The sequence below is a fragment of the Pseudoalteromonas sp. Xi13 genome, assembly GCF_003952205.1.
In the GTDB taxonomy this organism is placed as follows: Bacteria; Pseudomonadota; Gammaproteobacteria; order Enterobacterales; family Alteromonadaceae; genus Pseudoalteromonas; species Pseudoalteromonas atlantica.
Genome location: NZ_CP034439.1, coordinates 2,964,798 through 3,195,483, shown reverse-complemented (window position 1 = coordinate 3,195,483; position 230,686 = coordinate 2,964,798). Strand labels below are relative to the sequence as shown.

The window sequence follows — 230,686 nt, the reverse complement described above, 5'->3', positions numbered from 1 at the left end:
ATCATTAATAGCTTCATTTCAAACCCTTAGGCAATTTCTATATGGTTATTTTACTTCTTAAATTGTGCAAAAGTGAATCTTTACACAACCTTTACACTGCTTTGCGTTACTTTGCGTTGCAAGAGATATAGTTAACTCACTGGCTAAGCAGCCACAACCAAATTCAATCCATCCAATATTAAGGTGATGATTATGACTAAAGTAAATACACTTTCAAAATTAGTACTTATTTGTGGTCTAGCAACGGCTACACTTGGCGCCGGTAGCGTATTAGCAAAAGGTGGCATGCACGATAAGCAAGGCCATTCTCAAGCGCGTTTTTTATTATCTGAGCGCGGTGCCGACAAGCTTGATTTAACGCAAGAACAGCAAACTAAGCTTGAAGCTATTTTTGAAGCGCAAAAAACACAGATGAAAGCACTGCGCGGCGATGATAAAGAGGCCCGTAAAGCACAGCGTAAGGCTCAAAAAGAGAAAATGGATGCTCTACTTAGCGCACCAACATTTGACGAAAACGCTGCAAAAGAGCTATTAGCTGCACGCCACGAAAAAGGCACTGAGTTTGGCTTAATTAAGCTAAAAACACAGCATCAAGTAATGCAGGTACTTAACGCAGAGCAGCAAGAAAAGTTTGCAAAAATGCAAAAGCGTATGGGTAAAAAACACCGTAAGCAAAGAGACTAATTTATAGATTAAACGACAAAAGCCAGCTTAATGCTGGCTTTTGTCGTTTAAGAGGGTGAAAAACGCTTATTTAAAAAAGTCGTCATCGTTTTTTGCCATCATCTCTTCAATATCTTCAATCATATCTTGGCTAATTTGGTTAGCCGAGGTAATAGGCGTTGATATTTTATTGTTCTCAAAAGACCATTCACCTAAATCAATAAGCTGACAGCGCTTAGAACAAAAAGGACGATGTGGGCTTTGCTGTGACCATTCAACTTTGTTTTTACATGTTGGACAGTTAACAATTGTTGGCATACTTTACTCTCTACAATGTGTTTTAGCCCTAACTAGGGCTATCACTTTTACATATTGGTTACGCGATTAATTTCAGCCAGAGACGTTAAACCATCGGCGGCTTTTCGTAAACCCGATAATCGCAAGTTATTGAACCCAGCTTGTAGCGATACCTCTGCGATTTCGAGCGAGTTGCCACCGCGCATAATAATTTGTGCAATTTCAGGAGTAATTTGCATTACTTCGTAAATACCCACACGGCCTTTGTAACCATCGGTGCAATTTTCGCAGCCTTTGGGTGCGTATAGTGTCATATCTTCAATTTGTGTTGTGCTAAAACCTTGACGAGCCAACTCTTCTGCTGGCAGTGTTTCTGGGGTTTTACACTTGGGGCATAAACGCCTAGCTAAGCGCTGGGCAATAATCAAACTTATAGAGCTTGCCACGTTATACGCAGGCACGCCCATATTTAATAAACGCGTTATGGTTTCGGGCGCTGAGTTGGTATGTAGTGTTGATAGTACTAAGTGACCTGTTTGCGCCGCTTTAATTGAAATTTCTGCGGTTTCTAGGTCACGTATTTCACCTACCATCACTACATCTGGATCTTGACGTAAAAATGCACGCAAGGCGTTAGCAAAGGTCATTTCGGCTTTCGGGTTAATTTGTACTTGGTTAACCCCTTCAAGGTTTATCTCAACCGGATCCTCGGCGGTACTAATGTTACGCTCCGGCTGGTTAAGTATATTTAAACCTGTATAAAGCGATACGGTTTTACCAGAGCCCGTTGGGCCGGTCACTAGTATCATGCCTTGTGGTTGCCCAAGCGCATCCATGTAGAGCTTTTTTTGATCCTCTTCGTAACCTAATACGTCAATACCTAGCATAGCGCTTGATGAATCAAGAATACGCATTACTATTTTTTCGCCCCATAACGTAGGCATAGTACTTACACGAAAATCGATGCTTTTACGCTCGGTAATTTTTAATTTAATACGGCCATCTTGTGGTTTACGTTTTTCAGCAATATCGAGCCTCGACATTACTTTTATACGCGCCGACAGTTTACTTGCTAAGGTATTGGGAGGGTTGGCAACTTCATGCAAAATGCCATCAATACGAAAGCGAATACGGTATTTGTGCTCGTAAGGTTCAAAGTGTAAATCAGAAGCGCCTTTTTTAATGGCATCCATTAATATTTTATTGATATAAACAATGATTGGCGCATCGTCTTTATCATCATCTTTAGGTGTGGTTTCTTTAGGGCCTTCATTATCTAAGTCGGCAAACTCTTTAAATTCATCGGCGCTTAAATCTAAGCTGCCTGCAGCATCAAGTAGTTGCTCAATTTTGCTATCCAGCTGAATATAGTCAACCACGACTATTTCGCACGATAAGCCGGTGCTAAATTCAAAGTTTTCAAAGGCACCGTAATCGGTCGGATCTGAGGCGGCAATGTATACTTTTCTGCCTTTTTGAACCAACGGTAAAATGTGGTGTTTACGTATTAGCTTTTCTTTAACTAAGTCTTCGGGGATTTGTGCAGGGTCGAAGTCTTTTAAATCAAAATACGGTACGCGAAATAAGTCTATACATTGTTCAGCTAAGTCGTTGCTGTCAATTTTTCCACATTTAGATATAAGCTCAGCGGTTGAGGCAAACTCTTGCTGTTTTGCTTTTACGGTATCGGCATCAATGCGGCCAAGCGTTATAAATTTTCTCAATAACGGTGAGTTAATATTCATTGCGCACCTATTTTAGTCCTTCAATAGTTAACAATTTATCAGAAAAAAGCAGGTGATTAAATTCGCTGTGCTTATCAACACCTTTTTTGCTAACCAAATTACGAGTTTATGTTGTTATGACCGCATTAAGGGGCATTAGTTGTATTTTATACTGCATATTGTAGGTAATTTTTATGAAGAACAACAAGTTCTGCATGAACAAGCGATAAATCGCGGTCATTATTTAGAATATCATCAGCTTTTTGTTGTTTTTCTTCACGCGGCATTTGCGACGCTATAATGCTATTTACTTGCTCAAGGCTAATATTGTCGCGTTTTATAGTACGTTCAATCTGCACAGGCTGTGGTACATCAATCAATAAAGTACGGTTGCAGTATTTGTTAAGTTTATTTTCAAACAATAATGGTGCAACTAATACAACATAAGCACTGCTTGCATTATTTAAATCGGTGAGTATTTTTTCCCGAATAAGTGGGTGTAATAGTGCATTAAGCCACTCTTTATCATCATTGTTGGTAAATATTTTAGTGCGCAGCCCTGCTCTGTTTAATGTACCATCGGGCAGTAAAATACCCTCGCCAAAGTGTTCAATAATTGCATTTAACCCTGTGCTATTAGGCGCTACTACTTGGCGAGCAATAATGTCGGCATCAACAACGCAAATACCCAGTTCTTCAAACATATTACTAACAGCCGTTTTACCGCAGCCAATACCGCCTGTTAAACCCAATACCCAATTGTTTATTTTAGTTGCTGGCTCATTCATACTAATAACCAATTAAATTAAAATACGCAGCTTGAATTTGAGCGCCCCACAGCAGTGCTATCCAACCCGCTATGGCTAAATAGGGGCCAAATGGGATAGGGGTTGCTTTGTCTTTACCTTGGATACTTAAAAGGGCAATACCAATAATGGCGCCCACCACACTTGAAAGCAAAATAATGGTTAATAGTGACTGCCAGCCAAGCAGTGCGCCAAACACGGCCAGTAACTTAAAATCGCCATAGCCCATGCCTTCTTTACCGGTTAATAGCTTAAATAGCCAAAATACACTCCACAGGCTTAAATAGCCGCATGCTGCCCCCACTATTGCTTCGCTCGGGCTTATTGTTAAACCCATTACAGCGGCTATGAGCGCAAGCCATACTAAAGGTAAAGTGAGCTGATCGGGCAGTAGCATATGGTCAATATCAATAAAGGTGAGCGCCACTAAAATCCAGGTAACAAAAATATATAAAAGGGCGTGCTCAGTAGCCCCAAAACTATAGGCAATAACTAAACTCAATAGTGCGGTAATGGCTTCAACTATTGGGTAACGTGCTGATATTGGGTTACTGCAATTAGCGCATTTACCTTTAAGTATAATCCAACTAATAATAGGGATATTTTGCCAAGGCTTAATTGCGGTATTGCATTTAGGGCAGGTAGAATTAGGTTTTACTAAATTAAATGGCTCACTGTTACTGGCTTGTGTAGGTTTGGTTGTTAGCTCATCTTCTAATAGTAACCTGCATTCACTTTGCCATTCTCGCTGCATCATTAACGGCAGTCGATAAATAACTACATTTAAAAAACTACCTACACATAAACTAACTAAGCCAACGGTGGTTAAATAAAACCACTGTTGACTTTGCATCGCAGTGGTTATATCAAGAAAAAAATTTTCCATTAAAATACCTAACTTCAGGCCATTTATAGGCCAATTTTATTTTGCTTTGTTGAATAGTTCTTACTATTCATTTTATCTTGCGAGCTATTAATTAGCGTTTGAAATTTTGCTTACAGCTTACAGCTTACAGCTTACAGCTTACAGCTTACAGCTATGCTTTTAAATTACAGAGCCTAACTGGAAAATTGGCAAGTACATGGCAACAATTAAGCCACCTACAAGCACACCAAGCACTGCCATAATAAGCGGCTCTAATAAGCTAGATAAGCCATCAACTGCATCATCAACCTCTTGCTCGTAAATTGTTGCTACTTTGGCTAGCATACCATCTAAAGAGCCAGACTCTTCACCAATGGCTACCATTTGAATAACCATATCAGGGAATATTTTAGAGTTACGCATCGCCCAGTTCATTTGATTACCCGAGCTCACCTCTGCTTTAATATCTAAAATAGCATAGCGATACACAGCATTACCGGATGCACCAGCAGCTGAGTCAAGCGCATCAACAAGGGGTACACCCGCAGCAAAGGTGGTCGAAAGCGTACGAGCATATCGTGCAACAGCGGCTTTATTTAAAATCATACCAATTACAGGGAGTTTTAATATAGCCCGGTCTGTTGCATCTCTAAGTTTTAAACTTCTGAGCTTGGCTTCTTTGAACGCGTAACCAAAGCCAACAATGGCTATTAAAATCACCCACCAATATTCCTGCATAAATTCCGATATACCAATAACAAATAAGGTAAAGGCAGGTAGTTGTGCGCCAAATCCTGCAAATATATCTTGAAACTGAGGTACTACGAATATAAGTAAAATAGAGGTTACAATGCCAGCAATAACCAATACTGAGATAGGGTAAAACATCGCTTTTTTAATTTTTGATTTGAGCGCTTCAGATTTTTCTTTATATAAAGCTACCCGGTCAAATATTTTATCAAGCGCACCCGATTGCTCGCCCGATGCCACTAAATCACAATACAAATCATCAAAATAGCGAGGGTGTTTTCTAAGTGCTTGTGAGAGAGGTTGACCTGCTTTAACTTCATCGCCAATGGTTTCCATTAACTTACCAACACTTTTGTTGGTGGAACCTGAGCCAATCATTTCAATGGCTTGAATTAATGGAACGCCGGCCATTAACATAGTGGCAATTTGGCGTGTAACTAACGCAATATCTTTAGGAGTAATTTTTTGAACACTTTGTATGCCAAATAACGGCTTAGGCTTGCGCTTAACTTTTGATGGGGTGATACCTTGTTTTCTAAGCTGGGCTTTAACTAGGGCAACACTAGAGCCTGTTAGCTCCCCTTCAAGTTTTTTCCCTCGTGCACTTACGCCTACCCATTGAAAGGTATCAAGGCCTTTATCTTCTTGTTTTTTTGCCATTGGAAGTACTCAGTTTTATTCGGGTTAAAGATTTATAATCATCATAAGCATAACTTAAACTAATGATTCTTGGTAGAAAATATGTTTTGTCAAAAACGCTGGCCCACAGACCAAAACCGTGGGCCGTATATATAGCCTTTATCAGGGTCTATATTATTATAAATTTCTATTGCTTTTTGTAAGTAGAATGCCCATCCGAGAATAAATACACATGCTAAAAAAAATTTTACATACATATTAATGGAAAGTGGCTGGTTTTTCTTCTTATAAACCCTTCCAATTAGTAAACCCCACATAATAAATAATAAAGTCTGTGAAACAGGCATCACGTGCACACCAGAGAATAGCGAATAGGTTAAACCTATAGTAAAAGAATAAAAAATACCTTCTGTAACTATATCATTTTTATGTTTTCTTAAGTGTGTAAATGCTTTTTTTAGCATTGTAAATACCAACACAACAATACATATAAGAGCAATTCCACCCCATTCATTCAAAATTTCAATTAATGAGTTATGTGGATGGCTAAAGGGTGCAGAGCTTCCCAGCGACATTTCAAATACCCCGGGACCATTTCCTATTAGTAAGTTCTTCCAAGTTAAATTGAATAACGTATTCTGCCACAAGTCAATGCGTCCTGATGAGCTTGTACGGAGTATTTCAGCACCTCCTTGATTAAGTGAATCCAGTACATAAAAACTAATATAGCTTACAACTAGGCAAGCTAACCCTGTTAGTATTTGCTTTTTTAAAGAGGTTTTTAATATAAGGGCTAACACCGAGAAGGTTAGAAAAGAGAGCAAAGCGCCACGGGCTTGACCAATAAATATGAGTAACAGGTTTAAAAATAAAACTATGAATACGATGCGTTGAATATTCTTAAATTTCAGAAGTAGTATTAAAAAAGGAAGAATAAAGACCTGTACCTGATTAAAAAAGCGGATATTGATAAAGCCAGAATATATTATATAAGGATTTAGTGGTTGCTGCTCAGAAAGCGTAAAAATGATATTGAGCAAACAAATTAATACTAAGCTTGTGTGGGATATTAATAATACATAAATGATAAATAAAATAGATTTCTTATCACTTATGGTACTTACATAGTACATACATACAATAAATAAACTTATATGAAATGTATAAAGCAAGCTAAAACTTTGCTCTTCACTCATCAACGATGATAAGAAACCACAAAATAGAAAGGTACATAGCAAGACGCCACTTTCTTTATCTAATAATGATTTTCTGATAGGTTTTTTATTAGAGAAAAGATCAGTAATAGCTAGAAGACTTAGACTAATTAAGAAAGCTATTTGGATGATTCGTTGGTGGTTATGATAATCGTAGGAAACTATAGGAATTATAGGAATTAACGCATATATAAAAAGTAAACTGATGGGGAGTGTTTTTATTATATTTTTAGTATTCATAAGTGCTAATTTGCAGCATTAAAAAAGCGCCTCACTAGGCGCTTTTAAGTCTTAATTAATAGAGCATTAAGAGTGAGGACAGCTCTTTGGAGCTAAGTCTGTGGCATCACCTGATAGACCAGAAGTCGCACATGACCAAGCGCCTGATGCATTTCTCGTCCACGTTAATACTGCGTCAGTTATTTGTGAAGGAGCATTTTCAATATTGCAGATAATAGTACCCTCACCATCGGTCATAGTGGCTTCTATAGTGCAATTTTGAGTAGTAGCGTTTTTAATTGCTTTAATATCATCAACATCATCAACATCTTCGCCATTATTGGCTAATATTTCCATTTCAGTTTTAGCGCCAGTAATCTCAGCTAAACCAGCTGTAAGTTTTGAAGATGCTTGGTAGTTTGAATATGCTGGCAATGCTACTGCAGCAAGAATACCGATGATTGCTACAACAATCATTAGTTCGATTAGGGTGAAACCCTGTTGTTTTTGAGTCATTGTTTTCATGTTTCCTCTCCTAAAGGATAATGTTTTGTAAGGTAGTCAGGCTAGTGGCGAAAGTGCCAAGCTTAATTGACCTGATTAACTTTACAGATTTACTTAAAAATAAATTTTCACGTACTTTTAGCCTTAGGTATGAAACACAAAAGCTAAATGTGAGTTCATTATGTTGCAACTTGCGTAGGCTACCTAAACACAAAGTAGACTAAATATAGGAAACATACTGACCATTTGCTTTAATCTTTTAGGTATTTTTTGAAGATTAAAACAAAAAGCAGTTACTTATTACTATATTTTTCAAGGAAGTAATACAACAGGGTTAGTCTAACACTTTTTTTATGCTTAAAGCACACAAAATTTTCTAAAAAGGATACTTTATTTAACAAAATGTTACAAAGTAAGCCTTTTGGATTATTAAAAGTCTTTTCATGCGTTTTGTCAATTAATTAGCTTCAATAAAACTAAATTGTTGTCGTGCTTTTATACAAAACGCATCGATAAATCGATTGATTGTAAATTTTTTGTAAGTGCGCCGCTGGATATAAAGTCTACACCTGCCTGCGAGTAAGTTTTAAGCGTTTCTAGCGTCATATTGCCCGAAACCTCTAATTTAGCGCGCTTATTAGTAGTGACCACAGCTTGCTGAATTTGTTCAACGCTAAAATTGTCGAGCATGATTATATCGGCGCCTGCATTAATGGCTTGCTCAAGTTCACTTAACGACTCAACCTCTACTTCTACTGGTTTTGTAGGGTGGTTTTGCTTGGCTTGTGCGACAGCTTTATCAATTCCGCCACACGCTGCTATGTGGTTTTCTTTAATTAAAAACGCATCAAATAAGCCTATACGGTGATTTGCACCTCCGCCGCATTTAACAGCGTATTTTTGAAGTAGCCTGAGCCCTGGTATTGTTTTACGGGTATCGAGCAGCTGGGTTGTGGTGCCGCTAAGCTCTTTTACATAATTTGCAGTTGTGGTTGCGGTACCGGCGAGCGTTTGTACAAAGTTAAGCGCGGTACGCTCTGCAGTTAAAATAGCACGGGCAGAGCCCTTAGCTGTAAATAAGGTGCTATTTGCTGGCACAAAGTCGCCATCACTTACTAATACGTTTACTTCAACGCTTGGATCTACTTGCTTAAACACTTCTATAATGATGTCTTTACCGCAAAAAACGCAGTCTTCGCGGGTAATTACTTTAGCATTTGCGTGCTCGTTTTGTGGAATAAGCTGCGCGGTAATGTCGCCGTCTTGTGCTGATTGATAATTTAGATCTTCATCTAAGGCGAGGGTGACAAGTTGAGTAATAAGCGTGTGCGAAATTGACATATGAAGGCTCATAAGTGTTAATAAATTAAGCAAATTTTACTATGTTTAAATAACTAATAGAAGCGCTTTTAAATGAGCGGGGTTTATTACACCTACATATATAGCGTGGCTGCTAAAAGTTATGCTACCAGCTGAATGTTAGCTAGCCGCAATGGCTATCATTCTTTATATAAATCCTTTAGCATCAAGTTTATGTATACCGTGGTATTAAAATAATGCAGATAGATTCAAACGGAGTTGTCGCTAATATAACACAGCGGCCCTGTACGCATTTTGATGAGCGCCCTGAAAATACCGATATTTCGCTGTTGGTAATTCATAATATTTCATTGCCGGCTGGGCAATTTGGCACCGAACACGTTGATGCACTGTTTATGGGGGAAATTAACTGTAAGGCGCACCCCAGTTTTTGTGATTTAAATGGGCTTAGAGTGTCAGCGCACTGTTTTATAAAACGTACTGGCGAGATTATTCAATATGTGCCATTTAATAAACGCGCGTGGCATGCCGGGCAATCTGAATATGAAGGGCAAAGCGCATGTAATAACTTTAGTATAGGTATTGAGCTTGAAGGTACAGATACCACACCTTACACTCAGGCGCAGTACACCAGCTTACATAATCTAACAAAGGCAATTATGACCCGTTACCCGCTTATAACCACTAAGAGAGTAGTAGGGCATTGCGATATAGCACCTGGGCGAAAAACCGACCCTGGGGAAAGTTTTAATTGGCCTGCTTATATAAGCAGGCTAGAACAAGCAAATTAAGTGAGTCGCTATCATGATTTTAGTTTCTATAATTATTGCACTAATACTTGAGCGTTTAGGTGCGCGCTCACAGTATTGGCAAATAAGCCATTACGTTAATGGTTATTTAAATCGCTCGGGTAAATTACTTAGTGAAAACGGATTGTTTAGCTCGGCAATTGGCTTTTTAATTTGGTTAGTTTTGCCGGTAGAGGCTGTTGCGCTTATATATGTACTCTCTGACTTTGTACTTTGGCAGTTAGCTATAAATGTTGCGGTTTTATTGGTTTGTTTTGGTTGTGCTAAGCACCGCGCTTTATATAAGTCGTATTTAAATGCACTAACGCGGGATGATAAAACCGCGGCCTCATTATACGCACTACAAATGGGGCAAAAACACCTAGAGGATGAAGAGGGCGGAGAAACATTTGGGCAAACCTTAGCGTGGATTAATTTTAGATTTTATTGCGCCGTTATTTTTTGGTTTGTAATGCTTGGCGCCCCAGGTGCCGTGTTGTATGCAATAGTGCGTACGTTGGCCGATTTAGTTAAAGAAAACCATAAAGTGGTGTTTGCAAATCGTTTTACGCTGCTGCATAAATTATTATTTTGGCTAGATTGGCTGCCAGCACGTGTTGCAAGCTTTGGCTATTTAGTCATTGGTAACTTTAATAAAGGTACAAGCTGCTGGCTACATTATGTATTGGATTTTAAAACGCCAAATCGCAAAGTAGTTACATGTACAGCGCTTGCGGCTGAGCAAGTAGAGCAGCGTTATTACGGATGTGCTATTGAAGCCACTTGTATGATTAAATTAGTTAAACGCAACGTGCTTTTTTATTTAGTACTGATTGCACTGCTTACTTTATTTGGCGGTTTATCGTAGTCGCGATTTTACATCGCGCAATGTACGCCGCGCTTAGGATGAATATCGGGGTGAGGGTGTTGGTCGCGGGGTAAACCCGCTGCTACGATTTTGCGTAGTCGCGATTTTACATCGCGCAATGTACTACGGTTTTGTGTAGTCGCGATTTTATATCGCGCAATGTACGCCGCGCTTAGGATGAGTATCGGGGTGAGGGTGTTGGTCGCGGGGTAAACCCGCTGCTACGATTTTGCGTAGTCGCGATTTTACATCGCGCAATGTGTAACTCGTTTAGGGTGAGTCTGAGGTGAGATAATTGGTCGCGGGGTAAACCCGCTGCTACGCGTTTAAATAAATGCTGTCCCAATATGGGTAATCTGCAATGTTTTTTATTAAATGTGCACGTAATGGGTTGGCGACTATGTATCTAGCGCAATGAGTTAAATCTTCATCACTTCTGACTAAATGGACATAAAACCCTTTCTGCCAAAGTTTTTGTTTACTGAATTCTCGGTACGCAGTTGCAGAGCGCCCTTTAAAATTTCTGATTACCTCACTTAATGTTGCTATATCGTTTAATTGAAATAACCAATGAATGTGATTGGGCATTAATACAAATGTATTTGAGTTAATTTGCTTCTCCTTCTCTAGCTTTTTCATTTTATTGATTACTGCTCTATTAATTATTAAATTTGTGAGTAGACTTTTCCGTTCGTAGCAAACTAACGTAATAGCGTAATAGCGTAATAGTGGTTTGCTTTAGATACTCTTCCTTTACGTAATAAATATGAGCTATGCATACCATTCCTGCATTTTAGTAATTACAGACCGATTAATTTTAAGCGTAGCAATTTTTATGGACTTGCGTAGTCGCGATTTTACATCGCGCAATGTGTATCTCTCTTAGGGTGAGTATCGCGGCAGGATAATTGGTCGCGGGGTAAACCCGCTGCTACGGTTGTGCGTAGTCGCGATTTCACATCGCGCAATGTGTATCTCGCTTAGGGGGAGTATTGAGGTGAGGGTGTTAGTCGCGGGGTAAACCCGCTGCTACGATTTTGTGTAGTCGCGATTTTATATCGCGCAATGTACGCCGCGCTTAGCCTGTGTTTTGGGTTGAGGTAATTGGTCGCGGGGTAAGCCCGCAGCAAAGGCCTTCTCTAATTCAAAAATTAATTTCTTCAATAAATTCAACTAGAGTGAATATTCTAATTCACTCTGGTCAGACCATTTGTTTTCATCTTGTTAACGTTTGAATAAAACAACCTCAATTGTGCATTGTTTGAACTTCGTTCAAAATGCGTTACGCTACTCTAATTGCTCAAATAACCCGTAAATTGACAGTTATTTGCCTTTTTGATACCTTATTGAAAATTTTTGGTATGACCAATTTACCTTTTGGGTAAATCGTCAAGCTCTAGGCCTTAAAAATTAGGCTTTTTAGTATTTATGCAACGTGGACGTTGATTAATGTCTTTAAAGATTAAAGCAGCAAAGTTATCTGATGTTATTTTACAGCAACTTGAGAATATGATTCTTGAGGGCTCATTAGCGCCAGGTGAAAAACTGCCGCCAGAGCGCGAACTAGCAAAACAGTTTGAGGTGTCTCGCCCCTCACTGCGTGAAGCTATCCAAAAGCTAGAAGCAAAAGGCTTGGTCACTCGCAGGCAAGGCGGTGGCACGTTTGTAAAAAATCAGCTTGAAGAGGGACTCACTGATCCGCTGTTCGATTTGATCAGTAAGCATCCTGAATCACAGTTCGATTTACTTGAATTTCGTCATGCACTTGAAGGGATTGCTGCATATTATGCGGCGCTTCGTGGTACCAGCACCGATTTTACCAAGGTTAAACAAAGCTTTGATAAAATTGCTCAAGTTAATAACGATTTACAATTAAAAGCCAAAGCAATTAATGCGTTTCACTTTAGTGTAGCCGAAGCCTCACACAACGTGGTTTTACTTCACTTAGTGCGAGGCATGCAAGCGCTACTGGAGCAAAATGTATTGCAAAACTTAACGGTTTTATTAAAAAAACCAGATATTAGCAATCAATTAGCCCAGCACCGGCGCTTATTAATGGATGCCGTAATTGAGGGCAATCCAGAACAAGCCCGTTTAGCAAGTAATGCCCATTTAGCCTTTATTGAAGAAGCATTACTTGAAGCGGGTAAAGAGCATTCGCGAATTGAACGTAGTTTAAGACGCACAAAACAAAATTAAGCTAATACGCTGTACTTAGAACACACTAAATTAGGTATACGTGGTATTAAATTAACAACATTCGTATTTTAAACATAAGGAAACCTCCATATGTCTGAAGTCAATAAAATTGACGTAGACGCGCTAGAAACACAAGAGTGGTTACAAGCTCTTGAATCAGTTGTGCGCGAAGAAGGTGTTGAACGAGCTCAGTATTTACTTGAGCAAGTGTTAGAGCAAGCCCGTTTAGACGGCGTTGATATGCCAACTGGCACAACAACTAACTACGTTAATACTATTCCAGTAGATCAAGAACCGGCGTACCCAGGGGATGTAAACCTTGAGCGTCGTATTCGTTCGATTATTCGTTGGAATGCAATCATGATTGTATTACGTGCATCGAAAAAAGATCTCGACTTAGGCGGCCATATGGCGTCTTACCAATCATCAGCTGCGTTTTATGAAGTGTGTTTTAACCACTTTTTCAAAGCGCCAAATGAGGTAGACGGCGGTGACTTAGTTTACTACCAAGGTCATATTTCTCCGGGTATTTATGCGCGTGCATTTGTTGAAGGTCGTCTTACGGCTGAACAGCTTGATAACTTCCGTCAAGAAGTAGATGGCAAAGGTTTACCGTCATACCCGCATCCTAAATTAATGCCTGAATTTTGGCAGTTCCCAACGGTATCTATGGGCTTAGGTCCAATTGCGTCTATTTACCAAGCACGCTTTTTAAAATACCTAGACGGCCGTGGCTTAAAAGACACTAAAAACCAACGTGTATACGCGTTTTTAGGTGACGGTGAAATGGATGAGCCAGAATCACGCGGCGCAATCTCTTTTGCTGCACGTGAAAAGCTAGACAACCTATGTTACCTAATTAACTGTAACTTACAGCGTTTAGATGGCCCAGTAATGGGTAACGGTAAAATTATCCAAGAACTAGAAGGCCTATTTAAAGGCGCTGGTTGGAACGTAATTAAAGTTGTATGGGGCAGCGGGTGGGATATTCTGCTAGCTAAAGATACATCAGGTAAATTACTACAATTGATGAACGAAACAATTGATGGTGATTACCAAACATATAAAGCTAAAGATGGCGCGTACGTACGTGAGCATTTCTTTGGCCGTTATCCAGAAACAGCTGCACTTGTTGCAGATATGACTGATGACGAAATTTTTGCGCTTAAGCGTGGTGGTCATGAGCCATCAAAACTGTATGCTGCATTTAAAAAAGCTGAGCAAACCAACGACCGTCCTACCGTGATTCTTGCTAAAACTGTAAAAGGTTACGGCATGGGTGAAGCCGCTGAAGGTAAAAACATTGCGCACCAAGTGAAAAAAATGGACATGAGCCATGTTGAACACTTACGTGACCGTTTAGGCCTACAAGATTTAGTATCAGAAGAGCAAATTAAAGATCTTCCATACTTAACGCTTGAAGAAGGTTCAGAAGAATACAAGTACTTACACGCACGCCGTGATGCACTTAAAGGTTACACACCTACACGTATTCCTAAATTTACTGAAGAGCTAAAACTGCCAGAAGTAGACGCATTTAAGCCGCTACTTGAAGAGCAAAAACGTGATATTTCTACCACAATGGGCTTTGTACGTGCACTTAACGTGTTACTAAAAGACAAAGGCATTGGCAAAAACATTGTGCCAATTATTGCTGATGAAGCACGTACATTTGGTATGGAAGGTTTATTCCGTCAAATCGGTATTTACAATCCACATGGCCAAAACTACACCCCTCAAGACCGTGATATTGTTTCTTACTACAAAGAAGCTACATCAGGCCAAGTTCTTCAAGAGGGTATTAACGAGCTAGGTGCAATGTCGTCATGGGTAGCTGCTGCAACATCTTACAGCACTAACGATTTACCTATGATCCCATTCTACATTTACTACTCTATGTTTGGTTTCCAACGTGTTGGCGACATGGCATGGATGGCGGGTGACCAGCAAGCACGTGGTTTCTTATTAGGTGCAACAGCAGGTCGTACTACGCTAAATGGTGAAGGTCTACAGCACGAAGATGGTCACAGCCATATTCTTGCAAATACGGTTCCTAACTGTATTTCTTACGACCCAACGTACGCATTTGAAGTAGCGGTAATTATTCAAGATGGTATTCGTCGTATGTACGGTGAAAACCAAGAAAACATTTACTACTACCTAACGCTTATGAACGAAAACTACCATCAACCAGCAATGCCAGAAGGCGCTGAAGAAGGTATTCGTAAAGGTATTTACAAGCTTGAAAGCTACGAAGGTAAAAAAGCCAACGTACAGCTATTAAGCTCAGGTACTATTATGACTGAAGTGCGTAAAGCGGCAGCCATTTTAAGCGAAGAGTACGGTATTGCTTCTGATGTTTACTCAGTAACATCATTCAATGAGCTTACCCGTGACGGTCAAGACGTTGAACGTTTCAACATGCTTAACCCAGAAAGCGAGCAAAAAACGCCATACATCACTAGCGTATTAAACGATTCAGTGACTGTTGCTGCGACCGATTACATGAAAAACTACGCTGAGCAAGCGCGTTCATTTATTCCAAGCAGCAACTATAAAGTGCTTGGTACAGATGGTTACGGACGCTCTGATAGCCGTGAAAACTTACGTCGTCACTTTGAAGTTAATGCAAGCTACGTGGTTGTTGCTACGTTATCTGAACTTGCTAAACGTGGTGATGTTGAAAAGTCAGTGGTTGTTGAAGCAATTAAAAAGTTCGACATTGACACAAACAAACTAAATCCACTGTACGCATAAGAGGTTTGCAATGAGTATTGAAATTAATGTACCAGATATCGGTGGCGATGACGTAGAAGTAACCGAAATCTTAGTAAGCGTTGGCGACAAAGTAGATGTTGATCAATCGCTACTAACCGTTGAAGGCGATAAAGCATCAATGGAAGTACCTGCTGCGCAAGCAGGTACAGTCAAAGAAATTAAAGTAAGCGAAGGCGACACGGTCACAACAGGGTCGTTAATCATGATTTTTGAAGGCGAAGAGTCAGGTTCACAAAGTGAGCCAGAAGCGCCAGCTAAAACTGAGGCATCTGCACCTGCAGAAGCTTCAGGTTCTTCAACTAAAGAAGTAACCGTACCAGATATTGGTGACGACGAAGTTGAAGTAACAGAAATCATGGTCGCTGTTGGTGACAGCGTAGATGAAGAGCAGTCAATTTTAAGTGTTGAAGGCGATAAAGCATCAATGGAAGTACCAGCTCCTTTTGCCGGTACTGTAAAAGAAATTAAAGTAGCCGAAGGCGACAAAGTAAAAACAGGCTCTTTAGTGTTTGTTTTTGAAGTTGCTGGCTCAAGTGCACCTGCAGCAGATGCGCCAAAGCAAGAATCTGCGCCAGCAGAGACTACTCAAAGCGCCGAGCCAAGCACAAAAGAAGTAAACGTGCCTGATATTGGCGATGATGAAGTTGAAGTAACTGAAATTATGGTTGCTGTTGGTGATACGGTTGAAGAAGAGCAATCTATCTTAAACGTTGAAGGCGACAAAGCGGCAATGGAAGTACCAGCCCCGTTTGCTGGTACCGTTAAAGAAATTAAAGTGGCCGCTGGCGATAAAGTCAAAACTGGCTCACTTGTGTTTGTTTTTGAAGTTGCAGGCAGTGAGCCAGCAAAAGCAGCAGCCCCGGCTGAGCAAAAGCAAGCAGCACCTGCTAAAACCGAGTCTGCGCCAGCTCAAGCTGCACCTGCTGCTAAAGCAAGCGATGAAGGTTTTGAAAACAACAGCGCATATGCTCATGCATCGCCAGTTGTTCGCCGCTTAGCGCGTGAGTTTGGTATTAACTTAGCAAACGTTAAAGGCTCAGGGCGTAAAAACCGCGTAGTAAAAGAAGACGTGCAAAACTATGTTAAAAACCTAGTTAAGCAAGTTGAATCAGGCCAATTACCTGCTGGTAAAGGCAATGCAGGCGGTGGTGAGCTTGGCTTAATTCCGTGGCCGAAAGTAGATTTTGCTAAATTTGGCGAAATTGAAGAGAAAAAACTATCGCGTATTCAAAAGCTGTCGGGTAAAAACCTACACCGTAACTGGGTGCAAATCCCACATGTTACACAGTTTGACGAAGCTGATATCACCAGCCTTGAAGTGTTCCGTAAAGAACAAAACGTGTTAAGCGAGAAGAAAAAGCTTGGCGTTAAAATCACACCACTTGTGTTTGTGATGAAAGCGGTAGCTAAAGTACTTGCTGAGTTCCCAACGTTTAACTCGTCATTGTCTGAAGACGGTGAAAGCCTTATCCTTAAAAAGTACATCAATATTGGTGTTGCAGTAGATACGCCAAATGGCTTAGTTGTTCCAGTATTTAAAGATGTGGACAAAAAAGGCATTATTGAACTATCTCGCGAGCTGATGGATATTTCTAAAAAGGCGCGTGAAGGTAAGTTAACGTCATCTGATATGCAAGGCGGCTGTTTTACTATTTCAAGCTTAGGCGGTATTGGCGGTACGGCATTTACGCCGATTGTTAATGCTCCAGAGGTGGCTATTTTAGGTGTGTCTAAATCTGAAATGAAACCTAAGTGGAATGGTAAAGACTTTGAACCAAAATTAATGGTTCCGCTTTCTATGTCGTACGATCACCGTGTGATTGACGGTGCTCTAGCTGCACGCTTTACCGCAACGCTTGCTAGCTACATGAGCGACATACGTCAGTTAGTGATGTAATCGCTACAATATGAACAAAATCAAATCCCAGCCAGTTGTTTTTAGCTGGGATTTTTACTATATGCAATGATACAATCTTTGCACTATTTGTGAATTGCTCTGATTTTCTGCCTTGCAGAAACATGGCAGTTAAATTTTAGGGCAGTGTCCCGTTCAAACATTTAAGGTAATAGCATGAGCAACGAATTAAAAACTCAAGTTGTTGTACTAGGCGGTGGTCCTGGTGGTTACTCTGCGGCTTTCCGTGCTGCTGACTTGGGCTTAGAAGTTACATTAGTAGAATCGCGTGAAACATTAGGCGGCGTATGTCTTAATGTTGGTTGTATTCCTTCAAAAGCACTTTTACACGTAGCTAAAGTGATTGATGATGCGGCTGAAATGTCATCTCACGGTGTTTCGTTTGGCGCGCCACAAATTGATTTAGATAAAATCCGTTCTTGGAAAGATTCTGTAGTAAGCAAGCTTACTGGCGGTATCGACGGTATGGCTAAAATGCGTAAAGTAAAAGTAGTAAATGGCTACGGTAAATTTACTGGCAGCAACACTTTAGCTGTTGAAGGTGCTGACGGTACAACAACTATCACTTTCGAAAATGCAATTATTGCTGCAGGTTCTCAACCAGTTAACTTACCTTTCATCCCAGAAGATGACCGTGTAATTGATTCAACTGGCGCACTAGAGCTTAAAGATGTACCAGAAAAACTACTTGTATTAGGTGGTGGTATTATCGGCCTTGAAATGGGCACAGTTTACCGCTCATTAGGTTCTACAGTTGATGTTGTAGAATTTGCAGACCAACTAGTACCAGCTGCTGATAAAGACGTAATTAAAATTTACTCTCGCTACGTTAAAGACAAGTTCAACGTTATGCTTTCAACTAAAGTTGTTGGCGTTGAAGCGAAAGATGATGGCTTATACGTATCATTTGAAGGCAAAAACGCTCCAGCTGATGCCGTACGTTATGACAAAGTACTTGTAGCTGTTGGCCGTACGCCAAATGGTAAGCTTTTAGATGCAGATAAAGCAGGCGTAAACGTTGATGAGCGTGGCTTTATTAATGTTGATAAGCAATTACGTACTAACGTAAACCACATCTTCGCAATTGGTGATTTAGTTGGCCAACCTATGCTTGCGCATAAAGCGGTACACGAAGGCCATGTTGCTGCAGAAGTTATCTCTGGTCAGAAGCACTTCTTCGACCCTAAATGTATTCCTTCAATTGCGTACACTGACCCAGAAATCGCATGGGTAGGTGTTACTGAGAAAGAAGCAAAAGAGCAAGGCTTAAGCATTGAAACTGCGGTATTCCCGTGGGCTGCTTCAGGTCGTGCAATCGCATCTGCTCGTACAGAAGGTCAAACTAAACTAATCTTTGATAAAGACAGTGGTCGTATCATTGGTGGTGCTATGGTTGGTATTAACGCAGGCGAAATGCTTGGCGAAATCGGCCTAGGTATTGAAATGGGTGCTGATGGCGAAGATATCGCATTAACAATTCATGCTCACCCTACATTGAACGAATCTATCGGCCTTGCAGCTGAAGTATTTGAAGGTTCAATCACTGATTTACCAAACAAAAAAGCAGTTAAAAAGAAGAAGTAATTTAACTTTTTAATTTAACTTTTAAAAACCCAGCTTTTGCTGGGTTTTTGTTTTTATAGGCGCCAATTAAAAAAAATAAAACAAAACTAGCTTTTGTTGGTATCGTCTTTTATTTTGAGCTGATAGCTGATAGCTGATAGCTGATAGCTGATAGCTGATAGCTGATAGCTGATAGCTGATAGCTGATAGCTGATAGCTGATAGCTGATAGCTGATAGCTGATAGCTGATAGCTGATAGCTGATAGCTGATAGCTGATAGCTGATAGCTGATAGCTGATAGCTGATAGCTGATAGCTGATAGCTGATAGCTGATATCTATTCCCTTTTATTTTAGCTACAATACGCGCCGAACAAATTTTAGGTAATAGCCCTCTTGAAAAATCCCCAACATAACTCAGTATTAGTTTTACGTGCTCAGCAAATTAGCGAATCACGCCGCGAATTTAATGCCCGTGGCGGCAAAATGGATCGCTGTGAGCAGTGTTTAATTGCTAAGCATTACTGTATATGTGAGGGTGTAGAACAAGCGCAGTGCGATGCTGGCGTGTGTTTATTAATGTATCATAATGAAAGCTTTAAACCGTCAAACACAGGGCGTTTAATTGCTGAAATAGTCCCTGACAACTATGCATTTAGATGGGACAGAACAGAACCAAGCGCTGAGCTATTAGCCTTATTAAACAACGCTGATTATCAACCTATGGTGATATTTCCAGCTGAAGATGTAGAGCCGGGCAGGGCAACCAACGAAGTAAACATTGAACCTGGCAAAAAGCCATTATTTATATTTTTAGATGGCACCTGGCGCGAAGCTAAAAAAATGATCCGCAAAAGCCCGTACCTAGATAATCTACCGGTGTTGTCGATCACCGCTGATAAACTATCAGATTACCGTTTACGCGTTGCACCTCACGCATACCAGTTAGGCACTGCTGAGGTAGGCATTATGGTGTTAGCGCTCGCAGGTGAGCAAGATGCCGCCTTAAAACTTGAACAGCACTTTATAAAATTTCGTGATGCGTACTTACTTGGTAAGCGAAATAAGGGCAGGCCACAGTAACTTAATTTTAGGCAAAGAAAAGCGCGCTCTATCTCTAGGCGCGCTTGCGGAATCTTCTAATTTTGCATCCTGCAATTGAACTTAATCAACTCCAATTTTTACTTATCCATGTGATTACGATATTACTTTTTAGTTCTATGTAATTTAGGCTATCCGGGCCTATCTCCTTTAAATCCCTGTACATCCTGTAGTGGTAAAAACTATTACCTATTCCTTTTGGCACATCCTAGTGCAGTCCATTAATTTACAATTCCATTGTGTTGCCTCAAGGGCCTGTCCATTCAATTCCTATCACATCCTGTTAAACAACTATCCGCTGTTGTTATCCTTGCTGTATCGTCCTGATACGTTCCTTTGTGCAACAATCCATTGCGATACTCATCCTGAGCCTGTCCTAATTTCCGTGTTGTCCGTAGTAACCTAATCATTGGTTGTTCGAGTAAGCAGTCCATTTCCTTTTACTCGATAAGCATCACTGCTTGGTTGATGTAGTAATTGTAGCGTGCTGGTACAACTAAAATAGGTTAAAACGGCTATAGATTTACTTATAAAAAATGAGCGTTTATAATAAATCGAATAAAAACAATGGTTTATGTTGGTTTTACTGGGTTGTTATAGGTTTTTTTACTCATTAGCTGTCACCTCTGTAAGAGATGTCTTACGCGGTATTTCCTTTTTGGTCATTAATTACTTATTTACATTTATGTAAAGAGTGTATATTTTCACTTATCACGATAAAATCCCCTGTAAATAATTACTATTTAGGTAAATTGATATGAGAACTGCACTGGCTATACTTACTTGTATTATTAGCGCTTCGCCTGCGTTTGCGAGCGATGTTGTTAATATTTACTCTTTTCGTCAACCGTTTTTAATTCAACCTATTTTAACCGACTTCACTAAGCAAACAGGCATTAAAACGAATGTGGTTTTTGCAAAAAAAGGGTTAATAGAGCGTGTTAAGCGTGAAGGAAAACACAGTAAAGCCGATTTAGTATTAACATCTAATTTTAGTGCACTTATTCAGCTAGAAGATCTAAATTTAACGCAAAGTATTAAAAGTGATCGCATTAAAAACAATATTCCTGCGTCGTATAGAGATAGCGACGGGCAGTGGGTGGCATTAACTAAGCGGGTTCGCAATGTGTATTCATCAAAAGAGCGCCTAGGTGCATTACCTGAACTCACCTACGAAGATTTGGCTAACCCACAGTACAAAGGACAAATTTGTACACGCTCTGGCAAGCATCCTTATAACCTTGGCTTAGTTGCTTCGATGATTGCTCATCACGGTGAGGAAAAAACTAAAACATGGTTAGAAGGTGTTAAAGCTAATTTAGCACGTAAGCCACAAGGGAACGATCGCGCGCAGGTAAAAGCGGTAAAAGAAGGTTTGTGTAATCTTGCTTTAGGTAATAGTTACTACCTTGGCAAAATGCTTCAAGACGACGAGCAAAAAGCGTGGGCTGAGTCTGTTTATATTAATTTTCCTAATCAGCAAAATCGCGGCTCACACATAAATGTTTCGGGTGCTGTCATTACTAAATATGCAAAAAATCCTGATAATGCCCTTAAGCTTATTGAGTTTATGAGCGAAACCCAAGCACAAAATATGTATGCCTCAGTAAATATGGAGTACCCGGTTAAGCAAGGCGTTGAGCTATCAAGTTTAGTGGCCTCTTGGGGAAGCTTTAAAGAAGACGGCCTAGCACTTGATGAGATCAGTAAATATCGTCCGTTAGCCCTTAAGCTAATAGATGAGGTGAAGTTCGACCTTTAATGAATTTTATATTTAAGCTGTCTAAATGGCAGCTCTTTGCTTGGTCGACAGGGCTTTTATTGTCGGCCCCGCTGTTTTTTCTGATATATGAATCTTTACAAGGCGACTCAAAGGTATTTTCTCATCTGTGGGATACCGTGCTGTGGGATTATATTACTAACACCGTACTGCTTATTTTTGGCGTGTGCCTGCTTAGCTGTGCAATTGCGCTACCGCTTGGCTGGCTCAGTGCGTATTGCTCCTTCCCCGGAAAAAAGCAATTTGAATGGGCGCTTATGCTGCCCCTTGCAATGCCTACCTATTTAATAGCTTATGTGTATACCGATTTGCTAGATTACGCTGGCCCTGTGCAAATAGCCCTAAGAGACTGGTTTGATTGGCACTCGCCAACGGATTATTGGTTTTTTGATATTCGCACTTTGCTCGGCGCTATTGTAATGATTGCACTTGTGCTGTATCCGTATTTATTTTTAATTTTTAAAACCGCATTGCGAGAGCAGTCATTTAAGTTAGTGCAAGCTAGTCAATTAATGGGTTTATCGCCTTGGCAAAGCTTTTTTAAGGTAAGTATAGTGCTTTCTCGTGGCTCAATTGTGGCAGCCCTTGCGCTCATAAGCATGGAAACCATGGCCGACTATGCAACGGTAAGTTACTTTGCAGTGAGCACTTTAACCACCGCAGTGTACGATACATGGTTTGGTTATTACTCACTCACGGCTGCAGCGAAAATATCGGGCGTTATGCTGTTACTGCTGTTTTTAGCTTTAATGGCGGAGCGCTTTAGTCGGCGTAACCAAGCCGTGTTTGAGCGTCAATCAGGTGTTAATAGCGAGTCGTTGTATAAACTTAAAGGTAAACATGCATGGCTGGCTACGTCATTTTGCAGTGTTATTTTACTCATTGCTTTTATTATACCTATGTTGGTATTGCTAAATTATGCAATAACTTACTTTGATAAAGCCTGGAACACGGCATTTTTTAGTTACGCGTGGCAAAGTTTAAAAGTAGCTATTACTGTAAGCGTAATCAGCATAGTACTCGCTACACTAATCGTTTTTTATCAGCGTGTGGCAAAGCAAGGCTATTCTTTAATACCTGGTCGTTTAGCGAGCACCGGCTATGCACTGCCAGGTACGGTTCTGGCTATTGCTGTGTTATTACCGCTTAGCGCATTAGAAAACTCAATAAATACAGTCCTTGAGGGCTACAACCTAGATATAGGTTTATTACTAACCGGCAGCATTGTCACTATTATACTGGCTTACTTAGTGCGCTTTTATGCCATTGCGCACGGTGCTATAGAATCGAGCTTTGTACGTATTAGTCCATCACTGGATATGGCTAGCCAATCTATGGGTAAAAGCCAAGGGCAAACACTGCGCTTAGTGCACCTTCCTTTATTACGTAGAGGTCTTTTAACAGCTGCATTGCTTGTATTTATTGAGTGTATGAAAGAGCTGCCAGCCGCATTACTATTAAGGCCTTTTGACTTTGAAAGTTTAGCCACACATGTATTTCAATATGTGAGCGATGAGCAGCTTGAGCTTGCTTCTATTTCCGCTTTATTTATTGTTTTGGTTGGGTTGATCCCCTTGTATTTTATTAATCGTTCTATGGAGCAACGCAGTTAAATGAGCCGTTTAAATTTACAAGGTGTGGGTTATCACTACAGTGGCACGCACGTGCTACACAATTTAGATTTAACGGTGGGTCAAGACGAAATTGTGTGTTTGCTCGGGGCCAGCGGCTGCGGTAAAACAACCACCTTAAAAGCAATTGCTGGCCTTATTGAAATAAATGAAGGTAGCGTATTTATAGATGGCAAATGTGTAAGCGATAAGCATACATTTGTATCACCAGAGCATCGTAATATAGGGATGATGTTTCAAGATTATGCCTTGTTTCCGCACCTCAGTGTGGCCGATAATATTGCGTTTGGGCTGGGTAAAATAAGCAAAGTTCAAAAACAGCAACGGGTAGAGGAAATGCTAGAGCTAGTGCATTTAACAGGGTGTGCAAAACGCTACCCTCATCAGCTCTCGGGCGGCCAGCAGCAACGCGTGGCTATTGCGCGGGCTTTGGCTTATAAGCCTAGTTTATTGCTTCTTGATGAGCCTTTTTCGAACATAGATACACAAGTACGTTTTGAGTTAATTGCTGATATTAGGCGCATTATTAAAGCGCAGCAGGTTTCTGCGGTATTTGTTAGCCACTCAAAAGAAGAAGCCTTTGCGTTTTCAGACACGCTAGCCATTATGCACCAAGGAAAAATAGCCCAACAAGGTACACCAGAGCAGCTTTTTGCCGTGCCAAAGACAAAGGAGGTTGCAGAGTTTCTGGGTCAGGGCATATACTTAGTCGCAGAAGTGTTAACGGCAACTGAATACGCAACGCCTTTTGGTGTCGTGCAATCGCAGCATGAGCATACGCACAGTGCAATAAAAGGGCAGGTGTATATTCGTCCACACCATATTGAGCTTGCGCAAAATACGCAGGCCGATAACCCTCAAGGTGTGAGCATTTTAAGCCGTCGGTTTATAGGCTCGGCTTATGTTTTCACTGTTGTAATTGCAGAGCAAGAGATTGAAGTTGCCGCACAATATGGCCAGTCATTTGAAATAAATGAGCAGGTTATAATAAAAATAAAACCTCACACGGTGAATTTTTTCGAATCATAACAAATGTGTTATTCGCTGTGTTTTATAAAGCTAAGGAATAACAATGGCGCAAGCGCAATCTGGGATTTGTGCTGAAGCAAACTTACACGGTTTGCATTTATTTTTTAATGTATTTGATGGTCAAGACGAGTCATTGCGTGCAAAGCTTAAGCGCGTAAGCGCAATTGAAGAAGAGTTTAGTGATCAGTTCTCCGAAGCCATGCTTTCGTGCATGGTGGCTATAGGCGCGCAATATTGGCCGCATATACTACCTGAATATATCCCAAGCGAGCTGCAAAGCTTTCCTAATATAAATCACAGTGATTTTGTTATGCGCGTACAGCCATGTGATTTATTCATACAAATCCGCTCAGACAGAGAAGATGTTAATCACCTTTTTGCATTGCAAATATTAAAGTTGTTTTCGCCCGATGTAGAGCTAGTTGAACAAATTCGCAATTTTAGGTTTTTAGATGGGCGAGACTTTAACGGCTTTATTTATGCAGGCGACACCCCACATGGACGCCAAAAACGAATCACGGCACTGGTTAATAACCCCGACAGCTTTGAACACCAAGGCAGCTATATTCATGTACAGCGTTATAAGCATGACCTGAGTGTATGGCAGCATTTATCACTAAGCGAGCAAGAGCATATTATGGGGCGCACGCGTTTAGATAACACTTTAATTGAGCCTAAGGTAGATACTAGCCACGCGACTAGAAGTGAGCTAAAAGATGAGAGCGGCCAAGCTATACTGCTTAACCAAAGCATGCCGTATGGCGATGTTTACGAGCAAGGCATGCTAAGTATTACATGCTCAGCATCGGGGAATGCGTTTGAAAAGGTACTTAACAGCCGCATAGGAAAAGGGGAGTGTTACGACCACTGGCTTGATTTTACTCAAGCCGATATGGGCTCAGCGTTTTTTGCGCCGTCAGTTAGTTTTTTAAAACAGCTTTAAACCGTATCAAATAAAATACGTACGCGCTCTAGTGTAATGTCTATTTCAGATATTTTTGCTGGCGCAATAAAAATAGTGTCATCTCCGGCAATTGTGCCCAATACACCATCCGCTTTGCCTAGTGAGTCTAATAAGCGGGCAATTAACTGCGCAGCGCCTGGGCTGGTGGTTATAATAATCATCATTTCGTTATGCATAATATCAATAACAAGCTGGCGTAGTGGGCTTTTAGCAGTCGGTACGCCCATTTCTGCGGGTAGGCAATAAACCATTTCTTGTTTAGCATTACGGGTACGCACAGCGCCAAACTTGCTAAGCATGCGCGACACCTTACTTTGGCTTATATTGTCAAAGCCTTGCTCTTTTAATGCTTCGACTATTTCGCCTTGCGAGCCAAAGTTCTCTTCTTTTAAAAGTGCTTTAAACGCTTTTACCAGCGCTTCTTGTTTGTCTTGTGGTTGCATAGTCTTTATTCATTTTTGTTATTTATAATGCAAATTCTACACAAAAATGAATAATTATGCAGCAGTTGTTTAGTTAACTTGCCAGTTTGCTGCGATAAACCAACAAAGTTTACAACTATGGTCGAAAATATACCTGAAATAAGCAGGATAAATTTGTTTTTAGTCGCTAATTTCATTATCTTAAGAGCCACAAATATTTCCTACCTCAAATTACGGAGAATTCCAATGAAAGTTGCTGTATTAGGTGCTGCAGGCGGTATCGGTCAAGCGTTGTCTTTATTATTAAAAACAGGCTTACCAGCTGGTTCTGAATTATCACTTTACGATGTTGCACCAGTTGTACCAGGTGTTGCGGTTGACCTATCTCACATCCCTACAGATGTTAAAGTAGCAGGTTTTGGCGCAGACGATTTAAATAAAGCGCTTGAAGGGTGTGATATCGTACTTATCCCAGCGGGTATGCCACGTAAACCAGGTATGGATCGTGCGGATTTATTTAACGTAAACGCAGGTATCATCAAAACATTAGCAGAAGGCATTGTAGCTAGCTGTCCTAAAGCGTTAGTGGGTGTTATCACTAACCCAGTAAACGGCACTGTGCCAATTGTTGCTGAAGTATTCAAAAAAGCAGGTACTTACGACGCTAAGCGCGTATTTGGTATCACTACGCTTGACGTAATTCGTTCAGAAGCATTTGTTGCTGAGCTTAAAGGCGTAGACGTAGCAACCGTTAAAGTACCAGTAATTGGTGGCCACTCTGGCACAACCATTCTGCCTCTACTTTCTCAAGTTGAAGGCGTAAGCTTCACTGAAGAAGAAGTAGCTACACTTACTCCACGTATCCAAAATGCAGGTACTGAAGTAGTAAATGCTAAAGCGGGCGGTGGTTCAGCTACATTATCGATGGGTGCTGCTGCAGCACGTTTTTGTATGTCTTTAGTTAAAGGCCTACAAGGTGAAGACGTAGTAGATTACGCATACGTTGCTGTTGAAAATGGCGATGCAGAGTACTTTGCTCACCCAGTACGTTTAGGCACAAACGGCGTAGAAGAAATTCTTTCTTACGGCGAGCTAAGCGCATTTGAAGAAAAAGCTAAAAACGACATGCTTGAAACTCTGAAAAAAGACATCAAAGAAGGTGTTGATTTCATGGCATAATAGCCAAGTTATGCACAAAAAAGCCTGCTTATGCAGGCTTTTTTATTGCTCGAAAATTATGGCCCTTAAATACTAATTAAGGGAGGCTGCAAAGTTAGTGATCTCGCTCTACAGCTATACGCGCTAAGCTGATTAACGCTTGCTTGTACTGCGACTCTGCTAAAAAGTCTAAACAGGCAATGGCCTTGTCTGCTTCTTGCTGCGCCTTTTGCATTGTAAATTCAAGTGCGTTGGTTTGTTTAAGTGCCGTTAAAATAGCCTCAAGGTTATCCATACCATTGCAATGCTCAATGGCATCACGAATAAGGGCTCTTTGCTGATCACTGCCGTGCTTCATCGCATATATTAGCGGTAAGGTTGGCTTACCTTCTGCTAAATCATCACCAATATTTTTACCTAATTGGTCAGCGTCTGCGTTGTAATCAAGCACGTCATCAACTAACTGAAAAGCAGTACCTAAGTGCATACCATATAAATTAAGCGCATCTAACACACTGTTATCTTGCTCGGTAATAATAGCCGCAAGCCCTGTAGCGGCTTCAAATAATTTAGCCGTTTTAGAGTAAATAACCTGCATGTAACTTGCTTCGGTGGTATTAGGGTCGTTGCAATTCATAAGTTGCAATACTTCGCCCTCAGCAATCACGTTGGTGGCATCAGCAAGCACTTGCATAATTTGCATTTTGCCCAGCCCCACCATAAGTTGAAACGAGCGGGTGTAAATAAAATCCCCAACCAGCACGCTGGCAGCATTACCAAACTCGGCATTTGCAGTTGGTGTACCACGGCGCAGGTTAGATTCATCAACAACATCATCATGTAATAGTGTTGCAGTATGAATAAATTCAACAATCGTTGCCAAAGTAATGTGATCTTTACCTTGGTAACCCAAAGCTCTTGCTGCCAATATTGCCAGCATCGGGCGTACGCGTTTGCCGCCGCTGTTAACGATGTACAAACCAAGTTGATTGACTAACGCCACATCTGAGCGCATTTGCGCGTGTATAAGTTGATTGACGTCATTCATATCGCTTTCGATTAACGCCTGGATAGCTTTTATATCCATTGATCTCCGAGCCAATTTTTATGTGTGAACGGCGCCGATTGTACAACAAAAAAAGCACTAGCTCGATATTTTGTGACGATTCATTAAAAAAACCGAGTTAAAAACCTTAATTAGCGCTTAATTAGGGTATTTAATTGTATATTTCACACTCAAAGCGCGACTATTTATTGCGCAGTCAATGGGTTCTGGAGTAGGCATAGCGACACGTAAATTTATTTTGTCTTTGCACTAAAAAGCGCTTGGCAACAGGGCAATTTAATATAAAATGGGGGAAATATTGAATTGCTCTCAATGCAGCTACTTTTTATTCATTTTAATTACAAAATAGGCTTGCTAGTTTTTATGCATTAGCGTAAACTTCGCGCCCTATCGAAGAATATTTTAGTTGCGTCGATTTGAGGGCGCACAGACGGAGTTAATTATGTACGCGGTTTTCCAAAGTGGTGGTAAACAGCATCGTGTGACTGAAGGTCAAACGATTCGTCTTGAAAAATTAGACGTTGAAACTGGTGCAGCAGTTGAATTTGATTCAGTACTTTTAGTTGCTGATGGTGAGAAAATCGAGATCGGTGTACCGTTCGTAAACGGTGGTAAAGTAACAGCTGAGGTTGTTTCACATGGTCGCGGTGAGAAGATTAAGGTTGTTAAATTTAGACGCCGTAAGCATTCTCGTAAGCAAATGGGCCATCGTCAATGGTTCACTGAAGTTAAAATCACTGGCATTAGCGCTTAATTAGAGGTACTTAGAAATGGCACATAAAAAAGCAGCTGGTAGTACTCGTAACGGTCGCGATTCAGAAAGCAAACGCCTAGGTGTTAAGCGTTTTGGTGGCGAATCAGTTCTAGCGGGTAGCATCATTGTTCGTCAACGTGGTACTCGTTTCCACGCTGGCGCAAACGTAGGTATCGGTAAAGACCACACTATCTTCGCAAAAGCAGACGGTAAAGTTCAATTTGAACAAAAAGGTCCTTTAAACCGTAAATACGTAACTATCGTAGCTGAGTAATCAGTAAGGTAGTAAAAAACCCCGCCTTTGCGGGGTTTTTTGTTTTCAGAAACGTCAAATATATACCCAAGCCTGCATTTACGTTGGCTTGGGTATATAATAGTTAAATTAAAGCCAATCCCTAAAGTGAGTAATCATGAAGTTTGTAGATGAAGTAGAAATTCGCGCAGAAGCTGGTGACGGCGGCAGCGGTGTCGTGTCTTTCCGTCGAGAAAAATATGTACCAGACGGTGGCCCGGACGGCGGTGACGGTGGAGACGGTGGTAGTGTTTATCTACAAGCTGATGAAAACTTAAATACCCTAATTGATTACCAGTTTGAGCGTTTTCACCGTGCAGAGCGTGGTACGAATGGTCAAAGCCGTAACTGTACAGGTAAAAAGGGCGAAGACTTGGTAGTAAAAGTACCTGTTGGTACACGTATTACCGACGTTGACACTCAAGAGGCGTTAGGCGATTTAACGCAGCATGGTCAAAAAATTGTGGTTGCAAAAGGTGGTTTCCATGGCTTGGGGAATGCACGTTTTAAATCAAGTACTAACCGTGCTCCACGTCAAAAAACGTTAGGTACTCCAGGCGAAGTTCGTAACCTTAAATTAGAGCTTATGCTACTTGCCGATGTAGGCTTATTAGGGTTGCCAAATGCAGGTAAATCAACGTTTATTCGCAGTGTATCGGCAGCAAAGCCAAAAGTAGCTGATTACCCGTTTACCACGCTAATTCCTAATTTAGGGGTTGTGCGCCCAGAGGCTAACAAATCCTTTGTAATAGCCGATATTCCGGGCTTAATTGAAGGTGCCTCAGACGGTGCTGGCCTAGGTATTCGCTTTTTGAAGCATTTAGAGCGTTGTCGTGTATTGTTACACGTGATTGATGTTATGCCTGTTGATGGTTCAAACCCTGTTGATAATGCATTTGCCATTATTAACGAGTTACACCAATACAGCCCTAAGCTTGCTGAAAAGCCACGCTGGTTAGTGTTTAATAAAATAGACTTATTACCAGAAGATGAAGCGCAAGCTTTGTGTGAGCAAATTGCGCAAGAGCTAGGTGAAGAAGAAAACGTTTACCGTATTTCAGCAGTCAATAAGCTTAATACTCAGCCATTAATTCACGATATTATGGCATTACTTGATAGCATGCCTAAAGAGAAGTTCGTTGAGATTGAAGACGAAGAAGTTGAGTTCAAGTGGGATACCTACCATCAAAAAGCAACCAAAGGCGATGATGATGATTGGGACGACTGGGATGAAGACGACTACGATGTAGAAGTGGTCTACGAGCGTTAATAAAAAACATATTTTAAAAAGGAGCATAAGCTCCTTTTTTATTTTTTAAGAATAAAGTACTAGGTATTTGATGTGATAATTTCAATGATCGCCGCAATGGCAAACAACCGTGTAATTGGTCTTGATAATAAAATGCCGTGGCATTTACCCGCCGATCTACAGCATTTTAAAAAGGTAACAACAGGCAAACCTGTCGTTATGGGGCGTAAAACATTTGAATCGATAGGTCGCCCTTTACCTGGGCGTCGCAACATAATTATTACCCGTAATAGCCAGTATAGCGCTCAAGGTATTGAGACGGTCACCACCCCAGAGGCTGCGCTAGAGCTGGTTAAAGCCGAAGAAGAGGTGATGATAATTGGCGGTGGTAATATTTATCAGCAGTTTTTACCAAGTGCCGATCGTTTATATTTAACCTTTATAGATTTAGAGGTTGAAGGGGATACGCAGTTTCCAGATTACCAAGCGGTAGCAACGTGGGAAAACGTCGACGAACACGCAAATAAACCCGATGAAAAGAATCAATATAGTTATAAATTCGTAACTTTATATAAAAAAGATTAACATTATTGCGAAACTTACAGCAGGTTGGTACAATATTAGACAATCAACATAGGTAAAAAGTACCATAAAGGGTGTTTCATGTTTAAATTGTCAAAGCTAATTGTTATTACAGCCGTTGCTGCTGGTTCGTTAATGTATACTGTGCCTGCTAAAGCCAATGATCAATTAGCAGTATCTATTTGTGAATATATCACAGCTGATGATAAAAACCGTTTACGTAGTAAACTAAAAAGCTCACGTGTAAAAATTCGCAATATTTACGATGCTATTCAATGTAATGGTAATAATTTACTTCGCCATGCTGTAGTTAGTAACGCTGTTGACTCGGGCGAGTACATAGTTAAAAACTTATCAAAAAGCGCACTGTCTGATGGCGCTGATATAGCATGGGCCGAAGGCAATGGCCACGGTGGCTCACCGTTAATTGCTGTAATTAAAGACCGTGCTGGCCTTTAATTAACACAATAAAATAAAAACCGCGCGGGTCGCGGTTTTTTTGTGCCTGGCGTTAGCTAATACGCAGCGCTTTAGTAATGGTGATAGCTGTATTAAGCCTATTTTAATTTGAACCTTACGTGATGAAACTCTCACCTTGTAATTAACCCGCGTTTCTTATCTTTAATAGCATATAAATTTAAGTCGGTTGGTTTAATAAAGGCGCTGTATTCGCTAAGCCTTTACTCGTATATTTGGGGCAAATATACGTGTTTTCCCTGAGTTACATAAAATTGTCATAAATAGTTAATAGTCTACGCGCTTAAACAATAGGGGTTGTTATTTATGCGCGTATCATCTTTTACTCGGCTGTTAGCCATACTGTTAACATTGGCAAGTATTTTATTAGCCATCACACTATTTTGGGCAAGCCAAACTTTACTTAAGCTTGAGCAACAAGACAGCGCATACAGTAAATTAAAAAACACGATTTTAGTGGATTTAGCCGGTGACCTAGGCAGTTATCTAGAACAAGGTGATAGCCAATACTTAAATCAATCATCAGCCCTAATTGAACAAGTAAAAACACAGCAACTCGCAGTACTCCCTTCGGTACTTGCCGAGCAATTAAATGATCAGCTCAGCACGTTAGATACCGATATTAAAGGTAAGTACAGAGCGCTGGGTAAATTGTCGGGCAACGAAACGGCGTTACTTGATAATGCAATTCGCCAAATGGCCGGCTCAGCCTCGTCATTGATTGGTTATGCAAAAAAATCCCCTAATCAAAATAGCGATGCGCAAGCTTATTACACACTGGGCGCAGATTACTATAATGAGGTGACCAACCTTGCCTTATTTACTTATCAACTAATCGTAAGTTACGACAACAATACTGAACAAAGCTTGCAGCAAAGTATTGCTAATTTAAATGGGTTAGCAGCCAAAATAGAGCAACTCCCTAATTTAGGTGTTATGAGCGAAGTTGACGAAGATGCTTTATTTTTTGACGAAGAAGCTGAAGATTTGGCCGATGAAATAAAATCTGAAATTACCAGCTGGCCTAACCGCTACCCCCGTGATTTAGCCAGTACATTAGCGCAAGCCCAGCAACGTGAAGCCGGCACCAATGAATTGCGTGAGCAAATTAGCTTGCTCTCTAAAACCGTTATTAATGCAGAGCAGCAACTAAAACATGCACAAGGGGCGCTTAAAGAAAACGTATTTTGGGTATTTTGCTTTGCTATTGGCGCTTTGGTGATGCTAGCCGCAGGGGTTTATATTGTGCAGCGTAACCAAGTGCTCAACCCATTAAGGCAACTCAGAGACGGGTTTGCCTTTTTAATTGAAAGTAACGAGCTTAAAAACATTGAAAGTAAGAACCCAAAAACAGAGGTTGGCGAAATAGCCAGTTACTTTAATTTATTAATTGAACGACAGCGCAAAGAGGCGCAAGAGCGTGCCCAAATGCTAAAAGTGGTAAATGATTTTATGCAGCAAATGAGTGAGCATTTACAAACTATTAGTCAAAAAGCGTCTACAAGTCATGGGCAAGTGGAGCAAAACCAACATTTGCTTGCTGATATTCAACAAATTGGCGAGCAGGTAAATAATATTAATGCCCAAGTGGCTGATAACGCCCAACACACTTTTAGTGCAATGGAGCAAAGTTTAGGCTTTGCACAAAGCATGCTAAGTGCCAGTTCAGACACGCAAACACGGGTTGAGCAAAGTATGCAAAACCTACAAGAGCTGCTTGCTGGGGTTGAAGGCGTTGGGCAAATTATTGAAGTGATCCGCAATATTGCCGATCAAACAAACCTACTAGCGTTAAATGCAGCAATTGAGTCAGCACGTGCTGGCGAGCATGGCCGAGGCTTTGCTGTTGTAGCTGATGAAGTACGCCAGCTTGCCCGTCAGACTCAAGGCTCATTGAGCGATATTAATGAGCAGCTCACACTACTGAGCGAAAAGTCGGGCACAGTATCTACACAAATTGCGGCCTTAGCAGATGGCGCGCAGTCGCAAACACAAAATGCGCAAGAGCTAAAAGTAAACTCAGAGGGCGTGGCCGATAACGCTCAGCAAGCCAACAAAGTGGCATTTGAGGCCATGGAGCTGGCTAAACAGCAAAGTAATTTGCTAGATAACTTTAGCCAGTCAATGCAAAGTATGAAAGGCCAAGTAAGCGAATCAAGCTTACTTGTTGACGATATTCATAGCCAGTTACAACAGCAAATGCAAACCATAAAAGTAAACCTTGGCTTGTAAATACCTGCTAACACAAAGGTAATTAGCGTTATACTGTAGGCTCATTAATCAAATGCTTTAAGGATTTATCATGATTGAACAAGGTCAAACGTTACCCGCAGTTACATTAACGCAGCTAACAGACGAAGGCATGCAAACTCATACTAACGCTGAGCTTTTTAATGGTAAAAAGGTTGTGCTTTTTGCTGTACCGGGTGCATTTACGCCTACCTGTTCAAATGCGCATTTACCTGAATTTATAACCCTTAGTGATAAAATTAAAGCGAAAGGTATTGCGGCAATTTACTGTGTATCGGTTAACGATGCTTTTGTAATGAAAGCGTGGGGAGAATCTCAAAATGCCCAACAAATCGATATGTTAGCAGATGGCGATGGCAGTTTTACTAAAGCGTTAGGGTTTGATAAAGACACCGGCAGTTTTGGTGGAACACGCTCTACGCGCTATGCAATGATAGTCGACGATAATGTAGTAACAGGGCTGTTTGTTGAAAAAGACAAAGAGTTTTCAGTAAGTCGTGCAGAGTCTGTGTTAGAAAAACTATAATCGCATTATTAAAGCCCTAAGTGCATGCACTTAGGGCCTTTTAATTATGGCTGGTATTGGCCACTTAATGTTAAACCCGAAAAGGTTCTGTAAGCGTTAACGCTTAAATGCCACGTACCCGCTTGCGGATTGCTAAACGTACATGTTTCTGCGTTGCCGTTTTTATAAGGACGACAGTCGTAGCTAGATGCAGTAGGTTGGCTGCCAAACTTAACAAATAAGTCAGCATCACCTGTACCACCTGAGGTGGTGACTGTAAATGTGCTCATTCCTGCTGGCACATCTAAAGTGTAGTGCTTCCAGTTACCTGTTGTAGCCGTTACATCGCTCACCGTGCCGCCACCGGCTTCTGGTGTAGTTGAACCGCCACCTGTAGAACCACCTGTAATATTACCCACTAAACTAACGCCAGAATAAGCCGAGTAGCCACGAAGCATTACATGGTATGTACCAGCGGTTGGGTTATCAATAGAACACTCTTCGCTATTACCGCCTTTGTACGGACGACAATCGTAGCTTGAGGTAGTTGGTTGGCTGCCTGCGCGTACGTATAAATCTGCATCGCCGCTACCGCCACTCATTGTGAATGTAACATTCGTTGCACCACTTGGCACAGTCATCGTGTAATACGCTTGTGAACTTGCAGCGCCGCTTAAGCCTGTTTTAGCTTCGCCATCTGTCAGTTCGCTATCGCCACCGGTAGGAGGTGTTGTACCGCCACTTGCTGCGGCTACAGCGGCTGCTGCATCAACAATACCTGTACCACAACTTGTACACGTTGCTGGGAATGAGCGGGTGGTCGATTTTAAAATGCTTTCTATTTCATCTGGGGTAGCATTTGGTTTAGCTTGCTTTATCAGGGCTGCAACACCAGCAACATGAGGCGCCGCCATTGATGTACCTTGAGAGAACGCATAGTTATCGCTTGAAGGTGTAGACGAGCCTGAGTTATAGGTTGATAAAACGCCTTCAGAGTCGTTTGCAAAGCTTTGTGCGCCGCCCGGCGCTGCAACATCAATATTGCTACCGTAGTTTGAATAATATGCTCGTCCGCCGTTACGTCCAACAGAGGCAACATTAACAACGCCACTACAGTTACCTGGATTATAGTTTGCTGAGTTATCGTTATCATTACCGGCAGCAATAACCACGACTGCACCGTTGCTGCGTGCTGTGTTAATTGCGTTTTGTGTGGTAGAGCTACACGAGCCGCTGCCACCTAAGCTCATATTAATTACATCAGCAGGGTTTGAGTTGGCAGGAATGCCCGATACACTTCCGCCAGATGCCCAAATAATGCCATCAGCAATGTCTGATGTTAAACCTCCACACTTACCAAGTACACGTACAGGCACAACTTTAGCGCCATAAGCCACACCGGCAACACCTTCACCGTTATTAGTAACAGCCGCAACCGTACCTGCTACGTGCGTACCGTGCCAGCTTGAGCCTTGTGCGCCGTTATTTCCACATTCGCCAGCGGCTACAGCATCGCCCGGATCGCGTGCGTCACTGTCGCGACCGCCGCCATCATTAGCTACCGATAGATTAGAGATCATATCGTAACCCGGTAAAATGTTAGCATTTAAATCAATATGAGGGCGGTAGCCAGTATCAAGTACCGCAACCACTACGCCACTGCCTGTTGCAGTATCCCATGCGGTTGGTAAGTTTAGGCCGCCCGCTTGCTCGTAGTAGTGCCATTGATCGCCGTAACGAGGGTCGTTAGGCGTTGCAAATGGTTTTAACATTTGATCCACTTCAATGTATTCAACATTGCCAGAATCAACCATTTCTTGCATAAATTCTTGTGCTTCTGCAGCGCTTAGTTTTTTATCTGCGCGCATAACGTGGTGGTTATTAAGCGCCATTGCACGGATGTACTTCGCTTTTACTTTACCTTTTTTAGAAGCGAAATTTTTTACAAAGCGTTGAGCACGCTTTTTCATATTTGCAGGGCTTGCGTCAGCAGACGAAATGCTTAGCATATCGTTCGCGCTATTTTTGTACTTAATAATAAACTGAGTTTCAAAACCCGATTGGCTTTGTAGTTTGGCTGTTGTTTCTGCCATAGAGGTAGACACATCTTGAGCAACACTTGCAGATGCTGCAAATACCGTACTAATAGTGAGCGCGATAGCGCAACGCTTAAATGATTTACTTGTTGTCATAATTATCCCTAGTTGTTATTAGTTAGTTCGTAATATTAAATTACGAAACAGAAACAAAGGTAAATGATCTGTTAATTTCTTTAAAATAATAATTGCTTATGTACCTATTTCTTTTAGTTATAACCTAGGTGTACGGTGCCTTTGTCGTTGTTTAGTATTTATCATACAAAACAAAAATAAGCATAAAGGATTGTTATTTTTACACTGTTTAGAAAAGCCATAACTAGCCTCGGTTACATTTGTTGCTATAAATTTAATAATAAATTCTATTCAGAGTGTTTAAACAAACTTTGCTATAATCGGGCAAATTTTTGAGTAGGGCGAAGTAATGAATCAAGTAGATGTAATTGTGATTGGCGCAGGTGCAGCCGGATTAATGAGTGCAGCACAAGCAGGTTATCGCGGGCGTAGCGTTACAGTGCTTGATATGGGCAAAAAGCCTGGTCGAAAAATTTTAATAAGTGGTGGTGGGCGTTGTAATTTTACCAATGAAAATGCCAGTCCAGAAAACTACTTATGCAGTAACCCTCACTTTGTTAAATCGTGCTTAAGCCGCTATACCCAACACGATTTTATTGAGCTGGTGGACCGCCACGGCTTGGCATACCATCATAAAACCTTAGGCCAATTGTTTTGCGATAACAGCGCGCAAGATATAGTCGATATACTACTTACCGAATGCGAGTGGGCTGGTGTTAATATTAAATTGCGCAGCGAAGTGTTAAATGTGGCTAAAACCGATATTGGCTACCGTGTTACCACTGAGCAAGAAACACTGACTTGTGAATCGCTAGTTATCGCATCGGGCGGTTTAACAATGCCCAAGCTGGGCGCCACTCCTATAGGTTATAAAATTGCAGAGCAGTTTGGCTTAAACGTACTACCTACCATGGCGGCGCTTGTGCCATTTACTTTGCATCAACACGATAAAGAACGCTTTGAAGGGCTTTCAGGAATTAGTATACCGTGCGAAGTGTCTAGCGAAGACGGCACTGTATTTAAAGAGAATATTTTGTTTACTCACCGAGGTTTATCGGGGCCTGCCATATTGCAAATAAGCTCATTTTGGCGAGCAGGGCAGGCAGTAAGCATAAACTTGCTCCCTGATCTCGATTTAAAACAGCAACTGGCTGATTGGCGAGAAACACAAGCTCAAAAATCATTAAAAAACAGCCTTGCGACTATTTTACCCAAACGCTTTATAGACATACTGCACGACAGCAAAGCAATTCCAGATTGTAATATTAATCAGCTTACCCATGCTCAAATAGATGAGTTAGCAAGCTATATTCACGCATGGCAAATAAAACCTAATGGCACAGAGGGCTATCGTACCGCCGAGGTAACTTTGGGCGGCGTTGATACCGATGAGCTGAGCTCTAAAACCTTTGAAGCTAAAAAAGCCAAAGGCTTATATTTTATAGGCGAAGTAACCGATGTAACGGGCTGGCTTGGGGGCTACAACTTCCAGTATGCGTGGAGCTGTGGGTTTGCATGTGGGCAATATGCATAAGTATTTCAGCGTATTGTGATAGATGAGATAAAAATATTACACTCTTAATTAAGGTGATTTTAAAGAGTGCAATATTGGTGCGTATATTTTTGCTGTTAAGTATTGTCGCTACAAGTTTTAATGCATTAGCATCAGAAAACTACAGCGATCATGAAGCGTTTTGCTTGCAACAGCCCAAAACGCACTGTTTAACTTATATAGAAACGCGCCTTAATGAAGTCAAAGATAACCCTGTACAGTGGTACAAAATAAAAACCTACCAATTTGATTACTACTACGACTACCAACAGTTCGAAAACTTACTCAACGCTATTACTCCTTTTTTAGAGCAAGATAAGCTGCCCGATGTATTTAAGCTACAAATGTATTTTTATTACGCGAAAGCACTTAACTATATTGGCAAAAAAGCAGAAGCTAAAACGTATGCCGCTAAAGCGTTTACCCAGTTAGACGGGATATATAGTGCTTTTGGTGACCCTTTAAGATTAGTGGAGTTGGCTAACCTACACTATGTGTTTGGTAGTAAAAAAGCAGCGATGCGATTACTAAGAGATGCCGAGCAGCGCTTTGCAAAAAATAACGATCCTATTTTTCATTTAGAGCTGCACATTAACAAAGCGCATATTTACTTAAAGTGGCAGCAATACGAGCACGCAGTAAAAAGTAATTTAATGGCCTATAACGCCATAAAAAACACCAACCACGCTGCTAAAATAGTGATTGCTAGCGGTAACTTAGCGTACAGTTATCAGCAAAATAAAGAGTATTTAGAAGCTATAAATTATTATAAAACCGCATTCAAATTTACTGAGCCCTCAAGCATTTACCATGCTATTTATAGCTTACGTTTAGCGCAGGTATATTTACAAATAGGTAAAAAGGTACAAGCGAAAGAATGGCTTAGTCGCATTGATAGAAACGCCACCGAGTTTGGTAAAGGCCATGCTGCATTGTATAGCAAGCTGCAGCACGCCCTTAGCAATAATTAATTTGCAATCGCTGCTTTATATGGGGTGTTAACGCCTGCGTAACGCGGGCCAAATATTTCTAAACCTTTAGGGCCTGTAAATTCCTTTGGTGCTGGTAAAATTACAACGGCTACTTTCATGCCTACCGCGTAATTAGGATTAGTAATGGGTGTGCCTGTTTGGCTGTTAATACAGCATATTAAATCAGGAATAGTTACGTGCACTTCATCATTTAAAAACGCGGCCATGTTTTCGTTTTTAACCGTTATTTTGTAGCTGTTATTTATAAACTCGCTTAACCCTTTAATTGTTACTTCGCCTAACGTAAACCCTTCTACGGTGTTAAATTCAAATGTGCTTACCTCGCCTTCAAAGGCAACAAAGCCGCCGCCGTGCTTGGCAATTATGTGTGCGGTGTTAGCGTGCTGCTCGTTGGCTTCACGCATTGCTTTACCGAGTTTAAGGGCTTTACTAATGGTGCCATGAATAACCGCGTTTTTCATTTGCTCAATAGGTAAAATATGATCAATGGCTGCAATGTCGTTACGGCTAATTTTAGCCAGTGCTCGCACGACTGTTTCGGCGCGTAAGTCATCCATTACATTTTCGCAAATAAAGCACTCACCAAATTCATTCGCGGTAATAATGGGCGCTGCGGGTAAGTTATTTAAATAATAGGTTGAATGGGTGATCTCCGGTACTGCGCGCCCAGCGGGGTCGGCATCAATAATGTAGCCGTCAAACATTGCAGCTAAGTAAAACGATACCGCGGTGTTTGAGCCACCAAGCTCACAACAAATAGTGCCATAAATAGCATCGTTACCTGTGTATTCAAGGGTGCGCTGGTAAGCGGCTAAAATAGCGTGCTTAGTGCTGCGGGGCAAGTTTTCATAAGCGCGTTCTTCTTGTTCACTTAAAGCAGAAATAGCGCCTAACATGTAAGGCGTACAAACAAGCTCACCCGCGGGGACTTCATCGGCACTAATTAGTTTAAAGCTTTTACCCTGTGCGAGTGCTTCGTCAATATAGGCAATGCCTTCACTTAACTCACCGCCGCCGCCAGTGCCTAAAATGGCGCAGCCGTATAAAATATCAATAAGTTGGTCACGATTAAGAATTTGCATGTGTGTATCGCTATTGGTTAACTCATACCCATCCCCAAAATAGATCACTTAATTAAGCGGATTGGTATAAAAACAGCAGGTATTAAAAAAATACCTGCTGTAAAGGTGAAAAAATTAAAATTGGTAACTGAGCTCTATACCGTAACTACGAGGCTTATTAGGTTGGCGCACTAAGTCTGTAACCCCATCTGCCAGTAGAAAAATATCTTCAATAGCGCGCTCATCCGTCAGGTTGTCTACGTAAACTTGAACGCTCCACTGCTCTGATTTGAGCCCTACACCGGCATTTAGGTAGGTATAACGCGACGACTCAACATCAGGAATATCAATACTGAATGTTTTAGGGCCTTCAATTAATAGCTCAGCGCGCGAGAACAGTGACCATTCTCCGTTGAGTGCTAAGTTATGATTTGCCGACAGCCCGTAGTTATACTCAGGCACCCAAAATTGTGGCCTGCCAGCCAGTTCTGGGCGCAGTGCAAAGCGTTTAATTTCTGAATCAACAATACCTGCACTGAGGTTAATACTTAAATTGCTGGTGGCAGCAAAGGCGGCTTCAAGCTCTAAGCCTTTGGTTTGTACTTCGTCAATAGAGAGGTTTTCAAGGGTGAAGGTATCTATATTAAATTGGGTAAATTGCGCATCGTCTTGCTCAATAATAAACGCGGCGCCATTAAGGGTAACTTTGTTATTAAACAAAGCGGTTTTAAAGCCTATTTCGTAGCTGTCAGAAATTTCTTTATCAAAGGTGCGGCTAATACCGTCGGCCGGCTCGTTAAAGCCCCCACTTCTAAAACCACGCGAGTAGCCGGTGTAAAGCAGTAGGTCGTCATTCATTTGGTACGCTAAGGTAACTTTAGGCTGTAATTGGCTAAACGATTTTTTAGCGTAAGTGGCGTCTTTATTGGTTGGGTCGAACGACTCGCGAGTATCGTGATCGTAACGCATCGCACCGGTGAGCTCTAACTGCTCGTTTATATCGTAGTTAAACTGCCCAGCAAGTGCCCATGCATCGCTGCTGTTATTATCGATAATTGAAAGGTAGGGCTCGTCGTTGGCAAAATCTGCACGCGTTAAAATTTCGGCATCGGTAAAATCATCGTAAAATAATACCGCAGTATCGCGGTCGCGCTGTTGATAAAACGCCGACACTGACCATCTAAACTCTTGATCCGACTGGGATATAAACCGCGACTCTACCGTTAACGATTCAATATCGTATAACCCTTCAGTACCAAATGGGGCTCTAAAAAAGCCATCTTCGTCAATAAAGGTGGCATCGGCAGAGTAGTCGCCATCGTAAAAGTGCTCGTTTTCTGAATTGCTGTACGCGGTTACAAACTCAAATTTACCTAAATCGTAATGTTGGGTTAGCTTGGCGCTTAGCTCATATACATCACGCTCATCTTGGTTAATAATATTTTGTGAGGTATTAATTGAAAAGTCTTCAATGGTGTCATCGCTCACCCCTTGGTAGTAAGCAAACCCAGCTTCGCTTGAGGTGTATTTACCTTTAAGATTTATTGAGGTGTCTTCGCTTAGCTCAAACTCTAACTGTGAAAAAACCGATTGCTCTTTTAACGGGTCGGCGTAATCGCCTGTGTAGGTATTTTTAATCAGTCCGTCGGTATCTTTAATGTAACCACCGGCTCTAAAATAAGCGGTGTTTTCATCGTTAAGCGAACCCGATACAACCGCATTCAAATTATACGTGTTGCCATTACCTATTGAGCCTTTAATTTTACCTTCAAAGTCTTCAATGGGTTTTTTAGTTGTCACAATAACCGCACCACCAATGGCGCCGCGGCCATACAGTGCGCCTTGTGCACCACGCATAACTTCAATACGTTCAATATCAACTAGATCTTGGTTTATAAACTCTAAATCGGGGGCGGTAACACCATCAACTACAAACGCTAATGGCGGATCGCCCACCTGCGGTGTAATTAAGCCACGAATAGTAATACGGGCAAGGCCAGGCCTAAAATTATCGAGCTGCGATAAGTTGGGAGTTAAATTAGCAACATCACGAAAGTTAGTAATACGTGATTTTTCGATTGTCTCGGCGCTAAATGCGGTAACAGAGTCGGGCACGTTTTGTATCGACTCAACACGCCCGCGCGATATCACCGAAATTTTCTCTATAGTGTCAGTTACTGTTTGTTGTTGTTCTTGCGCATGCACATAGTTTATGCACGACAGGGTAACTGCCGATGCTAATAGTGTTTTACGAAAGCGTATTTTGTTGTATCTGCTCATGTTCTATGTCCTAATGTGACTATCATGGTGATGTTACTTAGTGATAAACATTGTCGCTTTTTCAGACAAAATAATATTTTGTAAACCCTTAATACAGCACACACAAATTGCTGAAAATAACGCTTAAGCGCGTAATTTTATGTATTTGTTGACCTTAAATTTACAAAATTAATTATTATTAAATGTGAAACCGGTTATGAAAAAAACGATAAAAATAGACAGGTATAATCAAAAGATACTGGCAATTCTGCACCTAACTGCCGATTTAACAAACGTTGAATTGGCCGAGCAAGTTAACTTGTCGCCCAGTGCATGTTTTCAGCGAGTAAAAGCATTAAAAGAGGCGGGATATTTTAGAACCTTTCATGCTGATATAAATTTAGAGCAAATTTGTGAGCACGTGTTTGCCTATATGGAATTTACCCTAGAGGACAATAACCTAGCAGCGCGGCGTAAGTTTTTAGCTGACATACACAAGATTCCCGAAATAATGGATTGCATGCAATTAAGTGGCGATATTGATTATATTTCTTTTTGTTGTTTTGCCGATATTCAAGCGCTTAATGCAATGTGCGACAGGCTAACCGGCAGCTCACAGTATGCAATTAAAAAGCTGACTACACGCATAGTGCTTGAGCGCGCTAAGTTCTTTTTAGGCTACCCGCTGGAAAAACTTAAATGGCGAGACGAAATGAAAGTAGACGACGAAGAGTAGCTCCCTAATTTAGATTAATAAAAAGGCGCTTTATGCGCCTTTTTATTGTTTAAAGTTATTGCTGAATAACCGGTTTGGGCGCAATGGCTTTTGCAAACAGGGTATAAATAACGGCCGTTAATATAATGGCGTCAATCACGGTAATACCGCTCATTGATACGTTAAATAAAGTGCCATTACACACCGCATATGCCGCGCCTACAAACCATGCGCTAAATGCGGGAAGTGAAAAGTTAGCGTTATTTGCCAAAGCCGCTGCGTTATAAGCATGGGGTTTAATAAACAGTGCATCAACAATAATTACGCCCGCTACCGGTACAAAAATATCAGACAAAAACGCTAAAAAGCTTATAAACATATCTAAAATATTTATAAAGGCTGCGCCAATTCCCACCAAACCTAATAACACAATAACCCACTTTTTATGCCAATGCGGGAAGGTAGCCTCTACGCTAAGAGCGGTACTGTACAGGTTTAACGAATTTAAAATCCAGCTGCCTGCTATCACAATAAAAAACGCTGAAAACCCTAAATTAAGCGCAAGCATTAAGCTTAATATTTCGGTTTCTTGCATGGCGGCTGCGGCAAACACAGCCACAAAAATAACCAAAAGCTCAATAATCATATACGCAATAAACGAGGTGTACACGCCGCCACGTTTTTGCTTAGAAAAACGGGTTATGTCGGGCAATATTATTGCGCCAATAATAACGCCGCCAACAATAGCAGCTACACCATCTTCAAGAGAAAGCGCTGCTGATTTTTCTAAATTAATAAAATCGACCAGTGGCATACTATCGAGCGCGCCAAAAAGCATCATAGCGGTGACCGCAGCCAAAATAGGGATCATGATAGAGGCCAGCACATTAATGGCTTTAAACCCATACAGTGTGGTTATGAGCATGGCGCAACCTGCGACTATATCGATGGGCCATTCGGGCATAATAATATTAAATTCTGCACTGAGTAAGCGCACTACGGCATTAGAAAACAAATCAATATTTACGCCAAACCAGCCAATTAATGATAAAGCAAAAGCAATATTAACAATGCCCGCGCCAGCATTACCAAACGCTATTTTTACCAATAAATAAGAGCTTAAGCGGCTTTTTACACCTATGGTGCCCATAGCCCCACCAATAAGGGTTAATATAAGTGAGCCAATAACTAACGCCCACAGTGTATTACTCACACTTGAACTTTGATGTATTTCTAGGCCGGTGATAAAAGTGGGCAGCGAAAAGCTGAGCATAGCGGCTATGGCTGCAATGCGCGGCCAGGCAACAAGTTCGTTGCTATTAATAGTGTGGGGGTCGTTCCCGTTTGGCATTGCCTGTTTCTCTTTTTTATTATCTTTTATATTACTATACGCCGCTGGCGTGCAAAATTTTTTATTATTAGGTGTTTATTCAAAATATGAGGTTTAAAAAGTAGGGGGTGCACAAAATTATATTTTGTGGTGATTATTTTTAGGGGGTTAAAGGCGTAACTATTTAGGCAAAAAAAACCGCCAAAAGGCGGTTTAAAGGTCTACACAACACAATTAAATGTTTTACCTTATTGGGTTATTTTAATAACGCCAACACGTCAAAGCAGGCACCCATAGTATGGTAATCCGTTTTACCAATTGGGCTTTTCATGGTATCTATTTTTTTGTTATCTACGGTTAAAATTCTAAACCACGCACCGTATTGATGATCAACTAAGTGCTGCCACGAGTACTGCCAAATCTTGTCATACCACTGCTGGTATTTTTCATCCCCTGTGGTTTCATAAAGGTAAGCCGCACAGCACAGTGTTTCGGCTTGCACCCAAAAGTACTTGTCGTCATCACATATGCTTTTATCTGGCGCAAATCCGTAACAAATACCGCCGTGTTGTTTATCCCACGCAACGTCTATTGAATTATCAAATAACGCTTGAGCGCGCTCTACAAGCCAAGTTTGTGGCTTATGCTTATTTAAAAACATTAGTAGCTTTGACCACTCAGTTTGGTGACCTGGCTGAAAACCCCACGGGCGAAACAAATTTTTAGGGTCGTCTTTGTTGTACTCTAAATCAACCTGCCAATTTATATCGTAGTGCTCCCAAATAAGCCCACCCATTAAATTAGCTTGGCGATTCACCATGTTATCAGCCAGTGTGAGCGCACGATTTAAAAATAGCTCATCTTGAGTGGCTTCATAAGCGGCAATAAGAGCTTCGCACGTATGCATATTGGCGTTTTGCCCGCGATACGGATCGCACTTAGTAAAGTCACTGTTGTGCTGATCTTTATATAAACCCGCTTTTGCATCCCAAAAATGCGTTTCCATTGTTTGAAATGTATCGTTTAGGTATTCGCGTGCCTCTGTAACACCTACACGGTATGCCCAACTGTAGGCTAAAATCACGAACGCAAAGCCATAGCAGTGGTTGGTATCATCAAGTACAGTGGCGTTACCTTGCTCAACACTTAATAACCAATTGTAACCGCCTGTTTGCTCAACAAAGTGGTGCTTACGAATAAACTCAATACCCGATTTAACGCGGTTTAGGTACTTTTCGTCATTAAAGGTTTGGTACGCACGTGCATAGTTAAATACAAACCGAGTAGAGCTTACTAAGTGGCGAGTTTGCTTATCAAATACCTCACCATTATCCGAAAAGTTTTGGTAAAAACCGCCGTGTTCGTCGTCTATTTTTGGCTCATAAAACGCCAGCGTATCGGCAATATGTTGTGTTAAAAATTCGCGGCTTTTAAAGTTATCAGGTGTGTGGCTCATAGTGCGCTCCTAAAATCGTTAAGCGATTTTTCGTTAGGAAGAGACGTAAATGCCCCTTTGTAAGATGCTGCATGAGCACCACATAACGAAGCAAATTCAAAAATAGTTGTTAGTGTTTCGGGGTTGTCGCAAAGCTTACTAAAAGAGCTAGGTGTGAGGTTTTGTAAGCCTAGTTGATACAGCAATCCACCTACAAACGCATCTCCTGCGGCGGTGGCATCAACCATAGTAACCTTTTTAGGGTGAAGCGTTTGCTTGGCATTTTTGGTATACCAATGCATCGGGTTGCCTGCATCGGTAACCACAAATAACTCACAGCCATTATTGAGAGTGTCGGCTATAAATTCTTCACCCGTTTGCTCACCCGCTAAGTATTCAAGCTCTTCTTTAGAGGCTTTAATAATAGAGCAGTGCTTTAGTAAGGGTAAAATGTGTTCACGCGGGTTAGCATTACTAGGCCATAAGTTGAGGCGTAAGTTAATATCAAAACTGACAATTGAGTTATTTTGCTTGGCAAATTCCACCCCATACGCGGTGGTTTTACGTATGCGCTCGTCGGTTAAGGTATTTGAGCAAATATGAAAAATATCGCATTGCTCAAACCATTCACTGCTAAAGTCACTATTAGTAAAGTGCAGATCGGCGGTGTTATCGCGGTAAAACTCAAACGTACGGTCGCCGTCCTTATCAAGTGATACAAACGCAAGGGCGGTTTTTGCTTGGTCGGTAAAGCGCATAAAGTCGGTTTTTACGCCTTGCTCTTTTAAGGCGTTATGTAAAAAATCACCAAAGCTGTCGGTGCTTAGCATGCCAGCAAAGTAGGCGTTACCACCTAGCTTTGCAATAGCTACGCTTACGTTTGCAGGCGCACCGCCTGCAAACTTAGTAAACGCTTCGAGCTCGCTGTTGTTTTGGCTTAATTTATCAGAGAGTAAATCAACCAATACTTCACCAAAACATATTGTGTGTTTCATAATGCTGCCTTAGTTATTAATCAAGTAGCCAATGCAGCGCAATAGCGGCTGTCCATGAGAAATCTTTACCACCACAGCCAGCGCCTGTTTCTGGGTTAAAATATTCGTAGTAACCCGATTTAAGCACTAAATCGCGCGTGTCGTCCTGAATTTTATCTGCCGTGGTCACAAACCCTGCTTCTTTAAGGCCGATGGCTATCATCCAGTTAATGTGTAACCAAATAGGGCCGCGCCAGTAACGCTGTGGCTCGTATTTTTCTTCTTTAGGGTGGGTAGATGCCACACTAAATTGACTCGACTCAATAAAATCTTCTGTCGCGGTATTAATAATACGCGTTTGCTCGTCAGTTGTTAAACCAGCATAAACGGTTAGTAGTGCCGCCGACGTTTTAACTTTAGCTAGGCTGTTGGTTAACACATTTTTACAGTAAAAGTATTCGCTTTGCTCGCACCATAACGTGTTAATTGCTGTTTGAGTTAGTTCTAGACGCTGTGCTAAATAATCGGTACGTGCATCGTTTAAACCGAGCTGTTCACCCATTTTGAGTAAATCTTTTGTCGCACGGTGCAAAATAGCAATAATACCTAGGTCGTTCATTTTGTACGGGCAGGTTTCGTAAATTACTTTGCTATCAAAATTGTTACGTTTAAAAAAGTCTACTAGGTATAAGAAACGGTCATACTCGCTTTTATGCGGGCGCTGCGACGAATCAACATGGCTGGTGTCGCGGCGGGTGTATTCCCAATCAACACCTGGTACAGCTTCAAGGGCATCATCCCACGATGGGCTGTTATCCATACCCGATTCCCACGGATGATAAGTGACCACTAAGCCTGTTTTTTCAGGATCGCGGTCGTTGTACCACCATAAATGGTAATCAACAACTTGAGAAAATAATGCTTTAACTTTTTGCTCTGCAAGGGTTTTATCTTGTGCGCTAGCAAGCATTTCTTTCATTACTGTTGCCACAACCGGTGGCTGCGAAATAGACGTACTTTTAATTTTTTTATCAGAGCCCCACACATCTGGGCCAGGGAAGTAGGTAGTTGAGTCTTTATGAAATAAGATATGTGGCACCATGCCGTCATCCCACTGGCCTGAAAATAACACATCAATTTCTTGCCACGCACGGCTCTCGTCAGACTTCATCCACCCTAGGGCTGTAATCGCTGAATCCCAGTTCCACTGAAACGGGTAAAGGCCATGCGTAGGGACGGTATAGCCACCTAAATCGTTTGCTATAAGTGTTTTAGTAGCAAGTTCTGTAAGCGATGCCGCTGTGGCTGCATCAAGTTTACCGTTGATTGTAGTAGTCATATTGGGTGCTCTTTGTGTGTTATTTTCGATTTGGATAATATTAAAGCACTCATTATGGGTTGTAAATGTTTTTTTTCTGTGCTTAAATCCTGTTCGAAGTAACAAAAAACTAACATGTATACTTGATTATTTCGCACTTACTTAGCCACACTCTAAGTAATTACACACAGACAACTAGCACAATTGGAGAATACCCGTGAATAAAACTACGATCGCCTCTATTGTATCTTTATGCCTCACACAAGGCGCGTTTGCCGCAGAAGAGACTGCGCCAGATACAGCAAAAAAAGAAAATAACGTTGAACGTATTATCGTCTCTGGTACCAGCAAAGGACGCGTTATTTCAGATACCCCACAGTCAGTAACCTCTATTAGCGAAGATGAATTAATAAAGCTTTCATCAAGCAGCCAAGCAGATGTATTACGTTATATCCCAGGCATTAAAGTAGAAGGGGGCGGTGGTGAGGTTGGAACAAACCTACAAGTAAGAGGCTTACCTTCATCGGGTCAGTTTCAGTTTACGCCACTGTCGTACGACGGTTCACCTAGTTTGAGTGTTTTTGGCTTAAACTCATCGGCGTTTGATGTGTACTACCGAAACGACTTAGGTATTGAGCGTGTAGAGTTTGTGCGTGGCGGTGTGTCTAACTTATTTGGTCAAGGCTCTGTAGCGGGTATTATTAACTATATTTCTAAAACGGGCAGCGATGATCCGCAAAGTACTGTGCAAATGGAGCTTTCTGATCAGGGCCGTACCCGTTTAGATTTTGCCACAAGCGGGCCGCTTAACGAAGATGGCCTTTATTATGCGCTGTCGGGCTTTTACCGTTACGATGAGGGTCCGTTAGATACAGGGCTTGAGACTAAAGGCACTCAGCTGCGCGGTAATATTCGTAAAGAATTTGATGACGGCTCTGGCTCATTTACGGTGTATGGCCAATACATTGACGACCAAGCACAGTTTTACCTGCCTATTCCGCTTGATGGCGATAGCCGCGAACGCTTAACTGGTAACGATGGACGCGAAGTGGAGTCATTACAAACTGCTAATGTGTCTAACCTCTCTTACGATACTGCCAATGGTCGCTATGAATCGCCAATTAGCGATGGGGTGGTAACTAAAGGCGGCTCAATCTCGGTCGTATTTGAAAAAGAGCTCGCTAACGATTTTGCTATTAACATGCGCAGTAAATACGCAAAGTACCAACACGAATTTAATTTATTTTTAGATGGCGACGGTATTATTAATGTACCTGAGAGCCAAGAAGAGTTTTTAGCTAACCGTGGCTTAGGTGATGTAAGCGATGCAGCGTTTACTTACACTGCATCGGGGCAGGCACTGGCAAGCGATGACTTATTATTTGCTAACCGTATTTTAGATAGAGACCGCCCAGCAGAGGATTTTTCTGCCGAATTTAATATTGTTAAAAGTATTTTTGTTGGCGATTTTAGCCACGATATTACCGTAGGTACGTTTTTCTCTCACAGTGAAGCCGATGACGATAACGTTATTACGACCTACTTAGGGGAATTTAACAATAACCCAGAGCTGGTTGATTTAACGTACACCAATGCCGATGGTGATGTTGTTCAGTACACACAAAATGGTATTAGTGGCCCAGGTATTTCTTACACCAACCAAACAATTAGCGCTACCCGTCGTGCGCTTTATGTAGCGGACCAAATGGAAAGCGATGATTGGATTATCGACTTTGGTGTTCGTTATGAAGAAATTGACGGCAAAATTAGCCGTGAAGGCAGCCAAGTTGTACAAATTTCTGATAATCCATCACTTGCGCCTAATTTACAGGTAAACACCACAGGCAGTGGTGTAATGACTTACGGCGAAGTAGACACCTCTGAATTTGCAGTATCGGGTGCAGCGTTATACCGCTTAACCGATAACTTAAACGTATACGCGAATGCATCTCGCGGGTTTTTCTTCCCAGAAATTAGAGGGATTCAGTTTAACGATTTAGGTGAGCCTGCCAGCTACGAAGCCGAAATTGTTGAACAAGGCGAGCTTGGTATTAAGTTTTTTGATAACGACTTTAGCGGTAGCATCGCGTTATTTAGAACCGACTTAAAAGACAGACGCAGCGTAGACTTTGTTAACGATGGCAACGGTGGCGTATTAGAGCTGCCTGTTATGCAATCAACCAAAGCAACGGGTGTGGAGCTTACTGGTCGCTACGATATTACCGACGAGTGGGCGGTTGATGCCAACATGACCTACACTGACCACGAATTTACTGAGTTTGACTCAGACCCTTCTATTATTGGTAACGAGTTACGTCGTAAACCAAAAGTATTATTTAACTCTTCTATAAGCTACACCGCAGATAATTGGGATGCTGCTTTGTATCATAACTTTACAGGTAAAAACTTTGCTAACGATGCAAACTCTGTAGAGCTTGATTCATTCCACTTGTTTAGATTTGATGCGGGTTATAACTGGCAAATCGCCCCAGAGCAAACCGTACGTTTAAGCGTAGGGGTATTTAATTTGTTTGACTCTGATGGTGTTACCGAAGGCTCGCCGCGTTTAGGTAATAGCCAAACGTCAGACAATCCTTACTTTGTAGGCCGTCCAATTCTCCCACGACGCGTTACATTTAGAGTCAAATACGACTTTTAAATAAATGCTTTACGCCTATTAACCTGTTTTGGGGTTAATAGGCTTTTTGCATTGTGATGCATTTTTCAGCTAAGTTAGCGATAGGCTTGTTTTTAGGGACTGTTTTAGAAGTAAGCATGTAGCTGTTTAGTTTTTTATTTTTGAGAAGGCGCTGTGTTTTCTTAATGTGAATACGCGAAATAATTATGAATATATTAGATTTTTCAATAGTTGCTCTTTACCTTGGTGCCTTATTGGTAATGGGGTTTATGCTACGCGAACAAACCAATAAAAGTGATTACTTTTTAGGAGGCAAAAGCTTAGGGTGGAAACCTTTAGCTTTGTCGGTAATGGCCACTCAGCTTTCGGCTATTAGCTTTATTTCGGCTCCTGCATTTGTTGGTTTGCGTGAAGGCGGTGGTATGCAATGGCTCTCGTATGAGTTAGGTGTACCGCTTGCGATGATTTTAATTTTAGCGACTATTTTACCTAAGCTTTATAAAAGCGGCATTGTAAGTATTTATGATTACTTAGAAATGCGTTTTGGTCGTTCTACCCGTGTGCTTATTAGTGTGGTGTTTCAGTTTAGCCGCGCATTTGCCACCGGTATTATGATTTATGCGGTATCGCTTATTCTCCAAGGCACCATGGGCATAGAAGCATGGCAAGCCATTGTGCTTACCGGCGTGATCACGGTGTTATATTCACTGCAAGGCGGTATGAAAGCCGTGGTGTATGGTGATGCAATTCAAATGATCATCATTGTACTAGGTACTATTGCTTGTATTGGCTTTGGACTTTATCACTTAGGTGGGGTTGATACCTTTATTGCTAATGTTGATTCGAGCCGATTAGAAGCCATAAAATTTGATTCGTTTGGATTTAGTGGCGATGGTTTTGGCTTTTTACCTATGATTTTTGGTGGTGTGGTGCTTTACGCCTCTTACTATGGGTGTGACCAAACACAAGCGCAACGTGCACTTAGTGCAAAAGATCCTAAAAACTTACGCTACATGATTTTAGCCAACGGCGTTGTGCGTTTTCCTATTACTATTTTATATTGTGTGTCGGGCTTAATTGTAGGCACACTGGCTATGAGCAACCCCGAGTTTTTAGCCAAAATTCCAGCCGATAACCCAGATTGGATGATGCCAATCTTTATTTTAGATTACTTACCACATGGCTTAATTGGTTTATTAGTGGTGGCTATTTTATCTGCGGCTATGTCATCACTTAGCTCTGCTATTAACTCGCTTTCGGCGGTAAGTATTGAAGACTACAGCCGTATTTCAAATAAAGAGCTAGACCAACCAACCTACTTAAAACTGGCTAAATACTTAGGGCTTATTTGGGGGGCAATTACGTTAATTTTATCGCTTTATGCTGGTGATATAGCGCCAACTATTATTGAAGCCATTAACAAAGTAGGCTCGTTATTTTATGGCCCAATACTGGCGGTATTTTTAATTGCCGTAGTTAGTAAGCGCAGTGCTGCGCTGCATGCAAACATAGGCTTAATTAGTGGTGTGTTAATTAACTTGTTGGTGTCGGTATTTGCGCCAGACGTATTTTGGTTTTGGTGGAACTTTATTGGCTTTGTGGCCACTGCGGTGATTACCCTTACGACAAGCATTGCGATTCCACGCGAAGTAAACGAGGTTGCTAAAGCGCAAAACGCTGAGACTATCTCAAACTCAATTTTAACCGGTAAAGATATCGTTATGCTGCTTAGCATGTTTGTTGTGATGGTATTAATTTGCCTTGCTATTCCATCAATTTTTTCGTGAGCGTTAACCCATGGATTCTAAAAAGTCATTTTTAATCGATTTATTTACCACGGCGGTAAATGCCTGTAAACCGAGTGCGTGTATGAGCAAGTACTTGGAAAATATAGATGCCAGTAATGGCTTATGCGTGGTGGGCGCCGGTAAGGCCGCCGCCGAAATGGCCGCAGAGGTTAACCGTTTTTATGGTGACAAATGCTTTGGTGCGGTAGTGACACGTTATGGCTACGAAAGTGCCGGCGACACTGGGCGTATTAAAGTGCTTAGTGCTAATCACCCAACGCCTGATGATAACAGCTTAGCAGCAGGTAAAGAGTTATTGGCGCTTGTAAAAAATAATCCGGCCGATATTCCTATTTTGTTTATTATATCGGGTGGCGGCTCGTCGCTTATGTGTCTGCCGGTAGATGATGTACCGTTTGAGCAAAAGCAGGCGCTTAATCAGTTTTTACTTAAAAGTGGTGCAAGCGTTGATGAAATTAACGTTGTGCGCAAACAGCTCTCGCTTGTTAAAGGCGGTAAGTTAGCACAAGCGGCTAAGTCGGATTATGTCACGCTGATTATTTCGGATGTAGTAGGGGATAAGCCAAGTGATATTGCATCAGGCCCCACAATTAGCGATAACAGCACTAAAGCTGATGCGCTGGCTATTTTACAAAAGTACAACTGGCCGGTTATTAACGAAATTGAAGCGTATTTATTAAAGCCTGAGCAACCACGCGAGGCTGATACTCAAGGCAAACACTTTATTGTGGCTAATGCCCAGCACGCGATTGACAGTGCTATTGATGTAGCACGGCACCAAGGCTGGGATACGCAAGTACTGGGGTACGACATTCAAGGTGAGGCAAAAGAGGTTGCCCGCGCACATGCTAAAATTGCCCTTGAGCAAAAAGCGCAAGGTAAGCGCGTTATGTTGTTCTCTGGCGGTGAGCTTACAGTAACGGTAGCCGATGTTTATGGCGATGGTGGCCCTAATCAAGAGTACTTAATGGCATTGGCTGAGGCGCTTAACGCCGAGGCGGGTATTTATGCCATAGCCTGTGATACCGATGGTGTAGATGGCAGTAAAGACGTTGCCGGTGCGTATATAAATAGCAGCACGATTGCGCGCGCACTTGATGCTGGCGAAAACTTACACGCTCAGTTAGAAGGCCATAATAGCCATCAGTTTTTTAAAGCCATTGATGATTTAATTATTACTGGGCCAACCAATACTAACGTTAACGATTTTAGAGTGATAGTGATTGAGTAGGCGCGCTCGCCTACTTGTTCTTTAAAGTGGTTTAACGTAACCTTGTGCTCCAATTTTATTAGGGTTAATAGCTATGTTTTCGCTAAATAACAGTAACTTATTACGCTCAGGATTTGAGCTTGGAAAAGGCGATAAACTTTTTCAAGACATTGAACGTGATATTATTAAGGTGGTGTTTTGGGAGCAATGCGTAACACAAAGCCATATTGTGAGCGCCACCCGAATTCCGCAGCAAACTGTCTCGCGTTTACTTAAATCGTTAACTCAGCATGGCGTAATAATGCAAACCGATACGCTTATCCCTAATAAAAAGGGTAAGCCTGGGTTTGGTATTGCGCTTAACCCCGAATACGGCTTTACCTTTGGCTTAGCTATTTTGCTTGATGCTATTTCTGTAGCGGTCATGGATTTTACCGGCAAAGTTATTTACACCCATATGCAGCTTATGTCAGACATGAGTATTAATAACGTACTTAAAAGTGCGCAAAAGCTGGTGGACGATATAAGCGCAGAGCACAACATTGCGAGCGAAAAAGTGCTGGGTATGGGCGTGGGTATATCGGGCTTTTTTAGCTCTATGGACGGGAAAATGAATACCCACCATATGCTAGAGGAGTGGTCGCAGGTTGATATTATCGATATTGTCTCTAAGCACTTTCAACTCCCTACGTGGGTGGTGAATGACGCTACAGGCGCCGCCGCTGGCGAAGGGGTTGCAGGTATAGGCCGCGAGTATAAAAACTTTGTTTATATGTTTGTCTCGGCGGCATTTGGAGGCGGAATCGTAAATAACGGCGATGTATTGCGTGGTACTTACGGTAATGCTGGCGAGCTTGGCGATATGTTACCGCCAAAGTTATACGCTCATCCCAATTTAGAGTTACTAAAGCGTATTTTGAAAAAAAATGGTGTAGCAGTTGATTCAATTTACGACCTGCACGATAACTTTGACCCAGAATGGCCAGGCGTAGAAGAGTGGCTATTTAAAGTTCAAGACTCGTTTGATTTAGTAGCAACCTGTTGCTCGGCGCTATTAGATGCAGAAGCGATTATTATTGGCGGCCATATACCTAAAGAGCTGGCTGAAAAAGTAATAGCGCGTACTGAGGTTTACGCACAATTTAGACGAGGCGCTAAACGCCCAATGCCCAAGCTGGTGGTCTCAAACATTAATAATTTTCCGGTCTCCATTGGTGCAGCCACTTTGCCATTTAGAGAGCTGTGTTTGTAGCTTAATAATAGAAATTTTAAAACAAAAAGCCGATATTGATTTATACAATATCGGCTTTTTTAGTATTGAAACCAACTTCTTAACTAAGAGTTATTGTGAATAGGTTTTACTCTTCAACGAACGGTTCACCTTCTGTCATCCACTTAGCGGCTGGCTTGCCTTTTAAGTAATGGTCAAAGTACTGCATCATACGCACTGAAAAATCGACCTGATTAGGAAACTTTTTCAAATGATGTGGTTCACCTTCGTATTGTAAAAAGGTGGCCTCTTTACCCGCACGGCGCAGGGCTAAGTAATATTGCACGCCTTCGTGCCAAGGCACTGCGTCGTCTTTATCCCCAAACATAATTAAAATAGGGGTATTTACTTTATCGGCAAAAAACACTGGTGAGTTTTCGATGTATAGCTCGGGTGCTTCAAATAAATTTTTACCTATGCGGCTTTGCCCTGTTTCGTATTGAAATTGACGCGCAAGACCCGATTTTAAACGTATGCCGCTGTATGCACTGGTCATGTTTGATACCGGCGCGCCCGATACAACCGCTTTAAACATATCTGTTTGGGTGATCATAAACGCACTTTGATAACCTGCCCATGAATGCCCTTGTAGGCCTATTTTATCTGGGTCGGCTATGCCTAAATCTATTAATTTTTGGGTAGCGTTTATCAAGGTTTGCGTTGACGATTTACCTGGGTGGCCTATTTCAAAGCGAATATCAGGTAAAAAGATGGCGTAGCCATTTGAGGTAAACATAGGGAAGTTAGGGCGATGATTTAGCTCCATTTTAGGAAAATCATACATGCGCTGGCTCATATAGCGGTAAAAATACACAACAACGGGCACTTTATCGCCTTTTTTGTAGCCTGCTGGTTTAATTAATACCCCTTGTAGGTCTTCGCCATCAAAGCCTTTGTAGCTAATTAGCTCAGGCTTTTCGCCCCAGGAAAAATCCGCCATTTGTGGGTTTAAGTTGGTAACTTTTTTAGGCGCTGTAAAGCTAAAGTCGCTTTGGTAGTAATCAGGAAACTGATGATAAGCTTGCTCGGTAAAGAGGTATTTATCGGCATGTTTTGCCTTTTTAACTACATCAATACGTTTTTTGCCACTCAGTACGTTAGTAACTGTCTGTGAGGCTAAATCAAGCTTGGCTACTTCACGTTGCTTTGATTGTAAGTTAATGGCTGATACAAGTAATGTATCGTTTTGAGCAAAGCCTACGTGGTTTTTATCAAGTTTAATAACGCGATATTGCGTATTGCTTGGTTTACCATTAGTTAAACGCTCAGCGCGTTGAGTGTTGACATCAAACGCCCAAATATCGTATTTGCTATAAACCAATACTTGGCTGCTGTTATTTAACCAACCGGCAAACCCATAACCAGGTTGCGGTGATGGGTAGTCGTGTTTGTCATCGGCAAACGTGGCATTAATAGCTTTGCTAAGAGCGGTAACTTTGTTGGTTTTTAAATCTTTAAGTTGTACTTGGCTTTGTGCAAAGTAGGCCGCATAGCGCCCATTAGGTGCAAGGCTTGGTGTAAACGGTGAGTTTTTAATAATGGGAGTTTGCTCACCGGTATTAATGTTTATGCTGTAGTAGTCGGCAAAAAAGCCACCGTACATAATTTTTTCTAGGTGGGCTTGGTTAGAGTAGCCTAATACACTTTGGCTACGATTAGTGTTAAGCGCTAAATCGCTGACTTTTTCATTGCTTAGTTGTACTGCTTTTTGGCTTTTTAAATGAAAAACAGCGCTGTAATGGCGGTTTTTATTAACCTTGTTCCACTGTTGCTCTTCTCGTGGTTTTATTTGGGCATCGTTGTTGTGCCACACGTTTAGCGCTTTATGTTCACGAATCGTGTCAAAGTCATACAGTGATGCTTCGTCGGTGTACTCTTTTGCTTTTATTTTAGCGGCCAGTTTGGGGTGGTTTTCAAAATATAAGCGCTCGCCATTTTCAGACCAGCTAATCGATGCTGTTTTACCTATAACCCATTCTTTATTAGGGGAGTCGATGGTGCTAAGGGTGTTATTTTGCCAAAGCTTTAGAGAGTATTGTCTGCGACGCTCATCATCGTTTACGTAGTTACCGAGGTTAAATGCGGCTATTTCTTTATCAGGGTGCCAACTAATTGATTGTGCAACCACGCCTGGCTCATCAATTAATACGCTTTGCGCAAAGTTATTATTAAGTTCAATCAGTACAAGCTGATTGTTGTTGCCATCGCTAAAGCTTTGGCTGGCAAGTAGCTGAGCGCCACTTGGGCTTAGCGCATAACTAAATACATTATTTAAGCTGTGGGTGGTGCTGTTTTTTAAATTTATTATTACTAGCTCAAAGCTTTTATCTTTTTTATCTGGTGTGATAGCGCTTTTTTCTTCGCTGTTATCTTCAACGGGTGTGTCTTTTTCTGCTTTTTTATCAACTCGATAAGCAAGCCACTGGCCATTGTTACCTAAAACATAGTCTTTTACGTCGGCAAATTGCTGTTTTTCGCCGGTTTGGGTATTGACTAAAATGAGATTGTTTTTAAGTGCTGACTTTTTCTCGCTGGTCTCTTGCTCAAGCAGGGTGGGTACTTGTGTAAATGCCACCCAATTAGCCGCTTTGTTAATAACGGGCTTGGTGCCGCGCTCCACGGTGCTAATGAGGGTGTTTGTTGTTAAGTCATAAACTTGCCCATTTGCATTGCCACGGTAAGGCTTAGCGCTAAAGCTGAGGATTTTACCATCATCTGAAAGTTGGGTGTTTTTTGCGTACTTAAAATCGAATACGTCTTTAAATTCTAATGGCTTTTGAGCCCAAGCAGCGGGGCTCGCTAAGCTTGCAAGCAGTGCTGAGCTTAAAAAGGTGAGCGTTGTTTTCATTATTGATTCTCGTTTTTCACAGTACTTTTAAAGTAATAAGTATTGTAGCGAGTTTGGTTTATATTTCGAGCGGATCAGATAAGCGGTATAAGAAAAGGGACGAAAGGGTAAACGTTAGCGCGATTAACTAGCGCTAACGGTAAAATAATAAAGTAAGGTTATAACCAAATTTTTTGTAGTTCTGGCCATTGTTTTTCAAATTGCGAACTTGGCTTTACTTTAAAGTCGCTGCGTACAAACTGGTTCATTTTACCTTCAACATAGGCCAGTAAAAAGTTAGCAAGGGTGAGTTCGTCACTTTGAAAAGTTTTACCTTCACGAAGTTTGCGCTCGCGCAGTACTTGTTTAAATTGCGTTTCTAGCTTTTCGAATAGCCCTTGGACACGTTCGCGTAAACGCTCTTGCTCGCCTTGTAGGGCGTCGCCGGTAAGTATGCGTGTTATACCTGGGTTTTTTTCTGCAAACGTTAGTAGCAACAACAAAATATTATAAACGCGTGTTTGGCTTTCTTTTTCGTTTTCTAAAATAAGGTTAATGCGCGATAAAAGCGTGTCTTCGATAAACTCTATTAGGCCTTCAAACATACGTGCTTTACTTGGAAAGTGACGGTAAAGCGCAGCTTCAGACACACCCACTTCAGCAGCAAGCTTTGCAGTTGTAATCCGTTGTCCTGGGCTGGTTTCTAACATTTGCGCGAGGGCTTGCAGTATTTGCTCTTTGCGATTACTTCTTTTTGTCGCAGGCATGAACCTTCCTTTTTTATTTGTTATTTTTAGCTGCTAATCATTTTTTGTTCAAATGAGTGGCTTATGTTAATGTTTTATTCAGTTTGTTTCCAGCACTTTATAGTTGCTTGGCAAGTTGTTTAATTACCTCAAGAGCAATGCGTGTTTTACTATTTACCGCAAGTGCTAACTGCTCATTTTGCCAGTAAAGTGTTAAAGCATTGTGATCGGAATTAAACCCTAAACCACTTTGCGATACATCGTTAGCGCAGATCATATCGAGATTTTTATTTTTAAGTTTACCCCTTGCATAGCTCTCTACATTTTGCGTTTCAGCAGCAAAACCCACAGTGTAAGGGCGGTTTTGCGTTAAGTTTGCCACGGCTGCTATTACATCAGGGTTTTTAACAAGGGTGAGGGTAAGCTCATCGCCTTGTTTTTTCATTTTTTGAGTCGCTACATTAGCCGCTCTATAATCGGCTACGGCTGCACAGCCAATAAAAGCATCAGAGAGTGGGGCATAGGTTAATGACTCATTTAATAGCTGCTCAGCGCTTTCAATGTTTATTAAATTAACGCCAACAGGGGCTTTGATAGTGACAGGCCCTGAAATTAAATTGACATGAGCGCCAAGCTTTAAAGCGGCCTCAGCCAGGGCAAAGCCCATTTTTCCTGAGCTGTGATTAGAAATAAAACGTACAGGGTCAAGCGGCTCTCGGGTTGGCCCTGCCGTAATTGTAATGGTTTTACCTGCTAATAATTGCGGCTGATCTGTGGCAGTGCACAAAGCCACAAGCTCATGCGGCTCTAGCATGCGCCCAGCACCTACATCGCCACAGGCTTGCTCACCTTTGCCTGGGCCCCAAATAAGTACGTCACGTGCTTTTAAAGTGGCTAAATTTGCTTGTGTTGCAGGGTGTGCATACATTTGCTGGTTCATTGCTGGGGCTATTGCCACTTTAGCAGGGGTTGCCAGTAATAGTGTGGTAAGTAAATCATCGGCTATGCCTGCGGCCATTTTGGCAATGGTATTACTCGTTGCAGGCGCGACTAAAATTAAATCAGCCCATTTGGCAAATTCTATATGGCCCATTGCAGCCTCTGCTGAGGGGTCAAGTAATGAATCAGACACCATTTCACCACTCACCGCTTGCATGGTTAATGGGGTTATAAAATGCTTAGCTGACTCGCTCATAACTACTTTTACTTCGCAACCTGCCTCTTTTAAGCGCCTAACGAGCTCGGCACATTTATAGGCCGCGATGCCGCCGGTGATACCAAGTACGATTTTTTTGTTTGTTAAGTTGGTCATGAGTGTTTTTTGCTTGAGTGTATATGCAGGCTAAAATAACAAATCTTTGTGCTTTGAGCTAAGTTTTTAGGATTAAATAATCAGGCTAATTTTAAAAATTGCATTACAGTTATAAGACTGTTTTTTAATCATCAAGGATGAATAATGCAATTAACATCGTTACCTAACTCACTTCGCCCACGCGAAAAACTCATTGCAAAAGGCCCTAAAGCATTGACCGATGCTGAGTTATTAGCGATATTTTTGCGTACGGGCTTACCCGGTATGAATGTGATTGAGCTTGCACAGCACCTGCTTAACGAAAACAAAACATTGCATAATTTATTTAACGCCAGCCAAGATGAGTTTTGCGCACAAAAAGGGTTAGGGATGGCAAAATATGTGCAATTGCAAGCGGTGCTCGAGCTGAGTCAGCGTTACATGCAGGAGCGTTGCCAGCGCGATGCGGTGTTTAATTCGCCAAATGCGGTGTATGAATATTTAACGCTGCAAATGCGCGGGCTACAGCAAGAAGTGTTTATGGTGCTTTATCTCGATAGCCAAAACCGTTTAGTAAAAGACGAAATTTTGTTTTATGGCACGATAAACTCAGCCAGCGTTTACCCCAGAGAAGTTCTAAAAGCGGCCTTAAAAAATAATGCTGCGGCCATTATTTTGGCACACAATCACCCAAGCGGGATTGCCGAACCAAGCCAAGCAGACAAAGTTATCACTAATAAATTACAACAAGCACTGCAATTAGTAGACATAAATGTGCTTGATCACATCATTGTAGGAGGAGAAACGTGTGTTTCTTTTGCACAGCGAGGCTTGATTTAAGGTTGCTTGATGAATAAGTGTGTTAAAAATGAGCGGTTTGGACGGTTTTAGCAAATTAGTTTAATTTAAATGCAGTTTTTACTTTCCCTAAGGGCATTCGATCTTTATAATTAGCCGCTATCAAATTTACATATGAGCTGGTTGGATAGATCAGTATTTGATCTTTGCCTGTAAAAGCTGTATAAAGAGCGCCCTTCGATTTATCTAGGGCACAAATACATGGCCTTAGGTTAAATTAAGCTCGAGCGAAGTTATTGGAGATATATAGACATGTCTAAAGTATGTCAAGTTACAGGTAAGCGTCCAACGGTTGGTAATCACCGTTCACACGCGAGAAACGCGACTAGACGTCGTTTCCTACCTAACCTACAAACACACCGTTTTTGGGTTGAAAGTGAAAAACGTTTTGTAACACTACGCACTACTACTAAAGGTATGCGTATTATCGATAAAAAAGGCATCGACGCGGTACTTACAGATATCCGTGCTCGCGGCGAAAAAGTTTAAGGAACTGAATCATGCGCGATAAAATCCGTTTAGTTTCAACTGCTGGTACTGGTTTTTTCTACACTACCGACAAAAACAAGCGTAACATGCCTGAAAAGATGGAAATCAAAAAGTTCGATCCTAAGGCTCGTAAACATGTGATTTTCAAAGAAGCTAAAATCAAGTAATTTAGTTTTCTTTCAGAATTGTAAAAACCCAGCTTATGCTGGGTTTTTTGTTTTTAGCACTTATCAATATTAAACAGCCCCTAAAATATTTTATTAAATCAACAGATATAATTTAGGCATAAAAAAACCTTGCAGGTAAAACCCACAAGGTCATTATTTTTACAGCTTACAGCTTACAGCTTACAGTTTACAGCTTACAGCTTGGCAAACACGTCTTGTAGTGGTGGCACTACTTGCTTTTTACGGCTTAGTACGCCATCTAGCCATACTTTATCTTCGCTCGGCTTTTCACCGTAAGCTTGCTCTACAAGGTTTGCATCATCTGAAGCAATCAGCATTTGTGAGCCTTCTTTCATGATGTCGGTAAGCAGTAAAAATACTGAGTGGCGGTTGCCTTCAATTTTTAGCTTAGCAATATCGGCTTCTAAGTCTGCTTTAATTTCGTCAAACACTGCAAGGTCAATAACCTCTAGCTGGCCAATGCCCACTAGGTGACCGTTCATGTTGAAGTCTTTAAAGTCACGCATTACTAAGTCACGCACAGGGGTGTCTTCAACAGCTGACTTAACACGGAACATGTCCATGCCTAGTTCTTTAAAGTCTTCAATGCCGGCAATTTCTGCTAGTGCTTCTACACATTTAATATCAGCCGTTGTACAGGTCGGCGATTTAAAAATAACGGTATCGCTTAAAATTGCACATAGCATGATGCCAGCAATATCTTTAGGGATTTCTACGTTGTAGAAGTCATACATCATTTTAATAATGGTGTTTGAACAGCCTACCGGACGGATCCAACACTCAAGCGGTGTAGATGACGTTAAATCGCCTAGTTTATGGTGATCGACTACGCCAACAACACGTGCTTGGTCGATATCATCTGGTGCTTGTGTTTTTTCTGTGTGGTCAACAATATATACATCTTCGCCAGCGTAGCTTAATTTAAGCTCAGGTGCTTCGAAGCCAAATTTATCTAGGATAAATTGAGTTTCTGGTGACACTTCACCAAGGCGTGTTGGAATTGCTGGCTCATCGATTTGGTTTTTTAAATAAGCAAGTGCAATTGCACCACAAATTGAATCTGAATCTGGGATTTTATGGCCCACTACATACATAGACATTGACGGAACTCCTTTAAATTTGCCGATATTCTACCAAAGTCTGTGGCCTTTAACATATAGACAGTGCAATTAAGTTTTAGTTACACTTTAAAATCTTGAATTTACTGGGTGTATAAATATGCGACTGGGCCGCAAAGGTTGGAACAACGTTATTATTTTTTCGATGTTGATTATGATCTTCTTTTTAAATGGCTGGCATAAACAGTTTTTAGGGGGTGAAGACGAGCCTACATTACAACCGATACTGCCATTACAAAGTTTTGTGTTAACACTGAGCTTTGTTGATCAGAAAATTGAACGTATTGGTACAAGTTGGCGTACAACCGCATTACAAGAAAATACGCCCGTGAGGTGGGATGCATCACAGCAGCAATTAGCTGAGCTAATTAACCATTGGCAAACGGCTGCGTTGATGCAGGTAAATGAGTCTGTTGTATTTAATCCAAACTCACCATTGTATGTGGCCACCTTTGAGTTGGCTGGTGAGCGCTTACCTTGGGTTTATTTACTGTACAAAGGTAACGGTAAGTATTATTTGTTGGAAAAAAATAGCCAGCGCGTGATGGGGCTTGATTTAGCGACTGCAAAGCAGTTATTTCCAAGTGTTGATTTTTCAAAAAGTGAGTTGCATTAATGCCTGAATTACCAGAGGTAGAAGTAAGTAGGCTGGGGATCACCCCGCATGTAGAAAACCAGGTAGTGACGAAGGTAAATATTTATAATGCCAGCATGCGATGGCCTGTGCCTGATGATGTTTATCAGTTAGAAGGGTTGAGGGTAGAGCGAATTGAGCGCCGTGCAAAGTATTTATTGCTGCACTGCGAATTAGGGAGTGCTATTTTACATTTGGGAATGTCGGGTAATTTGCGCGTTGTGGATAAACGCGAGCCGCTTAAAAAGCATGATCATGTTGAGTTTGTTCTTAGTAATGACAAGGCGCTGCGATTAAACGACCCTCGCCGCTTTGGTTGCTGTTTATGGCAAGCACCGGGGGATGTTCATAAGTTACTTTCAAAACTTGGCCCTGAGCCGCTTACGGATGATTTTTTTGCAAAGCGTGTATACGAGCAGTCGCGAAATAAAAAAGTCCCCGTGAAGCAATTTATCATGGATAACGCGGTGGTAGTGGGCGTAGGTAATATTTATGCCAATGAGTCGTTATTTAAGGCAGGAATACACCCAAAACGCGAAGCAGGAAAAGTATCGCTAAAGCGATATCAAACCCTGATCCCTATTATTAAAGACACTCTAGCAGCGGCAATAACACAAGGCGGTACAACCCTTAAAGACTTTGCCCAAAGTGATGGCAAACCAGGTTATTTTGCACAGCAGTTGTTAGTGTACGGGCGAAAAGGAGAGGCGTGCGTAACGTGTAAAACGCCACTTGAAGAAATTAGACTAGGGCAGCGCAGTACGGTGTTTTGTAAGCACTGCCAAAAATAGCCGTGTTATAGCTCAAACGGTGCCACACCGACGGCTTTCATCTTATAGCCCACTTGGGCTATTTCACCAGACCAGGTTTCGGTACTGATAACGCCGGTAACAACAATCGCATCATACAGGCTCTCTATGGGGACGCCGCCTTTTACTGTTACATGAACGATTTGATTTGGCGGCGGGGGCGGTACGTGAATACACGCGCCAAAGTATGGCACAAGCAAAAACTCAGTAATGACTTCACTGTCGCCCTCAAGTGGGACAACAAACCCCGGTAAGCTCACTGATTGGCCATTTAATGCTTCAACCACAGGAGCATCTAGCTCTGGTTGCACCCAGTTTTGTTCACTACCTTCGTGGTTAGCCTGTGCTTGGGTATCTATTTGTACATGCCCTTGTGGGATTAAGTCTTCCCAAAAAATTTCTTTCGGCGGGTTTGCACTACTGACAAAGCTAATAAGTAGGCAGCTTACTAGCGTGCAGTAATAAAGCGCGGATTTAAAAAGTATCATGAAATTCCTAAAGTTAAGTTTTTATACTCATACCATCGCTAAGCGAATAAAAGTAAGCGCGGGTAGCTGGTATTAAGCCAATTATAAACCCAGCGGCCATAATAACGCCTATTAAAGTGAGTTCATAGTAAGAGAGCATGGCAATATTAACGCTTATGCCTGCATGGCTTTGCAAATAGCTGCTACTGATAAGCATAACGCCATAATACAAAGCACAGCCAACTAGGCAGCCTAATAATGTTGTAAATAACGATTCCATGCTTATTAGTGTAAATAGCTGCCATGGCCGTGCGCCGACTGAGCGCAATATAGCAAGCTCTCTTCGGCGTTGATTTAAATTGGCCAGTAGTGTGGTCAACATGCCCAATAAACTGACTAATATAACAACGCCTGAAAACAGTAAGAGTATTTTTTCGACAATGGCGAGCATTTGCCACAGCTCTTTTAAGGTCACTGTGGGCATAATGGCCAGAAGTGGCTCTTTTTTGTATTGGTTGATATTACGCCTAATTTGCAATGTGTATAAAGGCGAGTCGAAGCCCATTAAAAACGCAGTAATTTGACTTGGCTCACCGATTAGGTTGTTATGCTCATCGTGCTCATCGTGCTCATCGTGCTCATCGTGCTCATCGTGCTCATCGTGCTCATCGTGCTCATCGTGCTCATCATTCGCAGAGTGTGAACCACCATGTATTAAATCAATAGCTGCTAGAGGTATGTGTAAGGTTTTATCTACTGGCGTGCCAGTGGCGTTTAAAATACCGATAACAGTAAACGGGTTGTCTTTATGATGGTGAAAGCTCGTATTACCCATGCCGTGTGAGATTACTACGTTATCACCTAGTGTATACCCTAAACGGCTCGCTACATCGCTGCCAAGTACCACTTGGTTTAAATGCTCAAACGCGTGGCCTTGTTGAAAACTTAACGTTTGTTTTTTACCAAAGCGATAGTGGGTAAAGTAATCACGGCTTGTACCTAGTACAGTTTGGCCTTTGTGGCTGTCGCCTAAACTAATAGGAATGCTCCATTTAACACCACGTTGAGCTACGATGTACTGATAACTTTGCCAGCTTACCCCATTATTTGCGTAACCTATTCTAAATACAGAGGAAAGCAGTAATTGAATATCGCCGGTGCGGGCGCCTACAATTAGGTCTGTCCCAGATATGGTATTACTAAAGCTGGTTTTTGCATCCACGCGAATTCGCTCAATACTTAGTAAAAGCATCACGCTAATAGCAATGGTAAACAATGTGAGCAGTACACTTGCTCGGCGATTTAGCAAACTTTTATAAGCTAACTTAGTCAGGATCATAGCTGCTCCTGTAAGCTAACTAGGCTAATTTCACGATTAAATAGCGGTTTTAATGTTTCGTCATGGCTTACAAAAACTAACGTACTGTTGGCGCGCTTAGCCTGTTCGAATAACAGCTTTATAAAGCTTTCTCTATTTGCGGTATCGAGTGCCGAGGTAGGCTCATCAGCAATTATAAGCTCTGGGCTGCCAATAAATGCGCGAGCGGCGGCAACCCGCTGTTGCTGACCAATACTGAGCGAGGCAACATCTTTACTATGATAAGACTCACTTAAGCCTAATGCTGTTAATAAGCGTATCGCTTCTTTTTGTAAGCTTGGCTTGGGCTCTGTTGTTTGCTGTAAGGCTTTTTGTTTTCTGCTTTTTGAAAATTCACAGCCAAGCGTGACATTCTCAATGGGTGTTAAATACGGTAATAAATTAAAGTTTTGAAAAATATAGCCAATATTCTCCGCTCTAAATACGTCTCTTTGCGTATTGCTAAGTGTATTTAAATCGCGATTTAAAATACGTATGTTGCCACTACTTGGTGTGTTTATACCTGCCAATAGCGCAAGCAGGGTTGATTTACCGACGCCGCTGGGACCATGTAAAAAAATATGCTCGCCTTTATCAATCCTAAGGGTTGGGATATTTAGCGTAGGCTTGGCATCATTTTTATGCCATTTAAAGGTTACATTATCAAGCTCAATCATACAGTGTGGTGTTACCAACCCCAAAAGTTGAATTCTTTACGCATTTTAAGATTTCTAAATAGGTTAAGCGGTTTAGGTTTTAGCTTTTCTTTTTTGTGCAAAAATTCATTTGCAGCATTAAGCACGCGTTGGCTAGATTTACCATCAGTATATGGGTGGAGCTCTAGGCAATAGTCTTCAATACTTTGCATTAATTTATTAGGTTTAGTTAACGCATGTTCTATTGCTGCTTCTACTTTATCGGCTTCAGTTACATCAAGTAAGTGAGGGAGTGGTTTTTGATTGCAAAACGTAACAACTGGCTTTCTAAGTAATAAAAACATCAATAATACCGAGGATGTATCACACAGCATTACATCTGCAGCTTTAAGCAAAGGGAGTACGTTGTCGGTTTCTATAAAGGTTAAGTTTTCATTATTTAATGCTTTATATTTCTCAACCCATTCTTGGGGCATTTTAGGATGAAACTGCATTAAAATACGCCACTTCCCTTGTAGGCTAAAATGCTTTATTTGCTCATATAATTTGGGAGCAAGTGATAATTTTTTTGAAAAAGTAGAGCAAATAAGCAGTGTTGGACGTGGGTCGTCGCTTTCGTATGGGTTAGCTTGTGTATCGGTAAATAGGGGGTCGAGCGTTGGCCAGCCGGTTTCTACTACTTTAAAAAAACCATGTTGTTGCGCCAACTCTTTAAATCGGGTGGTAGTATTGGGGCCCTGCGTACAATACAGGTCGTAGCAGCCTCGTATTGCAAAGTGGCCATGATTGCCCTCTGAGCTGCGCTTCTCAGAATTAAAACCATGAAAAACAGCAACTTTTTTACCAGGAACAAAACTTGGAACAATATTGCCTGGAATATAAGTTATATCAGGGTGCCAGCTTCTCACATCAGATATTGTATGCAAGCGCTGCTCATCATCATCTAAAAAGTCGGGGTTTACTTCATTACCCGCTAAAAACCACCGAACTTCTCCACCATGGGCTAAAATTTGCGCCTGAAGCGGCCTTAAAATAGCGTATGAATAATTTTGCGAAATATACATTAGGTATTTTTTATTTGCGGTCGCAGTTAGGTAGTCCAAGCGTTACTCCTCTAGTTAGCACGCTAAGTTTACCGCATTATTACAGCCATATAAATATTGCGTGGTTATTTAACCTGAGCTCTGGGTAATAAACCTATCTCTAGCAGCTATTTTCAGCGCTAACTGCGTTGAGTTTACTTGCAATAGGCCAGCTATTGACGCGTAAATTCGCCTTACTTTCATTGAAAATCTCTGGCTAGAGAAAATAAATTTAAATTTCAGCATATTACAACACGCCCTAGTAAGTCTCTTAACCAGAGTTCAGGTTATTTAGTTTTCAGTGCTGATTGAGCTTTAGGGTAGGCTGATTTATTATATAGCGCTTATAACCCCATACCATACTTTGCTCTATGAGCATCCCTAACCCCGGAGATAGCATGACTAGCTATAAAGTTTTAGACGTAAACGATGACTTACCCATTCGCACTAAAGGTGCCGTACACAGCGGTAAAGTTCGTTCGGTTTATTGGCTAACAGATGAAGACAGCGCACGCCTCATTAAAGAAAAAAACTATAAAGTTCCGCAAGGAACTGAGCTGGCAATTATGGTTATTTCAGACCGTATTTCTGCTTTTGATTGTATTTGGCAAGGCGAAAATGGCTTAAACGGCGTGCCGGGAAAAGGTATTGCGCTTAACTCTGTTGCATCTCATTGGTTTAAGTTATTTGATAAAGCTGGCCTTGCGGGTAACCACATTGTTGATATTCCTCATCCTTATGTATGGATTGTGCGCAAAGCAAGCACCGTAAAAGTAGAAGCAATTGCGCGCCAATATATAACCGGCAGCATGTGGCGTGATTACAGTAAAGGGGTTCGCAACTTTTGTGGCATAGACTTACCTGAGGGCTTAAGAGCAAACCAAAAGCTTGAAAACGTACTAATAACCCCTTCTACAAAAGGTATTATCGAAGGCGTGGTTGATATTCCACCTGTTGATGATGTGAATATTACGCGCGCTAATATCACTGATAATTTAGACGTATTTAATTTTAAATCGGCAGAGGATGTGACTAAATACGAAAAGCTATTGGTTGAGGGCTTTAAGCTAATTAGTGAAGAGCTGGCAAAGCTTGATCAAATATTTGTAGATACAAAATTTGAGTTTGGTTATGTAGAGGATTTAGACGGAAACCAACAGCTTATTTATATTGATGAAGTAGGCACCCCAGATTCTTCGCGCATATGGGATGGCGCGGCTTACCGCGATGGTAAAATAATCGAAAACTCTAAAGAAGGGTTCCGCCAGTTATTAATTTCTACTGTGCCAGAAAGTGACGTGCTGTTAAATAAAGACCGCATGGATGAGCGTGAGCAGCTTGCTAAAGACTTTATTTTACCAGAATCGGTCATGCTTGAGGTGTCTAACACTTATGTAGGCATTGCCAGTAAAATCATTGGCAAAGAGATTGTAATTCCAGAAGATCCTCGCCAAGAAGTAATTAATATTTTAGATACTGATTACGACCTTATTGTAAAATAGTACAACTAAAGTATTAAAATAAACAAAGCCCAGTCTTTATTTTTAGTTACTGGGCTATATTCCTTGCAATTAGTGCTGGTCTCTAATTAACTTAACCTAAGATTAACTTTTAGGTATTGATATGTTTAGGCAAGTGCAGCAAGTTTTTAATAAAAGAGGTTATTTACTCGCCGCTACTTTATTTTTTAGCCAAGGAGTACTGGGTGCAAATATTGATTTAGTAATTCAAGACCAGCATGGTCAGCCACTAAAAGACGCAGTCGTTGAGCTTTATAAGGCGGCAAAGTCAGAGCGCACTATGTTACCCGTTGCGGTAATGGACCAAGTACATAAAGCGTTTTTACCTGATTTACTGGTGGTGCAAAAAGGCCAGCAGGTTAACTTTCCTAACAGCGATAATATTCGCCATCATGTTTACTCTTTTTCTCAGGCTAAGCCCTTTCAGCTAAAACTCTATTCAGGCCAACCTAAAGAGCCTGTAATTTTTGATCAACAAGGTGTTGTTGTACTAGGCTGTAATATTCATGACTCTATGGTTGGCTATATTTATGTAGCCAATAGTGAACACGTTTATAAAACGAATAATACGGGTAAGTTATCCTTAGACATAACGCCGTTACCGACTACGCTGAGTGTGTGGCATGCGCTACAAACTGCACCGTTGGAAAATAAAAAAATGATAACAATAAACAATAACAATGAGTTACTAATTAAGGTTAATACCTCCACCCCAGCACCGCGAAATACTTTTGGTAGTAAGTTTAAGGGCGGTAATGACTAACAGTTTAAAAAACCGCATTATTGTTTTATGTGTAGGCTTAGTGTTACTGACCACTATGGTGAGCATTGTTAGCTTTTGGTGGTCTACAAGTAAATTTCAAGAAGAAAAAGTAAATCAAGATATTAGCGTAGCGCAAAATGTATATAAGCAATATCTGAGCGCAAAAGAAAGCCTACTGCTTACTGCTGCTAAAGTACTCACTGCCGACTTTGGCTTTAAGCAAGCGGTTGCCACTCGCGATGCAGGCACCATAAGTAGTGTGTTGTTTAATCACAGCCAGCGTATTGATGCAGAGCTTATGCTACTGATTGATTTATCAGGTAAATTAATTTCAGCCAATACTAATGCAGATTTGTACCCTCAAAATTTAAAGCCGTTACTGGATGAGTTATTAACTTCGCCAGAGCAATCGAGCTTTGTTGTTCTTAATAATCAGCTATATCAAGTTATTTTACTACCTGTAAGGGCGCCTAGAACCGTTGCATACAGCTTAGTGGGTTTTAAAATTGATGACGAAGTCGCCCTCGAGCTTAAAAATCTAACAGGAATGGATGTCAGCTTTATTGCTGAGCAGGACAACCTCGTAAGAAGCTCGTTGCTTAATCGCCCAGAGGTTTTTTCACCTAAAAACTACTTTAACACTACCACTACAACGCGTTTGTTTGGTGATTATCCTGTATATAAAAACCAAGATATTATGTTGCCCTCCCTACAAGGGGATGCGGTAACAATTTTGCTCAGTGCTGATTTAACGCAAAGCTATAACGATTTTGAAAACTTATTGTTTACGCTAATTATTATGGCCATTTTAACGATGCTGGTGGGGGTTATTACCAGTAGTTTACTGGCAAATAACTTAACAACCCCACTCTCACAGCTTGCAGTTATTGCCAGGCAATTTGCACAAGGTAATTACGCATTTGAATTTAATGCATCTAAACAAAGTACCGAAATAGCAACCCTTGCTAACGCCTTTGATAACATGGGTAACGATATTAACGAGCGTGAACAAAAAATTAGTTTTCAGGCACGCCATGATTCGCTTACAGGCTTTTATAACCGCTCGGCTATGCTTGAAGTACTCGATGATGAGCTGACTCCCTCTACACAATACACCCTAGTTGCTATTGATATAAAAGGTTTACGGCATATAAACGATAAGCTAGGCCCACGCGTAGGCGATGAATGTTTAAAAGCGGTTGCCAATCGAATTAGTGGCTTTTCGGACGAACTTGGCGGCTTTCATGCGCGTATTGGTGGCGATGAGTTTTTAACTGTGTTTCCAAGTGCCGCTGCCAGAGAGAAAAAAAGCGGTGTAGTTGGTTTAATGGCACAGCTATTAGCGTGTTATATCATTAAAACGTTAAAAATTAACTTACGCTTTAGCGCTGGGGTTGTCGAGTATCCTATGCAAGGCCTTGCCAGCGATGATTTAATGCGACGCGTACTTATTGCCGTAGACAATGCAACAGATAGCCAAGACAGTATTCATTATTACCAAAATGGTGAAGACGAAGCGCATTTAGAACGCCTTAAAATGTTAGATGAGCTTAAACAAGCCATTAGCGATGATGATGGGCAATTATTTATGACCTATCAGCCTAAACTGCATTTACACACACAAAAAATAAATAAAGTCGAATCACTGATCCGCTGGCAACGTAAAGATGGCAGCTGGGTAAACCCAGAACTGTTTATTGATTTAGCCGAGCAATCGGGGCTTATTGTTGAGCTTACATCATGGGTTGTTAACACTGTGGTTTCTCAGGTGGCTGATTGGCAGGCTAAAGGGATTGAAATGCAGGCAGCAATTAATGTATCAGCACAAGATATTGCCTCACCGAGTTTTCATTCAGCGTTAGTGCGTACTCTAAAAAAATACAATGTTGATCCAACCCTCATTACTGTTGAATTAACTGAGCGCGACATGATTGAAAATGAGGAAAAAGGCATAAAAGCATTACAAAACTTAAAAGCCATCGGTGTAAAAATTTCATTGGATGATTATGGCGTAGGGCAAACATCACTGGGGAGATTAAAAATGCTGCCTATTGATGAGCTAAAGTTAGATAAGTGCTTTATTTTAAAGTTAGATGAGTCGCGCAAGGATCAACACATAGTGCAGTCGTCTATTACCTTAGGGCATCAACTAGGCTTTAGCGTTGTTGCAGAGGGCGTTGAAAACAGAGATTCGTTAGACTTACTTAAACTTATGCATTGTGACCATGCTCAGGGTTACTACCTAAGTAGGCCTTTAAAAGCAGAATTATTAGAACAGTGGCTAAAGGAATATTATGAAAAAAGTTAAGTGTTTATTACTTGGGTTATTACTTAGCTCGAGCTTTTCTGGTTTCGCAAGCGATGGTAAATTATTAGCGACCCCCGGGGTTTCGCAAATAGAAGGCGGCGGGGGCGGCGGTATTGTGCCTTGGGCACAACTTGCAGGTTACGCCAGCGAAGACGAGTTCTCTGTGAATGGCTTTTGTAGCCGTGCAGATGTAACAGACTACACTTTAGATGTATGTGGAGCACAAGTTAACTTATTTAATCGTGTAGAACTTAGCTACGCTCAACAACGTTTTGACGTGCCTGCACTTGATACCGAAATAGAGCAATCTATCACGGGCGCTAAAATTCGTTTATACGGCGACATAGTTTACAGTGACTGGCCGCAATTGAGTGTAGGTATACAGCATAAATCCCTTGATGATGGCGCTGTTGCGACCCTAGTAGGTGCAAAAGATACTAGTGGCACTGATTACTACCTCGCAGCTAGTAAACTCCACTTAGGCGCTGTAGGGGGGCTTAACTGGTTTTGGAACGTCACAACTCGCTACAGTGAGGCTAATCAACTCGGTTTGCTTGGTTATGGTGGGGCAAATGATGATGCAAAAATTTTATTTGAAGGCAGCACCGCTGTGTTTTTGAGCCGAAGTGTTGCCGTAGGTATAGAGTATAGGCAAAAGTCTAATAACCTTAATTTGGGTGAACAAGACTGGAAAGATTTATTTGTTGCTTGGATGCCAAACAAACACGTGAGTGTCACCGCTGCATACTTAGATTTAGGTAGCATTGCAGGTGCGAGCGATCAAACAGGGTGGTACTTATCGGTAACAGGGTATTGGTAATGAAAAACGTTGTCATTTTATGGTTGTGTTTAAGTGCCTTGGCCGGGTGTGCAAGCTCAACAAATTTATCGCTTTATCAACAGCTTGATGGCCGTGCGGGGCTTACGCGTATTGTAGACAGTTTTATTTACCAAATAGGTAATGATGAACAAGTACTGCATTATTTTGAACACAGCGACATAAGCCACTTTAGAGAAGGCTTTATTATGCATATGTGTATGCTAGTTGATGGCCCATGCAAGTACAAAGGTGACTCTATGGTAGATATTCATACTGGGATGCACATAACTGAGAAAGATTTTAACCATGTGGTGGACTTACTTATAAATGCGATGGAAGAGCAAAATATTAGCCATAGCATACAAAATGAGATCCTATCTAGGATGGCACCGCTGCGTAGTAAAATAATAAGTATTTAGGTAACATCTATAAATTATTTACTCGTAGCAGTGAACCTTACTTTTGTAATAGTGTCCACTTAGTATTATTTCCTATAAACAATAATTGGCGCGCACAGCTTGTATGTCTTACCTATTTATATCCCGCAAAAATGTACACGCAAAGTACTATAAAAAAATAATCAAAAAGCTGAGTATGGATTGCCAACTGCATGTTATGGGGGCGCCAAAGCTTTCAGCTATACACTATTTAAGTAAAGCGTTTAAAGTTGATTTTAACGATGTTATTAATGCACAACTAAAACGTAAGCGCGCCCGTAATAACCTTTGGAACAATGCTTTAGTATCGGCGGTTTACAAAGTGGGGCTGCGCTTTTTTGAGCGTTTGCGTTACGCAAAATATTTAGCTTTATTAACTGAAGTTAACCCTGATGTAATGGTGATATGGAACGGTAATAAACTGCCTAATACTACCGTTGCTATGGCTGCCAAGGCACTGGGTATTAAGCAATTTTATTATGAAAATGGTTTGCTTCCGGGTACCACCAGTTTAGACCCTCAAGGGATTAACTTTAATGCGTCGCTAAGTCGAGATCCTGATTTTTATTTAAATTTTAATGTAAATAATGCCTTAAACTTTGATGCACCGGCGCTTGTTCCTCGAGAAAACCATAAAAAACGCTGTGATTTTGAAGCTGAAAATATACCTGAACGCTACATATTTGTGCCTTTTCAAGTGCCTCACGATACGCAATTAGCGAGCTTTTCGCCATGGATTGACTCAATGGAAATGCTATACGATGAAGTTGTTAGCGCAGTGAAAGCGTTGAACGATCCTAGTTTTAAGGTCGTTTTTAAAGAACACCCGTCGTGGCACAAGCATTACACCCATTTATACGATAAAGACCCAATTGCACTTTTTGCAAACGGCAATAAAACCTGTGAACTTATTGAATGCGCAGAAGCGGTGATCACTATCAACTCTACGGTCGGTTTAGAAGCGCTGTTACTAAATAAGCGGGTAATTACTGTAGGGCAGGCTTGTTATAATATAGAAGGCTTAGTTAAGCATGCTGATACTCGTGAGGGCTTAGCTGCCCAAGTAGCAGATGTAGCTCAAGGATGGCAGTTTAATCCGCAGCTACGCGATAAGTTTTTTTGCTATTTAAAGCATGTGTATAGTGTGCCGGGCGTTTGGAAACACGCCGAGGAAGAGCATATCAAAGCAATTGAGTTACGTTTTAAAGGGGCGGATAAATTTGCACAATATAGCAACAGTGTGCCCAACGAACTTATTTAACCGCGTATTGTATATCAACATGTTGTGATTTAGCTGTAAGGACAATTTTTACAGCCATTTTTACAGCATGTTCCTCGCTTTAGAAAAAACCATTTACTAAACACCATGTAGCCATTTTGCATGGTGTAGTCTAGCCCTTCAATTAAATTGTCATTACCTCTAAATTTTTTAGCAAACTCAATTTGTGCTTTGATTGGTTGAGTATAAATATGGGCTAAATAAGCGTTTATTTTATTAAGCGTACATTGCGGGCATAAACAGCTTGTTGCTGACTCTTCAAGCGGTAAAATAGCAGGTAATTGGTTACACCAACATGCGTTTATATCGTTTACATTACAACTAAGCGCAGTGTGGCATTGTGAGCAGTTTAATCTCGTCATTTTAAGTCTTATCAGCAGTAGAGCAGCAAGAATAACAAATATTATGAATATACAAAAAGCATTGGCCGAATTTATTACCTTTGGTGAGCAAAGAGATGATGCTATTAGCGTGATTATTTCTACCCCAGCAGAGGAAAGTGCTCCCGGTTATACACTCACAAAGCCGGTATTGATTGACGTGCTAACACGTTGTGTAAACCACGAAATAGAGATAGATGATTTAGAGTTATGGGCAAATGTGGTTGAATCGCGAGATGATATAAATTGCGCCGAACACGAAGGGGTTATTTTTGCGCTCAGTAATAGCGAGCAAATGGGAGAGCTTGATAGCCAAAAGCTTGAACAATTACTGGCATTATTGAAGGACTAGATATTTAGGCTGACTCTTATTTTAGATGCCAACTTACTGCGGTTATATGTAACGAATAAATAAAAAAGCCGTATTTAAATTAAATGCGGCTTAGTATTTTTTTACCACTGACAATTAATTTACTTATGATATCCCAAGCACGTTTCTACTTCGTTTTTAGAGCCTAATATTACCGCCACACGCTGGTGGATTGTATCGGGTTGAATATCCATAATACGCTCAGTACCCGTAGAAGCGATGCCACCTGCTTGCTCAACTAGCATAGCCATGGGGTTGGCTTCGTACAGTAAACGTAGTTTATTAGGTTTGTTTGCATCTTTGGTGTCGGTTGGGTAGGTAAATAAACCACCACGGCTAAGTACACGGTGCACATCGCCAACCATAGCGGCAATCCAGCGCATGTTAAAGTTTTTAGCACGTGGGCCGGTATCGCCAGCGAGTAAGTCATTAATATAGTTTTGCATTGCTGGCTGCCAATGACGCTGGTTTGACGCATTAATGGCAAATTCGTTTGTATCAGCAGGGATAGTGGCAAAGTCTTGTGTTAGTAAAAAGCTACCTTGGGTTTTATCTAGCGTAAACATGCGTGTGCCTTTACCTGTAGTAAGTGCAAGCATAGTTGATGGGCCGTAAAGCACGTAACCTGCAGCAACTTGTTTGTGGCCTGGCTGCATAAATATACTTTGATCGGCGGCATCTGAGCCTTCTGGGGCTTCCATAATTGAAAATATAGTACCCACTAACGAGTTAATGTCAGTATTTGATGAGCCATCAAGCGGGTCAAACGCCACAATGTATTTAGCGTCTTGGTTGCCAGCTACTGTGTAATCTTCTTCTTCTGAGGCGATGGCTTTAACTGACCCAGACTCCAGTAAAATATCTTTTAAAAGCTGATTAGATAATACATCGAGCTTTTTTTGGGTTTCACCTTGAATGTTTTCATCAAGCGTTGAGCCTAATACGCCAGAAAGCGCACCTTGGCCAACACGAAACGAAATTTCTTTACATGCTGCTAAAATGGTTCTAATTAACGATAAAAGTTCTCTAGGACAACCGTCTTCTAGTAATACTGGTGGGAGTCTACGCATTCTATTTTCCTGATAACGTGTACTAGCTAATCTAAATGTGAGAGAGATTAACTTAGTGCGCTGAATTTCGTCTTAAATACCTGTATTGTTTAAATAGCACTGTAATAATGGTGCCACCTAATCGTACTTAAAACGCCAATAACAAAGATAAGATTATGAAAAAAATACCACTAATAAGTTACATATTCTTTACTGTGCTGTGCTCTATGATAACCCAAGCGCACGCAGCAATTAAGCCTATAGATGAATTTACTGCGCAAATGAATCACTTTCCTGGGTACTTTTCGTTTTACTACGATACTCAAAACGGCAAAGTGTTTTTAAAAGTAGATAAATTAGAGCAGCAATTTTTGCTTCAGCAAAGCTTACCCTATGGAGTTGGCTCTAACGATATAGGCTTAGATAGAGGCCAACTTGGTAACACGCATTTAGTTCAGTTTGAGCGTTTTGGCGATAAAGTAATGTTGCGCGCGCTAAATACATATTATCGCGCTAATACCACTAACAAAGCTGAGCAGCAAAGTATCAAAGAGGCCTTTGCATCCAGTATTTTAGCGGGCTTTAAAGTGGTAGCGCAAAGCGAAAAAGCGCTCCTGATTGATTACACACCTTATTTATTAAGCGATGTACACGGGGTAAGCCGTACGCTTGCAATGCGCAAGCAAGGCAGCTTTAGCCTTGATGAATCACGCAGCGCTGTATATATGAATCGCTCAAAAGCGTTTGTAAAAAACACCGAGCTTGAAGCAGTATTAACGTTTAAGGGCACTAAACCAGGTAAATTTGTGCGCCAAGTAAGCGCCGATGCATACGCACTTACTGTACATATGCACCACTCACTTATTAAATTACCTGATGATAAATACACGCCACGTAAATTTGACCCGCAATCAGGGTATTGGAGCATTGAGCACAAAGACTATGCAGCCCCCCTTGGTGAATCTATGTTTGTGCGCTATATACCGCGTCATCGCTTAGCTAAAAAAGATCCAAGTTTACCGATTAGTGAACCCGTAGAGCCCATTACTTACTACCTAGATCCTGGCGTGCCTGAGCCGGTTAAAAGCGCGTTACTTGAAGGCGGTAAGTGGTGGAATGATGCCTTTAGCGCAGCAGGCTATAAAAACGCATTTAAAGTCAAAGTATTGCCGAGCAATGCTGATCCTATGGATATTCGCTATAACGTTATTCAGTGGGTACACCGTGCTACACGCGGATGGTCTTACGGAAGCTCTGTTATAGACCCTCGTACCGGCGAAATACTCAAAGGGCATGTAACACTTGGCTCATTGCGTGTACGCCAAGATATTTTAATTGCAGAAGCCCTCGGTGCGCCTTATTTAAAAGGTAACGAGGTGGCTAAAAATTTACAGGCAATGGCACTTGATAGGATTCGCCAGTTAAGTGCACACGAAATTGGCCATACGCTGGGCATTGCACATAACTTTGCAGCCTCGGTGGGGGATAGAGCGTCAGTTATGGATTACCCGCACCCACTACTTGGCTTTAACGAGCAAGGCGAGCTTGATGTAACCCGCGGCTATGCAAGCGGTATGGGGGTATGGGATACCCAAGTTATTAAATATGGTTACAGCGACTTTACTCATCAAGATGAAAGTGCTGAGCTTGCAGCAATATTAAAAGAGAACAAAACGAAGGGCCTTGAGTTTATATCTGATAGCGACGCACGCGCAAAGGGCGGGGCACACCCTACAGCGCACTTATGGGATAACGGTACTAACCCAGCGCAAGAGTTACTTAGAGTGCTTGATGTACGTAAAAAAGCGCTTTCGCAATTTGGTATTAACAACATTAAAACGGGTGATGCACTCTCGCAGTTAGAAGAAAAACTCGTGCCGCTTTATTTATTTCATCGCTATCAAGTAGAGGCTGCAGTTAAGCTAATTGCGGGGGTTAACTACGAATACGAAACACGTAACAACTCACCTGCTAAGGGCGCGCAAGTGGTTGAAAAAGCGCAGCAGCAAGCGGCGCTTAGTGCTGTTTTAACAACATTAAAACCGGCTAATTTAATTTTGCCTGAGTCGGTGTTAGCGCTTATTCCGCCAAAAGCGTATGGCGAGTCTAAATCGCGTGAAAGTATAACAGGGCGTACGGGTTTAACACTTGATGCGATGGCCTTGCCAGAAGTAGCTGCGCAGCATAGTTTATCGTTATTATTAAACCCACAGCGTTTAAATCGTTTAGCTCAACAACAAGTACGTAATTATAATTTTTACAGCTTAGATGAGCTGCTAGAGCAGCTTTACAGCCAGGTGTTTAATGTGTCATCACCTAATACAATGAAAGGCAAAATCACCCAGCGGGTGCAATTTTTAACTGCAAAAAATATGGCTGATTTAGTCACTAGCGATAAGGTAAGCCCAGAGGTGCAGGCGCAGTTACGTTTCTACTTGGTAAAATTAAGTAAAGAATACAATCAAAACTCAATGTTAAGTAATACCAGTGTAGGAGAAAGCGCGTTTAAACAGTATTTAGCAGAGCAAATAAAACAGTTTTTAAAAGTAGGTAAGTGGCCTGAAAACTTCAGTGGTTTACCAATGCCACCGGGCTCACCAATTTAATTATATGTTTTAGTGTGTAGTGGCTACTTAACCTGAGTTCAGGTTGTTAAATAAGTAGCCACGTTGCGGTGCCTAAAAAGGCAAAAATACCGACAATATCAGTCACCGTTGTAAGTACAACACTACCGGCAAGTGCAGGGTCTATATTCATTTTTTTCAATAAAATAGGAATACATGCGCCAGCAACACCAGCCACTACGAGGTTCATAAACATTGCAAATGCGAGCACGCCGCCAAGCATAAAATCCCATTGCCAAAGCGCAATTACACTGGCTATAAGTATTGACCAAATAACCCCGTTTAATGCGCCTATCGCCAGCTCTTTAGCCATTAAAAATCGTTGGTTAGTTTGGTTAATATGGCCCACGGCAATACCGCGAATAACCAGAGTTAAAGATTGGCTACCTGCTACACCACCCATTGAGGGCACAATGCCATTGAGTACAGCTAAAATAGGTAATATATCTAAGGTGCTTTCAAAAAAGCTGGCCACAAAGGCGGCAGCTAAGGCAGTGAGTAAGTTAACACCAAGCCATACTGAGCGTTTTTTTGAGCTTTTTAAAACAGGTGCAAAGGTGTCTTCTTCATCATCAAGACCGGCAAGGCTTAATAAGCTGTGCTCTGCATCTTCACGAATAACATCAACAATATCATCAATGGTGACACGTCCAAGCAAGTGGGCGTTATCATCGACTACAGGGGCCGATATCCAGTTGTGGCGCTCAAATAACTGAGCAACTTCACTTTCATCCATCGAAATAGGGATAGACTCACAGTCTTCATCCATTAAATCTTGAACAATTTTTTCAGGCGGATTAGTTAACAGTGTACTAAGTGACAATGCACCTAAAAAACAGTTATGTTTATCAACAACGTATAAATCATCGGTGCCCTCTGGCAGCTCACCGCGTAACCTAATATAGCGCAGCACAACATCAAGTGTAACGTCTGGGCGAATGGTCACCGTATCGGTGTTCATTAGCGCGCCTGCAGAGCGCTCTTGGTAAGATAAAGCCTGTGTAGCGCGTTCGCGGTCTTGCGTATCCATAGCGCTAACCACATCTTTGTACACGGTATCAGGTAGGCTACGCAGGACTTCACCTAAATCATCGTGACCCATATCCTCAGTGGCCGCGGCAATATGCTCAGGTTCCATTTGTGCAATGATACCTAAACGTACATCTTCAGAGAGCTCTTCTAGCACATCCCCTTGCACATCTGGGTCAACCAGTTGCCAAAGCATGCGTCTAATTTTATGCGGAGAGGATTCAAGCAGCAGTGCTGTATCACAAGGTGCTGTTTTTGCTAGCATGCGTCTTACTTGAACAAATTGCCCACTATTAAGTGATTTAGTCACTTGTTTTAATTGCTGTAGTGGATAGTCTTGTTCAAACGCTTCTGGCATTGGCATCCTAAATATTTTTGTGTAATGGAAAGGTGTTTAGTAAGTGGTGTTGCCCACTGTCATTTTCTTTATTTTTTGTGCTAAACCCAATGCTGGGACTAAATTAGTGTTTAAAATTAAGTAACCAAATTTAGCAGGGGCATGGCTTTATTACTCTAAATTAAAGCACTAAATTAGGCGAGTCGGAATACCCTAACTTACTAAATCTTTATAGTCTGGCCTGATAAGTCTTTAACTTATAAGGCTATGGTGCTTTAAATTATTCTTGTTCGTTAAATCGTTGTGCAATTAATTGCCCAACCGCATGCAAAGCTTGCTCTGAATCAGGGCCTTCACAGACTACTTTAACTTCTTTACCTTTACTGCTTTCAAGTAGCATTAAAGCTAATACGCTGTCGCCTGCGGCTTCTTTATCATCTTGGTGTAAGGTGATTTTAGCATCAAACTGCACAGCTAATTGCGCAAGGACCGTTGCCGCTCTGGCGTGTAAGCCTAATTTATTTTTTATTAAAAATGTGTCTTCACAGCGCATAAATTACTATACCTAAACTGAACAGGTTATTATTTTAAGGTTACTTTTCTTGCTCACGATGACGAATTTTGACATTCGGATGCGTCATAGCAAAGCTCTCACCAATGGCTTGCGCTAAATAAACCGAGCGGTGTTGACCACCAGTGCAGCCTATTGCAATAGTGAGGTAACTACGGTTATTACGCTCTAAGTGTGGCAACCAAGTTTGTACAAAGGTTTGAATTTGCCAAGTGAATTTTTGCACTATGCTGTGATTTGCCAAAAAATCTTTTACTGGTTGATCAAGACCCGTAAGCGGTTTAAGTTCAGGCTCCCAGTGGGGGTTTGGCAAAAAGCGAGCATCAAAAACATAATCAGCTTCTTTAGGTATGCCGTGTTTAAAGCCAAACGATTCAAACGTTACAATAAGTTGCTTATCTTTTTTACCCAGTATTTTTTCGCGAATTGACTCTGCTAATTGGTGCACACTTAAATCGGTGGTATCAAGCATAAAGTCAGCGCGCGTTACGAGTACATCAAGCAGTTCTTTTTCTTTTTTTATTGCTAAATCAAGCGGCAGTGAATCGATGGATAAAGGGTGTAATCTGCGTGTTTCTGAAAAACGTTTGATCAGTGTTTGATCATCACTATCTAAATAAAACAGTGTGGGTTTAGCAAAGTCAGGAAGGTACTCGAGAATATCGTTAAATTCGTCTTGTTCTTTGGGGATATTACGAACATCTATGCTAACGGCTATTTTGTCATAGTTATCTGAAACACTTCGCACTAAAGAGGGCAGTAGGTTGACCGGAATATTATCTACGCAATAATAGCCTAAATCTTCAACCACGCGTAAAGCAACCGACTTACCTGAACCAGAACGGCCGCTTATGATAATTAACTCCATTTATAGCCCTTAGTATTTACTACGATTGATCAACAATTACTTGATACAGCTCTGCATCGGTTTTAGCACTACGCAGCTGTTTACAAAATTCTTTGTTGCTCAGTTTATCAGCTATGGTTGCCAGAGTCTTTAGGTGCTGTTGGTTATCGCCATCTGGTACGATGAGTGCAACAAAAATATCAACAGGGCAGTTATCAATAGCATCAAAGTTAACAGGGGTGTCGCTAACAAGTACTAAAGCCAGCGGTTCTTCTACGCCACCCATTCTGCCATGAGGAATGGCGATACCCCGGCCAATACCAGTACTGCCTAGCTTTTCTCTGCTTGCCAGCGCATTAAGAATATCTTGTTGTGGTAAGTAGGGGAGCTTTTCATGAGCAAGCTCACTGATAAACTCTAAAATTCTTTTTTTACTACTAAAAAGGACCGCAGCTTTGCTGCAGTCCTGGCATACTAATGTACTTAATTTCATAATATTAGTGTCTAGCAAGCTTCTCTTTATGTTTTATGACTTGACGATCGAGCTTGTCAATCAACGAGTCTATAGCGGCATACATATCTTGGTGCTCTGTTGAGGCAAATAAATCTGCGCCACTTACATGAATAGTCGCTTCTGCTTTTTGGTTGAGTTTTTCTACATCGAGAATGACATGCACATTGCTAATATGATCTGAGTGCCTTTCTAGCTTTGCAAATTTATTATTTACATAGTCTCTAAGTGAATCAGTTACTTCTACGTGACGACCAGTTAGGTTTAGTTGCATAAGCATTTCCTCTTTGTTTTTAACGTCTTATATCAAACTCTTTCTCTGATTTGACGGTGGAATAGCTAGCGATTCACGGTATTTTGCTATTGTGCGTCTAGCTACTTTAATTCCTTGCTCTGCCAATATATCCGCAATTTTACTATCACTCAATGGTTTAGCTGAGTTTTCCGCGGCAATTAGCTTTTTAATTAGGGCACGTATTGCGGTTGATGAACACTCGCCGCCGTTTTCAGTGCTTACGTGGCTTGAGAAAAAATACTTAAGCTCAAAAATACCACGTGGCGTATGCATATATTTTTGCGTAGTAACACGCGAAATTGTCGACTCATGCATTTCTACCATCTCAGCAACATCGTTTAAAACCATTGGCTTCATGGCTTCGGGGCCATGTTCAAAAAATGCCTGTTGCTGTTTTACAATACAGTTAGTTACCTTAAGCAGCGTGTCGTTTCTGCTTTCAAGGCTTTTTATAAACCATTTAGCTTCTTGTAAGTGAGAGCGAATAAATTGGCTATCACCACTTGATTTTACGGTACGTGACATAGCCGCGTACTGACTATTTACGCGTATTTTTGGCATGCTATCTGGGTTTAGCTCTACCACCCAGCGGCCTTTTATTTTTTTAACCGACACATCCGGTATTACATACTCAGACTCTTCCCTTACTATTGTATCTGCAGGTTTTGGGTTGAGGGTATGTATTAGGGTCATGACCTCTTTAAGCTCGTCTTCTTTAAGCTTAGTCTTTTTCATTAATGTACGATAGTCGCGTGCCGCTAATAGATCAATGTGATCGGTTAAGATCATTTTAGTTTGTTCTATAAAAGGGGTGTCTTTATCAAACTGGTTTAGCTGAATACACAAGCACTCTTGTAAACTGCGCGCGGCTATACCTACAGGGTCAAATAACTGAATACGCTTTAAAACGGCTTCTATTTCGTCAAGTTCAACTTCAACTTCGTCATCGTTTTCTTGGTTAAAGCTTTCTAAAATTTCTTCGCAACTTAGCGTTAAAATACCCGAGTCATCTACAGCTTCTACAATGGCAATAGCAATGGCTTCGTCAGTTGGGCTAAAAGGAGTAAGCTGAAGCTGCCACATTAAATACTCATGTAGCGTTTCAGTAGAGGCACCTTGATAAATAGACTCATCTTCTGGCATTGGGCCTGAGGATGCAGCAGGGGCTGCGCTCATGTACTCATCCCAAGTTACATCCATTGCCATATCATCGCTAACGGTGTCTTTATTTAAAGCTTCGCCACTGTCTTGCTCGTACTCGCTGGTTGTATCGTCAGCCGATGCGCTTACGGTTATATCATCCGTATCTGCTTTTTGTTCATTTTTCCCAGCCGACTCTTCCGTGTAATCTTGCTCTTCTACTTCTAATAGCGGGTTGCTATCAAGTGCTTCTTGTATTTCTTGCTGGAGATCCAATGTACTGAGCTGCAGCAAGCGAATCGCTTGTTGCAATTGTGGAGTCATTGTAAGTTGCTGGCCCATGCGCAGCTGTAATGATTGCCTCATGTATCTCTAACAATCCTTTTATGTTGTTATAATTAATATTAGCAGATGCTTGTAGGTGTGGCTTAAATGTTACAGCCTAAATTGCTCGCCTAAATAAACATCGCGTACAGTTTTGTCATTTAATACGTGTTCTGGGGTGCCAGATGCAATTAGCTCCCCATGAGAAACAATGTAGGCTTTTTCACAAACATCAAGAGTTTCTCTTACATTGTGATCGGTAATTAATACGCCAATGCCACGGTTTTTAAGATGTTCTATTATTTTCTTTATATCTAACACTGAAATCGGATCAACACCAGCAAAAGGCTCATCCAATAAAATAAATTTAGGGTTCGCTGCCAGTGCTCTGGCAATTTCTACACGGCGGCGTTCACCACCAGAAAGCGCCATACCTTGGCTATCGCGAATATGCTGAATACTAAATTCATCAAGTAAGTTGTTAAGCGTTTCTTCTCGCGCGGCTTTATTGAGCTCTTTACGCGTTTCTAAAATCGCCATTAAGTTTTGATAAACTGTCAGCTTTCTAAATATTGATGACTCTTGCGGCAAATAGCCAATGCCTAAGCGGGCGCGGCTGTGCATAGGTAATAACGTAATGTCGTTATCATCAATAGAAATTTTGCCTTTGTCGCTAGGTACTAACCCTACAATCATATAAAAGGTGGTGGTTTTACCTGCGCCATTAGGGCCCAATAAGCCAACAATGCTGCCGGCTTCTACCTCAAGGCCTACATTTTTTACAACTTGGCGGCCTTTATAGCTTTTTGCTAATAGTTCTGCTTTTAAGGTGCTCATGGTTGACCTTCGTTACCTGTTTTTTCTTTAATTTTTGCTTCAACAGGCACTAAAATTGTGTGGACACGATCCGTAGAGTTTTCGTCTTTTTCTGCGCTAATAAGCTGCTGCTGCATATCGTAGGTAATACTTTTAGCATTAATTTTTTGACCGGCTTGTGCGACTTCAGCATCGCCAACAAGCGTTAAAAATCGCTTTGCTACGTCGTAACGTACTTCGTTTGCACTGGCACTCATTACAGTACCATCGTCTTGTTTTTCTTCGAAGTAGGCTGGGCTGCCAGTGGCAATAAGGAGTTGTTTGTTATCCCCTAAGTCTTCACGTTTATGTACTTCGAGTCGGTCGGCTGTAATTTTGCGATTACCATGCACAATTTCGACGTTCTTTTCAAAAATACCTACGTTTTCTTTAAGTTGGCCTTCTTGACGGTCTGCACTAATAGAAATTTGATTTGCTGGCGGTTGAGTAGCAGGCTCAGCAGCAGAGGCGCTAAATGCAAGCATTAGCGATGGGATAATAAGTATTTTAGTGAGTTTATTGGTCATAATATATTGTTCGCGTATGGTTAATTAGTTTTATTACTTCGGTTTTTAAATCGGCTTCAAGGCCTTTCCCGACAATTTTTAAATTAGGCCCAGTGACAACCACTGGTTGCTCAGAGCGCATAGTTAGCGCTTTAATGTCGACTTCGATGTTATCGGCATTGATGTTATCTATCATGGCATTATCAACTAAATTTTTAGCAACCACGTTGCCTTCTAAAATAAGTTGTTTATCTTCGTACAGCGTTGCTTCGTCTGCATTTATTCGCCATGTTTGCTTTTCGTTATACAAGGTGAAAATAGGTTTTTCAAAAAATGTAAAACCAAGCTGTTGGTACAGCTCCATTTTAGCCGCAGTGACTTTATGGCTTATTTTACCTTGCTCGTCATAGGCTGTTTGCTTAAGCTCTATAGCGGTGTAATCGGGCTTTGCAATTACTTCAGGTTCTTGCTCTGGCGCTACATTGGTTTGGGTAAAATAAGGGTACCAAAGCCAAACCATACAGCCGATGAATAACGCACTGAGTATAACGCGTGCTGCATTCATGAACTGGTGCCTTGTGTTGTAAGCGCTATGCCGTTCTCTAGCATAAGTAAATCTGTGAGCTCTCTAACGGCGCCAAAGCCACCAGGCATTTGCGTAGTGTAATGCGATAAGCGCTTAATTAGCGGGTGCGCATCGTTAACTGCAACGGCAAAGCCAACACGCTCCATTACTGGCATGTCAGGGCCATCGTCGCCAATATAGGCTATTTGTTCATCAGTTAACTTTAAAGTGTTTTTGAGTTCTTGATAAGCAATAAGCTTGTCTTCTTGGCCTTGATAAATGTGCTGCACAGTTAAGCTGCTCATGCGAGTTTGTACTATTTCTGAGTGACGCCCCGTAATGACCGCAACTTCAAAACCGCTATTAATTAGCGCTTTAATGCCAAAACCATCTTTTGTATTAAATGCTTTTAATTCTTCGCCTTGGTTGCCGAGGTAAATTCGGCCATCAGAAAATACACCATCAATATCGCATATGAGTAGTTTTACTTTTTTGGCGCGTGCTTTGGCATCATCGCTTAGCGGTTGATAGAGATCTTCAAATTGCATTTATAATACTCCTGCTTTTAAGAGGTCTTGCATATTTAAGGCGCCTATTGGCTGGTTTTTATCATTGACCACAATTAAACCATTAATACGTTTGTTTTCCATTATGTTTAGGGCTTCAGCTGCAAGTATATCGGCCGTGGCAGTTGTGCATGATTTGGTCATAACCTGGCTAATAGCGGTGTTATGTATATCAACTCTTTGCTCTAAAATACGGCGTAAGTCACCGTCGGTAAAAAGGCCGGCAAGCTGTTGATTGTTATCTACAATAGCGGTCATACCCAGCCCTTTGGCTGACATTTCTATTAACGCGTCTTTAATTGTTTGCGTTACACCTATAATAGGGGTGTTTGTGCCGCTGTGCATTACATCTTTTAAAGTGAGCAACAATCGCTTACCTAAACTGCCGCCAGGGTGAGAGAGTGCAAAGTCATCGGCGGTAAAGCCGCGTGCTTCTAAAAGCGCAACCGCCATTGCATCACCCATTGCTAAAGTAGCTGTGGTGCTTGCTGTAGGCGCTAAACCTAATAAACACGCTTCTTGTTCTACTTTTATGCATACGTGCACATCGGCAAGTGTAGCCATAGTAGAAAGCGGGTTACCCGTCATCGATATTATTTTTGCACCAAGGCGTTTAAGCACCGGAATAATATTAAGTACTTCGCTGGTTTCGCCCGAGTTTGATATAAGCATAACCACGTCATTTTTGGTTATCATGCCTAAATCACCATGGCTTGCTTCGCCTGGGTGAACAAAAAAAGCAGGGCTGCCTGTACTTGCAAGGGTAGCAGCAATTTTATTACCAATATGGCCTGATTTACCCATGCCAATAACAATAATGCGGCCTTGGCAATCAAACATGAGCTGACACGCACTATGAAAGTTTTCGTCAACGTATTGTGTAATATCAGCAAGCGCTTGGCGTTCAATGTTTAATACGCGTAAACCTTGCTCTATAAAATTTAGTTGTGCCATTGTTACCCTACTTGACTAAAAATATAACCTTGGTACGCCAAAAATGCGATGAGTAATAGGCCACCTTCTACTCTATTGATACGCTGAGAACCTCTAAAGTTCAATGACATAATAATAAGCGCAAGGGTAGCACCTAACATAATAAGTATGTCGCGGTTTGCAAGTGACGGGTCAACCACTGATGGGTTAATAATACCTGCAAGCGGTAATACCGCTAAAATATTAAATATATTTGAGCCCACAATATTACCTAGGGCTAAATCATCTTCGTTTTTAAGTACACCCGCTACAGAAGCTGCAAGTTCAGGCAAGCTTGTGCCAATGGCGATAATGGTTAAGCCAATAACTAAGTCGCTTAAACCAAAGTATTTAGCAATATCGACTGCTGAACCAACTAAAAAGTGTGAGCTAACAGGCAATAAAACCATGCCGACAATTAGCCATAAAACGGCTTTTTTAGTTGGTACATCGTTAGGAACCTCATCGCAGGCTTCTGAAACAAAAGGGTCATCTTGATTTTTTGCGCGCAAAGAAACCACAATCAAGCCACCAATAAACACAGCAAATGCGACTAGCAACGCCACCCCTTCGGTGAGCGAGAAGTAGTTGTCTGAAAATACATACCACGTAGCCAAGGATACCAGCATAACAAGCGGCATTTCGCGTTTTAAAGTGCTTGATGACACACTCAAAGGGCGTAGCAGCGCAGTAATACCTAACACAAGTAAGATGTTTGTTATATTTGAACCTACCGCGTTACCGACCGCTGTGTCGGTTTTATTTGCCAAAGCAGCCGAGGCCGATACCATCATTTCAGGGGCCGAAGAACCCATAGCAACAACCGTTAAGCCAACAATTAAAGTAGGGACTCCAAAGTTTTTAGCAAGCGCTGCCGCACCGTATACAAATCGGTCGGCGCTCCACACAAGTGCAGCAAAACCAAGAATTAAAATAACAAACGAGGTAACCATTATGTTAAGCCAGATGTTCAAAATACAGATGGCGCGAATAGTAACAAAAGCCAACATGAAAGTATAAGCAAAAGAGCAGGGTCTACTATTGCAGTGCGTGAATTTTATGCGCTTAAGCAAAGGTTAAGGCAATTTACTTCAGCCTTAGAGCGCTTTTTGTAGGCGTATTACAAAATCTTACGAATTGTTTTTTCCATCTTGGCTAAAAAACCCTTAAAATAGGAGCACGAGTGAACATTGTTACGGAGAGCGACTTGTCGCAATCAATAGTAGAAGTCAAGGATGTTAGCTTTTCGCGAGGCGATAGAACCATATATAAAAATATGAGTTTTAGTGTTCCTAAAGGTAAGATAACAGCGATTATGGGGCCAAGCGGAATTGGCAAAACCACAATGCTACGCTTAATTGGTGGGCAGCTTAAGCCTGACGCCGGCGATATTTTATTCGAAGGTGGCAGTATTCCTAGTATGTCGCGCAAAGAGTTATATGCGGCACGAACCAAAATGAGCATGCTGTTTCAAAGCGGTGCGTTATTTACTGATATGTCGGTATTTGACAACATTGCATTTCCTCTGCGAGAGCACACCAAGTTAAGTGAAGCGTTAATTAAACTAGTCGTATTAATGAAACTGCAAGCGGTGGGTTTACGCGGTGCTAAAGATTTAATGCCTTCTGAGCTTTCTGGCGGTATGGCCAGACGAGCAGCACTTGCACGTGCTATTGCACTGGACCCAGAACTTATTATGTATGATGAGCCTTTTGCCGGCCAAGACCCAATATCTATGGGTGTATTGGTAAAGCTTATTAAGTCGTTAAATGAAGTGCTAGGTTTATCATCCCTTATTGTAACCCACGATGTAACGGAGGTAATGAGTATTGCCGATCACGTTATTATTATTGCCGATCAAGGCGTAATAGGGGCAGGGACACCGGATGAAATGCGTAATCATGAATCTCCATTGGTACAGCAGTTTTTAAAAGGGCTATCGGATGGGCCTGTGCCATTTCATTATCCTGCACAAACGTATGCTGATGAGCTGTTAGGAGAAAACGCTTAATGTTGGATTTATTTCAAAAGTTAGGTCATAAAACGCTTGGGCGTTTTGCTGCACTAGGGCGCTCTGCCAACATGCTTTTTAATGCATTGTGGAATGTACCTAACTTTAAAAAAGGCACACCGCTGTTAGTGCGCCAACTTTATATGGTTGGTTCGCAATCATTATTAATTATTATGGTGTCGGGTTTGTTTATTGGTATGGTGCTTGCGCTGCAAGGTTATACCGTATTGGTTGGCTATGGCGCCGAAGACAGCCTAGGTCCATTAGTTGCGCTTAGTTTATTACGCGAACTAGGCCCAGTGGTTACAGCGCTATTATTTGCTGGGCGCGCTGGAAGTGCGCTAACGGCAGAAATAGGCTTAATGAAAGCCACTGAGCAACTCTCTTCACTAGAAATGATGGCTATAGACCCTCTCAAGCGCATTATTGCACCGCGCTTTTGGGCAGGTTTTATTAGTATGCCATTGCTTGCACTTATTTTTTCTGCGGTTGCCATTATCGGTGCTCATTTAGTTGGGGTTGATTGGTTAGGCGTAGATACCGGCAGCTTTTGGTCGATAATGCAATCGCAAGTATCGTTTCAAGAAGATGTATTAAACGGCATGATAAAAAGTTTTGTATTTGCCATGGTAGTGACCTGGATTGCGCTTTATAAGGGCTACGACTGTATCCCAACCTCAGAAGGGATCAGTAAAGCAACAACAGAAACAGTCGTTCACTCATCACTGGCAGTATTAGGGTTTGACTTTATTTTGACAGCGGTAATGTTTACCAGCTAATAGGGTATAGATAATGAATTCACGGAAATTAGAGATTTTAGTTGGCTTTTTTGTCGCATTAGGCATTTTAGCGTTTGCAATGTTAGCACTTAAAGTGGCTAATTCGGGTATTAGCGGGTCGGGCGAAACCTACACGCTAAATGCAAAGTTTGAAAATATCGGCTCACTTAAAGCGCGTGCACCGGTAAAAGTAGGCGGTGTAGTGATTGGCCGTGTCGAATCTATTTATGTACACCCACAGGAGTTTTTGCCTGTGGTAAATATGACGATAGATGCACAGTATTTATGTCGTTTTTCAGACACTAGCTCAATCTCAATTTTAACATCGGGTATTTTAGGGGAGCAGTACTTAGGTATTCACCCTGTTATTTCTCCTAATGCAGCAGAGCAGCGCTGTTTAGGTGAAACAGTGACCGAAAACGCACAAGATCAAGCAATCGATGAGTTATTTGGCGTAGAGAGCAAAGCGTTAGGTGATGGTGATTCAATCACAGATACTAAGTCTGCACTTGTTTTAGAAGAGTTAATTGGGCAGTTTTTATTCAACCAAGGTAGTGAGTAATTATTATGTTGAAACAGTTTTTAGCCGTTATTGCACTTGGTGCAACCCTAGCTGTGCAAAGTGTTAGCGCAGCCGAAGTTAAACTGACAGATCCTAACAAAATGGTGCGTCAGGTAGCAGAGCATACATTTGAGCGCATTAAAAAAGATCAACCGCTTATCACTAAAGATAAAGAACACCTTCGTGTTATTGTAGAAGAAGAGCTGATGCCTTACATAGACTACAAATATGCAGCACTTCGTGTGTTGGGTAGTGAAGTGTCTAAAGTGCGTGCAATTACCGATGAAGCCGAAAAAGCCAAAGCAATTAAAGACATCCAAGAATTTATTGGTGCGTTTAGAGGCTATTTAGTTGCTACTTACGCGGGGGTATTTACTCAATACACTGACCAACATGTAGAATTTGGCGCAGAGCAACCATTTAAAGGCAAAGATGTAGTTGTAGTAAAAACTAAAATTACAGAAGATGGCAAGCCTGACATAAAAATTGATTTTAAAGTGCGTGAAGATCGCAGCGGCGAGTGGCGCGCATACGATATGATTGCAGAAGGAATTAGCTTACTCGATGCAAAACAAAGTGAGCTACAAGGTATTTTACGCCAGCAAGGTATTGCACACGTAAGCAAATTACTAGAGCAAAAGAGCCAGTTACCTGTGCAATTTAGAGGCAACAACAGCAATGACTAAATTGGCAATTAGCCAAGTAGATGAGCAGCACTATAGGGTAAGTGGTGAACTTACCCGCAGCTCAATTGGCAATGAACAGCTTCTGAACGCCAAGTCATTAAGTAAGCATAAAACCATCTATTTTGACCTTTGTGAGGTAATGAGGGTTGACACAGCGGGCTTAGCTTGGTTAATTCACTCTTTTGCTGAATTTAAGCAACAGGGCACACGCCTTGAATTGCAAAATCCACCTGAGCAATTGCAAAATTTAATGCAGTTGGGTCAGGTAACAACTTTATTTGAGTGAGAGTTATGGAAACTAGCCAAGTCGAAACATTATTACGCGACGAACTTCAATTATCTGAAGTAAAAGTAAAAGCCAATGGTAGCCATTATGAAGTAATTGCAGTAGGTGAGTGCTTTGACGGTTTAAGCCGCGTTAAAAAGCAACAGCTAGTTTATGGCCCATTAATGAATACTATTTCAGACGGTACAATTCACGCTGTATCAATTCGTGCATTTACGCCAACTGAGTGGAAGCGTGAACAAAAATTTATTTTACCTCAATAGTTAAGGCCTCTTAATGGATCAGTTTGTAATTCAAGGTGGCACTTCACTTGCGGGTGAAGTAACTATTTCTGGCGCTAAAAATGCCGCATTACCAATTTTGTTTGCCGCACTGCTTGCCGATGGTAAAAGTACATTTACGAATGTTCCTCGCCTTCGCGATATTGTGACCACTGAGGCGCTTTTAAGCACTTTAGGCGCAACTGTAAATTGGCAAGGCGATACACTGTATATTGATGGCGCAACCGTTAATAAAACGCTTGCTCCTTATGATTTAGTTAAGCAAATGCGTGCCTCTGTTTTGGCGCTCGGACCTTTAGTGGCGCGTTTTGGTGAGGCGCAGGTATCGCTACCTGGTGGCTGTGCTATAGGCGCACGCCCGGTTGATATACATATTCAAGGTTTAGAGCGCATGGGCGCACAAATAAACGTTGAAAATGGTTATATCAATGCAAAGGTAGAAGGCCGCCTTAAAGGCGCTGAAATTTTCATGGAAATGGTCAGTGTTGGCGCAACCGAAAACTTACTAATGGCCGCAGCACTTGCTGATGGTAAAACGGTGCTTGAAAACGCAGCACGCGAGCCCGAAATTATTGACCTGGCCAATTGCCTAATTGCTATGGGTGCAAAAATTACTGGTGCAGGTACAAGCCGTATAGAAATTGATGGCGTAGAGCGTTTAGGCGGCTGTGAGCACAGCATTTTACCTGACCGCATTGAAACGGGCACTTTTTTAGTTGCAGCAGCGATGGCTGCAGGCGAAGTACTTTGTAAAAAAACAGATTTTCATTCACTTGAGCCTGTTATTGAAAAATTACGTGCCGCGAATGCATTAGTTGAAGTAAACGATGACAGCATTTATTTAGATATGCGTAAGCGTGAGCTCAAAGCCGTTAATATTAAAACCATGCCACACCCTGGTTTTCCAACCGATATGCAAGCGCAGTTCACCGCGTTAAATGTAGTGGCTAATGGTAGTGCAACAATTACCGAAACCATTTTTGAAAACCGCTTTATGCACGTACCAGAGTTACAACGCATGGGCGCTAATATTCGTTTAGAAGGGCACACCGCTATTTGTGGTGAAACGCAAAGTTTAAGTGGCGCACAAGTAATGGCAACCGATTTACGCGCCTCTGCAAGCTTAATTTTAACCGGTATTGTGGCGCAAGGTGAAACGGTAGTCGATCGTATTTACCACGTAGACCGAGGCTATCAACGCATTGAAGATAAACTCAGTGGCTTAGGTGCCAATATTAAGCGCAGAAGTAGCTAATACCCATTCGCAATAATATTTATTTGCTTTGAAGTGAGAGCACACTTGCTCCTAAATTAAGCGCGCTGGGTTAAACACAGTTTACTTTAGACATAAAAAAGGTCGGATACGCGTATTGCTATCCGACCTTTTTATTGCCATTTTGGTTAGAGTTTAGTTTCGAGCTCTGCGACTCTAACCATTATTTTTTCTACTTTACCGTTTCGGTACAGCTCAAATTCTATTTCTTTACCGGGCTGTGTATTGCCTATTTTTTCGAGTACTTTTTGCGGGTTGGCGACACTTAACCCTGCAATTTTAATAACGATGTCTTGCTCTTCAATGCCAGCTTGCCATGCAGGGCCTAATGGGTCTAAATTGGTGATGCGCATACCAGCAACCTCAGTAAGGCTGTCGTTTACCTCTTTGCCCGTGCTATCAACCGCAGTGCCTTCAAAGCCTAAATAGCCACGTACTACGCGGCCATGGCGTATTAGCTTTGCCATTACTTCTTTAGCGAGCGAATAGGGAACAGCAAAAAAGATTCCTTGGATATTAAGATTTTCACGAGTTTTAAACTGCGCAGACGTGATCCCCACTAAATCACCATTTGAATTAACCAAAGCCCCGCCAGAGTTACCTACATTTATAGCGGCATCCATTTGCAGTAAGTTGTTATAAGGGCTATCGGTAATTTTTTGTTTACCGGTGGCACTAATTATACCTTGGGTGATGGTTTGCCCTAAATTGAGTGGGTTACCAATGGCCAGCACTACATCACCTACACTGGTGGTGTAATTATCGTTTACGGGGATCACCGGCAGGTGGTCGGCGTTAATTTTTAATAAGGCTAAATCGGTAATGGTGTCAAAGCCAATTAACTGCACATCAAAAAAGCGTCGGCCATCGGTTAATATAACCAAGATTTGATCTGCATTATTTATAACGTGGTAGTTAGTTAATATGTAGCCATCTTGCGCCATAATTACGCCAGAGCCAAGCTCTTGAACGGTGTTTTGTTGCTTATAGCGAGGCTCTTTAGAAATGCTTTCTGAAAAAATAGTTACTACCGACGGTGCAGCACGTTTAACTGCGTCAGCAAAACTAAGGTGATTTGAGCTCATAGCACTGGGCAAGGGAACATTAGGGAGTAAAGAGGCGCGCATATTAGGGCTGAAAAAAACCACTAAAAAAGCGATACCTAAACCGACAAACAAAGGGGGAAGTACAAATTTTAGTAATTTCAGCACGAGATTCTTATTGTTAGTGAGCAATTCTTTATGATGGCACAAAAAAAATAACAGCGGCAAGTGCTGCTGTTATTTTTATTGCTTATTTATAACGTGTTACTTATTGGATAAGTACAAAGATAGACTCTCTGCCACGTTTAACGCCAAGTACAATATTACCTTGGGTATCTTCGATAATTTTGTTCATTTGACGAATGTTTTCTACACGTTGGCGGTTAACTTGTACAATCACATCACCTTCTTCAAGACCAACACGTGCAGAAGGAGAACGCGGATCTACTGTGGCGACTTCAATACCTTTAGTGCCATTTTTTTGCACGTTTTCAAGTGTCGCACCTTGGAATGCAGGATGCAGTTCATCGCCTGCGGCGGTTACACCCGATGCACCATCAAGCGTTACTTTAATGGTTTTTACTTTGCCATCGCGGTAAATACCTAATTTAACTTCGCGTCCTTCACCTAACGTTGCTATTTTACTGCGCAGCTCGTGGAAGCCACTAATATCGCTGCCATTAATACTAATAATAACATCGCCGGCTTTAATACCTGCTTTGCTTGCTGCGGTATCATCCATTACTTGCATAACGTAAGCACCTTGTTTAACGTCAAGTTGCTGTGCTTTTGCAAGGCCTGCATCAAGTGGGCGGCCAGAAATACCCAGTGAGCCACGGCGAACTTCGCCATGTTCAATAATTTGGTCAACTAAGTTTTTCATCATATTTGATGGAATGGCAAAGCCAATACCAACATTTCCGCCCGAGGCACCTAAAATAGCAGTGTTAATACCAATAAGTTCACCATTTAGGTTAACTAAAGCGCCTCCTGAGTTACCTTGGTTAATAGCTGCATCGGTTTGAATAAAGTCTTCATAGCCTTCAATATTTAAACCACTACGCCCTAATGCACTTACAATGCCCGAGGTTACTGTATGGCTTAAACCAAATGGATTACCAATTGCTACTGCAAAGTCGCCAACACGCAATTTATCTGAATTTGCCAGTTTAACTTCGGTTAAGTCATCTGCATCTATTTGTAATAGCGCAATATCAGACTCTTTATCGGTACCAATTTTGGTGGCTTCAAATTCACGGCCGTCTTCTAGCGTTACCACCATTTTTTCGGCATCTTGAATTACGTGGTTATTTGTTACTACATAGCCTTCGTCGGCATCTATAATAACCCCTGAGCCTAAACCGCTAAATTGGCGCTTTTGACTACGTGGCTGAGGGTTTCCAAAAAAGTATTCAAGCGGGTCTGCACGGCGGCGTACTTCTTTTGAGCCAGAAACCTGAATGCTCACAACGCCAGGGGTAATTTGCTCAAGCATAGGCGCAAGTGTGGGTAATTGTTGGCCGTTAACTGCAATAGGCAGTTTTGCATAAGAGGCCATTGGGCTTAGTAATAAGCTTGTAGATAAGATTGCAGCACTAATAAGTGATAATTTCATTTTCATAGTCAGGGTGTACTCCACATCACAGGAAAAGCAAAAAGGCTGCATAAGCAGCCTTTTCGAATTTAAATATAAAGCTGTTACATTTAAAGACTATGGGGTCAAAAAAAAGTTCCTCAAGATAGCACTAACATTTTAGCGTGCTCAGTGTGTTAAGAGGCTTTTGCAGGTTTTGTATCGCCATTTTGCCCTGCAAATAAACCAGACTCACCCGAGACGTAATCGGCAGGTTGTGCTTGTGCCGATGAACGGTCAACCTCGCGCTCTTTTAAAGACGCTTGTAATTGCTCTGTTGTTTCTTTAGAGAAAAACGGCTCGCTAGGCGCTTTGTTTTTATCATCAAGTAAGAGTTGATTGGTTTCTTCAACATGGCTGAGTAGTTGGTCGTAGTTTTCTTTCATTTTATTCACAAGCTTACCTGTGCTTGCTAAATGATCGGCCACATCTTGGCGATACTGCTCAAGCGCGTTTTGCGCTTGCTCGGCTTGTTCTTTTAATTCATCTTGCTTAAATTGCTTTTTAGTAACGAATGCACCAACAAAAAATGCCACTACAGCAGTAATAATAATTAAACCTACCCACGTAACTGTGCCCATAACTTCACCCCTTTGGGAAAAAATATCTAATAATGCCTGATTCAAATATAAATCATCCTGTGGGTAATATACCCCGAGTTAAGATGCGTGTTAATATGTTGTGCAAATTAAACTGTGTTTAAAATGTAATTAGATATGACTCCTTGGCAAACTTACCAGCAAGATCTTAAGCGCGATGACTTTGTACATGACCAAGCACAAGAAAATGCAGTGCGCCATTTACAACGTTTATACGATGACCTCACAAATAAAAAACCACAGCAACAAGGCTTTTTTGCAAAGTTGTTTAATAAAAGCGAACCTGAGCCAATCAAAGGGCTTTATTTTTGGGGCGGTGTAGGGCGTGGTAAAACCTATTTAGTAGATACCTTTTACGAAGCGCTGCCAGGTGAGCGTAAAATGCGCGTGCATTTTCATCGCTTTATGCACCGAGTTCACGATGAACTAAAAAAGCTAAATAATAAAAGTAATCCACTGGAAATTGTTGCCGATATATTTAAAGCCGAAACCGATATTATCTGTTTTGATGAATTCTTTGTTCAAGATATTACAGATGCCATGTTACTCGGCGGCTTAATGCAGGCATTATTTGCACGCAATATAGTATTAGTCGCTACCTCTAATATAGTACCTGATGATTTATATAAAAACGGCTTACAGCGTGCGCGTTTTGTTCCGGCCATTGAGCTGGTAAAAGCGAACACAGAAATAGTAAATGTAGACTCTGGTATTGATTATCGCTTGCGTACACTTGAGCAAGCCGAAATATTTCACAGCCCGTTAGATGAGCAAGCCGATAAAAACTTATTTGAATATTTTGATAAGCTCTCGCCAGAGGCGGGGGAACTTGATCAACCCATAGAAATAGAAGGGCGCTTAATCAACACACGCAAAGTGGCTAAGTGTGTCGTGATGTTTGAATTTAGCGAATTGTGTGAAACCGCACGTAGCCAAGTCGACTACATGGAAATTAGCCGTTTATATAACACTGTTATTATTTCTAATGTTAAACAGCTTGGACAAAATAATGATGATGCAGCTAGGCGCTTTATTGCTTTAGTGGATGAGTTTTACGAGCGACATGTAACATTAATTATTTCGGCTGAAAAACCGATCACGCAGCTTTATACCCAAGGCAATCTTAACTTTGAATTTAAACGCTGCATTAGCCGCCTGCAAGAAATGCAGTCTTTAGAGTATTTAGCAAAAGAGCATTTGGCATAGCGCTAATACGACTGTATCGACTCTTTAAAGTGGCCTTATTGTTGTTTTTATATAAATGCATAAATTTTTGTAATTTTCTTGTGGAAAAAACAACCGCTCGGTAGCAATGTGTTTTAAGTGCTGGTATACTCCCGCGTCTGCCACGTTGCGTTCTATGTCCTCATATAGTTTAGCCACTTGTGAGCGGCGCTAAAGTCTAAAACTCGAAGGGGTTATAGCATACTTAGAGCGGTAGTTAATAATAACTGCCTGTGGTTTTAATTGAAAAACATTGGATTTTTATAAATGAAAACGTTTGTTGCTAAACCAGAAACAGTAAAACGTGACTGGTACGTAGTTGACGCTGAAGGTAAAACTTTAGGTCGCATCGCTACTGAAATCGCTCATCGCCTACGCGGTAAGCACAAAGCTGAATACACTCCACACGTAGATACTGGTGATTACATCATCGTTATCAACGCTGAGAAAGTTACTGTAACTGGTAACAAATTCAAAGATAAAGTGTACTACGCTCATACTGGTTTCCCAGGTGGTCTTAAGTCTACTACTTTTGATAAACTTCAAGCTGCAAAGCCTGAAATGATCATCGAAAAAGCTGTTAAAGGCATGTTGCCACGTGGTCCTTTAGGCCGCGCTATGTACCGTAAACTTAAAGTTTACGCAGGTACTGAGCACAACCATGCTGCACAACAGCCTCAGGTTCTAGACATTTAAGGAGCACTATCATGGCAAATCAATACTACGGTACAGGTCGTCGTAAAAGTTCAAGTGCTCGCGTATTCTTACGCCCAGGCACTGGTAACATCGTAATCAACAAGCGCTCTTTAGAAGAGTACTTTGGTCGCGAAACAGCACGCATGGTTGTTCGTCAAGCTCTTGAGCTTGTTGACATGACTGAAAAATTTGACCTTCACATCACCGTTGCCGGTGGTGGTACAACTGGTCAAGCTGGTGCTATCCGTCACGGTATCACTCGTGCACTTATGGAGTTTGACGAGTCATTACGTCCACAACTTCGTAAAGCAGGTTTTGTTACACGTGATGCACGTAAAGTTGAACGTAAGAAAGTGGGTCTTAAGAAAGCGCGTAAGCGTCCACAGTTCTCAAAACGTTAATTTTTACGTTATCAAGAATTCAAAAACCCAGCTTATGCTGGGTTTTTTGTTTTTGGCATTAAAATTTAAGTACTTACCTACCTCAAGCCCGCTTTTTTAAGGCTAGGCGCTGATCATATTTTATAAATACTGCGTATTTAATGTACGAAAGCTTTAAAATACCCATTTCGCTGCAAAAAAGTTAAATAATTATCGCAATTAGTGTAAATCCATCAGTTAATTGGTGGAATTTTTTGCTACAATTGGCTGGCAAGTAGTATGAGCAAGTTCAACATCACCATGTACAGTTTATCTGTTTCCTCGTAGTGGGGTTGATCTTGGTCAGTATATTGTTTTTACAGAAGCGCTATTATAGTCATTCGGCTTTATTCTCGAGCTTACTTTATCAAACTATTGATCAAGTCGGGTTATTCGAGCGTGAGGCTGTGAATAACCTTGTTTTAATCAAGGGTTTTAATTATGATCGCTTCTATTTTAAAAATTTCGAAAAATTAACCTGCTGTAACTGATGTTCTCAATATAGCAAGTGTTGAGAATCATAGTGGAGATAAGTGGATGAGCAATGCGCCTGTAGACAATGGCCGACGTCGCTTTTTAACCATAGCTACCTCTGTTGTAGGTGGTGTTGGTGCGGCTGGGGCTGCTGTTCCTTTTATTGCGTCTTGGAATCCAAGTGAGCGAGCTAAATCTGCGGGTGCGCCTGTAGAAGTAGATATCAGCAAACTTGAGCCAGGACAATTAATACGTGTCGAGTGGCGTGGTAAACCTGTATGGGTTGTATCACGTACCCCTAAAATGCTTGAGCAGATGAAAGAACATGAAGGTCAACTTCGTGATCCGCAATCGCAAGAGCCACAACAACTAGAATCATCAACAAATGATTACCGTTCATTACGCCCAGAGATTTTTGTCGCTGTTGGTATTTGTACGCATTTAGGGTGTTCTCCAGGCTTTTTCCAAGGTAACTTTAGTGAAAAAGTTGAAGGGACAGATGATGGTTTTTACTGTCCATGTCACGGTTCTAAATTTGATATGGCTGGGCGAGTATTTCAATCAGTTCCTGCACCATTGAACTTAGAAGTACCACCTTATACTTTTCTTGATGAAACCACTATTTTAGTGGGCGAAGAAAAAGGGGTAGCCTAATGTTTGGTAAAATTGTTAGTTGGATTGACGACCGTATCCCAATGACACGTGTTTGGAACATGCACATTGCACAGTATCCAGCACCTAAAAACTTTAACTTCTGGTACTTTTTTGGCTCGCTAGCCATGTTAGTACTAGTAAACCAAATACTTACTGGTATTTGGTTAACGATGAACTTTGTTCCCTCTTCTGAAGGCGCTTTCGCATCAGTAGAGTACATCATGCGTGATGTTGAATACGGTTGGTTATTACGTTATTTACACTCAACGGGTGCATCTGCGTTTTTCATCGTTGTTTATATGCATATGTTCCGTGGCATGATCTACGGCTCTTACCAAAAACCACGTGAATTACTGTGGTTGTTCGGTATGTTTATTTTCTTAGCATTAATGGCTGAAGCCTTCATGGGTTACTTACTACCATGGGGTCAAATGTCGTTCTGGGGTGCGCAGGTAATCATTTCGTTATTCGGGGCTATTCCGGTAATTGGTGATGACTTAACACTTTGGATCCGTGGTGACTACGTAATATCGGGTGCAACGCTTAACCGCTTCTTTGCATTACACGTTATTGCACTACCATTGGTTATTGTAATTTTAGTGTTCTTACACATTGTTGCGCTGCACGAAGTGGGCTCTAACAACCCTGACGGTGTTGAAATAAAACGCAAAAAAGGCACTGTGGCTGAAGAAGATAAGTCTAAATTTAAATTCCATGAGTATTACACTGACAAAAAAGACATTGTTGATGCGATACCGTTCCACCCGTACTACACAGTAAAAGATATTGTGGGCGTGGTTGGTTTCTTAATCTTGTTCTGTTGGGTTGTATTCTTTATGCCTGCGATGAATGGTTTCTTCCTAGAAGCGCCAAACTTTGAAGCAGCAAACCCACTTAAAACGCCAGAGCACATTTTCCCAGTTTGGTACTTTACGCCATTCTATGCAATCTTACGTGCAATCCCTGATAAGCTTATCGGTGTTGCGGCAATGGGTGCGTCAATTGTGGTACTCGCATTGTTACCGTGGATTGACCGTGGTCGTGTTAAATCGGTTCGTTACCGTTGTGGTTTCCACAAATGGAACATTGCAGGTTTTGTTGTAACTTTCGTTCTTTTAGGTTGGGTGGGTGCAACGCCACAAACTGATATGAAAACGATAATTTCTCAAATCTGTACTGTGACTTACTTTATGTTCTTCGTACTGTTATTTATATACAGTAAGAATGAAAAAACTAAGCCATTGCCTGAGAGGTTAACGAAATGATGAAAAAGCTACTTATTGGTGTATTTGCTTTATCAGTAAACTTGCTGCCTAACATGGTTATGGCTGCGGGTCCTTCGGTTCCTCTTATGGAAGCGGGTAACGATATATCTGATCAGCCTTCTTTGCAGCGCGGCGCAAAGTTGTTCATGAACTACTGTCTTGGTTGTCACCAAATGCAGTATCAACGTTATGAACGTACTTTCCGTGATATTGGTATTCCAACCGAGCTTGGCAAAGAGCAATTGATTTTTGATGGTTCAAAAGTAGGTGGCCATATTCTTAACGCTATCGCAAAAGAAGATGCTGCTAAATGGTTTGGTGCGGCTCCGCCGGATTTAACCAATGTGGCACGTGTGCGCGGCAGTGATTGGATTTACACTTACTTAAAATCGTTTTATAAAGATGAATCTCGTCCGTTTGGCGTAAATAATACGTTATTCCCATCGGTGGGTATGCCGCATGTTCTTCAAGAACTACAAGGTTTACCAACACCTATCATTGAAGAAGTTGAACAACATGGTCAAACAGTGACTAAAGTTGTTGGTACTGAAACAGATGGTAAGGGCGAATTAAGCGTTGATGAATACGATCACGCGGTTCGTGATTTAACGAATTTCTTAGAGTATGTAGGTGAACCTACACGCCTTGAGTCAGAAGCGTTAGGTATTAAGGTAATTGGATTTTTAGTTATCCTGTTTATCTTGGCATTTATGCTTAAGAAAGAATACTGGAGAGATGTTCATTAATTTGAGCATTTTACAAGGTAATTTTGCAATAGGGGCTTAAGCCCCTATTGCTGTTTTAGTTATTTAATGGAGGTATAGGCATGGCCGTAGCTGCCAATAAGCGCCCTGTAATGACCCTTTTTTCTGGTGCTAACTGTATGTATAGCCACCAAGTACGTATTGTACTTGCAGAAAAAGGTGTAAGTGTAGATATTCATTTGGCTGAAAAGGATAACTTGCCAGAGGCACTTCACGAAATTAACCCTTACGGTACAGTACCCACACTGATTGACCGTGAGCTTGGCTTATATCAGGCAAACATCATCATGGAATACCTTGATGAACGTTTCCCTCATCCTCCACTAATGCCTGTGTATCCGGTAATGCGTGGTCGTAGCCGTTTAATGATGCACCGTATTGATACTGATTGGTACAGCCTTGCTGAAAAAATCATTAACAATACAGCAGATGCTGCACAAGCTCGTAAAGAGTTAACTGAAGCGTTACTTGCAATTGCACCAATCTTTAACGAAGCTCCATACTTTATGAGTGAAGAGTTTAGCTTAGTAGATTGTTATTTAGCACCACTATTATGGCGTTTACCAGAGTTTGGTATTGAGCTTAATGGCTCTGGCGCTAAAGAGCTAAAAGAGTACATGATCCGCTTATTTGAGCGTGAGTCATTCCAAGCTTCTTTAACTGAAGCAGAGCGTGAGATCCGTTTATAATGACGCCTAATCGTCCTTATTTACTACGTGCTTTTTTTGATTGGATCGTAGATAACGACTGCACACCACATTTAGTGGTTGATGCGCAGTACCCAGCAGTACAAGTGCCTACGCAGTTTGTACAAGATGGCCAAATAGTGCTTAATATTAGCCCTTCTGCCGTTACTGGGTTTTCGTTAGATATGGAACAACTAAGCTTTAATGCGCGCTTTGGCGGACAGCCAATGCAAGTATATGTGCCTTTAGGTGCGGTGCTTGCTATTTATGCGCGTGAAAATGGCGAAGGAACAGTCTTTACTGCAGATGAGTTTTTAGAGGACGAAGACGATTTTGCACCTGACCTTGAAAGTGTGGAAACATCAGATGAGATTATTGATGAGACCCCGCCAGAAAAGCCAGAAAAGAAAAAAGGCTCACATTTACGCGTTATCAAGTAACGCTTAAATACAAAAAAAACCGCTAATTAAGCGGTTTTTTTATGTGCCTTATCAACGGCTTTTTATGTATTTTATAAATATTCAAACACTTTAATAACGCGCTCTACACCCGATACATTGCGTGCAATGTTAACCGCTTGGTTAGACTCAGATTCAGATACTAATCCCATTAAAAATACTTCAGCGTTTTCGGTCACTACTTTAATATTATTACTCGGTATATCTTTAGCTGTTAAAAGCTGCGCTTTTACTTTAGAGGTTAGCCACGAGTCGTGCGTTTGTGTGGTAATTCCAATATTTGAGCCAATTCTAATTTGGTTATGTATTTTACGTATACCTGAGAGGCCCTCAATGCTCTGCTGAGCTTGGTCTTTCATTTCTTGATTGGCAACCTGACCTACCAGTAAAACAATGCCATTAACGCTTATAGCGTCTACATTGGCGAACTTTTCTAGTCGTTCAACTTCACTAAGCGCAATACTGGCTTTAATTTCTATATTATTGTCGTCTATTTGCGAGCCAATGGTGCGGCGATCATTTGCTGCTGTTACTGCACCAGCTGTTCCTGCAACCACTGCGGCTGCACAGCCTTGCAGTAAAACAACAGTACCTAAAACAATAAGAGAGCGTTTAAACATAATTTTCATCCTGCGGGAAAAGAGTTAAATCAACCAGTTCACTTAAACAATGTAAGTTAACTAAGTGAGATTCAATAATGCGGCTAGGGCGCTTAGAAGGCGTACGAATTTCTACATCATTAGGGCCTAATAATCCAACGAGCTCTCCACCATCGTCACCTACCATCACTATGACCTTCATATCTTTAGTAAGTGCCGCTTCTACAGCAGAAATAATATGTTTTTCGTTGCCATTAATTGCTAACGCAAGCAGTAAATCGCCTTGCTGTGCAAAGGCACGTACTTGGCGAGCAAAGGTATCATGCTCATCTACTTGGCTACTTTGCCCTAAATTGATGTTTTCTTGAGATAGCGCAATAGCAGGTAAACAGGGGCGCTCTGTTTCGTAGTGATTAACTAATACGCCGGCCATGTGCTGCGCTAGCATATGGCAGTTTGCCGTGCCACAGCAAAGGAGTTTGTTGCCATTAATTAAACTTTGTGCAATGGTAAATGCCGCAGACTCTAGTGCGCTTGGCAGTACTTCGCCTGCTGCTATTTGTACTTGAATGCTTTCTGTAAAAATTTCTTTAATTGTATCTTGCATAGACTACCAATAATTTATTCGTCATTTTTGTTTGTTGCTGGGCGTTTTACTAATCTGTTTGCGTGGTGTTAAAGTACGCTTTTGATCCAATTTATATTGCCAGAGCCTTCACCTGTAATGGCAACATAGTCGACTCTTATAGGCTGATTAGTTAAGTTTTTTGCTGCCAAGTAGTGATAAATAGTGCGTTTTAATCGTGCTTGTTTTTGTGCGCCAAGGGCATAATTTGCACCGCCTCTCGCATTGTTTTTACGAAACTTAACTTCCACAAATACAAGCGTATCGCCGTGTTTCATAATTACATCAAGCTCACCAAAGGGGCAATAATAATTACGCTCAATAGGCGTAAGCCCTTCACGAGTTAAGTATTTCTCTGCTTGGCGTTCATAGTACTGGCCTTTTTCTCGGCTATTTTGCCACAGCTCTTTAAACCACGACATAGCCGCTCCAGATTAATCAAACGTAAGCGTATTGCTTTCGTTGGCTGATTGCATAAATAAAGGCACGGGCTGCTTTGTTTCTAGCTGTACGGCTTTTATGCGTCTATTTGTGTATTGTGCCCAGTCAAGCGTACGCTCTATGTGTCCGCTTGTATTTACCGAAAGTTTCCCACTTAAACCTGTAAACTTATTACCGGGCATTACACTCAATTGCCTAATGTCGCTTAGCACCGATACGGCATCGTAAGCCATGGCAAATAGGCGTTGGCTTATATCGGCATTTTCAGGCCACAACGTGTTGTATTGGTTGCGTAAATTATGTTGTTTAACTGTCGCATTAAGCATCCACGGAAGCTCTGTAAAGTAAAGCCCTTCTAAATCGCCTTTATCGGTGCGATCTATTTGTTTACTATGGCTTTTAGAGCTGGCATAAAGCGGGATCCGCTGTGCAAAAGTACTTACATTTACATCTAAATAAGGTTTTATCAGGCGTGTTTCTATGGCGTCGCCTAAAATGTAAATCGCATCAATATCGCTACGAGAGCGGGTTTCACTTTCTACTTCTTGTTTAAATAAAGACTTAACCGTTTTAATACGCTGCTTAGATTTATCAACCTCTAACAAGCTTGTAATTGTGTTTGGCATATCTTTGTTATCGTTATAAAACCCAATTTGCGGTTTTGTTTCGCTATAGCGCTGCCACTGAATATTAAAGTAATCAACCAAACGCTGACCATTGGCATTATTAGGCGCTAATAACATAGGCTTTTGATAACCTTTAGCTAAAAAGTGCTCCAGCGCTTGCTGCACTTCATGCTCAGGGTTTAAAGCAAAAAAGTAATGTTGTAGCGAGAGTCGCTCAGCATCAAATGTATTTAAGTGTAATGTTGGGGTATCAATAAGTGTTTTAGCTTGCGCAAGTTTATCTATATTCGCTTTTAATAATGGCCCAATCACAAAGTCTGGATTAAATTGACTCAGCTGCTCGCTTAGCACTTGGGTTGAAAGGTTCTCATCTATAAAAACAGTGTCGTTAATAGTTTGCTTATCAAGCCCTGCCAAAATGCCGGCTTTTAGGGCGTCACCTAAACGCTCATTTGCGCCTGATTGCGGTAAAAGTACAGCTAATCGCTCTATATTAACTGGTGCTAGGTCGGCTAGGGCTTCATCTTGCTCGGGTAAAATAGCTACGGCAGGGTGGCCAGGGTAGCGACGGCGCCAATTATTAATGGCTTGGTCAAGCTCTACACCGCTATTTGCATATACTTGGTGGTATAAAGCTAAGTTAGTCCAACCTTGCTGAATAACAGAGCCACGATTAAAGCGCTCCAGCGCATAAGAAGACAGCTTTGTTAAGTTATCCCACAGCGCACTTTGTAGAGCAGGGATCTCAATATTATTTTTATTCGCAGTTTCTGAGGCTCTAAAAAATAAAGGAGCGGCGCGCTTAGGAAAGTTTTGCGATGCATATATGCTAGCAGTTAAATATTGATGCCAAGCAAAGTGTTCAGGCTGTTTAAGTTGGCCATCGAGCGATTGCAAAATAACGAGCGCTTGGTCGTTTTTATTTTGCTGCTTTTGTGCATAAGCAATGTATAAGCGGTTTTGAATTTTATCTACACTTGGGGTTTGCTCAAGCTCATTACAAATGTTTTCAAGTAACGGCCAGCTTTGCTCCGAAATAGCCGCATCACGCGCACTATAAAGCAATTGAATTTTGTCTGCACCGGTACGATTAAGCGCTAATTTATAAATAGCATCGGCACTGGTTGCTTGATTTTGCAGCGCATTCGCACTGGTATTAATGCTATCGCTATTTTTAGTTGGTTTTTCGGTTGTGCTACAGGCCGATAACCCTGACAATATAATTAATAGACTAACAAGTTTAAGTCGCACAATGATTTCCCAATACGTTAACGCGATTTGCTTATATTACTGACTGACGCAGGAGACCTCAATGTTAAATGAGGAGAATTCACAGAAAATTGGCACTCTTTACATTGTTGCCACCCCAATTGGCAATTTTGACGACTTAAGCCAGCGTGCCATCGCGACATTATCGCAAGTTGACTTAATCGCTGCTGAAGACACGCGCCACACCGGTAAGCTACTAAGCCACTTTGGTATAAAGGCTAAAACCTTTGCATTACATGACCATAACGAAAAACAAAAAGCGCAGCAGATTATTGATTGGCTAAACGAAGGAAAAAATATCGCGCTAGTTTCAGATGCCGGCACGCCACTGATAAGCGACCCAGGTTATGCCGTTGTAAACCTGTGCCGCGAGCAAGGCGCGCATGTAACACCCGTGCCCGGTGCGTGTGCTGCTATTACTGCAGTGTGTTGCTCAGGCCTGCCAACAGATCGCTTTCAGTTTATTGGCTTTACACCGGCGAAAAGTAAAGCCCGCCAAGATTTTTTCATAGAAGCTGTAAACTCAAGCATTACCAGCATAATGTACGAAAGCACCCACCGTATTATGGCAAGCCTAGATGATTTAGAAGCGGCCTTAGGTAGTGAGCAACAAGTGGTATTTGCAAAAGAGCTTACCAAAACCTTTGAAACCTTTTTTAATGGTAGCGTAAGTGAGTTAAAGCAGTTTTTAACTGATGACCCAACCAAGCAACGCGGCGAAATAGTGCTCATGTTGCCAGGTAAACCCAAGCAAGTAGATGATATACCGCCAGAGGCGCGTAAAATGCTGGCGCTACTTGAAAGCGAAATGCCGATGAAAAAAGCCTGTGGTATTGTTGCTGAATACTTTGGAATGAAGAAAAACGCCCTGTATAAAACAATTATTGACGAAAAAGAGTAAATCTTTACTGCGTACAAGGCACAGCTCATGTATACTGCGCGCCGAGTTAGCCAAGATAATCGCTGCCTGTGACGAAAATGATCAGGGGGAGGAAAGTCCGGGCTCCACAGGGCAGAGTGCCAGCTAACGGCTGGGGGGCGTGAGCCCACGACAAGTGCAGCAGAGAGGAGACCGCCAACCCTCGGGTTGGTAAGGGTGAAAGGGTGCGGTAAGAGCGCACCGGGCCACTGGTAACAGTTGGTTGCAAGGTAAACTCCACTCGGAGCAAGACCAAATAGGGTTCCTTATGGCGTGGCCCACGTTGGAACCGGGTAGGTTGCTTGAGCCATAGAGCGATTTATGGCCTAGACGAATGATTATCACTTTCTTCGGAAAGGACAGAACCCGGCTTATATGGCTAACTCACTCATTCAACAAAAAAGCCCGCAGTTAACGCTGCGGGCTTTTTTGTGCCTAAAATTTGATGAAGTACTTTGTTGTTTTTTAAGGCTCAGGCTGTCCTTTTTTAAGTCGCTTACTGAGTGCTGGCTGCGATATACCGAGTAGTTGCGCTGCCATTGATTGATTTGAGTTGCTACGTTTCATCGCTTCTGCTACCAGTAATTCTGCGGCTTGTTTTAAAGTGGGTAGCGTTGATGTTGACTCAAATAACGGCTTGGCAAGCTGAGCTTGCATATCTAATTTGGGCACGGCGCTGCGTACGCTTTCAAACGCTTTCATAGACAGTGCGCCACTTTGGTGGGTGCTCATTGCATCAAAGGCCATGGCGCGCAGCTCTCTTATATTGCCCGGAAAAGCGTAGTTTTCGAGTAAAATTAATAATTCTTTTGGAATACTTGCCACCGGTTTATTAAATTCTTGTGCGGCAAGCGTTAAAAAGTGCTCGAGTAATAAGGCTATATCTTGCTTGCGCTCTCTAAGCGGCGGAATATTTACATGATGAATTTTTAAACGGTAGTATAAGTCGTTTCTAAATTCGCCATTTTCTTTTTTAGTGAGTAAATTTTGGTGGGTGGCTGCAATAATGCGCGCGTTGATGCGCTTTGGGGTATCGCTGCCTACTGGGTAATATTCGCCTTCTTGCAAAAGCCTTAATAACTTTACTTGCGAGGCCAGGTTTAAATCGCCAATTTCATCAAGAAATAGTATCCCGCCTGATGCGCGTTCTATCATGCCTTTGCGGGCTTGCTCAGCGCCTGTAAAAGCGCCTTTTTTATGGCCAAATAAGGTATCTGAAAATAAGTTATCGTCAAGGCCGGCTACGTTTACACACACAAGTTCGCCACTACAGCTACTGGTTTCGTGAATGGCTCTGGCTATAAGCTCCTTTCCTACGCCGCTTTCTCCGGTAATAAGAATAGGTTGTTGGCTATTTGATATAGACTCAATGTAATTAAACACAGAATGCATTTGATGATCTACACTGATAATTTTAGAAAACGCAGGATGCAGGCTTGTTTGGTTTTCTAGTAGATAGCCGCGCATGGCTTGGTTTTCTAAGTTTAGCTCTTGAAAACGCACCACCTGCATTATGCTATTGCTTAGGCGTTCGGGATCTTCTGTTTTTACATGATAACCATAAGCACCTAACTTTATGCATTTTACAGCGGCTTCTACTTGGTTAATGCCGCTGATGCTCACCACCGAAATGTGCGGAAAAAGCTCTGTAATTTGCGCTATAAGCTCATCGCCACTGATATGTGGCATGTTTAAATCAAGCAATACAACGCGAACATTCCCTTGGTTTAGTTTGGCAATTACATCGCGGCTATCATTACATTGTACAATGTTGTTAATGCCGCAGTAGCGCTCTATTGCAAACGATATGCTTCGTAAAAAGCTGTTATCGTCATCACAAATGAGGACCTCAAAACTAGGATATAAATTAGTATTCATAGTTCACTCTCGTGTTGTAATAAGGGTAGTGATAGCTTTACTTTTGTGCCTTTACCGAGGGTTGATTTAAAGGTGAGTTGGCCTTGGTGATCTGCCACGATCCCCGCTGATACAGAAAGCCCTAAGCCAGTGCCGCCAGATTGTCGTTTGGTGGTATAAAACGGGTCGGTGAGCTTAATTAAGTGCTGTTGATCAATGCCTACGCCTTGATCTTCAATGCTCAGCACAACCTGATTGTGTTTAGTATGGAAATAGCTGGTGATAATAATTTTTTGCGATTTGTCTTCAAGCGCTTGGCAGGCATTTAAAATTAAATTTACGATTACTTGCTCAATGCGGCTGCCGCTGCCTTTAAACGCAGGCAGTGAGTTGGCTAAGTTAACCTCTAAGTGGTTTGTCGAGTTTTTAATTTGATTTGTGACTAAGCGAATAGAGCGGTTTGTTAGTAGGTTTAAATCTAGCTGCTCAGTTTTCTCATGCGATGCTTCACCTTTTACGGCAAAGCTTTTTAAATCCTCTACTATGCCTTTTACCTTGTTACTGGCAATGTGCATATCGTCTAAAATTTCTGGCAGCATATGTTTAAAGCGCTGATAGCTTACACCGGCAACAAGAAAGTCGCCTTGGCGTGCTTGATGCTCATCAAGTATGTCTGTTGCATCTTCAAAGGCTTCTTTTATAAACGGAAAATTTAACGTTAAAATACTACATGGGTTATTTATTTCGTGAGCTACTCCCGAAACCAACACCCCCAGTGAGGCCATTTTATCTGCATGAAGTAGCTGTAACTGCTGGGCTTGTAGCTCTTTGGTGCGGCTTTCTACTTTTTTGCGCAGGGCTTTGTTCCAAATTATCACCACGGTACTAATTAGTAGCAGCACCACTACACATATACCCGCTATTACGCCGGCTTTAGACCAAGGTGATACGTTTAACGGGCCAAACCATTTGTCGTAAATTTCTTGCTGGCGGCCGGTGTTTTTTAAAATAGCTAAGCCTTGAGTAAATTGCGATAACAGCGCTTCATCTGCGGTTTTAGTGGCATAGCCATAAAGCCGGTTTCTTTCTAGGCTAGAAATAGCAGTGATGTTTGATAGCCCCAATTTTTTACTTAAATATAAGCCGGGTAAGTTTGAAACCACTGCAAAGTCATAGCGGCCAGAGGCAAGCAAACGCAGGGCATCGGCATGGGTTTCAACCGGTATAAGGGTAATGTTTAAGCCTGAGTGGTTAAGCATATCAAATGCTGAGCCATTGCTTTGTACAATAACGCGGTAGTTTTCAAGCTCGCTGTAGTGCGTTATTTTAGGGCTATTGTCGCGCGCAAATATAGAGTGGTTAACAAACGTGTGCGGGCTAAAGTTATACAGATCGGTGCGCTCGGGTGTGGCGGCCATGCCTTGTAAAATATCCACATTTCCACGGTCAAACTCGGCTCTTATTTCGGCCCAGGGCATTAGCTTTATTTTTATATTAAGCCCCATTACAGCGGCTATTTCTTGGCTAAGTTCTACGTTGTAACCTGTAAGCTCGCCATCTTCGTTAATAAACTCATAAGGGGGGTAGTTAAAATCTCCGCCCACTATAATTTGTTTTGGCTGCGATAAGTTAGCTTGTGCAATACAGTTTAGGCTATTGAAACCCAGTAGGCTTAGTAGCGCTATTTTTAATACATAAAACCAAGCGTTTTGTTTAATAAACAAGTGAGTAAACCTCTGCATTTTTTAGTTGTGGTAGTGCGTTAGTAAATTGTCTAAACAGTACAAATAAAATGGCGTTTATGTTCCTTTTACAGCCGCAAAAAGGTTGTTTTTAGTTGGCAGCAGGGGACTATAGTCTGTATTTTAATTTTATATAAATTAGGTACTAACGAATTTATCATGGTTTTAAGTCTTATCTATTTATACTTTAAACTAAATAAGAATAAATTAATTGTTAATTAAGGTTTTTTGTAAGGCAGTTATGTCTTTTTAAGGCTGTTTAATAAAATAAAAGCGATTTAATATCGGCTATTAAATCGCTTTTATTGGTTGGGCCTATTTAGAGGATGTTGACCTGTGTAGATTAACGTTTTCAAGCTAGGGCAGTCTAAGCAAGGCGCTTGGCTTTTAAGCGAGTGGGCTTAATAATCGCTTTTGCTAAATACTAAACTCACTACTGTAATTTTAATCACGATTGGTCAACATGCCTTAGTACTAAAACTTCATGTTTAGGTTTACTTGAATGCGATCGCGGCCATTGTTGTTAGTGGGTATATCGTTATTAATATTATCCACGCTAAACCACCTTAAATCGGCATTTAGGTTCTCTGCAATTTTGTAATCTAGCTGTACACGTGTGCCTTTAATATTGGTATAAGAACCCGGAGTATTAGTTTGCGTAAACGCGCCGTTCATAGGTAATGCATAGGCTTCGGTACGTAGCACGTAAAAACGCAGGCCAAACTGTTTATTAATTTGATAACGAGCATGTACAGTAAACGCTGTATTTTCGCTGTCGGCTTCACTTGTGTAGTAATCGGCTGCAAAGCGCACTGCGCCATAACGTACATCAAGGTTATAGGTCATTACGTTGCCTGCTTGGTCATCATCAAGACCCGACTCAGCACTGGCATAGGCCGTATCTGAGGCGCTAACAAAAATTCCACCAATACCGGCTTTAACGTTAATGTTATTAAAACTTGTAGCATATACACCTTGTAGCTGTTGCCAGCTGGCATCGCGCTTGCCTTCGCCATTATCGACGTTTTCTTCAAGAATAATATGCCCCGCATTAACGCTAAACGTATTGTTACTCCAGTTAGCTTGTACACCTTCTAGCGCTATATCGTCACGAAAAAGCAGCTCTGATGAATGCATATAAACGGGTGCCGCTTTACCAATATATACTTGGGTGTTACTAAGCCCTGTGTACTTCATAAAGGCGCGGTCTAAACCAAAGTCATCGTTATCGCTGGTATCGGTGATACCAAAGGTTTGATGGGTTGAATCGTGTTGGCTTGAGGTTGTTCTAAAGCGCATTTGCGCTGACCAGTTATCGGTAGCCGCGTATTTAATACCAAATCGGGCACGCAAACGGGCGCGGCTTGTTGAGTCAATTGTATCGCCTTCGGTGCGCTCAAAGCGCATACGCATATCGCCAAATAGCTTAACGGCTTCAAGGCCATTTAAACCTTCAATTGTAATATCTGCGTGGGCTGGCTTAGCTAAGGCAATAACACCTAATGCAACGGGTAAATAGATAAGTTTACTAGTCATGGTTTGTTCTCTATAAAATTACTAAATCGAGGGTTATTGCTTAGCGGGTTGAGCCGCTGTGTTGTCTTGGTTGTAAAGGGTTTCGTCAAGCTCGCCTTCGCTTTTGCCAATTAATAAAGTAACCATTAAATCGCCAGTTACATTTATGGTAGTGCGCGCCATATCTAAAATTCGGTCAATACCGGCAACTATTGCAATGCCTTCAAGTGGTAGGCCAACGGTGGTCAGTACTAGCGAAAGCATAATAAGGCCTGCACCGGGTACACCAGCGGTGCCTACAGAGGCTAAAGTAGCTGTAGCTATAATGGTTAAGTAATCTGTTGTGGTGAGGTCAATACCAAAGGCTTGGGCAATAAACAGTGCTAATACGCCTTGGTATAAAGCGGTGCCATCCATGTTAATAGTGGCGCCTACTGGCAGTACAAAGCTTGATACAGTACGCGATACACCTAAGTTTTGGGTGGCGCATTTAATGCTGGCAGGTAAAGTACCTGAGCTACTTGTGGTGGTAAAAGCAATAATTTGCGCTTCAATAATACCTTTATAAAAGCGTTGTGGATTAAGCTTGCCTAGTAAGCCTACAAAGCCGCCACCCAACACTAAAACGTGAATAATGCAGCCTAGGTACACTAAGCCAATTACTTTTATAAGTGGCAGTAATACATCCAGTCCGTACTTGCCAGATACCCAAGCCATTAATGCAAATACACCATATGGCGCCAGCTTCATTACAAGCTCCGTTAATTTGTACATTGCATCGGCTAGGCTTTCAAACATTTTGCTAGCGGGTTCGCCTTTTTCACCAATTAGGTTTAAAGCAATACCTAAGCTCAACGCAAACACAATAATTTGTAAAATATTACCTGAGGCTAATGAGCCCACTGGGTTTTTTGGTACTAAACCTACAATGGTGTCTACTAAGGTAGGGCTTGGTTTAGCATCGGCTACTGTGGTTGCAACCATATTTAAGCCTGCGCCAGGTTCAAACAACAACCCAAGGCCCAAACCAATCGAAATGGCTACTGCGGTGGTGGCTAAATAAAATACGATTGACTTAACACCAATACGCCCCATTTTAGTGGTGTCTTTCATTGAGGTAACACCAACAATTAATGAGCAAAATATAAGCGGTACAATTAACATTTTTATGGCGCTAATAAATAGCTGGCCAATTGGTTTTATATATTCAGCATTATTGCCTAACAGCATGCCGGCAATAATACCCGCTATCATACCTATGAGTATTTTTAGCCAGAGCGCCATTTTTTTAGGCTCGTTGTTATTAATACTTGTTGTACTGGTCATAGTGTTATTCCAATTATTTATAATATTTAGTGGGAGCTATTTAACTTTTGCTTAGGGCGTTAACGCGCATATTGCACCGGCACGTGCACAGGCCACACAAGGGGCTTGCAATTTTATGGACAAGCTTTCGTTAGCCTTTTTAGATAGGGGTTGTTTGTACACGTGCATAATTAAGCTCTAAAGTTGTTAGATTATTGTTATTGCATTAATAATGCCAAGCACGGTTTTGTTAATAACGTATTGAATGTTATTGATTTTATTGTTTTTGGTTGGCGGTTTGTTAATATAACTTTTTGAATAATTATTAATAATGAAAGGCGGGTTAAAGGCGGCTTAAATGATGGTTTATAAATAACTCATTTAAAATCAATGAGTTGACAGGTGTATAACTTTTATTATTGATATAACAAAAGTTATATTTAATGCATTAATTAATCATATTTTTTGATTTTTTAGGATTTAAAACATTATTAAGTTGTAAATTGCCTGTATGTGGTTTTATTTTTTCTTATACGTTTAGCTTAGATAATATTTTTACCCTGTTCAGGATCCCGTGATTTTTCGGCTTGATCACGAATTTCGTCGGTATCACTACTTACATCATCAACCGTTTCATTTTGCTGCTGCAGCTGCTTAGAGCTTTGCTGAGCAGTTAAAGGTTGCTCAGCTTTGTTGGTGGGCTTTTGTGTATCACTCTCATCAGGTGCACTGAGTAAAATACGCTCGCGGGCATCATCTGGCATACTGATGTTTTGCGCTGTAAATTCGGTTACTAGCTCACGCATTAACTGCGAGGCCACTTTTAACGGACTATGTTGTTCGCTGTTAACCCAAAAAAACAGATTAAAGTTAATTGTTGAGCTGCCTAAATTATTGATCAGCACTTGTGCTGGTGGCTCAGTAATCACACCCGTTTGCTTGTTTGCAATTTCAAGGGCGAGTGTTTGGCAGTAACGAATATCGTTATCGTAACCTATGCCAATCACCACCTTGGCACGCATTTTTGGATTTGCAGTTAGGTTTTTAATGGTATTTTTATAAACCGTGGCGTTAGGTATTTGTATATGGTTGCCATCGTAATCAACTAAGGTGGTTGCGCGAGCGGTGACCTTTTTAACCACACCTAAGCGGCCATCGACTTCTATTACATCGTCTATTTTAAATGGCCGTTGGACACTCAACAGCAAACTAGCAATAAAGTTCTCTGCTATGTCTCTAAAGGCAAAGCCCAATATTAAGCCTATTAATCCGGTACCGCTCATAATGGCAATAGCAAATTCGGTAAGTCCTGCTAAACGTAAAAATAAATACATGCCCAGCAATAAAATTAAAATGCTAATCCCGCGTTTAGCCACTAAGTGCACAAGTTTACTGTCGGTCATATAAATGAGCGGTTTTACTAACAGCTTAGACAAAGGACTGGCGACAAAGTAGCTAATAGTTAAAAGTATAAAACCTAATAAAAGAGTGGGTAATATTTGCGCTGTTGCGTGAAGTAATTGCAAACTTTGGGCGTATAAATACTGCCAACTGAGCACGCTTTCTGGGGTGTTTAAGGCATTCACAGCCGTGGTGTTCACTGCAATTAGCATAGTTATAAGGCTGTTCATGGCGTATTACCTTGGTATTTTAAATAATCTAGCAAGCAGCAAGTTTAATACCAATGCCAAAAGCACAGCTTGGCAAACTTTTTGCTCGATAATAGGCTAAAAAGGAGCAAACAATGAGCAAACCTAAACGGGGACAACATGCCGAGCAGCCAGTGCACATTCCGGTTATTGGTTGGTGGGACATAGCCAAACGTATTTTTAAGCAAATGAGCCAAGACAACTTATCGCTGGTTGCAGCGGGCGTTGCGTTTTATGCCTTACTTGCTATTTTTCCTGCTATTGCTGCAATGGTTTCTGTGTATGCGTACTTTTCATCGCCCACCGATATTAGTGAACACCTGAGTAAAATAGTTACCTTATTACCGCAAAGCACGAGCGATTTAATTTTATCTCAGGTCTCGAGCTTGGCTCAAACCTCTAACGCCAGTTTAAGCTTAAGTGCAATTGGTACACTTATTCTTACTATTTGGAGTAGCTCTAAAGGCAGCCAAGCGCTTATTACTGCCTGTAACATTAGTTATCATGAATACGAAAAACGCTCTTTTTTTCATGCTCAGTTAGTACGTTTTTTATTTTCGGTAGGGGCTATTTTAGTGGCTATTTTTGCTTTGCTAATTATAGGTATTTTACCCATAGTACTTAATTTAGTGGGCTTAAAAGAAAGTATAGACTTACTTATAAAGTTAATATCGTGGCCATTACTCGCCTTTATGTTTAATTTTGCATTGGTGCTTTTGTATCGCTATGCACCACACCGAAAACCCGCTAAATGGCGCTGGATCACACTTGGCTCGTGTATTGCGACTGTATTATGGATTTTAGCCTCAATTGGTTTTTCGTTTTATGTGTCTCACTTTGCAAGCTACAACGAAACGTATGGTTCGTTAGGCGGGGTAGTGATTATGCTAATGTGGCTCTATATAAGTGCCTATATTATTACGTTTGGGGCGGTAATAAATGCGGCAACCGAACAACAAACAGCGAAAGATAGTACCAAAGGCCCCGCTAAAGAACGCGGTAAACGCGGAGCCTACGTTGCTGATCACCTTGATGTAGATGAGCCGACAAACTCTTAGCCGGGCTCATTATTGCACAAGCTTATGAGATGCTGAGTAAATGCTTGGCCAACGGGGCCTAAACGGTCATTGTCGGTGCACATTAAATAAAGCTTTAAGGAGCGGGTTGTACCTTGCTCTAAATTAAGGGGCTTAAGTGTGTTGTTTTTAAGATAAGGTTTAATTTGTGCACTAGGCAGCCATGCATAACCAAAGTTTTGGCTAACCATATCAATAGAGTTACGTAAGTGACTTACTGTCCAGCGCATATCAGCCCCAAGCCAGCCGTCGTCGTGGCTGGTGTGGGTGGCCGAATCGCGAACAACTATTTGCCTGTGTAATTTAAGCTCTCTGTAGGTCAGTGGTTCAGTGCGCTGGTGCAGGGGGTGATCAGGGTGCGCAACGGCAATAAATTCTATATCGCACAAGCTATGGCAATTAATGCCATAAAGCGCAATAGAGGTAATTGCTAAGTCGACCACTGCATTGGTAAGTAATTCGTTTGCGCCATTAAGTACGCTTTCTATCAGTTCTATTTTTACCAGCGGGTATTGCTCATTAATATGGCTTAGCGCTTGGTACAATAAATGCTGCGGAAACACTTCATCTACCGCTATTTTTAATGTGCTTTCAATACCTTCGCTTAATGTATTAGCAACCGATTCTATTTTGCTGGCTTCATCTATTAAAAATTCGGCGCGGCGCAATATAAGCTTACCGTTTTCGGTTAAATACGCTTTACGGCCTTTTACTTCAAGCAATTTTACTTGCAGTGCCGACTCTAACTTTTGCACTGCATGGTGCACGGTTGATTGGCTTTTAAATACCGCGCTGCTAGCACCGGCAAACCCACCATGCTCTACAACAGCTTTAAACATTCTCCATTGCTCGAGTGTTGCCTTTGCCATTTTAAACCTTGTTACTACTTACTATTGATTAAACTACCTGACCGTGTAGGCACTCTATTTATTGCGTAACTACTTATTTATTATTGGCAATAACCATTTTTTTGCTGCTCAGCAACGTCATAAACTCTTTTTTAGGCACTGGCTTTGAAAACAAATAACCTTGCCCGTAGTCGCATCCTGCTTTTAGTAGTAGCTGCATTTGTTGCTGCGTTTCAATTCCTTCAGCAATAACTTTTAGGCCAAGCTGGTGGGCCATTACAATAATGGCTTCACATAAAGCAAGCTCTTGGCTCCCTGCTTTAATATTATCAATAAAGCGTTTATCTATTTTTAGGTAATCGGTATCCATTTCTTGCAGGTACGCGAGCGATGAATAGCCGGTGCCAAAGTCATCTAGCGCTAATTGCACACCTGACTGGACTAATGTTTTTAAGCGACTTTGAGTTAGTGGCTCTGGGTTAACCATAAGGCCTTCTGTGATCTCGGCCACAATAGAGGAGGCGGGTAGTTTGGCTGCTTTTAAAATCTCACACCAATCGTCAATTCCGCTATCGATTGTTGATAACTGCACAGGAGAGACATTTATACTAATTTGAAATTGCTCCCCCATGGTGGTATTTATTTCTTTTAGGGTGCGTATTGCTTGTGTAAATACAAATTGGCCCAGCGCATTTATTTGCCTAGTTTCCTCTGCAAGCGGTATAAACGTCGCCGGCGAGACTAACCCCTTTTTAGGGTGATGCCAGCGAATAAGCCCTTCGGCTTTATGAATATGCAAATCGTTTAATGCCACAATAGGCTGATAAAATAGCTCAAATTGTTCAAGCTCTATGGCGGAGCGTAAATCTTTTAATAGCTGCATACGCGCTTGTGCATGAATACGCATATCTTTTGAAAAAAACTCAAACCCATTACGGCCGTTATTTTTAGCTTTATACATGGCTTGGTCGGCAGCTTTTAATAGCAGCTCTGTACTTTGGCCATCGCTAGGTGCGCATGCAATGCCCATACTAGCGCTAATAAATAGCTCCTCGTTTTCAAGCTGTATACTTGATGAAAGGCTTTGCAATATATTGCTGGCAATTTGGTTTATATGGCGACTGCTTTTAACGTGGTCGTATACAATCACAAACTCATCACCGCCAATACGTGCGACAAAACTGGCGTTTATTGCAGCTTGAATTATCCGTTGAGAAACTAACTTAAGTAGATTATCGCCATAATGATGGCCTAACGTATCGTTAATATCTTTAAAGTGATCAATATCGAGCAGCATCACAACAAGTTCGCATTTGTCGCCTGTTACTTCATCAAAACGCTTATTTAAACGCTCTTTAAGCTCTAGCCTATTTGGTAAATCAGTTAAGTGGTCGAAGTGAGTTTTTCGCCATATGGTTTCATCGGCTTGTTTTTTTTCTGTTAGGTCGGTAAAAATGGCCACACGGCGAGTAGGCATGTTTTTATCATCGTAAACGGTATCTATGATCAGAAACTCGGTATAGGTGTCGCCATTTTTTTTACGATTAATTATCTCACCTTGCCAACGGCCAGTTTCTCTGAGCTCTGCCCACATTTTTTCATAAAATGCTTTTGAGTGTTTGCCAGAGGCTAAAATACGACTGGTTTTACCTATCGCTTCTTCTTTGCTGTATTGGGTTGTTTCGCAAAACGCAGGGTTTACGTCATAAATAATGCCGTCGGGGTCTGTAATCATCATCCCTTCACTACTATTACTGTAAACAAGCGACGCTAAATGAAGTGCTTTTTCGTTGACCTTTTTTGGCTTATATCTCTAAGAACAATAATGTATTCATTATTAGTGAGTGCATTGATTCTTGCCTCAAAAAGTGCTCTTTAGATTTTTTAAACAATGTAAACTCAATGGTTTGTGAACCCTCTAAAGTACCTAAATGAGAAAGCAGTAACTCTGCGTTGGCCTCAGAGAGTACATCAACTAATTTTAAAGCTTTGCCTGTCTCAACATTTAGCACAGGGCTAATATAGCCGCCATATAAAGGATTTTGCCTTGGGCATTTATACGTATGTAGGTATCGGGTAAAGCATTTAATAAGCTCATTAACTCGTTGTGCTTATTTTTTAATTTAGCCTCTGCAGATAGCCGGGTTTGTGCCATAACAGCAAAGCGGTCATAAAGTGCGCGCAGCTCTGGGCTATTGGGCTTTTTAATATGTTTGGGCATAGTGCCATTTGCCAGTTCATCTGTGGCTTTGGTTAAATTAGCGATAGGCTTAAATATACTTTGTTTAATTAAGCGCCTAGCGAGCAGCACCAACAGGGCAATAGCCGATAAAAACGCAAAAATGGTTTTAGCAAAGCTTTCATTCACTTTATTAATAAAGTCTTCAACCGAAACGGCTATATAAATATCTAAATTATTATCATGGCCGTCTTTGTATATTACTGAGCGATGAAAAACCTGGTTTTCGCCTTCTGCATTTTTAAACACGGTTAACGAGCTTTTATCGTGAAGTAAATCTATGTCGGTAATTTTTTGGCCTAAATTACGTGGTTGATTAGGGTAGTTGGCCAGTATTAAGCCATTAGAGTCGGCAATAACGGCCTTGGCATTGTTAGGTAATTTAGCTTCGCTTAAGGCGATATTCCACCAATTCAATGCAATAACGGTAACCAGTGTGCCTTTAGTTGGTTATTACTATCTATAATTGGGTAGGCAAAATTGACACTTTGCGCTTGAATACTTCGGTCGTATTGAAAATACCCCACCGAAAAACTTTTATTACTAATGGCATTTTGAAAATAAGTACGATCGCTAATATTAATATTTTTACTACGACCATTTGTCACGCACTGTATGTCGCCATTTTTATCAACAATACCTATATTTGCAATATTCTTATAAAGGGCTTTTATTTCGTAAAAGTAATTAGGGCAGGTTGTGGGGAGTGTTTCATTTTTGCTGTTTTATCGGCTAAATAAATAGTAATACGTCTAACATCATCAACCATTGTTTTTTGATGTTGTGTCAATTGCTTAGCTATATTTACTATTCTTTCTTCACTTTTTTCAATGGCAGCATCACGCTCATACCATAGCGTAAATACCGTCACAGCGGCACCGGGAATGCTAAGTAGGATGAGTAACCTGTAAAGCTGGCTTTTAAGCGATGAAGTAAAAATAAGTTTTCCTTAAGCTCTGCGTCCCTAAAAAGTGATTGTAGACATAAAAGCCAAAAATAACCATACAAAATATAGGGTTGCACTAAAAAGTTATTAGAAATTAGCTTAAGTCTGTGTTTTAATCATGAAGCTTATTATGCCAAATAAACGAATTATCAAAATAAACACTTAATTTTCTAAAAAATAGAACGTTTTGCTCGATTTAAAGACATAGTCGTATTGTTTTATGAATGCTTTAATAAGCTCATTAATTAATCTACTACAGTATTTTAAATATGAACATAGCAAAAGTGTTAACTGCTTACGCCACCCAAGATGGTGATGGTGTAAACATAAGTCGGATACCTGGTTTTGATGGCAAATATCTCGACCCTTTTTTAATGATTGATGAGCTAAAGTCTAACAATGAAAGTGACTATATTGGTGGCTTTCCACCGCACCCTCATCGCGGCATTGAAACCTTTACGTACATTATTAAAGGTGGCTTTGAACACCAAGATCAAATGGGTAACAAAAAAGCGATCCGATCTGGCGATGTACAATGGATGAGTACAGGTAGAGGCGTAATGCACAGTGAAATGCCACTGACAGATGCAAAAGAGGGGCTGCATGGCTTTCAAATTTGGATCAATATGCCCAGTGGCGAAAAAATGCGTGCGCCACGTTATCAAGATACTACACAAATCCAGCGCCTGAAGTCACTAACAAGCACGGCGTGAGCTTTAGCGCACTTGCGGGGAATTGGCAGTTTGAAGATTCTACGTTAACGTCGAGTTTGCAAAGCTTAGCGGCCAATGCTGCACTGGCCAATGTTACTCTCCCGTTAATACACGCATGCAGTTAGCAGGGCTTAAACAACGTAAAGTGATGATTTATGTTCATACAGGAGAGCTTATTACAGGTGACGAGCAAACATTTAATGCTGGGAAGTTGCTTATATTAAGTGAAAACAGTGACATTGATATATCTTCACAAAAGGGGGCGGGGATACTTATTTTAGCGGGTAACCCACTTGAGCAACCTATTGCACATATGGGCCCATTTGTAATGACCACGCAAGAGGAAATTAAACAAGCGGTGCGTGATTATCAAAACGGTGAATTTGGCAACATTTAATAATTAATTGAGGAGGTTATTATGGGTTTATTAGTTGATGGTCAATGGCAAGACAAATGGTACGACACCGACTCGAATAATGGTAAATTTAAACGCGAAGCAGCGCAGCTTCGCAATTGGATCACAAAAGATGGCAGCCCTGGACCTACAGGAAACGGCGGATTTAAAGCGCAAGCAAATCGCTATCACTTATATGTTGCCTTAGCGTGCCCGTGGGCGCATCGCACACTTATATTCAGACAGCTAAAAGGCCTAAGCGATATTATTAGCGTATCGGTAGTCAGCCCAGATATGTTAGATAAGGGGTGGAGCTTTGATAAAGATAACCTCAGTAGCGGCGATGATTTATTTAATAGTGAATACTTACATCAAGTTTATACTAAGCACGATGAAAATTACAGTGGGCGAGTAACTGTGCCTGTGCTTTGGGATAAGCATCAAAATAAAATTGTTAGTAATGAATCTGCAGATATTATTCGTATGTTTAATACCGCATTTAATGAAATTACGAATAATACGGATGACTATTACCCACAATCACTACAAGCTGATATTGATGAAATTAACGACCTTGTTTATACCAATATTAATAATGGGGTATATAAAGCGGGTTTTGCAACTACACAAACAGCATACGAAGATGCTTTTACTGCGTTATTTAAAGCACTTGATAAAGTAGAGGGCATACTAAGTAAAAATCGTTACCTGATGGGGAGCACATTAACTGAAGCTGATTGGCGTTTATTTACCACACTCATTCGGTTCGATAGCGTGTATGTTGGGCATTTTAAGTGTAATTTACGCACTATTGAAAGCTACCCAGCGCTGAGTAACTATGTACGTGAGTTATACCAAATAGAGGGAGTAGCCAGTACGGTTAACCTTGAGCATATTAAGCGGCATTACTATTTTAGCCACACAATGATCAACCCAACGCAAATTATTCCAAAAGGGCCGGCGTTAAACTTTAGCCAAAATCATAATAGAGACAAGTTGGGCTAAGAGGTATTAGAAGGCATTAAAGTAAGCGGCAATTGCACTTTTAAAAAAGCTTTTATAAATGCAATTGCTGCTATGCAAATAACTTTACCAGCCAGCCGTATTTTCGCACAAAGCTGGTTTCGCTTTTGCCAGCTTGAACCGTTGCTCCGGCTAAAAAAGCTGATGCCAATCCTACCTTGGTGGCTGCAAAGCGCTTAAAGCGGTACTTTATTGCTGCATGGTGCTGACGCTTTAATGCATGCTGTAAATCCATTTGCTTATTTAACGTGTCAACGTTCTCATTGGGTTCTTTAATTAGAAAATTAACGAGCATAGTTATTTCCTTATAGATTTAAAAGTTGCTTTAAACTTTTAATCGTTTTACTAAAGCCAATTTTATTGCTTAGGTATACGGTATTTCGCCAAAGCCAAATTAAACAAATTATTTGCGCGAGGGCAGCAGTCGCAAAGCTAAGCCAAACCGAGCCAAATAAATCATATACACCGTAACCAATTGCACCTAGTAAGCCGGCCCACAACAAAATCAAACCACTGGCAAAACATCCTAAAAATATAGTGATCAACGCCATTGATCGTAACGACAGCTTCCACTCAGCCTTTGCAAGATGGTGGGTAAGCTTTCCTTGCGTTTTATAATCCTCCTTGAGCTGGTCAGAGTATTCAATTATCTTTGCTATATGATCCTGCCAATCATCCTTTTGGCTAGGGTCATTAGTTGTTTGATTTTGAGCATTACCGTCCGTGGTTGCTGTTGTTTGTGAGCTACTCATTATTTATTACTTACGACGAAATAGTGACGTTACAAGCATACCCGCCGCAAAAGCAATACCCGCTGTTGCTAGCGGATTTTCTGAAGCAAAAGCACGCGTTTTTGCGCTGCACTCAGTTAGTTTTTCACGAGCAATAAGTTGTTTTTCGCTTAGTGCTTCTGCTGAGCTTGAAGCGCCTTTACGTACGCTTGACTCAGCAACTGATGCCTTGCTTGAAAGTGCATCTACTGCATCGTGTGCTACAGACGTTGCTTTTTCAGTCAACGGTGCCTCACTCTCTTTTTGTTTAAGATCAGGTTTCATGTTTGTTTCAGTATTCGGTTTTGTATTTGTTGCAGTAGCCATAATCAATCCTTAATAAATAAAATAAAAAAATTTAACTGGTGCTATAGCAGATGCAACGATTAAACCAACCATTAAAAATAATTTAACCAATTGATTTTATTAATTTTATATATTTAAGGTAGGGTGCGTTATATTAAATAAAAAGCAGCATGAAGTAAGTATTGCTGCTGTGCTAAGTAAATTTTACATGCCTATAAACTAGATTCATTTTTTTGTAATTATTCATTGATTATTCAGTAAGCAAATTATGTAAACCAAACGTTATTAGCAATGCTTTAAAAAAATTTTATCTACTACCTCCACTTTTTCCCACGTAATTCAATCGCTTTGCGTAAAGCCTTATTTTTTCTAGCTTAGCGAGACGTTAAAGCTGGTCAGCTTACTTGACAAAAAGGCTTGTCAAGCCCTAAACTGGAGCACTGTGGTAAAAAGTGGTTTTTAGTGGATCTAACTGGATCAAATTAATCGAAACTCGATTACACAATTTAAAAGTAGGCTTTTTATGTTTCGTGGCGCTAGTTCACTGAGCTTGGATGATAAAGGACGTTTTGCGGTACCGACTAAGTACCGAGACGCTTTGCTGTCTGAAGATCAAGGAACGGTAATATGTACCATTGCGCTAAACGAGCCGTGTTTATGGTTGTATCCTCTTGCACAGTGGCAAGAAATAGAAAGCCGCTTATCTAAAATCTCTAATATGAATCCACGCGCTCGCCGAATGCAACGTATGTTGTTAGGTAATGCCACAGAGTATCAACTTGATAAAAATGGTCGAATTTTGCTGGCGCCTTCATTGCGTAGCCACGCAGAACTTGGCAAAAAGATCATGCTAGTTGGTTTAATGAATAAATTTGAAATTTGGGATGAAGCGCGTTGGCACGAACAAATGCGCCAAGACACTGAGTTGGAAAGGCTCGGGGATTTTGAAGCAAACCAAGATTTAGATAGTTTCACACTCTAACGGCACTAAAAAAGGCAAACACAAGCTAATGACTGCGCAATTTGAACACGTATCCGTATTAATGGACGAAACCATCGATGCTCTTGCAATTAAGCCAGACGGCATATACATGGATGGTACTTTTGGACGTGGCGGACACTCAGGTCAAATACTTGCTCGACTTGGTGAGCAAGGGCGTTTACAGGCCATTGATCAAGACCCACAAGCAATAAAGTCGGCTGAAAAATTTGCCGATGACGCACGATTTGCTATAGCTCACACCCGCTTTTCTAACTTATACGATGTTGCAGAGCAAAACGATCTGTTAGGTAAAGTTGATGGCATTTTATTAGATATTGGCGTGTCCTCACCCCAGCTTGATGACGCAGAGCGTGGCTTTAGCTTTATGAAGGACGGCCCCCTTGATATGCGCATGGACCCAACAAGTGGGCGCAGTGCAGCGCAGTGGCTAGCCGAAGCTGAGCTTGAAGACATTACCCATGTAATTAAAACCTACGGTGAAGAAAAATTTGGTAAGCGTATTGCCCACAAAGTACTTGAGGTAAGAGAGCACACGCCAATTACCACAACCAAGCAACTTGCCGATTTAGTCGATGAAGCGGTGCCTGTTAAAGATAAATTTAAACACCCAGCCACACGTACATTTCAGGCAATCAGAATTTACATAAACAGTGAACTGGAAGAAATTCAAACCGCACTGCAAGCTGCTGTAAAAGTATTAAAGCCAGGTGGACGTTTAGTGGTTATTTCGTTTCATTCACTTGAAGACAGAATTGTGAAGCAATTTATTAGAAAACAGAGTAAGGGAGAAGCGATACCCAGAGGTCTGCCTTTAACCGACGCACAAATAAATAAAAACCTGACGTTAAAAGCAGTGGGTAAAGCTATTAAACCAAGTGCTGAAGAAATTGAGCGTAATCCACGCTCTCGCAGCTCAGTACTTAGGATTGCACAGAGGCTTGGATGAACACTAAAGCGAATCATCGCCAACCCAATTTATTTTTAGAAATATTAAAAGGCCTAGGAGCTAACAAGCTAACCTCGGCCTTGTTGGTTGTGATATTCGCTTCAAGCTTTGCAGTAGTGCAGGTTACGCACTCGGCTCGCGCGCAGCTAATTAAGCAAGATACGCTGCTACAAGAGCGAGATGAGCTCGACCTTGAATGGCGTTATTTACTTGTAGAAGAAGAGTTTTATTCGCAGCATGCGCGCATTGAGGAGGTTGCTACCACACAGCTTCAAATGAAGCGCCCTACCAGTCAGGATGAACAGGTAATAATAATACAATGAGAAATCGCGGCAAAAAACAGGTCAATAACTTAATCACATGGCGCTTTATGTTGGTGTGCACTGTGGTGTTTTTAGTGTTTGTAACACTGGTGTCGCGTGCTGCCTATTTACAAGTTATTGAGCCAGATAAAGCCCGTTCAGAAAGCGATAAACGCACCGTTCGTGTAGAAAAACTACATGTACAACGCGGTATGATCTTCGATCGTCAAGGCAAAGAGCTTGCTGTAAGTGTGCCTGTAGTCAGTGTGTATGCCGATCCTAAAGCATTACATAAGTCACTTGTTGCCAAAGTTATAAAACAAGCACGTAAAAACGGTGAAGATCATAAAACGCTTGCAGAAAATGCCGCTGAGCTTGATAAGCGTACCTCTGTTTATTATGAAAATGATCTGCGTTGGCGTGAGCTGGCAGATGTATTACGTATCGATCCTAAAAAATAAATTCGCGTTTATTAAATGATCCCACCCGTCGTTTTGTGTATTTAAAGCGCCAAGTTACACCGGCGGTTGCCAACTACATTAGCCAATTACGCTTACCTGGTATTCATTTGTTAGATGAGTCTAAACGTTATTACCCTGCAGGAGAGGTAACGGCCCACATTATTGGTTTTACAAACATTGATGGAAAAGGCATAGAAGGCATTGAAAAACTCTACGAAAATGCCTTAACAGGCGAAGAAGGCCGTCGCACTATTCGTAAAGATGCCCAAGGCCGCGAAGTTGAGGTATTAGATGAGCGTGAGCGTGTAGAGCCTGAAAATATTCAGCTGAGTATTGATCAACGTATTCAAGCAATTGCTTATAAGGCAGTAAAATCTGCTGTACTCACGTATAAAGCGACATCGGGGTCGGCCATGGTAGTTGATGTTAAAACCGGTGAAGTTTTGGCTATGGTAAATAGCCCATCATTTAATCCAAATAATTTGAACGATGCACAACCACATAAACGCCGTAACCGCGCAATTACCGATTTGTTTGAACCAGGCTCAACCGTTAAGCCACTAGCCATTTTAGCTGGGCTAGACTACGGCGCAATTAAAGCCGACGACACCATTGATACCTACCCAGGTTGGATGCGTTTAGGCGGCAGTTTAGTAAAAGATACCCGTAACCACGGTGAAATGACGCTTCGCGAAATTTTAAAGTATTCATCAAACATGGGCGTGGCGAAGGTAACGCAGCAAGTACCTAAAGATTACTTAGTTGGCTTATATCAAAAAGTGGGCTTTGGTAGCGATACCGGCACAGGCATGGTCGGCGAAAGTAGTGGTTTATTTTATCCAAACCGCCGCTGGTCTGACTTTGAAATTGCCACGTTATCGTTTGGTTATGCTATTTCGGTAAGTACGGCGCAAATGGCCCGTTTTTACACCATGTTAGGCGCCGGTGGGATTAATCGTCCGTTAACGATTTTAAAGCAAGACGGTGTGCCAGAAGGCGAGCGTATTTTTAAACAAAAAGACGTAGAAGCCGTTGTTCACATGATGGAAAGCGTGTTTGAAAAAGACGGTACAGCCCGAAACATAAAAGTAGATGGCTATCGCGCGGCAGGCAAAACCGGTACTTCTAAAAAGGCGGTTGCTGGTGGTTACGGTGATGAATACGTAGGTTATTTTGCAGGTGTAGCACCGGCAAGTAATCCACGCTTGGCTGTGGTAGTGATGATAAATGAGCCCGGTGGCGATGTGTACTATGGAGGTGCCACCGCAGGCCCTGCATTTGCAGAAATCGTCTCTAACGCATTAAGAATATTAAACGTAGCCCCTGATAAGGAAGAAGTGGCTTACGTAAAAGGTAAAGATAACGATGCGTGATTTAAAGGCTATTTTAAAATACATCGAGATAGATGCACCTTCGCAGCTAGTTAAAGATTTACGCCTTGATAGCCGTGATGTAACGCCAGGCGATGTATTTGTGGCTATAAAAGGCCATACGCTTGATGGCGGACAGTTTATTGCCAAAGCAATTGAAAACGGCGCTACAGCCATTATTGCCGATAGACTGTGCGAATTTGATGTCACTTTTGAGCCACTGTATTTAGTAACTGAGCTTGATAAAAAACTCCCAGAGCTAGCGAGTCAATTTTATGAAAACCCAAGCCAATCTCTCGATTTAATTGGTGTAACGGGCACTAATGGTAAATCTACAACAACGGCTATGATGGCGCATTTAGCGCAGTTTTGTAGTACCCCTTCGGCCATTATAGGCACATTAGGCTATGGCCACCCCGATACACTTACGCCACTTATTAATACCACGCCTTCGGCTGTTGACTTGCAGCACATATTGCATGACTTAAAACAGCAGCATAAAAAGCTTGTGGCGATGGAGGTTTCATCGCACGGGTTAGTGCAACAGCGTGTGGCACAATGCCAATTTAAAGCGGCGGTATTTACTAATTTATCGCGCGATCACCTTGATTACCATGGCGATATGGCAAGTTATGGCGACGCTAAGCTTATGCTGTTTCGCGATTTTGACCCACAGCTAGTGGTGCTAAATCAAGACGATGGGCAAGCAGAGCAATGGCTTGAAAAATACAGTTTTAATAATCTTATTTGTTATGGCCGTAAAAATTTAGCACCTAAAAATGCACAGTATGTGTATTTTTCTGATGTTGAGTATTCTAAAAATGGCATTTCGGCGCAATTGAGCACAAGTTGGGGTGATATTAGCGTAACATCGCCTCTATTTGGTGAGTTTAACTTATATAATTTAACTGCGGCACTGGCAACATTGTTGGGGCTAGGTTATCCGCTTGAGCAGTTAGCTGCCGGATGCGCGCATTTGCACCCCGTTGCTGGGCGTATGCAAGCGTTTAGCGAAGTTAATTTACCCACGTGCGTTGTTGATTACGCCCATACGCCTGATGCACTTGCTCTGGCTTTACAAGCATTGCAAAAGCATGTGCCTGGTGGGGTTAGTTGTGTTTTTGGTTGTGGCGGCGACAGAGATAAAGGTAAGCGTGCCTTAATGGCGCAAGCGGCAGAGCAAAATGCAGATAAGGTTATTGTTACCAGCGACAATCCGCGTTCAGAAAACCCAGATGCTATTTTAGCAGATGTGGCAGCGGGTTTATCGCAGCCTGAAAAAGCCCATTTAGAGGCTGACAGAGCAAAAGCCATTCGCTATGCAATAGAAAATGCAAATGCGGATGACGTTATTTTAATTGCCGGCAAAGGCCACGAGGATTACCAAATTATTGGTGATCAACGTATCAACTTTTGCGATCGCAGTTATGTAAAAGAACAACTAAAAAAAGCAGTAAGAGGGATAACTCAATGATCCCAATGGACTTTGATTGGCTGGCAAATGTGCTAGCAACCGATTATCTAGGTGATAATCTCAATGTAGTAAATATTAATACCGATACCCGCAGCATTTGCGACGGTGAGGTGTTTTTAGCTTTAAAAGGGCCTAATTTTGATGGCCATAAATTTATTGCTGATGCTAAACAAAAAGGCGCTATTGGCGTTATTGTTCAGCATAAAGTAGATGTAGATATTGTGCAGTTTGTTGTTAGCGATACCCGTATTGCATTAGGTAATATAGGTGCGGCAGTTATGGCACAGGTTAACCCTAAAACCATTGCCATTACGGGCAGCGTGGGTAAAACAACGGTAAAAGAAATGTGCGCCGCTATTTTATCGGTGCACGGAGATGTGCTTGCTACAAAAGGTAATTTTAATAACGATATTGGCGTACCACTTACGCTATTACGTTTAGAGCCGCAGCACCGTTTTGCTGTTATAGAGCTTGGCGCTAATCATTTAGGCGAAATTGCTTACACTACCGCCATGGCAAAACCCGATGTAGCTGTGGTGTGCAATGTGGCCGCTGCGCATTTAGAAGGCTTTGGTAGCCTAATGGGGGTTGCTAAGGCAAAAGGTGAAATTTTTGATGGCCTAAAAGACGATGGCGTTGCCATTGTTAACTGCGATAGCGAATTTAGCCAATACTGGCTTGATAAATTAAAAGGGCGCACTGTTAAGTGTTTTTCAAGTACTGAAAAACTTGATATTTGGGCAGAAAATATCAGCCTAGACGAAAATGCTCGCGCAAGCTTTTTATTGTGTACACAAGATAAAAAAGTACCTGTAACGCTTGCTCTTCCTGGTAAGCACAACGTGAGCAATGCGCTTATTGCTGCGGCTTTAACCAGCGAGTTTGATGTATCACTTGAAGAGATAGCCACCGCACTTGCCACCATGGGCGATGTGAAGGGGCGCGTAAATTTAATAAAAGTAACTGATTCACTGACCGTTATTGATGATACCTACAATGCAAATGTTAAGTCAGTAAAAGCTGCAATTGATTTATTAAGTGATATTCAAGGGCACCGTATTTTAGCACTGGGCGATATGGGAGAGCTTGGTGAACAAGCCAGAACTTATCATCAAGAAGTAGGCGAATACGCCAAACAACAAGGCATTGATGAGCTGTATACGCTGGGTGTGTTAAGTAAATACGCAAGCGATGTATTTGATAAGCCAAACCGCCATTTTTCTAACCGCGAAGAGATGCTCAAGCAAATTCAAACCAGTCTTAATAACACAAACAATAAAACCACGCTTGTGGTGAAAGGATCGCGCAGTTCTCGCATGGAATTATTAGTAACCGATTTAGTAAATGGCCAGCAACAAGCCATCAATGGAGTATCATAATGTTAGTTTGGCTGGCAGAGTATTTAACCCAATATTACAGTGGCTTTAATGTTTTTTCGTATTTAACCTTACGTGCCATTTTAGGCATATTAACAGCGTTAATGATGTCGCTTTATTTTGGCCCTAAGCTCATTCGTTCGTTACAAAAAATGCAAATTGGCCAAGTAGTGCGAGATGATGGCCCAGAATCTCACTTATCTAAAAAAGGCACTCCTACTATGGGAGGCTTACTTATTTTAGGCGCTATATTTACCAGCACCTTATTATGGGCTGATTTATCAAACAAATACGTATGGGCAACCTTATTTGTAATTGGCTCATTAGGTTTAGTGGGCTTTATAGATGACTACCGCAAAGTAATACGTAAAGACCCTAAAGGGCTAATTGCTAAATGGAAGTATTTTTGGCAATCGGTTATTGCTCTAGTGGTGGCAACTGCACTGTATGCAACGAGTACACAAGCGTCAGAAACCTCACTCGTGGTGCCATTTTTTAAAGATGTATTGCCACAACTAGGCTTGTTTTACATTGTAATTATTTACTTTGCATTAGTGGGTACTTCAAACGCGGTAAACCTGACTGATGGCTTAGATGGCCTGGCGATTGTGCCGACTATTTTAGTGGCTGCTGCACTGGCGATAATTGCTTATTTAACCGGTAATATTAACTTTTCGGCTTACTTACATATCCCGCATTTACCGCTTGCTAGTGAGCTGGTGGTTGTGTGTACCGCTATTGTTGGCGCTGGGTTAGGCTTTTTATGGTTTAACACATACCCAGCACAGGTGTTTATGGGAGATGTAGGGTCGCTGGCACTTGGCGGCGCGCTGGGCATTATTGCTATTTTAGTACGCCAAGAGCTACTGCTTATTATTATGGGCGGCGTGTTTGTAATGGAAGCTTTATCGGTAATTTTACAAGTGGGCTCATACAAATTACGCGGACAGCGCATTTTTAGAATGGCGCCGATTCATCATCATTACGAGCTAAAAGGTTGGCCAGAGCCACGTGTTATTGTGCGCTTTTGGATAATTTCAATTGTGCTAGTACTTGCTGGCCTTGCGACATTAAAGATTCGATAAATGCAGTATTTAAACGAGATAAAAAACAAACATATAACAGTGCTCGGACTCGGTGTAACCGGTCTGGGCATTGTGCGTTTTTTATTATCTCATGGTTTTGCACCAAAAGTCGTTGATAGCCGTGTTGCGCCACCAGGTATGGATTGGCTAAGCGAGCATGCTCCTGAGCTTAATACGCATTTTGGTGATTTAGCTAGCGCCGCGCTTTGTAAAACCGATATGATCATCATAAGCCCCGGGCTTAGCTTAAAAATTCCCGCAATTGCTCAAGCAATAGAGTCAGGCATTGAAGTAATTGGTGATGTAGAGCTGTTTGCTCGTATAAATACAAAACCGGTTGTTGCTGTTACAGGCTCTAATGGTAAATCAACCGTTGTTACCTTAGCCTACGAGGTATTAAAAGCAGCAGGTTATAAGGTGGCATTAGGTGGCAATATTGGCACTGCGGTATTGGATTTACTAAGTGATGATTTTGATGTGTATGTGCTGGAGCTTTCGAGTTTTCAGCTGGATACCTGCTCAAGCTTAAAACCAATAAGCGCAGCGGTATTAAATATATCTGAAGATCATTTAGATCGTTACGACAGCTACCAAGCCTATATCGACTCTAAATTAAGTATTTATAACAATGCTGAGCTTTTAGTAATCAACGCAGATGATATTCAAACTAAGCCTATTAGTCGCGCTTTAGCGCCGCAAATGAGCTTTGGCACCGACCACGGTGATTACCACTTAGCTGAGCGCAATAATGAGCTGCACTTTATAGTAAAAGGCGAGGCGTACTTACCTGTTAGCACGCTTGCGGTCGTTGGTAAGCACAATTACTTAAATACACTTGCGGTTATGGCGTTATTAAGCCCGTTTGATATTAGTAAAGAACAGTACGCAGCGGCGCTTTGTCAATTTAATGGTTTAGCGCACCGTTGCCAGTTTGTTGATGAGCAATATGGTGTTCAATACTTTAACGACTCTAAAGCCACCAATGTTGGCGCCACTATAGCGGCAATAGATAGTTTGGCCTCAGATCACGAAAACCTGATTGTAATAGCCGGTGGTGATGCTAAAGGTGCTGATTTAAGTGCGTTAAAGCCGTATATAAAAAGTCATGTAAAAGCGCTTGTATGCTTTGGTAAAGATGCAGCAGAGCTTGCTGCTTTAACGAGTAAATCGCACTTGGTAAACACAATGCAAGAGGCGGTATCGCTCGCTAAAGTACTTAGCAAGCGCGGTGACATTGTATTACTTGCGCCTGCCTGTGCCAGCATTGATATGTATAACAACTACATGCAACGCGGTGATGACTTTGTGCAATGTGTAATGGAAGGGCAATTATGATTGCCTTTGCCGATTTAAAAGAAACACTCACCCCAAAACCCTCAGCACAGCTTTACGATGTGCCCCTGCTTTATTGCATGTTAATGCTTATAGGGGTGGGTTTTATAATGGTGACCAGCGCCTCAATGCCCACAGCCGAAAGGCTGTTTGATAACTCATACCATATTACTATTCGCCACAGCATGTTTTTAGCGATGGCATTTGTTTTATTTTGGATTGCCGCCAGCGTGCCTATGGATTGGTGGAAACGCTCAAACCCGTATTTGTTGCTGCTTGGTATGGTGCTACTTATTGCTGTGTTAATAATAGGCCGCGAAGTCAACGGCGCTAAGCGTTGGATACCCATTGGGCCGGTTGGTTTTCAGGTGGCCGAGGCCGCTAAATTATACTTTTTTAGTTATATAGCAGGCTACTTAGTAAGAAAGCGCGAAGAAGTACAAGAAAATATTAAAGGCTTTGCTAAGCCTATCGCTGTATTTGCGGTATATGCCTTACTTATTTTACTACAGCCCGATTTAGGAACTGTGGTAGTTATGTTTGTAACAACTGTGGGGCTGTTATTTTTGGCCGGCGCAAAGTTATGGCAGTTTTTTGTACTTATTTTAACGGGCGTAGGGCTTGTTGTATTACTGATTATTGTAGAGCCATACAGAATGGCGCGCGTGGTGGGCTTTTTAGACCCTTGGGAAGACCCATTTGGTAAAGGGTATCAGTTAGTGCAGTCGCTTATGGCCTACAGCCAAGGTGGCTGGTTTGGCCAAGGGTTAGGTAACAGCGTGCAAAAGTTACAGTATTTACCCGAGGCACATAACGATTTTATTTTTGCCGTTATAGGTGAAGAGCTAGGCCTAGTAGGTGTAGCAAGTATTTTATGTGTGTTGGCTGTGTTTGTATTTAGGGCGCTTTTAATAGGCCAACAAGCTTTAAAATGTGGCAAAGAATACGAAGGCTATTTTGCGTTTGCTATTGGCATTTGGTTTGCGTTTCAAACCATGGTTAATGTAGGCGCCAGCGCAGGGTTATTACCGACTAAAGGGTTAACCTTGCCGTTTATTTCGTATGGTGGTTCAAGTTTATTAATAATGACGATTGCCACCGGTATTTTATTGCGTGTTGATTTTGAAACCAAAATGGCAACCAAACAAGCCACCTCACGCGGAGGTAAGCGATGAGTAAAAAATTAGTAGTTGTGGCCGGTGGTACAGGTGGGCATATATTCCCAGGTATTGCTGTAGCCGATTATTTAAAAGAGCAAGGCTGGCAAGTAAGCTGGATAGGCACGCCAGACAGAATGGAAGCGGATGTTGTACCAAAGCATAACATTGAGATTGATTTTATTAATGTAAAGGGCGTACGCGGTAATGGCTTAAAGCGTCTTATTAAAGCCCCATTCATGGTACTTAATGCAATATTGCAGGCGCGTAAGGTATTGAAATCTCAGCAACCAGATGTAGTGCTTGCTATGGGTGGCTATGTAACCGGGCCAACCGGCATTGCCGCTAAAAGTTTAGGCATTCCACTGGTGATTCATGAGCAAAATGCAGTAGCAGGAATGAGCAACAAGTGGTTGGCAAAATTTGCTAACAGAGTACTTGCTGCGTTTCCAAGCGCCTTTGCACCAGGGCAAGCCGAATTAGTCGGTAACCCAGTACGTGCAAGCGTTGCTAATGTAGCTAAACGTGATGTTTCAAGCCCTATTAATATTTTAGTGGTGGGTGGCTCGCTAGGCGCACAAGTGCTTAACCAAATATTGCCAGAGGCGTTTAATTTACTTGCTAAAACAGCGCCAATTAAAGTGTGGCACCAAACAGGTAAAGGCCATATTGAGGGTGTGAAAAGCGCGTATGCGAAAAACAACATTGCAGATGAAGACCTAAAAGTTGCTGAATTTATAGATGATATGGACGCCGCCTATGCGTGGGCCGATATTGTTATTTGCCGTGCTGGTGCACTGACTGTTAGTGAAATTGCCGCCGCGGGTAAAATGGCTGTATTTGTGCCGTTTCCACATGCGGTAGACGATCATCAAACCGCCAACGCAAAATATTTAGTAACCGCAAATGGCGCGCTTTTAATGCCTCAGCCGCAGTTTAATAAAGATTCAATAGTCGAGCTATTAAACCCGTATTTGGCAAAGCCTATATTAATTAAACAAATGGCCAGCAATGCTAAGCAGCAAGCCATTTTAGATGCCACAGCAAGCGTTGCCTCGCACTGTGAGCAAGTAACAAATAAGAGAAAATAAGTGAAAGATAAGTCAATACAAGAACAACAAACTCGACCTGCTATGCGTCGAATAGAAACCATCCATTTTATTGGTATTGGTGGTGCGGGTATGGGCGGCATTGCTGAAGTACTGGCTTTTGAAGGCTATCGCATTACAGGCTCAGATATAGCGCACAGCGCAATGACCGAACGCTTAATTAAAGCCGGTGCAGAAGTATTTATAGGCCATCACGAAAACAACGTAAAAGATGCCAACGTAGTTGTTGTTTCAAGTGCTATTGATGAAACAAACCCTGAGATTATTGCTGCAAAAGCAGCGCGTATACCGGTAGTTCGCCGTGCAGAAATGCTTGCCGAATTAATGCGTTTTCGCCATGGCATTGCCATTGCGGGCACACATGGTAAAACCACAACAACCAGTTTAATTGCCAGCATTTATGCTCAGGCAGGGCTTGATCCTACTTTTATCATTGGCGGCTTATTAAATAGCGCGGGCAGTAACGCAAAAGTGGGCAAGAGCGACTTTTTAATTGCTGAGGCAGATGAAAGCGATGCATCGTTTTTGCATTTACAGCCTATGGTATCGGTGATTACCAATATTGAAGAAGATCACATGGAAACCTATGGCGGCAGTCTTGAGAAAATGAAAGACACTTATGTGGACTTTATTCATAACCTGCCATTTTATGGCTTAGCCGTAGTGTGCATAGACTCGCAAGTAGCAAGTGAGCTGATCCCGCGTTTTGGTCGCCCTGTGATCACGTATGGCGAGTCAAAAGATGCTGACTACCGCATGAGCGATTTTAGCCAATCAGCAAGTACTTGTACTTTTACAGTGACACATAAAAGCGGTGAAAGCTTAAGTGCAACGCTTAATATGCCAGGTAAGCACAACGCACTTAATGCCACGGCGGCAATTGCAGTGGCTAAAGATCAAAACATTGCTAACCACGCAATTTTAGAGGCGCTGCAAAAATTTGAAGGCATAGGACGACGCTTCCAGCATTATGGCAATTTTGAAAATGAGCGCGGCAATGTCATGCTGGTGGATGATTACGGACATCACCCATCAGAAGTTGCTGCCACCATTGCAGCGGTACGCGAAGGCTGGCCAGAAAAGCGTTTAGTTATGGTTTATCAACCGCACAGGTTTACCCGTACACGCGATTTATACGAAGACTTTGTAAAAGTATTAGCAGATGTAGATCAACTTTTATTACTTGATGTGTACAGTGCCGGCGAAGAGCCTATTGTTGGCGCCGACAGTAAAAGCCTGTGCCGCAGCTTACGTCAGCGCGGAAAAGAGCCTTTACATGTAGCAACGAGCGCAGAGCTTGCTGGTGTGCTGGCAGATAACTTACAAAATAACGACTTAGTTTTAACGCAAGGCGCTGGTAATATAGGACAATTGGTTAAAACATTAGCGGCAACAGGTATGTCGGTGGAAAAATTAAAGCAAGGTGAAGTATGACGCAAGAAAACGCGCAATTTGGTAAAGTAGCAGTACTGCTTGGGGGTAACTCAGCAGAGCGCGAAGTGTCACTACGTTCAGGGCAAGCGGTGCTTAATGCACTACAAAATGCCGGCGTTGATGCCATTGCTTTTGACCCGCAAAATCGCTCTTTGTGGGAGCTAAAAGAATTAAAGGTAGATCGTGTTTTTATTGCTTTGCATGGCCGTGGTGGCGAAGACGGTACAGTGCAAGGCGCACTTGAATTTATGAACTTGCCATACACGGGCAGCACTGTATTAGGCTCAGCCTTGGCAATGGATAAAGTACGTTGTAAGCATTTATTTAAATCTGCAGGACTAAGCACAGCGCCTTATGCAGTTGTTGATGCTAAAAAAGGCTTTGATGCAAAAGCTATTATGGATGAGTTTAAAAAAGTAATGGTTAAGCCATCGCACGAAGGCTCAAGCATAGGTATGGCGCAAGCAAGTACCGCTCAAGAGCTTGAAGATGCCCTTACACACGCTTTTAAGTTTGATAGCCAAGTGTTAGTAGAGCAGTGGATAACCGGACGCGAATTTACCGTGACTGTATTAGGCGATGAAGTACAGCCTGTGATTGAAATGACGACTCCAAATGGTTTTTACGATTACCAAGCTAAGTATCAATCAAATACAACACAGTATCATTGCCCTGCAGATTTATCGGCGCAAGATACACAGCACTTACAGGCTATCTCGTTAGAGGCGTTTGATTTAGTGGGGGCAAGCGGCTGGGGCCGTGTAGATGCCATGCAAGATGAGCAGGGGAATTTTTATTTATTAGAAGTAAATACAGTCCCTGGCATGACCGAAAAATCGCTGGTGCCCATGGCGGCAAAAGCAAACGGGGCAACATTTGAGCAATTAGTTGTTCGCATTTTGGGGCAAACGCTTTAATATGCATCCCCTTTTAGAAAAAGCTCAACAGTTAAAACAGCAACTTAACTTTAATTGGTCGCTAATTTTTGGTGTGAGCTTTTTTCTGGTGGTAGTGATTGGGCTCGTGCAAATAACTACCGGTGTATCTGATTGGCTAGTAGAGAACAAAGATGCACAAATAAAGCACTTAACAGTGCTAGGAAAGCCCAAATACACTGACGAAAAGGCCATAATAAAAGCAATAAAACAGGCCGATTTAAGCAGTTTTTTTGAGCTAGATGTAAAACGCGTACAGCAACTGGTAAAAGATTTACCTTGGGTTGCAACCGTATCGGTACGCAAGCAATGGCCCGATACAATACAAGTGTACGTAGTTGAACACGAAGCCGTAGCCCATTGGAATAGCGATTTACTGCTAAACCAAAGTGGCGATGCCTTTGAAGCAAGTAGCGATAAACTCGCCAATGATTTACCGCAACTTTACGGCCCAGAAGGCAGCGAAAAAGAAGCGTGGATTGCCTTTAAGCAATTTGACGAAATGCTAAAGGTAAATGCATTAACGTTAAAAAGCTTAGCCCTTTCGGAGCGTTTTTCGTGGCAGTTATGGTTAGATAATGGTGTGCGCTTAAATTTAGGGCGCAAAGACAAAGCAAAGCGAGTACAGCGGTTTATAGATGTGTACCCGCGCATGGAAAAGCGTGCAGATGCACAAATAGATGCAATAGATTTACGCTATGATACCGGCCTTGCAGTTAGCTATAAGCCTGTGCAAGAACAGCAATTACAAAATAAGAGTAAGGCATGACTAAGTCAGCAGAAAGAAACCTAGTGATTGGATTAGACGTTGGTACCTCAAAAGTGGTGGCCACGGTAGGTGAAATCACCGCAGATAACAAGCTCAGCATTGTTGGTGTGGGCAGCCAAGTATCTCATGGTATGGATAAAGGCGGCGTTAACGATTTAAACTTAGTGTCTGAGTCGATTCGCCGAGCAATAGATGAAGCCGAGTTAATGGCTGATTGTCGTATTAGCTCAGTGTACTTAGGGATTTCTGGCAAGCACATACAATGTCAAAACGAAAGCGGCGTGGTTGCTATTAATAATACAGAAGTAACCGATGAAGACATTGAAAATGTAATTCATATAGCGCGCTCTGTGCCTATTTCGGCCGAGCGTAAAATGCTGCATGCATTACCGCAAGAATACAGCATTGATATGCAAGAGGGCATTAAAAATCCCCTTGGGATGAGCGGTGTACGTATGGAAGCACGTGCACACATTATTACCTGCTCAAACGACATGGCTAAAAACATTGAAAAATGTGTTGAGCGCTGTGGTTTAGAGGTTGATCAGCTTATATTTACCGCACTCGCATCGTGTTACTCGGTTTTAACCGATGACGAAAAAGAGCTTGGCGTAGCGGTACTTGATATTGGTGGTGGTACAATGGATATCACTATTTATATTAATGGGGCATTACGTCATTCTTCGGTTATCCCAGTGGCGGGTAATCAAGTAACCGGTGATATTGCAAAAATATTTCGTACACCTATATCACATGCTGAGTCACTCAAAGTACAATATGCATGTGCAAGTAGCCAAATGGCCAGTAACGAAGACACCATAGAAGTACCAAGTGTAGGCGGGCGACCAGCACGATTAATGTCGCGCCATACTTTATCTGAAGTGGTAGAGCCTCGTTTTAGAGAATTATTTGAATTAGCAATGGAAGAAATTCGTCGCTCAGGTTTAGAAGACCAAATTGCGGCAGGCCTCGTTATTACAGGCGGGACTGCTAAAATGACTGGCGCAATGGAAGTGGCTGAAGACATTTTCCAAATGCCAGTGAGAATAGGCAAACCAATCGGGATAGTTGGTTTGACAGACTACGTAGACGATCCTTCGTACGCAACCGCTGTAGGTTTGTTACAATACGGGCGCACTATGCAATCGATGAATGCACAAAAGTCGAAAGCAGAGGATAATAATAATTGGTGGAACCGCATTACTAAATGGTTCCAAGGCGAGTTTTAAAGTACTCAAGTCGGAGAGTAAACATGTTTGATATGATGGAACAACACAGCGAAGAAGCTGTAATTAAGGTAATTGGCGTGGGCGGTGGCGGCGGTAACGCTGTTGAGCACATGGTAAAACAACAAATAGAAGGCGTGCGCTTTATAGCCGCAAATACGGATGCGCAAGCATTACGTAATTCCGCTGCCGATATTACCGTACAACTAGGCACGCAAATAACCTCAGGGTTAGGTGCAGGTGCAAACCCAGAAGTAGGCCGCGAATCGGCTGAAGAAGATGCAGAAACAATTCGTGCCAGCCTTGAAGGCGCAGATATGGTATTTATTGCTGCCGGCATGGGTGGTGGTACAGGTACTGGTGCTGCACCAGTGGTTGCTAAAATTGCCAAAGAATTAGGTATTTTAACGGTTGCTGTAGTAACGCGCCCTTTTGACTTTGAAGGCAAAAAGCGCGCAGCAGCTGCTGAACAAGGCATTAATGAATTGTCAGAAATTGTAGACTCACTTATTACAATTCCGAACAATAAATTGCTTAAAGTTTTAGGTAAAGGGACTACACTGTTAGATGCCTTCGCTAAAGCAAACGATGTACTTTTTGGTGCGGTTCAAGGTATTGCGGAGCTAATTACACGTTCTGGTTTAATTAACGTGGATTTCGCCGACGTACGTACCGTAATGTCAGCAATGGGTACTGCCATGATGGGCACAGCCTCTGCATCAGGCCCAGATCGTGCTCAAGAAGCTGCAGAAGCGGCTATCTCAAGCCCATTACTAGAAGACGTTGATTTAACCGGTGCTAAAGGTATTTTGGTTAATATTACCGCGGGTATGGACATTGCGATTGAAGAATTTGAAATTGTGGGTAACCACGTTAAAGCGCTAGCGTCTGAAAATGCAACTGTGGTTGTAGGTGCGGTTATTGACCCAGAAATGAGCGACGAGTTACGTGTAACCGTTGTTGCTACGGGTTTAGGCGGCGATCGTCGTCCGCAGTTTGGTATTGTTGATAACGGCTTTAAAAAGGCATCAGGTTCTGATGTAGCAAGTTCATCAAACCAATCTAGCAGCATGTACGTACCAAGCTTTGCAAGCCAAGGCACAAGCACTGAAGAAACGACGCCAAGCACGCAAGTAGAAAGCAAAGAACAAGCGCCATCTACAAGCTCAAGCAACACGGCAAGTTCATCAGCGCAAAACAGTAAAAAAGCGGATAAATCAGAAGGCGGAGATTATTTTGATATTCCGGCTTTTTTACGTAAGCAGGCTGATTAACATTTACTAATGCTTTTGTTTGAAATATGTACAAATATTGAAAGGCAAAAGGATTTATGTTAAACTCCGCCGTCTAACTGTAACTGATTTAAAAGTGAGCGAACCTATGATTAAACAGCGTACGATTGCACAAGTAGTCAAAGCCATAGGAATTGGACTTCATAAAGGTGAGAAGGTCACAATAACTCTCCGACCTGCGAGCGCAAATACCGGGATTGTATTTCGTCGTGTCGACCTTGATCCGGTTGTTGATTTTGAAACAACACCTGAAGCCGTTGGTGATACGCAACTGTGTACCTGTTTAATTAACAAAGATGGCGTTCGCTTATCAACGACTGAGCACCTAATTGCAGCGGTTGCTGCAATGGGTATCGACAATTTAATTGTTGAATTAGACAGCTCAGAAGTGCCGATTATGGATGGTAGTGCATTACCGTTCATTTATTTGTTACAAAAAGGCGGCATTGAAGAGCAAAATGTTGCGAAACGCTTTATTCGTATAAAAGAAAAAGTACGTATTGAAGAAGGCGATAAATGGGCCGAAGTAGAACCATATGATGGTTTTCATATCGACTTTGAAATTGCCTTCGATCACCCGGCCATTAATGAAAGCCGCCAGCGCATTGGTTTAGATATTACTGCGCAAAGCTTTACTGAAGAAATTAGCCGTGCACGTACGTTTGGCTTTATGAAAGACATTGAATACATGCATGCTAATAACCTAGCACTTGGTGGCAGCATGGACAGCGCAGTAGTACTTGATGACTTTAAAGTACTAAACCCAAATGGTTTGCGCTACAGCGATGAATTTGTAAAACACAAAATATTAGACTGTGTGGGCGACATGTTTATGACAGGTCATAACCTACTAGGTAAAGTAACGGCTTATAAATCGGGTCACGATTTAAATAATAAGTTACTTCGCAAAATTATGGCAACAGAGTCAGCATGGGAGTGGGCAACATTTGAAACGCCTGTTACGATGCCTGCACCCGGCCTTGAATTAGCGACGGCCTAATTTAGTATTTTTTAAAAATACACGCTCACAAACAGTTATAAATAATGACGCTTAATAGCGTCATTTTTTTTGCCTTAAATTAGCGAGTTGCAGCTAATTACTATTAATTTTTAATAATTAACGCGCAGCTTAAAGCGCTAAAATTGTTGGTAACTGTGCCAGTTCAGTTATGGTGTAGGTTGGGCTTATGCCTGCTGGTAACTGCTCGCCTGGGTGCTGTAGCCAACAGGTATCAATACCTGCATTATTGCCTCCTAAAATATCGCTAGAGGCAGTGTCGCCCACCATTAATATTTTGCTTTTGTCTGGGTTACCCATAAGCTCAAATGTGTGCTCAAAAATAGCCTTGTTAGGCTTAGCAATGCCTACCAGTTCCGAAATAACCAGCCAATTAAACATATTTTCAAGGCCGGTATGCGCTAGGCGCAGGGCTTGCAAACGGGCAAAGCCATTAGTAATAATACCCAATTGTGCATGCGGTTTTAGTGCATTTAGTAAATCGATTGCGCCGGGGAGTGGTTCACAAATTTGTGCCATAGCATCTAAAAATGCATCGTTTAGCTCTTTAGCGGGTACCCCTAATTTTACAGCCCACTCGTTAAAGCGGGTTACTTGTAAGTAATCGGCACTAATTTTTCCATCTTGATAATCTATCCACAGCTGCTTATTAGTTTTTTGGTAATGGATGTAATCAGCTTGAGTAAACTCAATGTTGTACGCTTTAAACATGCGGGTCATCCCCGCTAAAATATCAAACCTGAATAGTGTTTCGTCTGCATCAAACAGTACATAACTGTATTTCATTAATTTTCCTGATAAAGGCTAGGGTGTAAAAAAGGAGCCATAGCTAAGGTAAGCGCTTGGGTGTAGGTGCTTTGGCGAGTGGCATGATTGTTTGTGAGAAGCCCTATCGCGCCGCCTTTTTGCTTAACATTAAGGGTGTTAAATGCTTTATCCATTACATCGCCAAGCTCTTCTCCGCTTAGCAGCGCGTTATATAACACTTGTGGTAACGGCAGGTTACTGCTGCGTCCTATCGCTTGCTCAGAGCCATTATTAATCACAACATAGGCAAAGGTTGCTGCACCATAGCTAAATTGCTCTGCACCGCCTTCCATTGCACAGTAGTAATCTGCTTGGTACATGCTTTTACAGTAAGTAACTCGGTTTTGTGCGCCTATACGGGTTTGTTCCTCGCCAATTGGTTGATCGGGAACATTTGAGGGAGCATCAACGCCTTGGCAATCAATTTCGTAACTAGGAAAGTACATTGCAAAAATATGTTTTGCAGCGTTAATTTTTACTGGGTTTTTAGAGCCCACAATAATTTTTAATGAGTGCGACACGTTTTCCCTCACTGTTAGCAAAAGCAGCAGTGTACGTCAGAAGTGTAAATCATAAAAGAGGGGCTAAATGGGTATATCTAAAGGGGCTAGGTTTTCAAGAGCACGCTTTTTAACAATAATGTCTTTAATTAGCGGGGTAAGCACCAGCTCCATTGCTAAACCCATTTTACCGCCTGGCACCACAAGGGTATTTATACGCGACATAAAGCTGCCTTCAATCATTTGTAAATAATACGGAAAATCAACGTCATCAATTCCTCTAAAGCGAATAACTACAAAGCTTTCATCTAGCGAAGGAATATCTTTTGCGCTAAATGGGTTTGACGTATCAACCGTTGGCACACGTTGAAAGTTAATATGGGTGCGCGAAAACTGTGGTGTGATGTGGTTAATGTAGTCATCCATACTGCGTACAATAGAGTCCATTACTTTTTCGCGAGAGTGGCCGCGGTCTTGCGTATCGCGGATCAATTTTTGGATCCATTCAAGGTTAATAATAGGCACCATGCCTATAAGCAGATCCACGTGCTTAGCTACATCATGATCCTGATCAACCACGCCACCGTGCAAGCCTTCGTAAAACATTAAATCAGTGTTTGTTTCAAGATCTTGCCAAGGGGTAAACGTCCCCGGTAATTGATTGTATGGCACTGCTTCGTCAAAGGTATGCAAGTATCGGCGTAACTTGCCTTGGCCTGTTTCGCCGTAGGTACCAAATAAGGTTTCTAATGCGCCAAAGTCATTAGCTTCACGGCCAAAGTAACTTATGTGTTTACCTTCTTGTTGTGCTTCGCGTACTTTTTTATCCATTTCTGGTCGCGTGTAACGATGAAAGCTATCTCCTTCGATAAAAGCCGCATCAATGTTGAGGCTACGAAAAATATGTTTAATTGCATTGGTGGTAGTGGTAGTTCCCGCACCCGACGAACCTGTAATAGCAATGATAGGATGTTTAGCTGACATGTATTTTCTCTTTTTTAGGACCAAGTTAGTTATAAAGAGTTGACTGACTTAGGTCAAGTGACGCCATCGGCAAATAACGTTATCATGAGGTGCTTAAAAATAAAACGAGAGAAAGCATGAAACTTATTAAACCATGGCTTGGGCTAGTCTCTTTAGCGGCGCTAAGCCTTGCTACAGCGCAGGCTAGCATGCCTAAAAGCCAAATATTACTTGCTGATTTAAATACACCCTACGGTATGCAAGTGAGTATAGTGAGCGACAAAAACAGCTATAACAACCAACCTTATTTAACAAACCAGGGTATTTATTTCACCCATGAAGTTATTTCAAGCGAGCAAAGTCAAACCGATATTGCCTATTATGACCTAGCAACCAAGCAAGTAAGCAACATAACAAATACGCCAGTGAGCGAATATTCGCCCACTGTTATGCCCTCAAAACAAAGTTTATCGGCCATTGTGGTAGAGCAAGATAGCAAACAAAAGCTATGGCAATACCCACTCGATACTGAGCAAGCACCAAGCCGTATTTTTGATTGGATTGAACCTGTTGGCTACCACGCCTGGGGCGCTCAAAGCGATTTAGTGATGTTTATTTTAGGTGAGCCACATACATTGCAATATACTTCGGTTGCTGCAGCAAAAGGCGAGGTGGTAGCAAGTAACATAGGGCGTACGCTTATTTATAACAGTAAAACCGCAACATTTTTATTTAGTTACACAAAAAATGATCAGCATATTTTAGCAAGCTTTAACCCGCAATCTAAACAGGTAGAAGATTTACTTAGATTGCCAGAGCAAGTACAAGACTTTATTTTAAAAGATGCTAATACAGTGGCTTATGCGGTTAAAAACCGTGTATATATGCGTAATTTAAGTGGCAGCGATGAGGTTTCTCAATGGCTTAACTTAAGCCCATATTGCGAGACAAACATAACGCGAATGAGTTATAAAAACGACAAACTTGCCTTTGTATGCGATGTAAAATAATTCGGACTTTGCAGCGCGTATAGGCTAATGTAATGCACAATTAAACATTAAAGGGATCACCACGTGGCTTATAGTGCAGATGAGTTAACAGAGCAGCTCATTCAGTTAAAGTGCAGAAGCAACTTTAAAATTAAAAACATTGCTGAGTACATGTTAGCAAATTCTAAAGAAGCAATTTATACCCACAGCGAAGCGGGTAAAGGCAAAATAATTATTCGCCCAGCCTTTGAGGTGTTTAGCGATGATTTTGCAACAATTGATGAGGTAACACGAGTACAAGGTTATTTTCATAGTAGCGAGATGACACGCTTTCCTACACGTATTCACAAAAGTGCACAGCCGATTCACTATGGTGTGGCCTTTAAAATTAACTCAGAGCAAGCAGCAAAAGACTTTATTGCCAAGCTAACACAGATTATTAACGGGTAAATAAAAGCCGCTGAGTGAATAACTCAGCGGCTTTTTTAATTATGCATATTTACTTTTAATTAAGCTTATTTGCTTTTTAAAAAATCATTAACTGATGCCAGTTCACGCTCTTTAAGCGCAATACAGTCATGGGTACTTTCTTCAAGCTTGCTTAGCGTACGCGCGTAGCCCGGTGTTTCTTCAATTTTATCTTTAAAGAATGCTTGCGTGGTTGCTAAACTTTGTTCATCACAACGCGCGGTTGTAAAGTACGGTAAGTTAGGCACAAAAAACGGCGGTAAGCTTTGTGTTACCTTGTCGTAATTGTTGTATATCCACTCAATAAATAGTGCTTGGCGTGGCTCGCTATAACTTTGACCTGCTAAAATAGTGCGCATATCAGACGCGGTGACTTCGTCGGTTAGGGTGTACGCTAATACTTGCTTTTGTAACTGCGCTTTACCCATAAAGCCCATTGCAGCCAGCATGTTTGTGCGTACTTGTGGATCTTTAGTGGTTTTAAAGGTTGTCTTAAGTTTATCAAGCAAGGCTTTATCCCCATTATAGGCGGCAAGTTTTAAGTAGGTAGCTGCTAAATACGGATCCACTTTTTGCGGATCGTTTAAGTATACTTGCGTTTGCTCTTTTGCTTTGCTGATCACACGTTGATCTTCACCATCAAAACCTAGTAAGGACACAACACCCGCACGTAGTTGCGATACTGCACCGTCTTCGCCAGCTTGTGCTTCAAGTGAGTATTTTTTAGCTGCAGGCATTACTGCACTGCGAATAAACTCAGGCCATAACGCTTCGTTGCTTTCATCTTTAAAGGTATTTTTTTGCGATACCAAGTAGCCCAGCGCTGTATTTGCAACACGAGGGTGATCATCGCTCACAAATACTTCTAAGGTTTGCATTAACTTAGCCGCCGATATTACACCCGCATCAAGTAGTGCATCAGTGGCAGAGAGCAGCGCTAAGCGCTCACGATCATTAAGTGCTTGCGGAGCATGTTTTATTAGTGAATCAAATTGCGCATCGTCCATTACCCAGCGGTAATAACCTAGCGCCCCTTCATCGGGATAAATCCACTGTGGCTCAAAATCAAGTGTTAGGGTTTGGCTTTGCTTATTGAGTAAAATACTCGCAGTTTTTACTTTATCACCAGCGCCATATTTTATTCCAACAGGGACATTCCAAAGCTGTGCGGGTGCATCTACACCAGCATTAGCAAAGCGACTTTGCGATATAGTAATTTTTTTACCGTCTTGTTTTACATCTACAAGTGGAAAAGAAGACTGTTCAATAAATGATTTTAAAACACTCGCAACATCTTTATTAGAAGCATTACCTAGCGCTTCCCATAAATCGGCTGCTTCGGCGTTTTTATACGAGAATTTTTTTAAGTAACTTTGAATCCCTTTTTGGAATGCGTCTTCACCAATCCAGTTTTCAACCATAGCCAGTACTGCGCTGCCTTTACTGTAGGCAAGCCCTAAACCATCCATAATATCGGCTTCGGTTTTAATCGGTTTACGAATAGGCTTAGTGCTTAAGCGAGCATCTAATGCCATTACGTTGTTTTGTGGTAAATCAAGGTGAGATTCAAATTCTGGATTAAGCTGTTTAGTAATTTTTGCCGCCATCCAGCTGGCAAATGCTTCGTTTAACCATAAGTCGTTCCACCACTTCATGGTAACTAAGTTACCGTACCATTGATGGGCAAGCTCGTGAGCAATAATCGACACATTACGCTGTTTTTTACTGCGTGTAGCAGCTGCTAAATCAACCAGTAATATATCTTCGCGGTAGGTTACTAGGCCTGAGTTTTCCATTGCGCCAAAAGGAAACTCGGGTACTGCTACCGAGTCGAGCTTTTTATAAATATAAGGAATACCAAAATACGCCTCAAGTGCAGCAAGTACTTTTGGCATGTTCTCTTTTGCGTAATCAGCTAAATGAATTTTACCCTGCGGGGTAATAACACGCCCTGGAATTGGCATGTCTTTTATTTCAAGCTCTTCAAAAGGGCCCACGGCCATAGCCACTAAATAAGAAGGAATAGGTGGCGTTTTATCAAAGTAATGCGTCGTCATCTCGCCGTTAACTGTGGTTTTAAGCTCTGGCGTATTAGCATAAACCTTTTGAGACGTTGGCGCTGTAATCGTCAACTGAAACGGTATTTTATAACTTGGTTCATCAAATACCGGAAATGCACGGCGTGCATCATTCATTTCAAACTGAGTAAATAAATAAGGTGTGCCCTGATCAATTGTTTTGTATAAGCCCACACTTTGGCGATTATACGGCGCAGAAAAATCTATTTTTAGGGTGTACTTACCCGGTTGAATTTGCTCATCACAGCTAAATTTTACTTTTTCTGTTTTTAGCATTTCGTTATTTAAGTCGCAGTTTTCATCGCCTAGTAACTGCGCCATTTTAACAGCGTAAGCCACGCCGTTAAGTTCAATGTAGTGAGTGGGTTTTAACACTTCTAGGGCTATTTCTGTCATCCCTGTAAAGGTGTCTTGGCTTGGGTCGAGTGTTAACGACACCTTTTGTGAACTTGGTTTAGCAAGCTTTTCGATAACGAACTCGTTAGCGTTGGCAGTAGTCATTGCTAAAGCAACACTTACTGTTAATAGGCTTTTTAAAAACATAGTGATCCCTAGATTGTTGTTGTTAGAAACTGACTCAAACAGGCATTTCTATGCCCTTAAAAATTGAGATTTAGATATCCTAGCAGTTTTTTTTATGAGAGTAATTTAATAAAGTGGCTGCTTGGATTTAAAATAGTAACAAATAGTGTCAGTGGCTCTGGCGCTGCTTAAAGCGCTGCCAATGCAGCTGTGGGTTAATGGTGCGAATTTGCTGTATTACGTTGTTTAGTAAGGCGGTATCGTCAAATTTATCATTGGGGTATTCGTTAAACCCCATTAAATAATTAAAGGCGTCTTTTGAATTAGCCTGTAATGCGTAAATACGTACTTGTTGTTCAAAATTAAGCCGTAGGCTGCTTATAGCGGTTTTCATACCGAGTTGATCAACAGTGGGAATGGCACATTTTTGCAAATAACCCGCACGTTCACCTTCACCAGTAAACCAAATGCGTACTTTTTCGCTGTAACGGCCAGACTTAGCCGGTAAATCAAACAACAAACGTGTGTGATTATGTGCTTTAACAAAGGCAATAAAGTCGTTAAGCCCTGCATCAACTAAGGCTTGATGCACCGGAACCAAGCGCGCTTTTATTTTTCCATTAGTATGAAAATTAAAACATAAAATGCCATTTTTAAGCTCAAGATCGTCAAGCGTTAAGCAGCCAATTTCATCGCTATATGCGCCACTGTAATAGGCAATTAAAGGCAACCAAAAATGCCAATGCTTTGCTTGCTCTCTTGCTACTTTAAAGTCGCCATAAATATAGCCGTTATAAAGCGTATGCAGTTCCATTGCTGAAAAAGGGCGGCGGCCAAGATGGGTTTTCAACGTAATCCCTTGAAATTAATGACATGTTATATTTTATACTTAAAACAGATAAACATGCGAGTATCGATTTTAGTATTTATGTTTTTAGCTACAAAACAAAAACACCCACTTAAAAAGCAGGTGTTGTATTCACTATTTAATTTATAGTGGCAGTTATTCGCTAAGTGCGCGTGCTAAGCCAACAGGCTCTATTTCTACACACACTTGGTCGTCATTCCAATTTAAACCAACTAATGCGCTGTCTTCGTTTAAATCTTCTACCCACTCATCTAAAAATTCATCTAAATTAATTTCTACAGGCGTAAATTCTTGCCACTCTTCTTTACACTGGGCTTTTGCTGCGTCTTCGCTTTCCCATAAAAGCAGTACATCCGTTTCGGCAAACTGGTTAGATTCGCACACTACAAAGCCGCCGTCGTCGCCACCTAACGCCCACACTTGCTCGCTTAAACGTACTTTTTCTACAAAGCTAACTAGTTGTGATTCAATTTCAATATCGCTCATGTGTTTACCTTATTTGTTTAGAGTCTGGGATCGGTGCTTACTGCAGCTTGACGCGTGCCATAGTCGTTATAAAAACTGACTAAAGCAGCGTGTTGGCTAAAGTCTGTTAATTCACGAAAGCAAATCCAATCAAGTAGGCAGTATAAACTGATGTTAAGGCATTCACAGCCTTTAAATTCATCATCGTTTAAATGACTATTTAAATAGCTTAATGTTTCAGCAATTCGTTCGTTTTGCAGATTAAAAAATAATTTATCGTCGCTAGTATCAAACCCTGAGCGTCTGCTAAGTGCTAATTCTACTAACGAGTCGTTACAGGCGTTAATAATATTAAGTAGGTGCTCTTGCGACCAGCTTAGTGGTGTTTTACCAGCCTTGGCGATAAGGTAACGTAAAATAATGGTTGAATCGCTTAGCGTTAAATCACCATCAATTAAAACCGGTATTTTTCTTCCTGGGTTGTTACTGGCTAAGGTAGGGCGGTCTTGATCAGAAAAAATATCTAGGTTTACTAGCGCTAAGTCAACATTGTTTTGGGCTGCCCACATTCTTACTCTGCGCGCAAATGGAGAAGGGTTAGATCCTATAAGTTTCATAATTGCTCCTAAAAAAAGCCGCATAAGCGGCTTTTTGTGTTGCGATAAGTCAACGTTATTCTGAGCGGCTTGTCACTTCTAGTAAGTGATAGCCAAACTGTGTTTGTACAGGGCCTTGAACTTGATTAATTGGCGCTGAAAATACAACTTTATCAAACTCAGGTACCATCATACCTGGGCCAAACTCGCCAAGTGCTCCGCCGTCTTGACCAGAAGGACAGTTTGAATATGTTTTTGCAAGCTCTGCAAAGTCTTCGCCTTGTTCAATCTTAGCTTTTAAATCTAAGCACTCTGCTTCGCTGTCTACTAAAATGTGCCTTGCACTTGCCACTGCCATAAAATCTCCTGTTTAAAGTTGGTGTATTTAACCATTAAAGCCAGTCTAGTTAGTTTTAACTCGCAGTACCAGTATAAACTTAATTGATGAGTAGCGTATTTTCAATTGCATCAATTAATTCTTTTGAATTGGGAGCTACTTTACTGTTAAAGCGTTTAATTGTTTTGCGATCAGCTGAAACTAAATATTTATAAAAGTTCCAGTTAGGTGAGCTGGTTTGCGCGTTTAAGTGTTTAAATATTGGATTTGCATCACTGCCGCGAACTTCGCTGGTAGTAAACATAGTAAAAGTAACGCCGTAATTAATAAAACACACTTTTGCTATGTCTTTTTCATCGTTTTCCTCTTGAAAAAAATCATCAGATGGAAAACCTAATACCACTAAACCTTTGTCTTTGTATTGTTGGTGTACTTTTTCAAGGCCCTCAAATTGAGATGTAAAACCACAATTGCTAGCCGTATTTACAATGAGCAACGGGCGGTTTTTAAATTGGCATAAGTTTAAGGATTCTTTTGAGCGCAGCTTACGTATCTCTACATTTGTAAAGTCTTCACATTGTTGCTGCTGTTGTTTGCTGGGTAACGTGTCATTTGCTTGGGCAGCTAAGCTCGTAATAAAAATACTGAGCCCTAGTATCGTTTTTTTTAACATACTCAACGCCTAAATTTATAATTGTTTGACTAGTCTATCTTACGCTAATATGCACAAAAGTGATCAACAATATTAAGCTGTTATGACTACACGTTTAGCCACTATAGAAGATTTACCTGCCATTGTCGCAATATACAACGAAACGATCGCCTCTCGTATGGTGACCGCCGATACCGAAGAAGTATCGGTACAGAGCAAACGTGAGTGGTTTAATAGCCACACCGATAAGCGGCCTATTTATGTTTATTGCGAAAATGACCAAGTACTTGCTTGGCTAAGTTATAAATCGTTTTATGGGCGCCCCGCATACGATGGCACCGTCGAAATGAGCATTTATATTACCAAAGCGGCGCAAGGCAAAGGGCTTGGCAAAAAGCTGATGCAGTTTGCCCAAATAGAGGCTAAACAGCTAGGAATTGATGTATTGCTTGGTTTTATATTTAGCCACAACTTACCAAGTATTAAGTTATTCAAGCACTTTGGTTTTAGCGTATGGGGTGAGTTGCCTCATATCGCGGTAATGGATAACACACGCTACAGTTTAACAATATTCGGTAAGCATCTACCAAAATAGTTGTGGAGCTTATCGGTAAAAAAATCAAAATTAAGTCTAACAACCTATACCAACTAAGAAATTATAGGCTACGCTATTAACATATAAAGTGTTTACGATAGTGTGGCTTAATGAGTCGAAAAATTTTAATTGTAGATAGCAGCAGTGTTATCGCAATGAGAGTGAAAGTTTTACTAGAATTAATAGGTTGTGAGGCTGAGCTCGTTCATTACTCTATGATTGATTTATACTCTAACACCAGCCAGTATGACTTGGTAATTGGTGCTTACGGAGTGCCGTGTGAAGTAATAAAGTCGTTAGCTCAAAAAATCTCACAAGACCGCTGTGTATTACTTGCCCCTAAAGCCGAAAGCGGTGAGCAACTTAGCGCCTTTAGCGAGCTTAATAAGTTAGTCCCAGATGCAACGGTTATTTATCCGTTTTTTTCAAATAAAGAAATTACCTCATTACTCGAAAACCTCTTAGAGCTTGGCTCTAGCCACGTTTTAAAACTCCCCACTATTTTACTTGTTGATCATATGCCTGAGCGCCTTGAAAAAATGAAAAGTAATTTAGTCGGGGCGCATATCAAAACGCTAACCGCAACCAGCGCAACCGAAGCGGTGGCAGTGGCTAATGAAAACAGTATAGATATTTTAATTAGCGATTTTAGCTTTGAAGATGGCACCGGTTTAAATATTTTTTCTGCTATTAAAATGTCTCAGCCAGATTGCCGATGCTTATTGTTTACAGCACGCCCTGAGCAAGTTTCAATGATTGAGGCAATTCGTAAAGGGGTTGAAGATGTTTTAATAAAGCCTCTAACCGATAGCGTACTGCTGCAATCGGTACATAAATTGTGGCAAACAGAGCTTTTAAAACGCCGTAACGCTGAGTTAGTTGAGCGTTTACAAGATACCGTTGATGCATTAATCGAAAAAGACAGCCTACTACAAGTTATTTATAAAAATACGCCTGACGCCATTATGTTATTTGAGCGCAGCGGCAAAGTAATAGAAGCAAACGATGCCTGCTTAAGGCTGTTTAAGCTACCCTTTGACAAACTCGCGGGCTTTTCTGTATTTGAATTTTTAGATGAGGAATCAAGTGCTGAAATAAAAAATAAAATCAGCACACTCAATCGTAACCGCCAATTTAGTAGTGACCTACGTTTGCAAAAAACAGACGGCGGGTATATTCCGCTGGTTGGCTCGTTTAACGAAATAGACCACCATGGCGAAATTGCGTTGGCGGTTATATTTAAAAATGTAACTCACTTAAAACAAAAAGAAGAATTACTCCTTGAAGCCAAAGACCTACTTGAGGAGCAAGTGCGAGCTCGTACTTCGCAGCTAGAGCACGCTAAAAATGTGGCCGAAGCTGCCAATTTAAGTAAATCGGAATTTTTGGCTAACATGTCGCACGAGTTACGCACCCCTATGCACTCTATATTAAGCTTTTCTCGATTTGGTTTGAGTAAGTTAGAAGCGGGCGATTTTGCTAAAGATAAACTTTTAAAGTACTTGTCGCGTATTGAAAGCAGCGGCGAGCGTTTACTGTCGTTATTAAACAACTTACTTGATTTATCAAAATTGGATGTGGGGAAATTTCCATTTAATCCACGCCCATACAATATAGAAAGTATTATAAAAACCAGTATTGATGATGTCTCTGGTACGGCTATGGAAAAAGAAATTGAAATTGTTTTTTCAAAACCCGGGCCAGTGGTTGTGCAGTGTGATGAAGAGCAAATTAATCAGCTATTGCGCAATGTGTTAGGTAACGCACTTAAATTTAGCGAACCTAAAAGTCGTATTGAAGTGAACTTAATGGCTGATCAAGATAGCGCCATTATTGATGTAATAGACAATGGAATAGGTATACCTGAGGATGAATTAGAGCACGTGTTTACTAAATTTGTACAAAGCAGCAAAACGAACAGTGGCGCTGGTGGTACTGGTTTAGGGCTTGCGCTTTGTAGAGAGTTTGTAGCACTTCATCAAGGCGAAATTACGGCAAGTAATAATAGCGATGGTGGTGCAACAATTAGGATTCAGGTACCCCTAGAAATAGATTTAGATGAGCATTTAGCCGATGATAAGCTAGCAGTGCAAGATAGCTAATTATATGTGTAAGTAATGTTTAAATGATATTTAATTGGATGATGAAAATATGGCCTTAACTAAAATTCTTGCTGTAGATGATGAACCTTTCAACCTTGAAATTATTGAAGAAATTTTAGAAGATCTTGATTTCGAATTACAAGTTGCCACAAGCGGCCCTGAGTGTTTAGCCATGGTTGAAGGCTACATGCCCCAAGTTATTTTACTTGATGTAAGTATGCCGCAAATGAATGGCTACGAAGTGTGTAAAGCATTAAAGGCGAATCCGAATACCGCGCATATAATTGTTATGTTTGTTTCCGCTAGAGGAACGGTTGAAGAGCGTATGGAAGGTTACTCAGTCGGTGCTGAGGATTACATTGTAAAACCGTTTGGGCATGATGAGCTTAAATCAAAACTTAAAAACTTAAACCAAGTATTAATAGAAAAACAAAGCCTTGAAAAACAAGTAGAAGATGCAACATCTACGGCATTTAATGCTATGGCAAACAGTAGCGAAATGGGGCAAATAGTTAATTACATTGAAAACATTGGTTTTATTAATAATCCGCAAGATTTAGGTAAAGCCTTAATAGACTGCTTACAAACGTTTGACCTACAAAGTAATGTTGAATTTAGACATGGCGATACAATAGAGCACTTTGCCCTTAATGGAGTGTGTTCGCCTATTGTAATTGAGCTGTTTGATATGCTTAAAAACAAAGGTCGCTTACATGAGTTTTCTCACCGAATATTAGTTAACTACGAGATGATAAGCTTATTAATTCTGAACATGCCAGATCACGACCCAGATAAACACGGGCGTATTCGTGACCACGTTTGTTTTATTGTCAGTGTGACTGAGCAGCAGTTACGTGCAATTATGACCAAGCAAATGCTTGAGTCGCAGCAGCAAAAGCTAAATGATGTAGCCAGCACAGTGCATAGTAAGTTTCATGGCTTGATTGGGTTACTAAACGAAAACCGAGAAAGTAACGAAAAAGTATTCAAGCAATTACAAGAAGACCTTGAAGTGCGCATACCCACAATGGGATTAGATGAAGACCAAGAGGTGTTTATTTATAAAAAAGTGGACGAAACTATTCAAAATTCAATTGCCAGAGAAGAGTCGGTTAAACAAGTTAAAGCCGCCTTTGCTGAAATTGAACAAGATTTATCTTTGTTACTTAAAAAATAAACCTCTCATAATAAGGCTTACCAGAGTGATTTACGCATCACGAGGTAAGCCTTTTTCGACAATTCTAATTAGGCGCTGCGTTTTACGAAGTTGTTCTCGTTGTTTATTATTTTGTTGCTCAAGCGCCCACTCTATATGCTCTTTTACTAGCTGCGAGCTAGACTCATGTTTGCTTTCTAAAGCGTTAATAATGCTAGGGCTAAAATCGGCATTGCCTAAACCCACCGCTAAATTACGCAGCCAACGTTCGTGACCAATACGGCGAATTGGGCTACCTTCGGTATTTTTTAAAAATGTAGGTTCGTCCCAGGCAAATAGCTCAAGTAAGTCTTTGTTTTTTAATTGCGTACGGGGATGGAAGTCTTGCTCATCGGTAATTTGACCATAACGGTTCCATGGGCAAACCAATTGGCAATCGTCGCAGCCATAAACTCGGTTCCCCAATAATGCACGGTATTGCTCAGGTATAGGCCCTTGGTGCTCAATGGTTAAGTACGAAATACATTTGCGTGCATCTACCACATACGGCTCTACAATTGCCCCTGTTGGGCAAAGCGTAATGCAAGCAACGCATTTTCCGCAGCCTTCAAACGTATTTTCATTATCAATTGGCAGCGGTAAATCAACAAAAAGCTCACCTAAAAAAAACCACGACCCAGCTTCTTGGTTTATTAATAAAGAGTGTTTACCTCGCCAGCCCAATCCCGCTTTTTCAGCAAGCTGGCGCTCAAGCACAGGCGCGGAGTCTACAAATGGCCTAAAACCGTAATCGCCAATTTCTTGTTCTATTTTTTGGCCCAGCTTTTTTAGTCGGTTGCGCATTAATTTGTGATAGTCACGCCCTAATGCGTAGCGGCTAATGTAGGCTTTTTCAGTGTTTTTTAGTGTTTTGGCAAAACTAGCATCAGGAGGCAGGTAGTTCATTTTTACCGAAATAACCCGCTGGGTACCAGGGACTAGTTCAGCAGGGCGTGCGCGTTTCATGCCGTGGGCTGCCATATAATCCATGGAGCCATGGTAGCCCGCATCTAACCAGCGCTGTAATTGTGCTTCGTGTTTAGATAGGTCAATATCGGTAATACCCACCTCACTAAAGCCGAGTTCTTGGCCCCAGGCTTTAATATTTTTGGCTAGCTGTTGGTAGTTGGGGGTTGAGTTACTCACACACATTACACACTTAAATAATTAGCTGCGTAATTTACCATATTTATAAAGCGCTGTTGAATGTTGCCAGTTAAAATATTAAGGCAATATACCGCTCGGCTTTTGTTTTGTAATTGCTTATTGCACAAAACGCTTTAATTGCTGTTGCGTTTGTTGGCTAAGTGCATGTGATTGCTGGCTATTACTTAGTGCATGATCAATAGCGCTTTTAGCTTGCTCGCCTAAGGTAACAATTTGCTCTACCGATTGGTGAGTGTGCTGCTGCGCTTGCTCTAGCGTATGCACCGCATCTGCTATTTGCTGTAGCTGCTGTTGGTTTTGTTCAAACTCACCTAGCATTGTTTTAAACCCTTCAGAGGTATTACTAATTGCGCTTTGTGCGGTACCTGAGTGGCTAATTAACTGCTCACTTTCTTGGTTGGTTTCGTTAACCAGCTCATTCATTTGGTTAATAAAGTCGCTTATTTGTCGGGTTGCGCCACTTACTTTTACCGATAATGTACGTACTTCATCAGCTACAACCGCAAACCCTCTACCAGCTTCGCCAGCGCGTGCCGCTTCAATGGCAGCGTTTAGTGCCAGTAAATTAGTTTGATCCGAAAACTCCTCAACCATTTTTAAAATGCTGCGAATGTTTTCGCTGTTTTCTTTAAGGCCAGACACCGTTTTAGAAAATCTTTGCAGCAAGGTACCAATAAGCGACACCTTATCGACTAAGCTTGCAAGCTCTTGCGACGAAAGCTTAACAAAGTCTAAGTGCTCGCTGTTAACGCTATGCACGCTGTCGGTATTGCTCACTATGCCCTCTAAGCTTTGCACTATTTGGTTACTCGCATTAATAATATTGTGGCTTAGCTGAGTTTGCTGCTCACTTAAGTGCTGCGTATTTTGCATAGCGGTATTTACATCAACATTACTTTGCTCGCTGGCTTTAGCGCTGGCGTGAGTTGTACTTAGTAAATCACTTAAGTGGTTAGTAAATAAGTTATATTGCGTACTTAGTTCTTTAAATTCGTCAAAAGAAAATTGCGGTAAGTTGGCGGCTAAATTAGCCTCTTGCTGGTTTATGTTTACTAAAGTGTCGCACATAGCTTTTACAGGGCGCACTATTAAATAGCGCATATAAAAAATAGTAAAGGCAAAGCCCGCTACAATAACCAAGGTTAACAACCAAAATGCGCTAGTACTGTGCTGCTCGCTTAAGCTTTGATATAACCAAAATAAGGTAATGGCCTGAAACAAAAAAACAAAGCTTAAATTACCCACTATTTTACGCGTAAGTGTATAAAAAAATGTTCGCTCAATATAATTATAAAATTGCATTACACCACTCATTTATTGCTTACCCATCTAGGGCGTGTTGACCTTTGATGGTTGAATTTGCAGCAGTATGTTTGGCTTTTAGGCAAGGCAGAGCCTATGAAGTGTGGTTATTCCCCATAAATAGGCGATAACGCTGCATAAATGCCAAACATGCGCTGCCCTTTGGGTTCTGCCTAAGGGCGATAAACTCTTTGTTGCCTACATGGATGTAGGTAAGGGGCGTGAGCAGGACGCGGAAGCTTTACTCGGTTTTTACTTAGCTCACTAGGTTACAAGCCTTGCGCCGCGATTTAATCGCCCCTAGATTGAACAAATTTCAATCCGCAAAGATCATCACGCCCTAGCTAGATTATCGACTAAGTTACCGTTAACTCAAGTAATAATGTTTGCTAAATATTTTTTAGAACGAGCGGGGTAATTAGTAAAAATACCATGCACCCCAATTTTTAGCATAAAATCCATGTCTTCTGGCCTATCTACGGTGTAGGCATAAACTTGCAGGCCTCGCGCTATGGCATCATCTACAAAAGCTTTATTTACAAAGCTTTTGTCTACATGAACACTATACGCATTTAACTGTTGAGCAAACTGTGCATAATTTAATGGAATTGATGAGGTTAACGCGCCAATGTGTAACCACGGTAACCTATTTTTAAGCCAATGAATTTGATGGTGATCAAACGACGACACTAAAATATTACCTTTAGTAATAACGCCTTTAGCAATATTGTTGTTTAAAATAGTGGCAAACTTTTCAAGCTCAAAGGTATGTTTAAGCTCTATATTGAGTAATGTTTTATTGTTATTCCAATCAAGTAATTGCTGTAGAGTGGGGATTTGCTCGCCGTTACCGGCATCCAACAGACTAAGTTGCTGCGCCGTAAAGTCGCTTACTTTACCGTGCCCGCTGGTGGTTCTATCTAGCCACGAGTCGTGTATAAGCATATAGTCATCAAGCGCACTTTGAATATCAACTTCAATGCCATCTACCCCTACATTTAACGCTTCTAAAATAGCGCTTTTAGTGTTTTCAGGGTAATTGCCGCTTGCCCCGCGGTGCGCAAATATTTTCATTTTCTAGCCTTTTGAGTAATAGACCACGTTTCAAAACAGGCTGCACTGACTATAAGTGCACCGCCAATAAGTGTTAGTAGCGTTGGGCGCTCATGAATAATAACAATAGCCAACAAAGTGCCGTAAAGCGGCTGCAAGCATGAAATTAACCCCGCAGTAGCTGCCGATAAGTGCTTTAAACTCGCTGCAAACAGCGAGTGCGGTGTAGCGGTAAAAATAATACCCGCCACAGCAATTAAAATAAGGTCGTGGTTACTCACCTCATACACAGGGACCTTAATAAATGCGCAAAGCATAACACTTGCCACTAAGGTTTGATAAAACATGGTTTGTGGGCCGCCATACTGGCTAAAAAAACGCTTATGGGTAATATTTCTAATCGAAAAAAACAAAGCCGAAACCACACCCATAATAACCCCTAAGGTTACATCGTCGCCTAAATTTGCGCTGGGTACGAGTAAATATATACCTAATACAACCACAGCTGCGCTTATAATATCTTTTGCTTGGGGCCTGCTTTTATTAAACAAGGGCTCTAAAAACACCGTCATTACTGGGTAGCTAAAAAAAGCCAGCATACCCACAGTTACGCCCGCCATTTGCATGCCTGCAAAGTAAGTAACCCAATGCATGCCTACCGCTACACCTAAAAATAACGCAATGAGGTAATCTTTTGGTTTGTTTAACTTAATTTGTTTTTTTTGAAAATACAGCATAGCCAAAATTGCCATGCCAGCAATAGCGGTACGGTACACCGTAATATCAATTGCATTTAACCCTATTAACTTTGCAAAAAGGGCGGTGCCCCCAAAAAGTAACACGGCAATATGTAAGTAAATCAGGCTTTGCTGTTGTGGCTGCATTTAAATGAGAACTCCTTTTTTTATTATCTTATCACTGGGTGCGAACTCACAGGATGAAATTTTTAAAACATGACAAATGTCAGCAAAGTTAATGACATTTCACACTCTTATTATTTTTTGGCTTTGGCATAGTTAACTTATCTTAATGGGAGGTGGCTATGAATACGTTAATTTTAATAAGTCTCGCTATTAGCGAGTTTTTAGAATCACTTAGCTTTAGTGTTTCAATAAATGATTACTTTATACTCATTAGTATTTTTGTGTTATTTATATTTATTAATAAAAATAATTTTATAAGCAATAACAATGAACTAGGGGCAGTGGCATGAGTACAACAAATACGCTTTCAAAGCCCAGTAATAAAAAGTTTTGGGAATACGCACCTTTAATTTTTACTGGGTTTTATTTGCTTCCGACTCTTTTTAATCTATCTAACTTGCCAGTCAATACCATTGTAATGAGCGTGGCGTTTTATATTGTATTTATTTTGCTTTACATAAAAGCCATGCACTGTGAAACAAAGCGTATAACAACGCTGTTTGTTATTATGTTAGTGGTGTGTTTTAGCGCCACACTTTATACCACCGGGACCTCTACATTATTTGGTTTTATCGCGTTTATAGCTGGTGAGTCATACGCTAAAAAAAGCAGATTATATGCCGTTTTTAGCCTTATATTTACGGTGGCGTTAAGCGCCTATTTGGCAGATATAGCAAACATAAAATACTTTTTAGCCGGCACTTTATTAATATCAGGGGCGCTGCTGGCTTTTGGCATTGCAACCCAAAAAGAGCGCCTGCATAAAAAGCGCGAACAAGAAAGCGCTAACCAACTAGAGCAATTAGCTGCCATTGCTGAGCGTGAACGAATAGCGCGCGACCTGCACGATATTTTAGGCCACTCACTATCATCTATTGCTTTAAAAGCTGAGCTTGCTAATAAGCTAAATCAAGGAGAGCGCTACGAACAAGCCAATAACGAAATAGCACAAGTAGCAGATCTAGCAAGGCAGTTACTTAGCGATGTAAGAAACGCCGTAAGCGATTTAAAGCAACTTAATTTAATAAGCCAAATAGCCCAGCTTAAACAAAGGCTAATAGAGCAAGACTTTAACGTTAACTTTAATGTTGTATTAAATACTTTGCCACCTAAAGTAGAAGGGATCGCAGGGCTTATAATTAAAGAAGCGGTAACTAATTTATTACGCCATAGCAGTAATAAAAACGGCGAAATAAATATAGAGCAAACACAGCATCAGCTGCATATAAGTGTGGTTGATAACGCACCTTGCAGCACGTTAAACGCAGGTAACGGTTTAAATGGTATTAAAGAGCGTGCAGAGCAACTTAATGGCCATGCCACGTTTACCTGTGGCGAGAAGTTTACTTTAAACGTAATGCTGCCAATTTCAGCTAAGGATTAACAATGATCAAAGTATATTTAGTGGAAGATCAAGCACTCGTGCGCGACGCAGTAGGGGCATTGTTAAGCCTTGATTTTAATATTGAAGTGATAGGCCAAGCCAGTAACGGCCAAGATGCCCTTAATGCAATAAAAGCACTGGCCGATGAGGCATTGCCAGACATAATTTTAACCGATATTGAAATGCCACACATGAGCGGTATAGAGCTAAGTGAGCAAATAGCGGCCACGTTCCCAACCATTAAAATGGTTATTATGACCACGTTTTCGCGAGCTGGTTATATTAGGCGCTCGCTCGCCCTAGGCGTTAAAGGTTTCATTTTAAAAGAAGCACCAAGTGATGAGCTTATCAATGCACTTAAAAAAGTAATGCAAGGGCAAAAGGTTATAGATCCAGAGCTTGCCATTAACGCGCTTGATGACGCCGACCCGCTCACCGATAAAGAGCGCAAAGCACTTAAGCTTGCAAGCGATGGCTTAAAAACAAGCGACATAGCCAAACAGCTGTTTATAAGCGAAGGCACAACACGTAATTATTTATCCGATGCTATCGCAAAACTCAATGCCACTAACCGCGTAGATGCAGCGCGTATTGCAAAGCAAAAAGGGTGGTTATAATCGCGCTTATATTAAGTGATGATTAAGTCGATTAAGCGTATGTTTTACTTATTAAAGCGGTTTATTAAAAGTTTCATACGCTTTTACCTGTCTCATTTTACGTATATGGGTTAAAATACCTACATAACCAACTAACAAGATAGTGAATGTCAAACCAAGATCCAAATCTCAGCCGAGAACAAGAAAAGTACGAAAACCCAGTCCCTAGTCGTGAGTTTATACTTACTCACCTTCAAGAGCGTTCAAAACCTGCTAACTTCACGCAACTTTGTGATGAATTAGCTGTAAACGATACCGAACGCCAAATTGCATTTAAGCGCCGCCTTCGTGCCATGGAGCGCGATGGCCAATTGTATTTTAATAAGTTTAAATGTTACGCCCTAATTGACGAAGCCGGTTTAACCAAAGGCAAAGTAATTGGCCACAGAGACGGTTTTGGCTTTTTAGAAGTTGAAGGCGAGAGCAAAGATTGGTTTATAGCCAAGCATCAAATGAACATGGTGCTGCACGGCGACATCGTACTTGCTAAAGGCACAAAACGTGGCTCAGGCTCAAAATGTGATGCCCGCATAATTAAAGTACTCACCAACGAGCGCGCACCTATTGTAGGGCGTTATTTTGTTGAGCATGGTATTGCAGTTGTTGTAGCCGAAGACCCACGTATTACCCAAGATATTATTATTCTGCCAGGCAGTGAAAACGGCGCGCGCCATAACCAAATGGTGCAAGTGCAAATCACTCAAAATCCTAGCCGTAACATGAACGCGGTAGGTAAAATTATTGACGTACTGGGCGAGCATTTAGCGCCAGGTATGGAAATAGAAGTGGCACTGCGCAATCACGATATTCCTCATGTTTGGCCAGAAGAAGTAGAAGAACAAGTAGCTCATTTAGGTGAGTTTGTTGATGAAGCCGACAAACAAGGCCGTGTAGATTTACGCGACCTGCCACTGGTCACCATAGATGGTGAAGACGCCCGCGACTTTGATGATGCCGTATATTGTGAGCGTAAAAAATCTGGCGGCTGGCGCTTATGGGTAGCCATTGCTGATGTATCACATTATGTAGGTATGAACACGCCGCTAAATAAAGAAGCGATTGCTCGCGGTAACTCAGTGTATTTTCCTGAGCAAGTAATTCCAATGCTGCCAAAAGTGTTGTCGAACGGTTTATGTTCGCTTAACCCTAAAGTAGACCGCCTTTGTATGGTGGCCGAAATGACGGTATCAGACGCAGGTAAGCTTTCGGGTTATAAGTTTTACGAAGCGGTGATGAACTCACATGCGCGTTTAACCTACACCAAAGTAAATGCCATTTTACAAGGCGATGAAAAATTACGCGAAGAATACGCACCTGTTGTGCCACATTTAACTGACTTACAGCAAATGTATATGGCGCTTAAGTCGGCGCGCCAAACCCGTGGTGCTATTGAGTTTGAAACGCTAGAAACGCGTTTTGTATTTAACGCACACCGTAAAATAGAATCAATTGTGCCAGTTGTTCGTAACGACGCGCACAAACTGATTGAAGAATGTATGATTTTAGCCAACGTATCGGCGGCTAAATTATTAGAAAAACACGAAGCCAGCGCGCTTTACCGTGTGCACGATGAGCCAGATCAAGAAAAACTAGGTAACTTTACTCAGTTTTTAAGTGAGCTTGGCATTCAAAGCACATTAAATGATGAGCCAACACCGAAAGAAATTACCCAAGTGTTAGCCCGTTTAGGCGACCGCCCTGAGGCCGAGCTTATTCAAACCATGCTACTTCGTTCAATGAAGCAAGCGGTTTATCAGCCAGACAACATAGGCCACTTTGGCTTAGCGCTGCCTGCGTACGCACACTTTACCTCACCGATTCGCCGTTACCCTGATTTAGTGGTACACCGTGCAATTAAAGCGGTAATAAAAGCACAAGGTCAGCAAACATCGGGCGCATACGCGTACACCGATGATGAAGTAGATCAACTAGGCGAGCAGTGTTCAACCACCGAGCGCCGCGCAGACGACGCAACGCGTGAAGTTGCCGACTGGCTTAAATGTGAGTTTATGCAAGACCACGTGGGTGATGAGTTTAACGGGGTTATTTCATCCGTTACTAACTTTGGCTTATTTATACGCCTAGACGACTTACAAATTGATGGCCTGATCCATGTTACTAATTTAGGTGATGAATACTTCCATCATGATGGTGCAAAACACACCCTAATTGGCGAGCATACACATACCGTTTACCGCCTTGGCGATAAAGTAACGGTACAAGTTGCTTCGGTAAGTTTAGATGAGCGCCGTATAAATTTAACGCTCAGTGGTGATGTAGCTCAAGATAGATACGCGCGTCGCCGTGGCTCAGCTAAAGGAGCAGGGCGCGGTAAATCAAGCCATGCACCAGCAAGTGTAAGATCGCAGCTTAAAGCGGGTAAAATCCCTGGAAAAAACACATCAGGCGATGAAAAACCCAAAGCTGGTAAAAAACCAGCCAGTAAAAGTAAAGGCAAACCAGCGGGTAAGTCTGGCGCAAAGCCAGCCGGTAAAAAAGCCGCTGAAACCACCGCTAAGAAAAAACCGAAAAAAAAGGCAGTTAAAAAGCCTAAAAGACCAGGCAAAAATGCCCGTAAACGTAATAGCCCAGGAGCAAACAATACGTGAGTAATGAATTAATTTTTGGCTTTCACTCTGTTGAAGCAATTTTAGCAAAAGAGCCAGAGCGTTTTTTAGAAATTTATGCCCTTAAAGGTCGTGATGATAAGCGCTTAACCCCGATTATTAATGAAGCACGTAAATTTGGTATTTCTGTACAATTTATGCAGCGAAAAGCGCTAGATAACAAAGCAAACGATGAACAGCACCAAGGCATTATTGCCAATGTAAAAGCTGCGCGTGTTTACAACGAAAAAGATTTAGATGAGATCATTGCTCGCGAAGACACGCCGTTTTTATTAGTACTAGATGGCATAACCGATCCACACAATTTAGGTGCCTGCCTACGTAGCGCAGATGCAGCAGGTGTACACGCTATAATTGTACCTAAAGATAAGTCGGCCAAGCTTAACGGCACAGCACGTAAAGTAGCCTGTGGCGCAGCCGAAACTGTACCGCTTATTCAGGTAACAAACCTGGCGCGTACGCTTCGCGAAATTAAAGACGCAGGCGTATGGGTTGTGGGCACCGCAGGTGAAACAGACACCCACGTGTTTGATGCAAACCTTACTGGGCCAATGGCAATAGTAATGGGAGCAGAGGGCGAGGGCATGCGCCGTTTAACGCGTGAGCATTGCGACGTGTTAGTTAAAATTCCGATGGCAGGAAGTGTTTCTAGCTTAAATGTATCGGTAGCCACCGGTATTTGTTTATTTGAAGTGCTACGCCAACGTAACGTAAATAACTAATATCCAGTTGCTTAATTAATATATTTATTTTTAGGCAGCTAAGCGTGTCGATAGACAAAATTCGTTATTTAATCGTTTAAATAAGGGATTTAGTTAGCGCCAAATTTAGCTTACAAAACGCCGAGGTTATTTTAACCTTGGCGTTTTTTATGTAGCGTAGTTTGTAATTTTACAGGTTAAGCAAATCGCCAACGCGCACTAATAGCCTAAACGTAATGCGATAAACTCAGCGAGTTTGTCTACTGCGTGCTCAGACTCCCCGCCGCTTTTTATTAAGCTAATACCTATGCTACCAAGAGCTGGTAAATATTTACTTTGCGCCTGAAAATTAAGATCGCTTGGCACCGTACTTTTAGCCAGTACAGTAATACCCAAGCCTTCTTTTAAAGCGGCAATAAGGCCGGTTAAATCGGCATTGCTGTAAACAATACGGTATTTGATATTGGCACTTTTAAGTGCATCTGTAGCGCGGCGCCTATAAATACAGCCCTCGGGCGCGGTGACTAAGGTTACTACCTCATTTTTTGCCTGTGCTAGGTCGCCCACCCATACTAGCTCGTCTTGCATAAAAATAGGGAACTTGTCTGAATTAAGGCGCTCGTTAAGTGCTAAAACAAGATCAAATTGATCTTGCCTTGAGGCTGACAGTAAATGTTTACTTAAGCGCGATTTAACCTCCAGCGATACCTCAGGATAAAGCGAGACAAAATCACCAATAATAGAGGGTAAAATACGTGCTGCAAATTCGCTAGGAATACCCAAGCGCACTTTACCGGTTATGCTTTCTGAGGTGAACTGCTGCAAAATAGCATCGTTATACTGCATCATTTGTTTTGCCATAGGCAAAAGTAGCTCACCGTACTGATTAAGCACTTGGCGCTGGCCCTGCTTTTTAAATAATTTATAACCGAGTAAATCTTCAAGGCGTTTAATTTGCAAGCTTACCGCAGGTTGCGATAACCCCAGAAGGTCGCCGGCTTTTGCAAATCCACCTACCTCAACAACCATTACAAAGGTACGCAAACTGTCGGTTGATATGTTTTTCATATTTAAAATTACAATTTATATAGCTACATATATAAGTATTATTTATCAATTGATAAATAATTACAATTTGTTGTTGTCACAGTGGCGCAATATACTTTTGGTATCAAAAATACACAGGTGTTTGTTATGACTTTTAACCCAATAATGTTTGCCCGCCACAGCAATGCTGCAAGTGCAGTTACCAATGCCGTGCAAGCAAATAACAACCTCGTTGTAATGGATTTTAGTGGCAGTGAAACCAGTGTATTTTTAAGCACTATTTTAGGGTTAGATCTCACAAAGCTTACAGCCAGCGGCTTAGGCTTAAAAGGCACGCTTGATGGCGATTTAAATTCTGATTACAGCTTTGCCGTTTATTACTTTAGCGAAACCGCATTTAGATTTGTATTACCGTACAGCGCAAGCTTGCAATTACAAGCACTGATAAACGAGCAGCAACTTCGTTTTGATATTGATTATGTACTACGTAGCGACCTTGCAACTCTTGCGCTGTGTGGAGCAAACGCATTTGATACCTTAATTAGCGCGTTTAAATTAACGCCAGGGCTGCGTTTATCAAACCCACAACTATGCTATGGCGCGCAAAGCGGCGAAGTATTTATTACCGCCATAGATAAAAACGACGAACAGCACTTTGTGTTAGTAGCCAAGCAACAAGAACTACAAAAATGGCAACAGCACTTACAAGCACAAGGTTTTGCCCTAATGCAAAACGAAGCTGCCTAATACATAAAATAACCGGTAAACATAACCGTGTTTGCCTGTTTAGTTAAATCTATTTAAGCCACGCCCGCACAGGGTTAATTTAAAAGTGAAGGAATGTTATGACTTCTAAAACTGTACTACATGCTAAGCACCTTGAAGCAGGCGCAAAAATGGTTGATTTTCATGGCTGGGAAATGCCAATCAACTACGGCTCACAAATAGAAGAACACAATGCAGTGCGTACCGATGCAGGTATGTTTGACGTATCACACATGACCATTGTTGATATTGAAGGCGAACAAGCAAAAGCATTTTTACGTAAGTTAGTAGCAAACGACGTAGCAAAATTAACCGTACCAGGTAAAGCGCTTTACACGGGCATGCTTAACGAGCAAGGCGGCGTAATCGACGATTTAATTATTTACTACTTTAGCGAAACGTTTTATCGCTTAGTGGTAAATTCTGCCACCCGCGAAAAAGATTTAGCTCACTTAGCTAAAGTATCTGCCGACTTTACAGTAACCGTAACTGAGCGCCCAGAGTTTGCAATGATTGCAGTACAAGGCCCTAATGCAAAAGCAAAAACAGCCACACTTTTAAATGCTGAGCAACAAGCAGCCGTTGAAGGCATGAAGCCATTTTTTGGTGTACAAGTGGGTGATTTATTTATTGCCACAACGGGTTATACTGGCGAAGACGGTTACGAAATTGTAGTACCGAACGAGCAAGCAGCCGATTTATGGCAACAACTGCTAGATGCAGGTGTAGCGCCAGCCGGTTTAGGTGCACGCGACACGCTACGTCTAGAAGCAGGTATGAACCTTTACGGCCTAGATATGGACGAAAGCGTATCGCCACTTGCAGCTAACATGGCATGGACCATTGCATGGGAACCAGAAGATCGTGACTTTATTGGTCGTGACGTACTTGTTAAGCAACGCGCCGAAAAAAGCACCCATAAACTTGTTGGTTTAGTGCTTGAAGAAAAAGGCGTATTGCGTAGCGGCTCAAAAGTAATTGTTGAAGGTGGAGAAGGGGTAATTACCTCAGGTACTTTCTCACCAACACTTGGTTTTAGTGTAGCCCTTGCACGTGTACCGCGTTCAACAGGGGATACAGCCCAAGTAGAAATGCGCAAAAAATTAGTTAACGTTAAAGTAGTAAAGCCTAGCTTTGTACGTAACGGCAAATCAATCATTTAAAAATTTGGTTATACCAATCACAATAATTATTGTGATTGGTATCCTCCCAATATAAACCAAAGGAACAAAATAATGAGCAATATCCCTAGCGATTTAAAATACGCCTCTTCTCACGAGTGGGTTCGCAACGAAGGTGACGGTACATTTACTGTGGGTATTTCTGAGCACGCGCAAGAGCTGCTTGGCGACATGGTATTTGTAGAACTACCAGAAGTAGGCGATGCAGTAGATGCAGGCGAAGATTGTGCAGTAGCAGAGTCGGTTAAAGCTGCATCAGACATTTACGCACCAGTTGGCGGCGAAATTGTAGCGATTAACGAAGAGCTAGAAGACGCACCAGAAACGGTTAACAACGACCCATATGGTGACGGCTGGTTATTCCGCATTAAAGCAACTGACGAGTCAGAGCTTGAAAACCTACTTAGCGCAGAAGACTACGCTAACACAATCGACGAAGAGTAATACTCTAAGTAGATGACAAAAGCCCCATTCACTGTTTTTGGGGCTTTTATGATTTAACGGCCTACTTCCCATACACAGTACGTTATTAAATCATCACATATTTTAATCAATACTAATTACCCGTTAGTATTTAGGATCATAGGAATCTAGACGCATGTCAAACGCCAAATCTCTTGAACAGTTAGAGCAAAAGCAAGATTTTATTCGCCGCCACATTGGGCCAAGCCCAGCACAAGTAAGCGATATGCTAAGTGCTTTAGAAGTATCAAGTGTGCAAGAGCTGATCGACCAAACTGTACCTGCAAGCATTCGCTTAGCGCAGCCATTAACAGTTGGCGAAAGCCGTACTGAAGTTGAAACACTAAGCTACTTGAAATCGGTAGCAAGCAAAAATAAAGTTTTCAAATCGTACATTGGCCAAGGCTACCACCCAACGCACGTACCGCACGTAATTTTACGTAACGTACTAGAAAACCCAGGTTGGTATACTGCGTACACGCCGTACCAGCCAGAAATTGCGCAAGGGCGTTTAGAATCATTATTAAACTTCCAAACTATGACCCTAGATTTAACAGGCCTAGATTTAGCAAGTGCCTCGTTACTTGATGAATCAACCGCTGCTGCTGAGGCTATGGGCCTTGCAAAACGCGTATCTAAAGCTAAAAAAGCCAATGCCTTTTTTATAGCAGACGACGTACACACACAAACTATTGATGTAGTGAGCACCCGTGCTGAGCAGTTTGGTTTTGAAATCATTGTAGGTAAAGCAGAAGATGCCGTTAACCACGACATTTTTGGCGCACTTTTCCAATACCCAACTACATCAGGTGAAGTAGTCGATATAACCGACCTAATTGCCGGCGTACAAAGCAAAAAGGCCATTGCCTGTGTTGCTGCCGACATTATGAGCTTAATACTACTAAAAGCACCGGGTAAATTAGGTGCCGACGTAGTACTTGGTTCGGCCCAGCGTTTTGGTGTACCTATGGGTTACGGCGGACCACACGCTGCATTTTTTGCAACGCGTGATGCATACAAACGTTCATTACCAGGGCGTATTATTGGTGTATCTAAAGACCGTTTAGGTAACGACGCACTACGTATGGCCATGCAAACGCGCGAACAACACATTCGCCGCGACAAAGCCAACTCAAACATTTGTACAGCGCAGGTACTACTTGCCAACATGGCCGCGTTTTACGCGGTGTACCACGGCCCACAAGGCTTAAAAACTATCGCGCAGCGTATACATCGCTTTGCTGATATTTTAGCTGCAGGCCTAAAAGCTAAAGGTATCGCACTTAAACACAGCACCTGGTTTGATACGCTAACAGTAGTGAGCGACAGCAAAGACGACGTAATAGCGCGTGCACTTGCCAAAGGCGTTAACTTTGCCACAAACCACGACGGCGAATACTCTATTTCGGTTTCAGAAACCACCACCCGCGCCGATGTAGCTGAGCTATTTGATATTGTACTAGGTGAAGGCCATGGCCTAAGCGTAGATAGTATTGCAGCCGATATTGAAGCAAACGGTAGCGACTCTATTCCAGCTAGTTTAGTACGTGATGACGAAGTATTAACGCATCCAAACTTTAACAGCTACCACAGCGAAACAGACATGCTTCGCTACATTAAGCGTTTAGAAAACAAAGATTTAGCGCTTAACCACTCAATGATCTCGCTAGGTTCATGTACCATGAAACTAAACGCGACCGCTGAGATGATCCCAATTACATGGCCTGAATTTGCAAACTTGCACCCATTCTGCCCGCTCGATCAGGCCGAAGGTTACCAAATAATGATTAACGAGCTGCACGACTGGCTAGTTAATATTACGGGGTACGATGCAGTTTCACTTCAGCCAAACTCTGGCGCACAAGGTGAATACGCAGGCTTAATTGCTATTCGTAAATACCACGAGTCGCGCGGCGATGCGCACCGTAACGTATGTTTAATTCCAAGCTCAGCACACGGTACTAACCCTGCATCTGCGCAAATGGCCAGCATGAAAATTGTAGTGGTTGATTGCGATAAAAATGGTAACGTAGACATGGCCGACCTAAAAGCGAAAGCCGAAGAAGTGTCTGAAAACTTATCGTGCATCATGATCACATACCCATCTACACACGGCGTTTACGAAGAAACCATTCGCGAAATTTGTGACATTGTGCACGAGCACGGTGGCCAAGTTTACATGGACGGCGCAAACATGAACGCGCAAGTAGGCGTAACAAGCCCAGGCTTTATTGGCTCAGACGTATCGCACTTAAACTTGCACAAAACGTTTTGTATTCCGCACGGTGGCGGCGGCCCAGGTGTAGGCCCAATTGGTGTTAAATCGCACCTTGCGCCATTTATGCCAAACCACAGCGTAATTAACGTTCCGGGTACAAACATTAACAACGGTGCAGTATCAGCAGCGCCTTACGGCTCAGCCGCTATTTTACCTATTTCATGGGCTTACATTACCATGATGGGCTCAGAGGGCTTAAAACAAGCCACTGAAATGGCGATCGTTAATGCTAACTACTTAACACACGAGTTAAGCCAGCACTTCCCAATTTTATACCGTGGCCGTAACAACCGCGTTGCGCACGAATGTATTGTTGACCTACGCCCACTTAAAGAGCAATCAGGCATTACTGAAATGGACGTAGCTAAGCGCTTGCAAGATTACGGCTTCCATTCACCAACCATGTCGTTCCCAGTAGCGGGCACGTTAATGATTGAGCCAACTGAATCTGAGTCAAAAGGCGAGATAGACCGCTTTATCGAAGCTATGGTGTCAATCAAAGGCGAAATCGACAAAGTAATCTCTGGCGAATGGTCAATCGAAAACAACCCGCTTGTGTTTGCACCGCACACACAAGCAGACGTGTTAGGTAACGAATGGGACCGCGCGTACGACCGTTTTTACGCTGCATTCCCAGTGCCTTCAGTAGCAAAAGACAAGTTCTGGCCAACCGTTACACGAATAGATGACGTATACGGCGACCGTAACTTGGTATGTTCATGCCCAGCGGTAGAGACATATCGCGACTAAGAGTTGAGACTAATTTTTGAACTTTAATGGGTAGTAAGTTCCATTATAGTTTGAAAATTTATCAAAATTATAAAAGCCGTTGCAGCCATGTAACGGCTTTTTTGTGTTTAAGCGCTTTAGATGCACAGCTTACTGTCGTTTTGGCGAAGCCCAAATAGCAGGATAGTTATTAAATAAGTTAATAACTGAAGATGGTAAGATCAAACTACAACTTGAAAGATTGCCTAATAATTTCATGTGTGAAGTCTTGAATTGATCCTTTTCTCCTAATATTGCGACGTTGTCTATTATTAAAGTGTTCAGCTCAATTAAGCCAGTTCGAAATTTCAATTTATATTATTTTACCAATGAGCAGCTGAAAAATTAATTGCATATTATTTAATACTCGATAAAATATTTTAATATCGACAAGGACCGTGGGTAATCTTCATAATAAATTACACATTCTTCCTCCAAAAACAATGATATTTCAAAAGGTTACTGTGTCAGTCATTGACAAAATTCAAAGCTTCAGCGCGAAAATTCAGCCCTTTTTTGATCAATTTGGTGCGCACAAAGTACATCTATCTCCTGAAGTATTCGGGTGTTTAAAAAATAACGGTGAGCCTGTTGGCAATCAATTGATTTTACGTAGTCTTAGCTTCTCAGATGGTAAGCCTCGTAGAGATTTTGTTTATACAGATCCAGATGGCAGTTTTAGGTTTCCTGAAAAAACGATTCGTTCTGATGAACCCAGCGTACCATTCAAAGAAATATTTACTAACCAATACATTACCACCACCATTAATAGAAAAAAATTTATTATTTGGCGAGCGACATTAATAGGGAAAAATCCTATTAATGAATTTACCAGTAAATTAGGTTCTCTTAACGCTGATATAACTAATGAGGCTATTTTATTTAGCTTTTCTAGTAGTCGAGAAGAAATGAGTTTAGAGGGGACTTCAATTTGTCGTTGGGATAAAGATTTTGAAGTTATTGATGTTGATGAACACCTAAATCTTACTAGTGATAAAGTTAAATAAAATAAAGAAAATTATTATGATGCAAGTTTTAACTCCTTCATTAGTAGCTAGGTTTGCAGCAATACCATATTCAACTGACACAACTGATGGTGTCGAGGGCTCCGCTTATTATGGAGCTTTGTCTAGACACTTTGATTTTGATTAGCAAATGTTTTTAATGTTAGGCATTATTCGGCTATATCAAAAGCTGTTGGTAGATTAAATGCATTATTTATTGAAGATAAGATTCAATTGCGGTGGGAAGGCCTTCGAGGTGATTTGATGTCTGAAGTCAAGCTCTGACTCCTTGCTAGACCCATACTGCTTTACTAACATTGGAACGAAACGATGACTAAGGCAAAAGTTATGGGCCTTAAATAATCATCAGTAATGCTTAGTCTAAATCCAAATGGGTGATTGGTGGATATCCACACCAATTGACATCATTACTAAGTGGGGAGTTACATTTAAATTGAGTACACTTAATATGGATACTTGGTTTTCGATTAAAAAGATCAAGAAAACACAGCTGCTAGCTTGATCATTTTTAATGAGTTATCTGTTTAACACCTACTAAGGTATCACGAAAATGAAGAGGTTACTGAATGTTTTGCTTCTATTTAACAGAAGAAAATTTTTAAAAGTTGACAACAAAGCTTTACCAAAAAGTTGATTTAAATTATCTTAATTAGTATCATTTTAGCTACAAGCACCCACAACAACAAGGAAGAGTTGATGAAATCACCTTATGTAACAGAACAGTATAAAGCAGATCCTATTGGTTTTTTAATTAATATTTTAGATGCTAAAAAAATTGAGAATCAGATTAGGAACGAAGATGATATCTTATCTATATTAACAGGCCTAGTTGCCTATAGGCAGTTGAGTCGCTATAAACAGACACAGTTAAATGCCGCAATTTTAGCAATAAAAAGTGGACCCGTTAAAGAGTACCTGTATGGACTTGTTGCACAGCTAGCGTTTAATCCAAAGTGGTTTAGTTGGAGTATGAGTGACAAAGAATTAAGAGCCTTTTTTGAAAATAACAAAGACCTAGCTAAAGCAACTGCTGTTTTAGGTGTGGCGACTGTAGGAACAAGCGTCCCTGCAATATTAGAATCGCTTTTAAATATAAAAAAAACCGGAGTTAAAGCTGCGGCTAAAGGTGCAATAGTGAAAGCCTCTAACAGTGAAGTGGGTAAAGCCGCCGCTTCACAATTTACTAAAAACTCAAAAGTTCTTATTGGAAGTAGTTATGCAGCGGCGTATGTTACTGTTATATCTACTTTTTTGTGGTATTGTTCAAGCAAAAATGAAGCGGATGCCAAAAAAGAGTTAATCTTAAGAGGTTTAATTAAACTGGAAGATATTTAGATGATATTAAAAGGCTGCATAGTAATATTTTGCTTAATATGCATCAATCTTTTTACTCGACATCATATAGCCCAAAAGAAAGCTAAAAGTCATTCTAATAAGGACTTGTTAATAATATCATTTATTTTTTCAAGTTTACTGCTGATTCTAACACTGGCTATGCTAGCTATTGGTACTGAGTTTGATTGCTCGATTCAATCCCTAGGCTTGTTTATCATATATTGGAGTAATATGTATGGTTTGCTTAAAGTATGGAGAAATGCAGAGTGAAACTAATTAAGCCTTTTTGTTTAATAAGTATTATACTTTTTAGTCAGCTTGCGGCAGGAAATGATTTATATTTTGATGTGGGCAAAGCTACACCTTATCTTAGTGTTTGCTCACTTAAAAATGATTTATCTGAAAGTAATAGCGTTGTTGATTTTGCCAATGGTGTACTAAGTAAAATATATCATTCTTCTGGAGAATCGAAAAAGGAAGTTGCTGCTTTAGGGGCTAATGAATACTTTGACCAGCTAAGTTATCAATCTGCACTAGGTGTTACTCAAGAATATGAGCTCTACACTTTACCTAGATGCGAACGCTTTGCAGTTAATATTTTGAATAAGTTATGCTCAGATAAAGTGAGAAGCTCATCAATGGCAATGCTAGATTCTGCATGTGAAAAGGCTAAACAGTATTTTTAAATAATAAAACTTAATAAGATTATATTAAAAATTATTTAGGATGGTTTTTAAGGTTTAATTTTCGATTAGCTCTAAAAAACTAGAGGGATCAAATCTCGACTTCATATATTAATGGTTTATTTGTTGCCCATTGAGTTAATTCTTATGTCTAGACCGCTGCAAATAGGGTATAAAAATAACTTTTTAGTGATGAGGGTTTGAAGTGTTTTTTATACTGCATTGAGTAAACAAGCCTTCGTTTTAATATTGCAATTCATTTTGTTTAACGGCTAATTAGCATCATCGGCTAATAAAAATCCCTGAGCCATAAATTGATCCTTTATGAATTCTACTTTAAGCGCTCATAAAAGAAAAAGCCGTTACAGTAATGTAACGGCTTTTCATTATGGCTTTATACGCTTCGGTAATACGAGAATAAGGCCTTATATCCCTTTAAAAGCTCTCTTATTAATCATCCGGCCCTTTTAAAGTAAACACTAAATGTTTACGCATATCTTTTAAAATCACGCCTTTTTTAAGCATTGCGGCGCTTAAACGCTTTTGCCATTTTAATAAATCAGGCTCTGCGGCTGCTAAAGCTTGTGCATTTTCGAACTGAAAACAAAGCAGTAGTGAACTTGGAAATAAGTGATATTCCACATCAAACCAGCACTGCACCATACCAGGGATTTCTTCGCGCCCTTGTACTTCTAGTTTATCGGCAACGTTAAGCACAAGTGCTTGTTGTTTTACTTGCACTGCAGAGAGTTTTTTCATTATTAAAATCCAAATTAGCGGCTAATACATACAGCCAGAATGCGGGCATTATACGCAAGCTTGTAGCTATGCAACAACCGTAGGTTGGTTTGAGCGAAGCGAAACCCAACGCATAGCCAATGTAATAGCCACAGCTAAAGTTAAATACAATGTTATTTATTGTAGGCGCTTAGCTTGCTAGTGCGTTGGCCGAAAGCGCAAACTATTTGGTTTAATATGAAGGGGGAGTTTGTTTTAGTTTTTTAAGCAAGTAAACCTAAGGGGTCAAGTAAACCTAAGGGGTCAAGTAAACCTAAGGGGTCAAATCTTGACTTCAGACATTAAAAATAGATAAATCAGAGTGGGTGTTATTATAAACCTAAGGGGTCAAATCTTGACTTCAGACATTAAAAATAGATAAATCAGAGTGGGTGTTATTATAATTGCAGCCAAAGGGGTCAAGTCTTGACTTTAGACATCAAGCAGCCAAAGAGGTCAAGTCTTGACTTTAGACATCAAGAGTCTAGATTTATAGTTTACTGCTTATTGAGTGAATTGCTATGTCTAGGCCGCTGCGAATAGAGTATGAGGATGCGTTTTACCATGAGATGAATCGTGGAAGAGGGCGTGAAAATACCTTTTTGAGCGATGGCGACTTTAGGCACTTTTACACTGCATTGAGCTTCATTACTGCGTTTAATTATTTAAAGGTTAACTACTATCACCTAAAAATAGAAATGCTCGGGGAAATTAGCTTCCCTTTGGCTCTATTTAGAAGCTAATAAAAACACAAAAGCCGTTACAGTAATGTAACGGCTTTTCATTATGGTTTTATACGCTTCGGTAATACAAGAATAAGGCCTTATATTCCTTTAAAACCCTCGCTTTAATCGTCAGGCCCTTTTAAGGTAAACACTAAATGTTTACGCATATCTTTTAAAATCACGCCTTTTTTAAGCATTGCGGCGCTTAAGCGCTTTTGCCATTTTAATAAATCAGGCTCTGCGGCTGCTAAAGCTTGTTCGTTTTCGAACTGAAAACAAAGCAGTAGTGAACTTGGAAATAAGTGATATTCCACATCAAACCAGCATTGCAACATACCAGGGATTTCTTCGCGCCCTTGTGCTTCTAGTTTATCGGCAACGTTAAGCACAAGTGCTTGTTGTTTTACTTGCACTGCAGAGAGTTTTTTCATTATTAAAATCCAAATTAGCGGTTAATACATACAGCCAGAATGCGGGCATTATACGCAAGCTTGTAGCTATGCAACAACCGTAGGTTGGTTTGTGCGAAGCGAAACCCAGCTCAAAACTAATTGAATTACTATTACCCCTACAAAAAATAACGATTTTCACACCGAAAATAAAAACGACGCTATTCTGCTAAAAGCTAAAAGCTAAAAGCTAAAAGCTAAAAGCTAAAAGCTAAAAGCTAAAAGCTAAAAGCTAAAAGCTAAAAGCTAAAAGCTAAAAGCTAAAAGCTAAAAGCTAAAAGCTAAAAGCTAAAAGCTAAAAGCTAAAAGCTAAAAGCTAAAAGCTAAAAGCTAAAAGCTAAAAGCTAAAAGCTAAAAGCTAAAAGCTAAAAGCTAAAAGCTAAAAGCTAAAAGCTAAAAGTGCTCACATAGTAAACACTTTCGCCCTATGCTTTAATATTAAAAAAGGGAGGACGTTATGCGTAAAAATCGATTTTTATTTAATAAACACTTTGCTGCAATGGCTGCGCTAGGGGCTTTAGCTGCGCCGTTACCTGTATTGAGTAACGAGCCTGGGGTATTAGTTGAGCAGCTTTGTGCTAGTTGCCATAGTTTAAACAACCTTGAGCGCAGTGCGGGTTATAGCCAAGCGGATTGGCAAACACTCATAAGCTATATGGTTGATACCGGCGAGGGTACTGCGCTTAGTAAAGATATTAGCGCGTATTTGGCCAAGCATTACCCTGTTAATAATAAGCGCGAGTCAACGGTGGTTAAAGGCGATTTAAAACTAAGCTTTAAATACTGGCAAGTGCCTACGCTTGGGCAACGCGCTCGCGACCCTGTGCAAGGTGAAAACGGGCTTATTTGGTGGGTTGGCCAGTGGGGCAATATTTTAGGTAGGTTAAACCCTAAAACCGGTGAAATGAAAGAGTACACTTTGCCAAGTGGTACGTATGCGCACAGTGTATCGCTTGATAAAAACCAAACCCCTTGGTTTTTAGGTAATAAAAATGGCACGGTTGGGTATTTAGATTTAAAAACCGAAAAATTTAAAGTGTATAAAATGCCTGATAAAAACGCCCGTGACCCGCATACAGGCGTGTTTGATGATGCAGGTATATTTTGGTTTACCCTGCAGCACAGCAACATGATTGGCAGGCTAAACCCTAAAAGCGGTGATATTAAGCTGGCTACTTTACCCACTAAAGGCTCGCGGCCTTATGGTATAAAGCTTGATTCTAGCGGGACGCCGTGGGTGTCGTGTAATGGCAGTAACTGTTTGGTTAAAGTTGATAAAAACACCATGGAGCTTAGCGAAATAAAACTCCCAGGTGCTAAAACACATACTAGGCGCCTTGCTATTACGCCTGATGATATGGTGTTTTATGTAAACTCTGGCATGGGTAAACTTGGTCGCTATAACCCCAAAAACGGTAAAATAACGTAGTGGGATAATCCCAGCGGCGAAAACAGCCACCCGTATGCCATTGAATATGCCGATAATGCTATTTGGTTTAATGAGTCGGCTAAGCGCCCCGAAACGCTGGTTAGGTTTGATTTAAAAACTCAAACCATGCAAAGCTGGCAAATTCCGAGTAAAGAAGGGGTTTACTCTGGCTTAATTAGGCACATGCGTATGGGCAATAACGGCTTAATTATTCATCAAACGGCTACTAATCAATTAGCCGAAATTACTTGGTCTAAGTAATTGAGTTGATTAACGCGTTATATAAAAGCGCTAAGCGTTAGTGTATTTATTTATGTGGTAGGAGTTTTTTACAACGGTTAGCAATATTTACTGTGTAAATGAAAGCAGTAGTTTGGGGTTGTTGTTTAACTTATTGATTAATAGCAATAATTTAAGTGGTTCAGGTTTTGCTTAGTAATGGCTGTATTTTTTAAATAAATAAAGGAGTTATTATGAGCACGGTTATTACTGGGTTATTTGAAAGCGCATCACAAGCAACACTGGCTATTTATAGATTAGAAGCATTAGGTATTAATGAAGCTGATATAAGCATTGTAGCCAATGACTCATACGCAAAGGAAGACTTTGCCTTAGACGAGGGAACCAAAGCGGCTGAAGGCGGCATAGTTGGTGCAGCGTCTGGTGGTATTATAGCTGCAATTGTTGGCGGTTTTACTGCCGTAGGTACCGTGGCAACCGGTGGTACAGGTTTATTAGTAGCAGGCCCATTAGTGGCTGCATTTGCAGCGGGCGGCGCTGGTGCTGCCGTTGGCGGAAGTTTAGGCGCTGCTATTGGGGCGTTTATTCCTGAGCACGAAGTTAAATTTTACGAAGACGCCATTGAAAAAGGCTCTATATTAATTGGTGTTAAGTACAACAGCGATAACAAAAGCGCGATTGAAGAAATACTTAAAAATGCAGGCGCGAGTAGTGTGTCTACCGCGTAAAGCTAATTAGTTTAAAGTAATAAAAAAGGTGAAACTTAGTTTCACCTTTTTTTATGCTTTTTTACGTTGCACTTTAGTGGCTATTGGCTTACTTAGATTTACGGTTGTCGAGCACATAATGTACGGCCATTCTTGCCACGCCTGCACCAATGCCTGATACCACTGCCCATGTAACGGCTTCTTTAAGATCTGTATGCTCGCTCGGCTTGTCTTTTGGGGCGGGCTCGTTGGTTACCTTTTCCCACGATTTTTGTAAACTTTTTCTGGTTAGCATGCCAGCTGATGCGGCGGCTAGGCCTATACCTAGTGTTTTAATTAGTTGCTTGTTACTCATAATTCCCTCGATTGTTTAATAGCGATAGGGTCATCTATAACCCGTTTAATAACACTAGTATGTTCAGCAATTAGTATACCGATAGCGCAGCAGGCGTGGTGAGCATGGTTTATTTTATCGTTTGCATAGGCGCGTATTTTGATTAAACGCGCTGTGCTATTGGCTTAGCGCGGTATTAGTAAATGCGCTATTAAGTGGTTAAGCTCCTTTTTTACCCGTTTTGAGCGGTACTTAGTATTAGACGGGTGGGCGTGTTAAGCCTGTAAAGTTGTCATTTCTTTTGTAAATTTGCACTAGTTTTTGTATAGCGTTTAAACAAAAACATGCAGTAAATTTTATGTATGTGTAGTGGTTAATTATCTAGCCTTGTTTATTTTATTTTTAATCAATGCGTTACGTTTAGCGCAGGTGAAATTTTTTGCCTACAGTGAGCTTGGTATAGAGATTGTACCTAATAACTGAGCAGTCGCGTTATTTACAAACCTGATACTACATGAGGAGATCACGATGAATTGTTTACACTTTGATTCAACCGCTAAAAAAAGCGTAACACGTATTTTTAAACCAGCTTGCGCCATATTATTTACCGCTGCAATGCTACAAAATAGCGCATTGGCGAATGTAGATGTTGATATGCATGCAGTAAGTAAGTCGGGGCAAGGTGAGCTACTTGGCACCGTTACACTGACAGAAAATGAGCACGGGGTGGTATTTACCCCTGCGCTTAAAGGCTTAACGCCTGGGCAGCATGGCTTTCATGTTCATCAATATGCTAGCTGCGAGCCAAAGCAAAAAAACGGTAAAGTTGTACCTGCCGGTGCTGCTGGTGGGCACTTTGATCCTAACAGCGCTAAACACCACGATGAACCGTGGAGTAATGGCCACTTAGGCGATTTACCTGCGTTATTTGTAAATGAGCGCGGCGAAGCTAAATCGCCTGTTTTAGCGCCAAGACTCAAGCTTGAGCAGCTTAAACAACACGCAGTGATGATCCACAAAGGGGGCGACAATTATGCCGACGAACCCAAGAAATTAGGTGGTGGCGGTAAACGTGTTGCGTGCGGCGTAATTAAGTAATACGGAGATTATTTATGCCTTATCAAAACACAAACGAGTTACCGGATTCGGTAAAAAGTAACTTACCTAAACATGCCCAAGAGATATATCAAGAAGCGTTTAATAGCGCGTGGGACACCTACGAGGACCCAAACGATAGAAAAAACGACGACGACCGCGAAACCACAGCGCATAAAGTGGCTTGGTCTGCGGTTAAAAATAGCTACAGTAAAAATGATAATGGAAATTGGGTTAAGTCGAATAATTAGTTACTGGTACAAGTAAAAAAACCAATGCATAAAAAAGCCGCTACAAAAGTTGTAGCGGCTTTTTTATAGCGCAATTAGGCTACTCGCTTTTGTGTTTGCGGCGTTTATAAAAGGCAAAACCACCCACTACACAGGCTAATATAACCGCCATAATAATAGTAAATGCCCACGGCCCAAAATTAGCAATGGCAGGAAGTGCAAGGGCAGTAACAATACCGCCGCCAACCACGGGCTCATAAAGTGGTTGTTTGTAACTAAAGGGGCGAATATGCTCGCTTGGGTTTGAGGTAGCCTGTTTTAGCATTAACAGCCCAGCCGCCGTAGTGCCCATAGATTGCCCAAGCTCGCCAATTCCTCTCACTTTCCAATCTTTTGGGAAAAACCACCCACCAAAGAAAAAGTAAATAGCTGCGCTATAGGCAACCCCCACTGCGCCTAAAATTAAAATACTTTGCCAATATTTAGCAAGTACCGATAAGTTAAGCGCACCCAGTGCGGCAATTATTAGTAAATCGAGGGAGAGGTTAGAAAGCAGATTTATTTGATAGTGACTAATTAAGTTACCCATGCCTGATTTATTAAGCACTATTTGCACCACTAAACCCACCATCATCGCAATGGGGAATAAAGGCATGTACTCAAGTATTTTTACCGATGAATCGGCAAAAAGGCTTTTTTCGGCTACTTGTAAGCCACTAAGAATAAGCCAAGCAACAATAACAACCGTGCCTAAAATAGCAAAGTGCAGACCAAATGGGCGGTCTTTTACCTCTACTTTTTCGTCGTGGCTAATTTCAAGTTCTTGGTCGCCCCCATCGGTGCGATTAGACATAATAGTCCCTAACACGATGGCGCTTATAAGGCCTATTGTTGCTATACCTAACCCCAAGTCCATACCTTTTGCAAAATCGATACTTTCAAAAGTGGATTGCAAGCCAGCTACGGTGCCATGCCCGCCCTGAAATCCCACCGCAATGAGTGCGCCGGCAACTTCGTTGGTATCAAATAAAGGGGCAAGTACTAATAATGCCGTGATCATACCCACCACATATTGGCCTATGGCAATGCTGTAGCCAAAGCTTAAATTGGGTAGGCTTTGATTTAGCGATTGTTTAATTGTAGGTATTTTTTTACCTAAAAATAAACCTGCAAACACCACTACAATTAAATACCCAGGTAACTCCTTCCATATGCTTGTGACCTTTTCATCTATCCAAAAATTAGTGCCTTGGAGCGACAAATTAATATACTCACCAAGTAATTGTGGCCCTAATAAAAGAGCTAATACGCCAGCAATTAACGATGAAGGCACAATTAAGCCCTTTAAAAATGTGTACTTAATTAAATTACCTAGCGTTAAAAAAAAGGCCAGTAGTAGTAACGACTTAAAAAATATAGCTATATCCATAACTGATTTAACCTATGTTTTATGCTCCTTTAAACTACTCACTAATAAAAAGAACTATACATGTTTGAGTGCTAAATACGCTAAGTAGCAATATATATTCCAGCGATTTTTAAATTTTAAGTGATTGATAATTCTATTTTAAATATTTAATGCTGAATTGAGTGCAACGGCTTTACAGAGTGTTTGTATAATTTTCAAACTAAAGTGTTAGGTAAATACACAGAGAGTGCGCTAAACACTCGTGTGAGTTTCGCTTAAATGTGCGTTACTATTTGGCAAAATTAAGTTTGTTTAAACCCATTGGGATTACGTTGAATTATTTAGCTCATCTTTACTTAGCAAAGCCTACAGCCGATTCACACTTTGGCAATTTATTAGGTGATTTTGGTGGACGCAGGCACGCAGAATACCTGCCCAATAGCGTTAAAAGCGCGCTAGAAAACCATTACTTAGTTGATAAATTTACCGACTCACACGCTTTAGTAAAAACCACTAAACAGTACTTTTCGCCCGAGCGAAAGCGCTTTGCAGGCGTAGCGATTGACGTGCTGTTTGATCACTTTTTAATTAGGCATTGGCAGCAATTTAACAAACACCCTTTAAATGATTTTAAACGCAGCAGCTACGCACTTTTAAATGAGCGCATAGCGGTTATGCCAGCGCGCATGCAGCGTGTTGTAACCAGCATGACTACAAACGATTGGTTTAAAGAATACGAAACTATAGAAGGGGTAGGGCTTGCGCTTGATAACATAGCCAAACGCATTCGTTTTACTAATAACTTTGCCGGTGCCGCTGAGGATATAGCGCAAAACTACCATGAGTTAGAAACGGTGTTTTTAGCATTTTTCCCTGAGTTAATTGAACATGTTAATGAACATGCCTTAGAAAGGGCGTATTAAAAACAATGCTTAAATGTGTTTAGTATTGAACGTGCATTATTACGTGCATTATTACGTGCATTATTACGTGTACTGCTAGTTTATTTTTGTTAAATTTCGCGGCTCTATTATTGCCATTTGTATAGCTTAAAGGATTAACTAAATATGGGTTTTTCTACGATTTTGGCCACGTTATTAGGCCAGCTTTGGTATTTTATACCGCTGTTTATTTGTATTGGGGTTTTTAAAACACCTTGGTTTAAAGGAGCGATGGGAGAGTGGCAAGTTAATGTGCTAATTAAACTGTTTTTAAATAAGGCAGATTACACGTTAATTAAAAATGTGACACTGCCTACTTTTGAAAACGGCATTGAAAATGGCACTACGCAAATTGATCATATTATTGTGTCTGAGTTTGGTGTTTGTGGTGGAAACTAAAAACATGAAAGGTTGGATTTTTGGTTCAGCGAATCAAAAAATGTGGACACAAAAAATTTTTAAACACTCATCAAAATTTCAAAACCCACTGCATCAAAACTACAAGCATTTAAAAACACTTGAGTCGTATTTAAACATAAACAGTCACGCATTATTTTCGGTTATTATTTTTATTGGCGACAGCACATTTAAAACTAAACTACCTGAAAATGTTAGATTTGTACGCGGCGGTATTGAGTACATTAAAAGTAAAACCGAGCGAGTACTTAGTGCTAATACTAAAAACGATATAGTAAATACAATTGAAAGCGGAAAATTAAAACCAAGTTTTAAAACAAATCGCCAACATGTAAGCCATGTAAAAACGATTATTGAACAAAAGCAGGCGCCAAAAAAAGAACGCTCAGAAACTCAGATATGCTCACGTTGCGGTGAGAAAATGGTACTACGTAAAGCAAAGAAAGGTACTAATATAGGAAATACGTTCTTTGGCTGTAGTGCATTCCCTAAATGTAGAAATAGTGTTGAGATTTAAAAGGAAGTAGATTTTATGCCTGATGTAACGGCACTGTTTTATATAGCTATTATGGCTTTTTATTTACTACACAAAAACGAAGAAGGCAAAATATTAGTCCCCGTTATTGGCTTTGCCGCAATCCCTCTTTTTAGTAACGATTACTGGCAATGGTTTCAGCTTAGTGCGGCACTGAGTGTTGTGGTTATAGTGATAGAAAAAGAGAAAGCAGGGTATACAGGCGGCGGTGCTGTTTCGGCATTTGCTGCATTTTTTATCGGCGCTTTATTAGTTAGTATTTTTATACACGCGACTTCGTCTGCGGTTACTAGTTTAAACTCTACAAGCTTTAATTTTAAACATCCACTAAGTTACGCGTGGCCTAGGGAGGTTGTAATTTTATATGAGTCTGCGTTTATAACTGCATTGCTTGGGATATTGTTTAACGTTCGTATGCTTTTAGCTTTTTATGGCGCATTAATTATTGCGTGTTTACTTGCTGTTTTACCTCACTTTTGTGGCTCTTTTTTATATGGCTTAGCACTAAGTGTAATTATTATTGTAGTTACTTTTGCCGTGGCATTTATTAAAAAGGCACAAGAAGAAGCACGCTTTATATTTGCTTATATTGGTGTAGGGTTAATACAAGTGAGTTGTTTGGTTAAGTACTTTAGCTAATTATTTTTGTTATTTGAACGACCGCTCAAGTTATGATTTAATTGTAGCTACTACTTTTAGGAGCGTTTTATGATCAAATTTTATTTTCACCATACACCTAACCCAATGAAGGTTGCTTTGTTTTTAGAAGAAACAGGCTTACCGTTTGAACTTATGCCACTTGATACTTTAAAAGGTGAGCAACATACGCCTGAGTTTAAAGCCATCAATCCTAACGCAAAAGCACCAGCCATTGTTGATGGTGAAACTCGTGTGTTTGATTCGAACGCTATATTAATGTACCTAAGCGAAAAACACGGTAAGTTAGCAGGTAAGCCAGAGAATCGCGCTGAAATGCTCTCATGGTTAATGTTTATTGCATCGGGCCTTGGGCCGTATTCGGGGCAAAGTGTACACTTTAGACATATGGCGCCTGAGGGGCTTGATTACGCCGTTAACCGTTACTTGCGTGAGGCGCAGCGCCATTACGAAGTGCTTGATGCACACCTTGAAGGTCGCGACTTTATAGTGGGCGATGAATACACTATTGCTGATGTATCTGCTTGGGGTTGGATTGATAAAGCGCCAGTAGTACTTGGTGAAGAAGGACTAGCACCATACCCTAATTTAAAACGTTGGTTTGAAAGCGTTGATAGCCGGCCAGCGGTTGCGCGTGCACGCAAAATTGGCACCGATGTCGCCTTTAAAAAAGAGTTTGATGAAGAAGCTAAACGTGCGTTTTTCCCATCTAACTACCCGAAGAGCTAACGCTTAAAAAGTAAAAAAGGGCAATTAATATTGCCCTTTTTTTATGCATATTAATTGCTTAGCTTTATTATAATGCCACTAAGCTTTGCGTGAGCATTGCTTTAATTTGTTTAACTATGTTGGCTTCTGTTTCGGGTTCAAATTGTTGAATACGCGGGGTATGGATATGCCCAGTAGGAATGCTCGAATTTAGCGCGTCACGCAGGCGAATACTACGATACGATATTTCGTTAGACAAATAACCACCCCCGCCGCCATTTACCGCAACACTGTTTTTAAGTGCGCCGTACGAGCCGGCTTTAAAGGTTTTATTAAGTGTAGTTACTTCGCGGTTGTCGATTACTTTATATGGGCCTTTGGCGTTTTGCATGGCGCTTACTGGTAGGCTAAATTTTACAAACTCATTACCAGGTAGTGGGCGGCCATTTAGCTTGGGTATAACAGGGCTTGTTTGCGTACCGCCGTAGACAATATTGGCGTTATCAGGCGCGGTTACGCTGCGGCGTTTACCAGGAAAGTGCTCTAAATCAAACTCGGTTCTGCCCATGCTAACCGTTACAACCATGTCGACGTTATTAAGTGCGTAGTAGGGGGCAAGGAGTGATTCTATTATACCTTGGTCAAAGTCTTCGTAGCGTACTGGTACCATAACTGTGTTAATTTCGGCGCTAACGCCATTGTAATTAATAACTTGGCCGTCGAGTAACAATGCGGCGACCCCAGATGGGTTACTTTGGTTGATATTTTTGTCGAGTAAAAAAGGGTCAAATCCGGTAAGTATAATTTTTTTATCACTACCTGATGAAAAAGCTAAATCGGTGCGGCCTCGGCTGCCTTCTTCAAGCATGCTTAGCAGCGTATTTATTTGCGCGTCAGATAGCTCAACGTTAGCTTCGGTTGTACGTATTACTTTGCTTGAAAGCAAGCGCGCCCAGTAAAGTGCTCGGTCGTCGTAATTGTTAGTTTTAATAATGCGTTGCTTAGCGCTTTCCCACAGCTCAAAACTATAGGTTTGAATGAGCTGCTTTGCCTCTTTAAAGTTATTGAGTGCTTTAAACTGTTGCTCAAAGGTGGTTACTTCTTTATTAAAGGCGTTTAACACAGTGGGCATTGCTGTTTGTGCTTTGCTGATGCGTTGTTCTTCAACGGTGAGTGGATTACTTAAAGCTGCGAATGAAGAGGCAATTAAGCTGGTTGCTAGTAATACTTTGATCATGATACTCCTAATTAAGCCGTTGTTATTTGAGTAACTTACTATCCTACTATTAAACAGTGAGGGCAATTATTTAAAGTTGAATTAACTGATATCTGGTACGGATGGAATGTTACATTATTACATTTTGATGAATTTAGCAAAGCGCCGCACTTCTAGCGGGTTATTTCCTTTACTATAGATTTAATAAAAAACACGGGAATAAAATAATGGTTTCTAGAAGAGAGTTTTTATTTAGTGCAGGCTCGCTTGCGTTTATCGGCTTATCGCGCAGCGCAATGGGTAACGTTGCTTTACCTGAAGTAACGACTAAGTTGCCAGCTTATGGCCCATTAATAGCCGACCCTCAGGCCTTATTAGATTTACCTAAAGGCTTTAGTTATCGGGTTATATCGGCACTTGGCGATAAAATGGATGATGGTTTAGACGTACCCGACCGTGCCGATGGCATGGGTTGTATTGCATTAGATAACGAACGCGTAGCCCTTATACGTAACCATGAGCTACAACCTAAACACATTAATAAAGCATCTGATTTAATTAGTAACCACAAAACCCCCTTAGCCTATGATTCATTTAAAAATGGTGTAGCTTTGCCTGGGGGCACTAGCCATATTATTTATAACTTAAAAGAGCAAAAACGCGAACAAGAGTATTTATCGCTGTGTGGCACAATAAGAAACTGCTCAGGCGGTGTAACGCCGTGGGGTAGTTGGCTAACCTGCGAAGAAACCGTTATGGATAAAAGCGATGGCTTGTCTCAATCTCACGGTTACATTTTTGAGGTACCAGCCAGCGCCAAAGGCTTAATTAAGCCTGAGCCATTATATGATATGGGCCGGTTTAATCATGAAGCCGCCGCAATAGACCCACAAACCGGTATTGTTTATTTAACTGAAGATAGAGGCGATAGTTTGTTTTATCGGTTTATTCCTCATCATCGCGATAAGTTAAATAAAGGCGGCATATTGCAAGCTATGGTAATTAAAAACCAGCCTCAGTTTGATAGCCGAAATTGGGATTCACCGGCCATGCCATTACACAGCGACCTTTTAGTTGAATGGATAACGCTCACAGATCCTAAAAGCCCAAATGATGACCTACGTAAGCAAGGTTATAAAAAAGGTGCAGCCTTATTCGCACGAGGAGAGGGAATACATTGGGGTAAAAATGAGCTTTATTTTTGCTGTACTAATGGGGGCAAAAAGCAGTTAGGTCAGGTAATGAAGTACACACCTTCAAAAAACGAAGGCACTGAGTTAGAGCAAAATGAGCCTGGTAAAATACAACTATTTGTAGAAAGTACAAACGAGTCGTTATACAACTTTGGTGATAATTTAACGGTAGCACCTAACGGGCATTTAATTGTATGTGAGGATCAATACACAGACACGGTGAATAACCATTTACGCGGGGTGACACCTAAAGGAGAGGTGTATAACTTTGCTAAATTGCATGCGCAAACAGAGCTTGCTGGGGCGTGTTTTTCACCTGACGGGCAAACCTTGTTTGTAAACGTATACATGCCAACTAAAACGTTGGCTATTACTGGTCCTTGGGATAGTTTTAAGCTTTAAAGTGGTAAAAAATACAAACGCTTAGTATAGGTATACTAAGCGTTTGTATTTTAACAATCCTTGTAGGTTTACCAAATCCGTTAGCAAGCTTTAATCATCCTTGGTGCATTTACTACATCCTTTATGTAATAAGCAACGAGTCCTTGTAGTTTGCACTTCATCCTGTACCTACTTTTGTAACGTGTCCTTGTATTTTTATTAGTCCTTTAACTCTTATTAACATTCCTTGTATGGCAAAGTGGGTAATAAATTAATGATTTAGTTTACCTGCAGACGATTCAATGTGTGCACGTACAAACCATTGAAACTGCTCTAAGTCACCTAGCTGGCTGGTGATCATATCCTCTGATACTGGGTCTAATTCAGACAGCGTGCCAATGGCTTTGCGGTGGTCGGCGTTTACGCCGCTGTATACTTTGTCTAATGCACCTAAATGCTCTACTACAAAGGCTTTACCTAATGAGTATTCTTCCCATGTGCGGCGATCTACAATAGACTTAGGTGTACCTTGTGGCGTACCGCCTAATGTAGCAATACGCTCTGCGATGGTGTCGGTCATTTCGCGAATAGCATCCACTTGTGGGTCTAACATTTCATGCACACCAATAAAGCTTGGGCCTACTACATTCCAGTGAATATGCTTTAAAGTAAGTTGTAAGTCTAAAAGTGCTACGAGTCGGTTATCGAGTGTTTCAATTGTTTTTTTTGCTGATTCGTTATCCATACCTGGGGCTGTAAATTCAATTGGGTGTTGTGAGTTACTCATAATGTCTCCCGTTGTGTAATTTGTTGTATGTAGCCATTGCTACCATTTAACTTGCAATACATGAAGCAAAGCCTATGCCTACCAAGCTTGTTTGTTTAAGTTGTTGATATTTAATGCTTTATTTTTAATTGGGTACGTAAGGTTAAAAAGGGAGAGACGTAGAATATGAATTTTATGCACTTATTTTTGTAAATTGTGCACAGTAGTAAAAAAGCTGTGGCTGTTTATCGATTGAGTTGAAATTTGTTTATGCTCAATAAGGCATAGTCTGTGTAATACAGCTAACTAAAGTACCTAGCCTTACAATTCATGCCGTTATTAAATTGCCTTTAAAAGCCCATCTTAATATTGCACGCGCTACAACCTCTAAATAAAACCCAGTAAATAAGCTATGCAAGGGTATACAAAATATAAAGGTGCTTATTTATTACCTGCGTAATGATTAATTCAGGTGTTTTATAAAGGGCTAACGCTGCTCTTTTAAAGCCGCGCTATTGGGCTTTACTGCTTAGATTTTAAAAATCAGCCTTTGTACTTATTTAATCTCTTTAGTTGGTGAATGCTCACTGATATACTCCCGCCGCATTTTAATTGGGGTTATGTAAATAAATCATGAATTTTTTAAAAACACTGTTTACAATATCTATACTGCTTTTGTCTCACTCAGCACTAGCAGAAAATTGGAGCGTCACACAGCTTCACACAAATTTTGGCGATGCCTTAAATCCCTTCACCGGGGAGTCGTCATTTACACGCACCTACACCATAGAGCATGCCTCAGAGCATGACTTAGGTGATAACTACTTTTTTATCGACTTTTTAAACGACAGCCTTAGTGATGGTTTTCAAGATACGGGTATATATGGCGAGTGGTACACAACGCTTAGCTTATCAAAAGCCTTTGATACCTCAGTGCGTTACGGTGCAATAAAAGACACAGGTTTAGTGTTTGGTATAAACGCCGGTGAAGAGGGGTTAATGAAATACACCCCAGGCATCAAGCTCAGCTGGGATGCCCCAGGCTTTGATTTTTTAACAACTACTTTTGCAGGTTACATTGATGCCAACGGCGGCGTGCAAAAAGATCAGCTAGCCAAGCAAGACAACAGTATTTTTATAGACCTTGCATGGGGTGCACCTTTTACACTAGCTAGCCAAGCATTTTATTTTACCGGCCACGTAGAATATATTTCTGGGCGTGATGACGAACTAGGCAATAAAGTTAATGAGTGGTTGCTTGCTCAACCCGCTGTGCATTGGGATGTAGGGCAAAACTTTAATTTAAACCCGCAACAGTTAATGGTAGGGGTGGAGTGGCGCTATTGGTACAACAAGTTAGGGACTAATAAAATAGAAAACCAGCCCTTTTTACATGCTATTTGGGTATTTTAAGCACAGCTTGCTTTGCTAGGTTGATAAAAAATAGCGCCTTTTGGCGCTATTTTTAGTCAGTGTGGTTGGAACTTTAAGTGGTTGGTTGTTACTCGTAACCGCGAGGTTTTTTGGTTTTAATAACTGCAATATAAGCATGCCAACTGGCGTAACTAAGCAAAGGCATAATTACAATAAAGCCCGTGGCGCCGGTAGCAAAACCAACAGCTACCAATACAAATATACAAATTGACCATACCACCATAGCGGCAAAGTTAGTTTTTACAGCGTTCATAGAGCTTATTACAGCGGTCATAATATCTACTCGGCGCTCCATCATTATTTGTGGAGCAAAAGCAGAAAGCGAAAATACAGTCACCAGTAATACCCCTCCTATTATGCTGCCTAACGTTAAAAACGCCGATAACTCTTCAAAGGTGGGATTGGCGTGGCTAGGATACAAAGCATGCACAAGTGCGGCTAAACGCATCCAAGCAATCATGATAACCATTAGCATTATTGCAAAGCCCCATTCGCCTACTGGGTTTCTAAACATCGACTTTATAGAGTGGCTAAGTGTGGGTTTATGGCCTTTTTCAAGCTCCCATGCTACATCGTAAAGGCCTGCCGCAAAGGCTGGGCCTATTAATGCAAACGCCACGGTTGCAGGCAGTATTACTAAATATGTACCTGTAAACATTGCCCAGTAAACAATAGCAACAGGAATAAGGGTAAATATTACCCCGTAAATAAGGCTCAATATGGGCGCACGGGTCATGTCTTTAAATGCCAGTGCTAGCCAGTGAAAAGCCGCAAATGTGTTTACCTTATTGCATTCAATGCAGCGGGCAAATTCAGAGTGTTTATTAATCGTATTTGTTGTTGGCATAACAACGCTCCTTAACAAGGTGTCTCTTAAAGGTTTAGAACACATTGGCTTTATTTACAAATTGAACAATATATACGCATTAAAAAATATTTCCGGTCAATTTATATACTGATTTGATTTTATAACTGTTATTGGTGATAAAAATGAAAGGTGAATACAGCGAATAGGTAAAAACTCGTAATTTAGTTAATGAAAAGTTAATATTAAGTGTTTAATATGCTTTTATATTTACAACCAGTCTAACAGGAACAATAAAATGGACGAGATAATAAATAATATTGATGTAAATCAGTATTTGCCGGCAGCAGTAATGTGGGCAACAAATATTCTAATGGCAATTGTTATATTACTAATAGGCTTATGGCTTGCGGGTAAAGTGCGTAATATGATTATTAGTTTATGCCATAAATACACTCACTTTGATGACACGCTGTTTCGCTTTTTAGGCAGTATGGCGCGCTATGTTATTTTAGCGTTTGTATTTATTGCCGTGTTAAACCGCTTTGGTGTGCAAACAGCTTCAATAATTGCGCTATTAGGTGCGGCAGGTTTAGCTATTGGGTTAGCGCTGCAAGGTGCTATGTCTAACTTAGCTGCAGGTGTAATGTTACTTATATTTAGACCTTACAAAGTAAACGACTTTATTGAAGCCGCAGGGCGCTTTGGTAAAGTGACCGAGGTTGATATGTTTACAACTATTTTGCAAACGTTCGATAATCAGCAAGTTATTATCCCAAATAGCCAAATTTGGGGAGCGCAAATTATTAATCATTCGCATCATCCTATTCGTGGCGTAGATATGCACTTTGGTGTGGCATACGATGAAAACACCGACGCTGTTCGCAAAGTTATTGATAGCGTGCTTGAGACTCATCCATACATACTAAAAGACCCAGCTCCTTTTGTTGAAGTAGAAACACTAAACAACAGCTCGGTAGACTTTTTAGTAAGACCTTTTTGTAAAGGCGAGCACTACTTCGAAATTTTATACACGGTGCCAGAGCTGATTAAAAAAGCCCTTGATGAAAACAATATCGAAATTCCATTCCCACATCGTAAAGTTATTTTAGTTAACGAGAATAAAGATTAAGGCTTAAGCCTAAGAGCACTTTATAAGTGCTCTTTTTTTGTCTGAAAAAGTTACATACCCGTGTAATTTTTTCTTTTATAAATTACCTCAAATACTACTTTTTTGTCTGTACAGCCCTTTTTTACTAGGTTGGATGGCTGGTCTTTATTTTGCATTTGCATAGTCGCTTTTAGTTTTAAAGCTCATAAAAACTATCGACCCATTAAATCAAATTGTATGAAGGACTAAACATGGCTGAATCATTTAAATACTCAGGCAATAAAGGGCATGGTGGCGAATTACATCAAAAGGCTTCTGATGAATACCCAACGATGACCACCGCGCAAGGGTGCCCTGTTAGCGACGATCAAAACTCATTACGTGCAGGCAAGCGCGGCCCAGGTTTATTAGAAGATCATGTAATGCGCGAAAAGCTGTTTCACTTTGATCACGAACGCATTCCAGAGCGTGTGGTACATGCCAGAGGCTACGGTGCTCATGGTTATTTTGAAACCTACGACACGCTTGAAGATTTAACCTGTGCTGATATTTTTCAGCGCAAAGGTGAAAAAACACCGGTATTTGCACGGTTCTCAACTGTGGCAGGGAATAAAGGGTCTCCCGATTTAGCACGTGATGTTCGCGGGTTTGCTGTTAAATTTTACACCCAAGAAGGAAACTGGGATTTAGTGGGTAACAACATACCTGTATTTTTTATTCAGGATGCGATGAAGTTTCCTGATTTAATTCACTCAGCTAAGGCTGAACCAGACCGTGGTTTTCCACAAGCGCAAACCGCGCACGATAACTTTTGGGACTTTGTAAGTTTATCGCCTGAGTCAATTCATATGATTATGTGGGCCATGTCAGATAGAGCCATACCACGCTCTTTACGCTTTATGGAAGGCTTTGGTGTTCATACCTTTAAATTTATTAATGCAAATGGCGATGAAAAATTTGTTAAGTTTCATTGGAAACCAAAAGCAGGTATGCAGTCAGTAGTGTGGAACGAAGCACTTAAACTTAATGGTGCAGACCCTGATTTTCATCGCAGAGATATGTGGGAATCTATTGGTAAAGGCGACTTCCCAGAGTGGGAGCTGGGTGTACAAGTGTTTGATCAGCAATTTGCTGATGAATTTGAATTTGATGTTTTTGATGCCACCAAGCTTATACCTGAAGAGCAAGTACCAGTAAAAATTGTGGGCCGCATGGTGCTTGACCGTGTAGTTGATAACTTTTTTGCCGAAACAGAGCAAGTGGCTTTTTGTACACAAAACATTGTACCTGGGCTTGATTTTACACCCGACCCATTACTACAAGGGCGTAACTTTTCGTATTTAGATACTCAAACCAAACGCTTAGGCGGTCCTAACTTTACGCACATTCCGGTTAATGCGCCTAAATGCCCAATGCGTCATTTTCAACAAGATGGCCACATGGCAATGCATAACCCTAAAGGGCGTGCTAACTACGAGCCAAACTCGTGGAGCGGCGATGAGCATAACCCCCGCGAATGCCCAGTGCATGGCTTTAAAAGCTCAAGCGAGCCAGAAGTAAGCGGTGGAGATAAGCTGCGTTATCGCTCAGAAACATTTAGCGATCACTACAGCCAAGCGCGCCAATTTTACTTAAGCCAAACAGAAGTAGAGCAAGCGCACATTCAATATGCGTTTGTATTTGAGCTTTCAAAAGTAGAGCATGTGCCGATTCGTGAGCGTGTGGTTTCGCACTTATTAAATGTAGATAACACATTAGCGCAAGAAGTTGCAAAAGGCCTGCGCCTGCAAGATATGCCAGAGCCGGCTGAAGCTGCTATGCCAACGCGTAACGATTTACCTGTATCAGATGCGCTAAGCATTTTAAAAAATGCGCCAGATACCTTTAAAGGTCGTAAGTTAGGTATTTTAGTGAGCGATGGCTTTGATGCTGATATTTTTAATTCGGTTACAAATGCCTTAGACGCTGAAGGTGCTAACTACGAAATTGTGGCCGCACAAGTAGGTGGTGCATGTTGTAGTAAAGGTAAGCATGTAGCAGCGGATCAAGTAATTAATGGCGGCCCTTCGGTGCTTTACGATGCGGTGATGGTACTTGCAACGCAAGAGGGCGCTAAGAAGCTTGCTGGTATCCCTGAGGCAAAAGACTTTGTGAGCGATGCGTTCGCGCACATGAAATACATAGGCTACACAAAAGATGCCATGGCATTATTTGAAGCCGCAGGGCTTGATGGTAAAGCCGACGATGGTTGGATAGATTTAAACATGCACCCTGCAGATAAATTTATTGAAACATTGCGCAATTTAAGATTTTGGCAGCGTTAGAACAAAACGCTTTAGCAAATAAAAACCACACCCTGTAAAGGGTGTGGTTTTTTTATCGCTAACTGGTTATGGTATTAACTCTTAAACAGTAACTAATTGGATTTATTATGAAGCTTAAAGGCGCTTGTCACTGTGGCAAAGTAACGTTTAGTGTGAGCTCTAAACACCCTTATCCTTATAACTTATGTTACTGCTCTATTTGTCGTAAAACGGCCGGCAGTGGCGGGTTTGTTATAAACTTGAACGCACAATACAGCACGCTTGAGGTTACAGGGCGTGAACATATTACTGTTTATCATGCCAAAGTGGGTGATAAAACCAGCCCCGCTGAGCGCCATTTTTGTAAGCACTGCAGCAGTAACTTGTGGTTATATGATTCGCGATGGTCTGAGCAAGTTCATCCCTTTGCTGGGGCAATAGACAGCGAATTACCCATACCGCCAGAGCGCACCCACTTAATGCTTGCCAGTAAGGCCAATTGGGTCACCCCGCATATCCAAAAGAATGATAAACAATTTGATGAATACCCCGATGAAAGCATTGCAGCGTGGCACCAACGCTTAAACTTAGAGCAATAATACGCTGGCTAAAGTGCGCTGCATCGTACTTAAAAGGGCATAACTCCCAGTTAACTGGGTAAAATTTTAATGATTAACAGTGCACTGTGAGGCGTTACTTTGTGTACAGTAATGAAAGTCGGTGTAATAGTGAGATTGCGCAGGCTTTTTATTATATAAAATGTAGTCGTGCATTAGCTTGGTGCTCAAGCGGCCCATTTCAAAAGGGTTTTGCCCTATGTTAGCCGAAGAGAGGCCCCTGCTTAACACATTGAGCTGTATTTCTTCTGTATCGGCAGAAACAATAATAATGTCTTTATCGGCAATACGTTGCTTAAAAGGCGCTAAGGCATTTACGTAATGAGGGTTAAATTGTGCAAACCCCGCCACAGCTAAAAAAATGGGTGGGTTGTCCATTTTTAATAAATGCATTAACTGCTTTAGTGACTCTTCGCGCTTACCTAAACTAAATAAGGGGCAGCGACTATGTTCGCGCCAGCCGTTTTTACCTGATAGGTGCGCTGTCGCTTGATCAGACAGCGCGTACCTAACCCCAGCAATACGCTTGTTTAAATTAGGGGTTGTATGGTGCCCCGACTGCATGCAAAGCGTATTATTTACTTTGTTGGTCAGTTTTTTTACTTGCTCGCCTAGGGCAACGCCAAAGTCGAAGTTGTTACTGCCAACGTAGGCTAGGCGGTACTGTTGGTGTTTTTCAAGCAGATCAGAATCAAACGTTATAACAGGAATGTTTTTACTTTTAAGCGCCATTAATGAACGAGTGACCAAATGCTGAGAGTCGGTTGTTGCTACAATTAACCCATCTATTTTTTGGTCAACTAACCTATTAATGACCATAGATTGGCTACGAATATCTTGAAAGTCTTTTGGTCCATCGTACTTGCATTCTATTTCAGGGTGCTCATTACTAAAGTGCAAACAGCCTTTAAAGGCTTGCTGATAAAAAGAGTCGTTTTTTGTTTTACCTACAATGGCAATCACAACTTTAGCCACGCTTTGGTGGGCAAATAAAGCACACCAGCTTAAAACTAAATACTTCAGAACTTTATACTTTCTAGCGGCTAGGCTAATTTTAGCTAACATTATAAAAGTCCTAAGCAAATAAAAGTAAGATATATATTACAGCTAGTATAGTTATTGACCACAAATTGGCTAATTTAATTATAGTGACTTAAATGAGTTAACACGTTGAAAGAAGTGTTTTTAACCTATAGGCTAAATACATACACCCATAAAAAATAATGGAGAGCGTTATGACTGTTTCAGCAATTCCCAAAGGGTTTAGTTCGGTAACACCGTACTTAATTATAGAAGGTGCTCAGCAAGCTATTTGTTTTTATCGTGATGCATTTAATGCGCAGTTAGTAATGCAAATGCCGCTGCCAGAGGGCGGTATAGCCCATGCTGAAATTATAATTGGCGACTCCCACATTATGATTTCGGACTCATGCCCGGACGAGTCATTTAAAAGCCCCAATGCACTTGGTGGCACACCGGTAAGTTTAATGCTTTACGTAGAAGATGTAGACAGCGTATTTAAAAAGGCAATTGAACTTGGCGCTACAGAAGTACGCCCAGTGCACGACCAGTTTTACGGTGATAGAGCCGGCACCCTACAAGACCCATTCGGGCATATTTGGACTATAGGCACCCATAAAGAAGATTTAAGTGAGCAAGAAATTAACCAACGAATGGCCGACTTAATGTCAAAAGAGCAAGATGCTTAGCGCAACTTGCTCTTTTGAGATTAGATTATCTTAACAATTAAATTTGTGTATCTATTAAAGTTCTAATTTCACTTAGTGTTGTTTCTTTCACTATTTTACCGTTTTCAAAAACAACTTCTAATAGGCCTTTAGCTTCTTCTTGCTCGGTTACGTCATCAAATAAGGTTAGTTCGCCATTTACTCTGTCTATTTTTAAGAGCCCTTTAGCCGATTTTTTCTTTGAGTCAGTTTTTGGGTCTTTAAAAATAGCTAAACGTTCACCTGCTTTAACTACACTCGTTGCTTTTACAGCCGAGCCATGTGTGTCACGTGTTACGTATTGGTAGCTGTATGAGCCAATACCAAGTACGACTTTTGAAGCAAAGCCTTTATCCATTAAGCGCTGTAAAATTTGGCGTTGGCGAGTTAGTGTTATTGCGTCACCATATATAGCACCAATATGATCATCAAGCAGTTTATAGCCTTTAGCTGTTATTGTGCCGCCAAATGTATCCCATAGGCACTCTATAAGCCCTTTAACTTCACATTCCATCAGCTCAATAGTGTTGCTATCTTCAAATCCATAATATTGACCATTAAAGCGATACGCTTCATACCCTTTATTAACAACGTCAGCTTCAGCTTCTTTTTGTGTTTCAAATAACTCCTTGTAATCAGATACTGGTGAAACTTTGTAACCTGTTAATACTTTAACAGGGTCGCCAGAATCGGGGCGTATAACTAAGGTGCCATCGCGCGCCATTATTTCGCTTTTTAACTGAGGCAAGTAGTCAGTAACAAGTGTCCAAAAGTCCCATGTGTCAGACACAACACTTAAAATCCCTTTTGGTGATTGCTCTTTCATTAAGTACTTAAAAAACTCTATTTCACCTTCCATAATCCATGAACAGGTAACCGAATGTTCAGTTGCATCTACAGAGCAGCCAACTAGCTCGTTATCTACATTTGCTCCGTAATATTTTTCTGCAAATAAAACAGCGGGTATGGTATCTGTACCTACCAGTCCTGATGCTAAATGGCCAAAGCCACTCATTGCCGCAGCGTGTTTGCCAAACATACCTCTAAAGCTAAAGTCATGGCCTTGAAAGGGAACAAACTCCATAGGCGTCCCTGTTTTTTGTGCAAACTCTTTGAATACTTTTAAATATGCAACAGAGGTTGTAGTGCTGGTTTGTATTGGCCAGTTTTCGCAGCTCAATACAGTTTCAATCATATTTGTTAGCCATTGAAAGCCAGCTTTAGTGTTTACTATCGTCATAGGCGGAACTAAATAAGGGACTAATGTTCCCTCTGGTAACGCTTTAATTTTTAATGGTAAGTAACCTAAATCATGTAAATCTTCTAAATACTTTACATCAACTGTATAGCCAAGCATTGAGCTCATTATACGTTTATGGTTAGCAACGGCAGTTGCTTTATCTAGTTTAAAAAACTCATTCCATTCTTCTAAAAGATAACTTTTAATAAAGTATTGAAGACCAACAAACGCAACTCTATCGTTATTTTCTATGTTGCTAAGTTTTCCGCTTCTTGATGTAAAGTTTGCATATACTTCACTTACATCAGGGTGATAAGCACGGCTATGAAATTCTTTATAAACATCTTTTTGCATACTTGCAGCTGTAATAGTCATGGTGTTTTCCTTACATCTCAATTATTTGTAAACTAATGGTGTTACTATTTTTAAACTCATTAGCCGGTTTAAACGAATCAGTTGTATAAATGTGCTCGATTAGGCCTTCAAAAACATCAAGCCCCTTTGAAAAAATACCGTGAGTTATAAAAAGAGAAACTTCAGCAGCACCATTGCTTTTTAGTACCTTCGCAAGTTCAATAAACGTTCTGCCGCCATCACAAATGTCATCAGCAATAAGTACGTTTTTACCTTTAACATTACCAATAATTTCTGTTTTTATTATTTCGCCTGTTTTTAAGTTTCTTACTTTTTGAGCTTGAATAACTTCAGGCACGCCATTGAACTTTTCTGAAATTTTAATGGTTTTTTTGCTTGCTCCCGCATCTGGAGAGATAAGCGTTAGTTCGCCTTTTGCTAAACGTTGGCTAAGTTCTTCACAGCGGCCAAGTAACGAAATTTGCTCAACATTAGTTACTCTATTAATTAAAGCTGGGGATACATCGCTATGCGCATCCCAAATAGTTACTTTTGAAAATTGTAAGCTATTAATAAAATTTGCCATAACTGCAGCGCCTAGCGCTTCCCCTTCAACGCACACTCGGTCTTGGCGTGCATAGGGAAAATAAGGAATAACGAGTTCGATAGGTGTGCTTTCATTTGTTAATCTTTTTAACGCATCAACAGCAATCATTAATCTAACCATTTTTGAAGAATTGGTTAATCGTTCAAAAATCTCTATTTTGATAGAGTCTGAAAAATTAGCAGTGTTGAATCTGACATGCTCTTCACCACCTGAAAAAGTAAAGTGATCATAATCAACTAACGATTTACTTCCTGTTGAGTTATAGCTAAATATTTTCATTTTTTGTCCTTTTAATGTTTGTGTCCTAGCGACACAATTAAATTATCAAATGTACCTATAGTAATCAAGCTGTTTTTTAAACTAAATCACTGAACTAATAATATGTCTGTAATTTTAAGGTAGGTTGATATTGAAATGCGTTTAATTTATTGTGTCACTAAGACCTTAACTTGATGTGAGCGTGCTGTGATTAACCATTACGATATTACCGAATACAAAAACCCATTATTTACAGTCGATAGTGTGTTATTTACTGTTAAAAACGGTGCTCTAAAAGTACTAATGGTTAAGCGTGCGAGTGAGCCATTTGCAGGGCGGTGGGGGCTACCCGGTGGGTTTGTCGACGTAGATATTGACGATAGCGTAAGTATGACTGCGCTTAGAAAGCTTAAAGAAAAAACCAGTGTGGCGCCTCAATATTTAGAGCAGCTACAGACATACTCAGGCATTAATCGCGATCCTCGAGGGTTTAGTGTCACTTTAGTTTATTTTGCTTTAATTGCAGAGGCGCAAGTATCAACCCATATAGAAACGGTTGATGATGCAAAATGGATAGATATAGATGAGGTAAATAATTTGCCAGTGGCTTTTGATCACAAGTATATTATTGAGCAAGCTAAAGCGCGTTTAAAACAAAAGGCATTGTACTCAATGGCGCCGGTTTATTGTTTGCCAGAGCATTTTACCGTAGGGCAATTTAAGTCAGTCATTGAAACCATTATAGGTAAACCTGTTCAGCGTAAAAGTATAATAAGACGCATTGAAGCTTCTAGTATGTTTGAAACACTAGATGAAAAAGTTAAATCTGGCGGTCGCTTAGCACAGTTATACAAAGTAAAAGCCGGCGTTGATATTGTAAATTTCGAACGTAATTTAAGTGTCTAACTTTAAATGGAATTAAATTTTGAGTAGTAAAAACGTCCTGTCGTATTATCGCGATTGCTACAAAGAAGATAGCGCGGATTTAAATTTATGGAATCTAAATAAATTAAAAAAAGAGGATCGTTTTGTTCTTCAAGGCCGAGATGATTTAGGTTCTGGATTTTTACCACGTCTTCCAATTCCTGCAAATTTTGCTAAGCAAATGATGAAGCGTGTAGAGGTGTATCAACGCGAACGGGTACTACTTTATGCACGCTTTATATTCGTTGGTAACATAGAAGTTAAGGGCGAGATAAAGCAGGTTGTTTCGCCTATTTTATTTAATGAAGCCGTTATTGAAAAAGATCAGGGTGACTATTACTTTTCTCTTACTGATACTCAACCGGATATAAATGAATCATTAACTCAACTATTAATACCACAGGGTAACAAGCTTACAAGTATCGATGAAACGGCTGATATTCAGTCAGCTTATTTTTGGACCTCATTATTGAAAGAAAGCCCGATAGCGCTGAACCTATTTGAGCTTTTAAACTACCCTGAACTTGCTGATTCTGACGAAATAAAAAAAGCCTTAAAAAGTAAAACCCCAACACTTTTACCTGCTTCTATACTGGTTTTTATTGAGCGCTCAAATAGTAGCCGGGGTGTGCTGCATGAGCTAGAAGAAATCATTGAATCAGATAAACTATCACCGCCTGTTAACGGTTTAATTGACGCTTTGAAGCCTTCAATTAAAAATAAAAACTTGAAGTACGATTATTTGCCTGGGCTATTATCAGCTTCGCAAAAGAAAGTTATCTCAATTGCCGCAAATATTAATTTAGGGTGTGTTTCAGGACCGCCAGGTACGGGGAAAAGCTACACAATTGCAGCGATTGCAGCCGAGCATATGGCGCGAGGAGAGTCGGTGCTTATTGTAGCAAACAATAATCCCGCACTGGATGTAATAGCCGATAAACTTAATGAAAACTTTGGGCTAAGTGATGTATCCATACGCGCCGGACAAAAAGAATTTTTAAAAAAATTAAAAGATTATATTGCCGATTTATTAGCAGGCTACTTAGCGGATGAACAAGATAACCCCGCGCTTATTGAGTCTGAACTAAACAAGCTAAATACCTCATTAAATGAATTAGAACTGCGCTTTAGTCAGTTTTGCCACCGAGCCATAATTAGAGGTAAAAGACTCAAAAATCTTGAAGATAAGAATATCGAATGGCTTAGTAATTTATACATTAAATTTGCTCGTCGTGGTATTAAGCAATTAGCAAAGCAGTGGTCTTCGTTAGAGCAAATAAATACCCAACAACTTAAAAGAGAAAAACTGGCGAGTAGTTATTTAAGCGCGTTAAAAAATAAAAACCTTAAAGCGTTAATTGATACTCAGCGTAAATCGTTAAACGCATTTAACCAAGCTATTCGTAGTCGCACATCTAAAAGACAGTTTGAGCTTTTTGATAATATAGAATACGAGGCTTTATTATCGGCTTTTCCGGTGTGGCTCGTAAGTTTAAATACCTTGTATAGAGTACTACCGTTAAAAGCCGAAATGTTCGACTTAGTTATTATTGACGAAGCGACACAATGTAACATCAGTAGTTGTTTACCTGCACTTTATCGCGCAAAAAGAGCGATTATTGTCGGTGATACTAAGCAGTTAAAACATTACTCTTTTTTGGCAAAAAACAAAGAAACCCAGCTTATGTCTAAGAATAATGTGAGTTTTTGCGATAAAGGCGTTATGAGCTATCGTGATAACTCTATTTTAGATCTGACCTTAAATGCATTAAACGATAATAAACAACTGGCATTTTTAGATGAACATTTTAGAAGCAAGCCTGAGTTAATTAATTTTAGTAACGAACATTTTTATCAATCAAAGTTAAAAATAATGCAGCACAGACCTTGTACAAGTACGGGTAACTTACTGGTACAACGCGTTAATGGAACTCGAGATAGTTCAGGTATTAATCATCTTGAGGCGAGCAGTATTATAAACACGATTAAGCAACAAATTGATGATGATAAAAGCGCAGGGATCAGCCATAGCATGGGGGTTGTTTCGCCTTTTAGAAGCCAAGCTGATTATATTACCAAAGAGATAGAAACTCACTTTAATGAAGCTGAGATAATAAAGTATAAACTGAGATCTGCCACTCCATTTGGTTTTCAAGGCGAGGAGCGAGACATTATGCTTATCTCTTTTGCGCTAGATAATAATGCTAAAAGAGCTGCGGCTTATATTAATAAAGCAGATGTATTTAATGTGTGTATTACACGAGCGAGGCAAAAACAATGTGTATTTTTATCAATAGATGAAACGCAATTGCCAGAGCATTATTTACTAAGACGTTATATAAGTTCAATAACGCAGTTTGAAGCAGCTCACAATGTAACCTCTGATATTGATAAATTTCAGCAAAGAGTTATCTGCGAATTAACTAGTTTAAAAATAGAAACGTGGGCTGGTTACACGATAGCCGGAACGGATGTTGATATTCTTTGTCGGTATAATGGACGATATCTTGCGATTAATTTAATTGGCTTTCCAGGGCCATGGGCTGATTTTTTTGAGCTCGATACCTATAAATTATTTAGCCGCGCTAATATTGATATACTGCCAATAAGTTATGGATTATGGGTTGTAGATAAAAGTACGTGTGTACAGCACATTATTAGTAAGCTTAGGGTGTGTGAAACGTACTCAATAATGTAAAAGGAATTAAATGTTTATGTCCTTGTTAAAGCCTGAGTATGGGTACTATGGATTTTTATTTATGACCTTATTGGTCTTGTGTGGGTCAATAGAAGGATATTTACTGTCTTACAAGCAAAAAATTAGAGATAAAAGTATTTCTAACAACGCTAAAAAGATGAACATATCATTAGAGGAATCCACACAGCAAGATAATATTAAATACCGCAGGAAATTGGCTAAACGAGGGGGTGGGAAAGCATCACTAATATTTATATACGAAACAAGCTCATATCTTTTTGTTCTTTTTTTGTTGATATTTCCTTTTATTTTAGCAGTTTATATCCCCATAGTTTTATTTTTTGCAGATAATTACTTTTATCAATTTTTCATTAACTTTATTATTTGGGTAGCTTATTTTTTTCTATTCGCATTATATTTAAAGTTAAATGATAGTGGTGGAATCCTTCTTATTACAGGCATTATGGCATTTTCGGGCTTTTTTCTAGCTAGTTCATTAGCGGTCACTGTTAGGTGGTTAATGGGCATGTTTTAGTAATTAAGGTGCATCCTAGATCGGGTTACATTAAATAAAAAGCTCAGCAGTTAAGTGCTGAGCTTTTAAAATTTATTACTATTACCCTAAATTTATCGCTAAATATTTTATTTCGTCACCGTTTATTTGCGGTAAAAAATAAATATCTTGGTACTTAAAATATTGTTGATCGTTAATCGTGACAGCCTCTGCCGAAATAGGGAGGGTGTCGTAGGTTTGCCCTAAATCATAATTTTTAGCACTGCCTACCTTAATAGCCTGATTAACCACTATTTTAGGCTCATCAACTACTCTATAACCATTATTATCTGCCACGTAATATACATTTTGGTAGGTATAGTAAGTGGTATTATGGCGTTTAAAGTATGAATAATGCCTTGGTAGTGAGCGTATTCTTAAGCCTCTTGGTGGCTTAACTACGTGGTAGCCTCTTTTTGCTTTTCTGTAGTAAATACCATCACTAAATGTAAACGTAATGCCATTAAATCTGATTGAAGCACTATTGCGCGGTAAGTGATTAAAATAATGCCCAGGCCGGTAGGTCACTACGTTGTGGCGATTATGTTTAAAATAATTACGAGTGCGTTGCTGCTGTTTGTAATGGGCAACTTTGCGCTTTTGCTCTTTGCGGTGCTCGCGTTTGGCTTGTTTGCGCTCTTTACGGTCGTTTTTTTTATATTCTATACGCTGTTTTTTGTCATCGCGGCGCTCATCTCGTTTGTATTCGATGCGTTTTGCGCGCTCATTATTAAAACTTTTTGCGTGTTCTCGCTCATTGGGTGCTGCATATGCAGCGCCAGATACTGCACTTATGGCAAGTAGAGCAGGGAGTAATTGAGTCAGTTTCATACTAGTGCCTCGTGTATGTTGTTACATAACTGGGTTCAATACTAGCGCTTTAAACTGAATGGTAACTGACATGTAACCGATAACAGGGGCGTGTTTACAGCTTTTTACTAACGTTTACTGTTCTTGACACAAGCCAACGTTTTCTCACATTTTTGACGATTTTAGGAACTTTTATAGGCTATAAGTTGTGTAACTAATTGTTACGGCATGTGCTTTTAACACTTGCTGAAATTTATAATTAGCCTGAATTATTGGATAATAAATCTATCTCGAGCCGCTATTTTCAGCGCTAACCGCGTTTAAATTACTTGCAATAGGCAAGCTATTGACGCGTAAATTTGCCTTATTTTCACTGAAAGTCTCTGGCTAGAGAAAATAAACTTAAATATCATTATGGTTCAATATGTTAGTAAATCTCTAACCAGAGTTCAGGTTAATTAGCGTTTAGGTTTTTCTGGTAAGGCGGCTTTTAGTTGCTCCGGTGTTACGTTAAGTGCCTTTGCTACAACCGTTAAATCGGCATTAGGGCCACCGGCTTTTTGCATTGCTTGCATAAGCGCTTCTTCGCTAACGCCTAGTTTGTTAGCAGCGTCAGCAAACCCCGGTGGCGACATGCCGCCGTTAGGGCCACCTGCTTTTGGACCGCCGCCACCAGGTGGTTCATGGCGAGATATTTTAGTGCCTTCAGGTGGCTTGGCCCCTACACCCGCTTGTGCTGTGGTCGTAAAGTTGTTTTGTGCAACCACACCTTTTAAGCACTTAGGTAAGTTAGGGAATGTATTACTTGCATGGTAGTGGTAAGTAACTATGCCGCTTTCACCCACGGGGCCTGTGTGGCCATTACAGCTATCAAGCTCGGTTGGGAATGTACCATCAATTTCTTGGCTTCCGTAAATTGGGTAGCCATCAAAGCCATAACCAAATAGGGCGCTTGGCTTTTGCGTTAAATTATTACAGTTGGCGTTTACATGTTCGTGTTTATATACGCTGTCTATATCACTGGCGGTGCCGTGGTAGTGGTACCAACCGCCCGGGTCAATATGCCCTGCGCAGGTATCAAGCGCGGGTAAATGCCCTGTATGTTGCACACTTGGCGCATCCGAAAAAATAGGCACACCCGCAAGCGCTATACCCACTTTAGATACAGTGCCTAAAGCATTTGATTGCTCAGACATAACAGGGTGCAGTGGTAAAAGGGCGGTAATTTCCACGCTTTTATCTACCGATACATTAATACATGCATGATCAACGGTTGGGCGAATGGTCGCGTTATCAACAATATGCACTTTGCCGTCTTCATCGTAAAAGGTAAAACCTTGCTCGTTAAGCATGGTTAAAAATGCTTTATCTAACCTATATAGCCCCGCATCGGTGCCATCCCAATCCCAAATTCCGCCTACGTCGTCGAGTGTTTCTGGGCAAAAAGGGCCGACTTCAATGTTGTCGGGCTGATATTTTAAAACAACCTGGGCACACTGGGTTTGTAAGCCGTTTTCAAGCGTACACTCAACAGTTTGTGGCAGCTTTACCATGGCTTTAATATTAAAATCATCGGTATTAATAAGTGTGTTTTTAGCGCTTTTAGCTTCTGGGGAGGCAGGTGTACTTTCGCTTTTTATCTGCTCGCCACATGCAGTTAAAAGTACCGTGGCACTAAGCAGGCAAAATGCGAACTTAGTCTTTGTAGTGTTAACGCTAGGCGCTTTTAAACGACTTCGTTTAATTGTTCTCATACTTACCCCAAAACGATTTATATACGTAGGTTTTAGTATGGCAATAAATTGTGCAAATAAAATGAAAGTTTCATTTAATCTAATTAATAAGCCGAGCTCTTAACCATTAATGTTTATTAGATAAAGCACTCTGAGAAAAGCATGCTCAGGCCAATAATAGCCGCATGGCATCCACGAACCAATAACAGCCAAATTCATAAGTGGTTGATAGAGCAATTACAAAACCTATAACAGCAAACTTTAATGCAAGTATTAATATAAGTATTAAAGCAAATACTGTTACCATAATTAACATTAGTTATTAAAGATTGTCGTCAGCTAATTACAGTGTCCTACAATTGTGTTTTAAGTACGGTAAAGGAATTATAAAGCTAAATGTTTAAGTTATTTATTGGTGTTTTTTACTCTCTACTTTGTTTTAGTACTTTTGCTAATGCAGTAAAAGAAGATGTTGGAAAAATACTAAGTGGACATTTAACGAGTAGTCAAAGTCGTGAGCTTATGGATAAGTTAGAGCGCAATTTACCTTATTCTTCAGTGCTCGATACTGCTCGTGTTAAAACTGTAAAGTGTTGGTTTTATGACCCCCAAAATGACAAAAATCATATAGCATTAAATGATTTACTGACAGATGCAAATCAAGCAATCAAAAAAGCTAACTCGCCTAAATTAAAACTCGATTTAGAAACATGCCACGCATTTCATTTATACCAACAAGGCAAAGTAAGTACAGCCACTTCAATGGCTAAAAATGTTATTAGTGCCACCTCTAAAAATCCAGAGCTTTATTATCAACATGCAACAGCTAACTTAATATTAGGGATAATTTTTCGTTCACAAGGTTCGTACCAGCAAGCTTTTTTGGCATTTCAACAAGCTTATAATTCCTATGAGCAAGGCGGCTTTTCTTACGACAAAGCGCTTATACTTAAAGAGATAGGGCTTATCCACGCCGATCTTCACAATTTTTCGCTCGCTGAAGAGCAATTGCAAAGAGCGATTAATGAGCTGACAAATTATAATGAGCAAGAGTGGTACATAGCCACAGATAGCCTAGCCCAAGCTCATGAAGCTCAAGGTAATTATCAAAAAGCGATACTGTTGTACAACAGTATACTCCCAGCGGTTACTAAGTATGAAGACGATGAAGGGAATGCTTACCTACTTTTTAAAATCGCACAAATAAATATTCAATTAAATGAGCTGCAAGCGGCTAAGCAATACTTAAATAAAGCCAGGGGTTTAACACTAAATAGTGAGTGGATTAAATTTATTCAATCAATAACAACAGCTGAGTGGTTAATTAAAAAGGGCCGCCTAGATGAGGCGGAACTGCTTTATTTAGACTTTGAGCAAAATAGTTCTCAAGTATGGTCAGTTGACTCTTTAACACGTTTTTTAGAATTTAAGCGTGAACTAGCAATGCAAAAAAATAACTATCAGCAAGAAGCCTTAGCTCAAAGAGAGTTATTAAAAATCGCAGATAGAAAAGTGCAAGAAATTGCAGATAATACATTACTATCTCAACGTTTAGCGTTTGACTCGGAACAGCAAAAACGAGAAATAACAAGACTGAAAGAATCGTCAGAGGTAAAAGAACAGTTATTAAATTTAGCTGATGAAAAAGCGTTTTGGCAAATTGCATCTTTGCTGTTTTCTATTGGGCTAATATTGATTTTAGCTTACATAACTTATAAACAAACTCAGCATAAACAGCGATTTAAAACACTTGCATTAAAAGACGAATTAACAGGTATCGCTAATCGTAGATCAATATTTGAATTTAAATATAATGCGATTAAAAAGAGTGAGTTTTTAGGGAGTGCGTGTTCACTAATTGTTATTGATATAGACCACTTTAAGCAAGTAAACGACACTTACGGACATGATATTGGTGATGAAGTTATTATTTCTACTGTTAAATTTATAGAAAAAAACATTCGTCAAACAGATTGTGCAGGTAGGGTTGGCGGAGAAGAATTTTTAGTTGTTTTACCTAATACTCCTCTTAGTTTTGCACATGAGGTGGCCCAACGTATACGTGAAAATATTGAAAATGTTACTCATACCTCACTCCATATAAAATCAACAGTAAGTATTGGTGTAGTACAAGTTAAACCAGGTGAAGCCCCAAAAGATGCATCCCGACGAGCTGATGAACAATTATACGCAGCTAAAAATGCAGGCCGTAATAAAGTAATGGTTTAATAACTCAATAATTATTGAGTTATTAAACGGCTAGAATTTTTTATTTATTATTAAATAATATACAGGGCTAATTACTAATGAGATGGTAGTAATACCAATTATTATCAAAAATAACAGTAAACTAATTCGTTTAATATCAATATTATCAAATTTATCTTTAGTTACTAGAATGTAAATCGTTCAGTTGATTGTTGCTAACAACATTTAACGTTTGCTGATTTATACAAAATAACAAAGGATAACGCTATGAAATACGAAGGGTTTACTACATTCAATACCATTGCAAATAATGGAATTTTAACGGTTACTTTTGACTACGCACCGGTAAATGTTCAAGGTTTACCAATGCTTGCAGATTTAACAATGTTGGCACAAAAGTTAGAAGCCGATAAACAAATTAAAGTAGTGGTGTTTCAATCGGCCCATCCAGAAATATTTGTTTCGCATGCCGATACCGACTTTTTAAAGGATATGTCTGATAAGGCTGTTCCACGTAACGAAGTAAAACTGCTCGACCTACAGGTTGTGTTAGAGCGCATTAGTAAATTACCGCAAGCAACCATTGCAAAAATAGAAGGCTTTGCCCGAGGAGGCGGCCATGAGTTTGCGCTCGCATGCGACATGCGCTTTGCAGCTCGTGGTAAAGCTAAGTTTATGCAAATGGAAGTGGGTATGGGGATTTTACCTTGTGGCGGTGGTGCATCGCGTATGGCACGTCAAACTGGTTTAGGCCGAGCGCTTGAAATAGTACTAAGCGCCGATGACTTTGACGCAGACCAAGCCGAATTTTACGGCACCGTTAACCGCGCACTAAACCCAGACGAAATAGGCCCATACGTTGATAAACTTGCAAAGCGCATTGCGCTTTGGCCAAGCGAATCGATTAATGCCACTAAACAAGCAGTGTATGAGTCAATCGACTTACCTATTCAAGAAGCGCTTCGCGCTGAAGCTTATTGGTTATACCAAGCGACAAGCCAAACACCTGCGTTAAGGCGTTTTAAATACGCCGATGAGCAAGGTGCCGAGTACAGCATGGAGAACCAACGTAATTGGCCCGACATGGTGGTTTCAATTCAAAACGTTAAATAACGGTTTTAACTAAGGCGCAGTGCATGGCAGTGCACCCTAATTTATTTAACTTCAGCTGTAGGCTTTGATTTTACAGTGCAATAGGCGATAAACCATGAAAAAAATACTCATTATTTTTGCTCACCCAGCGGCTGCTCGCTCAAATATAAATAAAGAGTTGCGCAGCGCAGTAGAAGACCTTGAAGGCGTTACTGTTAACGACTTATACGCACATTACCCCGATCTGATGATTGACGTGCAGCGCGAGCAAGCTTTATGCGAAGCACACGACATTATTGTTTTTCAGCATCCTTTTTACTGGTACTCAAGCCCAGCCATTATTAAACAGTGGTTTGACCTAGTACTTGAGCACAATTGGGCGTACGGCTCAAAAGGTGATGCATTAAAAAATAAATTGGCGCTACAGGCCATTACAACCGGGGGCGATGCCGATACCTATACGCCCACGGGCATAAATAAATTTACCATAGAGCAACTCACTTCGCCTTTTAAAGCCACTGTTAATTTATGCAAAATGCAATGCTTACCGCCGTTTGTAATTAGTGGCGTACACCGTGGTTTAGCACCAGAGCAGGTACATAATTATGCTCAGCAATATCGCCGCGCTATTTTAGCACTGCGAGATAGCAAGCTAGATGAAGCGCAGTTGGCGCACAGTGAATTTTTAAACTCTGATTTAAATAAACTTATCAGGAGGGACTAGCTATGGAAGGTTTTTTACTTCAAGTATTTATATTTTTAGCCGCTGCGGCCATTGCGGTACCTATAGCAAAAAAATTAGGCTTAGGCTCAGTGCTGGGTTATTTAATTGCCGGTATTATTATTGGGCCTTTTGGCGCTTCGTTAATTGGTGATGTAGAAGCCATTATGCACTTTACTGAATTTGGCGTAGTGATGATGCTATTTTTAGTTGGGCTTGAACTTAAACCGTCCTTACTTTGGCAGTTAAAGCTGCCTATTTTAGGTATTGGTGGCTCGCAGGTAATTGCTACAAGCATTATTATTACTGCTATTGCGCTAATATTTTTACCGTGGCAGCAAGCATTGGCGGTTGGTTTAATCGTGTCGTTATCGTCTACGGCTATTGTGCTACAAACCCTTCAAGAAAAAGGCCAAATGAATACAGAAGCAGGGCGCAGTGTGTTTGCTGTATTGTTGTTTCAAGATTTAGCGGTTATTCCTATGCTTGCAGCACTGCCGTTACTGGCAACATTTGCTATAGCGGGCGGCTCGCACCACAGCTCTGTGCTATTTGATATAACAACACTGCCTAATTATTTGCGAGTGATACTGACTCTTGCGGCTATTTTTGCGGTATTTTTAATAGGTAAATTTGCCAGCCAACCTATATTTAGAGCCATAGCAAAAACCGGTATTCGCGAAGTGTTTGTTGCTGCTGCGCTTGCTTTGGTTATTGGTACCTCTTTGTTAATGCTTGCGGTAGGGCTATCGCCAGCGCTTGGGGCATTTTTAGCTGGTGTGGTACTTGCCGACAGCGAATTTAGACACGAGCTTGAAAGCGACATAGAACCCTTTAAAGGCTTGCTACTGGGTATATTTTTTATCTCCATTGGGGCGAGTTTAAACTTTACGTTAATTGGCGATAATCTATTACTAATCATTGGTTTAACAACAGGCTTAATTGCCATAAAGTGGTTGGTATTAGTAATTGTTGGCAAGTTATTTAAAATTAGCTCGGGAGCGCGCTCGTTATTTGCCATTGCCTTAGCGCAAGGTGGGGAGTTTGCGTTTGTGTTATTTCAGTTTGCAAAAAATAACGGTGTATTAGCCAATAACGTCATTGACCCACTTATATCGGCGGTGGCTATTTCAATGTTTTTAGCGCCGTTGTTATTTATTTTTCATGATAAGTTTTTAGCACAAAACCAAGCAATACCGGCACAAAGCTCAGAACCCGATACGATAGCACAGCAAAATCATCGTGTTATTTTGGCCGGCTTTGGCCGTTTAGGCACAGACCTTGGCCGCTTTTTAATATCTTCAGGTATTAAACCCGTTATTTTAGATAACGATGCTAACAACGTTAACCTACTCAGAAAACTCGGCTTTGAAGTTTATTATGGCGATGCCACGCGTTTAGATTTACTTCATGCAGCAGGAGCAGCATCGGCAGAACTACTGATAATTACCATGAGTAATACCGAACAAGCCAAACATTTGGCTGAGCTGGCTAAAAAGCATTTTCCGTGGCTTAAAATAGTAATTAGTGCATACAACCGCGAAGCCGAGTTTAACCTCATGGATAGCGGCCTTAATAGCATTCACCGAGAAACAGTTGGTAGCGCACTAGAAATGGGGCAAGCCGCTTTAGAAGCGTTAGGAGTAGAGCCCTATGAGGCTTACCGGTTACAACGTTTGTTTAAACAAAAAGATGCTCATGTAATGCCTGAGCTTTATAAAAATCGCAACGAGCAAGAAAGTTATATATCGGCGTATAAGCAGCATCATCAGCATCTTGAGCAAGTAATGAGTATAGATGGCGAAAACCTAAGAGCGACCGATAACGCCTGGAAAGCTAAAAACCCAACGTAGCGGTACGTTTATATTAGCTATTATCAAATTATTGAATAAAGTAACTCTGCTAAAATGGGTATTATAAAAATAAAGGTTAGTTGCTACTATTTTTATATGCCCAAGGGGTTACCTATTAAAACAACGGAGAACAATTATGTTAGGCGAAAACCACTCAGTAGCAAACGAATTCCCACAGCACACAGATACACTCACATCGCTTATTAAAAGTGATGCAGAATTTGCACAGCAAGTTGAAAAATACAACGCACTGGATACACAAATTCGCGAGTTAGAACTTGAAAATGCGCCAATTGATGACGAAGCAATGCATCAGTTAAAGCATGATCGCGCAGTACTAAAAGACATCATCTATAAGCGTTTAACCAGTAAATAAAGGTTTTATTTAACACTTTAAAATTAAAGCTTAAAACGCAAAAAGCACAAACCTTGGTTTGTGCTTTTATATTTTACGGTTAAATAATTATATTTTTTCCCAGTAGGGTTCGTCACCAAAGTAGCCGCTAAAGTAGTCTATAAAGGCCCTTACTTTTGGCGCTAATAAACGCGAACTTGGGTAAACACTCCAAATAGCGGTGTCGGATGCAAGTGGGTAGTCTTGTAAAATTTGTACCAGCTCACCACTTTGTAGTTTTTTATAGGCACACCAGCTCGACATTAACGTAATACCTAAGCCTTGCACGCACGCATCGCGCACCGCTTCACCGTTGTCGGCTTGTAATACGTTATTGGTTTTAATGTTTTGTGTGCCCTCGGGTGTAATAAACGACCACGTAGTTAAACCATGTAAATTAACGCAAGTATGATTTTTTAAATCTTGCGGTGTTGTTGGGGTGCCGTGTTTTGCAAGGTAATTAGGCGATGCGCAAATTAAGCGTTTGTCGCGGGCAACCTTTCGGGCTATAAGGGTTGAGTCGTTTAGGGCGGCGTCGCGTATTGCTATATCAAAACCACCGCCGACCATATCAATAATGCTATCACTTAGGCGTAAATCAATTGTCAGGTCGGGGTATTGCTCAATAAATCCAGCCAATGCAGGAATAATATGCATACGCCCGAACGAAGCAGGGGCGGTAATGCGTAATTTTCCTTGTGGAGTTACACTGCCAATACCTACCGAGGCGCGTGCCATTTCAACATTGGCAAGCACTTCCTCGGCGTGGGGTAAAAAAGCCTGCCCCTCTTCGGTTAGCGATACTTTTCGGGTTGTACGATGAATAAGTTTAACGCCGAGCGTTTCTTCAAGCTTATTCATTTGGGCACTAGAAACCGCAGCCGACAAACCTAACTCCTTGCCAGCTAAGCTAATATTGTGTGTTGTTGCGATTCTGACAAACAGATTTAAATGGGCAATGTTCATTATCAAATTTTTCAATAAACTGATTATTTAAACAACTATATTATCAATACTTAGTTGTGTAAATATACTAGCAGCTTATTCATTGTGACTTTTCCTGTGGCGCTTACTATAAGCGCCTTTTTTTTCGGTATTTTTCTCGTTTAAATTTTTAAGTTTAGAGTGAGCCTGCCTTATGAGCCGTAATACATCATTACTTTTAAAGTATTTATTTAAGCAAACTTGGCCTATGTTGGTTGGCTTGTTTTCTATTATGGGAAGCCAGCTGGTAGACAGTATTTTTATTGCTAAGCTAGGCGCTGAGCCGCTCGCTGTAGTTGCCTTTAGTATTGCTATTTTTCAGGTAATTGTGGGAGTACAAGTAGGCTTAGGTATTGCGGCAACTGCGACCATTTCTACTGCACTTGGGGAAAATAAAGTTAACTATGCACGCTACTTAGGTAGTTTAATCGTACTTATTGGCACCGTAATTGTAACGCTATTGTGCTTGGCGTTGTGGCTTTTTCAGCAGCCTATAATTTTAGCGCTGGGTGCAACGCCTTCGTTATTTAATTTAACCGAGCTTTACTGGCTACCTTGGCTAATAAGCTGCTGGCTTGGAGCGCTGCTTTATTTTGGTTACAGCATTTGCCGTGCCCATAACGAAACCTTATTGCCTGGGCGAATTATGGTGCTAACCAGTGTGTTAAATATAGCGCTCGATCCATTGTTTATGTTTACCTTTGATATGGGGTTAGCGGGTGCTGCATGGGCAAGCTGTGTTGCTTTTTCAATAGGCTTAGTAGTGGTGTTTTACACGCTTATTAAACGAGAACTTGTAACCTTTGACGTTTTAAAAAACCGCACCGAGCAGGCAATAAAAGCCATTGCCAAAATGATGGCGCCGGCTTTACTTTCACAGTTTATTCCGCCTATTTCAGCCATGATAGTAACGGCATTGATTGCCGCGTATGGTGGGTTTGCTGTAGCAGCTTGGGGGCTTGCAAACCGTATTGAATATATTGCGATTATTTTAATTTTAGCGCTTACCATGGCGCTGCCCCCCATTGTTGGAAATTTAAAAGGGCGGGGCGAGCTTAGGCAAATATTAAGCGTAGTAAAACTTGCGTGCGGTTTTGTAATTGGCATACAAATTTTATTAGCGGTTATTATGCTAGGTGTGGCTAACCCGCTTGCAAATGCGCTTAGCAATAATAGTGAAATAGTAGCTAACCTAACAGATTACTTTGCATTTGTGCCCCTGAGCTACGCGGCTTTGGGTGTATGTATGATCATGGTATCGGTATGTAACGCGCTGGGGTTTGCGACCACGGCCTTATTTATCTCTATATTGCGGCTATTTTTGTGTTTCTTACCACTACTTTGGTTAGGCTCGTATTTTTACGGTTTAACAGGGTTATTTATCGGTATGGCATGCGGTAATACCTTATCGGGTATTGTGGGTTGGCAGCTTTTTAAGCAGCAATATAAGCGGTTAACAACACACGTTAGCGTGCGCTCAAGCACTGTTTAATTATCAATATATTAAAGAAAGTTATTCCACTTAAATTGCAATTATCAAAATAGTTAAATGCAATTAGTATGCACCTCATTGAATCATTGCTTAATCTAGAGCAGCTAAATTTGCTGTGTTTAGGTCAAGCAATTGCAATAAAAATAGAGCTGCTTGAGGTGAATAACATGAAACTTTATAAATTATTTTTAATAGCTATAACGCTATACGCAGGCGCTGCAACGGCTGCACAAGATTACTTTTCGATGAGCTATATTCAAGGTGAAGGAGACGTGCGAGGGATTAAGGTGGCTTATCAATATGCCTTAGATTATCAAATAGAAGGCTTTGAAGAACTAGAGATTTACCTAGAAGCCAATGCCAACTTTTTTGAATACGATGACCCAAAACGCTACGACGCTAATTTAGGCTTATCGCTTTCGCCTGTTATTTTTTATCCTATTGGCAGTATTGCTGGGAACCGCGTTTTTGCCGAGTTTGGTATTGGTTTAAGCTTATTAGATGACACCAAATTTGCGGGTAAAAACATAAGCACACATTACCAGTTTGAAGACCGCCTAGGCATTGCCATGAAATTTGGTGAGGCTGAGCAACATAGCGTGTCGCTTAAGTATTTTCATTATTCAAACGCTGGTATTAAAAAGCCCAACCCAGGCCTCGATTTTATATCGCTAAGCTACTCACGCGCACTTTAGGTGAGTAGCTTACTATTTATAAAATCCGTAAAAATGCCACTAGGTCTGCTTGTTCTTGCTTGGTTAAATTAAGCTTTATAAGCAGGTCGGTGGTTTTAGGGAAGTGTGGGTCGTTTAGTTGGTTTTTTCGTGGTCTGGGCCTTACTCCGCCATGGTTATATAAGGCGACAATGCCGGCTAAATCGTCAAATAAGCCGTTATGCATCCACGGAAATGTTTGCATTAACCCTAATAGCGATGGGGTTCTAAATTGGCCAATATGCTCAGGGTTATGGGTGGCATCGTAGCGGCCTTTATCTTCAAAACGGCGGCCGTAATAATGCAGCCCTGTGCCATGGAATTGGTTGTCGCTGAGTAGTGCGCCGTTATGGCAAGTCATGCATTTAGCTTTAGTTCTAAATAGGTGCAGGCCATTTAACTCACTATCACTTAGGCTACTAACTGCTTGTTGTGGATTTTTATTAAGCTGTGTTAAAAAAGTTTTATAGCGGCTATTTGGCGCTGCTAATGTGCGCTCAAACGCAACTAAGGCTTTTGCCATTTGCTCGGTGGTTAACGTGTTGCTATTAAAAGCGCTTTGATTAAATGCACGGTAACTCTTATCTTTATTTACTCGGGCTAAAGCTATTTTTGGATCTAAGTCCATTTCAATTGGGTTTTCTATTGGCATAAGTGCTTGCTGCTCAGCGGTGCTTGCGCGTCCATCCCAAAAAAAATGTTGCCATTGATCAATACCAAAAATAGCGGGGGTGTTACGCGTGCCTACTTGCTCGTCAATGCCTATGGCAGTTGTACGGCCATCATGAAAGCCTTTGTCGCGTTCATGGCAGGTTGCGCAGCTAACGGTATTATTACGTGAAAGCTGCACATCGTGAAAAAGCTTATCGCCTAGTGCAACATGCTCCGGTTTAGGCGATGCTACAGGCAAAAGCGACATGGGCTCAACGCTTCTTCCGTCACTGGTTTGAATAGCAGGCCAATGAGCTTGGCCTTTACTATAAAGTGAGCGTAAATCGTTACTACTTGTTGATTTGGCGTTTAAGCTAAATGAGCACAGTAAAAAAATGCTTAATAACCTAATCATAGTTATAGCTAACTCCTACCCAAAACATACGCCCGGGCTCAATACCTGATGCTCCTTCGTTTACTGTGTAAGTGCGGGCATTTAATAAATTAGAAATATCCGCTCTTATGTCAATAGATTGGGTTTTTGTGAGGTTATGGCTATAGCGTAAACTTAGCCCTAGCATGGTTCTGGCGCGTATTTCTTGCTCTTCGTATACATCAACTAAGCTTGATTCTACAGGGCAACTTGTACAGCTTTGCTCAAGCCCAATACTTTCGCTAGCCCCGGTACTTACCGCGCTGGTGTAGCTGTCACTGTAGGTAACATTTAAGCCTGTACTAAATGAGCTGTTCCAATCAACATTCCAGCCAAGCGCACCTGACACTGGGGTGCCAAAGTTGGTACGTATTTGCTCTAGCTGCCCAAGCGTTACAAGCTCGCCTTCGCCTTGTGCATTGAGATAATAAACGAGTTCATCAAGGGGGGTATTTTCTGCGCTAGCGCTGTATTCGTCGTTTGAAACTTTGTTTTCAGCGTAGGAGGCATTGGCCCATAAAGAGTGTTTACCAAACTGTGCACTCCACGAGATAGAGTAGCGCTCTGAGCTGCCATCACCCTCGTTAGTCATATAAATGTATTTATAGCCATCACTAGCTGCTTCTTCATCGGTAACCTGAGAAAATTGCTGATGCTTTTTACGTTTTACATATTTGAGCGATATATTGCCTGCTTTTTCAAATGAATGCGCAATGCCTAATGCAAGTTCGTCATCGTAGGGGGTATTTACATCATCAAAGCGGTATTTAAACGCGCCGGTGTAGTTAGACGGTAGCCACCCTTGAAGGTAGCCGTTTTCAATTGGGCGGTACTCTCGGTATGAAAAACGCTGCTGCTCTTTTACTTTATAACCAATAATGGCTGAGTCGTAATAGCGGTTAACCCCTGCGCTAATAATAGTGCGGTTGTTGTTAAATACATCGTAACCAAGGGATAGACGTGGCGCAATATTGTGATTAGCTAAAAAGTCATCGTATTCGTAGCGCATACCTAAATTTAAGCTTAATTGCCCTAAGGTGATGCTATCTGTTGCATAAAACGAGGCGCGATTTAACGCTACATTTATATACTCTGCTGGGGTTACTAAGCGGCCATTAAAATACTGCGCGGTGGCTGTTACATTGTTGCTGTACGCTGTTATGTGATCTTGGTTGTTAAAATCAATTTCGCCCCCTAGCTGCGCTGCAAGTTCGTCAATAGATATAGTGGTTTCAAGCGCTTGGCAGTCAAGTGTGTAACCACTGCAATTAAGTGGTGTACTTGCGCTAGACCATATAATAGGGGAGTCGTAGTTGTAGCTATTTTGTATGCGTTCGCGCTCTACTTCTTGGCGAATAAGCTCTATACCGGCCTTAATATTATGCTCAGTACCTGCTAATTCAAATGAATTGAAATTTAGCGTGTTTTTCCAGCTGGTGGTGTATTGGGTGTTATCTAAAGCGCCATAGCCTCCTTGGCGAGAGTAGCGCGTTTGCGCATCGCCTTGGTCGGCATATTGTCCCCAATCTTTGCCTTTAGCTTGCAGCCAGTTATAAAAGTGCGCAGGGCCTTCTCGGCTGCTATCACTCATACTAAAATTAAGGTTGCTGCGCCAGGTTGCAAAATCAAAGTGCTGGGTAAGTGATGCGACCGCGCCTACAGCGCCGCCTTCTAAATGGAAGTCGCTGTCTTTGGCGTCGGTTATAAAGTCATCTACTTCGTAAGGTGAATACATTAGGGTTAAATCTAATGCGTCTACCCAGCCATTGCGATAACCATATTTAACAATGGCATTTATGTTTTTACGGCTTTGCGTTTTGACTTCCCCTAACGACAAATCGCTGATGTCGCTGGTTAAGTAACTAACACTCATCATTACGCCATGACGCTTATTAATTTGTTTATTAGCACGCAGGTTATAGCTGATTTTTTCATACTTGGGCGTTTCAAGTGTGCTTTGATCAACATTTTGCTGAGAGCTGTCTTGAGCGGCTTCTATAAAGTGATAACTCCCCCAGCTACTTTGATTACCCCGCACACCAAAGCTAAAACTGTCATTGGTAAATACGCTTTTGGTTTTACTATCAACAATGCCACCCGAAAAGCCACCAAACTCAGCCGGAATGTTGTGGTCGTACACTGTGATTGATTCAACTACATCGGAGTTTACATTCATGCTTTGCACGCCGCCCGATACATCGTTTGATGAAGAGCTTAAGCGGCTACTGCTACCTGGATCTATGCGGTTATTGTAGTTTAGTCCATCTAATGAAAAGCCAGTTTGCCATGGCTGCGCGCCTGAGATTGATATTTCTGGTGCGCTGATTTCTGCCAAACTACCAATAGAGTAAGCCTCGTTGCTTAGCTGTACACCAGGGAGCAATGCAATAAGCTCGTTTATATCGCCGTTGCCTTTAGGTGTGGCATTTATAAAGTCACGATTTAAGTAAGAACGCCCAATAACTTCGGGTACTTCTATGCCTATGTACTGGCCTTTTACTTCAATGTGCTCAAGTGCTTCACAACGCTCTTTTTGCTCATTTTTAAGGTCGTTACATGGCTGTGTTTTTGGTTCGGTCTGCTGTTGCTGCTCTGCGGCGTATACACCCTGAGAAAGCAAAAGCAGACACGCGAGGGTAGTCGGTGTCTGCATTTATTACGGCTCTTAGTTAAATACCTAGTGGGGTAGTGTCTTCGCTATCAATTACGCCATCGTTATCGGCGTCTTGGTCGGCAATTAATCCAGCTAAGGCTATATCTTCATCGCTGGTGTTAGGTAAAAAGAAGTTAGGTAAGCCGTCGTGGTCAGTATCTACGCTGGCAATAGCTATGCCTTTAAAGTCATCACGAGAGGCGACTAAGTTGGTCATGCCTATGTAAAGCTCAAGCTGATCGGCTTCGCCATTAACGCCATTATTTATTAAGCTTTGTGCTTTAGTGGTATCGTTAATTAGCGTAAAACTGTTTACTAAATCTTCCATGTTGTCGGCAATAATTGTATCGGCAAAGTTTAAAATAAGAGGCTCAAGCGTATTTAAAAGCGTGCTAGCTTGTGTTTTTGCATTGCTATAGTTTGCTGAAAAATCGCTAATATTCGCCGCGTTAGTGCCCATACTTGAAAGCATAGAATAACGTTCAAATTCACCTGTTTGAGCTTCTTCTAAGCCAATTACTTCGGCTTTAACAGCGGCTAAAATAGTTTCTAGCTGATCGCTTGTTAATGCATTTAGCTCAGGGGTTATTTCAGTAATAGCATCATTTAAAGTGGTACTTGCCAGTGATGTTTGGTTTGCATTAACTAAGTAACCTAAGGTTTCTAAGCGGGCTTCAAACCTGTCTTCGGTATCTTCATCTAGTGCAATGTAGCTAAGTAGTTGATTGTGTACACCAGCTACTTGCTCCGATAAGCCGCCTTTAATAAGCGATACTATTACTTGATTATGAGCTGTAATTGATGAGGTATTACTTAGCGTACGTATATCGCCTGCATTGAGCGTATTAAGCATGATTAAGCACTTATTAGCGGCATTTGCTGTATCACCACCGACTTGCGCAGTTAAATCAACTAACAATTTACAGCCCTTGGAACCGGTTAAAAGCGTGGTTGATGATTCTTTGCTTATGTAGTCATCCGAGGCTATAAAGTCGCCCGCATAGGTAAATACTTGCTGTGCTAGGTCGTTTCTGCCAGCTTCACTTAAAATTAGGCCTGTGCCAGGGACGTTATCAAGCGATGTTAGCGCTCTAAAAAATTCGTTGTAATCACCATTTTCAGTAAAAAAGCTGCGAGCTTGAGCTGCAGCACTCGTTATATCTTCACCACCAAGCAGGCGATTAGCTATATTAAAACCATACACTTGCTCTTGCGCGTTGTTTATATCGGTTTCGCTGTCTGATAGCGTTATTGCTGGATTTTCGTCGCTTTGGTAAAGGCCTTCAATTAAGCCTGCTAAAAATTGAATAGGGTAAGTGTAGTTATTCAAAGTAGCGGCGCTATAAGGCGATGCAGAGTATGCGTAGTTACTATCAAAACCCGTTGAACCATACATGGCAAGTACTTGGTTGGTATAGTCTTTTGCCGCTTCAAATTCACCAGATCTATAAAGGTATTGCGCAGCCCATGCACCATGTAGCGTTTTGTATTGCTCGTATGGTTGGCCTTCGTATTCGCCGCTACGTACTAGCCTGTAACCTGTTTTTACTGCAAGTTGCGCGTAGTTATTAGCAAGCAATTTGGCTTGCGTTAAATCGCTTTCATCTAGGCTTTGCGCATAGCTTTGTAGGGCGTCATCTATTGATAAGCGTACGCCATTTAAAAAGTAGCCATAGCTTGAGGTGTATTCGTCTTCGCGTACTTGCTCTGCGTATAATGAAATTGTATTTAACAAATTACTTGCTTGCGAAACTTGATCAGCAGCTAAATAGCTTTTTACTAAAGAATAAAGCGCTGATGCGTCTGATGAGGCAATGTTATCAAAGCCTTTATCAGCTAAGTATTGGTTGTAGGCCGCCACCGCTTGGTCACGGTAATCGTTTGCTTGTTCTGTTTGGCCTATTTCGTCTAGTGCTTGTGCCACATCTTTTAGTGCCGAAGAACGCGCTGTTTGCTCGTTTATAAGCGCTAAATAGTCGTTAGCAGTATCTAAAAAACCTGCACGTGCATAGGCCGCAGCTTGGGTTGCGTATACCTCATATCGAGAAAGTTCATCGGCAATATTTGCGCTTAACTCGTCGGCTTGTTTTAAGTGCGACAGACTAGAACTGTAATAATAATTAAGTTTATCTTCGTTAGTTACATAAGACGGGCTTAGTGAAATAATTGCAGTTAACGGCTCGCTAATTAGGCCATCTGTGTAGCTAATTTCAAATTGCTCATCAATGCTGCTTAGAGATTGAGCCTCATAGGTAAATTCACCCGTGGTGCTATTTATGCTCATTACGCCATTACTCGGTGGTGTTATTAAGCTAATAGTTACGGTGTCGCCATCTAAGTCTTGTGTAGTAATAACCCCTTGAGTGGTGGTTGAAGAGGTAACAAATACATTAGTAGTTAGTAGCTGCGGGGCATCATTAACATTTTCTACGCTAAAACGTATCACTACATTTGCCGTTAAGCTGCCATCGCTTGCGCTAATGGTTGCTGTGTCTTCTCCAAAATAATTACTAAATGGTGTGTAGGTAAATTCACCGTTTGCTTCAACTGCTATGATGCCATTGCTTGGTGCATTAGCAAGCGTATAGCTTAAGGCCTCGTCGTCGGTGGCTGTTACTTGGCCTGAAAAAGTGGTGTCTTCGTTTACAGTAAAACTTAAATTAGGTTGAGAAAACTGTGGAGCAGTATTACCCGAGCCACCGCCACAACCTGCCAACGCAAGCGCGCATAATATTGGGGTAAATTTAATTAGCTTGTTCATTATTGTTAATATTAAAAGTTAATGATGTTGCGAATGATAACGCATATCAATTAGATTTTAAAGCGTGTAAAGTATTTGTCATATTAATAGTGAGTATCCACAAAGTACTTATAAGGCAGCTAAAACACAAAACCCTGCTATTAACAGGGCTTTATTGTGAGTAAAAATGAGATTAGTAAAGTGGGGGTATGGTTATTAGTTTAAGTCGCTAATAATAAGCAGCGGAAAATTTTTAACTGAACGAGGTTGCCAATCATTATAGCTAATATTGCTAATTCCAAAATAGTTAAGCACCTTAGGTGAGTACGTCCAGCCTCGCGCACGTTGCTTTATGGCGGCGCTGCGTAAACTGGGTTTTAGCCCTACTGTGAGTAGGTTGTGATTTACATTTAGCTTTGTGTAAAAGGCTTTTTCTCGCAAGCTTGCTTTAGCAATTACCTCATCGTAATGGGCGCGTAATGCCTGCCACTTTTTGCTTTTTTGTGGTTCTTTTAAATGCTTTACCATGGCATCAATATCACTATCTAACCACTTAGCTGAGGCTGCATCCCCATGCCAGCCAATAATCGTATTGGGCTCAATTGTAGTAGGGTGCCCAGCAAGCAACACATAATTAGCACACGACGAAAAGCAAAACTGCTTTATGTTTACTGTTAGCTTATGCGCCAAAATTAATTCGGCTAAGTCCATCCCTAAATCTATGTTTCCGCCGCCGCTGGTAATCGTAAATGTATTAATTGTAGGGTTAGTTTTTAAAAGCTCAGCTGCCGTATTGTTATTTTGTTTGTTGATTTGGCCACTGTATATAATGGTTTTATCACTTAAGGTTACTTGAGCCTGCAATAACGTGGGGAGTATTAAAAAAAGGGTAAAAATTAATTTATGCATATGAGTTTTAAGTGAGTATTTTTGCCAAAGGCTACGTAATTTGGCTAAACGAGGCAAATACTAATTTGTCTAAAGTAAGTTAACCCCTTTTAACCCATCCTTAACCCTTGCCCTAATACACTGTGTGTAATGATGTAAATTAGGCACAGTTAAATGGTTTATTTTAAAAAGCGCTCAACGGTTTTATTGCTTGCACTTAGCTGCACGCTTGCTGCGTGTAGTAGCCAGCCAAGCTATACAGGTAATAGCACCGAGCAATCGCTAAAGCAGCATGCAAATTGGCAATACACACAAGATGATGCAACCGAGGTAAGTTATATCACTGATTTAGTGAATATAGCGGGGCTTGATTCGCTTATTAACCAAGCCGTTGCAAATAATCCTTCATTTAACCAGGTGCATGTGGCGCTAAAACTTGCTTATGCGCAGCGCGATGTTACCGCAGCAAGCCAGTGGTTTAGTGTAGATGCCGATTTTGACGCTCAGCGCAACGAAACAACTGGCACGCAGTACAGCTCATCACTAGGGGTTAGCTGGGAGGCCGACGTATGGCAAAAAATTGCTGATAACGTAGCCGCGCAAGACATGACCATAGCTAGTAATCAGGCCACTTACCAAGGCGCTAAAGACACCTTAGTAGCCAGCGTGATGCGCACGTATTTAAACATTATTTTGCAGCAAGATTTACTTAACATAGAGCAGCAGCGCTTAACGGTTTTAGAAAATAACGAGCAAAGCATTGTTGAGCGTTACCAATACGGCTTAGGTGATTTAGAAGCCCTTGATACCGCGCGTACAAATACCGCTTCTACCCGAGCCACTATTGCCGATTATCAAGAACAAATAGCGCAAGCTAAACGTGCTTTAGTATTATTAGTGGGCGTTGATAAACTTGAAAACTTACCTACTACCTCTGTTTTACCTGAGGTTATTGAGCCGCTAAGCGCGTTACCAGAGCAAGATTTAGCGCGTCGCCCCGATTTACAAAGTGCCTATTACAATATTCAATCTAAACGTTATTTAGTGGATGTAGCTTACAAAGATTTACTGCCAAGCATTACGCTTTCGGCATCGCTTAGCGATTTAGCAGCTACACCCAGCCAAGCATTATTAACCAGCCCAGTTTGGAACTTATTAGGCAGTTTAAGTGCGCCATTGTTTCAAGGCGGGGCACTTCGTGCACAAGTTGATATTGCAAAATTAAATTCCGAACAGGCGTTTTGGGAATACCAAGACACGCTACTTAGCGCCGTAAACGAAGTAGAAAACGCACTAGGCCAAGAGCAATCATTAACACAGCAGCAGCTACAAATTAGTAAAGCACTTGCCAGTGCTAAGCGCAGTTATAGCAACTACCAAAGCAAATACCAGCAAGGTTTGGTTGATATTTTAGATTTACTAACCGTGCAGCAGCAGGTGTACGACCTACAAGCTCAGCTTAGCCAAATAAATTACACCTTTTTAACTAACCGTATAGATTTAGGCCTTGCCTTGGGCCTTGGAGTATCGTCATGAAAATTTCGCCAGTACCTGTTGTTGTAACTCTTGTTGCCATTGTTTGTATAGGGCTTGCTATTTCATATAACGGCCAAAAAATGGCGCAGCAAGCAAATGGCCCAAAGCCTGAGCCGGCTAAATCTGTGGCGCCCAATGTATCGGTTATTAACGCTGTGCCAAGTACGTATCAAGCCTATGTTAGCGGCCACGGTGAGGCTAAAGCACACTGGGCACTTAGCTTAAAAGCACAAGTTAAGGGCGAAATAACCAATATGAGCGAGCAATTTGCTACCGGTAATGTAGTTAAAAAAGGCCAAGTGCTTGCACAAATAGATAACACCGAATACTTACAAGCAGTCGCTAGCGCTAAAGCCACATTGGCAGATGCCAAACTTGCCCTACAAGAAGAGCAAGACTTAGGAAACCAAGCAAAGCGTGAATGGCAGCGCTCGGGTGTAACACAAGCACCAAGCTCGCCTTTAGTATTTAGAACGCTACAGCTAGAAGCCGCCCAAGCAACGGCCGATAACGCCCAATACGCACTACAAACTGCGCAGCGTGATGAAAAAAACACCCATATAAGTGCCCCTTTTGATGCTGTTATTTTATCGCGCGATGTAGATTTAGGCACTTACGTAAGCATCGGCGATACACTGGCTACATTAAACAGCACCGACAAAGTAGAAATTAGCGTACCGCTTTCATTAAGCCAATGGCAAAACCTGGCAAGCGATAAGTCGGGCGAGGTTATTTTAAGTGATGTAACAACACAGAATCAGTGGCAAGGTTACATTGCTCGTTTTGAGCAGCATCTTGACGATAGCTCTCGCCAGCGCAGTGTAGTGGTTGCGCTAGACAAACCTTTTGAGCAAGCAACACCATTGCTACCAGGTACATTTTTAGCAGTACAAATTGCCGGTAAAGCGCTTAACAACGTAATTAAATTACCCGCCTCAGCAGTATCGCAAGAAGGCTTAATTTGGTACGTAAACGAGCAAAACACGTTAATGAGCATTCAAGCGCAAAAACTATTTGAGCGCGGTGATTACGTTTATATCTCTCCTATTGAAGGACACACTAATTTACGTGTGGTGGCTCGCCCACTCGTAAGCTACTTAAACGATATGTTAGTAAACCCAATTGTTGAGGAGATGCCATAATGAGCCCGCATCAAGCACCGCAATTACCTAATAATACTAACCCTTTGCACGGCATTATTAGCTGGTTTGCTAACAACTCAGTGGCCGCCAATTTATTACTCATTAGCGTAATAGTAATGGGCATAATGTCGCTTTCTACTTTGCGTAAAGAGGCGTTTCCAAGCCTTGAGCCAGATACTATTTCGGTATCGGTGGTTTACGACAGTGGCGATGCCTTACAAGCAGAAGAAGGCATCGCCCTAAAAGTAGAAGAAGCCCTTGAAACCGTACCGGGTATTAAGCGCATTACCTCTACATCTGATGCCAGCGGCAGCCATGTAAGCATTGAGAAAAAAACCGACTACTCGCTTGATGAGCTACTCACCGATGTTAAAAACCAAGTTGATGCCATAAATAACTTTCCGGCAGATGCCGAAGAGCCGGTGATCGACAAAGCGCGCAGGCAAGATCACGCATTAACTTTACAATTATTTGGTGATGCCGACCGCCATACGTTGCAAAACCTAGGTGAAAAACTAAAAGCCGATTTATTAGCTAAATCGGGCATTAGCGATGTAGAGCAATCGGGCGTGCTTGACCCTATGATGTCGGTAGAAATCGACGAAGGCAAACTACAAGCCTACGGCTTAACTATTAGCGATGTAAGTGAGGTGATTAACAACGAATCATCGAGCCCGCTTTCTACTAGTTTGCGAGATAGCAATAAAATTATGCGCCTAAAAGCGGCAGATCAAGCTTATTGGCAGCGCGACTTTGCCAATATTGTGTTACTTACAACGCAATCAGGCACACAAATTAAATTAGGTGATGTAGCAACCGTTACCGACACATTCGCAGAAGATACCAACTCACTAAGTCGTTATAACCAACAAAATGCCGTAGGCATTGAAATTTTAATGGATGAAAATAGCGATATAACCACCATAGTTGAGCAAGCACAAAGCGTAATTGATACATGGCACGAGCGCGGCTTATTACCGCAAAATGTAGAGCTTGAAAGCTGGCACGACAAAAGCACTATGATCACCGAGCGCCTATCGCTGCTTACTAAAAATGCCGTAACCGGTATTATTATGGTGTTTGTTATTTTAGCGATATTTTTAAATGTACGCGTTGCGCTATGGGTTGCAGGTGGCTTGCCATTTGTTTTTTTTGGCACACTGTACTTTATGACCGACAGCTACACCGCGCTGACCATAAACGAAATGACCACCTTTGGTTTTATTATGGCGCTGGGGATCGTGGTCGACGATGCCGTGGTTGTAGGGGAGAGTATTTACACCACTCGCAAAAAACACGGCGACACCCTTAATAACACGATTTTAGGTACCATGAAGGTGGCTGTACCTACCATATTTGGCGTATTAACCACGGTAGCTGCGTTTGTTGCGCTTTCGAATGTATCTGGCAATTTAGGTAAAATTTACTCACAGTTTGCGACCGTAGTGACGATTTGTTTACTGCTTTCGGTTGTTGAATCAAAACTTATTTTACCGTCGCATTTAGCCCACGTAAGCACTAAACGCCAGTTGAAATCGGGCCTTAGTGGCTTGTGGTCAAAGGTGCAGCACGGCGCCGACAGCGGCCTAACTTGGTTTAGCGATAAAGTGTACCGCCGCGTTATTGAATACTCGTTACGCTTTAGGTACGCCATTGTTGCTGCATTTGTGGCCTTTTTTATTCTGGTTGTTGGTATGCCTATGACCGGTGCAGTAAAAGTAGGTTTTTTCCCAAGTATTGCCGGCGACACCGTAACCGCTGAGCTTGTTATGCAAAACGATGCAGCGTATGGGCAAACTAATAAAAACTTGTTAGCGCTTGAGCAAAGTGCACTACAAGCCCAGCAAAATTTAATGGATAAGTTTGACTCGCAAGAGAGCGAAATAACGAGCTTACAATTAGTGAGCAGTAGCGATACTAGCGGTACGGTAAGTGTTGAGCTATTAAACGAGGGCGACTTTACTGCAAGCGAATTTGCACAAGAATGGCAGCGCCTTGCCGGTATGCCAGAGGGCAGCAAAAAGCTACAAGTATTGGCTACACGTAAAATGGTCGATAACTTTAAAGTGGAGCTAAAAGCCTGGGATGACGAAACCGTAATGGCCGCTGGTGCACTGTTTAAAGAGCGCTTACAAAATACCGCTGGTGTTAATGGCATAGACGATAATTTAAACCCAGGTCAGCCACAGCTTAAATTTACCTTAAACGCACAAGGGCGCGCTTTAGGTATGGATACGGCGAGCCTATCAGAGCAGGTTTTACAAGCTTTTGGTGGAGCAATTGTACAGCGTTACCAGCGCGATAAAGACGAAGTAAAAGTACGTGTGCGTTACCCAGAAAACGCCCGTAAAACACCAGCCGATATTATGCAATCGCGTATTAGGTTACCCGATGGCACCGTAGTACCTTTGGTTAACGTAGCCAATATAAGTAGCGAATATCAGCAAGATGAAATAACCCGCATTGACGGCCTACGTGCAATTTACTTAAGCGCTCAAGTAGATAAAAACATTGTGGCATCTAACGAATTAGTTGCTAACTTAAGCCGCGATTTAGTACCTGAGCTTAACGCGCAATTTCCTAACTTAAGTATTCATTTTGCCGGAGAAGCCGAAGAGCAAGACGAAACAACAGGCTCAATGGCCACTATGTTTATAGCCGCGTTATTAGTTATTTACGTATTGCTGGCGATTCCGCTTAAATCGTACATTCAACCTATGTTGATTATGGTGGCGATTCCCTTTGGTATTGTGGGGGCTATTTTAGGCCATTGGTGGAACGACTTAACCATCAGCATACTTTCTTTAAATGGTATTTTGGCGCTCAGTGGGGTGGTTGTAAACGACAGCCTATTATTGGTATCGCGCTTTAACGAGCTGGTAAAAGATGAAGGCATGAGCACGCACGATGCCATTGTAGAGTCGTGCACAAGCCGCCTGCGCGCGGTAATGCTTACCTCAATTACCACCTATGCGGGCTTAGTGCCGTTATTAAGCGAAACCTCAATGCAGGCACAGTTTTTAATTCCTGCTGCGGCATCACTTGGTTATGGTATTTTGTTTGCCACGGTTATTACATTAATCCTTATTCCGGCATTATTAATGATTCAAATAGACATTAAGCGCTTACTTGCCAATGTGTTAGACTTTTTAAGTGGTAAACGCACCGTAGGAGCTGCCTCTTAATGATAAACGTACTACTGGTTGAAGACGACATAGACCTGGCAACAACAATTGTTGATTACCTCGATATAGAAGACATTGAGTGTGACCATGCAAGCAACGGCGTTTTGGGCTTAAATTTACTGCAAATTAATGATTATCAAATGATTATTTTAGATGTAAACATGCCCAAAATGGACGGCTTAACAATGTGCAAAACATTGCGTGAACAAGGTAAAGATATTCCGGTATTAATGTTGACCGCACGCGATAGCCTCGATAATAAACTTGAGGGCTTTGCCGCCGGTAGCGACGACTATTTAGTAAAACCCTTCGCTATGAAAGAGTTAGTAGCGCGGGTACAAGTGCTGGCAAAGCGCAAAAGTGGTGAGGCAAAACGCCTCACCTTAGCTAATTTAAATTTAGATTTAGCAAAGCGCAGTGCCGATGTAGAGGGGCAAACATTAAAGTTATCGCCCATTGCATTTAAATTGCTAGAAACCTTAGTACGCCATGCGCCGCAGCCTGTTACGCGCAGTAGCATTATGCAAGCTATATGGGGCGAAGAGCAGCCCGACAGCAACAGTTTAAAAGTGCATGTACATCATTTGCGCAAGCAATTAGAAGCCACCACACACCAAGTTACACTTGAAACCATTCCTAGTGTGGGCTTTGCAATAACAGCAAATGAAGGGCAACCACAATGAAAATAAGGCCTAGTTTAAGGCTCTACTTTTTTGCCAGTATGGTAGTGCTTAGCTCTGCTATGGCCATTGGCTTTTCGTTTTTAAGTGTAAATTACTTTATTGATGGGCTAGATAAAGGCTTAAACGGGGTGATGTTAAAGCTTTCGCAAACCACAGAAGTAAAGCCTGGGGAAACAAAAGAGCTGGTGGGCTTTAATATAGCAAGCCGCTGGGAAGACATGCCTGCGTCAATTCAGCAGCGTTTTAAAAAACCAACAGAGGTGGGGCTTTTACATAAAACAAAAGACAGGCCATCGATGTTTTCTATGCCGCAAAATTTATTTTTTGTGGTGTATTATCCAAACCCCGAAGGCGAGCCGCGTTATATATCGCGCATTATGCTCGAAAAAGACAAACCCCAATTGCTCGCTAATATAGAGCCCGAACAACGCATGCTTTGGATTGCCATTACAGGCATTGCGGCCATTGTGTTATTTGCGTTTTTTTTGTTTATGGTAATGAAAAAAATAGCCAAGCCAGTGGAGTCGTTAAGAGGCTGGGCTAAATCGTTAAACCAAACTAATCTGCAGCAAACACCGCCCGATTTTACATATAACGAACTAAACACTTTAGCCACATTAATACGCAGCAGCTTACTTTCGGCGAATGAAAGCGTAGAGCGTGAGCAGCGCTTTTTAAGCTATGCCAGCCACGAGCTGCGGACGCCAATTTCGGTTATTCGCAGTAACGTTGAGCTACTCAACCGGCTGAGCGAAAAAGCCCCGTTAAGTGATAAACAACAGCTTACACTTGAGCGTATAGAGCG

Annotated in this window: 212 protein-coding genes, 1 other RNA gene and 3 pseudogenes (2 of these 216 only partly in view); 124 read left to right on the top strand and 92 right to left on the bottom strand. The window is 41.2% G+C overall.

The features are described 5' to 3' along the window. A protein-coding gene (locus EJ103_RS14375; RefSeq protein ID WP_126008294.1) for a response regulator crosses the window boundary here: on the bottom strand, positions 1-17 show its beginning. 673 nt of this gene lie to the left of the window's left edge; 17 of the gene's 690 nt are visible here — the first part of the coding sequence; its start codon is at positions 15-17; the stop codon falls past the left edge of the window. Positions 18-192: 175 nt separating this feature from the next. Between EJ103_RS14375 and EJ103_RS14370 the strand changes: the two genes are divergently transcribed. Then, a complete protein-coding gene (locus EJ103_RS14370; protein WP_004588607.1) occupies positions 193-684 on the top strand; it encodes a Spy/CpxP family protein refolding chaperone in 492 nt (163 codons plus the stop codon). 66 nt (positions 685-750) lie between these two features. Here EJ103_RS14370 and yacG read toward each other — a convergent pair whose 3' ends face one another. The 8 genes from yacG to nadC all read right to left on the bottom strand — a co-directional run bounded on the left by yacG (position 751) and on the right by nadC (position 9,022). Continuing rightward, on the bottom strand, positions 751-981 hold the full coding sequence (gene yacG, locus EJ103_RS14365; RefSeq protein WP_024031401.1) for a DNA gyrase inhibitor YacG: 231 nt from the start codon (positions 979-981) through the stop codon (positions 751-753). A 47-nt stretch (positions 982-1,028) separates the two neighbouring features. Beyond that, entirely contained in the window at positions 1,029-2,705 is a 1,677-nt protein-coding gene (pilB, locus tag EJ103_RS14360; RefSeq protein ID WP_126008292.1) for a type IV-A pilus assembly ATPase PilB, read from the bottom strand. Positions 2,706-2,851: 146 nt separating this feature from the next. Further along, on the bottom strand, positions 2,852-3,472 hold the full coding sequence (gene coaE / locus EJ103_RS14355; RefSeq protein WP_126008291.1) for a dephospho-CoA kinase: 621 nt from the start codon (positions 3,470-3,472) through the stop codon (positions 2,852-2,854). Between the two features lies 1 nt (position 3,473). Beyond that, the gene (locus EJ103_RS14350) at positions 3,474-4,376 is read right to left on the bottom strand and encodes an A24 family peptidase (RefSeq protein WP_126008289.1); all 903 of its coding nucleotides are present in this window, start codon (positions 4,374-4,376) and stop codon (positions 3,474-3,476) included. Between the two features lie 159 nt (positions 4,377-4,535). Further along, positions 4,536-5,765 carry a type II secretion system F family protein gene (locus tag EJ103_RS14345; RefSeq protein ID WP_126008287.1) on the bottom strand — a complete coding sequence of 410 codons (1,230 nt, stop codon included), beginning with the start codon at positions 5,763-5,765 and terminating at the stop codon, positions 4,536-4,538. 89 nt (positions 5,766-5,854) lie between these two features. After that, positions 5,855-7,198, bottom strand: coding sequence for an O-antigen ligase family protein (locus tag EJ103_RS14340; RefSeq protein WP_164521629.1), 1,344 nt, complete (start codon positions 7,196-7,198; stop codon positions 5,855-5,857). A 66-nt stretch (positions 7,199-7,264) separates the two neighbouring features. Then, positions 7,265-7,702, bottom strand: a complete 438-nt coding sequence (locus tag EJ103_RS14335) for a pilin (RefSeq protein WP_126008285.1) — start codon at positions 7,700-7,702, stop codon at positions 7,265-7,267. Between the two features lie 474 nt (positions 7,703-8,176). Continuing rightward, positions 8,177-9,022, bottom strand: coding sequence for a carboxylating nicotinate-nucleotide diphosphorylase (nadC, locus tag EJ103_RS14330; RefSeq protein ID WP_126008283.1), 846 nt, complete (start codon positions 9,020-9,022; stop codon positions 8,177-8,179). Positions 9,023-9,237: 215 nt separating this feature from the next. Between nadC and ampD the strand changes: the two genes are divergently transcribed. Both ampD and ampE read left to right on the top strand, forming a co-directional pair. Continuing rightward, positions 9,238-9,792 carry a 1,6-anhydro-N-acetylmuramyl-L-alanine amidase AmpD gene (gene ampD / locus EJ103_RS14325; protein WP_126008281.1) on the top strand — a complete coding sequence of 185 codons (555 nt, stop codon included), beginning with the start codon at positions 9,238-9,240 and terminating at the stop codon, positions 9,790-9,792. A gap of 13 nt (positions 9,793-9,805) precedes the next feature. After that, entirely contained in the window at positions 9,806-10,657 is an 852-nt protein-coding gene (gene ampE, locus EJ103_RS14320) for a beta-lactamase regulator AmpE (RefSeq protein ID WP_126008279.1), read from the top strand. Between the two features lie 318 nt (positions 10,658-10,975). On the opposite strand, the gene EJ103_RS14315 is transcribed toward ampE, so the two are convergent. Continuing rightward, on the bottom strand, positions 10,976-11,320 hold the full coding sequence (locus EJ103_RS14315; RefSeq protein ID WP_241232311.1) for a transposase: 345 nt from the start codon (positions 11,318-11,320) through the stop codon (positions 10,976-10,978). A gap of 786 nt (positions 11,321-12,106) precedes the next feature. On the opposite strand from EJ103_RS14315, the gene pdhR reads away from it, so the two are divergent. From pdhR to EJ103_RS14265, 9 genes are all read left to right on the top strand, one after another. Then, positions 12,107-12,856 (top strand): pyruvate dehydrogenase complex transcriptional repressor PdhR, encoded by a 750-nt coding sequence (gene pdhR / locus EJ103_RS14310; RefSeq protein WP_004588597.1) that lies wholly within the window; start codon positions 12,107-12,109, stop codon positions 12,854-12,856. 90 nt (positions 12,857-12,946) lie between these two features. Further along, positions 12,947-15,613: a pyruvate dehydrogenase (acetyl-transferring), homodimeric type gene (aceE, locus tag EJ103_RS14305; protein WP_024031395.1), complete on the top strand. Its 2,667-nt coding sequence runs from the start codon at positions 12,947-12,949 to the stop codon at positions 15,611-15,613. A gap of 10 nt (positions 15,614-15,623) precedes the next feature. Then, the gene (gene aceF / locus EJ103_RS14300; RefSeq protein ID WP_126008275.1) at positions 15,624-17,531 is read left to right on the top strand and encodes a pyruvate dehydrogenase complex dihydrolipoyllysine-residue acetyltransferase; all 1,908 of its coding nucleotides are present in this window, start codon (positions 15,624-15,626) and stop codon (positions 17,529-17,531) included. Positions 17,532-17,705: 174 nt separating this feature from the next. Next, positions 17,706-19,133: a dihydrolipoyl dehydrogenase gene (gene lpdA, locus EJ103_RS14295; protein WP_126008273.1), complete on the top strand. Its 1,428-nt coding sequence runs from the start codon at positions 17,706-17,708 to the stop codon at positions 19,131-19,133. A gap of 373 nt (positions 19,134-19,506) precedes the next feature. Further along, the gene (locus EJ103_RS14285) at positions 19,507-20,193 is read left to right on the top strand and encodes a tRNA-uridine aminocarboxypropyltransferase (protein WP_055252683.1); all 687 of its coding nucleotides are present in this window, start codon (positions 19,507-19,509) and stop codon (positions 20,191-20,193) included. A gap of 775 nt (positions 20,194-20,968) precedes the next feature. Further along, a complete protein-coding gene (locus EJ103_RS14280) occupies positions 20,969-21,973 on the top strand; it encodes an extracellular solute-binding protein (RefSeq protein WP_055252686.1) in 1,005 nt (334 codons plus the stop codon). Then, a complete protein-coding gene (locus EJ103_RS14275; protein WP_055252688.1) occupies positions 21,973-23,604 on the top strand; it encodes an iron ABC transporter permease in 1,632 nt (543 codons plus the stop codon). Before EJ103_RS14280 ends, EJ103_RS14275 begins: the two co-directional genes overlap by 1 nt. Further along, positions 23,605-24,651: an ABC transporter ATP-binding protein gene (locus EJ103_RS14270; RefSeq protein WP_055252690.1), complete on the top strand. Its 1,047-nt coding sequence runs from the start codon at positions 23,605-23,607 to the stop codon at positions 24,649-24,651. Between the two features lie 43 nt (positions 24,652-24,694). After that, positions 24,695-25,594, top strand: a complete 900-nt coding sequence (locus tag EJ103_RS14265) for a Dyp-type peroxidase (protein ID WP_126008271.1) — start codon at positions 24,695-24,697, stop codon at positions 25,592-25,594. Here the strand turns inward: EJ103_RS14265 and argR are convergent. After that, positions 25,591-26,058, bottom strand: coding sequence for a transcriptional regulator ArgR (gene argR, locus EJ103_RS14260; protein ID WP_004587918.1), 468 nt, complete (start codon positions 26,056-26,058; stop codon positions 25,591-25,593). The genes EJ103_RS14265 and argR overlap by 4 nt on opposite strands. A 225-nt stretch (positions 26,059-26,283) precedes the next feature. Between argR and mdh the strand changes: the two genes are divergently transcribed. Further along, positions 26,284-27,216 (top strand): malate dehydrogenase, encoded by a 933-nt coding sequence (gene mdh, locus EJ103_RS14250; RefSeq protein WP_004587919.1) that lies wholly within the window; start codon positions 26,284-26,286, stop codon positions 27,214-27,216. Positions 27,217-27,310: 94 nt separating this feature from the next. On the opposite strand, the gene ispB is transcribed toward mdh, so the two are convergent. Next, complete coding sequence (gene ispB, locus EJ103_RS14245; protein ID WP_054982281.1) at positions 27,311-28,282, bottom strand: octaprenyl diphosphate synthase; 972 nt, start codon at positions 28,280-28,282, stop codon at positions 27,311-27,313. A 421-nt stretch (positions 28,283-28,703) separates the two neighbouring features. Here ispB and rplU point away from each other — a divergent pair, with 421 nt between their 5' ends. From rplU to EJ103_RS14210, 7 genes are all read left to right on the top strand, one after another. After that, positions 28,704-29,015 carry a 50S ribosomal protein L21 gene (gene rplU, locus EJ103_RS14240; protein WP_004587921.1) on the top strand — a complete coding sequence of 104 codons (312 nt, stop codon included), beginning with the start codon at positions 28,704-28,706 and terminating at the stop codon, positions 29,013-29,015. A 16-nt stretch (positions 29,016-29,031) separates the two neighbouring features. Next, complete coding sequence (gene rpmA / locus EJ103_RS14235; RefSeq protein ID WP_004587922.1) at positions 29,032-29,289, top strand: 50S ribosomal protein L27; 258 nt, start codon at positions 29,032-29,034, stop codon at positions 29,287-29,289. A 136-nt stretch (positions 29,290-29,425) separates the two neighbouring features. After that, positions 29,426-30,577 carry an Obg family GTPase CgtA gene (gene cgtA / locus EJ103_RS14230; RefSeq protein ID WP_004587923.1) on the top strand — a complete coding sequence of 384 codons (1,152 nt, stop codon included), beginning with the start codon at positions 29,426-29,428 and terminating at the stop codon, positions 30,575-30,577. Between the two features lie 72 nt (positions 30,578-30,649). Then, on the top strand, positions 30,650-31,141 hold the full coding sequence (gene folA / locus EJ103_RS14225) for a type 3 dihydrofolate reductase (protein ID WP_126008268.1): 492 nt from the start codon (positions 30,650-30,652) through the stop codon (positions 31,139-31,141). 78 nt (positions 31,142-31,219) lie between these two features. Further along, the gene (locus tag EJ103_RS14220) at positions 31,220-31,597 is read left to right on the top strand and encodes a DUF3718 domain-containing protein (protein WP_126008266.1); all 378 of its coding nucleotides are present in this window, start codon (positions 31,220-31,222) and stop codon (positions 31,595-31,597) included. Between the two features lie 324 nt (positions 31,598-31,921). Next, positions 31,922-33,847 (top strand): methyl-accepting chemotaxis protein, encoded by a 1,926-nt coding sequence (locus EJ103_RS14215; protein ID WP_126008265.1) that lies wholly within the window; start codon positions 31,922-31,924, stop codon positions 33,845-33,847. A gap of 70 nt (positions 33,848-33,917) precedes the next feature. Then, on the top strand, positions 33,918-34,391 hold the full coding sequence (locus EJ103_RS14210; protein ID WP_126008263.1) for a peroxiredoxin: 474 nt from the start codon (positions 33,918-33,920) through the stop codon (positions 34,389-34,391). Positions 34,392-34,435: 44 nt separating this feature from the next. Here the strand turns inward: EJ103_RS14210 and EJ103_RS14205 are convergent, their stop codons facing one another. After that, on the bottom strand, positions 34,436-36,562 hold the full coding sequence (locus tag EJ103_RS14205; RefSeq protein WP_126008262.1) for a S8 family peptidase: 2,127 nt from the start codon (positions 36,560-36,562) through the stop codon (positions 34,436-34,438). A 328-nt stretch (positions 36,563-36,890) separates the two neighbouring features. On the opposite strand from EJ103_RS14205, the gene EJ103_RS14200 reads away from it, so the two are divergent. Further along, positions 36,891-38,075 carry an NAD(P)/FAD-dependent oxidoreductase gene (locus EJ103_RS14200; RefSeq protein WP_029774315.1) on the top strand — a complete coding sequence of 395 codons (1,185 nt, stop codon included), beginning with the start codon at positions 36,891-36,893 and terminating at the stop codon, positions 38,073-38,075. Positions 38,076-38,152: 77 nt separating this feature from the next. Then, positions 38,153-39,064: a hypothetical protein gene (locus EJ103_RS14195; RefSeq protein WP_241232280.1), complete on the top strand. Its 912-nt coding sequence runs from the start codon at positions 38,153-38,155 to the stop codon at positions 39,062-39,064. On the opposite strand, the gene EJ103_RS14190 is transcribed toward EJ103_RS14195, so the two are convergent. Together EJ103_RS14190 and EJ103_RS14185 are read right to left on the bottom strand one after the other, a co-directional pair. Next, positions 39,061-40,167: a DUF917 domain-containing protein gene (locus tag EJ103_RS14190; RefSeq protein WP_126008258.1), complete on the bottom strand. Its 1,107-nt coding sequence runs from the start codon at positions 40,165-40,167 to the stop codon at positions 39,061-39,063. The genes EJ103_RS14195 and EJ103_RS14190 overlap by 4 nt on opposite strands. 114 nt (positions 40,168-40,281) lie before the next feature. Continuing rightward, a complete protein-coding gene (locus EJ103_RS14185; protein ID WP_126008257.1) occupies positions 40,282-42,426 on the bottom strand; it encodes a TonB-dependent receptor in 2,145 nt (714 codons plus the stop codon). A 196-nt stretch (positions 42,427-42,622) separates the two neighbouring features. Between EJ103_RS14185 and EJ103_RS14180 the strand changes: the two genes are divergently transcribed. Then, positions 42,623-43,141, top strand: a complete 519-nt coding sequence (locus EJ103_RS14180; RefSeq protein ID WP_126008255.1) for an Lrp/AsnC family transcriptional regulator — start codon at positions 42,623-42,625, stop codon at positions 43,139-43,141. Between the two features lie 55 nt (positions 43,142-43,196). On the opposite strand, the gene EJ103_RS14175 is transcribed toward EJ103_RS14180, so the two are convergent. The 4 genes from EJ103_RS14175 to EJ103_RS14160 all read right to left on the bottom strand — a co-directional run bounded on the left by EJ103_RS14175 (position 43,197) and on the right by EJ103_RS14160 (position 48,198). After that, positions 43,197-44,471, bottom strand: coding sequence for a cytosine permease (locus EJ103_RS14175; protein WP_126008253.1), 1,275 nt, complete (start codon positions 44,469-44,471; stop codon positions 43,197-43,199). A gap of 235 nt (positions 44,472-44,706) precedes the next feature. Then, entirely contained in the window at positions 44,707-45,906 is a 1,200-nt protein-coding gene (locus EJ103_RS14170; RefSeq protein ID WP_126008251.1) for an AGE family epimerase/isomerase, read from the bottom strand. Further along, positions 45,903-46,880, bottom strand: a complete 978-nt coding sequence (locus EJ103_RS14165; RefSeq protein ID WP_126008249.1) for a carbohydrate kinase — start codon at positions 46,878-46,880, stop codon at positions 45,903-45,905. The genes EJ103_RS14170 and EJ103_RS14165 overlap by 4 nt, the downstream gene beginning before the upstream one ends. Before the next feature lie 16 nt (positions 46,881-46,896). Continuing rightward, positions 46,897-48,198, bottom strand: coding sequence for a trehalase family glycosidase (locus tag EJ103_RS14160; RefSeq protein WP_126008247.1), 1,302 nt, complete (start codon positions 48,196-48,198; stop codon positions 46,897-46,899). Positions 48,199-48,394: 196 nt separating this feature from the next. On the opposite strand from EJ103_RS14160, the gene EJ103_RS14155 reads away from it, so the two are divergent. The 4 genes from EJ103_RS14155 to EJ103_RS14140 all read left to right on the top strand — a co-directional run bounded on the left by EJ103_RS14155 (position 48,395) and on the right by EJ103_RS14140 (position 55,085). Next, on the top strand, positions 48,395-50,836 hold the full coding sequence (locus EJ103_RS14155; protein ID WP_126008246.1) for a TonB-dependent receptor: 2,442 nt from the start codon (positions 48,395-48,397) through the stop codon (positions 50,834-50,836). A gap of 185 nt (positions 50,837-51,021) precedes the next feature. Beyond that, the gene (locus EJ103_RS14150; RefSeq protein ID WP_054982291.1) at positions 51,022-52,602 is read left to right on the top strand and encodes a sodium:solute symporter; all 1,581 of its coding nucleotides are present in this window, start codon (positions 51,022-51,024) and stop codon (positions 52,600-52,602) included. 10 nt (positions 52,603-52,612) lie between these two features. After that, positions 52,613-53,854, top strand: coding sequence for a DUF4147 domain-containing protein (locus EJ103_RS14145; protein WP_126008244.1), 1,242 nt, complete (start codon positions 52,613-52,615; stop codon positions 53,852-53,854). A 73-nt stretch (positions 53,855-53,927) separates the two neighbouring features. Then, on the top strand, positions 53,928-55,085 hold the full coding sequence (locus tag EJ103_RS14140) for an ROK family transcriptional regulator (RefSeq protein ID WP_024031368.1): 1,158 nt from the start codon (positions 53,928-53,930) through the stop codon (positions 55,083-55,085). Between the two features lie 106 nt (positions 55,086-55,191). Here the strand turns inward: EJ103_RS14140 and EJ103_RS14135 are convergent, their stop codons facing one another. The 3 genes from EJ103_RS14135 to coaBC form a co-directional block, all read right to left on the bottom strand. After that, entirely contained in the window at positions 55,192-57,951 is a 2,760-nt protein-coding gene (locus EJ103_RS14135) for a prolyl oligopeptidase family serine peptidase (protein WP_126008242.1), read from the bottom strand. Between the two features lie 158 nt (positions 57,952-58,109). Beyond that, the gene (gene slmA, locus EJ103_RS14130) at positions 58,110-58,697 is read right to left on the bottom strand and encodes a nucleoid occlusion factor SlmA (RefSeq protein ID WP_004587943.1); all 588 of its coding nucleotides are present in this window, start codon (positions 58,695-58,697) and stop codon (positions 58,110-58,112) included. A 97-nt stretch (positions 58,698-58,794) separates the two neighbouring features. Further along, entirely contained in the window at positions 58,795-59,988 is a 1,194-nt protein-coding gene (gene coaBC, locus EJ103_RS14125; RefSeq protein WP_126008240.1) for a bifunctional phosphopantothenoylcysteine decarboxylase/phosphopantothenate--cysteine ligase CoaBC, read from the bottom strand. Positions 59,989-60,132: 144 nt separating this feature from the next. Between coaBC and radC the strand changes: the two genes are divergently transcribed. The 3 genes from radC (at position 60,133) to rpmG (ending at position 61,481) form a co-directional block, all read left to right on the top strand. Then, the gene (gene radC, locus EJ103_RS14120; protein ID WP_126008238.1) at positions 60,133-60,807 is read left to right on the top strand and encodes a DNA repair protein RadC; all 675 of its coding nucleotides are present in this window, start codon (positions 60,133-60,135) and stop codon (positions 60,805-60,807) included. Between the two features lie 270 nt (positions 60,808-61,077). After that, positions 61,078-61,314 carry a 50S ribosomal protein L28 gene (rpmB, locus tag EJ103_RS14115; RefSeq protein WP_004587946.1) on the top strand — a complete coding sequence of 79 codons (237 nt, stop codon included), beginning with the start codon at positions 61,078-61,080 and terminating at the stop codon, positions 61,312-61,314. Positions 61,315-61,325: 11 nt separating this feature from the next. Then, entirely contained in the window at positions 61,326-61,481 is a 156-nt protein-coding gene (gene rpmG / locus EJ103_RS14110) for a 50S ribosomal protein L33 (protein ID WP_004587947.1), read from the top strand. 194 nt (positions 61,482-61,675) lie between these two features. Here rpmG and EJ103_RS14105 read toward each other — a convergent pair whose 3' ends face one another. Then, positions 61,676-62,602 (bottom strand): manganese-dependent inorganic pyrophosphatase, encoded by a 927-nt coding sequence (locus tag EJ103_RS14105; RefSeq protein ID WP_004589063.1) that lies wholly within the window; start codon positions 62,600-62,602, stop codon positions 61,676-61,678. A gap of 118 nt (positions 62,603-62,720) precedes the next feature. On the opposite strand from EJ103_RS14105, the gene EJ103_RS14100 reads away from it, so the two are divergent. Continuing rightward, positions 62,721-63,236 carry a hypothetical protein gene (locus EJ103_RS14100; RefSeq protein ID WP_126008236.1) on the top strand — a complete coding sequence of 172 codons (516 nt, stop codon included), beginning with the start codon at positions 62,721-62,723 and terminating at the stop codon, positions 63,234-63,236. Further along, a complete protein-coding gene (gene mutM / locus EJ103_RS14095; protein WP_054983912.1) occupies positions 63,236-64,045 on the top strand; it encodes a bifunctional DNA-formamidopyrimidine glycosylase/DNA-(apurinic or apyrimidinic site) lyase in 810 nt (269 codons plus the stop codon). Before EJ103_RS14100 ends, mutM begins: the two co-directional genes overlap by 1 nt. A gap of 5 nt (positions 64,046-64,050) precedes the next feature. On the opposite strand, the gene EJ103_RS14090 is transcribed toward mutM, so the two are convergent. Genes EJ103_RS14090 through EJ103_RS14075 form a run of 4 tightly spaced genes read right to left on the bottom strand, consistent with a single transcriptional unit; the run spans position 64,051 to position 67,646 of the window. Beyond that, positions 64,051-64,551, bottom strand: coding sequence for a DUF3299 domain-containing protein (locus tag EJ103_RS14090; RefSeq protein WP_004589066.1), 501 nt, complete (start codon positions 64,549-64,551; stop codon positions 64,051-64,053). A 13-nt stretch (positions 64,552-64,564) separates the two neighbouring features. After that, positions 64,565-65,869 carry an ABC transporter permease gene (locus EJ103_RS14085; protein ID WP_126008235.1) on the bottom strand — a complete coding sequence of 435 codons (1,305 nt, stop codon included), beginning with the start codon at positions 65,867-65,869 and terminating at the stop codon, positions 64,565-64,567. Next, the gene (locus EJ103_RS14080; protein WP_126008233.1) at positions 65,866-66,564 is read right to left on the bottom strand and encodes an ABC transporter ATP-binding protein; all 699 of its coding nucleotides are present in this window, start codon (positions 66,562-66,564) and stop codon (positions 65,866-65,868) included. The genes EJ103_RS14085 and EJ103_RS14080 overlap by 4 nt, the downstream gene beginning before the upstream one ends. A gap of 11 nt (positions 66,565-66,575) precedes the next feature. Then, positions 66,576-67,646, bottom strand: coding sequence for a CDP-glycerol glycerophosphotransferase family protein (locus EJ103_RS14075; RefSeq protein ID WP_126008231.1), 1,071 nt, complete (start codon positions 67,644-67,646; stop codon positions 66,576-66,578). A gap of 377 nt (positions 67,647-68,023) precedes the next feature. Between EJ103_RS14075 and EJ103_RS14070 the strand changes: the two genes are divergently transcribed. The 6 genes from EJ103_RS14070 (at position 68,024) to EJ103_RS14045 (ending at position 74,734) form a co-directional block, all read left to right on the top strand. Next, complete coding sequence (locus EJ103_RS14070) at positions 68,024-69,127, top strand: phosphoribosylaminoimidazolesuccinocarboxamide synthase (RefSeq protein WP_126008230.1); 1,104 nt, start codon at positions 68,024-68,026, stop codon at positions 69,125-69,127. A 121-nt stretch (positions 69,128-69,248) separates the two neighbouring features. Further along, entirely contained in the window at positions 69,249-69,908 is a 660-nt protein-coding gene (locus tag EJ103_RS14065) for a methylamine utilization protein (protein ID WP_126008228.1), read from the top strand. Further along, complete coding sequence (locus EJ103_RS14060; protein WP_126008226.1) at positions 69,901-72,216, top strand: EAL domain-containing protein; 2,316 nt, start codon at positions 69,901-69,903, stop codon at positions 72,214-72,216. Before EJ103_RS14065 ends, EJ103_RS14060 begins: the two co-directional genes overlap by 8 nt. Beyond that, positions 72,203-73,036 carry a DUF3034 family protein gene (locus tag EJ103_RS14055; RefSeq protein ID WP_126008224.1) on the top strand — a complete coding sequence of 278 codons (834 nt, stop codon included), beginning with the start codon at positions 72,203-72,205 and terminating at the stop codon, positions 73,034-73,036. Before EJ103_RS14060 ends, EJ103_RS14055 begins: the two co-directional genes overlap by 14 nt. Continuing rightward, positions 73,036-73,455 carry a group 1 truncated hemoglobin gene (locus EJ103_RS14050; RefSeq protein ID WP_126008222.1) on the top strand — a complete coding sequence of 140 codons (420 nt, stop codon included), beginning with the start codon at positions 73,036-73,038 and terminating at the stop codon, positions 73,453-73,455. Before EJ103_RS14055 ends, EJ103_RS14050 begins: the two co-directional genes overlap by 1 nt. Positions 73,456-73,630: 175 nt before the next feature. Continuing rightward, on the top strand, positions 73,631-74,734 hold the full coding sequence (locus EJ103_RS14045; RefSeq protein ID WP_126008220.1) for a capsular biosynthesis protein: 1,104 nt from the start codon (positions 73,631-73,633) through the stop codon (positions 74,732-74,734). Positions 74,735-74,763: 29 nt separating this feature from the next. Here the strand turns inward: EJ103_RS14045 and EJ103_RS14040 are convergent, their stop codons facing one another. Beyond that, the gene (locus EJ103_RS14040; RefSeq protein WP_029773276.1) at positions 74,764-75,114 is read right to left on the bottom strand and encodes a cysteine-rich CWC family protein; all 351 of its coding nucleotides are present in this window, start codon (positions 75,112-75,114) and stop codon (positions 74,764-74,766) included. Positions 75,115-75,157: 43 nt separating this feature from the next. Between EJ103_RS14040 and EJ103_RS14035 the strand changes: the two genes are divergently transcribed. Continuing rightward, positions 75,158-75,484, top strand: a complete 327-nt coding sequence (locus tag EJ103_RS14035; RefSeq protein ID WP_004589077.1) for a hypothetical protein — start codon at positions 75,158-75,160, stop codon at positions 75,482-75,484. A 119-nt stretch (positions 75,485-75,603) separates the two neighbouring features. Here the strand turns inward: EJ103_RS14035 and EJ103_RS14030 are convergent, their stop codons facing one another. Beyond that, entirely contained in the window at positions 75,604-76,572 is a 969-nt protein-coding gene (locus EJ103_RS14030; RefSeq protein ID WP_126008218.1) for a class 1 fructose-bisphosphatase, read from the bottom strand. Between the two features lie 155 nt (positions 76,573-76,727). On the opposite strand from EJ103_RS14030, the gene EJ103_RS14025 reads away from it, so the two are divergent. Next, positions 76,728-79,157, top strand: a complete 2,430-nt coding sequence (locus EJ103_RS14025; protein WP_126008217.1) for a zinc-dependent metalloprotease — start codon at positions 76,728-76,730, stop codon at positions 79,155-79,157. Positions 79,158-79,203: 46 nt separating this feature from the next. On the opposite strand, the gene mgtE is transcribed toward EJ103_RS14025, so the two are convergent. The 12 genes from mgtE to EJ103_RS13965 all read right to left on the bottom strand — a co-directional run bounded on the left by mgtE (position 79,204) and on the right by EJ103_RS13965 (position 88,646). Beyond that, entirely contained in the window at positions 79,204-80,562 is a 1,359-nt protein-coding gene (gene mgtE, locus EJ103_RS14020) for a magnesium transporter (RefSeq protein WP_004589080.1), read from the bottom strand. Between the two features lie 259 nt (positions 80,563-80,821). Further along, the gene (locus tag EJ103_RS14015) at positions 80,822-81,094 is read right to left on the bottom strand and encodes an HPr family phosphocarrier protein (protein WP_004589081.1); all 273 of its coding nucleotides are present in this window, start codon (positions 81,092-81,094) and stop codon (positions 80,822-80,824) included. A gap of 40 nt (positions 81,095-81,134) precedes the next feature. Then, the gene (gene rapZ / locus EJ103_RS14010; protein WP_004589082.1) at positions 81,135-81,980 is read right to left on the bottom strand and encodes an RNase adapter RapZ; all 846 of its coding nucleotides are present in this window, start codon (positions 81,978-81,980) and stop codon (positions 81,135-81,137) included. Between the two features lie 19 nt (positions 81,981-81,999). Beyond that, positions 82,000-82,452: a PTS sugar transporter subunit IIA gene (locus tag EJ103_RS14005; protein ID WP_004589083.1), complete on the bottom strand. Its 453-nt coding sequence runs from the start codon at positions 82,450-82,452 to the stop codon at positions 82,000-82,002. Positions 82,453-82,456: 4 nt separating this feature from the next. After that, complete coding sequence (gene hpf / locus EJ103_RS14000) at positions 82,457-82,744, bottom strand: ribosome hibernation promoting factor (protein WP_004589084.1); 288 nt, start codon at positions 82,742-82,744, stop codon at positions 82,457-82,459. Positions 82,745-82,771: 27 nt separating this feature from the next. Further along, positions 82,772-84,271: an RNA polymerase factor sigma-54 gene (locus tag EJ103_RS13995; RefSeq protein WP_126008215.1), complete on the bottom strand. Its 1,500-nt coding sequence runs from the start codon at positions 84,269-84,271 to the stop codon at positions 82,772-82,774. A gap of 69 nt (positions 84,272-84,340) precedes the next feature. Then, the gene (gene lptB / locus EJ103_RS13990; protein ID WP_004589086.1) at positions 84,341-85,066 is read right to left on the bottom strand and encodes an LPS export ABC transporter ATP-binding protein; all 726 of its coding nucleotides are present in this window, start codon (positions 85,064-85,066) and stop codon (positions 84,341-84,343) included. Then, positions 85,063-85,611 (bottom strand): lipopolysaccharide transport periplasmic protein LptA, encoded by a 549-nt coding sequence (gene lptA / locus EJ103_RS13985; RefSeq protein ID WP_126008214.1) that lies wholly within the window; start codon positions 85,609-85,611, stop codon positions 85,063-85,065. The genes lptB and lptA overlap by 4 nt, the downstream gene beginning before the upstream one ends. Continuing rightward, a complete protein-coding gene (lptC, locus tag EJ103_RS13980; protein ID WP_004589088.1) occupies positions 85,601-86,155 on the bottom strand; it encodes an LPS export ABC transporter periplasmic protein LptC in 555 nt (184 codons plus the stop codon). The genes lptA and lptC overlap by 11 nt, the downstream gene beginning before the upstream one ends. Next, positions 86,152-86,703 carry a 3-deoxy-manno-octulosonate-8-phosphatase KdsC gene (kdsC, locus tag EJ103_RS13975; protein ID WP_004589089.1) on the bottom strand — a complete coding sequence of 184 codons (552 nt, stop codon included), beginning with the start codon at positions 86,701-86,703 and terminating at the stop codon, positions 86,152-86,154. The genes lptC and kdsC overlap by 4 nt, the downstream gene beginning before the upstream one ends. Then, complete coding sequence (locus EJ103_RS13970) at positions 86,704-87,675, bottom strand: KpsF/GutQ family sugar-phosphate isomerase (protein ID WP_126008212.1); 972 nt, start codon at positions 87,673-87,675, stop codon at positions 86,704-86,706. It abuts the gene before it with no gap. 2 nt (positions 87,676-87,677) lie between these two features. After that, positions 87,678-88,646 (bottom strand): calcium/sodium antiporter, encoded by a 969-nt coding sequence (locus EJ103_RS13965; RefSeq protein WP_004589091.1) that lies wholly within the window; start codon positions 88,644-88,646, stop codon positions 87,678-87,680. Between the two features lie 266 nt (positions 88,647-88,912). On the opposite strand from EJ103_RS13965, the gene EJ103_RS13960 reads away from it, so the two are divergent. The 7 genes from EJ103_RS13960 to murA are packed head-to-tail and all read left to right on the top strand — an operon-like array spanning position 88,913 to position 93,553. Beyond that, positions 88,913-89,704, top strand: coding sequence for an ATP-binding cassette domain-containing protein (locus tag EJ103_RS13960; RefSeq protein WP_223230609.1), 792 nt, complete (start codon positions 88,913-88,915; stop codon positions 89,702-89,704). Beyond that, positions 89,704-90,483, top strand: a complete 780-nt coding sequence (gene mlaE / locus EJ103_RS13955; protein ID WP_024033330.1) for a lipid asymmetry maintenance ABC transporter permease subunit MlaE — start codon at positions 89,704-89,706, stop codon at positions 90,481-90,483. The genes EJ103_RS13960 and mlaE overlap by 1 nt, the downstream gene beginning before the upstream one ends. Positions 90,484-90,496: 13 nt before the next feature. After that, positions 90,497-91,045, top strand: coding sequence for an outer membrane lipid asymmetry maintenance protein MlaD (mlaD, locus tag EJ103_RS13950; RefSeq protein ID WP_004589094.1), 549 nt, complete (start codon positions 90,497-90,499; stop codon positions 91,043-91,045). Positions 91,046-91,050: 5 nt separating this feature from the next. After that, complete coding sequence (locus EJ103_RS13945; RefSeq protein ID WP_004589095.1) at positions 91,051-91,731, top strand: ABC transporter substrate-binding protein; 681 nt, start codon at positions 91,051-91,053, stop codon at positions 91,729-91,731. Beyond that, positions 91,724-92,017, top strand: coding sequence for an STAS domain-containing protein (locus EJ103_RS13940; RefSeq protein ID WP_024033329.1), 294 nt, complete (start codon positions 91,724-91,726; stop codon positions 92,015-92,017). Before EJ103_RS13945 ends, EJ103_RS13940 begins: the two co-directional genes overlap by 8 nt. Before the next feature lie 5 nt (positions 92,018-92,022). Further along, on the top strand, positions 92,023-92,280 hold the full coding sequence (locus tag EJ103_RS13935) for a BolA family protein (RefSeq protein ID WP_004589097.1): 258 nt from the start codon (positions 92,023-92,025) through the stop codon (positions 92,278-92,280). Positions 92,281-92,293: 13 nt separating this feature from the next. Next, a complete protein-coding gene (gene murA, locus EJ103_RS13930; RefSeq protein WP_126008210.1) occupies positions 92,294-93,553 on the top strand; it encodes a UDP-N-acetylglucosamine 1-carboxyvinyltransferase in 1,260 nt (419 codons plus the stop codon). Positions 93,554-93,699: 146 nt separating this feature from the next. On the opposite strand, the gene EJ103_RS13925 is transcribed toward murA, so the two are convergent. From EJ103_RS13925 to EJ103_RS13915, 3 genes are all read right to left on the bottom strand, one after another. Further along, entirely contained in the window at positions 93,700-94,782 is a 1,083-nt protein-coding gene (locus EJ103_RS13925) for a trypsin-like peptidase domain-containing protein (protein ID WP_024033328.1), read from the bottom strand. 100 nt (positions 94,783-94,882) lie between these two features. Further along, positions 94,883-96,235, bottom strand: coding sequence for a Do family serine endopeptidase (locus EJ103_RS13920; RefSeq protein WP_004589100.1), 1,353 nt, complete (start codon positions 96,233-96,235; stop codon positions 94,883-94,885). 149 nt (positions 96,236-96,384) lie between these two features. Continuing rightward, positions 96,385-96,828: a YhcB family protein gene (locus EJ103_RS13915; RefSeq protein WP_004589101.1), complete on the bottom strand. Its 444-nt coding sequence runs from the start codon at positions 96,826-96,828 to the stop codon at positions 96,385-96,387. 135 nt (positions 96,829-96,963) lie between these two features. Between EJ103_RS13915 and zapE the strand changes: the two genes are divergently transcribed. The 8 genes from zapE (at position 96,964) to EJ103_RS13875 (ending at position 103,468) form a co-directional block, all read left to right on the top strand. Beyond that, complete coding sequence (gene zapE, locus EJ103_RS13910) at positions 96,964-98,052, top strand: cell division protein ZapE (RefSeq protein ID WP_064384781.1); 1,089 nt, start codon at positions 96,964-96,966, stop codon at positions 98,050-98,052. Positions 98,053-98,337: 285 nt separating this feature from the next. Continuing rightward, the gene (gene rplM / locus EJ103_RS13905) at positions 98,338-98,766 is read left to right on the top strand and encodes a 50S ribosomal protein L13 (RefSeq protein WP_004589103.1); all 429 of its coding nucleotides are present in this window, start codon (positions 98,338-98,340) and stop codon (positions 98,764-98,766) included. A gap of 8 nt (positions 98,767-98,774) precedes the next feature. Then, the gene (gene rpsI / locus EJ103_RS13900; RefSeq protein ID WP_024600778.1) at positions 98,775-99,167 is read left to right on the top strand and encodes a 30S ribosomal protein S9; all 393 of its coding nucleotides are present in this window, start codon (positions 98,775-98,777) and stop codon (positions 99,165-99,167) included. 555 nt (positions 99,168-99,722) lie between these two features. Then, on the top strand, positions 99,723-100,313 hold the full coding sequence (gene petA / locus EJ103_RS13895; protein WP_004589105.1) for a ubiquinol-cytochrome c reductase iron-sulfur subunit: 591 nt from the start codon (positions 99,723-99,725) through the stop codon (positions 100,311-100,313). Further along, the gene (locus EJ103_RS13890) at positions 100,313-101,578 is read left to right on the top strand and encodes a cytochrome b N-terminal domain-containing protein (protein ID WP_004589106.1); all 1,266 of its coding nucleotides are present in this window, start codon (positions 100,313-100,315) and stop codon (positions 101,576-101,578) included. Before petA ends, EJ103_RS13890 begins: the two co-directional genes overlap by 1 nt. Then, positions 101,575-102,324, top strand: a complete 750-nt coding sequence (locus EJ103_RS13885; protein WP_126008208.1) for a cytochrome c1 — start codon at positions 101,575-101,577, stop codon at positions 102,322-102,324. The genes EJ103_RS13890 and EJ103_RS13885 overlap by 4 nt, the downstream gene beginning before the upstream one ends. Positions 102,325-102,404: 80 nt before the next feature. Then, complete coding sequence (gene sspA, locus EJ103_RS13880) at positions 102,405-103,031, top strand: stringent starvation protein SspA (protein WP_004589108.1); 627 nt, start codon at positions 102,405-102,407, stop codon at positions 103,029-103,031. Then, positions 103,031-103,468, top strand: a complete 438-nt coding sequence (locus EJ103_RS13875) for a ClpXP protease specificity-enhancing factor (RefSeq protein WP_004589109.1) — start codon at positions 103,031-103,033, stop codon at positions 103,466-103,468. The genes sspA and EJ103_RS13875 overlap by 1 nt, the downstream gene beginning before the upstream one ends. A gap of 71 nt (positions 103,469-103,539) precedes the next feature. Here the strand turns inward: EJ103_RS13875 and dolP are convergent, their stop codons facing one another. From dolP to EJ103_RS13855, 4 genes are all read right to left on the bottom strand, one after another. Continuing rightward, positions 103,540-104,106, bottom strand: a complete 567-nt coding sequence (dolP, locus tag EJ103_RS13870; RefSeq protein WP_126008206.1) for a division/outer membrane stress-associated lipid-binding lipoprotein — start codon at positions 104,104-104,106, stop codon at positions 103,540-103,542. Beyond that, positions 104,099-104,692, bottom strand: coding sequence for an SIS domain-containing protein (locus EJ103_RS13865; protein ID WP_004589111.1), 594 nt, complete (start codon positions 104,690-104,692; stop codon positions 104,099-104,101). Before EJ103_RS13865 ends, dolP begins: the two co-directional genes overlap by 8 nt. 68 nt (positions 104,693-104,760) lie before the next feature. After that, positions 104,761-105,132, bottom strand: a complete 372-nt coding sequence (locus EJ103_RS13860) for a YraN family protein (protein WP_004589112.1) — start codon at positions 105,130-105,132, stop codon at positions 104,761-104,763. Positions 105,133-105,144: 12 nt separating this feature from the next. Beyond that, on the bottom strand, positions 105,145-107,028 hold the full coding sequence (locus EJ103_RS13855; protein ID WP_126008204.1) for a penicillin-binding protein activator: 1,884 nt from the start codon (positions 107,026-107,028) through the stop codon (positions 105,145-105,147). A 61-nt stretch (positions 107,029-107,089) separates the two neighbouring features. Here EJ103_RS13855 and rsmI point away from each other — a divergent pair, with 61 nt between their 5' ends. Beyond that, the gene (gene rsmI / locus EJ103_RS13850) at positions 107,090-107,947 is read left to right on the top strand and encodes a 16S rRNA (cytidine(1402)-2'-O)-methyltransferase (protein ID WP_024033320.1); all 858 of its coding nucleotides are present in this window, start codon (positions 107,090-107,092) and stop codon (positions 107,945-107,947) included. 43 nt (positions 107,948-107,990) lie between these two features. Continuing rightward, an RNA gene (gene rnpB / locus EJ103_RS13845) (RNase P RNA component class A) lies at positions 107,991-108,355 on the top strand. A 75-nt stretch (positions 108,356-108,430) separates the two neighbouring features. Here rnpB and EJ103_RS13840 read toward each other — a convergent pair. The 5 genes from EJ103_RS13840 to EJ103_RS13820 all read right to left on the bottom strand — a co-directional run bounded on the left by EJ103_RS13840 (position 108,431) and on the right by EJ103_RS13820 (position 115,997). Next, positions 108,431-109,843: a sigma-54 dependent transcriptional regulator gene (locus EJ103_RS13840; protein ID WP_126008202.1), complete on the bottom strand. Its 1,413-nt coding sequence runs from the start codon at positions 109,841-109,843 to the stop codon at positions 108,431-108,433. Next, entirely contained in the window at positions 109,840-111,546 is a 1,707-nt protein-coding gene (locus tag EJ103_RS13835) for a transporter substrate-binding domain-containing protein (RefSeq protein ID WP_164521628.1), read from the bottom strand. Before EJ103_RS13835 ends, EJ103_RS13840 begins: the two co-directional genes overlap by 4 nt. A gap of 492 nt (positions 111,547-112,038) precedes the next feature. Next, entirely contained in the window at positions 112,039-113,100 is a 1,062-nt protein-coding gene (locus EJ103_RS13830) for a putative porin (RefSeq protein ID WP_121637960.1), read from the bottom strand. A gap of 33 nt (positions 113,101-113,133) precedes the next feature. After that, positions 113,134-114,405 carry a dicarboxylate/amino acid:cation symporter gene (locus EJ103_RS13825; protein WP_004589122.1) on the bottom strand — a complete coding sequence of 424 codons (1,272 nt, stop codon included), beginning with the start codon at positions 114,403-114,405 and terminating at the stop codon, positions 113,134-113,136. Between the two features lie 521 nt (positions 114,406-114,926). Next, positions 114,927-115,997 (bottom strand): mechanosensitive ion channel domain-containing protein, encoded by a 1,071-nt coding sequence (locus EJ103_RS13820; RefSeq protein ID WP_241232310.1) that lies wholly within the window; start codon positions 115,995-115,997, stop codon positions 114,927-114,929. A gap of 131 nt (positions 115,998-116,128) precedes the next feature. On the opposite strand from EJ103_RS13820, the gene EJ103_RS13815 reads away from it, so the two are divergent. Beyond that, positions 116,129-117,091, top strand: a complete 963-nt coding sequence (locus tag EJ103_RS13815) for a YihY/virulence factor BrkB family protein (protein WP_126008196.1) — start codon at positions 116,129-116,131, stop codon at positions 117,089-117,091. Here EJ103_RS13815 and EJ103_RS13810 read toward each other — a convergent pair. The 5 genes and pseudogenes from EJ103_RS13810 to EJ103_RS20250 form a co-directional block, all read right to left on the bottom strand. After that, complete coding sequence (locus EJ103_RS13810) at positions 117,088-117,978, bottom strand: LysR family transcriptional regulator (protein ID WP_004589125.1); 891 nt, start codon at positions 117,976-117,978, stop codon at positions 117,088-117,090. The two genes, EJ103_RS13815 and EJ103_RS13810, sit on opposite strands and share 4 nt — an antisense overlap. 73 nt (positions 117,979-118,051) lie before the next feature. Next, a pseudogene (locus EJ103_RS20265) lies at positions 118,052-119,823 on the bottom strand (EAL domain-containing protein); the annotation flags it as partial. 139 nt (positions 119,824-119,962) lie between these two features. Further along, positions 119,963-120,613, bottom strand: coding sequence for a hypothetical protein (locus tag EJ103_RS20260; RefSeq protein ID WP_241232279.1), 651 nt, complete (start codon positions 120,611-120,613; stop codon positions 119,963-119,965). Next, positions 120,610-120,804 (bottom strand): hypothetical protein, encoded by a 195-nt coding sequence (locus EJ103_RS20255; protein WP_241232278.1) that lies wholly within the window; start codon positions 120,802-120,804, stop codon positions 120,610-120,612. The genes EJ103_RS20260 and EJ103_RS20255 overlap by 4 nt, the downstream gene beginning before the upstream one ends. Positions 120,805-120,866: 62 nt before the next feature. After that, positions 120,867-121,067: a hypothetical protein gene (locus tag EJ103_RS20250; protein ID WP_241232277.1), complete on the bottom strand. Its 201-nt coding sequence runs from the start codon at positions 121,065-121,067 to the stop codon at positions 120,867-120,869. Between the two features lie 344 nt (positions 121,068-121,411). Here EJ103_RS20250 and EJ103_RS13800 point away from each other — a divergent pair. Both EJ103_RS13800 and EJ103_RS13795 read left to right on the top strand, forming a co-directional pair. Beyond that, positions 121,412-122,252 (top strand): annotated as a pseudogene (locus tag EJ103_RS13800) (pirin family protein). A 21-nt stretch (positions 122,253-122,273) separates the two neighbouring features. Then, entirely contained in the window at positions 122,274-123,254 is a 981-nt protein-coding gene (locus tag EJ103_RS13795; RefSeq protein WP_126008194.1) for a glutathione S-transferase family protein, read from the top strand. A gap of 70 nt (positions 123,255-123,324) precedes the next feature. Here the strand turns inward: EJ103_RS13795 and EJ103_RS13790 are convergent, their stop codons facing one another. From EJ103_RS13790 to EJ103_RS13780, 3 genes are read right to left on the bottom strand one after another with little or no spacing between them, the layout of a single operon-like run. Beyond that, positions 123,325-123,567: a hypothetical protein gene (locus EJ103_RS13790; protein ID WP_004589129.1), complete on the bottom strand. Its 243-nt coding sequence runs from the start codon at positions 123,565-123,567 to the stop codon at positions 123,325-123,327. A gap of 10 nt (positions 123,568-123,577) precedes the next feature. Continuing rightward, positions 123,578-124,024: a hypothetical protein gene (locus tag EJ103_RS13785; protein WP_126008192.1), complete on the bottom strand. Its 447-nt coding sequence runs from the start codon at positions 124,022-124,024 to the stop codon at positions 123,578-123,580. Positions 124,025-124,030: 6 nt separating this feature from the next. Beyond that, complete coding sequence (locus EJ103_RS13780) at positions 124,031-124,369, bottom strand: hypothetical protein (protein ID WP_004589131.1); 339 nt, start codon at positions 124,367-124,369, stop codon at positions 124,031-124,033. A gap of 502 nt (positions 124,370-124,871) precedes the next feature. On the opposite strand from EJ103_RS13780, the gene mraZ reads away from it, so the two are divergent. The 16 genes and pseudogenes from mraZ to lpxC all read left to right on the top strand — a co-directional run bounded on the left by mraZ (position 124,872) and on the right by lpxC (position 142,619). Next, positions 124,872-125,330, top strand: a complete 459-nt coding sequence (gene mraZ / locus EJ103_RS13775; RefSeq protein ID WP_126008190.1) for a division/cell wall cluster transcriptional repressor MraZ — start codon at positions 124,872-124,874, stop codon at positions 125,328-125,330. A 28-nt stretch (positions 125,331-125,358) separates the two neighbouring features. After that, positions 125,359-126,297, top strand: a complete 939-nt coding sequence (gene rsmH, locus EJ103_RS13770; protein WP_004589408.1) for a 16S rRNA (cytosine(1402)-N(4))-methyltransferase RsmH — start codon at positions 125,359-125,361, stop codon at positions 126,295-126,297. Further along, entirely contained in the window at positions 126,294-126,620 is a 327-nt protein-coding gene (gene ftsL / locus EJ103_RS13765; protein WP_024033306.1) for a cell division protein FtsL, read from the top strand. Before rsmH ends, ftsL begins: the two co-directional genes overlap by 4 nt. Next, positions 126,617-128,433, top strand: a pseudogene (locus EJ103_RS13760) (penicillin-binding transpeptidase domain-containing protein). The gene ftsL and the pseudogene EJ103_RS13760 overlap by 4 nt, the downstream one beginning before the upstream one ends. Then, positions 128,426-129,904 (top strand): UDP-N-acetylmuramoyl-L-alanyl-D-glutamate--2,6-diaminopimelate ligase, encoded by a 1,479-nt coding sequence (murE, locus tag EJ103_RS13755; protein ID WP_126008188.1) that lies wholly within the window; start codon positions 128,426-128,428, stop codon positions 129,902-129,904. Before EJ103_RS13760 ends, murE begins: the two are co-directional and overlap by 8 nt. After that, positions 129,901-131,283, top strand: coding sequence for a UDP-N-acetylmuramoyl-tripeptide--D-alanyl-D-alanine ligase (gene murF, locus EJ103_RS13750; protein ID WP_126008186.1), 1,383 nt, complete (start codon positions 129,901-129,903; stop codon positions 131,281-131,283). The genes murE and murF overlap by 4 nt, the downstream gene beginning before the upstream one ends. Beyond that, positions 131,283-132,365: a phospho-N-acetylmuramoyl-pentapeptide-transferase gene (gene mraY, locus EJ103_RS13745; protein WP_126008184.1), complete on the top strand. Its 1,083-nt coding sequence runs from the start codon at positions 131,283-131,285 to the stop codon at positions 132,363-132,365. The genes murF and mraY overlap by 1 nt, the downstream gene beginning before the upstream one ends. Next, positions 132,366-133,700 (top strand): UDP-N-acetylmuramoyl-L-alanine--D-glutamate ligase, encoded by a 1,335-nt coding sequence (gene murD, locus EJ103_RS13740; RefSeq protein WP_126008182.1) that lies wholly within the window; start codon positions 132,366-132,368, stop codon positions 133,698-133,700. Continuing rightward, positions 133,697-134,872, top strand: a complete 1,176-nt coding sequence (gene ftsW / locus EJ103_RS13735) for a cell division protein FtsW (RefSeq protein WP_004589415.1) — start codon at positions 133,697-133,699, stop codon at positions 134,870-134,872. Before murD ends, ftsW begins: the two co-directional genes overlap by 4 nt. Beyond that, positions 134,869-135,945 carry an undecaprenyldiphospho-muramoylpentapeptide beta-N-acetylglucosaminyltransferase gene (gene murG, locus EJ103_RS13730; RefSeq protein ID WP_126008181.1) on the top strand — a complete coding sequence of 359 codons (1,077 nt, stop codon included), beginning with the start codon at positions 134,869-134,871 and terminating at the stop codon, positions 135,943-135,945. Before ftsW ends, murG begins: the two co-directional genes overlap by 4 nt. Then, positions 135,946-137,397: a UDP-N-acetylmuramate--L-alanine ligase gene (murC, locus tag EJ103_RS13725; RefSeq protein WP_004589417.1), complete on the top strand. Its 1,452-nt coding sequence runs from the start codon at positions 135,946-135,948 to the stop codon at positions 137,395-137,397. It abuts the gene before it with no gap. Then, the gene (locus tag EJ103_RS13720) at positions 137,394-138,314 is read left to right on the top strand and encodes a D-alanine--D-alanine ligase (RefSeq protein WP_126008179.1); all 921 of its coding nucleotides are present in this window, start codon (positions 137,394-137,396) and stop codon (positions 138,312-138,314) included. Before murC ends, EJ103_RS13720 begins: the two co-directional genes overlap by 4 nt. A 1-nt stretch (position 138,315) precedes the next feature. Then, the gene (locus tag EJ103_RS13715) at positions 138,316-139,101 is read left to right on the top strand and encodes a cell division protein FtsQ/DivIB (RefSeq protein WP_126008177.1); all 786 of its coding nucleotides are present in this window, start codon (positions 138,316-138,318) and stop codon (positions 139,099-139,101) included. Next, positions 139,098-140,330, top strand: coding sequence for a cell division protein FtsA (gene ftsA / locus EJ103_RS13710; RefSeq protein WP_004589420.1), 1,233 nt, complete (start codon positions 139,098-139,100; stop codon positions 140,328-140,330). Before EJ103_RS13715 ends, ftsA begins: the two co-directional genes overlap by 4 nt. A 23-nt stretch (positions 140,331-140,353) precedes the next feature. Beyond that, positions 140,354-141,601, top strand: coding sequence for a cell division protein FtsZ (gene ftsZ / locus EJ103_RS13705; protein WP_004589421.1), 1,248 nt, complete (start codon positions 140,354-140,356; stop codon positions 141,599-141,601). 106 nt (positions 141,602-141,707) lie between these two features. Then, on the top strand, positions 141,708-142,619 hold the full coding sequence (gene lpxC, locus EJ103_RS13700) for a UDP-3-O-acyl-N-acetylglucosamine deacetylase (protein WP_004589422.1): 912 nt from the start codon (positions 141,708-141,710) through the stop codon (positions 142,617-142,619). A 129-nt stretch (positions 142,620-142,748) separates the two neighbouring features. Here lpxC and yjjG read toward each other — a convergent pair whose 3' ends face one another. The 3 genes from yjjG to EJ103_RS13685 form a co-directional block, all read right to left on the bottom strand. Further along, positions 142,749-143,423, bottom strand: coding sequence for a pyrimidine 5'-nucleotidase (gene yjjG, locus EJ103_RS13695; RefSeq protein ID WP_126008175.1), 675 nt, complete (start codon positions 143,421-143,423; stop codon positions 142,749-142,751). Beyond that, complete coding sequence (gene yjjX / locus EJ103_RS13690; RefSeq protein ID WP_126008173.1) at positions 143,423-143,965, bottom strand: inosine/xanthosine triphosphatase; 543 nt, start codon at positions 143,963-143,965, stop codon at positions 143,423-143,425. Before yjjX ends, yjjG begins: the two co-directional genes overlap by 1 nt. Positions 143,966-144,028: 63 nt before the next feature. Then, positions 144,029-144,928 carry a phosphoribulokinase gene (locus EJ103_RS13685; RefSeq protein ID WP_004589425.1) on the bottom strand — a complete coding sequence of 300 codons (900 nt, stop codon included), beginning with the start codon at positions 144,926-144,928 and terminating at the stop codon, positions 144,029-144,031. 116 nt (positions 144,929-145,044) lie between these two features. Here EJ103_RS13685 and EJ103_RS13680 point away from each other — a divergent pair, with 116 nt between their 5' ends. Together EJ103_RS13680 and EJ103_RS13675 are read left to right on the top strand one after the other, a co-directional pair. Then, positions 145,045-145,917, top strand: coding sequence for a hypothetical protein (locus tag EJ103_RS13680; RefSeq protein WP_126008172.1), 873 nt, complete (start codon positions 145,045-145,047; stop codon positions 145,915-145,917). 63 nt (positions 145,918-145,980) lie between these two features. Next, positions 145,981-146,346, top strand: a complete 366-nt coding sequence (locus tag EJ103_RS13675; RefSeq protein ID WP_004589427.1) for a hypothetical protein — start codon at positions 145,981-145,983, stop codon at positions 146,344-146,346. A 65-nt stretch (positions 146,347-146,411) separates the two neighbouring features. Here EJ103_RS13675 and EJ103_RS13670 read toward each other — a convergent pair whose 3' ends face one another. The 6 genes from EJ103_RS13670 to EJ103_RS13645 all read right to left on the bottom strand — a co-directional run bounded on the left by EJ103_RS13670 (position 146,412) and on the right by EJ103_RS13645 (position 151,903). Further along, positions 146,412-148,985 (bottom strand): M1 family metallopeptidase, encoded by a 2,574-nt coding sequence (locus tag EJ103_RS13670; protein WP_126008170.1) that lies wholly within the window; start codon positions 148,983-148,985, stop codon positions 146,412-146,414. Between the two features lie 148 nt (positions 148,986-149,133). Beyond that, the gene (locus EJ103_RS13665) at positions 149,134-149,814 is read right to left on the bottom strand and encodes a hypothetical protein (RefSeq protein WP_004589429.1); all 681 of its coding nucleotides are present in this window, start codon (positions 149,812-149,814) and stop codon (positions 149,134-149,136) included. A 153-nt stretch (positions 149,815-149,967) separates the two neighbouring features. Then, positions 149,968-150,318 (bottom strand): DUF2750 domain-containing protein, encoded by a 351-nt coding sequence (locus EJ103_RS13660; protein ID WP_004589430.1) that lies wholly within the window; start codon positions 150,316-150,318, stop codon positions 149,968-149,970. A gap of 17 nt (positions 150,319-150,335) precedes the next feature. After that, positions 150,336-150,914: a glutathione S-transferase family protein gene (locus EJ103_RS13655; protein WP_126008168.1), complete on the bottom strand. Its 579-nt coding sequence runs from the start codon at positions 150,912-150,914 to the stop codon at positions 150,336-150,338. A gap of 55 nt (positions 150,915-150,969) precedes the next feature. After that, entirely contained in the window at positions 150,970-151,251 is a 282-nt protein-coding gene (locus EJ103_RS13650) for a peptidylprolyl isomerase (RefSeq protein ID WP_004589432.1), read from the bottom strand. Between the two features lie 79 nt (positions 151,252-151,330). After that, a complete protein-coding gene (locus EJ103_RS13645; protein ID WP_004589433.1) occupies positions 151,331-151,903 on the bottom strand; it encodes a glutathione peroxidase in 573 nt (190 codons plus the stop codon). A gap of 82 nt (positions 151,904-151,985) precedes the next feature. Here EJ103_RS13645 and EJ103_RS13640 point away from each other — a divergent pair, with 82 nt between their 5' ends. The 3 genes from EJ103_RS13640 (at position 151,986) to EJ103_RS13630 (ending at position 155,756) form a co-directional block, all read left to right on the top strand. Continuing rightward, positions 151,986-152,477 carry a GNAT family N-acetyltransferase gene (locus tag EJ103_RS13640; RefSeq protein WP_126008166.1) on the top strand — a complete coding sequence of 164 codons (492 nt, stop codon included), beginning with the start codon at positions 151,986-151,988 and terminating at the stop codon, positions 152,475-152,477. Between the two features lie 110 nt (positions 152,478-152,587). After that, positions 152,588-154,579: an ATP-binding protein gene (locus EJ103_RS13635; RefSeq protein WP_126008164.1), complete on the top strand. Its 1,992-nt coding sequence runs from the start codon at positions 152,588-152,590 to the stop codon at positions 154,577-154,579. A 49-nt stretch (positions 154,580-154,628) separates the two neighbouring features. Further along, positions 154,629-155,756, top strand: coding sequence for a response regulator (locus tag EJ103_RS13630; RefSeq protein ID WP_024033288.1), 1,128 nt, complete (start codon positions 154,629-154,631; stop codon positions 155,754-155,756). Positions 155,757-155,786: 30 nt separating this feature from the next. On the opposite strand, the gene queG is transcribed toward EJ103_RS13630, so the two are convergent. The 4 genes from queG to EJ103_RS13610 all read right to left on the bottom strand — a co-directional run bounded on the left by queG (position 155,787) and on the right by EJ103_RS13610 (position 160,180). Then, positions 155,787-156,920: a tRNA epoxyqueuosine(34) reductase QueG gene (gene queG / locus EJ103_RS13625; RefSeq protein ID WP_055252897.1), complete on the bottom strand. Its 1,134-nt coding sequence runs from the start codon at positions 156,918-156,920 to the stop codon at positions 155,787-155,789. 117 nt (positions 156,921-157,037) lie between these two features. Further along, positions 157,038-158,255 carry a methyl-accepting chemotaxis protein gene (locus EJ103_RS13620; RefSeq protein ID WP_126008162.1) on the bottom strand — a complete coding sequence of 406 codons (1,218 nt, stop codon included), beginning with the start codon at positions 158,253-158,255 and terminating at the stop codon, positions 157,038-157,040. Between the two features lie 360 nt (positions 158,256-158,615). Continuing rightward, positions 158,616-159,317 carry a glycerophosphodiester phosphodiesterase family protein gene (locus EJ103_RS13615; RefSeq protein ID WP_055252750.1) on the bottom strand — a complete coding sequence of 234 codons (702 nt, stop codon included), beginning with the start codon at positions 159,315-159,317 and terminating at the stop codon, positions 158,616-158,618. Next, a complete protein-coding gene (locus tag EJ103_RS13610) occupies positions 159,314-160,180 on the bottom strand; it encodes a DMT family transporter (protein ID WP_024033283.1) in 867 nt (288 codons plus the stop codon). Before EJ103_RS13610 ends, EJ103_RS13615 begins: the two co-directional genes overlap by 4 nt. 158 nt (positions 160,181-160,338) lie before the next feature. Here EJ103_RS13610 and EJ103_RS20170 point away from each other — a divergent pair, with 158 nt between their 5' ends. From EJ103_RS20170 to rlmB, 5 genes are all read left to right on the top strand, one after another. Further along, entirely contained in the window at positions 160,339-160,509 is a 171-nt protein-coding gene (locus EJ103_RS20170) for a hypothetical protein (protein ID WP_164521627.1), read from the top strand. Next, on the top strand, positions 160,506-161,603 hold the full coding sequence (locus EJ103_RS13605) for a histidine kinase (protein ID WP_126008160.1): 1,098 nt from the start codon (positions 160,506-160,508) through the stop codon (positions 161,601-161,603). The genes EJ103_RS20170 and EJ103_RS13605 overlap by 4 nt, the downstream gene beginning before the upstream one ends. A gap of 2 nt (positions 161,604-161,605) precedes the next feature. After that, positions 161,606-162,220 carry a response regulator transcription factor gene (locus tag EJ103_RS13600; protein ID WP_004587598.1) on the top strand — a complete coding sequence of 205 codons (615 nt, stop codon included), beginning with the start codon at positions 161,606-161,608 and terminating at the stop codon, positions 162,218-162,220. Positions 162,221-162,366: 146 nt separating this feature from the next. Then, positions 162,367-164,868 carry a ribonuclease R gene (rnr, locus tag EJ103_RS13595; RefSeq protein WP_126008158.1) on the top strand — a complete coding sequence of 834 codons (2,502 nt, stop codon included), beginning with the start codon at positions 162,367-162,369 and terminating at the stop codon, positions 164,866-164,868. After that, positions 164,865-165,608, top strand: a complete 744-nt coding sequence (rlmB, locus tag EJ103_RS13590; RefSeq protein WP_024033280.1) for a 23S rRNA (guanosine(2251)-2'-O)-methyltransferase RlmB — start codon at positions 164,865-164,867, stop codon at positions 165,606-165,608. The genes rnr and rlmB overlap by 4 nt, the downstream gene beginning before the upstream one ends. A gap of 198 nt (positions 165,609-165,806) precedes the next feature. On the opposite strand, the gene EJ103_RS13585 is transcribed toward rlmB, so the two are convergent. Further along, complete coding sequence (locus tag EJ103_RS13585; protein ID WP_029772013.1) at positions 165,807-166,655, bottom strand: LysR family transcriptional regulator; 849 nt, start codon at positions 166,653-166,655, stop codon at positions 165,807-165,809. Positions 166,656-166,781: 126 nt separating this feature from the next. On the opposite strand from EJ103_RS13585, the gene EJ103_RS13580 reads away from it, so the two are divergent. The 7 genes from EJ103_RS13580 (at position 166,782) to EJ103_RS13550 (ending at position 175,134) form a co-directional block, all read left to right on the top strand. Beyond that, the gene (locus EJ103_RS13580) at positions 166,782-167,381 is read left to right on the top strand and encodes a hypothetical protein (RefSeq protein WP_126008156.1); all 600 of its coding nucleotides are present in this window, start codon (positions 166,782-166,784) and stop codon (positions 167,379-167,381) included. Between the two features lie 98 nt (positions 167,382-167,479). Next, on the top strand, positions 167,480-168,562 hold the full coding sequence (gcvT, locus tag EJ103_RS13575; RefSeq protein WP_004587593.1) for a glycine cleavage system aminomethyltransferase GcvT: 1,083 nt from the start codon (positions 167,480-167,482) through the stop codon (positions 168,560-168,562). 72 nt (positions 168,563-168,634) lie between these two features. After that, a complete protein-coding gene (gene gcvH, locus EJ103_RS13570) occupies positions 168,635-169,024 on the top strand; it encodes a glycine cleavage system protein GcvH (protein WP_004587592.1) in 390 nt (129 codons plus the stop codon). Positions 169,025-169,178: 154 nt separating this feature from the next. Next, on the top strand, positions 169,179-172,070 hold the full coding sequence (gene gcvP / locus EJ103_RS13565; RefSeq protein ID WP_121637944.1) for an aminomethyl-transferring glycine dehydrogenase: 2,892 nt from the start codon (positions 169,179-169,181) through the stop codon (positions 172,068-172,070). A gap of 482 nt (positions 172,071-172,552) precedes the next feature. Further along, entirely contained in the window at positions 172,553-173,095 is a 543-nt protein-coding gene (locus EJ103_RS13560) for a DUF6795 domain-containing protein (RefSeq protein ID WP_126008154.1), read from the top strand. A gap of 714 nt (positions 173,096-173,809) precedes the next feature. Continuing rightward, positions 173,810-174,448, top strand: a complete 639-nt coding sequence (locus EJ103_RS13555) for a hypothetical protein (protein WP_126008153.1) — start codon at positions 173,810-173,812, stop codon at positions 174,446-174,448. A 266-nt stretch (positions 174,449-174,714) separates the two neighbouring features. After that, the gene (locus tag EJ103_RS13550; protein WP_126008151.1) at positions 174,715-175,134 is read left to right on the top strand and encodes a hypothetical protein; all 420 of its coding nucleotides are present in this window, start codon (positions 174,715-174,717) and stop codon (positions 175,132-175,134) included. Positions 175,135-175,581: 447 nt separating this feature from the next. Here EJ103_RS13550 and EJ103_RS13545 read toward each other — a convergent pair whose 3' ends face one another. After that, positions 175,582-175,890, bottom strand: coding sequence for a hypothetical protein (locus EJ103_RS13545; RefSeq protein ID WP_126008149.1), 309 nt, complete (start codon positions 175,888-175,890; stop codon positions 175,582-175,584). 865 nt (positions 175,891-176,755) lie between these two features. Further along, positions 176,756-177,064 (bottom strand): hypothetical protein, encoded by a 309-nt coding sequence (locus EJ103_RS13535; RefSeq protein ID WP_004587588.1) that lies wholly within the window; start codon positions 177,062-177,064, stop codon positions 176,756-176,758. Between the two features lie 475 nt (positions 177,065-177,539). Here EJ103_RS13535 and EJ103_RS13530 point away from each other — a divergent pair, with 475 nt between their 5' ends. The 3 genes from EJ103_RS13530 to EJ103_RS13525 all read left to right on the top strand — a co-directional run bounded on the left by EJ103_RS13530 (position 177,540) and on the right by EJ103_RS13525 (position 179,479). Then, complete coding sequence (locus tag EJ103_RS13530) at positions 177,540-178,511, top strand: cytochrome C (protein WP_241232276.1); 972 nt, start codon at positions 177,540-177,542, stop codon at positions 178,509-178,511. A gap of 126 nt (positions 178,512-178,637) precedes the next feature. Further along, positions 178,638-178,772, top strand: a complete 135-nt coding sequence (locus tag EJ103_RS20345; RefSeq protein WP_277600526.1) for a hypothetical protein — start codon at positions 178,638-178,640, stop codon at positions 178,770-178,772. A 212-nt stretch (positions 178,773-178,984) separates the two neighbouring features. Beyond that, complete coding sequence (locus tag EJ103_RS13525; RefSeq protein ID WP_054982822.1) at positions 178,985-179,479, top strand: hypothetical protein; 495 nt, start codon at positions 178,985-178,987, stop codon at positions 179,477-179,479. 88 nt (positions 179,480-179,567) lie between these two features. On the opposite strand, the gene EJ103_RS13520 is transcribed toward EJ103_RS13525, so the two are convergent. Then, the gene (locus EJ103_RS13520; protein ID WP_126008146.1) at positions 179,568-179,813 is read right to left on the bottom strand and encodes a DUF4235 domain-containing protein; all 246 of its coding nucleotides are present in this window, start codon (positions 179,811-179,813) and stop codon (positions 179,568-179,570) included. 507 nt (positions 179,814-180,320) lie between these two features. On the opposite strand from EJ103_RS13520, the gene sodC reads away from it, so the two are divergent. Together sodC and EJ103_RS13510 are read left to right on the top strand one after the other, a co-directional pair. Then, on the top strand, positions 180,321-180,890 hold the full coding sequence (sodC, locus tag EJ103_RS13515; protein ID WP_096740151.1) for a superoxide dismutase family protein: 570 nt from the start codon (positions 180,321-180,323) through the stop codon (positions 180,888-180,890). Between the two features lie 14 nt (positions 180,891-180,904). After that, positions 180,905-181,138, top strand: a complete 234-nt coding sequence (locus tag EJ103_RS13510) for a ChaB family protein (protein WP_126008144.1) — start codon at positions 180,905-180,907, stop codon at positions 181,136-181,138. A gap of 79 nt (positions 181,139-181,217) precedes the next feature. On the opposite strand, the gene EJ103_RS13505 is transcribed toward EJ103_RS13510, so the two are convergent. Continuing rightward, complete coding sequence (locus EJ103_RS13505) at positions 181,218-182,546, bottom strand: sodium:glutamate symporter (protein WP_126008142.1); 1,329 nt, start codon at positions 182,544-182,546, stop codon at positions 181,218-181,220. Between the two features lie 311 nt (positions 182,547-182,857). Here EJ103_RS13505 and EJ103_RS13500 point away from each other — a divergent pair, with 311 nt between their 5' ends. The 5 genes from EJ103_RS13500 (at position 182,858) to EJ103_RS13485 (ending at position 185,804) form a co-directional block, all read left to right on the top strand. Next, entirely contained in the window at positions 182,858-183,448 is a 591-nt protein-coding gene (locus tag EJ103_RS13500; protein WP_126008140.1) for an ACP phosphodiesterase, read from the top strand. A gap of 144 nt (positions 183,449-183,592) precedes the next feature. Continuing rightward, complete coding sequence (locus tag EJ103_RS20380) at positions 183,593-183,865, top strand: nuclease-related domain-containing protein (RefSeq protein WP_346773398.1); 273 nt, start codon at positions 183,593-183,595, stop codon at positions 183,863-183,865. 4 nt (positions 183,866-183,869) lie between these two features. Beyond that, complete coding sequence (locus EJ103_RS13495; protein WP_346773397.1) at positions 183,870-184,400, top strand: topoisomerase DNA-binding C4 zinc finger domain-containing protein; 531 nt, start codon at positions 183,870-183,872, stop codon at positions 184,398-184,400. 15 nt (positions 184,401-184,415) lie between these two features. After that, positions 184,416-185,057: a hypothetical protein gene (locus tag EJ103_RS13490; RefSeq protein WP_126008139.1), complete on the top strand. Its 642-nt coding sequence runs from the start codon at positions 184,416-184,418 to the stop codon at positions 185,055-185,057. Positions 185,058-185,126: 69 nt separating this feature from the next. Beyond that, positions 185,127-185,804, top strand: a complete 678-nt coding sequence (locus tag EJ103_RS13485; protein WP_126008137.1) for a glutathione S-transferase family protein — start codon at positions 185,127-185,129, stop codon at positions 185,802-185,804. A gap of 67 nt (positions 185,805-185,871) precedes the next feature. Here the strand turns inward: EJ103_RS13485 and EJ103_RS13480 are convergent, their stop codons facing one another. Then, positions 185,872-187,020: a hypothetical protein gene (locus EJ103_RS13480; protein WP_121637930.1), complete on the bottom strand. Its 1,149-nt coding sequence runs from the start codon at positions 187,018-187,020 to the stop codon at positions 185,872-185,874. A 206-nt stretch (positions 187,021-187,226) separates the two neighbouring features. Between EJ103_RS13480 and EJ103_RS13475 the strand changes: the two genes are divergently transcribed. Continuing rightward, the gene (locus EJ103_RS13475; RefSeq protein WP_126008135.1) at positions 187,227-188,594 is read left to right on the top strand and encodes an alkaline phosphatase PhoX; all 1,368 of its coding nucleotides are present in this window, start codon (positions 187,227-187,229) and stop codon (positions 188,592-188,594) included. A gap of 250 nt (positions 188,595-188,844) precedes the next feature. On the opposite strand, the gene dps is transcribed toward EJ103_RS13475, so the two are convergent. Next, complete coding sequence (dps, locus tag EJ103_RS13470) at positions 188,845-189,360, bottom strand: DNA starvation/stationary phase protection protein Dps (protein ID WP_004587573.1); 516 nt, start codon at positions 189,358-189,360, stop codon at positions 188,845-188,847. Between the two features lie 612 nt (positions 189,361-189,972). On the opposite strand from dps, the gene EJ103_RS13465 reads away from it, so the two are divergent. Continuing rightward, positions 189,973-190,752: a nucleoside-binding protein gene (locus EJ103_RS13465; protein ID WP_126008133.1), complete on the top strand. Its 780-nt coding sequence runs from the start codon at positions 189,973-189,975 to the stop codon at positions 190,750-190,752. An 88-nt stretch (positions 190,753-190,840) separates the two neighbouring features. Here the strand turns inward: EJ103_RS13465 and EJ103_RS13460 are convergent, their stop codons facing one another. Then, positions 190,841-191,620 carry a DUF2189 domain-containing protein gene (locus tag EJ103_RS13460; protein ID WP_126008131.1) on the bottom strand — a complete coding sequence of 260 codons (780 nt, stop codon included), beginning with the start codon at positions 191,618-191,620 and terminating at the stop codon, positions 190,841-190,843. Positions 191,621-191,876: 256 nt separating this feature from the next. Here EJ103_RS13460 and EJ103_RS13455 point away from each other — a divergent pair, with 256 nt between their 5' ends. The 3 genes from EJ103_RS13455 (at position 191,877) to EJ103_RS13445 (ending at position 195,591) form a co-directional block, all read left to right on the top strand. Further along, on the top strand, positions 191,877-192,710 hold the full coding sequence (locus tag EJ103_RS13455) for a mechanosensitive ion channel domain-containing protein (RefSeq protein ID WP_126008130.1): 834 nt from the start codon (positions 191,877-191,879) through the stop codon (positions 192,708-192,710). A 230-nt stretch (positions 192,711-192,940) separates the two neighbouring features. Beyond that, positions 192,941-195,013: a catalase gene (locus tag EJ103_RS13450; protein ID WP_126008128.1), complete on the top strand. Its 2,073-nt coding sequence runs from the start codon at positions 192,941-192,943 to the stop codon at positions 195,011-195,013. Positions 195,014-195,120: 107 nt separating this feature from the next. Beyond that, positions 195,121-195,591: a GFA family protein gene (locus EJ103_RS13445; RefSeq protein WP_126008126.1), complete on the top strand. Its 471-nt coding sequence runs from the start codon at positions 195,121-195,123 to the stop codon at positions 195,589-195,591. Between the two features lie 66 nt (positions 195,592-195,657). Here the strand turns inward: EJ103_RS13445 and EJ103_RS13440 are convergent, their stop codons facing one another. Beyond that, positions 195,658-196,674, bottom strand: coding sequence for a substrate-binding domain-containing protein (locus tag EJ103_RS13440; RefSeq protein ID WP_126008124.1), 1,017 nt, complete (start codon positions 196,672-196,674; stop codon positions 195,658-195,660). A gap of 170 nt (positions 196,675-196,844) precedes the next feature. Between EJ103_RS13440 and EJ103_RS13435 the strand changes: the two genes are divergently transcribed. Then, a complete protein-coding gene (locus EJ103_RS13435) occupies positions 196,845-197,318 on the top strand; it encodes a VOC family protein (RefSeq protein ID WP_004588872.1) in 474 nt (157 codons plus the stop codon). 37 nt (positions 197,319-197,355) lie between these two features. On the opposite strand, the gene EJ103_RS13430 is transcribed toward EJ103_RS13435, so the two are convergent. Next, positions 197,356-198,951: a nicotinate phosphoribosyltransferase gene (locus EJ103_RS13430; RefSeq protein ID WP_126008122.1), complete on the bottom strand. Its 1,596-nt coding sequence runs from the start codon at positions 198,949-198,951 to the stop codon at positions 197,356-197,358. Positions 198,952-198,961: 10 nt separating this feature from the next. Continuing rightward, a complete protein-coding gene (gene prs / locus EJ103_RS13425) occupies positions 198,962-199,816 on the bottom strand; it encodes a ribose-phosphate diphosphokinase (protein WP_126008120.1) in 855 nt (284 codons plus the stop codon). 186 nt (positions 199,817-200,002) lie between these two features. Here prs and EJ103_RS13420 point away from each other — a divergent pair, with 186 nt between their 5' ends. The 3 genes from EJ103_RS13420 to EJ103_RS13410 all read left to right on the top strand — a co-directional run bounded on the left by EJ103_RS13420 (position 200,003) and on the right by EJ103_RS13410 (position 203,952). Further along, entirely contained in the window at positions 200,003-200,701 is a 699-nt protein-coding gene (locus tag EJ103_RS13420; protein WP_126008118.1) for an NUDIX domain-containing protein, read from the top strand. 19 nt (positions 200,702-200,720) lie between these two features. Next, positions 200,721-203,417, top strand: a complete 2,697-nt coding sequence (locus tag EJ103_RS13415) for an AAA domain-containing protein (RefSeq protein ID WP_241232275.1) — start codon at positions 200,721-200,723, stop codon at positions 203,415-203,417. A gap of 61 nt (positions 203,418-203,478) precedes the next feature. Next, the gene (locus tag EJ103_RS13410) at positions 203,479-203,952 is read left to right on the top strand and encodes a hypothetical protein (protein WP_126008114.1); all 474 of its coding nucleotides are present in this window, start codon (positions 203,479-203,481) and stop codon (positions 203,950-203,952) included. Between the two features lie 81 nt (positions 203,953-204,033). Here EJ103_RS13410 and EJ103_RS13405 read toward each other — a convergent pair whose 3' ends face one another. Further along, complete coding sequence (locus EJ103_RS13405) at positions 204,034-204,801, bottom strand: DUF6515 family protein (protein ID WP_126008113.1); 768 nt, start codon at positions 204,799-204,801, stop codon at positions 204,034-204,036. A gap of 437 nt (positions 204,802-205,238) precedes the next feature. Then, positions 205,239-206,534, bottom strand: coding sequence for a YHYH protein (locus tag EJ103_RS13400; RefSeq protein WP_241232274.1), 1,296 nt, complete (start codon positions 206,532-206,534; stop codon positions 205,239-205,241). Between the two features lie 375 nt (positions 206,535-206,909). Here EJ103_RS13400 and EJ103_RS13395 point away from each other — a divergent pair, with 375 nt between their 5' ends. The 5 genes from EJ103_RS13395 (at position 206,910) to EJ103_RS13375 (ending at position 212,763) form a co-directional block, all read left to right on the top strand. Continuing rightward, positions 206,910-208,742 carry a diguanylate cyclase gene (locus EJ103_RS13395; RefSeq protein ID WP_126008109.1) on the top strand — a complete coding sequence of 611 codons (1,833 nt, stop codon included), beginning with the start codon at positions 206,910-206,912 and terminating at the stop codon, positions 208,740-208,742. 246 nt (positions 208,743-208,988) lie between these two features. Continuing rightward, positions 208,989-209,834, top strand: a complete 846-nt coding sequence (locus EJ103_RS13390; protein ID WP_126008107.1) for an enoyl-CoA hydratase/isomerase family protein — start codon at positions 208,989-208,991, stop codon at positions 209,832-209,834. A 94-nt stretch (positions 209,835-209,928) separates the two neighbouring features. Then, complete coding sequence (locus EJ103_RS13385) at positions 209,929-210,537, top strand: NAD(P)H-dependent oxidoreductase (protein ID WP_126008105.1); 609 nt, start codon at positions 209,929-209,931, stop codon at positions 210,535-210,537. A 2-nt stretch (positions 210,538-210,539) separates the two neighbouring features. Next, the gene (locus EJ103_RS13380) at positions 210,540-212,387 is read left to right on the top strand and encodes a monovalent cation:proton antiporter-2 (CPA2) family protein (RefSeq protein WP_126008103.1); all 1,848 of its coding nucleotides are present in this window, start codon (positions 210,540-210,542) and stop codon (positions 212,385-212,387) included. A 136-nt stretch (positions 212,388-212,523) separates the two neighbouring features. After that, the gene (locus tag EJ103_RS13375) at positions 212,524-212,763 is read left to right on the top strand and encodes a YdcH family protein (RefSeq protein ID WP_126008101.1); all 240 of its coding nucleotides are present in this window, start codon (positions 212,524-212,526) and stop codon (positions 212,761-212,763) included. Between the two features lie 87 nt (positions 212,764-212,850). Here the strand turns inward: EJ103_RS13375 and EJ103_RS13370 are convergent, their stop codons facing one another. Continuing rightward, positions 212,851-213,747 carry a LysR family transcriptional regulator gene (locus EJ103_RS13370; RefSeq protein WP_039972407.1) on the bottom strand — a complete coding sequence of 299 codons (897 nt, stop codon included), beginning with the start codon at positions 213,745-213,747 and terminating at the stop codon, positions 212,851-212,853. Positions 213,748-213,919: 172 nt separating this feature from the next. Here EJ103_RS13370 and EJ103_RS13365 point away from each other — a divergent pair, with 172 nt between their 5' ends. Continuing rightward, positions 213,920-215,257: an MATE family efflux transporter gene (locus EJ103_RS13365; RefSeq protein WP_126008099.1), complete on the top strand. Its 1,338-nt coding sequence runs from the start codon at positions 213,920-213,922 to the stop codon at positions 215,255-215,257. A 167-nt stretch (positions 215,258-215,424) separates the two neighbouring features. Next, positions 215,425-215,952, top strand: coding sequence for an acyloxyacyl hydrolase (locus tag EJ103_RS13360; protein ID WP_024033246.1), 528 nt, complete (start codon positions 215,425-215,427; stop codon positions 215,950-215,952). A gap of 16 nt (positions 215,953-215,968) precedes the next feature. Here EJ103_RS13360 and EJ103_RS13355 read toward each other — a convergent pair whose 3' ends face one another. From EJ103_RS13355 to EJ103_RS13340, 4 genes are all read right to left on the bottom strand, one after another. Beyond that, a complete protein-coding gene (locus EJ103_RS13355) occupies positions 215,969-217,036 on the bottom strand; it encodes a cytochrome c peroxidase (protein WP_126008097.1) in 1,068 nt (355 codons plus the stop codon). Then, positions 217,029-219,707 carry a TonB-dependent receptor gene (locus tag EJ103_RS13350; RefSeq protein WP_126008095.1) on the bottom strand — a complete coding sequence of 893 codons (2,679 nt, stop codon included), beginning with the start codon at positions 219,705-219,707 and terminating at the stop codon, positions 217,029-217,031. The genes EJ103_RS13355 and EJ103_RS13350 overlap by 8 nt, the downstream gene beginning before the upstream one ends. Before the next feature lie 16 nt (positions 219,708-219,723). Continuing rightward, the gene (locus EJ103_RS13345; RefSeq protein WP_126008093.1) at positions 219,724-222,468 is read right to left on the bottom strand and encodes an Ig-like domain-containing protein; all 2,745 of its coding nucleotides are present in this window, start codon (positions 222,466-222,468) and stop codon (positions 219,724-219,726) included. 195 nt (positions 222,469-222,663) lie between these two features. Next, positions 222,664-223,356 carry a hypothetical protein gene (locus EJ103_RS13340; RefSeq protein ID WP_241232273.1) on the bottom strand — a complete coding sequence of 231 codons (693 nt, stop codon included), beginning with the start codon at positions 223,354-223,356 and terminating at the stop codon, positions 222,664-222,666. A gap of 153 nt (positions 223,357-223,509) precedes the next feature. Between EJ103_RS13340 and EJ103_RS13335 the strand changes: the two genes are divergently transcribed. The 5 genes in view from EJ103_RS13335 to EJ103_RS13315 are tightly spaced (each overlapping or abutting the next) and all read left to right on the top strand, a layout consistent with a single transcriptional unit that may run on beyond the window. Next, positions 223,510-224,871 (top strand): TolC family protein, encoded by a 1,362-nt coding sequence (locus EJ103_RS13335; protein ID WP_126008089.1) that lies wholly within the window; start codon positions 223,510-223,512, stop codon positions 224,869-224,871. Further along, positions 224,868-226,013, top strand: a complete 1,146-nt coding sequence (locus tag EJ103_RS13330) for an efflux RND transporter periplasmic adaptor subunit (RefSeq protein WP_004588879.1) — start codon at positions 224,868-224,870, stop codon at positions 226,011-226,013. The genes EJ103_RS13335 and EJ103_RS13330 overlap by 4 nt, the downstream gene beginning before the upstream one ends. Beyond that, positions 226,013-229,198: an efflux RND transporter permease subunit gene (locus EJ103_RS13325; RefSeq protein WP_126008088.1), complete on the top strand. Its 3,186-nt coding sequence runs from the start codon at positions 226,013-226,015 to the stop codon at positions 229,196-229,198. Before EJ103_RS13330 ends, EJ103_RS13325 begins: the two co-directional genes overlap by 1 nt. After that, entirely contained in the window at positions 229,198-229,881 is a 684-nt protein-coding gene (locus tag EJ103_RS13320; RefSeq protein ID WP_029772931.1) for a response regulator transcription factor, read from the top strand. Before EJ103_RS13325 ends, EJ103_RS13320 begins: the two co-directional genes overlap by 1 nt. Then, positions 229,878-230,686, top strand: the 5' portion of a protein-coding gene (locus EJ103_RS13315) for a HAMP domain-containing sensor histidine kinase (protein WP_126008086.1). Its footprint extends 478 nt past the window's final position; only the first 809 of its 1,287 coding nucleotides appear in the window; its start codon is at positions 229,878-229,880; its stop codon lies off the right edge, out of view. Before EJ103_RS13320 ends, EJ103_RS13315 begins: the two co-directional genes overlap by 4 nt.

Coding starts and splice junctions, on each gene's coding strand:
- mgtE (WP_004589080.1), bottom strand. CDS start 80,562: ATGCCAGAAGCGTTTGAACAAGACTATCCACTACAGCAATTAAAACAA.
- EJ103_RS14370 (WP_004588607.1), top strand. CDS start 193: ATGACTAAAGTAAATACACTTTCAAAATTAGTACTTATTTGTGGTCTA.
- EJ103_RS13915 (WP_004589101.1), bottom strand. CDS start 96,828: ATGGGCACAGTTACGTGGGTAGGTTTAATTATTATTACTGCTGTAGTG.
- EJ103_RS13370 (WP_039972407.1), bottom strand. CDS start 213,747: ATGAACATTGCCCATTTAAATCTGTTTGTCAGAATCGCAACAACACAC.
- EJ103_RS13920 (WP_004589100.1), bottom strand. CDS start 96,235: ATGAAAATGAAATTATCACTTATTAGTGCTGCAATCTTATCTACAAGC.
- EJ103_RS14065 (WP_126008228.1), top strand. CDS start 69,249: ATGTTTAGGCAAGTGCAGCAAGTTTTTAATAAAAGAGGTTATTTACTC.
- EJ103_RS14070 (WP_126008230.1), top strand. CDS start 68,024: ATGACTAGCTATAAAGTTTTAGACGTAAACGATGACTTACCCATTCGC.
- EJ103_RS14185 (WP_126008257.1), bottom strand. CDS start 42,426: ATGAGCAGATACAACAAAATACGCTTTCGTAAAACACTATTAGCATCG.
- mdh (WP_004587919.1), top strand. CDS start 26,284: ATGAAAGTTGCTGTATTAGGTGCTGCAGGCGGTATCGGTCAAGCGTTG.
- EJ103_RS13390 (WP_126008107.1), top strand. CDS start 208,989: ATGAAATACGAAGGGTTTACTACATTCAATACCATTGCAAATAATGGA.
- EJ103_RS13435 (WP_004588872.1), top strand. CDS start 196,845: ATGACTGTTTCAGCAATTCCCAAAGGGTTTAGTTCGGTAACACCGTAC.
- EJ103_RS14030 (WP_126008218.1), bottom strand. CDS start 76,572: ATGCGTAGACTCCCACCAGTATTACTAGAAGACGGTTGTCCTAGAGAA.
- gcvT (WP_004587593.1), top strand. CDS start 167,480: ATGACTTCTAAAACTGTACTACATGCTAAGCACCTTGAAGCAGGCGCA.
- EJ103_RS13475 (WP_126008135.1), top strand. CDS start 187,227: ATGGTTTCTAGAAGAGAGTTTTTATTTAGTGCAGGCTCGCTTGCGTTT.
- EJ103_RS14190 (WP_126008258.1), bottom strand. CDS start 40,167: ATGCAAATTCTTAATCGTGACCAACTTATTGATATTTTATACGGCTGC.
- EJ103_RS13335 (WP_126008089.1), top strand. CDS start 223,510: ATGGTTTATTTTAAAAAGCGCTCAACGGTTTTATTGCTTGCACTTAGC.
- lptB (WP_004589086.1), bottom strand. CDS start 85,066: ATGAGCACCTTAAAAGCAGAACTATTAGCAAAAAGCTATAAAGGCCGC.
- EJ103_RS13720 (WP_126008179.1), top strand. CDS start 137,394: ATGACGCAAGAAAACGCGCAATTTGGTAAAGTAGCAGTACTGCTTGGG.
- EJ103_RS14210 (WP_126008263.1), top strand. CDS start 33,918: ATGATTGAACAAGGTCAAACGTTACCCGCAGTTACATTAACGCAGCTA.
- EJ103_RS13630 (WP_024033288.1), top strand. CDS start 154,629: ATGGCCTTAACTAAAATTCTTGCTGTAGATGATGAACCTTTCAACCTT.
- EJ103_RS20345 (WP_277600526.1), top strand. CDS start 178,638: ATGCAAAGCTGGCAAATTCCGAGTAAAGAAGGGGTTTACTCTGGCTTA.
- EJ103_RS14275 (WP_055252688.1), top strand. CDS start 21,973: ATGAATTTTATATTTAAGCTGTCTAAATGGCAGCTCTTTGCTTGGTCG.
- EJ103_RS13405 (WP_126008113.1), bottom strand. CDS start 204,801: ATGAAACTGACTCAATTACTCCCTGCTCTACTTGCCATAAGTGCAGTA.
- EJ103_RS13585 (WP_029772013.1), bottom strand. CDS start 166,655: ATGAAAAACATATCAACCGACAGTTTGCGTACCTTTGTAATGGTTGTT.
- EJ103_RS14180 (WP_126008255.1), top strand. CDS start 42,623: ATGAAAAAAACGATAAAAATAGACAGGTATAATCAAAAGATACTGGCA.
- EJ103_RS13995 (WP_126008215.1), bottom strand. CDS start 84,271: ATGAGGCAATCATTACAGCTGCGCATGGGCCAGCAACTTACAATGACT.
- dps (WP_004587573.1), bottom strand. CDS start 189,360: ATGAGTAACTCACAACACCCAATTGAATTTACAGCCCCAGGTATGGAT.
- lptA (WP_126008214.1), bottom strand. CDS start 85,611: ATGACCAATAAACTCACTAAAATACTTATTATCCCATCGCTAATGCTT.
- EJ103_RS13655 (WP_126008168.1), bottom strand. CDS start 150,914: ATGAAACTTATAGGATCTAACCCTTCTCCATTTGCGCGCAGAGTAAGA.
- kdsC (WP_004589089.1), bottom strand. CDS start 86,703: ATGCAATTTGAAGATCTCTATCAACCGCTAAGCGATGATGCCAAAGCA.
- EJ103_RS13685 (WP_004589425.1), bottom strand. CDS start 144,928: ATGTCAGCTAAACATCCTATCATTGCTATTACAGGTTCGTCGGGTGCG.
- gcvP (WP_121637944.1), top strand. CDS start 169,179: ATGTCAAACGCCAAATCTCTTGAACAGTTAGAGCAAAAGCAAGATTTT.
- EJ103_RS13410 (WP_126008114.1), top strand. CDS start 203,479: ATGACCTTATTGGTCTTGTGTGGGTCAATAGAAGGATATTTACTGTCT.
- EJ103_RS14045 (WP_126008220.1), top strand. CDS start 73,631: ATGGATTGCCAACTGCATGTTATGGGGGCGCCAAAGCTTTCAGCTATA.
- EJ103_RS14170 (WP_126008251.1), bottom strand. CDS start 45,906: ATGAGCCACACACCTGATAACTTTAAAAGCCGCGAATTTTTAACACAA.
- EJ103_RS14055 (WP_126008224.1), top strand. CDS start 72,203: ATGAAAAAAGTTAAGTGTTTATTACTTGGGTTATTACTTAGCTCGAGC.
- sspA (WP_004589108.1), top strand. CDS start 102,405: ATGGCCGTAGCTGCCAATAAGCGCCCTGTAATGACCCTTTTTTCTGGT.
- ftsL (WP_024033306.1), top strand. CDS start 126,294: ATGAACACTAAAGCGAATCATCGCCAACCCAATTTATTTTTAGAAATA.
- murE (WP_126008188.1), top strand. CDS start 128,426: ATGCGTGATTTAAAGGCTATTTTAAAATACATCGAGATAGATGCACCT.
- EJ103_RS14040 (WP_029773276.1), bottom strand. CDS start 75,114: ATGACGAGATTAAACTGCTCACAATGCCACACTGCGCTTAGTTGTAAT.
- EJ103_RS13580 (WP_126008156.1), top strand. CDS start 166,782: ATGACTTTTAACCCAATAATGTTTGCCCGCCACAGCAATGCTGCAAGT.
- EJ103_RS14085 (WP_126008235.1), bottom strand. CDS start 65,869: ATGATCCTGACTAAGTTAGCTTATAAAAGTTTGCTAAATCGCCGAGCA.
- yacG (WP_024031401.1), bottom strand. CDS start 981: ATGCCAACAATTGTTAACTGTCCAACATGTAAAAACAAAGTTGAATGG.
- EJ103_RS14050 (WP_126008222.1), top strand. CDS start 73,036: ATGAAAAACGTTGTCATTTTATGGTTGTGTTTAAGTGCCTTGGCCGGG.
- rpmG (WP_004587947.1), top strand. CDS start 61,326: ATGCGCGATAAAATCCGTTTAGTTTCAACTGCTGGTACTGGTTTTTTC.
- rsmI (WP_024033320.1), top strand. CDS start 107,090: ATGTTAAATGAGGAGAATTCACAGAAAATTGGCACTCTTTACATTGTT.
- EJ103_RS14345 (WP_126008287.1), bottom strand. CDS start 5,765: ATGGCAAAAAAACAAGAAGATAAAGGCCTTGATACCTTTCAATGGGTA.
- rplU (WP_004587921.1), top strand. CDS start 28,704: ATGTACGCGGTTTTCCAAAGTGGTGGTAAACAGCATCGTGTGACTGAA.
- ftsW (WP_004589415.1), top strand. CDS start 133,697: ATGATTGCCTTTGCCGATTTAAAAGAAACACTCACCCCAAAACCCTCA.
- EJ103_RS13610 (WP_024033283.1), bottom strand. CDS start 160,180: ATGCAGCCACAACAGCAAAGCCTGATTTACTTACATATTGCCGTGTTA.
- rpmA (WP_004587922.1), top strand. CDS start 29,032: ATGGCACATAAAAAAGCAGCTGGTAGTACTCGTAACGGTCGCGATTCA.
- lpdA (WP_126008273.1), top strand. CDS start 17,706: ATGAGCAACGAATTAAAAACTCAAGTTGTTGTACTAGGCGGTGGTCCT.
- EJ103_RS13650 (WP_004589432.1), bottom strand. CDS start 151,251: ATGGCAGTGGCAAGTGCAAGGCACATTTTAGTAGACAGCGAAGCAGAG.
- argR (WP_004587918.1), bottom strand. CDS start 26,058: ATGCAACCACAAGACAAACAAGAAGCGCTGGTAAAAGCGTTTAAAGCA.
- EJ103_RS14340 (WP_164521629.1), bottom strand. CDS start 7,198: ATGAATACTAAAAATATAATAAAAACACTCCCCATCAGTTTACTTTTT.
- EJ103_RS14215 (WP_126008265.1), top strand. CDS start 31,922: ATGCGCGTATCATCTTTTACTCGGCTGTTAGCCATACTGTTAACATTG.
- murF (WP_126008186.1), top strand. CDS start 129,901: ATGATCCCAATGGACTTTGATTGGCTGGCAAATGTGCTAGCAACCGAT.
- EJ103_RS13885 (WP_126008208.1), top strand. CDS start 101,575: ATGATGAAAAAGCTACTTATTGGTGTATTTGCTTTATCAGTAAACTTG.
- EJ103_RS13385 (WP_126008105.1), top strand. CDS start 209,929: ATGAAAAAAATACTCATTATTTTTGCTCACCCAGCGGCTGCTCGCTCA.
- EJ103_RS13945 (WP_004589095.1), top strand. CDS start 91,051: ATGTTGAAACAGTTTTTAGCCGTTATTGCACTTGGTGCAACCCTAGCT.
- EJ103_RS13505 (WP_126008142.1), bottom strand. CDS start 182,546: ATGGATATAGCTATATTTTTTAAGTCGTTACTACTACTGGCCTTTTTT.
- EJ103_RS13715 (WP_126008177.1), top strand. CDS start 138,316: ATGCATCCCCTTTTAGAAAAAGCTCAACAGTTAAAACAGCAACTTAAC.
- ampE (WP_126008279.1), top strand. CDS start 9,806: ATGATTTTAGTTTCTATAATTATTGCACTAATACTTGAGCGTTTAGGT.
- radC (WP_126008238.1), top strand. CDS start 60,133: ATGCAATTAACATCGTTACCTAACTCACTTCGCCCACGCGAAAAACTC.
- EJ103_RS13605 (WP_126008160.1), top strand. CDS start 160,506: ATGAGTACAACAAATACGCTTTCAAAGCCCAGTAATAAAAAGTTTTGG.
- EJ103_RS13825 (WP_004589122.1), bottom strand. CDS start 114,405: ATGACCAGTACAACAAGTATTAATAACAACGAGCCTAAAAAAATGGCG.
- mlaD (WP_004589094.1), top strand. CDS start 90,497: ATGAATTCACGGAAATTAGAGATTTTAGTTGGCTTTTTTGTCGCATTA.
- yjjG (WP_126008175.1), bottom strand. CDS start 143,423: ATGAAATACAGTTATGTACTGTTTGATGCAGACGAAACACTATTCAGG.
- EJ103_RS13430 (WP_126008122.1), bottom strand. CDS start 198,951: ATGACTATTACAGCTGCAAGTATGCAAAAAGATGTTTATAAAGAATTT.
- petA (WP_004589105.1), top strand. CDS start 99,723: ATGAGCAATGCGCCTGTAGACAATGGCCGACGTCGCTTTTTAACCATA.
- dolP (WP_126008206.1), bottom strand. CDS start 104,106: ATGTTTAAACGCTCTCTTATTGTTTTAGGTACTGTTGTTTTACTGCAA.
- EJ103_RS14270 (WP_055252690.1), top strand. CDS start 23,605: ATGAGCCGTTTAAATTTACAAGGTGTGGGTTATCACTACAGTGGCACG.
- EJ103_RS13455 (WP_126008130.1), top strand. CDS start 191,877: ATGGACGAGATAATAAATAATATTGATGTAAATCAGTATTTGCCGGCA.
- ispB (WP_054982281.1), bottom strand. CDS start 28,282: ATGGATATAAAAGCTATCCAGGCGTTAATCGAAAGCGATATGAATGAC.
- EJ103_RS13375 (WP_126008101.1), top strand. CDS start 212,524: ATGTTAGGCGAAAACCACTCAGTAGCAAACGAATTCCCACAGCACACA.
- mutM (WP_054983912.1), top strand. CDS start 63,236: ATGCCTGAATTACCAGAGGTAGAAGTAAGTAGGCTGGGGATCACCCCG.
- EJ103_RS13365 (WP_126008099.1), top strand. CDS start 213,920: ATGAGCCGTAATACATCATTACTTTTAAAGTATTTATTTAAGCAAACT.
- EJ103_RS13615 (WP_055252750.1), bottom strand. CDS start 159,317: ATGAAAATATTTGCGCACCGCGGGGCAAGCGGCAATTACCCTGAAAAC.
- EJ103_RS14090 (WP_004589066.1), bottom strand. CDS start 64,551: ATGATACTTTTTAAATCCGCGCTTTATTACTGCACGCTAGTAAGCTGC.
- rplM (WP_004589103.1), top strand. CDS start 98,338: ATGAAAACGTTTGTTGCTAAACCAGAAACAGTAAAACGTGACTGGTAC.
- EJ103_RS13780 (WP_004589131.1), bottom strand. CDS start 124,369: ATGGCTACTGCAACAAATACAAAACCGAATACTGAAACAAACATGAAA.
- EJ103_RS14280 (WP_055252686.1), top strand. CDS start 20,969: ATGAGAACTGCACTGGCTATACTTACTTGTATTATTAGCGCTTCGCCT.
- ftsA (WP_004589420.1), top strand. CDS start 139,098: ATGACTAAGTCAGCAGAAAGAAACCTAGTGATTGGATTAGACGTTGGT.
- ampD (WP_126008281.1), top strand. CDS start 9,238: ATGCAGATAGATTCAAACGGAGTTGTCGCTAATATAACACAGCGGCCC.
- EJ103_RS13340 (WP_241232273.1), bottom strand. CDS start 223,356: ATGCATAAATTAATTTTTACCCTTTTTTTAATACTCCCCACGTTATTG.
- EJ103_RS13525 (WP_054982822.1), top strand. CDS start 178,985: ATGAGCACGGTTATTACTGGGTTATTTGAAAGCGCATCACAAGCAACA.
- EJ103_RS13875 (WP_004589109.1), top strand. CDS start 103,031: ATGACGCCTAATCGTCCTTATTTACTACGTGCTTTTTTTGATTGGATC.
- murD (WP_126008182.1), top strand. CDS start 132,366: ATGCAGTATTTAAACGAGATAAAAAACAAACATATAACAGTGCTCGGA.
- EJ103_RS13510 (WP_126008144.1), top strand. CDS start 180,905: ATGCCTTATCAAAACACAAACGAGTTACCGGATTCGGTAAAAAGTAAC.
- ftsZ (WP_004589421.1), top strand. CDS start 140,354: ATGTTTGATATGATGGAACAACACAGCGAAGAAGCTGTAATTAAGGTA.
- EJ103_RS13325 (WP_126008088.1), top strand. CDS start 226,013: ATGAGCCCGCATCAAGCACCGCAATTACCTAATAATACTAACCCTTTG.
- EJ103_RS14200 (WP_029774315.1), top strand. CDS start 36,891: ATGAATCAAGTAGATGTAATTGTGATTGGCGCAGGTGCAGCCGGATTA.
- rnr (WP_126008158.1), top strand. CDS start 162,367: ATGTCAAACCAAGATCCAAATCTCAGCCGAGAACAAGAAAAGTACGAA.
- EJ103_RS14265 (WP_126008271.1), top strand. CDS start 24,695: ATGGCGCAAGCGCAATCTGGGATTTGTGCTGAAGCAAACTTACACGGT.
- EJ103_RS13815 (WP_126008196.1), top strand. CDS start 116,129: ATGAGCAAACCTAAACGGGGACAACATGCCGAGCAGCCAGTGCACATT.
- sodC (WP_096740151.1), top strand. CDS start 180,321: ATGAATTGTTTACACTTTGATTCAACCGCTAAAAAAAGCGTAACACGT.
- EJ103_RS14100 (WP_126008236.1), top strand. CDS start 62,721: ATGCGACTGGGCCGCAAAGGTTGGAACAACGTTATTATTTTTTCGATG.
- EJ103_RS20380 (WP_346773398.1), top strand. CDS start 183,593: ATGGGTTTTTCTACGATTTTGGCCACGTTATTAGGCCAGCTTTGGTAT.
- EJ103_RS13965 (WP_004589091.1), bottom strand. CDS start 88,646: ATGGTTACCTCGTTTGTTATTTTAATTCTTGGTTTTGCTGCACTTGTG.
- murA (WP_126008210.1), top strand. CDS start 92,294: ATGGATCAGTTTGTAATTCAAGGTGGCACTTCACTTGCGGGTGAAGTA.
- lptC (WP_004589088.1), bottom strand. CDS start 86,155: ATGAATGCAGCACGCGTTATACTCAGTGCGTTATTCATCGGCTGTATG.
- EJ103_RS13495 (WP_346773397.1), top strand. CDS start 183,870: ATGAAAGGTTGGATTTTTGGTTCAGCGAATCAAAAAATGTGGACACAA.
- EJ103_RS13520 (WP_126008146.1), bottom strand. CDS start 179,813: ATGAGTAACAAGCAACTAATTAAAACACTAGGTATAGGCCTAGCCGCC.
- EJ103_RS14205 (WP_126008262.1), bottom strand. CDS start 36,562: ATGACAACAAGTAAATCATTTAAGCGTTGCGCTATCGCGCTCACTATT.
- mlaE (WP_024033330.1), top strand. CDS start 89,704: ATGTTGGATTTATTTCAAAAGTTAGGTCATAAAACGCTTGGGCGTTTT.
- EJ103_RS13860 (WP_004589112.1), bottom strand. CDS start 105,132: ATGTCGTGGTTTAAAGAGCTGTGGCAAAATAGCCGAGAAAAAGGCCAG.
- EJ103_RS13530 (WP_241232276.1), top strand. CDS start 177,540: ATGCGTAAAAATCGATTTTTATTTAATAAACACTTTGCTGCAATGGCT.
- EJ103_RS13935 (WP_004589097.1), top strand. CDS start 92,023: ATGGAAACTAGCCAAGTCGAAACATTATTACGCGACGAACTTCAATTA.
- EJ103_RS13485 (WP_126008137.1), top strand. CDS start 185,127: ATGATCAAATTTTATTTTCACCATACACCTAACCCAATGAAGGTTGCT.
- cgtA (WP_004587923.1), top strand. CDS start 29,426: ATGAAGTTTGTAGATGAAGTAGAAATTCGCGCAGAAGCTGGTGACGGC.
- EJ103_RS13790 (WP_004589129.1), bottom strand. CDS start 123,567: ATGCTCGTTAATTTTCTAATTAAAGAACCCAATGAGAACGTTGACACG.
- EJ103_RS14035 (WP_004589077.1), top strand. CDS start 75,158: ATGAATATACAAAAAGCATTGGCCGAATTTATTACCTTTGGTGAGCAA.
- EJ103_RS13890 (WP_004589106.1), top strand. CDS start 100,313: ATGTTTGGTAAAATTGTTAGTTGGATTGACGACCGTATCCCAATGACA.
- EJ103_RS13785 (WP_126008192.1), bottom strand. CDS start 124,024: ATGAGTAGCTCACAAACAACAGCAACCACGGACGGTAATGCTCAAAAT.
- EJ103_RS13360 (WP_024033246.1), top strand. CDS start 215,425: ATGAAACTTTATAAATTATTTTTAATAGCTATAACGCTATACGCAGGC.
- EJ103_RS13680 (WP_126008172.1), top strand. CDS start 145,045: ATGAAACTTATTAAACCATGGCTTGGGCTAGTCTCTTTAGCGGCGCTA.
- EJ103_RS13810 (WP_004589125.1), bottom strand. CDS start 117,978: ATGGCAAAGGCAACACTCGAGCAATGGAGAATGTTTAAAGCTGTTGTA.
- EJ103_RS13445 (WP_126008126.1), top strand. CDS start 195,121: ATGAAGCTTAAAGGCGCTTGTCACTGTGGCAAAGTAACGTTTAGTGTG.
- rapZ (WP_004589082.1), bottom strand. CDS start 81,980: ATGGAGTTAATTATCATAAGCGGCCGTTCTGGTTCAGGTAAGTCGGTT.
- EJ103_RS14145 (WP_126008244.1), top strand. CDS start 52,613: ATGGATTCTAAAAAGTCATTTTTAATCGATTTATTTACCACGGCGGTA.
- EJ103_RS13465 (WP_126008133.1), top strand. CDS start 189,973: ATGAATTTTTTAAAAACACTGTTTACAATATCTATACTGCTTTTGTCT.
- EJ103_RS13840 (WP_126008202.1), bottom strand. CDS start 109,843: ATGAATACTAATTTATATCCTAGTTTTGAGGTCCTCATTTGTGATGAC.
- EJ103_RS13480 (WP_121637930.1), bottom strand. CDS start 187,020: ATGATCAAAGTATTACTAGCAACCAGCTTAATTGCCTCTTCATTCGCA.
- EJ103_RS13795 (WP_126008194.1), top strand. CDS start 122,274: ATGGGTTTATTAGTTGATGGTCAATGGCAAGACAAATGGTACGACACC.
- EJ103_RS14025 (WP_126008217.1), top strand. CDS start 76,728: ATGAAAAAAATACCACTAATAAGTTACATATTCTTTACTGTGCTGTGC.
- EJ103_RS13350 (WP_126008095.1), bottom strand. CDS start 219,707: ATGCAGACACCGACTACCCTCGCGTGTCTGCTTTTGCTTTCTCAGGGT.
- EJ103_RS13460 (WP_126008131.1), bottom strand. CDS start 191,620: ATGCCAACAACAAATACGATTAATAAACACTCTGAATTTGCCCGCTGC.
- prs (WP_126008120.1), bottom strand. CDS start 199,816: ATGAAAATATTTAGCTATAACTCAACAGGAAGTAAATCGTTAGTTGAT.
- EJ103_RS13940 (WP_024033329.1), top strand. CDS start 91,724: ATGACTAAATTGGCAATTAGCCAAGTAGATGAGCAGCACTATAGGGTA.
- pdhR (WP_004588597.1), top strand. CDS start 12,107: ATGTCTTTAAAGATTAAAGCAGCAAAGTTATCTGATGTTATTTTACAG.
- gcvH (WP_004587592.1), top strand. CDS start 168,635: ATGAGCAATATCCCTAGCGATTTAAAATACGCCTCTTCTCACGAGTGG.
- lpxC (WP_004589422.1), top strand. CDS start 141,708: ATGATTAAACAGCGTACGATTGCACAAGTAGTCAAAGCCATAGGAATT.
- coaBC (WP_126008240.1), bottom strand. CDS start 59,988: ATGACCAACTTAACAAACAAAAAAATCGTACTTGGTATCACCGGCGGC.
- EJ103_RS13395 (WP_126008109.1), top strand. CDS start 206,910: ATGTTTAAGTTATTTATTGGTGTTTTTTACTCTCTACTTTGTTTTAGT.
- zapE (WP_064384781.1), top strand. CDS start 96,964: ATGACTCCTTGGCAAACTTACCAGCAAGATCTTAAGCGCGATGACTTT.
- pilB (WP_126008292.1), bottom strand. CDS start 2,705: ATGAATATTAACTCACCGTTATTGAGAAAATTTATAACGCTTGGCCGC.
- EJ103_RS13620 (WP_126008162.1), bottom strand. CDS start 158,255: ATGAGTGGTGTAATGCAATTTTATAATTATATTGAGCGAACATTTTTT.
- EJ103_RS13355 (WP_126008097.1), bottom strand. CDS start 217,036: ATGATTAGGTTATTAAGCATTTTTTTACTGTGCTCATTTAGCTTAAAC.
- EJ103_RS13545 (WP_126008149.1), bottom strand. CDS start 175,890: ATGAAAAAACTCTCTGCAGTGCAAGTAAAACAACAAGCACTTGTGCTT.
- aceF (WP_126008275.1), top strand. CDS start 15,624: ATGAGTATTGAAATTAATGTACCAGATATCGGTGGCGATGACGTAGAA.
- EJ103_RS14015 (WP_004589081.1), bottom strand. CDS start 81,094: ATGCGCTGTGAAGACACATTTTTAATAAAAAATAAATTAGGCTTACAC.
- rsmH (WP_004589408.1), top strand. CDS start 125,359: ATGACTGCGCAATTTGAACACGTATCCGTATTAATGGACGAAACCATC.
- EJ103_RS14080 (WP_126008233.1), bottom strand. CDS start 66,564: ATGATTGAGCTTGATAATGTAACCTTTAAATGGCATAAAAATGATGCC.
- EJ103_RS13830 (WP_121637960.1), bottom strand. CDS start 113,100: ATGACTAGTAAACTTATCTATTTACCCGTTGCATTAGGTGTTATTGCC.
- EJ103_RS14105 (WP_004589063.1), bottom strand. CDS start 62,602: ATGTCTATGTATGTAGTGGGCCATAAAATCCCAGATTCAGATTCAATT.
- EJ103_RS13645 (WP_004589433.1), bottom strand. CDS start 151,903: ATGTTAAAAAAAACGATACTAGGGCTCAGTATTTTTATTACGAGCTTA.
- EJ103_RS14160 (WP_126008247.1), bottom strand. CDS start 48,198: ATGACTACTACAATCAACGGTAAACTTGATGCAGCCACAGCGGCATCG.
- coaE (WP_126008291.1), bottom strand. CDS start 3,472: ATGAATGAGCCAGCAACTAAAATAAACAATTGGGTATTGGGTTTAACA.
- EJ103_RS13970 (WP_126008212.1), bottom strand. CDS start 87,675: ATGGCACAACTAAATTTTATAGAGCAAGGTTTACGCGTATTAAACATT.
- EJ103_RS14005 (WP_004589083.1), bottom strand. CDS start 82,452: ATGAAATTAAGTACATTAGTATGCCAGGACTGCAGCAAAGCTGCGGTC.
- EJ103_RS13450 (WP_126008128.1), top strand. CDS start 192,941: ATGGCTGAATCATTTAAATACTCAGGCAATAAAGGGCATGGTGGCGAA.
- EJ103_RS14335 (WP_126008285.1), bottom strand. CDS start 7,702: ATGAAAACAATGACTCAAAAACAACAGGGTTTCACCCTAATCGAACTA.
- aceE (WP_024031395.1), top strand. CDS start 12,947: ATGTCTGAAGTCAATAAAATTGACGTAGACGCGCTAGAAACACAAGAG.
- EJ103_RS13345 (WP_126008093.1), bottom strand. CDS start 222,468: ATGAACAAGCTAATTAAATTTACCCCAATATTATGCGCGCTTGCGTTG.
- EJ103_RS13670 (WP_126008170.1), bottom strand. CDS start 148,985: ATGTTTTTAAAAAGCCTATTAACAGTAAGTGTTGCTTTAGCAATGACT.
- EJ103_RS14140 (WP_024031368.1), top strand. CDS start 53,928: ATGTTTTCGCTAAATAACAGTAACTTATTACGCTCAGGATTTGAGCTT.
- EJ103_RS14175 (WP_126008253.1), bottom strand. CDS start 44,471: ATGCCAAACGGGAACGACCCCCACACTATTAATAGCAACGAACTTGTT.
- EJ103_RS13865 (WP_004589111.1), bottom strand. CDS start 104,692: ATGCAAGATACAATTAAAGAAATTTTTACAGAAAGCATTCAAGTACAA.
- mraZ (WP_126008190.1), top strand. CDS start 124,872: ATGTTTCGTGGCGCTAGTTCACTGAGCTTGGATGATAAAGGACGTTTT.
- rpmB (WP_004587946.1), top strand. CDS start 61,078: ATGTCTAAAGTATGTCAAGTTACAGGTAAGCGTCCAACGGTTGGTAAT.
- EJ103_RS14060 (WP_126008226.1), top strand. CDS start 69,901: ATGACTAACAGTTTAAAAAACCGCATTATTGTTTTATGTGTAGGCTTA.
- EJ103_RS13380 (WP_126008103.1), top strand. CDS start 210,540: ATGGAAGGTTTTTTACTTCAAGTATTTATATTTTTAGCCGCTGCGGCC.
- EJ103_RS20170 (WP_164521627.1), top strand. CDS start 160,339: ATGAATACGTTAATTTTAATAAGTCTCGCTATTAGCGAGTTTTTAGAA.
- EJ103_RS14220 (WP_126008266.1), top strand. CDS start 31,220: ATGTTTAAATTGTCAAAGCTAATTGTTATTACAGCCGTTGCTGCTGGT.
- EJ103_RS13660 (WP_004589430.1), bottom strand. CDS start 150,318: ATGAGCGATATTGAAATTGAATCACAACTAGTTAGCTTTGTAGAAAAA.
- EJ103_RS13400 (WP_241232274.1), bottom strand. CDS start 206,534: ATGAGAACAATTAAACGAAGTCGTTTAAAAGCGCCTAGCGTTAACACT.
- EJ103_RS14165 (WP_126008249.1), bottom strand. CDS start 46,880: ATGAAACACACAATATGTTTTGGTGAAGTATTGGTTGATTTACTCTCT.
- EJ103_RS13535 (WP_004587588.1), bottom strand. CDS start 177,064: ATGAAAAAACTCTCTGCAGTGCAAGTAAAACAACAAGCACTTGTGCTT.
- slmA (WP_004587943.1), bottom strand. CDS start 58,697: ATGCCTGCGACAAAAAGAAGTAATCGCAAAGAGCAAATACTGCAAGCC.
- hpf (WP_004589084.1), bottom strand. CDS start 82,744: ATGCAACTAAACCTAACTGGTCGTCACGTAGAAGTAACTGATTCACTT.
- EJ103_RS13490 (WP_126008139.1), top strand. CDS start 184,416: ATGCCTGATGTAACGGCACTGTTTTATATAGCTATTATGGCTTTTTAT.
- murG (WP_126008181.1), top strand. CDS start 134,869: ATGAGTAAAAAATTAGTAGTTGTGGCCGGTGGTACAGGTGGGCATATA.
- nadC (WP_126008283.1), bottom strand. CDS start 9,022: ATGTCAATTTCGCACACGCTTATTACTCAACTTGTCACCCTCGCCTTA.
- EJ103_RS13820 (WP_241232310.1), bottom strand. CDS start 115,997: ATGCTAATTGCAGTGAACACCACGGCTGTGAATGCCTTAAACACCCCA.
- EJ103_RS13635 (WP_126008164.1), top strand. CDS start 152,588: ATGAGTCGAAAAATTTTAATTGTAGATAGCAGCAGTGTTATCGCAATG.
- EJ103_RS14350 (WP_126008289.1), bottom strand. CDS start 4,376: ATGGAAAATTTTTTTCTTGATATAACCACTGCGATGCAAAGTCAACAG.
- EJ103_RS13600 (WP_004587598.1), top strand. CDS start 161,606: ATGATCAAAGTATATTTAGTGGAAGATCAAGCACTCGTGCGCGACGCA.
- EJ103_RS13440 (WP_126008124.1), bottom strand. CDS start 196,674: ATGTTAGCTAAAATTAGCCTAGCCGCTAGAAAGTATAAAGTTCTGAAG.
- EJ103_RS14150 (WP_054982291.1), top strand. CDS start 51,022: ATGAATATATTAGATTTTTCAATAGTTGCTCTTTACCTTGGTGCCTTA.
- mraY (WP_126008184.1), top strand. CDS start 131,283: ATGTTAGTTTGGCTGGCAGAGTATTTAACCCAATATTACAGTGGCTTT.
- EJ103_RS13640 (WP_126008166.1), top strand. CDS start 151,986: ATGACTACACGTTTAGCCACTATAGAAGATTTACCTGCCATTGTCGCA.
- EJ103_RS14135 (WP_126008242.1), bottom strand. CDS start 57,951: ATGAAAACAACGCTCACCTTTTTAAGCTCAGCACTGCTTGCAAGCTTA.
- EJ103_RS13320 (WP_029772931.1), top strand. CDS start 229,198: ATGATAAACGTACTACTGGTTGAAGACGACATAGACCTGGCAACAACA.
- EJ103_RS13555 (WP_126008153.1), top strand. CDS start 173,810: ATGAAATCACCTTATGTAACAGAACAGTATAAAGCAGATCCTATTGGT.
- EJ103_RS13330 (WP_004588879.1), top strand. CDS start 224,868: ATGAAAATTTCGCCAGTACCTGTTGTTGTAACTCTTGTTGCCATTGTT.